Below are 226364 nucleotides of genomic sequence, written 5' to 3' on the forward strand. Positions count from 1 at the left end.
TCGGTTGATGATGATCTGCCCGTCAGGTGCATAAAAACTGGCGACCGAATCTGGGTCGCCCGAACTCCAGGCGATGGCATAGTCGCGCGCAAGCGTGTTCAGAGTATCCCGTAGGCTGGCCATGATCCCCCCCAGTAGATGCGGTGTCGCCCGATTATGGTAGGACGAAACCACAGATCATGCCACGACACCTCGGAAATCGGGGCGAGGAGTCGCCGAATGGGCGGATTATTGCGGGGTGAGTGTGGTGATACCCACCGCAGCGGCCCGCGCCAGATCAATGTCGAGGGACATCGGGATGTATTCTCCACGCCGCCACAGCTGTGCCTGATCGTCATAGTAGCGTGACAGGAAATGCCCGGACTGCCCGGTTGCGGTTATAAAGACCGAACTGTCAGGATCGGCGAAATCATAGACGCCGCGATACCCTGCGCCATGCACGTTCAAGAAGGGATCGGGGCCTTCGCCTGATGTCCGTCCACGCAGCAGAGTGTTATCGCCTCCGCTGGTCGATTGGCGAATGTTAACGAAATAGCGCAGGACCGGAACATTCCCGAGGACAGGATGATCATGGGTGGCCTGATGGGCATCGCCCCAGCGCAGGGATTCCAGCGTGGTGCCGTAGGTCTCGGCGATCCAAATCAGCGCGTCATCCAACGCCAGCTCTGCCATGTCCGAGCAGGTCTCGACCGGGGCGCTTTGGCGCACGTCACACCAGACCGACGCGCCATCAATGTCGCGGTAAACCCGTTCGATGAACAGAGGTTCGACATGTTTGAACTCACTGGCCAGAGGGCCGAGTTCATCCCCGATCAGGCGGATTTGCAAGGCACGCAGCCACGCGGCATAGATCAAAGGCTCGGGCAAATGTTCGTTCATCTCGCCATTCCAGTCGGCCAGCAGGGTCAGGGCGATCTGGCGCTGGCGCTCGGGCGTGCCTTCGGGGGCCGAGGCACCGGTGAACCACAAATCAGCTCCGATCAGCGGTAGTAGCGAGCGAGCGGTGAAACTGACAGTGTCAAGTTGCGCTTCGATAAAGCTGTCGCGGGTATGGACCTCGCGTGATTGCATCAGCCGTTCCCAGCGGTGAACGCGCTGCGTGTCACCCCATTCGAACGAGACATGGTTGGGAAATGGACGGTCGATAATCTTGTTGTTGGTATTGCCCAGCAGACCACCGGCGGGTGAGGTGAACTCGGGGTTGGTGGCATAGGGCATCCGGCCTTGCCACCGGTTTTCTGCAATCCAGCCGGGGGTGGGGATACGCCCCTTGCTTTGGTTCAGACGGTCGCGCTGAGGGATTGCTCCGATCAGTTTCAGGCCAATCGTTTCGGTGTCGACCAGAGACAGGTTCTGCGACGGCGCAATAAAATTCTCTGCGACGTCAATGGCTTCGTGTACGGTATCAGCGTTCATCAGGGCCATTGAAGCGCTGATCGATGTGTCATTCGGGCTGAGTGCGGTCCAGGACAATGATGCGACATGGCCCGGTGGCGTGATCGTTTCCAGATCATAGTGACTGCCGGGCAGAACCGGGCCATTCTCCGTCCAGCGCAGGGTCAGAGTGATGGGGGCTTCGTCCTTGATCTCGATGATCGAAGGGCGGCTCTGGAATTCCTTGAACCCGTCGGGGGTCAGGTATTCTTCGGGATTGTCAGGGTTGAGCTGCTCAATATGCAGGTCCTGATCGTCCAGATAGGAGGAAGTAAGGCCCCAGCCCAGACGGTCGCTGCGGCCGCTCATCACGGCGGGAATACCAGGGATCGTTGCACCGATCACGCCGCCCTTTGCAAGGTCCAGATGCGCGAGGTACCACACGCCGGGCGCGTTGAAACCCAGATGCGGGTCGTTGGCCAACAGAGTTCCGCCACTGGCCGATCGTGACGGCGCGGCAACCCATGCGTTTGACGCTCCGGCTAAACCACGTTTGGGGAATGGCGACAGCGGCGTATCCGGCATCGGCGTCCCCGCGGCATAGCGCGGCAGGCCGGGAAACAGCTGGGCATATTCGGGCAGGGCGGCGATACCGGCTCCGGGCACATCCGGCAGAATGTCGATCAGCCGCGCGGGATCGTCCAGCATCAGCGAGGTGCGGGCGCGTAGAACCTCATCCTTCAGGTGGCCCGACAGCTGCAATCCCATCAGTTTGATCACCGCGAGGCTGTCGCCGGGTTGCCAGGGGGAGACGGGGGCGTTGAACAGAAACATCTCGGGCGCGCCGCGGCCCAAAGCTTCTTCGTTGATCTGTGTGAGGCGGGCGTTGACTCCTGCGGAATAGGCGCGCAGTGCAGCCTTGGTATAGTCGTCCTGCGCCTCGACCGAGCGATGCGCCAGGCCATAGAGGTCAAGCCGACGCAGCAGCTTGTCGACGGCAACGGTGCGCGCGCCAAAAACCTCGGACAGGCGGCCCTGTGCGGTGCGGCGCATGACGGTCATCTGCCATAGACGATCCTGCGCGTGCGCATAGCCCAAGCCAAAGAACACATCCGGGTCGGTTTCGCCAAGAATATGGGGCACGTTCGCCGTGTCACGAATGATCTCAACCGGGGCAGTGACGCCCTGTACCTCAAGGGTTTGATCGTATTCGGGCAGCGATTGGCTGGCCAGAAAATAGACCAGTCCGATGGCGGCAAGTACCAGCAGGACAAGACCCGTGGTGATGCGTATCAACCAGCGAAAGACAAGAGCCATGGACGTCCCACTTGTATTCGTTCTTCACGTGGCGAGAGGTTACTTCAAGGCCGCCCTGACCGAAAGAGGAACACTGCGGAAACCTGTCTTGAAGTGGCAATGAAAAAGTCCCCGCCCCAAGAGGGGACGAGGTCCTTCAGTGAGGGGCGTGGTAGTGCAAAATCAGGGAATGATGCGGGTGTATTTGATGCCTTCGACGGTCGCGCCGATCTGCAGGCCCGCCTGGCCGAAGATGGCCGCCAAGACCGGGCTCAGCAGGGTGGTCGTATCGGTTGACAACTGATCACCCTGATCGCTGACCACATAGCCAATATCGGCACCGGCTGTCCAACCGCTGGAGCGGCGGAAGTCGTTCAGCGCGTCCTCGGTCATGAAGAACAGCACGTGGGCATATTGCTGCGCGCCGATCTGCAGACCCGCGGTGCCTTTGACGGCCGAGTAATAGTCAACCGTGGCTCCATTGATGCGTAGCGCACCCTGACCATATCCGCCGCCGAATACGAAACCGGCCTCGGTGATCAGGGGCATGACGAGCATGCCGTTGGCTTTTTCTGCGATCTCGACCGTGTTGGGGTAGCGGGCAAACATCTCAGTGAGGGTCGCGTCGACACGGGCATCAAGGGTGGCCGCGTTCGAGTTTCCGACGCCGTTGCCGCAGGCTGCGGTCAGGGTCAGACCTGCCATGCCCAAGGCAAAGCCGCGACGGTTTAGTCGGGGAAGAGTGGAACTGCTCATGGTTTTTTTCTCTGTAACTGTGCCTGATACGTCGGGTGTTCCCGATCTTATGTGCAAGAATACGCCGATTGGCCCTGCATGTCACGACAAAGCTGCCACGGCCCGCGAAACAGTCGGCAAAAAATCGCGAGGTGCCGGGGTTTTAGCCCTGAAGAGCCCGTGCGACCTGCGGCGCGAAATAGGTCAGGATTCCGTCGCAACCCGCGCGTTTGAACGCCAGCAGACTCTCCAGCATCACCTTGTCGCCATCGATCCACCCGTTCTGCGCCGCCGCATGGATCATCGCGTATTCGCCCGAGACCTGATAGGCATATGTGGGCGCACCAAACGTGTCTTTCACGCGGCGGCAGATATCCAGATAGGGCATACCCGGCTTGATCATCACCATATCGGCCCCTTCGGTCAGATCACGTTCGATCAGGCGCAGCGCCTCGTTCGAGTTTCCCGGGTCCATCTGATAGGTTTTCTTGTCGCCGGTCAGAGCGCCCGAGGCACCAACCGCATCGCGGAACGGGCCGTAGAAGGCGCTGGCATATTTCGCGGCATAGCTGAGGATCATCACGTTGTGATAACCCGCCGCCTCAAGCGCCGATCGCATCGCGCCGATCCGGCCATCCATCATGTCTGACGGACCAATGATGTCGGCCCCGGCTTCGGCCTGAGCGAGTGTCATCTTGACCAGCGCCTCAACGGTCTGGTCATTCACGATCTCGCCATCCACCACATAGCCGTCATGGCCGTTGATGTTGTACGGATCCAGCGCAACATCAGTCATGATCGCGATATCCGGCGCCGCGGCCTTGATCGCGCGGATCGCGCGGTTCGAGAGGTTGTCGGGGTTCCAGGCCTCGGCGCAATCCTCGGTCTTTAGCGACGCATCGGTATAGGGAAAGACGCAGATTGCTGGGATTCCAAGGGCTTGCGCTTCGACCGCTGATTTGGCAATCAAGTCGACCGTCCGCCGCATCACGCCGGGCATCGAGGGCACGGGCTCTTCAATACCTTCGCCGTCGCGTACGAAAACCGGCCAGATCAGATCGTCGGTGGTCAGCGTATGCTCGCGCACCAGCCCGCGGATCGCATCGGACTGACGCGCCCGGCGAAATCGGGTTTTGGGGTAGGGGGCGATGGTCGGTTTCATGGCGCGTCCTCCTTGAACATTGCTGCATTGGGTGGCATGAATTTGCCGAGGGCTCAAGGGCATCAATGGACGCGCCATCGCGACAGAACCCCCCTGAGGATTGTGAAAAAAGGGCTGCGTTTGGACTGGTACTCTAAGATTTTCGAACTCATCGACATGCGCAGCTTTTCGAATCTGTGGTTTTGGATTGTTCTTGCGGTCACGTGGTCTTCAGCCAGTCACTGGACGATGGGCGTGCCCTACGACATGGTGGTCCGTGCGCGCCGCGTCGGAGGCCAGCTTGAGATCGACCTGCTGGACATCGTGCGCATCAATACCAACCGCATTCTCTACTATGTCGAGGCGTCCGGCATGGTGATGCTGGCAATGGCCTGTTTCGTCTTTACCGCATTGGCGACGCTGGGCTTTTACTATTGGGTTGAATTCGCACAGGCCGTGTTCCTGCTATTGTTTCCCTTGGTCGTCGTGACCTTCATCAACATTGTCCACGCACGCCGTTTGCGGCGGCATAATCTGACATTGGATCGCGTTACCAAGACGCTGTCACGATGCCGCCTCTATACACAGATCATCGGCATGATCTCGATACTGGTCACTTCGATGTGGGGCATGTATCAGAACCTTTCAATCGGCGTTCTGGGATAGCGAAATCTGAAAGGGCAGGGATGAAGGCTCCGAACCACGTGACAGTCGGCGGTGCCCCCGAAGGGTATGACGCACAGCTTGTCCTGAACGAGATCGCGCGCTCGGGCGGGCCGGTTTGCCATGTGGCACGAGATGACAAGCGGCTCGAGGGGATGCGCGCAGCACTTGCGTTCTTTGCCCCTGATGTGCCGGTTTTCGTTTTCCCCGGTTGGGATTGTCTGCCCTATGACCGGGTCTCGCCCAACGCGGATATCGCCGCAGCGCGGGTGGCGACGCTAGCAGCGCTGGTCCACCAGATGCCCGAGCGTTTCGTGCTGCTGACCACACTGAATGCCGCGACCCAACGCGTGCCTGCGCGCGAGGTTCTGCGCGAGGCTGCCTTTACCGCTCGCGTCAACCAACGCGTGGACGAAGACGCCCTGCGCAAGTTCCTGGTGCGGATGGGGTTCACCCAAAGCCCGACCGTGATGGAGCCCGGAGACTACGCGATCCGGGGCGGGATCATCGACATCTTCCCTCCGGGCGAATCCGGCCCCATCCGGTTGGACCTGTTCGGAGACGTTCTGGACGGCGCGCGCCGCTTTGATCCGGTCTCGCAGCGCACCACCGAAAAGCTTGACGTGATCGAGCTTGCCCCCGTATCCGAGGTTATTCTGGACGAGGCCGCCATCACCCGGTTCCGTCAGAACTATCGCATCGAATTCGGCGCGGCGGGCACGGATGATCCGCTCTATGAGGCCGTCAGTGCGGGCCGAAAACATCAGGGCATTGAACATTGGCTGCCGTTCTTCCACGAAAAGCTGGAAACCCTGTTCGACTATCTGCCGGAGGCGACGATTTCTCTGGACGATCAGGTCTCACCCGCGCGTCTGGCGCGGTGGGATACGATTGCCGATCAGTATGAGACACGGCGGCTGGCGCTGGAAAACCGCTCACGCATGGATACGGTTTACAAGCCGACACCGCCGGGTTTGCTTTATCTCGATGACGCGGCGTGGGATCGGGCCGTGGGCGATCGGCGCGTGCTGCAATTCAGCCCTCTGCCGCAGGCCAGCGGACCCGGCGTGATCGACGCGGGCGGGCGGATCGGGCGGAACTTTGCGCCCGAACGCCAACAGGAAAGCATCAGCCTGTTCGGTGCTCTGGCGGATCACATCAAGGGCAAGCTGGACAAGGGGCCGGTGCTGATCGCGTCCTATTCCGAAGGCGCGCGAGAGCGTCTAACCGGCTTGATCGAAGACGAAGGTCTGGCCGAGGCGATCCCGGTCACCGATGGTACGCGCATCGGCAAAAGGGGCCTCCATCTGGCGGTCTGGGCCTTGGAACATGGGTTTGAGACGGCTGACCTGACCGTGATTGCGGAACAAGACGTTCTGGGCGACCGCCTGATCCGTCAGCCCAAGAAACGCCGCAAGGCCGAGAACTTCCTGACCGAGACCCAATCCCTAAGCCCCGGCGATCTGGTCGTTCATGTTGACCACGGCATCGGTCGCTACATGGGGATGGAGGTCGTCACAGCCGCCGGAGCGGCACGTGAATGCCTGCTGCTGGAATATGCCGAAGCAGCCAAGCTGTACCTGCCGGTCGAGAATATCGAGCTGCTGTCCAAATACGGCCACGACGAAGGGCTGCTGGACCGTCTGGGCGGCGGCGCGTGGCAGGCGAAAAAGGCCAAGCTGAAAGAGCGCATCCGCGAGATGGCGGACAAGCTGATCCGCATCGCGGCCGAACGCGCCCTGCGCAAAGCTCCCGTGATGGACCCACCGCCCCACGCGTGGGAGGAGTTCAGCGCGCGTTTCCCCTATCAGGAAACCGACGACCAGCTGCGCGCAATCTCCGAGGTGATGGAGGACATGCATTCCGGCGCGCCGATGGATCGTCTGATCTGCGGCGATGTGGGCTTTGGCAAGACCGAAGTCGCCATGCGCGCGGCCTTTGTCGCCGCCATGTCAGGCGTGCAGGTAGCCGTCGTTGCGCCGACCACTCTGCTTGCTCGTCAACACGCAGCCTCGTTCAAGGAACGCTTCCGAGGCTTCCCTCTGGAGGTCCGGCAGCTATCGCGTTTTGTTTCGGCGAAAGAGGCGCAACAGACTCGAGACGGGCTGGCGCGCGGGACAGTCGATATTGTGATCGGCACCCATGCTCTGCTGGCGAAAGGTGTCCGTTTCAACAATCTCGGCCTGCTGATCATCGACGAGGAACAGCATTTCGGCGTTGGCCACAAAGAGCGCCTGAAACAACTGCGCTCGGATATCCACGTTCTGACACTGACCGCAACGCCCATCCCTCGGACGCTGCAACTGTCACTTACCGGAGTGCGCGACCTGTCAATCATTGGCACACCACCCATCGACCGACTGGCGATCCGCACCTACGTCAGCGAGTTCGACGCTGTGACGATCCGCGAGGCATTGCTGCGCGAACACTATCGCGGTGGGCAAAGCTTCTACGTTGTGCCGCGCATCTCGGATCTGCCTGAGATCGAAGAGTTCCTGAAGGAGCAATTGCCAGAACTGACATACGTCGTCGCTCATGGGCAGATGGCGGCAGGTGAACTCGACGACCGCATGAACGCGTTCTACGATGGTAAATATGACGTGCTTCTGGCGACGACCATTGTGGAAAGTGGGTTGGATATCCCAACGGCCAACACCATGGTTGTGCATCGGGCCGATATGTTCGGCCTCGCGCAGCTCTATCAGATCCGAGGTCGGGTCGGGCGCTCAAAAACCCGCGCCTATGCCTACCTCACAACCAAGCCGCGCCAGAAGCTGACCGCCACCGCCGAAAAGCGCCTGCGCGTTCTGGGGTCGCTCGATACGCTGGGGGCCGGGTTCACGCTGGCCAGTCAGGACCTCGATATTCGCGGGGCCGGAAATCTGTTGGGCGAAGAACAATCCGGCCAGATGCGCGATGTGGGCTATGAACTCTACCAGTCGATGCTTGAAGAGGCGATTGCCAAGATCAAGGCCGGCGAGATGGAAGGGCTTTCGGACGCCGATGACCAATGGGCGCCTCAGATCAATCTGGGCGTACCGGTACTGATCCCCGAGGATTATGTGCCTGACCTCGATGTCCGCCTGGGCCTCTATCGCCGTTTGTCATCGCTCTCGACCAAGGTCGAACTTGAGGGCTTTGCCGCGGAACTGATTGACCGCTTCGGGGCGCTGCCAAAAGAGGTGAACACCCTGATGCTGGTCGTCCGCATCAAGGCCATGTGCAAGCGCGCGGGTATTGCAAAACTGGATGGCGGGCCGAAAGGCGCGACGATCCAGTTTCACAATGATAAATTCGCCTCGCCGCAAGGGTTGGTCGAATTCATCCAGAACCAGCGCGGCATGGCGAAGGTCAAAGACAACAAAATCGTTGTGCGGCGCGACTGGAAGAATGACAGCGACAAGATCAAAGGCGCTTTTGCGATTGCGCGTGACCTTGCTGAGAAAGTCGTGGCAGAAAGAAAAAAGGCCAAAACAGGCGGATAGCGGGGAAGGGGGCGCTGCCCCCGCAGCGGCAAGCCGCGACTCCCCCGAGGTATTTCCGGCCAGATGCAGCAGGCGATCCGGACTTCATCTGGCTAGAAATACCTCCGCCGGAAGCATCGCGCGCAGCGCGATTCAGGTCTGCATGGCGGACTGGGCGCAGAAACAGGATGCGGCGACTGCGCGGTCGGCCCTTGCCAGGGCCAAATCCAACCTCTGTTTGATCTGAGGTAGCTCAATCGTATCGAAGCGTGCTTTCAGGCAATCGTGCAGGCCCTTCAAACTCCAGATATTGTCCGGATGGATCGAGGCGCGGCTGAGGGTTCCGTCAAGTCCCAGATCTTCTCGGTACACGGCTTCCGCCTCGGTCAGATGGCCTTGTTCGAACAGCAGCGCACCTAATGCGTGGCGGGTGGGCTGCATCCATCCCCAAGGCTCGTCGTAGGGCAAGGTGTCGTCCAGTTCGACAGATCGGCGCAGGTGAGCGAAGGCAAGATCATAGTTTTCCTTTCGGTATTCGATCTCACCGCGCAGCATTTCGGTCGCGATCTCCAGCAGGTCGATGACGCGGTTGTTGTGCAACCGTCGAGCCTCGGGCACTCGGTCCTTTGCTTTAAGGAAAAGCTGCTCCTCGGCCTCGGCTTTGGGCACGTCGCCGGTCGCGGCGAAAGCAAGCGCGCGGGCGTAGTGGGTGGTTGCTGTAAGCGTGCGGTACAGGTCGGGGTCGTCGGGTAGCGCCAGCGCTTTTGCCTCCTCCCATCGGCCAAAGCGGATCAGGATGTGAGGCCCCATGGACATGTAGCTTTCAAAGAAATCTGCCATGGGCGGGCTCTCGATGCGCAACATCTCTTCGGGGGTCGTGTCCCAAATACCTTGGTTGGCCCGCAGGGCCGGTTCGATCTGACCAAGAAACATCGCGCCATAGATGGTGAAATGATAGTCGTGCTGACGGTAGCCGGTGTATATGTTGAACGCCCCTTCACGCTCATAATACTTCAGGTCCGCTTCCGAGGCTTTCTGGTTCCAATGCACCACGTTCTGATAGTGGCCGCAGAGGATATCTATATGCGTTGGCATATGAACAAGGTGGCCTGCATCGGGGACCAGAGTGCGTAGGATATCGCCCGCTTTCAGGGCCTTTTCGGGGGTTGGGGACATCTCCATCAGGTGGATATAAAGGTGCAGAAGGCCGGGATGAGACATGGCGTCGTGGTCGTTGTGCATGGCCCACTCCAGCGCCTCTTGCGCCTCAAGTGTGGCGGCCCCTTCGGCGGGCTGCCCAGTCGACAGGTCCCACATTTGCCACGGCGTCAGGTTGAGCAGCGCCTCAACATAGACTGTACGCAGGTCCAGATGATCTGGCTGAGCCTTGAAGGCCGCGCGCATCGCGTCGGCAAAATCGTAGTCCCACTCATGCATGCCCTCGGTCGTTTCGCGCTGCGGATAGCGGGACGGCAGGGCGTGGATCAGAGCCTTTTCAACCTCGGTACAGCCATCGGTTAGGCTCAGCGCCTTTTGCATCGCGTCAAAGGCCGTTGTCAGGGCTTTTTGCCGTCCTCGGTCGTCTTGCAAGTCCCACGGCAGGTTGTAGTTCGGGCCGGCTGCGTAGGCGACGCCCCAATGCGCCATGGCGCAGTTCGGGTCATGTTCGGCAGCTTTTTCAAAGCAGGCGACGGCCTCATCATGGTTGTAGCCATAGGTCCAGACCAGCGCTCGGTCGAACCAGAGTTGGGTTGCAGCGGATGCTGTTGAAACAGGGCAGGAATAGGTGCCCAGATCGTAGTACTCACTCATAACTGACCCTCCGCCATGTTGGTCGGGACAGCGTAGCGCGTTTGATCCGGGCTGAAAATCCTCAGGCGAGCAGTCTGTTTTCGATGCGCCCCATGTGGATCATTAGGCTAAAGGCCACAATACACATGGTCAGAATGCCGGTGGTCAAAGGCATGATTGAGCCGTCGAACAGTAGCCCAACCGGGGCGGCAATGGCCGCGGCGAGCACTGTCGAGACCGAGCCGATGACAGAGGCCGCCATTCCGGCGATATGCCCCATCGGCTCCATCGCGATGGCGTTCAGGTTGCCCATGGTGACACCCGCCATGAAGAACACGGTGGTTTGCCAGGCAACAAACAGTCCAAACGAGGCGTCGGGCGAAAGCGGGAAGGAATTGGTCACGATCACCAGCGCCGTGATGCCGATCTGCGCCCCGAGCGCCCATGTTACCATGCGGCGCATGCCGACGCGCACCACGAGGGCCGCATTCAATACACTGGCCGATCCGGACATAAGAGCGACAAACCCGAACCAGAACGGAAAGCTCTCAGCTCGGTCGTGGATCACGTCGTAGACGGGCTGAACCATGGTCAGCATGGTGAACAAAATCCCCATGCACAGGGTTTGCACCATGATCGACAGGCGCACAGTCGGGTGGGCGAACATCTCTTTCGTTGCGGCGACCATTAGCGGCAGGCGGAAGGGGCGACGGTTTTCTACGGCCAGCGACTCGGGAAGGCGGGTTCCCATCCAGACGCAGACGATCACGGCGAACAGAATAAAAGACATAAAGATACCGCGCCAGCCGAACAGGGCGATCACTCCGGCCCCCAACATGGGTGCCACGGCGGGTACAAGCGTGAACAGCAGCATTGCGATCGAAATGATGCGCGCCATGATCCGGCCCGAGTACAAATCGCGGATGACAGCCATAGCCACAACGCGCGGACCTGCCGCGCCCAGACCCTGTGCCACGCGGGCCGCCAGAACGAGTTCAAGCGAGGAACTGGCCCAAGCCACGGCCGAGGCCGCAATATAAAGCGCGACACCGCCATAGATGACCGGTTTGCGGCCAAACGCATCCGACAGAGGGCCGGTAAAAAACGTGCCAATCCCCATCCCAAGCACGAAAGACGTCAGGATCAGCTGCGCGCGATTGACGTCATCCGGGCTGAGCTGCGCGCCGATCTCGGGCAGGGCAGGCAGCATCGAGTCGATCGAAAAGGCGATGGTCGAGAACATCATTGCGATCAGCGCAATGAACTCTCCACGAGACATGCGGTTGGTCATGGGGACTCCTTACCTGATCGCGCTATCACGACGGATCAGGTTGCGCCAGACCGGAATTTCGCACAGACCTCTGTGCTTCTATGCAGAGGAAGCCTCAAGTTGAGACATGATTTCTCCGATCACTTTCTCCCACATTTCAGGAGGTTGCGCGCCCGGAACGGCATGTTGATTGGCAACAATGAAGGTCGGGACCGAGCTGACGCCCATCTCACGTGAGTGGGTGTCGCGGTTGCGGATATCCTCGCGGTCGGCGTCGGATTTGAGCAATTTCATCACCACCGCCGCGTCCATGCCTGCGCTATCGGCGATGTCGGAGAGGACCTCCGGGTCGCCGATATCGCGGGCCTGAACGAAGTAAGCGTCGAACAGAGCATCCACAATGGCGTTCTGCTTGCCCTCGATCCCGGCCCAGTGGATCAGGCGATGCGCGTCCAGCGTGTTTGGCGTGCGTTTCATCCCCTCAAAGTCGATCTTGAGGCCCGCATTCTCGGCATGTTCAACCACGGGCGCATAGGCCCGTACCGCACCGTCCTTGCCGCCGAATTTCCGTTCCAGATATTCGCGCCGATCCATGCCTGCATCCGGCATGTCGGGGTTCAGCTGGAACGGGTGCCATTCTATCACAAACGGATGGTCCGGCAGTTTTGCCAAGGCTTTGTCCAGATGGGTTTTGCCGATGTAGCACCACGGGCAGATCGGATCGGACAGGATATCAAGCTTGACGGTCTGGGTGTCTGTTTGGCTCATGGGGTGGACGCCTTGAAATAGGCCGGCAACGCGCGGCGCAGGAGTTTGCCGTTGCCGCCGGTTGGCAACTCGGGAAGGTGAACGAAGGCGCGCGGCTGTTTATAACGCGCCAGATTGGCTTGGACATAGGCGTGCAGAGCGTCTTCGTCCAGTCTATCGGGGCCGGAGTAGAAGGCCGCTATCACAAATGTGTCCTGTTTAACCTCGACGGCTGCGGCCCCGACCTGGGTGATGCCGGGATAGCGGGATAGGACGGATTCGACCTCAACTGGCGAGACGCGGTAGCCGCCTGCATTCATCATGTCATCGTCTCGCCCCAGATAGGTGATCTGCCCATCAACGGCCATGGCGCCCTGATCGCCGGTCAGGAACCATTCGCCTTGCAGTCGGGCGGCGGCCTCTTCAGGGGCGTTCAGATAGGTCAGCATCAGGCCGGGGTCAGAGCGGTGAATGGCGATGGTCCCCTCGCTTCCTTGCGGCACAGGCCCCTCCGGCCCGAGGATCGCGACGCGGCGGCCCGGTTGAGGTTGCCCGAGGGAATCTCCGCGCGCTGGATGGGTCGGGCTGGACGAGATGAAGGTCGAACATTCGGACATGCCAAACGCTTCGTAAAGTTCTGTTCCGGTGGCCGTTTCCCACTGGGTATGCAGGGACCGAGACAGCTTTTCCCCGGCGCAAAGACCGTGGCGTAGCTCGGGCAGTTCGATCTGATCCGAACCGGACAGCATCTTGCGAAAAACACCCGGTGCCGCAGCAAAGATCGTCGCGCGGTTTTGGCGCAGCATTTGCGGTAATTGAGACATATCGGTGCCGGGTTCAGGGATCAGGGCCGAAGCTCCGATCGTCCACGGATCCATTAGGCCGGTGCCCAGCGTATAGGTCCAGTTGAACGCACCCGCGTGGCACAGGCGATCCTTCTTAGTCAGCCCGTACCAGCCATCGACCATCATCTGACGTGCCCAGATCGCTCGATGAGCATGGGCGACCGCGCGGGGCTTGCCCGAGGTGCCCGAGGTATACACCACATAGGCCAGACGCTCGGGGTCGCCCATGTCGAACTGCGCAGGTGGCAGGTCATGCATGGCGATCAGGTCGTCCAGATGGATTTGATTGGGGTGCTCGGCACAGGCCACAGAGGGGTCGCGCAAGATGGCGGCGGGCGAAAGCTCCGCGATGATCCGGGCGGTTTCCGGTTCGGTCAGTTGCGATGAAGTCGGAACAGGCACGATGCCGACGGCGATAGCCCCAAGATAGGCGATCGGAAACTCGACGGTGTTTCCAAGACGCATCAGCACGATGTCTCCGGGGTGCAGTCCGGCCTGCAAAAGGCCCTGACCCGTTCCCAGAACAGCGGCTTTCAATGCGCGATAGCTCCAGTCTTCGGACCCGTTTTGGCGCAACACGGAAAGGGCGGTTTTATCGGCCAACGCATCCGCCCTGCCCAGCACATGAGCGGCCAGATTAAACGGGGTCGGGCAGGGCGTCGGTGGCCCCTGATCGAAGATTGACAGCATGGCAACTGGCTAACCCGGCCCATGGCGCGTTGCAAGCGCGGCTTGTGCGCCCTATAGACGAAGTCATGAGTACCCAAGATCCCAAATCCCTGATCCGCATTGCCCGCGATGCAGGCGAACACACAGAACCCGAGCCTTTGGACCTGGGCGCCCGCGTGCGCGAATTGCGCAAGGCGCGCAACTGGACGCTGGAGCAGGCAGCCTCGCAGGCCGGTCTGGCGCGTTCGACGCTCAGCAAGATCGAAAATGGTCAGATGTCACCCACCTACGATGCGCTGAAAAAGCTGGCCATCGGGTTGGAGATCTCGGTGCCTCAGCTCTTTACCCCGCCGCAGCGTGAGCAGGTGATTGGTCGTATGGCCGTGACCCGGTCCGGCGAGGGGGCTGCACATGCCACTGCCACCTATGAGCATGAGTTGCTGGCTGAAACCCTGACGAAAAAGCAGATGCTCCCCTATCGCGCCCGCGTCCGCGCCCGCTCGATGGATGAGTTCGAAGGTTGGGTGCGCCATGACGGGGAGGAGTTCATGTACGTCCTGACCGGAGTCGTGCGGTTGTATACCGAGTTTTACGAACCCGTTGAGATGCGCCGGGGCGACAGCGCCTATTACGACGGCAGCATGGGGCACAATGTGATTTCGGTCAGCGATGAGGATGCGACCATCCTCTGGGTGACGTCACTGGCCTAGGATCAGTTCAATTCGCGGTTCAGTGATTCCGTGAACAAAAAATCTTCGACCTCTTCGTGGGCTTCATTGACGGTCAGGTGATGGCGTTCGGCCAGATAGGCTTCGAACTGTTTGCGATCCTTGCCGACACGCGGCATGTCCTTGTCCCTCAGGTTGGGAAAACGGCGTTTCGCGCGGGCGTAGCACGCGTTCCAGTCTTGTGTCAGATCGGTCCAGTTCAGCATCTGCGAGCTTTCCTTCTTCGGGTTTCAGGACGGCTCTCCCCTATGAACAGCGTACGGACGAGTTGACGCAGCGGAAGACATGACAAGATGTCGCACCCCTGGCCTGATCAGAATTATGCCGATCAGAGCCAGGTTTACGCGGCGGGTTTGGCGCAAAATCCGGTGAAATGCCCATATATAGGGGCGCTTTGCGCTATGAGCTCATGATTTTGTTCATCGCGGAATGTGCCAGTTTTTGCCGATCTCCACGTGCATAAGGTGTCAGGTCCGGTGCGTTACACCCTATGCGCGTGGTTCTAATCGGCGTACCACCAGACCTCGGGCATGTATTGCGGGCCATCGCCGTAGATCGGCAGGGTCTCGGGGTATTTCAGTGCACTGACATGGGCGATACGACCGACGTCGAAGCTCCAGATCGGGATCACGTATCGGCCCGCCGTCAGAACGCGGTCGAGGGCGCGGGTGGCGGCCACGAAATCCTCACGGCTTTCCGAAGCGAGCATGGCGTCGATCATCCCGTCAACAGCCGGTGAGGCGACACCCATCAGGTTGCGCGTGCCCGGCGCATCGGTGGACTCGCTGCCCCAATAAAGGCGCTGTTCATTACCCGGCGACAGTGACAGGGCACGGCGGAACGGAGTCATATCGAAATCTAGCTCAGATACCCGCCCGGTATATTGCGCATTGTCGACACGCTCAGTCGTGACTTGAATGCCCAGACGTTCCAACGCACGGGTGTAGATCTCGACCGCTGTCTGCATCTCACCATCGCCTTGTTGCAGCAGAACGGTGATCTGAAACGGCTCACCCGCTGCATTGCGCAGCACGCCGTCCTGAATGGTCCAGCCAGCCTCGGCCAACAGTTTTGCCGCCTTACGCAGGTTCGCGCGATTGCGGGCCGAGCCGTCGCCCTCGGGTGGGGCGTAGCCTTCAAGCGTTCCGGGGATCAGGTCTGCGCTATAGGGCGCCAACAGGTCCGCAACGCGCCCCGTCGCGGGTCCCGGTTGCATCGCCAGATCAGAGCCCGAGAAATAGGATGAGATCCGCGACTGTGCACCGCCGGTGATCGTGTCGTTGATGAATTCGAAGTTGAAGGCCAGCATCAGGGCTTCACGCACGCGCCAGTCGTCGAACGGAGCTTTGCGGGTGTTCATCACCAGCCCGGTCATGCCCGAGGGCTTACCATGCGGGATCTCGGTCTTGATCACATCGCCACGTTGAACGGCGGGGAAGCTGTACTGCGTGTCCCATTTGTCGGCGTTGAACTCACGCACGGCGGAAAGCTCTCCGGCTTTGAAGGCTTCGAACAGAACGGTGGCATCGCCGTAGAACTCAATCCGGATGTCATCGAAATTCATCGTGCCACGGCGAAACGGAACATCAGCGCCCCAATAATCCGGATTACGACGAAGGTTCACGTAGCGACCGGCCTCGTAATCTTCGACCACATAGGGTCCGCTGCCAACTGGCACGTCGTGCAACTGCGCGTTGGCAAAATCTTTCCCTTCCCATTGGGATTTTTGAAGGATTGGGCGCAGCCCTACGATCAATGCAAGTTCGCGGTCAGCCTCGTTAAAGCTGATCCGGACCGAGCGAGGACCGGTCTGTTCGATACTGTCGATCTTGGACCAGAGACCGCGATAGCGCAGATGTCCTTCGGTCCCGAGGGTCTGAAAGGACCAGATCACATCGTCAACTGTGACCGGGGTGCCGTCGGAGAATCGAGCCTCGTCCCGGAGGGTGAATTCCACCCAAGAGCGGTCTGGCGCAGTCTCAACCGATTCGGCTAACAGCCCGTAAAGAGTGAAAGGTTCGTCCCAGGAGCGGCCCATCAGGCTCTCGTGGGTCCAAAATCTTAACTGCCACGGAGGGGTGCCTTTTTGCACAAACGGGTTCAAACTGTTAAAGCCGCCCGTATTTCCGAAAACGACTTTGCCGCCTTTGGGCGCCTCTGGGTTCGCATAGGGTAGAGACACAAAATCCGGTGGTAAGGCCGGGTCGCCATACATAGCTATGCCATGAGTCGATTCTGCCTGTGCCAAAGAGGACGCAAAAAGCAGGGCGATTCCCGCTGCCAAACCACGAAGCGGGTGTGAAAAATACGGGCTCATTTTGGAAACAATCCTGCTCTGGCCTTATTTTGTTGGGATTCATCGTAGCGATGATTTTTCTTGTTTTCAAACTTTTAGCTTGGACGAAAGCACAGAATTGCTTATAAAGGTCTCACTGCTCGATAGGTTTCTTGCCTGTATGAAACCTGCCTCAATAACTTAACGCCCGCTTCGTGCGGGCGTTTTTTTTGGCAGATTTGCAGGTACTCATTCTGCAGTTCCCCGTTTTCTTTGCAGGTGCAGCATGGCACTCTGCGTGTCAGGTGAACTCAGAGGAAATGCAGTCATGAGCCTTTCGGGAAAAACGGCAATCATCACGGGATCAAATTCGGGCATCGGTCTAGGCATCGCGCGCGAGATGGCGAAGGCCGGGGCTGATGTGGTTCTGAACTCGTTCACAGCTCGCGATGAAGATCACGCTTTGGCGGAAGAGATTTCGAAAGAGACGGGTACGAGCGCGCGCTACATTCAGGCCGATATGTCCAAAGGGGATGAATGTCGAGCCCTGATCGAGAATGCGGGCTCCTGCGATATTCTGGTGAACAATGCGGGTATTCAGCACGTGTCGCCAATTGACCAGTTCCCGATCGACAAATGGGACGCGATCATTGCGATCAACATGAACTCGGCCTTCCACACGACTGCAGCCGCTTTGCCGTTGATGCGCGCGAGTGGGTGGGGGCGTGTAGTGAACATCGCCTCGGCCCATGGGTTGACGGCTTCTCCGTTCAAAGCGGCCTATGTGGCGGCTAAGCATGGTGTTGTTGGCATAACCAAGGCCGTCGCATTGGAAACCGCACAAGAGCCGATCACCTGCAATGCAGTTTGTCCGGGCTATGTACTAACCCCTCTGGTCGAAGCGCAGATCCCCGACACGATGAAGGAATACAACATGAGCCGTGAGGACGTAATCAAGAACGTCATGCTGGAGCGGCAACCGTCCAAGGAGTTCGCCACTGTCGAGCAATTGGGTGGTACGGTTCAGTTCCTCTGCTCTGATGCGGCTGCGCAGATCACAGGCACGACGATCTCTGTCGATGGGGGCTGGACGGCTTTGTGAGCTTTCATGGGGGCTCTGCCCCCATACCCCCGAGGTATTTTTGGCCAGATGAAGAGGCGGAAGCATGAAAAGGATCAATCTGGCTTTGCAGGGCGGTGGGGCGCATGGGGCGTTCACCTGGGGTGTTCTCGACCGGCTTTTGGATGAAGAGGATATTGAGGTTGCGGCGATCACCGGAACCTCGGCCGGGGCTTTGAATGGGGCTGCGTTCAAGTCCGGCATGGTCGCGAACGGGCGTGAGGGCGCGCGGGCGCGGCTGGACGGGTTGTGGAAACGCATGGGGGCCATTGGTGATATGCGTATGGCCAACTGGTTCAGGGGGCTGGAGCCTGCGAGCATTGCTCAGGCAATGGAGTATTCGCTGCCTTATTCCATTGGCGATGCCTGGTCCCGGATGGTGTCGCCCTATGCCTATGGTCCGTTCTATTCGAACCCGCTGGAATCCGTGGTGGATCGGTTCAACTTTGATGAGGTTTGCGCTGATCAGGGGCCACGTCTGTTTGTGTGCGCGACTTGCGTGCGCAGCGGTAAGATCCGCGTCTTCACGGGCGATGAAATCTCGACCAATGCGATTTTGGCCTCGGCTTGTTTGCCGACCTTGTTCAAAGCGGTTGAGATTTACGACCCCGAAACCGACAGGACCGAGGCCTATTGGGATGGTGGCTATACCGGTAACCCGGCGCTGTATCCGTTGTTCGAGGGTGACCTGCCCGATGATGTGGTGATCGTGAATATCAACCCTCTGGAACGGGACGAGTTGCCGGTCACGCCTCAGCAAATCCAGAACCGGATCAACGAGATCAGCTTTAACTCATCCCTGTTCCGCGAACTGCGGGCGATCAATTTCGTTCAGCGGCTGCTGGAAGAGGGTAAGTTGAAAGCCGGTGAGATGAGCCGTGTGTTGGTCCACATGATTGCGGATAATGAGCTGATGAACAGCCTGTCCGTGGCGACCAAAACGGTGCCCAATCCGGTGATCCTGCACAAGTTGAAGCACGCGGGTCGCGATGCGGCAGATGGGTTTCTGGCGCGCCACAAGGATGATCTTGGGCAGCACAGTACTGTTGATCTTCCCGCGATGTTCGGCTGATCATTCGGGCGGCTGCGTCGGGTCTTTTTCGTTGGGATAGACCAGACCGGCCGAGATCACGAGCTTTGCGGCCTCTTCAATCGACATGTCCAGCAGGATCACATCTTCTTCCGGGAAGAACAGCAGAAAGCCGGAGGTTGGGTTGGGCGTTGTCGGGATGAAGATGCTCAGGAGGTTGCCGCCGGTTTCGGCGCGATTGCTGACCTCACCCTTTGCGGTTGTCGAAACGAAGCCGATGGCCCAGATGCCTCGGCGTGGGTATTGCACCAAGCAGGCTTTCTCGAAAGAACGTTCGGTCTGCGCGAACACCGTCTCCGAGATCTGTTTGATCCCGGAATAGATCGAACGGACGATCGGCATCCGATCGACGAGGCTCTCGGTGAACGAGATGAAGGACCGACCCAAGATACCCTTGGCAACCCAGCCGACCAGAATGGTGAACACCAGGAAGATGATGACCCCGACGCCGCGCAGGTTGATGCCCACATATTCTTCGGGGCGGAACTGTTGTGGCACCAGCGGCAGAACGGCGCTGTCGATCCAGCCCACGACGGACCAGATCAGCCAGATTGTCAGCCAGACAGGCGCAATGACAACGATACCCGTCAGGAACGAAGCGCGCAGGCGCGAGAACAGGCCGGGGCGGCGATGTGGTTCTTCGTCAAACGGTGTGTTCATTACAGGTCCGAGTGGTTTGCAAAACTACCTAAGCAGTCCGATGCGCCGGTGCAATAGGGCAGGTTTACGCGCCGTTTACCAGTGCCTTAGCGATATTCGCCGCCAATCGCGCGTTGTTGCGCACCAAGGCGATGTTCGCGGTGAGGGAGCGGCCCTCGGTCTTTTCAAAGATCCGCTGCAACAGATAGGGCGTGACGGCCTTGCCGGTGATCCGATGAGCATCTGCATCCGCCTGGGCAGCGGCGATGATCGGGGCCAGCTCCTCGGCCGGGATCTGGTCTGCGGCCGGGATCGGGTTCGCGACCAGCTGACCGCCCGGTAGGCCCAGCGCGCGGCGCGTCGCATGAGCTTTTGCGATGGCCTCGGCACTGTCCATGCGCAGCGGTGCGGCATAGGGGGATTGCGCGGACCAGAAGGCGGGGAAGGCATCCTGACCATAGGCGATGACGGGAACGCCCAGCGTTTCCAGCACTTCCAGCGTTTTGGCCAGATCGAGGATCGCTTTGGCACCCGCTGCCACGACCGTCACAGGGGTTTGACCCAGCTCATGCAGGTCGGCTGAGATGTCAAACGTGGTCTCGGCCCCCTGATGGACGCCACCGATCCCGCCGGTGGCAAACACCTCGATCCCCGCATATTGCGCGGCGATCATGGTTGCGGCCACGGTTGTGGCTCCGGTCCCGCCGGTTGAGATACAGGCCGCCATATCAGCACGCGAGATTTTCGCAACGCCCTGAGCCTGTCCCAACGCCTGCAGCTGGTCGGGTTCAAGGCCCACATGCAGCACGCCTTCGATCACGGCCATTGTGGCCGGCACAGCTCCGGCATCGCGGATGTCCTGTTCCACTTGTGCGGCGACCTCGACGTTCTGGGGGTAGGGCATGCCGTGGGTGATGATGGTGCTTTCCAGCGCCACGATGGGGTGGCCTGCGTCTTTGGCGGCGCGGACCTCGGCAGAGTAGTGGATAGGGATCACAGCGGAGTTTCTCCTGAAACGTAGGTTGCAGCGGCGTGGAGCGCGCGGGTCAAAGCCGTTTGCGCGTCGGCGCCGTCTGATTCTGAAGCGATATGGGCGGCCATGAAGGTGTCGCCCGCGCCGGTCACGCGGGTCACAAGCACGGACGGAGGTGTCTGGGTCAGAACGCCCGAGGCCGAGCCAACGGTGGCCGAATTGCCGCCATCGGTGACGAGAACGCGCAGAGCGCCCCGGTCCAGCAGGCCTTTGGCGGCGGATTCTGAATCGGTGAACTCGCGCTGACACAACAGGCCAGCCTCCTCGAGGTTCACATAAAGCGTCGCGCGGGCGTGTTTGAGGAAGGGCAGTAGACGTTCGGCCTTGCCAGGCGAGGCCGGTGCAACCCGCAGGTCCGCCTTGGCGAAGGCGGGGCTTTGGGCGATTTCTTCCAGCAAGTCCAGCGTCAGGTTGCCGTCCAGCGCAATCGGTCCTTCAAACGGCGTGTTTTCATAGCCCAGCGGCCCGTGCATCAATGGGCGCAGGATTTTCGCCCCCGAAGCCTCAAGCGAGTGGGCGTCAGCGATGGCCGCGATGAGGCCGTTGGCTCCTTCGACCGCCATGTAGCGATCGGTCGGCAGGTCTTGCGAGCGGTAGATATGATCGGTGACCATGCCCAGCCGGGCGCAAGCGTGGACCAGCTCGTCACCCTCCGGGTCGCGGCCAATGGCGGTCAGCAGGGTCGGGGTCATGCCGAACCGCACCAGCGTCATGGCAATGTTCATGGCGACGCCGCCGGGCAGGCGAGTGATCCGCCCCGGCACGTCAGATCCCTGCCGCATGGCACTGGCCGAACGTCCGATCACGTCCCACAGGACCGAGCCGATACACAGGATTTCACTGTTCTGAGTCATGGTGCTGTCATGCCGCAGCGCCGAGGGCCGTGCAAGTCAGAACGTCAGCGGTAACAGAGATAAGGCCTCTGTGATCTCGCCCGCGGTCGTTTCGACTTGCGATCCGATGCGTTCGGCGGGACACTCGATCTGTATGATTGATGATTTTATTGATGAGCGTCGCAGATGAACGGTATTTTCCGTTTCCTCCTGATTTTGCCTGTCTTTCTGGTGCTTTCGGCGTGGCCCGCGAGGGCTCAGACCGCGCCGACGATTGTCGAGTTCTGGACCAAGGCAGACACTCTGTTCCTTGAGGTCACGCTGAATGCCGAGATGTTCGTGGCCGGGATCGACCCTGAAGCCCGCCCTGACTTCGCCGATGACGCCCGGTTCAGAGAGTTGCGTCGGCGGGTCTCCTCAGAGCTGGAGCCTGAGGTTCGGTCGTTTGTCAAAGACTGGGCCGAGACGCTTAGGGTCGAACTCGCAGGCCCGGCCCGCCTGTCCTATGAGGGCGTGCGCATTCCCATTGTCGGCGATCCTGATTCTCCGCGTTTGTCAAAGCTGTTGCTGGCCGCGCCGCTGCCGGAAGGCGCGTCGAGTTTGCGCCTGACATGGCCCGAGGGGCACGGGCCTGCCGTCGTGAAACAACAGCGTGTCGACGCACCCTACACGGGCTATTTGGTCGCCGGAGAGGTCAGCCCTCTGATCCCGTTGCAAGGCGGTGCCGCGCTCAGCCCGCAACAGGTGCTGCAGGTGTTTCTGCCCAAGGGTCTGTCTCGCATCCTGCCGCATGGCTATCACGAGATCGCCATTGTGCTATCGCTGGTCTTTTTGACCCTCAGCCTGCGTCCGCTGTTGGCGCAGTTGCTGTTTGTGTCCCTCGGGCTGATCTTCGGTATGGCGCTTTCGGTCTACGGCGCGGTTGCGTTGCCCTTTGCAGTCGCGTCTCAGGCGCTTACCTCCGCAACCCTCGTTTTGGCGCTGTGGAATTTAGTTCTCAGGCGACTGACCGTATTCCGTCTGCTGGCCGTTTTCGGGGCCGGATTGTTGTGTGGGATCGCGCTAAGCACATCGCTGGCGACGATTGGGGTGCCACCTGATCATTTGCCGCCCGCAATATTCGGCTATGCGGGCGGGGTGCTGGCGGCGCTTTACGCAATAGTTGCCGCAGTTTTTGCGGCCTCAACTCTGATTGCCGGGGCGTCTGAGAGGATGCGAGGCCGGATATCCGTTCTGGTCTCGATCCTGATTGCGGGAATTGCCGTCTATTGGTTGGCCGAGCCCCTGATACTTAGCTAGCCATATGGGACAAAAGCTCGTTCAGAGCGGCCGACGGGTCCTCGGCCGACCAGATTTCATCGCCGATGCCGAAGAAATCCGTATGCGGGGACAGGCTGCGGATCAAGTCTGGGGTCAGGCCGCCCTCCGCCACGACCGGGACCTCGATCATTTCCGACCACCATTGGAACAGGTCCTTTTCGGCAAGAGTGCCGTCGCCCAAAGAAGACGCTCCGACCGGGCCGAAGGCGACATAGTCAACGCCTGCTTCGCCAGCCGTCATGCCGTCATGGCTGGAGGACCCGCAAAAACTGCCGACAATCGCATCTGCACCAAGCTCTTTGCGCGCAGCCCGGACCGAGCGCGCCGCGTCGTCCAGATGCACACCGTCCAACCCCAGCCGTTGCGCCAGCAGAACGTGGTTCGAGATCACGATGGCCACGTCACGTGCATGCGCAACCTCGCGGCAGGCATCTGCGGCTCGGGCGATCGTGTCCTCGTCATTCCCAGCCAAGGCCAGCCGGATGCAAGCGATCTCGGTCCCATCCAGAACCCGGGCCAATTGGTCGGGGAAGGTGCTAAGCGTGATGGTCGGCGGTGTGATCAGATAGATCTGAGGCTGCTCGGGGGTGTCCATTAGCGCGTCCTTCGCTTTCATTCTTTGGCGCGGTTTAGCGGATTGAGCGGGGGAAGCAAACTTTTAAGCCTCCGGCGGAGGTATTTGGGAACAGAAGAAGAGGATCGGGTTGCCCTGATGGGGCTGGGTGATTAGAGCAGGCAGAACTTTCGGAGACAGCCATGCCTAGTGACACCTCTCAGCCTTCCTTTGTGCTCGTGCGCCCGCAAATGGGTGAAAACATCGGTGCCGCCGCGCGGGCGATGTGGAATTTCGGGCTGGACCGAATGCGGATCGTGGCCCCTCGGGACGGGTGGCCGAACCCTAAGGCGGTTGCGATGTCCAGCGGTGCTGGTCGACTTCTGGATGAGGCGCAATTGTTTGACGATCTGGCGGGGTCGCTGTCCGACACGACCTTTGTGTTTGCGACCACCGCACGGCAACGCGGGTTGACCAAACCGGTCTACAGCCCGGAACGCGCCATGCAGATCGCGGCTGAAAAGGTTGCCGCGGGCGAAAAGGTCGCCGTTCTGTTTGGTCCCGAACGCGCGGGGCTTGAGAATGAGGACATCGCCAAGGCCAACGCCATTATCTCCGTGCCTGTGAACCCGGAATATGCCTCGCTCAACCTTGGGCAATGCGTGCTGCTGACCGCCTATGAGTGGATGCGCCAGACCGGTGATGTGGTGCATGAGGCCACCGATCTGGGCAAGGGCGACTGGGCGACCGGGATCGAGGTTGAGAAGTTGGTTGAACACTATGAAGACCGGCTGGAAGAGGCCGGTTTCTTCTACCCGCCGGAAAAGGCCGAGGGTATGAAGACCAATCTGCGCAACCTGTGGTCGCGGATGCGGATGACGCGGGCGGACGTGCAGATGTTGCACGGTGTCATGCGTCAGATGGTCCGTTGGAAAGACAAAGGGTAAGGCTGGACCTTGCCCCTCACTGGCCCTAGCTTGCGACCAAATCCAGGACATATGAGGACAGCATGAGCGCCAAGCGCAGCATCTTCGAAGAAGTCTCAGACACCGAAAAACAACAGGCCGTTCAACCCGGTATGATCGACAAGGGCCGGGGCGGGGCACGCAAGGCGATCCGGGCATGGCTGATGATCCTGTTCGCTCTGGTCGTTGTGATGATCGCCGTGGGGGGGCTGACCCGGCTGACCGATAGCGGGCTGTCGATCACCGAATGGCGTCCGATCACCGGGGCCATCCCGCCGATGACCGAAGCCGACTGGCAATCCGAATTCGACAAATACAAGGAAATCGACCAGTGGCGCATCCAAAACCAGTGGATGGAGCTGAATGATTTCAAATTCATCTACTGGTGGGAATGGGGCCACCGCCAATTGGGCCGCGTGATCGGTCTTGTCTGGGCGATTGGCTTCTTTGGCTTCCTGATCGCGCGCAAAATCCCCACGGGTTGGACGGGTAAACTGCTGATCCCCGGTGCCTTGGGTGGCGTTCAGGGCGCCGTCGGCTGGTGGATGGTTGCCTCGGGCGTCACGCAGGGCGAAGGGATGACGGCCGTTGCAAGCTATCGTCTTGCGACACATCTCGGCTTGGCCTTCGTAATCCTTGGGTTCCTCGCATGGTATATCTTTGAACTGGGCCGGGACGAGCGCGACCTGATGCAGGCGCGCCGCGCTAAAGAGGCGAAACTGTTCTCGCTCTCGACCGGCCTCCTGCATTTCACCTTTTTACAAATACTCATCGGTGCGCTGGTCGCCGGGATTGACGCCGGCCGGTCCTACACCGACTGGCCCCTGATCGGTGGGCAGCTATTGCCGCCAGATGCGACCATGCTGGAACCGATGTGGCGCAACTTCTTCGAAAGCCCCGGTCTTGTGCAGTTCATCCATCGCTGCGCGGGATATCTGCTTTTCATCTTCGCCTTCATCGTCTGGCGTCGGGGGCAGGGCAGCGCCCATCCACAGACCCGTTTCGCCTTCAACGCAGCCTTTGCGGCCCTGTCGCTGCAGGTGGTGGTCGGGATTGTCACGGTCGTTTATGCAGCCCCTTGGCAGATCGCCATTTTCCACCAGTTCATGGCCGTCGTGGTCTGGACCCTGATCCTGCGCGCGCGCTTCCTGAGCGGCTACCCCATTGCAACCTCAATCCGTGGAGCGTGACCCGATGAGCGCCTTTGACGACCTGATGGCCTTTCAACGTGAAACCTCGGCCCTTGGTCAGATTGCCGGCCGGCTTGGCTGGGATCAGGAGACCATGATGCCACGCGGAGCCGCACCGCAACGGGCCGAGGAAATGACCGCGATCGAGGCCGTTTTGCACGCGCGCAAGTCCGACCCGCGCGTGGCCGAATGGCTGGACCAAGCCAACGCGAATGATGCCTCGGGTCAGGCCCAGCTACGCGAAATCCGCCGGTCTTATGAACGCACCATCAAAGTTCCCGCCGATCTGGCCAAGGCGCTTGCTCGGGTCACCTCTGCCGCGCAAGGCAAATGGGCGCAGGCGCGCGCGGACGAGGATGTCTCGGCCTTCTTGCCAGTGCTGGAAGAAGTGGTCGCGCTGAAGCGCGAGGAAGGGGCCGCGCTGGCGCAGGGCGGTGACGTCTATGACGCCATGGTCGAGGATTATGAACCCTATACGACCGGAGCGCAGATTGCCGAGATATTCGATCAGATGCGCCCCCGGTTGGTAGCGCTGCGGGCAGCGGTTCTTGATCGACCTTCCCCAAAGGCGCTGGAGGGGTCGTTCGACGAAACCGAACAGATGCGCCTGTCGCAAAAACTCGCGCTTGCGTTCGGCTATGACCTGAACCGGGGCCGCGTCGACAAGGCGGTGCATCCGTTCAGCTCGGGCAGTGGCTCGGACGTGCGGATCACGACCCGGACCAGCGCGACTGACCCGTTCAACTGCTTTTACTCAACCATTCATGAGGTCGGCCACGCCGCCTATGAACAGGGCATCAACCCAGACTACGCGTTGACACCTCTGGGTCAGGGCGTGTCGATGGGCGTGCATGAAAGCCAAAGCCGGATCTATGAAAACCAGCTTGGCCGCTCGCGCGCCTTCACCGGATGGCTGTTCACCCAGATGCGCGACGCCTTCGGAGATTTCGGGATCGCGGATGCCGACGCCTTCTACGCGACTGTGAACCACGTCCAAAACGGCTATATCCGAACCGAGGCGGATGAGGTGCAATACAACCTGCACATAATGCTGCGGTTCGATCTGGAACGCGCGTTGATGGCCGGAGACCTGCAGGTCTCGGACCTTGAGGCCACATGGAATGACCGCTTCAAGGCGGATTTCGGTTATGCGGTCGACAAGCCCTCGAACGGGTGTTTGCAGGATGTCCACTGGTCCGTGGGTCTGTTCGGCTATTTCCCGACCTATTCTCTGGGCAACGTCTATGCTGGGTGTCTCTATCAGGCGCTGCGCAGCGCCGTGCCGGGACTGGATGGGCAATTGGCCGAAGGCGATACCTCGGGCGCGACTACTTGGCTGCGCGAGAATGTCCAGCAATATGGCGGACTCTACGCCCCGCGTGAGGTCATCCAGCGTGCAAGTGGTGTTGAACCGGGGCCGGACCCGCTGCTGAGTTATCTTGAGCAGAAATTCGGCGCGCTCTACGGGCTGTAACCCGGACCACTCACGTTGCCGTGTGCCCGCGTGGTATTCCGCGCGGGAGTGGCTAGGGTAGGGCATCTGACCCCTGCGGAGACGACTGTGCCCTTCACATCTTTCGTAAAACCCCGGCTGGCCGAGATCATCACCAGCCGAGGACTGCAAAACGCGCGTCGTGGCCTGCATGATCTGCGCCGAAGGGCGCGTGGCGCACAGCCCGAGGTTCACTATTTCCACGATGCATCAGACCCGTATTGCGCGCTGACCGCGCAGGTTTTGCCAGCATTCGAGGCGCGCTATGACATTTCGCTGCGCCCGCATTTGATCTCAGGCCCACCATCCGAGGCGGTTCCCGATCCGAAAGCGCTTCGCGAGAACGCCCACAAGGATGCGGTGCGTTTGGCGCAAAAGCTGGGTCTGGACGTTCCGAAAGCGGATGGTGTGACGCCAGAGGTCAACGCTCATCTGGCCGCCCATCTTGGAGAGCCGGATTTCGCGCAACATCTCAAAGCCATTAGCGCCGCCCAATGGGCTGGGCGGGATTTACCTGCGGGCAAACAGAGTGATCCCGCCGCTGCTATGCGCGCCGGGGATCAGGCGTTGCGCGCGATGGGACACTACCTGGGTGGCACGTTTTACTATGGCGGTGAATGGTACTGGGGTGTGGACCGACTGCACTATCTGGAAGACAGGTTACAAAGCGCCGGGCTGGGTACCGGTCCCCTTCTGGTGCCGCCCCCAGAGCCGGTGTTTGACCGCAAAGGGGACACCCCAAAAACTCTGGAGTTCTTTTTCTCCCTCCGCAGCCCGTATTCTTATCTAGCTTTTGAACGGGTCCAGCAATTGGCAGAACACTACAGGGCTGAACTGATCCTGCGTCCGGTGCTGCCGATGCTGATGCGTGGTCTGCCGGTGCCCAAGCCGAAATCCCGATACATCTTGCAAGATTGCATGCGCGAGGCGCGGCGACTGGGTATCCCGTTTGGCCGCATCTGCGACCCTTTGGGGAGCGGGATCGAGCGCGGCTATGCCTTGTTCGACTACGCCGAATCCGAAGGTCGGATGGCTGCGTTTTGCTCTGCCTTCATGCGTTCGGTCTGGTCCGAGGGTGCGGACGCGGCGAGTGATAGGGGGCTATCCCATATTGTCAGGGCCGCCGGTCTGGATTGGGCCAAAGCGCGCGATGAGCTGACCTCCCAGACCTGGCGTCCGCGGGTTGAGCAGAACCAAAACAGGCTGCAAGACAATGGCCTTTGGGGTGTTCCCAGTTTCCACGTCGACGGCCAGAGCATTTGGGGCCAGGATCGGCTTTGGGCTGTGGCTGATCTATTGAGGCGCTGAATCAAAACAGGCGCTGCCCGGGTTCGGATAGCGCCTGTTTCATGTTCCATGGCCGTAAGACTATTCCTCGGCCTCGTCCTCATCGCCCTGATCGGCGATCCAGGCGACGCTGACGACCTCTTCGCCTTTGCCGGTGTTGAATACCCGCACGCCGCCGGCGCTGCGGGACCGGAAGGAAATGCCATCGACCGGCACTCGGATCGACTGACCTTTGGAGGTGGCCAGCATGATCTGGTCATCAATCTCGACCGGGAACGAGGCGACAAGTTCGCCGCCGCGCATCGCCTTGTCCATCGCGGCCACGCCCATACCGCCGCGCCCACGGACAGGGTAGTCGTGGCTGGAGCTCAGTTTGCCTGCACCGCCCGCTGTGATGGTCAGGATCAGGTTCTCCGCAGCCGACATCTCGGCATAGCGTTCCTGAGGCAGCACGCTGTCGGCATTGCCTTCATCCTCATCGCCCTCGGCCTCATCGGTGACGCCAGCCATCAGACGGCGCATCTTGAGGTATGCAGCGCGCTCATCCGAGGTCGCATCGAAGTGGCGGATGACGGACATCGAAACCACTTCGTCATTGCCGGAGAGGCGCACACCGCGCACACCGACCGAAGAGCGGCTGTTGAACACCCGCACGTCCGTCGTCGGGAAGCGGATCGCACGGCCGGATTTGGTGACCAGCATCACATCATCCTCTTCCGAGCAGATGCGCGCGTTTATCAGTTTCGTTTCGGCGTGCTCATCCTCGAACTTCATGGCGATCTTGCCGTTGCGCTTCACATTGGTGAAGTCCGACAGGCGGTTACGCCGCACGGTGCCCGCGCTTGTGGCGAAGACGACCTGAAGGTTTTCCCATTCCTCGTCAGGGACGTCGACCGGCATGATCGCCGCGATGGAGACTCCGGTCGGGATCGGCAGGATGTTGACGATCGCCTTGCCCTTGCCGGTCCGTCCCGATTGCGGCAGGCGCCACGTCTTGAGCTTGTAGACCATCCCGTCGGTCGTGAAAAAAAGCAGCTGCGTATGGGTGTTGGCCACGAAGAGGGTGGTGACCACGTCCTCTTCCTTGGTCTGCATCCCCGACAGGCCCTTGCCGCCACGCTTCTGCGCCCGGAAATCGGCCAGCGGCGTGCGCTTGATGTAACCACCCGAGGTGACAGTCACGACCATGTCTTCCCGCTCGATCAGGTCCTCGTCTTCCATGTCGCCTGACCAGTCGACGATCTCGGTGCGACGCGGGACAGCGAACTGATCGCGCACTTCGCGCAGTTCGTCCCCAATGATCGACATGATGCGCTCGCGCGAGGACAGAATATCGAGGTATTCCTTGATCTTGGCGGCCAGTTGCTCCAGCTCGTCCGTGACCTCTTTGACGCCCAGTTGGGTCAGGCGCTGCAGGCGCAATTCGAGGATCGCGCGGGCCTGAACCTCGGTCAGGTTATAGGTGCCATCGTCGTTCATCTTGGACAGCGGGTCGTCGATCAGGCGCAGATAGCCTTCGATCTCGGCCGCAGGCCAACGGCGCGTCATCAGCTTTTCGCGCGCCTCTGCAGCATCGGCTGACGACCGGATGGTGGCAACCACTTCGTCCACGTTAGAGACGGCCACGGCTAAGCCACACAATATGTGGCTACGCTCGCGCGCCTTGCGCAGATCATAAGCGGTGCGGCGGGCTACCACATCCTCGCGGAAGTCGACGAAGGATGTCAGGAATCGGCGCAGGGTCAGTTGCTCGGGTCGGCCACCATTCAGGGCCAACATGTTGCAGCCGAAGGAGGTCTGCATCGGCGAGAAGCGATAAAGCTGGTTCAGTACCACCTCGGGCGTTGCATCGCGCTTCAGCTCGACCACCACGCGCACGCCTTTGCGGTCGGATTCGTCCTGAACATGCGCTACGCCTTCGATGCGCTTCTCACGTACTGCTTCGGCGATCTTTTCGATCATCGAGGCTTTGTTCACCTGATAGGGGATCTCATCCACGACAATGGCGTAGCGATCTTTGCGCAGTTCCTCGACACGGGTCTTGGCGCGGATAATGACGCTGCCACGGCCTTCCAGATAGGCTTTGCGCGCACCGGAGCGGCCAAGCATGACGCCGCCGGTCGGGAAATCGGGGCCGGGGACGTATTCGATCAGTTGTTCCGAGGTCAGATCCGGGTCGTCAATCAGCGCCAGCGTTGCATCAACTACCTCGCCCAGATTGTGCGGAGGGATATTCGTCGCCATACCCACGGCGATACCGCCTGCGCCATTGACCAGCATGTTCGGGAAACGGGCGGGCAGGACGGTCGGCTCTTTGTCTTTGCCGTCGTAGTTGTCCTGAAAATCAACCGTCTCTTTTTCGATATCGGCCAGCAGGGCAGCGGCAGGTTTGTCCATCCGCACTTCGGTGTAACGCATGGCCGCCGGGTTATCGCCGTCCATCGAGCCAAAGTTGCCCTGACCATCCAACAGCGGCAGCGACATCGAGAAATCCTGCGCCATCCGCACCAGCGCGTCATAGATCGCGCTATCGCCGTGTGGGTGGTATTTACCCATCACATCGCCGACCGGACGGGCCGATTTGCGATACGCCTTTTCATGCGTGTTACCGGTCTCATGCATCGCGTACAAAATCCGCCGATGCACGGGTTTCAGGCCATCGCGCAGATCGGGGATCGCGCGGGAAACGATGACCGACATGGCATAGTCCAGATAGGACGTGCGCATCTCGGATTCGATGGAGACCGTCGGGCCGTCATAGACAGGGCGCTCGGGCGGGGTTTCATCCATGTTTTCAGGTGTTTCTGGCGTATCGCTCACGTAAACTGCTCGTTTCTTGTGCAGACTCTATATTTTGTGGTTCCACTCTATCAGACCCGGCACATAAGGTGCAAGCAAGCAACGAATCCACGCGCGAAAATCCAAAGTAACACTCGGGTAACATCTTGTTATCCAACTGTTAGGTGGTTTTGCTGCTATCATAGAGAGACCCTGAATAAAATCGGAGGTCTGAATGCAGCAAAGCGAAACCGAATTGATGCTGAAGGGATACGGTCTGACGACGGCGGAATTCTTCTACCATATGCCTGACTATATCCATGTACTGAACACGTTCATCTGGCAGGAATATGATCTGGCGCCAGATCATCCGAAACTGTTCGAATTCATCGACTTTTGGCAGCGTGAGATTGAGGGCCCTTTGCACTCGGTCAAGTTCACCCACCGAAAGATGATCGCACCGGGGGAATGGCGCAATATGGTGGGTGAGTTCCGCGTGAACTGACGCCTTATCCGGCCCGCCACGCATAGACCGAACACCCGGTTGAGCCCGAGCTGGTAAAGCTGTTGCCATCTTCAGCCAAACGACCGCGCCATTGAACGGTGATGCCGGGGAAATAATCGGTGCCGCTGATCTGTTGGTCATTCACGTAGATCACCGTATTGGCTGTTTGACCCAGCGAGTCGGTGAGGCTTCCGGTGTATTTATTGCCACCGGCATGAGAGTAGCGCACCGTTCCGGTCACTTTGACGACCACCGCGCAGGTGGCCTTGAACTGCCAGGTGCCAGCCATCGTCACACTCGTTGACACAGACGGGGCAGGGGCCGGTGTGGGTGCCGGTGCAGCGACGACCTTGCAGATCGTGCCGCTTTTGCCCTGCAACTCTTCCAATGCGTGCTGAGTTCCCAAATCATCTGCCCCTAAACGCGACGCGCTCGCTTCACGGTAGCGCGCAAAGGCCTGGCGGGTGCGTGGTCCGGCGACACCATCTGCACCTCCGGCACTGCAGCCCAGCGCGTTCAGGGCCGATTGCGTGGCGCGCATCACTTCGCGCGAATCTGAAATGACCGGGGTGTCTAAGGCTTCGGGGGCCGGAGTGCGCTCTGTCTCGATTGGTAGCTCAACCGAGGCAAGGCTGTCGCGCAATTGCAGAGCTACCTCGTAGGAGTAGTTCTCGGACTGTTCCTCATACTTCTCAAGAAAGGCGTCCAGCGCGGTCACCGTCCCGACCGAGCGGGCAAGCTCTAGATCCGCGCGCATGTCATCCGTCGGGGGCGTTGGTGCGTTCCGGGGGGCTGTTGCGACAGCTGGGGTGAAATAGAACTCACCCAAAAGCTCATCATAGTAGGCCGGGATCTGCGTATGCTGAACGGTGCGGGACAGATCGCGCACCTCGCGCCGCAGGTCTGAGACCATGCTGCGCAGCTCAAGACCCGGTTCTGACAGTCGTGGCAGCAATGCGCGGGTGAAGACCGAGTTCTGGGCTGGTTCATCATCGCTCAGGCGGTCCAGCGCCATCTGGCCAGCCCCGGCTGAGAAGATCACGAACATACCCTCAGGCGCGTTGATGCGACCGAGGCCGCGGGTGCGCCCTACGCTGCGCCCGGAAACGGTTTCAAACGGATTGTCGCGGCAGGCGTCTATGATCGCGATGGAAGTGCGCGCACCGGTGGCGCGGACGCGGTCCAGTAGGTTCGACAGGGCGATGGATTCGGACTTCACGAAATCGGTCTCGCCGGACGAGGGCGCGACAATATCGGTGGGCAGCAGATAATTCTCTCCGTCGATCTCAACGCCGTGACCGGCAAAGAACACAAAAGCGGTATCGCCAGCCTCAAGCCGAGCCGTAAAGTCGGCGATTTTCTGGTTCATGCCGCGCCGGTCGAGGTTGAGACCTTGGATAGTTTCAAAGCCCAGATTTTCCAGCTTGTCGGAAACAGCCTCGGCGTCGGCGACGGCTTTCTTCAAATCAACGACCGAGTTGTACTGATCATTGCCGATCACCAGCGCCAAACGCTCTTGCGCCCAAAGCGGGGCGGCGAAACATGCAAACAGAAAAAACAGAAACTTGTTCATCTCAACAACCCAAATTGGAATGATCCTGTTACATCTATATCGGAAAACCGCCGCGTCCCTCAGTGATTTGGATTACTTTGGCTTAACCCATCGCATAAGAGGCGGTTTTCAGGTCATGCGACGGAAAAAAGAAGTGCTGATGATTGCGCTAACATTGGACATGACCTTAGGGGCAGGTTAAGGACAACTCATGGTTTCACGCGTCATTCCCGTCGATCCTTTCGATCTGGTCATTTTCGGCGGCACCGGAGATCTTGCGCAGCGCAAGATCCTACCCGCTTTGTTTCGCAGATTCTGCGCGGGGCAATGGCCCGAAAGCGCACGCATCATTGCGGCGGCACGCAGTGAGCTTTCGACGGATGCGTTCCGGACCCTCGTGGCCGAGTCGTTGCGGAGCTATGCGCCCAGACGGTCTAGTGAGGTTGAGAATCTGCAAGGTTTCCTGCAGCGCCTAGATTACGTCCGGCTGGATGCGCTCTCAACCGGTGGGTGGGATGAGCTTGCAGGCAAACTGACCCCGGACCGGGTGCGGGCGTTCTATTTCTCGGTCGGTCCCAGCCTGTTTGCCCCTCTGGCCGAACGTATCCGCGCGCATGCGCTTGCGACCGAGGACACTCGGATCGTGGTGGAGAAACCCTTTGGCCACGATCTGGACAGCGCGCGGGATTTGAACGCGACGCTGGCGGCGCATTTTGACGAAGGACAGATCTATCGGATCGACCACTATCTGGGGAAAGAAACCGTCCAGAACCTGATGGCCGTGCGGTTTGGCAACATGTTGTTCGAGCCGCTCTGGAACAGCCAATACGTCGATCACATCCAGATCACCGTGGCCGAAACGGTCGGCGTCAAAGGGCGCGAGGACTATTACGAGCGTGCCGGAGCCATGCGCGACATGGTGCAGAACCACCTGATGCAACTGCTGTGTCTTATCGCGATGGAGCCGCCCGCCAAATTCGATCCGGATGCGGTGCGGGACGAAAAGCTTAAGGTGATCCGTGCGCTCGATCCGGTTGAGCCGCACCACATTGTACGTGGGCAGTTCGCCGCAGAGGCCGATGGGTCAGGCTATCGCGAGGTTGTCGGCAATCCCCGCTCGACCACGGAAAGTTACGTGGCCTTGAAGGCGCATATCAGCAACTGGCGATGGGCCGGGACGCCGTTCTACCTGCGCACCGGCAAGCAGCTGGTGGCGCGCTCCTCGGTGATCAACGTGCAATTCAAGGACGCACCGCATTCGATTTTTGGCGAGGCCGCAGGGCGACACGCCAACGCTCTGTCGATCCGGTTGCAACCGAATGAGGGGATCACCTTGAAGGTGACGATCAAGGAACCGGGGCAGGGTGGAATGCGTCTGATTGACGTCCCGCTCGACATGAGCTTTGCCGAGGCACTCGGTCCGGAAAATCAGGATCCGCCTGACGCATATGAACGGCTGATCATGGACGTGATCCGGGGCAACCAGACCCTGTTCATGCGTGGTGATGAGGTTGAGGCCGCCTGGGCCTGGACCGATCCGATCATCGCCGGATGGCAGGCGCGGGGTGATGTCCCCAAACCCTATGACAGTGGCAGCACAGGGCCGGGCGACGCCGAGCTGCTGATGAAACGAGACGGTCGCCACTGGCAAGGAATCAAGCCATGAATATTCAGGAATATGCCGACCGCGACATGTTGGCGATCGACGTGGCCAACGCATTGGCCGGAGAATTGGAGGCCGCGTTGTTGCATGATGACACAGTGGCCCTTGCGGTGCCGGGCGGAACGACTCCGGGGCCGGTTTTCGATGTCCTCTGTGCCGCAGATCTGGACTGGGCGCGGATACGCGTGCTGCCGACCGACGAACGCTGTGTGCCTGCGGACAGTGATCGCTCGAACGAGCGTCTGATCCGGGAGCGTCTTCTGACCAACCGCGCCTCGGTTGCGCAATATGTACCTCTCTACGTCCCGGGGGCCGCTCCTGAGGACGCACTGCCTGAGATCGAGTCATTGATCGCACCAGTGCTGCCTTTGTCGGTACTGGTGTTGGGAATGGGAGGCGATATGCACACCGCCTCGCTGTTTCCGGGAATGCAGGGGTTGGCTGAGGCGCTGGACAGCAATGCGCCGACACTGGCCGTGGCGCGGACGGATGTGCAACCGGAACCGCGCATCACCCTGACGGCTCCGGTTTTGGATGGGGCGTTGTCGAAACATCTGATCATCTTCGGCGCCGAGAAGCGGGAAGCGCTGGAGAAGGCTATGTCTCTACCCCCCGAAGAGGCCCCAATTGCGGCTGTGTTGGGCGGCATGACCGTTCATTGGGCGGAGTGAGCCATGCAGCTGGATAGATTGAAAGCACTGGCAGCATCGCAGCAGGCGTGCATTCTCGACCTGTTCGAAGCGGACGCAGATCGGGCACAGGATTTCTCCGCCTCAACCGGAGATATGCTGTTCGACTACTCAAAAACGCAGATCGACGGCGAGATCCGGGATGCGCTGACCCAATTGTGTGACCAAGCCAATCTGGCCGCGAGCCGCGAGGCGATGTTCTCCGGCCAGAAGATCAACGAGACCGAAGATCGCGCGGTGTTGCATACAGCATTGCGCAATCTGGACGGCGGCGCGGTTCAGGTCGATGGTCAGGATGTCATGCCGGACGTTTTGGACACCTTGCAGCGGATGAGTGTTTTCGCCGAAGAGGTGCGTGGCGGAACCGCTGCCGGGGCAGGGGGCAGCTTTACCGATGTGGTGAATATCGGCATCGGAGGCTCGGATCTCGGGCCGGTGATGGCGACCCATGCGCTGTCGCCTTACCATGATGGGCCGCGTTTGCACTATGTCTCGAACGTCGATGGCGCGCATATCGCGGATACGTTGCGCCAGTTGGACCCGACCCGGACACTGGTGATCGTGGCCTCGAAAACCTTCACGACGATTGAAACCATGACCAACGCCCGCACCGCGCGGGCCTGGATGAGCGAGGGCGGAGGAGACCCCTCCAAGCAGTTCGCCGCCGTCTCAAGCGCGTTGGACAAAACGCAGGCCTTCGGCATCCCCGAGGACCGCGTGTTTGGCTTCGCCGATTGGGTCGGCGGGCGGTACTCTGTCTGGGGACCTGTCGGTTTGCCGGTGATGATCGCGATTGGCTCAAATGCGTTCGATGCGTTCCTACGAGGCGGGCAAGCGATGGACCTGCACTTCCGCTCGGCCGACTGGGCCGAGAACGTTCCGGTGATGCTGGCCTTGGTTGGGATCTGGCATCGCCAGGTGCTGGGCCATGCTAGCCGCGCGGTGTTGCCCTATGACCAAAGGCTGCTGCGCCTACCGGCCTATTTTCAGCAGCTCGAGATGGAATCGAACGGCAAATCGGTTGCAATGGATGGCCGCGCGCTTTCGGTGCCGTCCGGGCCTGTCGTGTGGGGTGAGCCGGGCACTAATGGCCAGCACGCTTTCTACCAGCTGATCCATCAGGGCACCGACGTGATCCCCTGCGAATTCATGGTCGCCGCTGAAGGGCATGAGCCTGAACTGGCCCATCATCACCGCCTGCTTCTGGCCAACTGCCTCGCGCAGTCCGAGGCATTGATGCGCGGCAGGACTTTTGACGAAGCCAGCGCTCGTATGGCTGCCAAAGGCTTGCAAGGCGACGAACTCGACCGTCAGGCGCGGCATCGGGTGTTTCCGGGCAACCGGCCTTCGACCACGTTGATCTATCCCAAACTGACGCCCTTTGTGTTGGGTCAGATCATCGCGCTCTATGAGCATCGGGTGTTCGTGGAAGGCGTCCTTCTGGGCATCAATTCCTTCGATCAATGGGGCGTCGAATTGGGCAAAGAACTTGCCACCTCACTCGGGCCGATCGTGGACGGAGAAGAGAGTGCGGATGTCAAGGATGGCTCGACTGCGGCCTTGGTCGCCTATGCCCTGCGTCACCGCAATTGACGTGGTGAATTGCGGCCCGGGGCAATCTCAGGCTGCAATCTTTTTATTGTCAGACAAATAATTGCTTGGCAGGGTTCTTCCCAATGAACCGTCATGATTGATCACCCGGCCACAGGCCCGCGTATCACTCAAAGCACGGAATGGCCGCCGACAGCGTGGCCTGAACAAAAAAAGGGAGGATGTCCATGCTGGGACAGATGATGACGCAGCCCTTGCTGATCTCGTCACTGATCGATCACGCCGAGCGCTACCACGGTCAGACGGAAATCGTGTCGGTTGAGACGGACGACACCGTAACGCAGACCAATTGGTCCGAAGTGGCGCGCAATGCTCGCCGGTTGGGATCTGCGCTGACCAAGCTTGGACTGGAACCACAGGACCGCATCGGCACCCTGGCCTGGAACAATCGCCGCCACCTTGAGATCTACTATGCGACCTCGGGTGCAGGTTTCGTGTGTCACACGATCAATCCGCGCCTCTTCCCCGAGCAGCTGACCTACATCATCAACCACGCCCAGGATCGCGTTCTGTTCTTTGATGCCACCTTCATTCCTCTGGTCGCTGCGTTGCAAGAGGGGCTGGGCGAGGTTCATCACTTTGTGCTGATGGGCCCTCGTGATGAGGATGCGGCCGCGCAGATCGACGGGCTGCAATTCTATGATGAATTGATCGAGACGGGTGATGCGGATTTCGCATGGCCGGACTTGGATGAAAACACGGCCTCCGGCCTGTGCTATACCTCTGGCACGACGGGCCATCCCAAGGGGGTGCTCTATTCCCATCGCTCGACCGTATTGCATGGCTTTGCCTCGAATGCGCGAGACGTCATTGGCTATTCGGCGATGGATGTCGTGATGCCCGTGGTGCCGATGTTCCATGTCAATGCCTGGGGGTCGCCCTATGGCTGTGCCATGTCCGGGTCGCGCATGGTTCTGCCGGGGCCGGGACTGCATGGTGAGGCGCTGGTCAACTTGATTGACACTTATGGCGTGACGGTCGCGATGGGCGTTCCCACGATCTGGCAGGGTCTTCTAGCCCATGCCGGGCAATCCGACAGCAAACTCGCCAGTCTTGAACGCACCGTGATCGGAGGCGCCGCTTGCCCACCCTCGATGATCGAAACCTTCCGTGAGGTCTACGACGTCGACACCGTCCACGCGTGGGGCATGAGTGAGATGAGCCCGCTGGGCACAACCAATGTCCCGATTGCCAAACATCGCGACCTGCCGATCGACGAGCAGCACCGCCTGCGCGAAAGCCAGGGGCGGCCTCCCTATGGGGTTGAGCTGAAGATCGTGGATGACGATGGCAGCGACTTGCCCCATGACGGCGAAACCCAGGGCGACCTGATGGTGCGCGGCCTGTGGGTGCTGGACAGCTATTTCCAGATGCAGGACGAGGCGCTTTTGCAGGACGGCTGGTTCGCCACCGGGGACGTCGCAACACTGGATGCCGACGGCTACATGACGATCCGCGACCGCTCCAAGGACATCATCAAATCAGGCGGCGAATGGATCAGCTCGGTCGAGTTGGAAAACATCGCAGTTGCCCATCCAAAACTCGCCACAGCCGCCGTGGTCGGGGTCCCGCACCCCAAATGGGATGAGCGCCCGATTCTGGTTGCCGTGAAGGCCGAGGGAGAGGAGCCGTCAGAAGAAGAATTGCTAACCTTCTTCGATGGCAAGATCGCCAAATGGCAAGTGCCGGACAAGGTTGTGTTCATCGACGCTCTGCCGTTGAACGCCACGGGTAAGGTTCTGAAACGGACCTTGCGCACGCAGTTTGCCGACGCTTTGACGGGGTGATCTGGGGGAATTGGCTCCGGCGGTAGGGATCGAACCTACGACCAATTGATTAACAGTCAACTGCTCTACCGCTGAGCTACGCCGGAACGGTTCGCGCCGTATAGCAAGCTGTTTTCGCGGCGTCCAGTGGGGGATGAAAAGTTTTTTGCCGATCAGCAAAGCGCAGTTCTGGCCCGTCTGGACCATAACCAATTTCACCAGATTTTGCTGAGAAGATTGGCTCCGGCGGTAGGGATCGAACCTACGACCAATTGATTAACAGTCAACTGCTCTACCGCTGAGCTACGCCGGAACTGAGGGGCGTATAACAACCCCGATTTTTGACGTCCAGAGGGGAAGCGCGAGAAATCTGAATTTTTTCACGCGCTCACGAAAGTCGCCGGAAAACCGCATTTGATGCAAGGGCGCCATCGTAGGTGACTTTGGATTTTCCTGCCAAATCAATCAAATGCGCCAGGACGTTACGCTCGGCTGCGGGCAGCAGAGCTTTTGGGGTGTCGGTGTAAATACGCTCAGCCAATTGCCGGGCCGAGCCTTGCCGATCTGCCAGCGCAGCCAGGATTTGCGCTTCTCGCCCCAAGCGATGCTGAATCAACCACTCCAGCCGTTCAGCAGGGTTTTCGATCGGCGCGCCGTGACCCGCGTGAAAGACTGACCAGTCGCGCTGTTGCAGTCGATGGCAAGCTGCCATGAAATCGGTGAGGTCTCCGTCAGGAGGAGAGACGAGCGAACTGGCCCAACCCATCACGTGATCTGCCGTAAAGCAGATATCGCCCCAGGCCAGCGCAATATGATTGCCCAGATGACCGGGGGTGTGGATGACCTCAAGCTGCCAGTCGTCGCCCGTGAGGAGTTCTCCGTCCGCCAATTCGATATCCGTCCGGAACGCGGTGTCGATGCCTTCTCCGCCTTGCACCATGCCACTTTTGGCGAGGTCGGTCATGACCGCACTGCGCCCGGCCTCGGGGCCTCCAAAGGCCAGAATAGGGGCACCCGTGCGGGCCGAGAGTGGGGCGGCTAGAGGCGAATGATCCAGATGGGTGTGGGTCACGAGGATATGGCTGATTCTCTGATCGGGTGTCAGTGCGTCCAGAATCGCCTCCAAATGCGCGTCGCACAGCGGTCCGGGGTCGATCACCGCCAGATCCCGCGTCCCCAGAAGATAGGTGTTTGTGCCCCGATACGTCATCGGCGAAGGATTTGGAGCCAAAATGCGCCGCAAACCCGGATCCAACTCCTGGGCCACGCCAGCCGGCGGGTTGAATTCCTCAGGTGCCTGCATTCTGTCCTCTTTCTCTTGTCCGGGCAGCCCGCTAGGTTTAGCGCATGTCCACGCAATGGCTCAAACCCTATATGCCGCGCGGCCTGTATGTCCGGGCTGCGCTGATTCTTGTCCTGCCGGTGGTGGCCTTGCTGCTAGTGGTGGGCATTGCGTTCCTGCAAAAGCATCTGGAGGACGTGACCGCGCAAATGACGCAAGCCGCCGCGCGTGAGGTCCGACTGATCACTCAGACCATGGCCGAATCTGAGACTCGGCAACAGGCGCTGGCCGCCGTGCGTCCCGATCTAAGCGCTTTGTCCATGAAGATGCAGTTCCTCGATGCGGATGAAATGCCGGAAATCGGTCGGCGCCGGTGGTATGACTTTATTGCGCCACAGGTTGAGGCGGATCTGAGGGCAGAATTGCCCGACCTTGCGGCGGTTGCCCTGCCCAGCGGACAAGAGGCACGCCTGTATATGCCCACTCATCTGGGCCTGTTGCAGCTGACCTTTGATCGACGGCGTCTGTCCCCTGCAGCGCCGCATCAGTTGATTGTGACGATGGTTTTCTTTGCCATCATCATGACCTCGATCTCGTTTCTATACATGCGCAATCAGCTGCGGCCCATTACGCGGCTTGCGGATGCTGCGCAGGCTTTTGGTCGCGGACGGGTGGTGCCGTATTCCCCCGGCGGTGCGGTCGAGGTTCGGGCCGCGGGCAACGCTTTTCTCGACATGCGGGCGAGGATCGAGCGGCAGATGGAGCAGCGGACAATGATGCTGTCGGGTGTCAGCCATGACCTGCGTACGCCGCTGACACGGCTTAAGCTTGGCCTATCAATGCTGCCCGAAGAAGAGGCTGCGCCGTTGCAGCAGGACGTGACCGAGATGCAGTCGCTTCTGGATGCGTTCCTCGACTTTTCACGCGGTGCCGCAGAAGGCGCGCCCGAAGAGGTCGATCCCGAAGCTTTGCTGACGCAGATCGTCAGCGACGCGAACCGGGCTGGCCATAAGGCGAAAATTGTAGGCGTCGAAGGGCAGGGGACCGTGATGCTACGCCCTTCGGGCGTGCGCCGGGCCGTCGAGAACCTGATTGGTAACGCCGTGCGCTATGGCAGCAAGGCGGATGTCAGCCTGACGCTGACGCCCAAATCGCTGCGCATCCGGGTCGAGGATGACGGGCCGGGTATCCCGCCCGAACAGCGGACTGAGGCCGTTAAGCCCTTTTCCCGCCTGGACCCTGCACGCAACCAAAACCAAGGCAGCGGTGTGGGGCTGGGCCTTGCCATCGTAGCAGACATCGCCCGTGCCCATGGCGGCGTCTTGCGCCTTGGCAAAAGCGAGCGACTGGGCGGGCTGTGTGCCGACATCATCGTAGGGCGCTAGAGGCGCAGCGTTCTTAGGAAAAAAGGCGGAATTTGGTAGGCCCGGCAGGACTTGAACCCGCAACCAAAGCGTTATGAGCGCTCTGCTCTAACCAATTGAGCTACAGGCCCGCCTGAGCGCTTTGAGTACCACGGTGATCGCCCGCGTCAAGCCTGACCGTTGCATCAAAGCGCACAATCGACTAACCCGCCCGCAAACCATTCATGAAGGATAGGCCATGACAGCGGGCAAGAACGGAATCACCTACGCCGACGCAGGTGTGGATATTGATGCAGGCAACGCTCTGGTCGACCGCATCAAGCCTGCCGCCAAACGCACCAATCGCCCCGGAGTCATGAGCGGTCTGGGCGGGTTCGGCGCGCTGTTTGACCTCAAGGCCGCTGGCTATGAAGACCCGATTCTGGTGGGGGCCACCGACGGTGTTGGCACCAAGCTGCGGATCGCGATTGATACAGGTGTTGTGGATGGCGTCGGCATTGATCTGGTCGCAATGTGCGTCAACGACCTAATTTGTCAGGGCGCTGAGCCTTTGTTCTTCCTTGATTATTTCGCCACCGGCAAGCTGGACACCGATACCGCTGCGCGGATCATCGAAGGGATTGCCGAAGGCTGCGCTCAGTCGGGTTGTGCTCTGATCGGTGGCGAAACCGCCGAGATGCCGGGCATGTATCCCGATGGTGATTTCGATTTGGCTGGGTTCTCGGTCGGCGCGATGGAGCGCGGTGCCGATCTGCCCGACGGCGTAGCGGCGGGCGACGTTCTGTTGGGATTGGCCTCCAACGGGGTGCATTCCAATGGCTACTCTCTGGTGCGCAAACTGGTCGAGATTTCCGGGCTGGGCTGGGAGGCCGACTCGCCCTTTAGCGACGGCACACTGGGTGAGTCGCTGCTGACGCCGACGCGGCTTTATGTGAAGCCTGCACTGGCCGCGATCCGCGCCGGGGGTGTGCATGCGCTGGCTCATATCACCGGCGGCGGTCTGACCGAAAACCTGCCGCGTGTTCTGCCCGAAGGGCTGGGCGCGCAGATCGTTCTGGACGCATGGGATTTGCCGCCTGTCTTCGGTTGGATGGCCGAAACTGGCGGGATTGCCGAAGCTGAGATGTTGAAGACTTTCAACTGCGGCATCGGCATGATCGTGGTCTGCGCCGCAGATCAGGCCGACGCGCTGACGGCTTTGCTGGCTGAGGCGGGTGAGACCGTGTCGCGCATCGGCACCGTGACTGACAAGGCTGGCTTGGCCTATTCGGGCAAACTGCTGTGAGCCACAAGCGCGTCGCGATCCTGATTTCCGGCGGCGGGTCAAACATGGTCTCTCTGGTCGACAGCATGACCGGAGACCACCCTGCGCGCCCTTGTCTGGTTCTGTCCAACGACGCGCAGGCCGGTGGTCTGGCAAAGGCGCGGGATCGCGGCATCGAAACGGCCGTGGTCGATCACCGCCCCTTCAAAGGGGATCGAGCGGCGTTTGAGGCGGAGTTACTGAAGCCGCTTGAGGCCGCGCAACCCGATATCGTCTGTCTGGCCGGGTTCATGCGGGTCCTGACCGGCGGTTTCGTCTCGCGCTTTCAGGGGCGGATGCTGAACATTCACCCCTCGCTGCTGCCGAAATACAAAGGTCTGCACACCCACGCCCGCGCGATCGAAGCGGGTGACGCCGAACACGGCTGCACCGTGCATGAGGTCACCGTGGCGCTGGATGATGGCCCAATTCTGGGGCAGGCGCGGGTCGCCATTTCACCCGAGGACACCCCTGACAGCCTGGCCGCCAAAGTGCTGGTTTATGAGCATCAGCTCTACCCGTCGGTGCTGCGGCGGTATGCGGAAGGCAACAGGTCGGTTCTTATGCTGCCCTGATCGCCCTTGGGTGATTTACACCCGGCGGAAATTCGTCCTATGGTCGCCGATAACGCTCGGGACAGTAGAAAAACGGGCAGTCACACAAAGAACAAGAATAGTACGGCGCATGAAAACTCTGACAACGACGCAAGAGCTGGCTGATTTCTGCTCGGCTGCTGCTGCTTTTCCCTATGTCACTGTAGATACCGAATTTCTGCGCGAGCGGACCTACTATTCAAAACTGTGTCTGGTGCAATTGGCCGTCCCCTCCGAGGATGAAGACAGTGCCGTTCTGGTCGACCCGTTGGCCGATGGTATCTCTCTTGAGCCGCTCTATGAACTGTTCCGGAATGAGGGCGTGGTCAAGGTGTTCCACGCCGCGCGTCAGGACCTTGAGATCTTCTGGGTCGATGCGCATGTGTTCCCGACCCCGCTGTTTGACACGCAGGTTGCTGCGATGGTTTGTGGCTTCGGTGAGCAGGTCGGCTACGAGACGCTGGTGCGCAAGATCTGCAAGCAGGGGGTGGATAAAACCTCGCGCTTTACCGACTGGTCGCGGCGTCCTCTGACAGATGCGCAAAAGACATATGCGCTGGCCGATGTGACCCATCTGCGCAAGATCTACGAACATCTCGCGGCCGAGCTTGAGAAAACCAAGCGCAGCCATTGGGTGTCCGAGGAACTGCGCATCCTGACCCAGCCCGGCACCTATGACATCCGACCTGAAGATGCGTGGAAGCGTGTCAAGACGCGGACGAACTCGACCAAGTTTCTGGCGGTTGTGCGGGAGCTGGCACAGTTCCGCGAATCTCACGCACAGGACAACAACATCCCGCGCAACCGCGTGTTCAAGGATGACGCGCTGATCGAGCTGGCCTCGACCAAGCCCAAAACGCCATCAGACCTTGGCGGCTCGCGTCTGTTGCTGCGAGAGGCGCGCAAGGGGGCGATTGCAGAAGGCATTCTGGCGGCCGTCAAAAAGGGTGTGAACTGTCCACCCGAACAGCTGCCCAAGGTCGACACGAGCCGCGACAAGTTAAAGGTTAACCCAGCGCTGGCCGATCTGTTGCGGGTGCTGCTGAAATCGAAAACCGAAAGCTCGGGCGTGGCGGCAAAGCTGATCGCGACCAGCGCCGAACTGGACCAGATCGCAGCGGGCGAGCGTGGCCTTCCCTCCATGACCGGCTGGAGGTTCGAGGTGTTCGGTGAGGATGCTTTGAAGCTGTGCGAAGGCAAGATCGCACTAGCCGCAAAGGGGCAAGACGTGAAGGTCGTGCCCCTCTGACCGCTTAGCGGCGACGCGATTCCAAGGCGTTTTGCTGCCCAACCACGCGGACCAGACGGATGCCTTCTAGCTCTTGCCGGGAGACGTTGATGGCGTCTGAGACCATGCGCGAACGCTCTGTACCCTGCGCAGTCTGCGCCTTGGGGTAATTCACTAGGAAGGTGAACTCCATCACGCCGTTCTTCTGGTTTTCCTCCGAATTCACGGGCACCAGACGGGCGTTGAACGCGCCTTGGCGTTGCGCCGTGCCCGAAGAATAGACAATCGCTCCGGTCGGTGTTGCGTCGATCCGCAGTTCGTCAATTTTTGCAATTGGAACACTGGTGTCTTCTTCTATGGGACGGTCAAAAAGGCCGATGCCATCGCTTTGTCTTGGCACCAGCGCATAGGCCTCGTCTACCGGGGCTGTTTCGACTGGGGCGGGCTGGCTGGATCCGAACCAGTTCGACGGGTTCGCTCGAGAATTGCGCCAGCTGTTGCAGGCAGACAGGGTCAACGCGGCGATGATAAGAAGAGACAGTGATTTTTGCATGGACCCACGGCTTTAACAGTCATTCACGCAATGGGTTAGCGCAATTTCCTTGCCTTGAAAAGCCACGGCGAGGGCTGGACAGTGGGCTATCGTCGGCATAGGTCACAATTGTGAATGAAACAGAAGGACCGCCGCGCCATGGCAACGCCCGCCTTTGAAGAAATTGTCGAAGATTTCGAGTTCCTCGAAGATTGGGAGGACCGCTATCGCCATGTGATCGAACAGGGCAAGGCGATGAAGCCGCTGGACGATGCGCTGAAAGTTCCAGCCACCAAAGTGGACGGCTGCGCTAGCCAGGTGTGGCTGCACCCGATGATCGACGGCGGCGTTTTTCGGTTCGATGGGGATAGCGACGCGCTGATCGTGCGTGGCCTAATCGCGGTTTTACGTCTTCTTTACAACGAATTGCCTGTGGCCGAAGTAATCAAGGTCGACGCTGGGGGTGAGCTGGCGCGGCTGGGCCTGAATGACCACCTGTCTGCGCAGCGGTCGAACGGTCTGAGGGCGATGATCGAACGCATCCGCGAAGTCGCGCAGGAGAAAGCGTAGCGTCAGCGCGTTCTCGTCGCCCAATCAGTCAGCGTGGTTTCCAGATCGCCATAGCCGGTCAGGCGGCGCTCAAAATCCAGACCCATACGCTCAGCACATTCCTGTGCGCGTGCCGTCAGCGCGGGATCATCAGTTTGGGCCTGATACACCAGTTTGGTGTAGTTCCCGAAATACATGTCTCGCAGCTGTGGATGGCGATCCAGACCCAGCGGTTTCCAGACAAACGCATCGAACTGCCGGGCCAGAAAATCGGTTAGGTAGAAAGCGGTTGTCTCGTCCTCACCCTTTGCGGCAAAGGTCTCATTCCCTTCGAAGAACGAATAGCAATGCGGGCCTTTGACCATCTCAACACCCAGCCGATCGCACGCCTGTTGTAGAAGGCCGCCGGTGCCGCAATCCGCGTAGACGACGAAGACCTGATCGTACTGCTCACGATGCTTGGCAATCGCATCTTCGACGGCCTGAGTGATCTTCTCGGGGTGGACATGAAGGATCGCGGGTAGGCAGGTCAGGTCCATATGGTCCCAGCCGTTGCGGGTCTTGAGATCCAGAATCTCGCGCGCCAAGGCCCCGCAGGCCAACAACAGGATACGACCCTTGCCGGTTTCGTCGTACCCATCGGTCGTCAGACTGGCGTCATCGGGATGTTGGCTCTGTGACATTCCTAGGTCCTCTGGCTGGCTGGTCCGGGTGATTTTGCCCGAAAACGCGGCTTGAAACAAAAAGGCCGCCCGAAATCGAGCGGCCCTTTCAGAACAGAAACGGTGTTCTTATCCCGCCAGCTGGTTGTGCTTGCGCGAGACGAATTCCTTGGCCGTCTCAACCGCTACAGCCGCGTCACGGCAATATGCGTCAGCGCCGATGGCTTTGCCGAACTCTTCGTTCAGCGGCGCGCCGCCGACCAGAACGATATAGTCATCTCGAACGCCTTGCTCGACCAGCGTGTCGATCACAACCTTCATGTAAGGCATGGTCGTGGTCAGCAGGGCCGACATGCCCAGGATGTCGGGCTGTTCGTTTTCCAGTGCTTCCAGGTAGTTCTCGACCGGGTTGTTGATGCCGATGTCGACAACTTCGAAGCCAGCGCCTTCCATCATCATCGAAACAAGGTTCTTGCCGATGTCGTGGATGTCGCCCTTCACGGTGCCGATGACCATCTTGCCAACGCGCGGTGCGCCTGTTTCAGCCAGCAGAGGTTTCAGGATCGCCATACCGCCCTTCATGGCGTTGGCGGCCAGCAGAACCTCGGGGACGAACAGGATGCCGTCGCGGAAGTCGTGGCCAACCACGGTCATGCCGCCGACCAGAGCTTTGGTCAGGATATCGTAAGGGGTCCAGCCGCGCTCGAGAAGGATGTTGGTGCCTTCTTCGATCTCTTCTTTCAGGCCGTCGTAGAGATCGTCGAACATCTGTTCAACAAGCTCTTCGTCGTTCAGTTCGGACAGGATGATGTCTTCTTCGTCGGACATGGGGTGTTTTCCTGAGCTGTGCGGACCCTTGGTCCGGGGTGGCATTTTTTTCGTTTTGGCCAAAACGTCGCATATTTACTGTGACGATTGCGACCTCGGCGGTTTCGGGACCGACGTTTATGTCAAAAAACGGCATTGGGCGACAGAATAATATGCATGATCATCCTGTGTCTGGCTCAGGTTAGCAAAAAACAGGAGGTGGTTGCCTCGCGTTCAGTATTCGCTTACCTATAGGGTAGGAACGTAAGGTGAACAAATGCAGCCTCAAATCAATATCCGCGCTCGAGGGACCGCATCCAATGAAGCGGGTCGCTTTGAAAAATTTGCCACGGTCCAGACGGATGACGGTTGGGACATCGAAGAAGATCAACCGCTTCTGAGAACCGAGGTTCGGGAGGAGGTGGCGCGCAGTCTGATCACCTATAATCGCTCGCCCGACCTGCCGTTCGACCGCTCGATCAACCCGTATCGGGGGTGCGAGCATGGCTGCGTCTATTGCTTTGCGCGGCCCAGTCACGCCTATCTGGGGCTGTCTGCAGGGTTGGATTTTGAGACCCGTTTGACCGCGCGTGGCAATGCGGCCGAGGTGCTGCGCAAGGAATTGTCTGCGCTGTCCTACAAGGTCGCGCCGATTGCCTTGGGCACCAACACCGACCCTTATCAACCCGTTGAAAAAGAACGCGGGATCACGCGGGCCTGTCTTGAGGTTCTGAGGGATTTCAACCACCCCATAGCGATCGTGACCAAAGGGACCCTGATCGAGAGGGATCTGGATATTCTTGCCCCCATGGCCGCGCAGGGTCTAGTTCGGGTCGGGATATCCCTAACAACCTTGGACGCTGGCCTCTCTCGCCGGATGGAGCCGCGCGCCCCGTCTCCCAATCGGCGGTTGGAGGTCATCCGACGTCTCACCGGGGCAGGGGTGCCGGTGCGGGTGATGACCTCGCCCGTTGTGCCCGGGCTTACGGATCATGAGCTGGAGACCCTACTGGAGGCCGGGCATGAGGCCGGTGCCGACACTGCAAGCTGGATCATGCTGCGTCTGCCCCGAGAGGTGTCGGCGCTGTGGCAGGACTGGCTGGCCGAACATGAACCCGCGCGGGCCGAAAAGGTCATGGCACGGCTGCGCGAAATGCATGGAGGTCGCGACTATGACCCGCGCTGGGGTCACCGGATGCGGGGGGAAGGCGAGTATGCCGAATTGATCGCAAAACGCTTCAAGGTGGCCGTCAAACGTTTGGGCCTGAAGGTAAAATCCGACGAACTGCGCCGCGATCTTTTCGCAAAACCGGCACAGCCGGGCGATCAGATGAGCCTGTTTTAGACTGTACCTCAGAAACTGATGCCGATCCCGGCTGTGAACCCGTTGACCGTGTCGCTGCCATAGTAACGAACCATGATCCGGGTTGTGCTTACCCATGGAACCCAGGTGTCAGACAGATCGACCTCAATCCCGCCGCCAACTCGGGCCAGCCAATCTGTGCCCAGAACAATCGACTGATCCCCGACCAGGTAAGAGATAGACAGATCTCCGACCCAACGCACCGGTCGGCCAAACATCCGACCGCCTGTCGGAAACCGGTACCGTGACCAAAGCACTGCATTTGCAGCCGTCGATTGCACGAGGAGGTCTTCGTCGTCACCAATAGGCCAGTATTCGATATGCGTGTAGCGAAGGCTCATCTCGAACTCTCGGTCATTGGTCAGAGGGCGTGCGTAGTCCAGCGTCAGGGAACCGCCCGCACCTCCGGCCCAGAGACCGCCGCTTTCGAGGAAATCAGCTTCTATGCCAAGCCGCTCTGCTATCACTTGGGCGGCGACTGACGTGTCAGATTGGGTGCGTCCGATCGAGATATGCGCCATGGGCGTCAGTTTCCAGCGTTCTCCCAGGTCGAACTGGTAGCCGATACCGCCTGTTACAGCGGCGCTTGTCCATTTGAGTGGCAACGTGGTGGTTTCGCCGGAGCCAGAAAAGAACAGGACCGGGTCATAGCGCGCATAGCCGATATAGCCTTCGAGGTAGATGGGCACGCCTTCGCTCAGTCGAAAGCCCCCGCCCAATTGCGCAGATTTGAAATCATACTCTCGATTTCCCGTGTTTGATTGCAGGGAGATCGCACTGGCCGAGTCATCAGGGATGCCAGCAAGGCCCAAAATAGCCAGAGAACCCGCCGCGTTTTCGCGCTGGATCTGTTTGAAAATGTCCTCAAGAATCCCTTGCGCCAAACCAGACGCCGGAAACGCAAAAAACGCCAGAAAGGCTATTTGAAGGAACCGACATATCATCGCAACACAGGGTTTCTACAATTTCACGAAACCATATCCATGGTCTTTGGCCGAGAGAAGCAGGCGCAAAAACCGTCGGGGCAAGTGACGCAGCGCTACAACAACTCAGGATCAAAAAAAGGCCCCGGAGAACGTCCGGAGCCTTGGTTCTGTTTGGTTTAACGCGCGGTTCAGCGCTTTTCGATATCCACGTAGTCGCGGAGTGTTTCGCCCAGATACAGCTGACGCGGGCGGCCAATCTTGTTCTGAGGATCGGCGATCATCTCTTTCCACTGGCTGACCCAGCCAACTGTGCGCGACAGGGCGAAGATCGGTGTGAACATCGAGGTTGGGAAGCCCATCGCTTCGAGGATGATGCCCGAATAGAAGTCCACGTTCGGGAACAGCTTCTTCTCGGCGAAATACGGATCTTCCAGCGCCTGTTTTTCCAGCGCTTTGGCGACCTGAAGCTTGGGGTTGTTTTCGACACCCAGCAGATCCAGCACTTCGTCGGCAGATTGCTTCATCACCTTCGCACGCGGATCGAAGTTTTTGTAAACCCGGTGGCCGAAGCCCATCAGACGGAACGGATCATTCTTGTCCTTCGCGCGGGCGATGTATTCGGGAATACGATCGACGGTGCCGATCTCTTCCAGCATCTCAAGACAGGCCTGGTTCGCACCACCATGCGCCGGACCCCAGAGGCAGGCGATACCGGCAGCGATACACGCAAACGGGTTCGCTCCCGAAGACGATGCCAGACGCACGGTCGAGGTCGAGGCGTTCTGTTCGTGATCCGCGTGCAGGGTGAAGATGCGGTCCATCGCACGGCTGAGGATCGGGTTCACCTCATATTCTTCGGCCGGAACGCTGAAGCACATGCGCAGGAAGTTCGACGCATAGTCCAGATCGTTGCGCGGATACACGAAGGGCTGGCCAGTGTGGTACTTGTAGGCCCAGGCAGCAATCGTCGGCATCTTTGCGATCAGGCGGTGTGAGGCAACCTCGCGCTGATGCGGGTCCGAGATGTCGGTCGAATCGTGATAGAAGGCCGACATCGCGCCGACGACACCAACCATGATGGCCATCGGGTGGGCGTCGCGACGGAAGCCGCGGTAGAAATACTGCATTTGCTCGTGCAGCATTGTGTGACGCGTGATCGTGGATTCGAATGTTTCGAGATCTTTTGCGACTGGCAGCTCTCCGTAAAGAAGCAGGTAGCAGACTTCGAGGAAGTGGGACTTCTCGGCTAGCTGATCAATCGGGTAGCCACGGTGCAGCAGCTCACCTTTGTCGCCGTCGATATAGGTGATGGTGCTGTCGCAACTGGCAGTCGAAGTAAAGCCGGGATCGTAGGTGAACACACCTGCCTGACCGTAAAGCTTGCGAATATCGACAACATCAGGCCCAGCAGTTGGAGAGTGAACGGGCAACTCATACTCTTTGCCATGGACGGTCAGAGTTGCTGTCTTATTGCTATCAGTCATGGTTGTCCCTTCTTCATTTGTGCGCAGGTCAGTTCATTGCCCTGACCTGCGGGCAATGGCTGCGCGCGGGCGCGCAGCCCGGGTGTGTTAGCGGTGCAGCGTTACCCGAATATGAAGATTGGGTTTAATCCGCTGCTTCAGAAAGCCGCGCCAGGGTTTCATCGCGCCCCAGCACAAGCATCATGTCAAAAACCGAAGGAGTGACTGCCCGACCCGCCAATGCCGCCCGAAGCGGACCTGCCAGCTTACCGAACTTGACCTCCTTTGCTTCTGCAAAGGAATTCAGAGCCTCCTCCAGCTCGTTCCGGGACCAGCTAACATTTTGCAGCTGCGGCGTCAATTCACTCAGTATACCATCGGATACAGATGAGAGCGCCTTTTGGGCTTTCTCATCGCACTCGATGGGGCGCGAGGTCAGTACAAAATGCGCTTTTTCAAGCAGTTCCGGGAAAGTCCGAGCTCGGTCCTTGAGACAATACATCGCGCTTTCCAGATCACTGGATTGTGTCTCCGAGAGAGGTGGCAGGTCGGCCGCCGCCAAGTAGGCTTCGATTTCACGCCGCAGTGCAGCATCATCTGAGATCGCAATATGCTGGCCACACAGGTTCTCGAGCTTTTTCAGATCGAACCGCGCCGGGCTTTTGCCGATTCCGCCCAGATCGAACCATTCTTTGGCCTGTTCATCGGTAAAGAACTCGTCGTCGCCGTGGCTCCAGCCGAGGCGGGCCAGATAGTTGCGCATCCCTGCGGCGGGGTAGCCCATCGCCTGATATTCCTGCGCGCCCAAGGCACCGTGACGTTTCGACAGCTTCTTGCCGTCCGGCCCGTGAATCAGTGGGATATGAGCCCACACCGGAACATCCCAGCCCATCGCCTCGTAGATCATCATCTGGCGCGCGGCGTTGTTCAGGTGATCGTCGCCCCGGATCACATGGGTCACTCCCATGTCGTGATCATCCACCACAACCGCGAGCATATAGACCGGTGTCCCATCTGAGCGCAGCAGAATCATGTCGTCCAACTGGTCGTTCCGGATGGTCACGTCACCCTGGACCTGATCACGGATCACAGTGGCTCCGTCTTGCGGGGCCTTAATACGGATCACGAAGGGCATATCCGGGTGGTTTGCAGGGTCGGCATCGCGCCATGGGCTGCGGAACAGGGTCGATTTACCCTCGGCCCGCGCTTGCTCACGAAATGCCGCGATATCGTCCTGGGTCGAGAAACATTTATAGGCTTTGTCCTCGGCCAGAAGCTGATGCGCCACTTCGGCATGACGCGCAGCCCCTTCGAATTGGCTGATGACATCTCCGTCATGATCCAGACCCAGCCACGCCATCCCTTGCAGGATTGCCGCCGTGGCCTCAGGGGTCGAGCGTTCCCGGTCCGTGTCCTCGATCCGCAACAGGAACTTGCCGCCGCGTCCACGCGCATAGAGCCAGTTGAACAGCGCAGTACGCGCGCCGCCAATGTGAAGAAAACCGGTAGGCGAAGGGGCGAAACGGGTGACGACCTGATCGGACATTGTATTGATTAACCTTTTGGTAACCGCGATGGGCTTAGCTTGGCGCCTGTCTAACGAGCCTCAAGGACGGGGGCAACCATGCGTGTTCTCGCACAGGTCCGGTTGGCGTTGCTGAACCAGATCGGGTTTTTGTTTCCGTGGTCTCCGGTGTGTTTGGGCCTTGGGATCGGTCTCTATTTCGGATTGCGGTTCGAACCTGAGGGGCCTTTGCACCTGGGTTTGGCCGTTGCAGGGTTGGCTTTAATCGGCTTGGGTCGTGTGTTGCCCGCCGGATGGGGCGCGTTGGCAATCGGGGGGGCGCTGGTTGCAGCTGGCTTTCTGCTGGCAGGTGCCCGCGCCCACATGGTGGCGGAACCGGTTCTGTCATGGCGATACTATGGCCCTGTCGAGGGGAGGGTCGTTGCCATGGACCGCTCCGCCTCGGATGCGCTGCGATTGACGTTGGATCAGGTGCGGGTAGGGGACGTGCCAGAGCACCGACGTCCGCAGCGCATCCGTCTTTCCGTCCATTCCGAGGTCGGGCCCATTGCGCCGGGCCAACGGATCATGACCACGGCGCATCTGTCCCCGCCGCAAGGCCCTGTCGAGCCCGGAGGGTTCGATTTCCGCCGTCACGCCTGGTTTCAGGGGCTTGGTGCTGTCGGGTACACGCGGGTACCGGTGATGACCATCGCGCCGCCGCAGGACGCGTTGCAGGGCGTTCGGGTCACGGCCATTCGCATGGCAATCTCAGACCATGTGCGCGCCCATCTTCCGGGCGAGGTCGGAGGGTTCGCAGCCGCCGTCACGACAGGAGACCGGAGCAGCATGGGGCAAGACACGCTCGATGCGCTGCGCGCATCAAATCTTGCGCATCTGCTGGCGATTTCAGGCCTGCATATGGGGTTGCTAACCGGGTTTGTATTCATGGCCTGCCGCATTGGATTGTCTGCAATCCCCGTTTTGGCCCTCCGTTTGCCCGTCCGCAAACTTGCCGCTGGATGTGCGCTGGTCGCGGCTGTGATCTACCTGATGCTGTCCGGCGGCAATGTCGCGACCGAGCGGGCCTTTGTCATGGTCAGCGTCATGTTCGGAGCAGTTCTGGTCGACCGCCGCGCCATTTCGCTGAGGGCCGTCGCTGTGGCCGCGCTGATTGTGTTGACCCTGCGCCCCGAAACTCTGCTCAGCCCCGGTTTCCAAATGTCATTCGCGGCGACCACCGCTCTGGTCGCTGTGTTCGGAGCGTTGCGTGATTTCGGCCCCATGCCGGGGCCGAAATGGTCCAAGGCCGTTGTTGGCCTTCTGATGTCTTCTGCCATTGCGGGCCTTGCCACCGCACCTATCGGAGCAGCGCATTTCAACACGATGTCGCATTACGGCCTGCTGGCCAATCTGCTTTCGGTGCCAGTCATGGGGTCCATCGTCGTGCCCGCAGCCGTTGTCGCGGCGCTGTTGGCGCCCTTCGGGCTGGAGTGGATCGCGCTTGAAGTCATGGGGCTGGGACTGCGTTGGATCCTGATGATCGCGGAGTGGGTGTCCGGGTTGGACGGATCTCAGGGCTATGTGGTTGGCCCGCCATGGTTTGTCCTGCCCATGATCGCGTTGGGGGCGCTCTGGCTGGCTTTGTGGCAGGGTCGAGCGCGATGGGTTGGGGTGGCTCCGGTGGTCTTGGCCTTTGTGCTTTGGACCTCGGGCAACCGGCCTGAGGTTCTGATCGCCGAGTCCGGCGGGCTGGTCGGCGTCATGACCTCTGAGGGCCGCGCGCTCAGCAAAGAAAAGGGCAGCGGGTTCGTGGCCACGGTCTGGCTTGAGAATGACGGAGACGGTCTGACACAAGGGCAGGCGGCCAGTCGATGGCCGGGCGATGCGGACCGGGTTCAAAGGATCGCTCTGACCGGGGCCGAGGTGATCCACCTCGCCGGCAAACGCGCGGCGCTTGAGTTTGACGAGTGCAAAACCGGTCAGATCATAGTGTCTTCGGTCGATCTGAAACTTAGTGGAGATTGCACCATTTTCGACCCGGACCGGCTGTATGAAACCGGAAGCCTGTCGATCTCAGGCGGCAAATTGACCTCAAGCGCAGAAATGATCGGCGATCGGCTGTGGTCCCCGAAATCCACGGGGACCCGCGTGAAAACGGGCAATTAGTAGGTCCGGATCAACCCGACCAGACGACCCTGAACCTTTACTTTTTCCTGCGGCAGAACGCGGGTTTCATAGGCGGGGTTCGCGGCCTCCAGCGCGATGGCTTTGCCACGGCGGAAGAACCGTTTCAGCGTCGCCTCCTGATCCTCGACCAGAGCCACAACGATATCGCCATTGTCGGCGGTTGAGGTTTCGCGGATCACCACAACATCGCCGTCGTTGATCCCGGCGTCGATCATCGAATCTCCACGGACCTCAAGCGCATAATGCGACCCTTGGCCCGAGACCATCGGGCCGGGTACCGCAACGCGGTGTGAGACATGGCTGATTGCCTCGATCGGAACACCGGCTGCGATCCGGCCCATGACTGGCAGCTCCATCGCGTCGACCGAGACCGGCTCGAAATTCGCAGGGCGCGGGCCTTCGGGCTTGTCGCCCTCGATCACGCGGGGGGTGAAGCCTGCTGTCGGTTCGCCGCCAAGGCTTTCGGGCAGTTTGACAATCTCAATCGCGCGGGCACGGTGCGCCAGACGCCGGATAAAGCCGCGTTCTTCAAGCGCGGTGATCAGACGGTGGATGCCGGATTTGGATCGAAGGTCCAACGCCGCCTTCATTTCGTCAAAGCTGGGCGGAACGCCGTCTGCTTGTACGCGTTTGTGGATGAATTCCAGCAAATCCAGCTGCTTCTTGGTCAGCATCGCTCATACCTCGTCGCTTATGCGTTTGCATTTGTTCTACGCATGTTCACGTTTTGTGTCAACGATTTTGAGGATGTTCTACAGCGGCAGGTACTGAACTTGGGCCCCTGCGGGCAAGGCCGGATCCTTGGGCGGGCGCATCAGCAAAGCATTCGCATCGGCCAGAACGCTCAGCAAGGAACTGTCCTGATCCGCGCAGGCCCGAATGCCATTTTCATCGACGATCGCGCGCATGTAATGTTCACGCGGACCATTGGCAGCAAGCGGTTCGGTCAGTACGGCCGTTTTGAACGGGTTGAGAACAGCCTCCAACCCCAGCATCCGCTGGACCAGCGGAACAAGGAACAGATAGCCGCAAACCATTGCGCTCACAGGGTTTCCGGGCAGTCCGACCATCGCTGCATCCCCCATGCGACCGGCCATCAGAGGTTTTCCGGGTCGCATACGGATTTTGTAGAAGGACCTATCCATGCCCAACGCCTCGGAGACGTCAGAAACAAGATCATAGTCGCCGACAGAGGCGCCTCCGATCGTGACCACCAGATCCGCACCTTTGGCCAGCCCAAAGGCGGTTTCCAGCGACGATGCTGTATCCCGCGCGATAGGGAGAATGCGAACATGCGCGCCTTCACGCTCCAACAGCGCCTTCAAACCGAACGTATTCGACGCGATGATCTGACCCGGACCCGGAACCTCTCCGGGCATCACCAGTTCATCCCCGGTCGAGATCAACGCGATCTGAGGTTTCCGCGCAACCGGGACCTGAGGGATATTCATAGCCGCCATGAGCGCTATATCTTCCGGGCGGATCACGCGCGGGGCGGTGATTGTGGTGCCCTTTGTGAAGTCAATGCCCGCCGGTCGGATGTTGGTCTTTCGCCCGGGATCATCGCTGATGGTGATCAGGTCGCCCTTACGGTCGACATCTTCCTGAATCACAACGAAATCAGTGCCTTCCGGTACTGGCGCGCCGGTGAATATACGCACGGCCTGACCCGGACCCACCACGCCGTCAAAGCGGTTTCCGGCGGCCGATTCACCCACCAGTTTGAACATGGCGTGCAGCTCGACTTCGGCCGCTTTGACCGCATAGCCATCCATTGATGAGGCCGCGAAAGGCGGTTGATCACGCGTAGCGCTCACGTCCTTCGCCAGCACACGAACTGCGGCCTCGGCCAGAGGGACGGTTTCTACGGGAAGCGTTTCAACTAGATCAAAAAGCAGGGCGCGGGCGTCTTCGACAGTGATCATGTCGCCTCGTAACGCCCTGATTTACCGCCGTCTTTCAGCAATACGCGAATGCCGCCGATCTCCATCGCTTTGTCGACCGCCTTGGTCATATCATAGACGGTAAGCGCCGCTGTCGAAACGGCGGTCAGGGCCTCCATCTCAACCCCGGTCTGGCCCGAGGTCTTGACGGTCGCCTCGATCTGAACGCCGGGTAGGTCGGGGTCCAGCGTCAACTCGACCGCGACCTTGGTCACGGGCAGAGGGTGGCAAAGCGGGATCAGGTCTGGAGTTTTCTTGGCCCCCATGATCCCTGCTAGCCGTGCGATACCCAGAACGTCACCTTTCTTGGCGCGACCTTCCGAAATTAAATCAAAGGTTTCTCGGGCCATCTTGATGTGACCAGCTGCAACAGCCACGCGGTCAGTCACCTCTTTCTCCGAAACATCGACCATATGAGCCTGCCCCTGCGCATCAAAATGGGTGAGAGGCATCACATCACCCCGGGGATCAGCGGGTTGGAGAGGATGTGGCGGGTGGCCGAGGTGACATCATCCTGTCGCATCAGGCTTTCACCGATCAGGAAGCAGCGCGCGCCGTAGCGGGCGATGTCCGCCAGATCTTCGGGTGTACCCAAGCCGCTTTCGCATACGATGGTACGGTCCCCGGGCACCAGCTTTGACAGGCGACGCGTTGTATCCAGAGTGGTCTCGAAGGTCTTGAGATTGCGGTTATTTATCCCGATCAGCGGACTCTTGAGTTCTGTTGCACGCTCCAACTCTTCCTGATCGTGAACCTCGATCAGGACGTCCATGCCCCAGTCAAACGCTGTCTGTTCCAACTCGGCGGCCTGACTGTCCTCGACCGAGGCCATGATGATAAGGATGCAGTCGGCGCCTAAGGCACGAGCCTCGACGACCTGATAAGGGTCGTACATGAAATCCTTGCGCAGTGCGGGCAAGTTGGTCGCGGCACGCGCAGCGGTCAGATATTCTTTCGCACCTTGGAAACTGGGCGTATCGGTCAGAACCGACAAACAAGCCGCGCCACCGTCTTCATAGGCTTTCGCCAGAACCGGAGGATCAAAGTCTGGACGGATCAAGCCTTTGGACGGGCTGGCCTTTTTCACTTCGGCAATAAGGCCGTAACCGGATCTGGCGGCTTTGTGCAACGCCTCGGCAAAGCCGCGAACTTCGGGCGCGTTTCTGGCCTCGCTTTCAAGCTCATCCAGGGATTTCTGCGCCTTGTCCGCTTCGATTTCTTCCAGCTTGTAGGCTTTGATTTTGTCCAGAACGGTCTCGGTCATGCGGCTTCCTGTGTGATCCGCGCCAGCGCGGTAACTTTTTCTTTTGCTTTGCCACTGTCGATGCTTTCAGCAGCCATTTCAACACCTTCGCGCAGATCTGACGCGGCATCAGCAACGACCAGAGCGGCCGCCGCGTTCAACAGCGTTGCATCGCGATAGGCCGAGGGCACGCCGTCGAGCAAGGCACGGAACGCGACGGCGTTGTCTTCGGGTGTGCCACCGACAATATCTTCGAACGGATGGACGGGCAGGCCAGCATCTTCGGGATGCAGTTCGACCTCCTTGATGCGGTCGTCTTCCAAAGCGGCGACCCAGCTTATGCCGGTGATTGTCAGTTCATCCGTGCCGTCTGAACCATGTACCAGCCACGCGCGCTCGGACCCCAGCAGACCCAGCGTTTCGGCCATAGGGCGGATCAGCTCGCGCGTGAAGGCACCGGTTAGCTGACGCTTCACGCCTGCAGGGTTGGTCAATGGCCCGAGAATGTTGAAGATCGTGCGGGTTCCAAGCTCTTGTCGCGAGGGCATGACATGAGCGATCGCAGGGTGATGCATGGGGGCCATCATGAAGCAGATACCGGCTTCATTCAGCGCCTTTTCAACCACTTGAGGGCCGACCATCACGTTGATCCCCATCTGCGACTGCAGATCAGCGGTCCCCGATTTCGAGCTGAGATTGCGGTTGCCGTGTTTGGCGACCGTCACACCGGCCCCGGCAGTCACAAAGGCCGTCGCGGTGGAGATATTGAGGGTGTGCTTGCCATCACCGCCCGTTCCGACGATGTCCATCGCTCCCTCGGGTGCCTTCACCGCGTTGCATTTTGCGCGCATCACGGCGGCGGCGGCGGCGTATTCCTCAACCGTTTCACCGCGCGTGCGCATTGCCATCAACAGACCGCCGATCTGGCTGGGCGTGGCTTCGCCGTCGAAGAGGATGGCAAAGGCCTGCTCGGCCTCGGCACGGGTCAGAGGGCGGTCGGCGGACGCTCCGATCAGCGGTTTCAGGGCGTCGCTCATGCGGGGACTTTCAACTCTTGCAGGAAGTTCTTGAGGAGGGCGTGGCCATGCTCGGACGCGATGGATTCCGGGTGGAACTGGACACCGTGGATGGGCAGCTCTTTGTGTTGCAGCCCCATGATGGTGCCGTCTTCCAGCTCTGCCGTGATCTCGAGGCAGTCGGGTAGGCTCTCGCGTTCAACCACCAGCGAGTGATAGCGCGTGGCCTCAAAGGGCGAGGGAAGCCCGGCGAAAACACCTTTGCCGGTGTGGTTCATGGTGCCCATCTTGCCATGCACGATCTCGTGGCAACGCACGACCTTGCCGCCAAAGGATTGCCCGATGGTCTGATGCCCCAGACATACACCCAACAACGGAGTTTTGGTCTCGGCTGCGGCTTCGGTCAGGGCAAGACAGATGCCCGCCTGATCTGGGTCGCAGGGGCCGGGACTCAGCAGGATACCGGCGGGATTCATCGCCATGGCCTCTTGCACGTCCAGCGCATCATTCCGGCGAATGACCATTTCGGCCCCAAGTTCGCCCAGATAATGCACCAGGTTGTAGGTAAACGAGTCGTAGTTGTCGATCAGCAGCAGCATTTGGCACTTGTCTTCGCTTGGGCATTTCAGGCTGGCGATGCAGCCCCTGGCCACGGTATAATGTCGGGACATACATGCTCAGGCTTGTGAGGCAGCGTCAAGAGGACATCCCGTTCTTGACCCGCCATCAGGTTGAGCGCCACAGAAGATGGCGCAGAATGGGCGAGGCAAGACTAAAGGCGAGAGGCACGAGCAATGCGTGGATTTTTCGGAGGAATGATCGTCGGGGCGGTCGTTGTTTTGATCGTGGGGGTGATGTTGTCGCTCAACACGCCGCTGGCCAATAAGCCGGTGGTCAAGACCCAGGCTCCCGAACCGGTAGATGTGGAGACACCCGAAGCGCCGGAACAAATCGCCGAGACCCCGTCGGACGCAGATCTTGTCGAACTGCCGCCTGCTGGGCCGAAACCCGCCGAAGCGCCGGATGAGGCGCTTGATCTGTCCGATCTGGAAACGGTGCCCGACGAACAGCCCGTCGTGGCTGAGGCCGAGGACGCGTTGCAGGAGCCTCAGGCCGAAGATCAAACCAGCGTGACCGTCATGACCGACGCGCCAGCTGCTCCGCAGGCACCCAGTACCGCCCCCGCCTTGCCGGAAACAGACGCGGCGCCGGTTGTTGTGGATGAAGCCCCGGAACCCTCTGCGGAGCCAGAAGATGTGGCGACGCTTTTGCCTGAACTACCGTCGCAGCTTGCACCGGAAGAGGCTGAGTTGGATGAAGAGAATCCCTTTGAAAACAGCCCAATCGCGGTGGAAGGGGATGAGGACACCTTGCCCCGCAATCTGCCCAAACTTGCCGCACTTCCCCAGATCGGCGGAGAAGACACGACCTCGACCAACACACTGGTCGGCACGCGCGTTGTCCCCCTGACCGAGCGCGACGATGCCCCGGTTGAAACCGATGAAGCAGTCGTAGACGAGATGACCGGAAAGCCGATCGAGGACTACGCTGCCAGCTTTGAAAACCCCGAAGCCAAGCCTCTGATGTCGATTATCCTGATCGATGATGAGGGCTCTTTCGGAGCCGAGGCTTTGCAGGATTTCCCCTATCCCGTCAGCTTTGCGATCAGCCCCTCTGATCCCGACGCCGCCGAGAAAATGGCCCGCCACCGCGCCGCCGGGTTTGAGGTTCTGGCCATGGCCGATCTGCACGAATCCGCCAGCGCGCAGGATGCCGAGGTGTCGATGGCCGTATGGTTGGACACGCTGCACGAGACAGTTGGTATTCTGGAAGGGGTCGAAAGCGGAATTCAGGGCAATCGGAAACTGGCCGATCAGGTTGCGTCGATTGCGGCGGCCACCGGTCGTGGGTTGATCACGCAGGATAATGGGCTGAACACGGTCCAGAAACTGGCCGCACGCAATGGCATCCCCTCGGGCGTGGTATTCCGCGATATCGATGGCGCACGGCAGGACCCGAAGATCATGCGCCGTTTCCTTGATCAGGCAGCGTTCCGTGCCGGGCAGGAGGGGACGGTTGTGATGCTGGGTCGTGTGCGCCCCGAGACGATTTCAGCCCTGCTGCTGTGGGGGCTTGAGGATCGCGGCAACCGGGTTGCCATGGCGCCGATCTCGGCGGTTATGAAACGGGAAGTTCAGTAACGTTTCCGCAGAAAAGGGAAGGGCGGTTGATCATGTGATCAGCCGCCCTTTCATTATGAGTTGCGGTTGCCCGTGAACCGGGCCGCATCTGCCGCCGCGCGTCTTATGGCGTTGGACTTATGAACCGTTTCCATATATTCGGCCTCGGGGTCGCTGTCGTAGACCACGCCGCCACCGGCCTGAATATAAAGCTTGTGATCCTTAACGATGGCCGTACGCAGGGCGATGCACATATCCATGTCACCACCGGCGCTGAAATACCCAACACCGCCGCCATAGACGCCGCGCTTTTCGGGCTCCAGCTCATCAATGATCTCCATCGCGCGCACTTTTGGCGCGCCAGAGACTGTGCCCGCTGGCATTCCGGCAAAGAACGCATCCAGCGCGTCTTTGTCTTCGGCCAGCTCTCCGACCACGTTCGAGACGATATGCATCACGTGGCTGTATCGTTCGATGATGAACTCTTCGGTTGGGCGAACGGTGCCGATTTTGGCGACGCGACCGGTGTCGTTGCGACCAAGATCCAGCAGCATCAGATGCTCGGCCAGTTCCTTTTTATCAGCCAGCAGGTCAAGCTCATTTGCCTTGTCTTCTTCCGGGGTCGCGCCGCGAGGGCGGGTCCCAGCGATCGGGCGAATAGTCACTTCGCTGCCGAAGACGCGCACCAGGATCTCGGGGCTGGCGCCCACGACCTGAAAGCCTCCGAAATTGAAATAGAACATGAAGGGCGACGGGTTCGTGCGGCGGAGCGACCGGTAGAGCGCAAAAGGCGGAAGCGGAAAGTCCTGCGTCCAGCGTTGGGCCGGGACGACCTGAAAGATATCACCCGCGCGGATGTATTCCTTGGCCTTTTCAACCGCCTCCATATAGCCGGATTTGGTGAAATTCGACACTGGCGGTGCTACCTCATGCGCGTCCCCAAGATCGCGGGTTTCAGCAGGCATGGCGCGTTCCAGATCACGCACCGCGTCCATCACACGCTCGGCGGCCTGCGCATAAGCGGCCTTGGCCGATTGGCCCTCAGTCACCCATGCAGGGGACACGACGGTCACTTCACCCTTCACGCCGTCCAGCACCGCAATGACCGAGGGGCGCTGCATGATCGCATCCGGCAGGCCCAGCGGGTCAGGGTTCAAGTCGGGCAGATATTCGACCAGACGGACCATGTCATAGCCCAGATAACCGAACAGCCCAGCCGCTGCCTGAGGCAGATCATCGGGCAGGTCGATACGGCTTTCGGCCAGCAGCGCGCGCAGGTTGTCCATCGGATTGCCGTCTTGCGGCGTGAAAGCCTCGCCATCGAACCGGGCCGAGCGGTTCAGCTCGGACTGCTCGCCCCGGCAGCGCCAGATCAGATCGGGTTTCATACCGATGATCGAGTAACGCCCGCGCACTTCGCCTCCGGTGACCGATTCCAGCACAAAGGCATCCTTCTGAGCCCCTGTCAGTTTCAGCATCAGCGAGACAGGTGTGTCGAGATCGGCCGCAAGCCGCGTATAGACGACCTGGTTTTCGCCCGCCTCATAAGCGCGCGCGAAGCTTTCATATTCGGGTGTCAGGGCCATTTGGGTCTCGTTTAGTAACTCGCCTGCACGGCGTTCAGGGCCTGCTGGTCGACAACCGGGCGTGCGCGGGTTTGGGCATCGCGCACATAGGCGTCAAAGATGTTCTGCGCCAGCGCCTGATTCATCTGCGCGGTCAAAGCGTCGCTCAGTTGACGCAGCTCATCGCTTTCTGCCGGGGGCAGAACCTCGTCCAGACGAACGATCAGGGCAGTTCCTTCGCCACCAATGACGCGCAGGTCGCCCAGCTCCATCTCGAAGACTTCGTTCATGAAGTTTGCGGGGACGTCATCCAGAAACGCAGTCCGCGTCAGTGCGTTTTCCACGCGGAACGGCAGGCCGGTGGCGGTGAAATCGCCATCCGTTTCCAGGGTGGTGACAACAGAATTGGCCTGCTCTTGCAGTGCCTTGGCGGTCTCGGCGGCAACCCATGCAGCGGCGACGCGGTCACGGGCGCTTTCCAGAGGCTCCGGGCGTGGCGCCAGTTCTTCGTTCAGACGCAGAGCGAAAATCGAGCCGTCTTCCAGAAAGTCGATCTCGGGGAAGTCGCCGTCGCGTACAGCCTCCGCCGCGCTGCGGAAGCCGTCATAGGCGGCGACTTCATCCACACTGTCGCTGGTCCAGTCGATTTGGCCCAGCTCCATATCGGTTTCCTGTGCCAGCTCCTCCAGCGTGGCGCCACCGGCGAGCATATCGTTGATGTCTTCGGATTGTGCCTCGATCAGACGACGCGCGCGGTCCGAGGCCAGTTCTTCCCGCAGGGCAGGCTCGGCATCCTCGAACGGGACGTTGTTGGCGGCCAGCGAACCGTTGATGCGGAACAGCGCCGGGCCGAATACGGAGGGCAGAGGGCCAACGACCGAGTCCAGCTCCGCTGCAAAGACCTCATCCGCGGCCTCGCCCAGATCGTCGCGGGTTACGTCGCCCAGATCAATGTCGCTCAGCTCAAGCTCGCGTTCGCGTACGAGTTGCTCGAAGGTGGTGCCGCCGACTTCAAGTTGGGCCTTTGCGTTGTTCGCGGAGTCTTCGTCCGGGAAGTTCAGGCGTTCGACCAAGCGGCGCTCAGGCTGCTGGTATTCATCGGCGCGCTCATCATAGAGGCGGCGCAGCGTGTCCTCATCCACTTCGACCGTATCCAACAGCATTTCCGGAGACAGGATCGCATAGGTCAGACGCTTGGTGCGGGGCAGGGTGAATTGGTCGGTGTTCTCGTCATAGTACGCTTGGATTTGCGCATCGGTCGGATCGCCAACTGAGGTTTCCAGCGCGTCCGCACTCAGAGTCGCCACGGTAAAGCTGCGGCGCGCGCCAATGTAGTTCGTCAATGTGTCGGTCAGCGTTGCGGGCATTTCAACACCGCCGATGATCGCGCCCTGCACGATGGTGCGCGAGGATTCCTTGCGCAGGTCCGATTCGAACTCGGTATCAGTCATCCCGATCTGTTCCAGCTGAAAGCGATAAGCTTCGCGGTCGAACGTGCCGTTCACGCCTTGAAAGGCCGGGATCGAGACGATCTCGTCCTGCAGGTTCTCGTCGCCGATGGACAGGCCCAATTGACCGACCTCGCTATCAAGCGCGGCCAGAGCGGTCAGGCGGGACAGGGCGAGCTGTTCCAGACCCAGTTCGCGCGCCTGAGACATCTGCAGGGCTTGGCCGGTCTGCGCCTCAACCGCGCGGATTTCGCGTTGAAGCTCACGGACATAGGCGTCGACCGAGATGCTCTCATCCCCGACCTGCGCAACCGTGCGGATGGTGCCAGTCAGGCTAGTGGCGCCAAACCCTGCGAGGCCTACGAAAAGAAGGCCCATCAGAATCCAGACAAAGGTTTTCGAGATGCTGTTTTTGCCTGCGGCCATGATGCCCTCTTACTGCTTGCCCTGTTGGTTGCGGCCCTGAATACGACGGGCACCGCCGGGGGGCAAGCTTAGAAGGACAAAGCCTGCAACCGGTCGAACAATTGGACGATCCCGGCGCGGTCTAGATTGGCGAACGCGATGCGCACCTGACGTTTTCCAGCCGGGTCATGATCAGGCATGAACATGGTGCCGGGCAGCAGCAGGATACCGGCCTCAGGCACCAGTCTTTGCGCCAGCTCGTCCGACGGGAGGTCGAAAGGGTGTTCGAGATAGGCGAAATAGGCACCAAGACCCAGCAGGCGCCACCCTTTGGCCTCAAGCTGAGGCACGCCCTCAGCAATCGCGGCGCGGCGGTCGAGGATTTCGTCCCGCTCTCCGGCAAGCCATTGCGACAGGTTCTGCATGCCCCACAGGGCGGCAAACTGGCCGATCTGACCGGGGCAGATGGCGACGGTGTCGAGAAACTTCTCGGCCTCGGCCAGCAGGCTTGTACTGGTTGCAACCGCGCCGACGCGATGTCCGGTCAGGCGGTAGGCTTTGGAGAAGGAATAGAGATGCACCAGCGTCTCGTCCCAGCCGGGCCTTTGGAACAGGTCATGCGGAGGGCCACTGCGGCTGTCAAAATCGCGGTAGGTTTCGTCGACCAGCAGACGAATGCCTGCCTCACGCGCGAGATCGTAGAAGGCGCTGACCAGTTCAGCCGGGTATTCGACGCCGCCCGGATTGTTTGGGGTTACCAGAGAAATGGCGCGGGTTTTTTCGGTGACCAAAGCACGCGCCGCCTCTGGGTCGGGGAGCAAATCGTCGCCCGTGGGCAGGTCAATTGCCCGCACGCCTGCCATGTCCAACCACATTTTATGGTTGAAATACCATGGGGTTGGGAGGATGACCTCATCCCCTTCGTCGGTCAGTGCCGAAATCACGGCAGAGAATGCCTGATTGCAACCCGACGTTATGGCGATCTGATCCGGCGAAACCTGTCCCGCATAGTGATTGCTGATTTGCGCGGCCAATTCGGCGCGCAGATCGTGATTGCCGAGCACAGGCCCATAAAGATGGGCGCTGTCTTCGGTCACCGCGAACTCTGCCATGGCCTGCCGCATGGACAGCGGCGGCGGGTCAACCGGCGCGGCCTGGCTAACATTGATCAGGGGCCGGTCATCAGGAAACACGACCCCGGCCAACCAACGCCGCGCCTCCATAACTGGAGGGGGGAAAGTGGACCGAGTGCGTGTTTGGGACATGGCAGCATCTTTGCGAGGCTCTGCCTCGCGCTCCGAGGTATTTTTGAACAGAAGAAGTTAGTCGGTGCCGCGATAAGGCTCGACATATTGCAGGGCCATATCCCAGGGGAAGAATATCCACGTGTCCTGGCTGACTTCGGTGATGAACGTGTCCACCATGGGGCGGCCTTTGGGCTTGGCATAGACGGTGGCGAAATGCGCCTTAGGGTACATCGCACGCACCAGTTCCAGCGTTTTGCCGCTATCGACCAGATCGTCGATGATCAGAACGCCTTCACCATCGCCCATCAAGCCAGCATCGGGGGCCTTCAGGACTTCGGCTTCGCCCTGTTCCTGATGGTGATACGAGCGGACGCTGATTGTATCGACGGTGCGGATGTCCAGCTCGCGGCTGACGATCATGGCAGGGGCCATGCCGCCGCGGGTGATCGCAACAACGGCGCGCCATGCCCCGTCATCCGGGCCTTGACCATCCAGCCGCCACGCCAGAGCGCGCGAGTCGCGGTGAATTTGGTCCCAGCTGATGTGGAAGCCTTTTTCGTGGGGCAGGCGATCTTTGGCGCTCATGCTATCTTAACCCTTTTCAACGTCCGGGGCATCGACGGCTTTCATGCCAACGATGTGATACCCCGAATCCACGTGCAGATTCTCTCCGGTGACGCCGCTGCTGAGGTCAGACAGCAGATACAGGGCCGAGTTGCCAACATCGTCGATGGTCACGTTGCGGCGCAGGGGCGAGTTGTATTCGTTCCACTTCATGATGTAGCGGAAATCTCCGATGCCGCTGGCGGCCAGTGTCTTGATCGGGCCTGCCGAGATCGAGTTGACGCGGATACCGTCCTTGCCCAGATCTTCGGCGAGATACTTGACCGACGCTTCAAGCGCGGCCTTGGCGACGCCCATCACGTTATAGTGTGGCATGACCTGCTCGGCACCGTAATAGGTGAGCGTAATGGCGCTACTGCCCTCGGACATCATCTTTTCAGCCCGTTGCATCACGGCGGTGAAGGAATAGACCGACACATCCATGGTCAGTTTGAAATTTGCACGGCTGGTGTCGACATAGCGACCGCGCAGTTCGTTCTTGTCCGAGAAACCGATGGCGTGGACTACGAAATCCAGTTTGCCCCATTTCTCTTCCAGTGAAGTAAACAGAGCGTCGATCGACCCCTCGTCACTGACATCACATGGCAGTACGATTTCACTGCCGAGTTGCGCTGCCAGAGGGTCAACACGTTTTTTCAGAGCATCGCCCTGATAAGAAAAGGCCAGCTCGGCCCCGGCGTTGGACAAGGCGCGGGCGATTCCCCATGCGATTGATTTGTCATTGGCCAGTCCCATGATGAGGCCGCGTTTTCCGGCCATCAACTGATTTGACATGATTGGTTCTCCGCCTGTCGTCGCGTTATGTTGCGACGGGTTTATGCCATTGACTGCCCTGCTTCAAGGCCGTGTGCTCTTGCCCGCGGCGGGTAATCGCCCTAGGCTTCCGTCAAATACTTTCCAGGGGATGGAAATGACCGAGCGTGATGGCATTTTTGCTGGCTCCGATCCGTTTGAAATAGCGGCGCGGTGGTTGGGTGAGGCCGAAGAGAATGAACCGAATGACCCGAACGCGATTGCCCTGGCGACCGTTGATAAAGACGGCATGCCGAACGCGCGCATGGTACTATTGAAAGACATCGAGTCGGAGGCCTTTGTTTTTTATACCAACTATGAAAGTGCCAAAGCGGCTGAGTTGGATCAGGCCGAAAAAGCTGCATTTGTCATGCATTGGAAATCTTTGCGGCGTCAGATTCGCGTTCGTGGTATAGTCAGTCGGGAAAGCGGGCCCAAGGCGGATGAATATTATGCGTCACGGTCGCTGAAAAGTCGGCTGGGTGCTTGGGCGTCTAAGCAGTCACAACCCCTGAGCAGCCGGACAGCACTGATGGCCGAGGTTGCCAAGGTGACGGCAAAACTTGGATCCAATCCGCCGCGCCCTCCATTTTGGGGAGGATACCGGTTGGTTCCGACTGAAATTGAATTCTGGGCCGACGGCGCATTTCGCCTGCATGATCGGTTCAGGTGGCGGAGGGCTGATCCGGGTACCGCTTGGGATGTGCAGAGGTTAAATCCATGACGTTCACGTATCGCGAAATGCAACAGACCGAAATCAAAGGTTTTTTTCAGCTTGAATTTGCCTGCCATTGCCATAAAAACCGAAACCTTAACGCACTACTAAATCATTCGATGGGAACACCGTGCCTGAAGACCTGAACAACATGTACCGCGTTCGTGGACACGTAAAATGGTTCGATCCCGCAAAGGGATACGGGTTCGTTGTGTCTGATGAAGGCGGCCCGGATATTCTGTTGCATGTGAACGTGTTGCGGAATTTCGGGCAGAGCTCGGTCGCCGATGGGGCAGGCATCGAGATCATGACCCATCGTACGGATCGCGGTGTTCAGGCTGTCGAAGTTGTTGCCGTTGATCCCCCTGCGCGCGCCGACTCAATGATGTTGGCCGACTTTGCCGAGCTGGATCCGGCGGCGATTGCGGCGGCGCCTTTGGAAGCTGCGCGGGTGAAATGGTTCGACAAGGGCAAGGGATTCGGATTCGCCAATGTGTTCGGTCGGGACGAGGATGTGTTTTTGCATATCGAAGTTCTCCGCCGTTCTGGCCTCGCCGATCTGCAGCCGGGCGAAGCGCTTGCCATGCGGGTGATTGATGGTAAACGGGGCCGTATGGCGGCTCAGGTCTTGGCTTGGGAAGCGGCGCTGGATCACTAACACCATGATGCGGTTTTGGGCTTCTCTGGCAGTATGCGTGACATTTCTGGCAGAAAACGTGGCCGCAGAATGTCGTCCTGACCGGGTAGAGTTGCGCAACGATCAGACTCATGTCCGATTTGATGTTGAACTGGCCGTGACCGGTCCCGAGAAATCGCGCGGGCTGATGTTCCGCGAGCACTTGCCGAACCGGTCTGGCATGCTCTTCGTCTACGATCCACCGCAACAGGTGGCGTTCTGGATGAAGAACACACTGATTCCTCTGGATATGATTTTCGTCGATCACGCGGGCGTTGTGACCCGCGTGCATGAAGGTGCGATTCCCGGTGATCTGACCCCGATTGAAGGGGGTGGCGACATCTTTGCCGTGCTTGAAATCAACGCCGGTTTGTCCGCCCGTTACGGCATTCAGCCCGGCACCCAGATGCGGCACGAAATTTTTTCACAAGTGAGTGCGATTTGGCCCTGTTAGGGCTTTTCAAATCAGATCAGCATCGTTAGGAACGGCGCACGGTCCGGGGCGTGGCGCAGTCTGGTAGCGCACCTGTTTTGGGTACAGGGGGTCGTAGGTTCGAATCCTGCCGCCCCGACCACTTCTTCACTTATGTTGGTGAACCACCCATCGCTTGGTAGAGCGCGCTCAGCGCTTTATCCAACGTTTTGCTTTCAACGGGAACTTCGACGGTTGCGCCGCTTTTCTGTGGCACTTGAAAGAACAGCCGCGCATCCACGCGGTACCCGCCAGAGGTCTTGGTTAAGGTCATGCGCATGATGCTCTGCGGCAGATCCTCGGGTGAGCCATCATAGCTGAGAATCAAAAAGGCTGTGGTGTCTGGCGGTAGAAACTCGCGGCATTCAAAAGAATTGGCGTCGATCTTTAGGAACGTCTCGCCGGGGCCTTCGCAACTGGTCTGGAAGGTTTCGAACAACCTGTCGGGGTAGGCGCTGAATTGAGCGCTACGCGACGCCGTTGGCAATTCTTGCGCTGTGCAGGCCGCGATTAGGGCGCCTATCGGGGCGAGGTGAAGCAACTTCATCGTTTTGCCTGCTCTTTGTTCAATGGGTTGACGCAAGGATATGGCCGAAAGGCCACAACATGATTCCCTGCCAGCTTAGCCAGCACAGGTCTGGATGATCAAACCCGGATAACCATGCTGGTAAAAAAGGCAATTTCATCTGGCCGGTTTTGCGATCGGCGTCGTCTCGCCGTGGATCATTCTGTGGAGGAATCAGGTCGCCCAGCACCCGACACACGGGTCAACACAAAAGATTTCAAAAATGACTTAAAAAGGTCGTTGACCTGATATGCAAAGATACGCCAGATTGTATGGGCCGAATATGACGCCACTACATCTGGTATGAAAACCGGGGAGGGCGCAGGGCAGGGACGGAACGCACACGAGTACATTTGTGCAACCGCAGTGGCGGTATCGCGCTCAAACGGGCAGCGGGTGGTCCTTTGCGTCTGTCAGGTTCGGCATTGCTGGTGGCTTTGCATTTCCCAAGCCGCAGCGAGGGTTGACGGACATTAAAAGGCGGCGGACATGAAGATTGAAAGAAAATTTACCAAATCAGGGCAGGATGCGTATGCGGACCTCGATTTCGTCTCGGCAACGTCCGAGATCCGAAACCCTGACGGCACAATTGTTTTTCGTCTGGACAATATCCAGGTCCCCTCAAGCTGGAGCCAGGTGGCCAGTGATGTCATCGCACAGAAATACTTCCGTAAGGCGGGCGTTCCCAGCAAGCTGAAGAAGGTCAAAGAAAAGGACGTTCCTGAATTCCTGTGGCGCTCGGTCCCGACTGACGATGCCGAATTCGAAGGTGAGACATCTTCGAAACAGGTGTTTGACCGTTTGGCAGGCGCTTGGGCCTATTGGGGCTGGAAGGGTGGCTATTTCTCAACCGAGGAAGACGCGCGCGCCTATTTTGACGAAATGCGCTACATGCTAGCGACCCAGCGCGCCGCGCCGAACTCGCCTCAGTGGTTCAACACCGGTCTGCACTGGGCTTACGGGATCGACGGCCCGGCACAGGGACATCACTATGTCGACTATAAAACCGGCAAACTGACCAAGTCGAAATCCGCTTACGAGCATCCGCAGCCGCATGCGTGCTTCATCCAGTCCGTCGATGATGATCTGGTGAACGAAGGCGGCATTATGGATCTGTGGGTGCGAGAGGCGCGCCTGTTCAAATATGGCTCGGGAACCGGCACCAATTTCAGCCATCTGCGTGCAGAAGGCGAAGCGTTGTCGGGTGGCGGCAAGTCCTCGGGCCTCATGGGCTTTCTCAAGATCGGCGACCGCGCCGCTGGCGCGATCAAATCAGGCGGGACAACCCGTCGAGCAGCAAAGATGGTGATCGTCGATGCGGATCACCCGGACATTGAGCAATTCATCGAATGGAAGGTGATCGAAGAGCAGAAGGTGGCCTCGATCGTTGCCGGATCGAAGATGCACGAGAAGATGCTGAACGGCATTTTCGAGGCCATCCGCAGCTGGGACGGAGCGCAGGACGATGCGTATGATCCCAACAAGAATGATAGTTTGAAGAAAGCGGTGCGTGAGGCCAAAAAGGTCGCGATCCCCGAGACTTACATCAAGCGCGTGCTGGACTATGCGCGGCAGGGTCACGACAGCATCGAATTCCCCACCTATGACACGGACTGGGATTCGGAAGCCTACAGCTCGGTCTCGGGTCAGAACTCGAATAACTCGATCCGCGTGACCAACGCGTTTCTGACCGCTGTTGAGAAAGACGCCGATTGGGAGTTGATCAACCGCACCGACGGCAAGGTCGCCAAGACCGTAAAGGCACGCGATCTGTGGGAGAAAGTCGGCCACGCAGCATGGGCTTGCGCTGATCCGGGCATCCAGTTCCATGACACGGTCAACGAATGGCACACATGCCCAGAAGATGGTGAGATTCGCGGCTCGAACCCGTGTTCGGAATATATGTTCCTGGACGACACGGCCTGTAACCTGGCGTCCATGAACCTGCTGACCTTCCTGAAGGATGGTGAGTTCCAGGCGGCCGATTACATGCATGCGGCGCGCCTGTGGACCCTGACTCTGGAAATCTCTGTGACCATGGCGCAGTTCCCGTCGAAGGAAATCGCCAAACTCTCCTATGATTTCCGTACCTTGGGTCTGGGCTATGCGAACATCGGCGGCCTCCTGATGAACATGGGCTACAGCTACGACTCGGACGAGGGTCGGTCGATCTGTGGCGCGCTTACTGCAATCATGACCGGTGTGGCTTATGCGACCTCTGCCGAGATCGCCGGAGAGCTGGGTCCGTTCAAGGGTTATGAGCGCAACGCGGACCACATGCTGCGCGTCATTCGCAACCACCGCCGTGCAGCGCAAGGCGTGACCAATGGATATGAGAAACTGGCCGTAAAGCCGGTGCCTCTGGACCACAGCAACTGCCCGGACAAACGTCTGGTCGATCTGGCCATGTCGGCATGGGACGAGGCACTGAGCCTTGGTGAACAAAACGGCTATCGCAACGCGCAGGCCACCGTGATCGCGCCCACCGGCACCATCGGTCTGGTAATGGATTGTGACACCACAGGGATCGAGCCGGATTTTGCTCTGGTAAAATTCAAGAAGCTCGCGGGCGGCGGTTACTTCAAGATCATCAACCGCTCGGTGCCGTCGGCGCTGGAGAAGCTGGGCTATTCCTCGTCTCAGATCGAAGAGATCGTGGGCTACGCGGTTGGCCACGGCACGATCGGCAACGCACCGGGCATCAACCACACCTCGCTGACCGGTCACGGCTTTGGCCCCAATGAACTGGCCAAAGTGGACGCTGCGCTGGAGAGCGCGTTCGACATCCGGTTCGTGTTCAACCAATGGACGCTGGGTGAGGATTTCTGCACCGGCGTACTAGGCATCCCGGCGACCAAGCTGAACGATCCGACTTTCGATCTGCTGCGTCATCTGGGCTTTACCAAAGCCGATATTGACGCAGCGAACGACCACGTCTGCGGAACCATGACGCTGGAAGGTGCGCCGCATCTGAAAGAGGAACACTATTCGATCTTCGACTGCGCCAACCCGTGCGGCAAGAAAGGTAAGCGTTTCCTTGGGGTTGATAGCCACATCACCATGATGGCGGCAGCGCAGAGCTTCATCTCGGGTGCGATCAGCAAGACGATCAACATGCCGAATGACGCGACCATCGAGGACTGCCAGAAGGCATACGAACTCAGCTGGTCGCTGGGTGTGAAGGCGAACGCGCTCTATCGTGATGGCTCGAAACTGTCGCAGCCTCTGGCGGCGGCGCTGGTCGAGGATGATGATGAGGCGGCAGAAGTGCTGGAAAGCGGCTCGACGCAGGAGAAAGCTGTCGTTCTGGCCGAGAAGGTGATCGAGAAGGTTGTGGTCAAGGAAATGATCCGCAGCCATCGTGAGAAACTGCCGCATCGCCGCAAGGGTTATACCCAAAAGGCGATCGTGGGCGGCCACAAGGTTTACCTGCGCACCGGTGAGTTCGAAGACGGCAAGCTCGGTGAGATATTCATCGACATGCACAAGGAAGGCGCGGGCTTCCGGGCGATGATGAACAACTTTGCTATCGCCGTGTCGGTCGGCCTGCAATATGGCGTACCGCTGGAAGAGTTCGTCGACGCCTTCACCTTCACCAAGTTCGAACCGGCTGGGATGGTGCAGGGTAACGACTCGATCAAGAACGCAACGTCGATCCTGGATTACATCTTCCGCGAATTGGCCGTGTCCTACCTGGACCGCACCGATCTGGCGCATGTGAAACCTGAAGGCGCGAGCTTTGATGATCTGGGACGCGGCGAGGAAGAAGGCGTTTCCAACGTCTCCGAGGTTAGCGACAGCGCGGCGTCCAAGTCCTTGGAAGTGTTGAAGCAAATCAGCTCCACCGGGTATCTGCGGAAACGCTTGCCGCAGGATCTGGCGATGTTCAACCCGCAGGCCGAACTCAACGGAATGTCCGAACCGGCAGCCGCGTTTGAAGCGTCGGCGGAAACCGCCGTGGCGACCGGCATGGACGCACGGACCAAAGCCAAGATGCAGGGCTATGAAGGGGACCCTTGCGGCGAATGCGGAAACTACACGCTGGTGCGCAACGGCACCTGCATGAAGTGCAACACCTGCGGCGCGACAAGCGGGTGTAGCTGAGTTTAGCGCCCCGGCAACCCGGGGTGCAGGGGTCGGTCGCTGCCTTATGTACCGGCCCCGACGAATACGGAGCGTGGCGCTGAGACTTACCATCAAAGCCATGTTCCACTCGGCCGACATGCCCGTGTTGGCCGGGAACAGGGTGGGGCGGAATATTGCTCCCTCCCACTCTTTCACGGGGCGGGTGCGCTCGCCCCATGCGCAGTCCAGGCCGCAGGCAAAAAAAAACCGGGCGGTCAACGAAATGAGCCTGGAAGGCGAAACTGATAGGGGGCTTCGGCCCCCTTTCTTTTTGTCCAACGACCGGCCGCTAAGCTGAGTTTTGCCGGATCACCTCAAAACCGTCGGGCAAGTTCTGCCGAGGCGCGATGGGGGATTTTTGCCCGGCAACAAGCCGCAAAGGCGACTCGGCCAAACACGCGGAGATTGGCGCGAAGCAGGTGTGATCTCGTTATGCGGGTGACGCGGCTCCAGTCCTGAGGTCTCTTGCACTCGTCCGGACGCAAAATCCAAATATTCACTCAGGAGGCAAACTTATGACACCGAAATATCTGACCGCTCTGGGGGTTGCAGCACTCGCACTGCCCACACTGGCCGCTGCGCAATCGGCTGCCGACGCAAATGGAGACGGCGTGCTGACCATTGAAGAGGTTCAAGCCGTCGTGCCCGAGGTTAACGCCGACACGTTCTCGGCCATGGATGCAAATGGGGATGGCGCGCTTGATGCGGATGAAATCGCCATTGCACAAGAAGCCGGTCTGCTGCCCCCAAGCAACGGCTGATTGCTGACATAAAACAGCGGCCCGAGTAAAATCGGGCCGCTTTTCATCGCCTTACAACGGCAAGTGAATGTTGAATTTGGCGCGAATCTCCGCGTCCAGCAGAGGGTCGAAATTCGCTGCAGACGGGCTGGAGAGGATTTCGTTTTTGCGCGCGATTGCCTTTTCGATCAGATCAGGCTTGTCCAATTCGGCCCATTCTTTGGGTGAGGTGCGGTCGCCGAAGGTTGGATACACATAATCCGCCTGCATCCGGCTGAGCGTCGCATCCGTGCCCAAATAGTGGCCAGGGCCGCCCAGGCAAACCTCGGCGATCTGATCCAGCGCCAGAGTTTCGTCTGAAACTTCGATCCCACGCACGCAACGCTGCGCTTGTCCAATCAGGTCGTCGCCCAGGATCAGGCTTTCAAGACAGAACCCCAGAAGGGACGCATGCATACCGGCGGCCTCATAGATCATGTTGGCACCAGACAGGCCGGTCATGACGTTCGAACACATCTGCTCCCATCCGGCTTGCATGTCGGGTAGTTTCGAATCTGACGCTCCGGCTGCGGTTCCGCCCGGAAGGTTGTAGAAGTTGTGCATCTGGGCGCATCCTGCGCTCAGCAGCGCCTGTTCGCCCGATCCCACGGACATCGCCCCGGTGCGCAGGTCCAGACCGAACGGCCATGTGCCAAAGATGGCGGGCGCGCCGGGCACCACGGCGTTTACGTAGACCAGACCGGCCAGGCATTCCGCGGTCGCTTGAGTGATTGCCCCTGCGATGGTCGACGGTGCAGTTGCTCCGGCCATGCCAGCAGACAGCAACAGGACCGGCATCCCGGCTTTGATGACCGCTTCCATGACTTCGCAGCTTTCGGTTGCGAATTTCATGGGCGGCACAACAAAGCAGTTCGAATTCGAGATAAACGGACGTTCGCGCCATTTATCTTCTCCGCCAGCGATCATGTGGATTATTTCCATCGCCGGGGCGACGTGGCTGGGTTCTGTAAAGGATGTGCCGATATGTTTGAACGTACCTGCGCATGCCGCGTAGATCGTGTTCAGGTCCATCTCGAGGTTGTCGGCGATGTCACGACACACCATGGGGCGCTGAACGAAGTGGATATTGTCGAGCTGCTCGCAGATGCGAGAAGCATCGTGCAGGTCCTGCACGGTCGAGTCGCGGTAATTCCGCCCATCCACATCGACCATGCTGACCGCGGCACCCGCCGTGCCGTAGTGAACCTTTGTCCCGCTCAGCTCCAGATCCGTCTTGCCGTTTCGACTATACAGAGTGACCGAGCGGTTTGCCTTTGCGATCGTGTCCTCGACCAGTGCGCGAGGGAAACGAATGCGCCCATCGTCGCCTAGAGTGCAGCCAGCGCCCACCAGATAGTCGATCCCGCTTTGCGGAGCGTCCGCCAGCCCTATGGTTTCCAAAGCCTGAAGCGCCGCTTCGTGAATACGCTCCATCTGCGCTTGGGTCAGAGGCTTGTAGGTGCCGCCCTCCATCCCCGGGCGGACCGGGCGCAGGTGGTCGGGCAGGGCTGCGGCGCGGGCGGCACGACGCGCTGCGCGTCCGCCAGTTCTTGCAGAGCTGCGAGTTTGTTCGTTCATTTTAGGTATCCGATTATTCAGGTGATTGAGATTGCGATCAAAATCAGACCTGTGCTGGGCGTCCCCGTGCCGCACGCCCACGATCCGCGCCAATGGTGCGGCTGATCAGACGTATTTTCCAAACTTCGTTGTGCATTCAGTTCCTCGGACTTTCAGCCCTATCCTGAGCAGCGGTAGATTTAAGTCTGTTCTGTTTGCGACCTCACTGTCAATTATGTTGCTTTCTCGGTCACATGACGTTTGCCCATTGTCTTTTCCACAGGACTGCTTTTATTGTGTCCGAACGGGCTTGGCGATTTTGACGCCCATAAGTCCCGCTTTTTTGAGTTTCGCTGCTGTGCCGCATGTGATGATCGATCTTTCACGGCACGGCAGGCCGATTGTGCCCCCATCGGGGCAATGGAGTGCCTGAGCCCGGAAAATTCTGGGCGAAAGGAATAAATGGGCAGGCAGCGACCAAGATCGCGCCTGTCGGAGAAGAACCGCGATGACGCGCGCGCAACGTTTGAGAGACCGGGCAGGGGGCCACAGCGCCAGACCCTGCCGCGCGCCGTCTGATATCGCCCGTACAAGACACCTCCCCAAAAGTGCCTGTCCGCCTGGATGGGTCAGGACAACGCGTTTGGCGCGGTGCATCAAGGACACATGGCTAAGAAAATGCTTATCGATGCCACCCACGCCGAGGAAACTCGGGTTGTGGTGGTTGACGGAAACAAGGTCGAGGAGTTCGATTTTGAATCCGAAAACAAACGCCAGCTTGCTGGCAATATCTATCTAGCAAAAGTTACCCGGGTCGAACCGTCTCTGCAGGCGGCGTTCGTGGACTATGGCGGCAATCGCCATGGTTTCCTGGCGTTTTCTGAAATTCACCCCGACTATTATCAGATCCCCGTCGCCGATCGTGAGGCGCTGATGGAGGAAGAGCGCGCCTATGCCGAGGCGATGAAGGCGCGTGATGAGGCCGAGGAACCCAAACCCAAGAAACGCCGCTCGCGGTCGCGCAGCAAGGCAGCGGACGTCAAGTCGAACGACCCGGTCGAGACCTTGGATGTCTCGTCCGAGCCGACGGGTATGGAGACCATTGATCTCGACGACAGCGAAGAGAATGATGATCTGGCTGTGCCCGAGGGGACCTCTCCAATGGAGACCGTCGCGGAGACGCCGGTAGAAGAACCTGCTGGGGATGAAGCGTCTGAGGCTACTGACGCTCCGGCTGCTGCGGAAGAGACTGCAGAGGTTGAGGCTGTTGAGGTCGAAACCGTTGAGGCGACCTCTGAGGGGCAGGCTGAAACCGAGGCGGAAGACCAGCCTTCAGCTGAAGCGGAAGAAGCCGAGGCTGACTCTGAGGAAGCCACGCAGGCTGAGCCTGAGGCAGAAACCACTGAGACAGAGCCTGCCGAAGGTGACGACTCAGACGACGAAGAGAAAAAAGCTGATGCGACCGCCAAGGATGATTCGATTGAATCGGTCGCTGACGAAGACGACAGCGAGGATATCCGTCCTCCGCGCAAGCCGCGCCCGCGTCGATACAAGATCCAGGAAGTGATCAAAGTGCGCCAGGTTCTGCTGGTGCAGGTCGTCAAGGAAGAGCGGGGCAACAAGGGTGCCGCGCTGACCACCTATCTTTCGTTGGCCGGTCGCTACTGCGTCCTGATGCCCAACACCGCACGCGGCGGCGGCATCAGCCGCAAGATCACCAATGCGCCCGACCGCAAGAAGCTGAAGGAAATCGCAGCCGAGATCGACGTGCCAACTGGCGCGGGCCTGATCATCCGGACCGCGGGTGCCAAACGCACGAAATCCGAGATCAAGCGTGACTATGAATACCTGCAGCGTATGTGGGAGCAGATTCGCGAGCTGACGCTGAAATCCATAGCGCCCGCCAAAATCTATGAGGAAGGCGACCTGATCAAACGGTCGATCCGCGACCTCTATAACCGCGACATCGACGAGGTTCTGGTCGAAGGCGAGGGCGGTTACCGCATCGCCAAGGACTTCATGAAGATGATCATGCCTTCTCACGCCAAGAACGTGAAACGGTATGAGGACGCGCTGCCTTTGTTCGCGCGCTATCAGGTGGAAAGCTATCTGGCCGGGATGTTCAACCCGACCGTACAGCTGAAATCCGGTGGCTATATCGTGATCGGTGTGACTGAGGCGCTGGTGGCGATTGATGTGAACTCGGGCCGGGCGACCAAAGAAGGCTCGATCGAGGAAACCGCGCTCAAGACCAACCTTGAGGCCGCAGAGGAAGTGGCGCGCCAGTTGCGTCTGCGTGACCTTGCCGGTCTGATCGTCATCGACTTCATCGATATGGACGAGCGCAAGAACAACACTGCGGTCGAAAAACGCCTGAAGGACAAGCTGAAAACCGACCGCGCGCGCATTCAGGTGGGCCGCATTTCGGGCTTTGGCCTGTTGGAGATGAGCCGCCAGCGCCTGCGCCCCGGTATGCTTGAGGCGACGACTCAGCCATGCCCGGCCTGTCATGGCACCGGTCTGATCCGCTCGGACGACAACATGGCGCTGTCAATCCTGCGTCAGATCGAAGAGGAAGGCACCCGCCGTCGCTCTCGCGAAGTTCTGGTGCGCTGCCCGGTCAGCATTGCCAACTTCCTGATGAACCAGAAACGCGAACATATCGCCCAGATCGAGTCGCGTTACGGGCTGTCCGTGCGCGTCGAAGGCGACATGCATCTGGTCAGCCCCGATTTCTCGCTGGAGAAGTTCAAGACGGCAAGCCGGATCGTGCCCGAAGCGACCGCTCCGGTCGTCTCCGTCGATGCATCGCTGATGGATCTGGTTGACGCAACCGAAGAGGAAGAGGCCGAAGAAGAAGCGGTTCAGGCCGAAGAAGAAGCCAAGCCCAAGCGCAAGCGTCGTCGCCGTCGCCGCAAGAAGGGCGGCAACGATCAGCATGAAGCTGAGGCATCGGAAGCGGCTGAAGATACTGCTGCGGAGGTTTCCTCGGACGAAGCTAAGAAGGAAGACGCTGCTGAGGCATCGGACGAGGACGAAAAGCCCGCCAAGCCCAAGCGCCGCCGTGCGCCGCGTCGCAAGAAGAAAGACGTGGAAGCCGAAGCGCAGGACGCCCCCGAACAGGAGGCTCAGACCGAGGAAGTCGCTTCAGTGGAAGCAGCCGATGTGATTGCTGAGGCTGAGACGGCGTTGGAACAGGTGGAAGAGGCTCCTACGGACGTCGTTGAGGTTGCAGAAGCCACGCCGGAACCGGCGCAAGACGCCGAAGAAGCTGCTGGGGTTGTTGAAACGGCAGAGCCCGCTGACGCGGTGGAAGTAGAAGAACCGGTCGAAGCTCAACCAACTGAGGAGCCCGCTCCGGTCGAAGAGGTTGCCGAGGTTGAAGCCGCACCCGCAGTGGAAGAAACCCCAGCCGAACCCGTTCTGGAAACGGTTTCGGAAGAGCCGGAACAACCGGCAGAGCCGCCCAAGCCTAAACGGCGCGGTTGGTGGTCACTGGGAAGTTAAAATGAAAAGGCGGGCTTGAGGCCCGCCTTTTTCGTTTTGATTGCTTGGGACTTAGCCCGCTTTCTGGATCAGATACACCTGATGGCCGTTCTCTTCCTCTTGCGACAACAGCGTGTGGCCGCTCTCCGCGCAGAAATGCGGGACATCAACAATTGCCGCAGGATCATCCGCCAGCACGCGCAACACTGCGCCACCGGGCAAAGACTTCAACCTTTTGCGCGCTTTCAACACGGGCAAAGGGCACAGCAGACCTAGGGCATCGAGTGTTTCAGTAGGATTAGACATAAGGCTCAGATATTTCGCCCAAGGCGCAGTGTCCAGCGCGCAACCACGAGGATGTGACTTAATAGCCCCGTGACGAAGCCGTCTTCATACCATATGTGCTGAAACATGTTCGGAATAGATATCATCGACGCGGGTCTGCTGCCTGCTATGTTCATCGCCCTGATCGGCGGTTTGATCAGCTTTCTGTCGCCCTGTGTGCTGCCGATCGTGCCACCATACTTGGCGTATATGAGCGGCGTCAGCATCAACGAAATGCAGGATCAGGCCCGCGCCCGGCGCAAGGCGACTTTGACTGCCTTGTTCTTTGTTCTGGGTCTGTCCACCGTGTTCCTACTGCTGGGCTTTACCGCCTCAGCCTTCGGGGCGTTTGTTCTGAAAAATCAGGTGCTTTTCGCCAAGCTCTCGGGTGCGGTGGTGATTGTCTTTGGTCTGCACTTCCTGAACGTGTTCCGCATCCCTTTACTTGACCGCGAAGCGCGGGTTGAAACCGGAGACTCCGGCGGTACGGTCTTTGGCGCCTATATTCTGGGTCTCGCTTTTGCCTTTGGCTGGACGCCGTGTATTGGCCCTCAGTTGGGTGCAATCCTGTCGCTGGCCGCATCTGAGGCATCGGTCGCTCGCGGCACTTTGTTGCTGGGTGTCTATGCGGCGGGTCTGGGCATCCCGTTCCTGCTGGCTGCGATGTTCCTGAATCGCTCGATGGGCGTCATGAACCGGATAAAACCCTATATGGGCACGATCGAGAAGGTCATGGGCGGGCTTCTTCTGTTCGTGGGCATCATGCTGATCACGGGCCTCTTCACCGAATTCAGCTGGTGGCTGCTGGAAACCTTCCCGGCGCTGGCGGTTCTGGGCTGATCCACCTTACCTTGGCCGCAATGCTGCGTTAACCTGCGCATCAGAAGGTAAGGCCATGAGCAGTCAGATAAATCAGCCACAGCTGCGCAGGCGGCATGTGTTTTACATTCCCGGCTACGATCCGATCCCCGCGCGGCGCTATCGCGAGCTGTACCGGACCGAGTCGCAAGCGCAGGCTGAGATTTCGGGATATCAGGTCGCGCTTGCGCCAAGGACGGGCGATGGCCCATTTGGCTGGCATGTTTCATCCGTTCAGGACGGGGTTGAGGTTCAAACGGATATCGAGGTTCTGGTCTGGTCCGATATCGTTCAGGACAGCATGTCGGGCTCGATTCTGGCGACCTATCGGCAGCTTGGTCAGACGGCATGGACCTATATCTCAACGGGTACGTTAAAACGGCTGCGGCAACTCAGGAAGGGCCCGGTGATAGCGGCGCTCTATCCGGTGGGGATGCTGCTGCTGCAACTTCTCTCCGCCGTCTTTGTTGTGTTCCTTGCGGTCACTCTTGCGGGATGGTGGGGGCTGCTGCCGGGTTTGGCTTTGGCCTATGGCTTGCTGCACTGGTTCCGCAAAATCGACAATCGGCTTTTTGCCTACTACCTGATGCATGACTACGCATATTCCGCGCGATTGCAGGGGGAGACACCGGACAAGCTCCAGCACCGTCTAAAGGAGTTCGCGGATTTGATCGAGGCCGCGCTAAAGACGGATGTGGATGAGGTTCTGGTCGTCGGCCATAGCTCGGGTGCGCATCTTGGCGTTTCTGTTCTGGCGGATGTGCTGTGCAGACAGGCGGCAAGTGGGCCGGCATTGTCGTTTCTGACACTCGGGCAAGTGGTGCCGATGGTCTCGTTCCTGCCCAAGGCACAGAAACTCAGGTCGGACCTTCAATTCCTGTCTACGCAAGCGACTTTGACATGGGTGGATGTCTCAGCACCGGGGGATGGCTGCTCTTTCGCCCTATGTGATCCGGTCGCCGTCAGCGGTGTCGCGGGTCCCGACAAGAAATGGCCTCTGGTCTTGTCTGCTGCCTTCACCCAGACGCTGTCGCCCGAGCGATGGAAAGCTCTGCGGTGGAGGTTCTTTCGGCTGCATTTTCAATACCTCTGCGCCTTTGATCGACCGGGAACCTATGACTATTTTCGCATCACTGCGGGACCTCTGACATTGGCAGAACGGTTCAAAGACCGCGCGCCGTCGAACAGCCGGATTGAGACGCCGGTTTCCAAATACACGGATACGAGCCGATGAAGCCGCCCAAGCCGCAATCTCGCCCGGATCGTGTCTCTCTCTGGCGCTATCTGAAATTGTTCCGGCAAGACCTGTTGTCGGCGCAGCCTAAACGCCTCTATCGCGCGTGGATGGCCGAGTTTCGCACGCCGTTTTTCCGGTCCTACATGATCAATCAACCGGATTTGGTGGATGAGGTCCTCAAGAAACGCCCGGATGATTTTCCGAAATCCGATCGTATCAGCGAAGGGCTGCGGCCATTGCTGGGGGATTCTGTATTTCTGACCAACGGCGCGGTTTGGAAACGCCAGCGCCGTATCATTGACCCCGCTTTTGAGGGCGGACGTTTGAAGGATACGTTCCCCGCCATGCTCGCCGCCGCTGACGCTTGTGTGGATCGGCTGCGCCCTTTGACGGGAACGCAGGTCGAGTGCGAACAGATCACCAGCCATGCCGCCGCTGACGTGATTTTCCGAACCCTGTTTTCCGTGCCCATCGAACACGACATTGCCGCGCAGGTATTTGACAGGTTCCGAGTGTATCAGCGCGAGCAGCCCTTGTTGAACCTCGCCGCCTTTGTGCCTCTCCCACGTTGGTTGCCCCGGTTTCATTCGCGAAAGACGCGTGGAACCGCGCGCGAGATCCGCTCCCTGATTGCCAAACTTACGAAAGATCGGGCTGCGGCGATTGCTGCGGATCGTGCGCCCGATGATCTGGCAACCAAGATCATGACGACACCGGACCCGGACACCGGCAAGTGTTTTGAACCGGAGGAGATGATCGATCAGGTTGCGATCTTCTTTCTGGCCGGACACGAAACCAGCGCCTCGGCCCTGGCCTGGACGCTCTACCTGATGGCGCTCTACCCCGAGTGGCAAGAGAAACTCGTCTCGGAAGCGCAGGCGCTTGAGGACCGGTCTTTCGCGGTGATGTCCAAGCTGAAACTCAGCCGGGATGTGTTCCGCGAGGCCCTGAGGCTCTATCCGCCGGTGCCGATGATGGTCCGGCAGGCCAGTTGCCCCGAGAGGTTTCGCAACAGAGACATTCCAAAAGGGTCGCAGTTCGTGATCAGCCCGTGGCATCTGCATCGGCAGGAGCGGCTTTGGGACAACCCGGATGGTTTCGATCCCAATCGCTGGGGCACGGAAAACGGCAAAACCTGTCAACGCGAAGCCTACATTCCCTTCTCGACAGGCCCTCGCGTTTGTCCTGGGGCCGGGTTTGCGATGGTCGAGGGGCCCCTGATCCTGTCCACACTGCTGCGCCATTTCAGATTCGAAACAATCCCGGACAAAACGCCCGTTCCGGCGGCTCATCTGACGGTCAGATCGCAAGATGGTATATGGTTGCGCGTGGTTGAGCGCTAACAAACTACCATCACCCATAACTGTGCTGTATGCGGTGAAGGAAATCGGAATCAGTCTTGAACGGGAAAATACTATGTCCAAAGCAGAACAGCGCGCGCAGATGTCAGATGGAGCAGGCTTTATTGCAGCACTGGATCAAAGCGGCGGATCAACCCCGAAAGCTCTGGCGCTCTACGGCGTGGATGCCGCGCAATACGCCTCGGAAGAGGAGATGTTCGGCGAAATCCAGAACATGCGCGCGCGGATCATCCTGGCGGATGACTTCACCAAGGACAAGGTGATCGGCGCGATCCTGTTCGAACGCACCCTTGGCGAAGAGATCGAAGGTCGCAAGGTGGCCGATTACCTATGGTCCGTAAAAGGGATCGTTCCGTTCCTGAAAATCGACAAGGGTCTGGAAGATACTGCAAACGGTGTGCAGATGATGAAGCCCATCCCGGGGCTGGCCGAGACATTGGCCCAAACGGAAGGCGTGTTTGGCACCAAGGAACGCTCGGTTATCCACGAAGCCAACGCCGAAGGCATCGCCGCCGTTGTTGCCCAGCAATTCGACGTGGCCCGCGTTGTGACCGACGCTGGCATGGTGCCGATTGTCGAGCCTGAAGTGAACATCAACTCGGAAACCAAAGCCGAGGCCGAGGATATTCTAAAAGCCGAAATTCTGAAAAACCTCGACCAACTGGTCGAAGGGCAGGAGGTCATGCTGAAGCTGACCATCCCAAGCGTCGCGAACCTCTTTGACGAATTGGCCGATCACCCGCGTGTTCTACGTGTCGTGGCCTTGTCAGGTGGTTACTCGACCGAGCAGGCCTGTGATCTGCTGGGTCAGAACGGCAAGATGATCGCGTCTTTCTCGCGCGCGTTGACCGAGGGGCTTGCGAAACAGCAATCGGACGCGGAATTCAACGCCGCCCTTGGAAGTAATATCGACAAGATCTCTAAAGCGTCGGCCTGACGCCTAAACCGGTTTGATGAAATCGCGGCGCATTTGCGCCGCTTTTTCCCGGCTGACGCAGCCTATCGCGTGATCATTGATCAGCCCCATCGCCTGCATGAAAGCAAAAACAGTGGTGGGGCCGACAAATTTCCAGCCCCTCTTTTTCAGGTCTTTCGACATCGCCACCGACTCGGCTGAGGTGCTGGCAGTCTGTGGCTCTGGCGGTGAGGTCGGTTCATACCGCCAGACATACGCCGCGAGGGAACCCTCCTGCGCCACCAACTCCTGCGCGCGGCGGGCGTTGTTGATCACGGCTTCGATCTTTCCGCGATGGCGGATGATACCGGCATCTTGCAGAAGGCGTTCGATATCTGCCTCAGAAAACTCGCCCATCTTGTTGAAATCAAAATCGCAAAAGGCCCGGCGAAAGTTCTCACGCTTGTTCAGGATCGTGCGCCAGCTGAGGCCGGACTGAAAACTCTCAAGACACAGTTTTTCGAACAATCGTCGATCATCGGACACCGGGTAACCCCATTCTTTGTCATGATAATCAAAGAACTCAGGCGCCGCCTGACACCACGCGCATCGGGCAAGGCCATCAGGACCCAAAACTGTTTTGCTCATGAATGTACCTATTTTGTTCTCACTCAAGCTACACGCAAAGCTGAGGCTCTGACAAGCGTCAAAGCTTGTCGCGGTACCAGTTCAGAACGAAAACGCGAATGGCCGATGCCAACCCCGTTTCAGGGTCGCGTTCAACATCAATGTCTGCAGCCAAAGCATTGATGGGTTGTTGTTTTTCTTCGGCAATATCGCGAAACGCACGCCAGAACTCATCCTCAAGCGAAACTGACGTCCGGTGCCCCTTGAGGGTCAGCGAGCGTTTGACCGGAGGGCCGCTCATTCATCCAGCTCGTGATTGTCCAGATCGCGGGTCTGCTTGTCCTTTTGCAGCTTCACGACCTCTTTTTCGGCCTTGCTGCGCCCGAAGGCGACCGCATTCTGATCCGCGCGGGCCTTTTTTTCGGCCCGCGCTTTCTCTTTCCGATACCGGTTCAGATTGACCGGCTTACACATCAGTTTTTCGGGCCGATCATCTGTTCGGGGCGCACAACGGCGTCAAAGGTTTTTTCATCGACAAAGCCCAGCGCGATGGCCTCTTCCTTGAGGGTCGTTCCGTTTTTGTGCGCCGTTTTGGCAACCGTGGTGGCGTTGTCATAGCCGATGGTCGGGGCCAGAGCGGTCACCAGCATAAGCGATTCCTTCATCAGCTTGTCGATGCGCGGTTCGTTGGCTTGAATGCCCGACAGCATCCGTTCAGTGAAGCTGTCGGTGGCATCGCCCAGCAGTTGGATCGACTGCAGAAGGTTGTAGGACATCATAGGGTTATAGACATTCAGCTGGAAATGACCCTGAGAGCCCGCAAACTTAATCGCAGCATCATTGCCCATGACATGTGCGGCCACCTGAGTGAGGGCTTCAGCCTGTGTCGGGTTCACTTTACCAGGCATGATAGACGACCCTGGTTCGTTTTCAGGCAGAATTAGCTCGCCCAGACCCGAGCGGGGGCCTGAGCCTAGCAAGCGAATATCGTTGGCGATCTTGTAGCAAGACCCGGCTATGGTCGCCAATGCACCGGACAAGAAGACCATGGCGTCATGTGCGGCAAGCGCTTCAAATTTGTTCGGAGCGGTTACAAAGGGCAGGCCGGTGATTTCAGCCATGTTGGCGGCGACGGCTTCGTCCCATCCACCATGGGTGTTCAACCCGGTTCCAACGGCAGTTCCACCTTGCGCCAGCTCGTAGATACCAGGCATTGCAGCCTCAACACGGGTAATGCCCTGCCGGATCTGATGGGCGTAGGCTCCGAATTCCTGTTCCAGCGTCAGCGGAGTCGCATCCTGCGTGTGGGTGCGTCCGATCTTGATGATGCCCGCGAATTCAGCCGCCTTTTTCTCAAGCGTTTCGGCAAATTTGGTCAGACCGGGTAGCAGCACGTCGCGCACGCTGACCGCAGTGGCGATATGCATGGCAGTCGGGAATGTGTCGTTCGACGATTGGCCCATGTTGCAGTGATCATTGGGGTGAACCGGGTCTTTCGAGCCGATGACGCCGTCCAAAATCTCGATCGCACGGTTCGCGATCACCTCATTCGAGTTCATGTTGGACTGCGTGCCCGAGCCGGTCTGCCACACAACAAGGGGGAAGTTGTCGTCGAACTTGCCCTCAATCACCTCGCCAGCGGCCTGAATGATCGCGTCGGCGATCTTAGCGTCCAGCTTGCCGGTCGCTTTGTTCTCCATTGCACAGGCTTTTTTGATCACGCCTAGAGCGCGCACGATGGCCACGGGCTGCTTCTCCCAACCGATGGGGAAGTTCATGATCGAGCGCTGCGTCTGCGCCCCCCAGTACTTGTCAGCGGGAACCTCGAGCGGGCCAAAGCTGTCGGATTCGGTGCGGGTCTGAGACATCGGGTACTCCGTCTGGTATGCAGTTGTATGCCGTTTAGCCAAGGCAGCGCCGCAACGCAATTGGCCAGTTGCGCGCAGCTTAAACTCAACAAAACCCAAGGTATAGGCGCAAGGCGGGTGAAATTGTTCCAATCGCGCGCACGAGCCCCATTGTGCGCGCCTGCCGCTGAGCTACAATATATGTGTGGCCATCGTGGAGGATGAAATGCCAATCTCAGCTCGGATGATCCCGTTGAAAACCATGTTGTTGGCTATGGGGCTGGTCCTGCTGGGCACGCTGGCAAACGCATCCAGTATCACGCCCTTCGTCGGGGACTACACCGGATCCGCCAATGTTGTCGACGTAGATGGAACTGCAACGCCTCGGGATATGAGCGTTTCGATCCATGAGACCCGCCACGGGTTCAATGTCAGCTGGACCACAACGACCTACAAGCTGGACGGGCGGGTCAAGCAACAGAAATTCTCGGTCGACTTTGTGCCCTCGGACCGGCCCGATGTGTTTTCGGCAGCCATGCAACGGAATGTGTTCGGCCATGAGGTGCCTCTGGACCCAATGAAAGGAGAACCCTTTGTCTGGGGCCGGATTGAAGGGGACACGATGACCGTGTTTTCCCTGTTTATTGATGCGCAGGGCGGCTACGAGTTGCAGCAATATGATCGCACCCTGGCCGAGGGCGGTCTGAATCTGTCTTTCTCGCGCTTCATCAACGGCAATAAATCCCGCGCGGTCGAGACCTTTTTGCAGAAAGAATAAACCCCGCGACGAGCGCGAGGCTTGATGGATTACTTGCGGAAGCTGTCTAAAGAGACGACGTCGGCGTCGTGATGAACCTCGGGTTCTTCGACCTCAATTGTCTCTTCTACGAATTCCTCTTCCGCGTCGTCATCCTCGGGGCCTTCAAAGCGCAGGCCGAATTCGACGGAGGGGTCCACGAATGTCTTGATGGCCGTGTAGGGGATGTAGAGCGGTTCCGGCGCATCGCCGAAGTTCAACGTAATCGCAAAGCCGTTTTCGCCGACCTCGAGGTTTTCGAACCAATGTTGCATCACGATCGTCATCTCTTCGGGATAGCGGTCACGCAGCCAGTCCGCGATGTCGACGCCGTCCTCTCGAGTATCGAACGTGATGAAGAAATGGTGCGCGCCTGGTAGCCCGGTTTCAGAGACACCGGTCAGAACGGTTTTGATCAGCCCGCGCATGGCGGTGTGCATCAGGTTTCCATAGTCGATGTCTTGCGACATGTGTCATCCTCGAAAGTGGTTGCATCCAGCATAGGCGTTTTAGCTGGAAACGAAAGGGCGGGTATCGCCGGATTGATCATAATAGCTGGATAGCGATGCCAGCGACGGACATCAGTGCCAGAACCGTTGCCATCCCTAATTTTGCCCGAAAAATCAATACCCCAGCGGCGACAGTGAGCGCAGCTGCAGTGAGGTTTAGCGAGTCCCACCCAGGCAAGGGTATCGAGACAGGCCCCCAACTGTACTGCGTGAGCGCACCGAATAGAACGTTCAAGGCGAACCACACGGAGAGGTTGAGAATCACACCTACGACGGCTGCCGTTATGCCATGCAAAGCGGCAGAGAGCCGAGGGCGGGTCGCCAGTTTGTCCAAGTACGGAGCGGCGAGAAAGATCCAAAGGAAACACGGAACGAACGTCGCCCATAGCGCAACCGCACCTGCGGCGAAGGCCAGCGAGACCCCTCCGTTGATTTGTCCGGTCAGCATCGCGACGAATTGCGTGACTAGAATCAACGGCCCGGGGGTGGTTTCCGCAAGGCCCAGCGCGTCGATCATCTGACCGGTGCTGATCCATTGATATTGATTGACCACCGTCTGCGTCATGTAGGCCAAAACAGCGTACGCTCCGCCAAAGGTCACCACGGCTAGACGGGCGAAGAACCATCCCAAGTCGCTGAGCAATTGATGACCGGACAGGGACAGGAGGACCAATGGTCCGAGCCAGAGCGGCACCCAAACGGCAACCGTGCGTAGGGTGCCGGAAAAACTTGCGCGTGAGGAGGTGTCTTGCTGCGCAACGGGTCCTTTGAAAGACACATAGCCCCATAGCGCAGCGGCCAGAATGATCAGTGGAAAGGGCAGGTTGAACAGGAAGATACCCAGGAACCCGATCCCCGCGATGAGGCGGTGTTCCGTGTCGGTCAATGCCTTTCGTGACAGCTTCAGGAGCGCTTGAAGGACGATCACGATGACCGTGGCCTTGATCCCCAGAAAACCGGCTTGCACAAGGGGCAGGGTGCCGAAGTTCGCATAGAGCAGAACCAGCACAGAGATGACTATTGCCCCCGGCAGAACAAACAGGGTGCCAGCAATCAACCCTCCGGTCACGCCCCGAAGACGCCAGCCCGCATAAGTGGCCAGCTGCATCGCCTCTGGCCCCGGCAACAACATGCATAGAGAAAGAGCGCGCAAATAGGTTTCCTCGGACAACCAGGCGCGACGGTCTACCAACTCCTGATGCATCAAGGAAATCTGCGCCGCAGGGCCGCCGAAGGACAAAAGGCCAATTCTGCCGAAGACCAGAACAAGGTCGCGCACTGAAGGCGTCATGTTACATTAGCCCAACGGTCAAAATGCGCTCGGACAGCTGGTTTTTTCGATCACGAAGCATGACCCATTTCCCCGCAATGGCGGCCGTGCGCCGAATGCGCGCGGCACGTATGGCCTTAGCTATCGCGTCAGAAACTTGGGGGTCAAGGCGGCTTGGGTGTTCAGCTCCAATCCAGTCGCTGACCGGTCATGCAGACGGGCAGGGTATCCTGCGGAAACTGACCAAGCTGTTCAAAAAACGATATGAAATCGAACTGGTTGTAGGCCTCGACCATCTTTTCGCCTTTGAAGCGGGCCATGACCTGGCCCGTCACCTCCAGCGGGGCACCGTTGTCGGCGCGGAAGGTTTTGACGTGCAGAATGGCGGACACCCAATCCCCGTTTTCGATGATCTTTGGCAGCTCGACCGAGATTTCACCCAGAATATGCCGGAAGGCCATCACAAGATCGCGAAAATCATCGGCGCCAACCTGCATTTCGGGGATCAGTCCCTCAGCCATGGTGTCCGGTGCAAAGTACTGATCAATCGCATCGGTATTCCCTTGTTCCCAAACTTCGGCATACCACGCTTTCAAGGTATCTGAGTGGGTCATCCCGGCCCTCCTGTCTGTCTGGGATGACTTTGGACAAAAGAGATGAATAAACTCTAAATCTGAGCCGACATAAACACAGACATAAGGTGGAGGAAATGCAGGTTTCTGTTGCCAGGTACCTGCGAACCCCGCCTTACGCGGCTAGGCGCAAGGGCTTAAGTTTCGGTCTTGTTACTGCTTACGCAGCAACTGCAACCGGAGCACGATTGTCGTTTGCAATTGTACTAGTTTCGCCGATAACGGTGGCAGACAGCCGAGACAAAGCTAACCCCTTTAGACGTTCGTCGATCCTATTTCGGCCCCCCGATCCTGAAAGTGATCCTCAAACGAAGGATGCCCCCAGAAGGTATATGGTGGAGCCGCCGGGTACCGCCCCCGGGTCCGATCCGCTTATTACGAGCGCGTTTATGTCCATAGTCCCGAAGGACAGAACTTATATAGGTGAGGAGATTTCGGGATGCAAACCCGGAAATGCCCTTAGAGCACTGTAAATCACGGGGTGCGGTTCAGATTTGCGGCGATCAGCCAGACGGCCAGGATCAGTTCAATTCCCCCGAAAATCATGGTCTTAGCAAGTGGTGGATTGTCCAGGAGCACCGACACGAACCGCCCCAAAGCCGCCCCGGCATAGGCTACGCCCAGCATGGCGTATGCCATTGGGTGGTTTAGCCAGATCACGGCGATGCCCGTGACAACGAACAACCCTCCGACCGAGGCGCGCATCTCGCTCAGACCCATGTTGCTGTTGGTCGGGGCCAGATCCAGCGCCGTCGCGGTGTGCAAAGGTGCGAGAAAGCCGAACAGGCCAAAGCCGATGGTCAGCAGAGCCGCGATGACGTTGAGGATATGTACCATGATCGTGCCTTTATCCGGTTACACCGCGTAGGCGGCGTCAAAGAAGTCTTTCTCCAGCTCGACCGCCTGGTGGAAAAGCCGTGTTACTTCGGCTTGCGCCTCTGGCGTCAAGGTGGGCCAGGTTTTGTCGAGCTGCCCGCGCAGATACTCGACCACGCCCTCAAAACCTTCTCCGGCATGTAGCGTGATCCATTCCGCGAACCAGAAGGGTAAATCGGGTTTCGGCGGATTTTCCGGGCTGGCCCAGCTGAGATAGACCCATTCGGCGACAACCAGCACCGCCAGCATGTTCTCATACCGGCCCGAGGCTGCGGCCTCGGCCATCAAGTCCTGAAAGGCTTTGGTAGCGGGGGCAGGGTCGGTGCTGGGTTGGGTGCCCAGCGCTTCGAGCGAGCGCAGGAAGTAGGTATTTTCAGGCCCAGTAATCACCGCAAGAAACTGCGCGGCGGGAACGCTGTCGGCCAGGGTGGGCGCGTGTGCAATGGCGCTGGCCAGCAGGCGGACGAAGCCATCGACGAACTGATAGTCCTGTTGCAGATACCAGCGCATCTTGTCCTCGGGCAGGGTGCCGTCTGACAGCTCGCGCGTGAAGGCATGGGTTGTTGCCGCCTGCCAGTCGGCAGCCTTGCCCTGACGCAGCATTTCCGTGGGGCGCGTGTTCTGGGACACTTCGAAAACTCCTAACTTCTTTCAAAGCAGGACAAAGCGGTTTTTCAAAACATGCGCAAGGTGATCGTGCGGCGGCTAGATTGCAGACCAAAGCCCCAGCACGCCGACCAAAATCAGGCTGAGCGCCCAAATGAGTTCCAAGTTGAACCAGGTGCGTGAGAGGAATTGCAGCCCAAGCCAGCGATAGACGCCATAGGCCAGAAGACCGCCTCCTAGGATCATTGCCGCCGTGTGGAGCGCGGCCACGGCCAGAACCAGCAGGGTGTTCGTTGTCATGATCTGAGAGATGGCCTGATGCCCGGCGTCCAACTCATCCAGGTTGCACAGGCCCAGATAGATCGGGACTAGCATTAAGGCTGCGCCATGGGCGAGCGCGACCAGAAAGGACCACAGCGCGAGTTTGCTGGGCGGCACACGCGACAAGAACCGAGGGTGGTTGCGTGTGACGGCAATATAAAGCCCCATCGCAATGACAATCAGCGCCGCCCCAATGCGGATTTCGCGTTGGTAGTCGATCAACACAGCCATCATTGCAAATGGCAGCAGGACTCCCAGCATCGCCAGGAAATGACCGCCCGCAAGCGCCGCCAACGCGCGCCAGAGGGCCGACTGGCGCTGCTCCATCAACGCGGACGAGACGGCAAGCGGCCAGCCCATACCGGGATTCAGCCCGTGATAGGCGCCGCTGAGAACAACGGCCAGCCAGAGGCCAGCCGTTGATGTCATCAGAAATTCCAACTCAGACCGAGGGGTAGCAGAAACTGTCGGTCGAACAGTCTCCACCCTCCAACCGGATCTGGTGGCTACGATAGCCCTCGGGGAATTCGACCCAGAACTTGGGGTCCAGGGTCAGGCCGCCGTTCTCGCCGACATCCGCTTTGACCATCGCTGCGCCCCGTTCGCCGGGATAGAACTGGTCATCCCAGGTGGAATAGAGCGAGTTGGTCCAGTAGACCCGTTTGCCGTCGCGGCTGATTTCGACCATTTGCGGGCCATAACCAAAGTCCTGACCGTTCGGATGTTTGGTCTTTTTGACGATCCCGCCAATTTCGACCTTGCCCGCTAGTGTCGGGTTCATCGGGTCCGAGACGTCATATTGGTGCATCTCTCCGGTGCCCCAGCACGCGACATACAGGTACTTGTCGTCGAGGCTCAGGTCGATATCCGTCACAAGCGGTGGAACGGCCGAGAAGCCTTTCAGCAAGTCTGGCAGGTCATCCGGGTCAGCCGGTTGCGGGTCGATGGTAATTGTCTTCTTGGCCTCAAACGTGCCGTCGTCGTTTCGCCACCATGTGAAGATCGCGCCTTGCAGGTTGGTTGTGTCCACAACGACGCCGCAGAACCCATACTGTTTGACCGGATCATGCGCAGGCCGGATCTCCAACGCCATCTGGTGGTTTTCGCCCAGATCAATGGTTTGGATATTGGTACGGCTGCGCAGGTTCCAGAAATGGATGCTGTGACCATATTTGTTGGACAGCAGATCCTCGGCCACGATTCCGTTCTCGAATTGCGGAGGAAGACCCCATTCGGAACTGACCATGTAGTCACGCGGCAGGTTCCACCAGAAATCATAGTGCTTGTCCTGCACGCCGCGTTCGATCTCATATCGGCCGATGATCTCGAAACTTTCACAATCCATGATGAAGATACCCGGAGGGCCATCGGTCCCGTCCTCTCCGCCGCCGCCCAGGGTGCTGACATAGATACCCTCGGGCCCGCAATGAATGGTGTGGGGGCGAGAATACCCTGTCTTTGCAAAGACTTCTTCGGGTTCGATGATCTTGTGGATCTTGGCCTCAAGCGGGTTCTTCACATCGATGACATAGATCCGGCTGGAGCGGATGCCCGGAACGATCAGATAGCGCCGTTCCAGAAACGCGTGCCCCGTCAGCGGCGAAAGCGCCGAAGAGCAAGCATTCCAGCCAAAGTGATGAAACTCATCGCCTTTTTCCGGCATGATGACCTGATGGACGATTTTTCCATAGTCGTCGGAAGTCGGATCGACATTCACAACCGCCAGCCCGTCAGGTTGCGAAAAATCCGGGCTGAGCATCAGCGTAAAAGCAAGCGTCTCAGTGGGGCCCTCCATCGCCAGCTTGGCAGATGGGTAAAAGGTTGGGTCCGGTCTTGTATTCATAACATCCTCCCGTAAGTCATTGATCTTCAATTCGTTCTGAGAGTTCCGGTCTTGACGCCGGGTGACATCCTGCCTGCTCGTGCTTCCTTTCTGCCTGTTGGTCTGCGTCAGATTTCGGGCCTGAGTGTCAGGCGGTTTTACGTTTGCGCTCGGCCACGTCTCGGGCCAGTTGGCGTGTATAGGTTTCAAGTTCGATCAGCATCGCGTCGACCGATGGGGCATCGCGCGCCTCAAGCGCGTCGGCGATCTTGGTGTGCAGTGCAATGATCTCTTCGCGAGAGCGCGCGGTGAAGGTGATCATGTTCATCAGCGGCTGCATGGCCTCGACCGCACCCGCCAGTTGATAAGACAGCACTGGATTGTCCGCGCCATCGACCAGCGCGCGGTGAAAGGCGACGTCTGAGGCGCAGAAAGCCTCATCGGTCAAACCTGGCTGAGCCTGACGAAAGATCTCGGCCCGCATCGTTGCCAGTTGATCCGCGGTGCGACGTTGGGCCGACAAAGGCGCACAGGCGCGCTCCAGCGCATACCTCGCCTCACACGCCGTATCGAAACTGACGGCGTTCATCGACAGAAGCAGGGTCGAGGTGGTGATTTGCTGCGAATAGGCGTCCTCAAAACTGATCCGGTTCACAAAGGCCCCGCCAGTTGCACCGCGTTGGGTACGGATCAGGGACTGCGCGGCCAAGCGCTTCAGGGCCTCGCGTACCGTGGGCCGCGACACCTGGAACTGATCCGCAAGTTCTGATTCAGAGGGCAGGCGCTCATCCACGATCAATTCGCCGGACACAATCGCGTTCCGAATGGCCTGTGCGATCTGGGCAGAGAGGTCTGCGGGATTTGCGGGGTCTATCTTCATTTGTGGCCAGTCTGAAAATTTTATTTGTCTGACATTTAAAAGTCTGACATTTGAAAAGCAAGAGAGTTGAGTCGGAGGATCACATGAGTCGCGCATTGTTCCGCAGCGGAATGTGGCTGGCGTTCTATGCTGTGATCCTGTGGGCGTGGTGGGTCATGTTCTCGATGAGCCGAGACATGGACCTCGACTGGATTGGTCGGCCGGGGCCGATGGGGCAGGCTATGGCGGCGATGGACCCGCGCATGGACATGTATATGCCCATGGCCGAGTTTGGCCCTTTGTTCTGGATGTGGGCGATCATGATGGCGGCGATGATGCTGCCGACGCTTGTGCCGACGCTCCGCAGCTATGACGACCTGATACGCAGCGCCAATGGTACGCGGGCTGGATGGCTGGGCGTTCTGGCCGGGTATTTCATCGTCTGGGTGGGATTTGCAGCGCTTATCGCGGGCGTTCAGCTTGCCCTGCTGTTCGGTGGGTTTGTCGATATGCTGGGCATCGCCAAGTCCAATTGGGTGGCCGGAGGGCTGCTGATCGTGGTCGGCGCCTTCCAGTTCACTCGCGCGAAAGAGGTCTGCCACGGCGTTTGTCATGCCCCAATGACGTATTTCCTGGGCCATTGGAAAACCGGCTTTACGGGCGGTGTGAGAATGGGGCTAGGGCTCGGCGCGTTCTGCGTCGGTTGCTGCTGGGGCTTCATGGCGCTTGGCTTTGTTGGAGGCGTCATGAGCCTTTTGTGGATGGGTTTGGCGACCCTGTTCATGGTTTTGGAAAAACTCCCCCAGATCGGGCATGCTGTGACCCGACCTATGGGGTTCATACTGATCGCAGGCGGTGTTGCGCTGCTGATCTATCCCTTTGCTTACGGAGGATAAGCTGATGGCGAAAAACAGAAAACCCGAGGCCGACCGGCTTCCGATTAGTCAGCGGATCGACAGCCGTATGCCCAACCCCAAACGGCGGGAGATGAGCCCGACGGACTGGTCCATCAAAGGCGAGCTGATCCTGAACTGCTCATGCGACGTGTTCTGCCCCTGCGTGGTCTCTTTGGGCGCGCACCCTCCGACAGAGGGCCACTGCCACGCCTGGATGGGCGTGATCATCGACGAAGGGCATTATGAGGGCGAAGATCTGTCGGGCCTGAATGTTGGTCTTCTGGTCGATATTCCGGGTCGCATGGGCGAGGGGCAGTGGAAAGTCGCTGCCTATGTCGATGAACGCGCCAGCGGCAAGGCCTATAACGGGCTGCTGCAGATTTTTAGCGGTCAGGCCGGCGGCACCACTGGCCTGTTCACCATGCTGGTGAGCGAGATCATCGGGGCCGAGCGTGCTCCGGTCCAGATCGAACGGGACGGCAACAAGCGCAGGATTGCGATCGGTCGCAAAATCCAAGGTGAGATCGAGATGCTGGGCGGCAAAGACCCCGAGCATCCGGTAATGGTGTCGAACTCCAAATACTGGATGGGGCCAGACATCATCGTGGCGCGCGGAAACAAATCGAAAGTGCGCGATTATGGGCGCGTCTGGGATTTCGGTGGTAAATCCGCCGAGATCTGCCCGATTGACTGGCATGGGCCTAAGTGATGATCACCGGAGCCTATGCAAGGGAAATGGCGCGCTACAACCACTGGCAAAACAGCCAGTTGGCGGAATTTCTTCAAGCGCTCACGCCCGAGGAATTGATGCAGGAACGCGGGGCGTTTTTCGGCTCGATCATGGGCACGGCGAACCACTTGCTGTGGGGTGACTGGATCTGGATGTCACGCTTTGGCAAAGGTCCGGGACCGGAGAGCAACATCCACCGAGCCGGAGGGGGCATCCACGAAAGCGTGCATCTCTGCCCTGATCTCGATAGCTGGCTGGCTCTGCGCGTGGCTATGGATGACCGGATCTCGGATTGGGCGGATACGCTTGGGGATGAGGTTCTGTCGGGGCATTTCACATGGTACTCAGCCGCAAAAGAGGCTGATGTTACTTTGCCTTACGCGCAATGCGTGATGCATTTCTTCAACCATCAAACCCATCATCGTGGACAACTCCACAAAATGCTGACCGAAGCCGGTTCCGAGGCCCCGGTCAGCGATCTTTGCTTCATGCCAAAGGAGGGCTGAATGCCGCAAATATCCCTGTCTCGTCGCCTGCGTCGCACGCCGTTTTCCGAAGGCGTCGAAGCCGCTGGTGTCAAAGGCTACACGGTTTACAACCGGATGTTGTTGCCGACGGTCTTTGAAAGTGTCGAGGCCGACTACCATCACCTGAAGAAGAACGTGCAGGTCTGGGACGTCTCCTGTGAACGTCAGGTTGAACTGCGCGGGCCCGATGCTGCGCGTTTGATGCAAATGCTGACACCGCGCGACCTGCGTGGCATGCTGCCCGGGCAGTGCTTCTACGTGCCGATTGTTGACGAAACCGGCGGTATGTTAAACGATCCCGTGGCGGTGAAACTGTCGGAGGACCGCTGGTGGATCTCTATCGCAGACAGCGATTTGTTGCTATGGGTCAAGGGGTTGGCCAACGGATATCGTCTGGATGTGCTGGTTGACGAACCGGACGTGTCGCCGTTGGGCGTTCAGGGGCCAAAAGCAGATGAACTGATGGCCCGCGTTTTCGGAGACCGTGTGCGCGATATCCGTTTCTTCAAGTTCGACATGTTCGAATTCGAAGGGCGCGATCTTGCGGTTGCCCGCTCGGGCTACTCCAAGCAAGGCGGGTTTGAGATATATGTTGAGGGCAGCGATATTGGTATGCATCTGTGGAACGCTCTGTTCGCGGCGGGTGAAGACCTGGACGTGCGGGCCGGTTGCCCCAACCTGATCGAGCGGATCGAAGGTGGGTTGCTGTCCTACGGCAATGACATGACCGACGACAACACACCGCATGAATGCGGGCTGGGCAAGTTCTGCAATACGCATACCGCCATTGGCTGTGTAGGCCGGGATGCGTTGTTGCGTGTGGCCAAAGAAGGTCCGGTGCAACAGATACGTCCGATTGCGATCGACGGAGATGCGGTGCCGCCTTGTGTTCAGCCGTGGCCTGTCTTTGCGGACGGAAAGCAGGTGGGTCAGGTGACGTCTGCGGCCTGGTCTCCGGATTTCTCGACCAATGTTTCGATTGGTATGGTCAAGTTGAGCCATTGGGACGCTGGAACCAAGGTTGAGGTTGAAACACCTGACGGTATGAGGGGCGCGACTGTGCAGGGGCAGTTTTGGATCTAGCGGAGGTTGGGGGCTCTGCCCCCGTCGCTGCGCGACTCCCCCGGGATATTTTGGGCCAGGTGAAGGATTGGGCTGGCCGCCAAAAATGAAAGGATAGCAATATGTTCAATGCTTTGGTTATGGAAAAGGATGAAGAAAGCGGTCTGGCAAGCCCGTCTGTCAAGCAACTCTCGCTGGAGGATCTGCCTGACGGAGAGGTGACGGTTGCTGTTGAGTATTCGACGGTGAACTACAAGGACGGTTTATGCCTGTCGGCCAAAGGTGGTGGTCTAGTGCGGAACTACCCTCATGTGCCGGGGATTGACTATGCCGGAACGGTCGAGGCGTCCTCAGACGACCGTTACAAGCCCGGTGACAAGGTGGTTCTGACCGGCTGGCGAGTGGGTGAGGCCCATTGGGGTGGTTATTCGCAGAAGGCTAACGCTCGGGCCGATTGGTTGGTACCCTTGCCGGACGGGCTGGACGCGCGGCAGGCGATGGCCGTTGGAACCGCTGGGTTTACGGCCATGTTGGCAGTGATGGCGCTGGAGGATCACGGGTTGACGCCGGATCGTGGGCCTGTGCTGGTTACCGGTGCTGCAGGCGGTGTTGGATCGGTGGCGACGGCCATTCTGGGCAAGCTGGGCTATGAGGTCGCGGCTGTGACCGGGCGCCCAGAGACCGGAGACTACCTGAAATCGCTTGGCGCCACGACCATCGTGCCGCGTGAAGAGCTGAACGAGACCACGAAGCGCCCGCTGGAAAGCGAAACCTGGGCGGGCTGTGTCGATGCGGTTGGCGGTGACATGCTGGCGCGCGTTTTGGGGCAGATGAAGTATGGCTGCTCGGTCGCCGCGGTTGGACTTGCTGGCGGTGCGGGGTTGCCTGCAACAGTGATTCCCTTCCTGTTGCGCGGTGTGAACCTTCTGGGGATCGACAGCGTTATGCAGCCTTATGACAACCGCCTGCGGGCTTGGCAGCGCATTGCGACCGACCTGCCGATGGACAAGCTGGAGGCCATGGTGCATCCGGCCGCTCTGTCCGATTTGCCGCAGCTGGGTGCGGATATTCTGAAAGGTCAGGTCAAGGGCCGCGTTGTCGTCGACGTAAACGCCTGATCAAAGAAAATAGCCGGGGCAGAACTGCCCTGGCTTAACCTTCTGGGCGGCAAAAGGACCGAAACAGTTCTGGTCATTGCCGTAAATCATGCTCATGATTGCTATACATCCCAAATGCGATGGCTTAAGACCCATCCAAACAGCACTTGAAGACGGGGAGTGAGCAGCATGTCTGACGACTTCGAACTGGACACCGACGATCTAAAGCGCCGCATGGACGGCGCGATGTCCAATCTCAAAACTGAATTTGCCTCTCTGCGCACCGGGCGGGCCTCGGCCTCGATGCTGGAGCCGGTGATGGTGGATGCCTATGGCTCGATGACGCCGATCAACCAGGTTGGCACGGTCAACGTGCCTGAACCTCGGATGGTGACGGTGAATGTCTGGGACAAGGGTCTTGTGGGCAAGGTTGAAAAGGCGATCCGTGAAAGCGGGCTGGGCATCAACCCGCAGCTGAACGGCACCATCATCATGCTGCCGATCCCGGAACTGAACGAAGAACGCCGCCGTGAGTTGGGCAAGGTTGCCGGGCAATATGCCGAAAGCGCGCGGGTTTCGATCCGCAATGTGCGCCGGGACGGTATGGATCAGATCAAGAAAGCGAAATCGGACGGAATGTCCGAAGATGACCAGAAGTTCTGGGAGAGCGAAGTTCAGGATCTGACCGACACGATGATCAAAGCTGTTGATGCCGCGCTTGAGACCAAGCAGTCGGAAATCATGCAGGTCTGAGCCGGTACTGATGCCCAAGGATCCCCATACGGACGTGCAGGCTGGCCCAAAGCATGTCGCAATTATCATGGATGGCAATGGTCGGTGGGCGCAGGCGCGTGGCCGCCCTCGGCTTTTTGGTCACCACGCAGGTGCGCGGCGCGTACGTGAGGTGGTCGAGGCCTGTCCGGGGTTGGGCATTAAATACCTAACTGTCTTTGCGTTTTCGACGGAAAACTGGAAGCGGACTCAGGTCGAAGTTGCTGGCCTCATGAGCCTGTTTCGGCGCTACATCATCAAGGAAACCCGCACTCTGGCCGAGAACGGCATTCGCGTGCGCTTTATCGGTGATCGGGTCCGCTTGGATGCCAAGCTGATCGACCTGATGGATTCGCTGGAAGAGGCAACGAAGGACAACGATTTGGTCCATTTGACCGTCGCGTTGAACTATGGCGGCCGGGATGAGGTGGCGCGGGCCACAAAACGTCTTGCACGGGATGTGGCCGAAGGGCGGCTGAAGCCCGAGGATGTGGATGAAGAAACCCTGCCCAAGTATCTGGATACACGCGTTCTTCCCGATCCCGATCTGGTCATTCGCACCAGCGGAGAGGCGCGGATCTCAAATTTTCTCCTCTGGCAGTCGGCCTATTCCGAATACGAATTTATTGACACGCTCTGGCCGGATTTCACTGCGGCCGAATTGGAGCGTCTGTGCCGCAACTACGGCTCGCGCGAGCGGCGTTTCGGAGCGGTTCTGGCATGAGCGAAGGCCGATGGTCTGATCTGACCGCACGGATTCTGTCCGCAGTCGTTTTGGTCGCAATCGGCGCGGTTGAGGTATGGCTGGGCGGGTTGTGGTTTGAAAGCTTCATCGCGGTTGCCTGCGGTTTGATGACCTGGGAACTGGTACGCATGATCGAACCGCAGCGCGGAGGCATGGCCATGCAACTCGGTATTCTGACCGGGGTTGCGGTGATCATCAGCTATCACGTGCCGCCGCTCTATAAGTTGCCGTTTCTGGTGGCTCCGGCGCTGGTCGGGGCAGGGCAGGTCACCCGTTCGCGCGGGTTGTACTTTCTGTTCGCCTTGTGGATCGCGGGCGCTGGTCTGGGTTTCATCTCCATCCGTGAAAACATGGGCTTCGGCTGGATGGTCTGGCTGATTGCGGTCGTCGTGGCCACGGATGTTGCCGGGTATTTCGTGGGCAAGGCCATTGGTGGCCCGAAATTCTGGCCCAAGGTCAGCCCCAAGAAGACATGGTCGGGCACGGCAGGTGGCTGGGTCGCGGCGGGCCTTGTTGGCGCGGGCTTCGCACTGCATGGCGGGTTCGGGGTGCCCTTCGTTCTGGTCTCGGTTCTGGCGTCCATGGCCAGCCAGGCGGGCGATATCGTTGAAAGCGCGGTCAAACGGAATTTCGGCGTCAAGGACAGCTCGAACCTCATACCGGGGCATGGCGGGTTTCTCGACCGGTTTGATGGCATGATGGGTGCGGCGTTGTTTGTGCTGATCGCAGGGCTGGTTTACGCACCCGGAGAGATGTGATGCGCAAAGTCTCGATCCTTGGGGCGACCGGATCAATTGGTCAGAATGCGATTGACCTCATTGCGCGCGATATCGAAGCCTATGACGTGGTCGCCCTGACAGGTGGCGCGAATATCCGGCAACTGGCCGAGGATGCCCGACGGCTTGGCGCGCAACTCGCGGTCACCGCGTTTGAGGACCGATTGCAGGACCTGCGCGATGCGTTGCAGGGCAGCGGGATTGAGGTGGCGGCGGGTCAGAGCGCGATCGTTGAGGCCGCCGCGCGCCCCGCGGACTGGGTGTTGTCCGCAATCGTTGGCGCTGCGGGTCTCGCGCCTGGCATTGAGGCGTTAAAACACGGCGCAACGCTGGCGCTTGCCAATAAAGAGACTCTGGTCTGTGCAGGCGCCTTGGTTTTGCATACGGCCCACGAGAACGATGCGCGTGTGTTGCCCGTCGATAGTGAGCATTCGGCGGTATTTCAGGCTTTGGTCGGTGAGGATATGGACGCGGTCGAACGCGTTATCATCACCGCAAGTGGCGGAGCGTTCAGGGATTGGCGGCTTGAGGATTTGGCGTCCGCGACCGTTACACAAGCCTCCAACCATCCGAACTGGGACATGGGGCAGCGCATCACGATTGATAGTGCATCCATGTTCAATAAAGCGCTTGAAGTCATTGAAACCCGAGAGTTCTTTCGCGTCGATCCGGGCCAGATCGAGGTTTTGGTACATCCCGAATCCATTGTCCATGCGATGGTCGGGTTTCGGGACGGGGCTCTAATGGCGCACCTGGGCCCGCCGGACATGCGGCATGCAATCGGCTATGCTCTGCACTGGCCCGAACGGCGCGATCTGCCGGTTGAGAGGCTGGATCTGGCGCAACTCAGCCAGTTACGCTTTTCCCATCCCGACCTGAACCGCTATCCCGCGCTGAAACTGGCGCGCGACGTGATGGCCCTCGGCGGCCTTTCGGGGGCGGTTTTCAATGCTGCGAAAGAGCGCGCGCTGGATCACTTCATCGCGGGCCGGGTCGGTTTCACGACCATGGCGGAGGTCGTCTCGCGCGTTCTGGACCGTTTTGATGCCGAGGATGGCCTTATTAACGCCCCTTTGACCCTTGATAACGTACAGCAAACGGACCATCTCGCACGGCAGTGGGCGGATGAAGCCGTGATCAAACGAGCAGGATAGAGTTTTGGACGTACTTTCGCTGATCCCTCAGTTCGGAAATTTGCTCTGGACGATTGTGGCCTTTGTGATCGCCCTGTCCGTGATCGTCGCGGTTCACGAGTACGGGCATTACATCGTTGGCCGCTGGTCCGGCATTCATGCCGAGGTGTTCTCGATCGGGTTCGGCCCTGTTCTGTGGAGCCGCGTGGATAAACGCGGTACGCGGTGGCAGATCGCTTTGTTACCCTTTGGCGGCTATGTGAAGTTCCTTGGGGATGCCAATGCAGCGTCGGGCAAGGATGAAGAGGCGATGGATGACATCGCTCAGCAGCAGCCGGAATATCTGCGCCATACTATGCACGGCGCACCCCTGTGGGCGCGAACCGCCACTGTGGCGGCGGGGCCGGTGTTCAACTTCGTCATGTCCATTCTGGTCTTTGGCCTGATCTTCTGGTCTCAGGGTGTCACGCGTGAGCCGCTGACGGTTGGAGAACTGAAGCCGCTGCCGGGAACAGAGCAGGGGTTGCAGGAGGGTGATGAGATTCTGGCCATTGCCGGGATTGAAGTCCCTGATTTCGATGAAGAAGGCGCGTGGAGCGACTTCACCGACGCGCTACCGGTCGAGCCAGTGCTGGACTATACAGTCCTGCGCGATGGCGAAACGCTGGATGTCGCAGCCCCTTGGCTGTTCCCGCCGCTGATTCAACAGGTCACGCCGCGCAGTGCGGCGTTTGATATCCAGCTGGAAGGGGGCGACGTCATCACCTCGGTTGATGGAGATCCGATCTTTGCCTTCGAGCAGCTGAAAGAACATGTCGAAGGCTCGGACGGTCGGGTGTTGTTGCTGAACGTCTGGCGTGACGGGGCCGAGCTTGAATTCGCGCTTGCTCCGCGTCGGACCGATGAACCAAAGCCAGATGGCGGGTTTGTCACCCATTGGCGGATCGGGATCGTTGGCGGCATGATGCTGCAACCCGCGACCGAGCCTGCGGGGCTTTGGGATTCGCTGGTTGGCGGAGTGGGTCAGACCGGGCGCATCATCGAAGGGTCTCTGTCCGGCATGTGGCACATGATTACCGGCGCGATCAGCACCTGTAATATTTCGGGTCCGATCGGAATTGCCGAGACCTCGGGCGCCATGGCCAGCCAGGGCGCGCAGAACTTCATCTTCTTTATCGCGGTGCTGTCAACGGCTGTGGGTCTTCTGAACCTTTTCCCGATCCCGGCGTTGGACGGAGGGCACCTCGTGTTCTACGCCTATGAAGCGGTCTCGGGCAAACCGCCCAGCGACAAAGCGCTGCGGATTTTGATGACACTCGGGATTGCGGTGGTTCTCAGCCTCATGGTTTTCTCGGTCAGTAACGATCTGTTCTGCTGATTGTGGCGCAAGCGGCGCAATCGCGCCGCATTGCTGCCTCATTTCAGGGGTAAAAAATAGCCGCTGAAAATGAGGCGGCCATGACCAAAGCTATTCAAAAATCCTATCAGAGTGTCAGCGTCCTGTTTGTTCTGAACTGGGATGTGCTTTTGTGCTTTGGTCTGACGGCGCTGGCGCTTGCCGGCGGCGCGTATCTCGCCGGTCTCTGATTCCCCAAAACCCTGTAAGAATGCGTGTCAGGTGACCTATCGTCGCCCCGTTGGTTTTGGAGTTTTGACAAGCGCATTCAATCTCGTTACTCAGCATTAAGTCCTAAATTTTTGGGTAGAGAAAAAATGGCTGACGGGCGAGGCGCGGGTATATCCTGCGGAGGGCAGATGACAACAAACAAGATTTTGTGGCGCACACGATCATTTCTTTTTCTTACTGCGGCAATGGGTTTACTGGCTTTACCGCATGCAGCACAGGCGCAAAACTTCACCATCAACTCCTTCGAGGTTGAGGGGAACCGGCGCATCGAGACCGGCACAATCATCCAGCGGACGGGAATCGAACCCGGGCAGACGGTTTCGGCCGGTCAGTTGAACGACGCTTATCAGCGTGTGCTTGACAGTGGTGTTTTTGAGACAGTCGAATTGACACCTCGTGGCACGACTCTGGTGATCGAGGTGCAGGAATACCCGACGATCAACCAGATCAGCATCGAAGGGAATCGACGCGTCAAAGATGATCTTTTGTTGGATGTGATCTCGTCTGAGCCGCGCCGTGTTTTCACTCCGCAGGCAGCCGAGGCGGACGCCGATCTGATTGCCGAAGTCTATTCCGCCCAAGGTCGTGTTTCGGCAACCGTAATTCCGCGCGTAATCCGCCGAAACGACAACCGCGTCGATCTGGTATTCGAGGTTGCAGAAGGTACCACGATCGAGGTTGAACGTGTCAGTTTCGTCGGCAACCGTGCCTTCTCGGACCGCCGCCTGCGTCGCGTGCTTGAGACCAAACAGGCGACCTTCCTGCGGACGTTCTTCCGCAACGATACGTTCATCGGGGACCGGATCGAGTTCGACAAACAGGTCATCCGGGATTTCTACCTGTCACGTGGTTATGTCGACTTCCGTGTGAACAGTGCCAATGTTGAATTCACCCGCGAGCGGGATGCTTTCTTCTTGGTCATGAATATCACCGAAGGGCAGAAGTTCTCGTTCGGCAGAATCACGACCGTAAGCGAGATCCCGGGTGTTGATCCGTCGATCTATCAGGATGCTCTGAAGATCAAACCGGGCGTGACCTATTCGCCGACCCTGATCGAGAACTCGATTGCGCGTCAGGAGCGGTTGGGTGTGAAGCAGGGCGTGGATTTCCTGCGGGTCGAACCGCGCGTAACACGCAACCCGCGTGATCTGACGCTGGATGTGGAATTCGTCCTCAGCCGTGGGCCACGGATTTTCGTGGAACGCATTGATATCGAGGGCAACACAACAACGCTGGACCGGGTGATCCGTCGTCAGTTCGACACCGTGGAAGGCGACCCGTTCAACCCACGTGAAATCCGTCAAGCGGCTGAGCGGATCAACGCACTAGGCTTCTTTGCAAATGCAGAGGTCGAGCCGCGCGAAGGATCCTCGCCCAGCCAGGTGATCCTAGATGTGGATGTCGAGGAACAACCAACCGGCTCGCTGAGTCTTGGTGGTAGCTACTCGGTTTCTGATGGTTTCGGTGTTGCCATCGGCCTGAATGAATCGAACTTCTTGGGCAGGGGCCAGAACCTTGGTCTGACCATCTCAACCGCTCAGGACTCCGAGCAATATTCGCTAAGCTTTACTGAGCCATACCTTTTGGGCCGCAAACTGCGTTTTGATCTGGGTCTTGGTGTCGCGACCACAAATTCCAGTTTTGCCAGCTATGATACGGACCGGTTGTTCTTTAACCCACAGCTGACCTATGCGATCGGCGAACTGTCGGCCCTGCGTGTGCGCTATGGCTGGGAACGCTCGGAAATGACCCAGCAGGACAACGAGACGAACGGTGCGGTCATCACATCGGAGATCGCACAGGGTGAGCGGGTCAACAGCAGCTTTGGCCTGACCTATGTCTATGACAGCCGTATCGGCGGCCTGAACCCGAATGCGGGTGTGCTGTTCGAACTTGGCTTTGATGCCGCTGGTCTGGGTGGCGACAACAAATTCTTCAAGACCACTGCGCGCACGATCGCGCAGACCCGTGTTTGGAACGAAGAAGTCGTTCTGCGCGCAACGCTCGAGGCCGGCGCGCTGCATTGGTCGGGGAATGACTTCAGCCGTACCATCGACCGTTTCGTTCTGGGGCCGAACACCTTCCGCGGATTTGAGCCGGCCGGTATTGGCCCGCGTGATCTGTCCAACGGGCAGGACGACGCCATCGGCGGCAACTACTACTGGGTGGCGCGGTTCGAAAGTGACTTCCCATTAGGGCTGCCGGAAGAACTGGGCCTACGGGGCGGTTTGTTCTACGACGTCGGCAACCTTTACAACATCAATGACGTAAATACCGCAGGTGCAAATATTGTGGGTGCGGATGGCTCCATTCGTCACGTCATCGGTGTGTCGGTTCTGTGGGAAACACCGTTCGGCCCGCTGCGCTTCAACTTCTCGAAAGCGTTGAAGAAGGAAGACTTCGACAAGGAACAGAATTTCGACCTGACCGTTCAGGCTCGGTTCTGATCCGGTATGCGGTTGCGAATATCTAGACGCGTATGGGGCCCGGTTCGGGCCCTTTGCCTTTTGCTGGGCCTTGTGCTTGCGTCCCAAGCGGTAGCGCAGCAATTGGGCGTGCGTGATCCGCTGGTCCTGACCATCTCAAGTGACCGGTTGTTTGCGGATTCGGCGTTCGGCCAGCGCGTGCTGCGCGAGATCGAAACCGAGGGCGCGCAGCTCGCGGAAGAGAATGAGCGGATCGTCGCGGAACTCAGCAGCGAAGAGAAAGACCTAACTCAAAAACGCGCGGAGCTGGCCCCAGAGGATTTCCGCCCTCTTGCGCAGGCCTTCGACGAAAAGGTGCAATCGCATCGCGAAGGCCAGCGCGCCAAACTGGACGCTTTGGCCAGGCGTAGCGAAGAAAGCCGCCAAACGTTTTATGCCCTGGCGCAGCCCGTTCTAATCGAGCTTATGCGCGAAACAGGGGCCGCCGTCGTGCTGGAGCGCGCGAATGTATTCCTAAGCGCCGACACCTCCGACATTACCGATGATGCGATTGCCCGCATCAATGCCGCAATTGGCGATGGAACCGGCCTTCAGGATGGCACAGGCGAATAGGTTCGCTTGCCCTCGGGGGCGGGTATTGCTAACCACGCGGAAACTGACACTTCCAAATAACGGGACGAGTGAACGATGACGACGGAAACCAAAAGCGCCGACATTCAGCTGATTCAGCGGATATTGCCGCATCGCTATCCGTTTCTGCTGGTCGATAAGGTGGTCGACATCGACGGCTATCAATCGGCCCGTGGTATCAAGAATGTCACCATGAACGAGCCTCATTTCCAGGGCCACTTCCCCGGAACGCCGATCATGCCGGGTGTCACCATAGTTGAGGCGATGGCGCAAACCTCGGGCGTGATGCTGGGTGTCGGTATGGATGTCATTGATACCGAGCTGCTGATCTATTTCATGAGCATCGACAAATGCAAATTCCGCCGCAAGGTGGTGCCGGGTGACGTGCTGGAAATGCATGTCGAAACCCTGCGCGGCAAGAAGGGCGGCAAGCTGTTCAAGTTCCACGGCCGCGCCACCGTTGATGGTGAGGTCGCAGCCGAAGCCGAATTCTCGGCCTATGTCGATTGGGACATGGAAAAAACGACATGAGCGGAATTCACCCAAGCGCAATCATCGAAGAGGGTGCGCAGATCGGTCAGGACTGTGTAATTGGTCCGTTCTGCTACGTGGGTCCTCAGGTCAAACTGGGCGACCGGGTCGAGCTGAAGACGCATGTGGTCGTCACAGGTGATACCACGGTCGGCGACGATACTGTGATCTTCAACTTCTCAGTGATCGGAGAGATCCCGCAAGATTTGAAATTCGGGGGCGAGAATACGCGGCTTGAGATCGGCCAGCGCAACCGCATCCGCGAGCATGTGACCATTAACACGGGCACCGAAGGCGGTGGTGGTGTGACGCGGATCGGTGACGATTGCCTGTTCATGGCCGGTGTGCACGTGGCCCATGACGTTCAGATCGGCAACCGTGTGATTATGGTGAACCACGCGGGCGCGGCGGGGCATTGTATCGTCGAAGATGACGTAATCGTTGGCGGAATCTCGGGCCTGCACCAATGGGTCCGCGTCGGTCGCGGCGCTATCATAGGCGCGCTGACCATGGTGCCAAACGACGTCATCCCTTACGGTCTGGTGCAAGCGCCACGCGGCGAGTTGGACGGGCTGAACCTTGTTGGCCTGAAACGTCGCGGTGTATCGCGTGAGGATATCTCGGCTCTGCGGGCTGCGTTCAAGGAACTGTCCGGCGGCGAGGGGACTTTTCAGGAACGCGCCCATCGCGCAGGCAAGGACACCGACAGCGAATATGTTCAACGCATTGTCGAGTTCGTCACCGGTCAATCAGATCGCTCGTTCCTGACGCCGAGGAAATAACCAAATGCTGGCTTTGATCGCGGGAACGGGTGTTCTACCGGACGCTGTCGTGGACGCTCTGCCAGACCGTCCGTTGGTCTGCGCGATGGAGGGGTTCGAACCTGAGAGCCTGACTCTAGACGTCGTTTTCCGTCTGGAACAGCTCGGCAGCTTTCTTGCGGATCTCAAGGCGCGCGGCGTGACACAGATCTGCATGGCGGGTGCGGTGCAGCGGCCCAAAGTCGATCCCGCGCGGATTGATGCCGCAACGATGCCTTTGGTGCCGATCATTCAAAAGGCGATGATGTCTGGTGATGATGGCGCTTTACGCGCTGTGATCGGTATCTTTGAGGATGCGGGCCTGGCCGTCAAAGCCGCGCATGAGATCGCACCTGATCTGCTACCACCGCTGGGATGCCTAACCGAGACGCACCCGTCCGAGGCCGATCTGGCCGATGCCGACCGTGCCGCAGGTATTCTGCGCGCGATGGGCAGTGCCGATATCGGTCAGGCCTGTGCCGTCTCCAAAGGGCAGGCTCTGGCGGTTGAGAGCATTTTTGGCACTGCGTGGATGTTGCAATCGCTGACCCAGCGCCCGGATGCGGGCGGCGGGGTTCTGTTCAAAGGTCCGAAACCCGATCAGGATCGGCGCGTTGATCTGCCTGCCATCGGTCCGGAAACCGTCACCGATGCGGTGGCCGCCGGTCTGACGGGCATCGTCATCGAAAAAGGTGGCGTGATGGTGCTGCGGCGGGATCATGTCATCGCCGAGTGCAACCGCCTTGGCCTGTTCCTCTTTGTGCGCGAGCGGGCCGTCTGATGCGTGTTTTTCTGGTCGCCGGAGAACCTTCGGGCGACCGGCTGGGCGGCGCGTTGATGGAGGGCCTAAAGGCGCTGGTCCCTGACGTCGCGTTTGACGGGGTTGGCGGGCCGTTGATGCAGGCTCAGGGCCTGAACAGCCGCTTTCCCATGTCCGAACTCAGCGTCATGGGGTTGGTCGAAGTTCTGCCCAAGTTCTTCCACCTCAAGCGCCGGATATCTGAGACGGCACAGGCTGTGCTGGAGACACAGCCGGATGTTTTGATCACCATCGACAGCCCGGATTTCTCATTGCGTGTGGCCAAACTGGTCAAGGCGAGCAGTGACATTCGCACTGTTCACTATGTCGCCCCCAGCGTCTGGGCCTGGCGTCCAGGGCGGGCCGACAAGATGGCCAAGGTAATTGACCACGTTCTGGCGCTGCTTCCTTTCGAGCCGCCCTACATGGAACGCGCCGGGATGGAGTGCGATTTTGTCGGCCACCCGGTGGCAAGCGAACCGCAGGCGACGCAAGCGGACATCAAGGCCTTTCGAGACGCCCATGATCTGGGGGATGCGCCGCTGTTGCTGGCCCTGCCGGGTTCGCGCCGGGGAGAAGTCGACCGGCTTGCACCTGTCTTTGGCGAGGCGCTCTCGCTCTACCTTAGGACCCGCCCAGAAACGCGGGTTATTGTGCCAGCGGTGGCCCATATGGTCGACACGGTGACGGATCATCTGCGCAGCTGGCCCGGATCACCTGTGGTGGTTGACCCACGTGATCTGCCCTCGGATCAGGCGTTGACGCAAAAGCGGGCGGCTTTTGCGGCGGCGGATTTGGCTTTGGCAGCGTCAGGGACCGTGTCACTGGAACTGGCCGCTCAGGCCACGCCGATGGTGATCGCCTATAACCTCAACTGGCTGACAACTCTGATCGCTAAGCGGATGGTGCATTTGGACACGGCTACGCTGGTCAATCTGGTATCGGACACGCGGACGGTGCCCGAGTGTCTGCTAGACGATTGCCAGCCCGACCAGATCGCCGAAGCCCTGACAAAGGTCGCCGCGAACCCGGAAGCGCAACGTGAGGCCATGGCGCTCACGATGGATCTTCTGGGCCGCGGCGGCGAAGCGCCTGGGCTTCGCGCGGCGAAGGCCGTTTTAGCCCGGATGACCAAAGCTGATGCTTGAGTATCTGCTCTTTTCGGTCTCTGCTGGGGTTGTGATGGTGTCGACCAATCTCGACAATCTGGCCGTGTTGTTGGGGCTGATGCTGGTGATGGATCACCGCCGCTCGCTTATTGGGTTTGCCGTTGCGCATGGGCTTGTCCTGTGCCTGTCATTGGCCGTCGCGACAGGTTTAAGCCAGAGCGGACTGCCGGAGTGGATCGGGTATCTTGGGATCGTTCCGCTAGCGCTTGGCTTGCGCGGTATCTGGCAGCAGATTTCAGGAGTTGAGCAGACAGACGACACGCCAAAGGGCGCAGTGACCTCGGTCGTGACACTGTTTCTCAGCCTGTCGGTCGATACATTCGCCGTGATGACGCCCTTGCTGGCAGATTCCAGTCCTGCGTTCCGGCTGGCGGCTCTGATTGGCGCGGCTTGTGCTTCGGCAAGTTTGGCAGCCGTTGCTGCCTGGGGTGCGCCTCATGCGCAGAAACTAGGCCCGCGCGTCACTCGGCTCGAAAGGATCGCGCCTTATATCATGGTCTGCGTCGGGCTCTACATCCTGCTGAACTCGCCGACCGATATTCTCTGATCTGTGTCGGTGTTGTGAACGAAGCGGCGTTGCAGTTGGACCTGCAGCTTGCGATACCCTGCGGCAGAAGGAGAGCCTTAATGACCCGTATTCCCGCCTTGACCGACGATGACATGACACCGGCCGCGCGTGCGGCGCATGCGGAATTGGGTGCATATGGGCCGTTCGACAATTGGGCGCGGGTGGCGGCGCATTGCCCTCCGGTTCTGGAACATGTCAGCGGGATGCTCACCACCTTGCGCGCGCAGGCCACCCTTCCGCGTCGCGCGTTGGAGCTGGCGATGGTCACGGTTTCCAAACTGAACGCCTGTGACTATTGCGTGTCGCATCACACGCCCTTGCTGACCGTGGCAGGTCTCAGCGCAGAAGGCGTAGCGCGGCTGCCCAAGGTCGAGGATCACCCCGAGCTGGATTCCTGTGACGAGGCAGTGGTCCGCTATGCCGAAGCAGTGACCACCCGCTCAGGCCGGATGCGCGACGCCGAGGTCTCGGACCTGAAAGAGTGGTTCACTGACGCGCAGATCGTTGAACTGACATGGCGCATTGCCCTGTGCGGAGCATTCAACCGGTTCAACGATGCCCTTCAGATCCAGATCGAACCCGAGGTCACGCCGGTCTCGGCCTAGTAGCCGCGCCAAATCCAGCCGCCGCCAAAAATGCGACTGCTGTTTGGGTCGTAGAACACGCAGGCCTGACCGGGCGAGATACCTTCCTCGGGTGTCAGCAATTTGACCTCGGCTGTGGTGTCAGACAATGGTCGAATGATCGCCTCACGTGGGGGGCGGGTCGAGCGCACCTTGACCGACACATGCCATTCGTCGCGTGACGTGAAGGGTTCATCGCCCAGCCAGTTGATCTCACGCACCGGGACCTTGCGGGTTGCCAGCATCTCTTTCGGGCCGACGACGACCTGTTTTTTGTCGACATCCAGTTTCACCACGTATAGCGGCTCGCTCAGACCTCCGATACCCAACCCTCGGCGCTGTCCGATCGTGTAGTGGATCACGCCGTTATGCTGCGCCAGAACGCGGCCATCGGCATGGACAATCTCACCGGGTTCAGCCGCACCGGGGCGCAGCTTTTCGATGACGCTGGCATAGTTGCCGTTGGGAACAAAGCAGATGTCCTGACTGTCGGGCTTGTCCGCCACCGCCAGCCCATATTGGGCGGCCATTTCGCGGGTCGCATCCTTCGAGGGCAGGTGGCCCAGAGGGAAGCGCAGGAAAGCCAGCTGCTCGGGCGTGGTCGAGAACAGGAAGTAGGACTGATCGCGGTTCGCATCCTCGGCGCTGTGCAGCTCAGGCCCTTTTGGTCCCATCTTTCGCTGGATATAGTGGCCGGTCGCCATGCAATCAGCTTCTAGGTCTTTGGCCGTTTCCAGCAGGTCTTTGAACTTTACCCGCTCATTGCAGCGAATGCAGGGCACAGGTGTCGCGCCCGCCAGATAGCTGTCGGCGAATTCGTCAATCACAGCGTCCTTGAAGATGTTCTCATAATCCAGAACGTAATGCGGGAAACCACGCTCTTCGGCCACACGGCGCGCGTCGTGGATATCGATCCCAGCACAGCACGCGCCTTTTTTGGCCAGCGCCGCACCGTGGTCGTACAGCTGCAACGTGACGCCCACGACATCATAGCCCTGATCCGCCAGATACGCGGCCACGACGGAGCTGTCGACGCCGCCCGACATAGCAACCACCACCCGCGTTTCCGAGGGTGGTTTGGCAAAGCCAAGCGAATTGAGTTGAGTCTCGGCGGCGAGGGCCATGGCGATTCCATTCCGGATTAAGAAAGACCGTCGGAATATAAGAAAATTCTAGACACTCTCAAGAGGCGGTTTCACGCAGCATTAAGTAGGCTGGTGTCAGCTTTGTCGCAGCAGAAAAGGGTTGAGAGATGTATTTGCACAAAGTTGAAGGTCCGCGGTCTGTAACCCTGCCGGATGGCACGATTTTGTCGCAGGCCGATCTGCCGCCGCAAGACACGCGGCGCTGGGTGGCGTCGCGCAAGATCCTGGTCGTGCGAGGGGTACTATATGGCCTGATCACGTTGTCCGAGGCCAAGAATCGCTACGGTATCAGCGATGAAGAATTCAACCTCTGGGTCTCCGCCGTAGCAGAGCATGGCGTTGATGCTCTGAAGGTCACCGCATTAAAAAAATATCGACAACCTAAAGGCGAAAGTGAATAAATGATTCAACGGTAACGCAAGATTAACCATTCTTGGTCAGGTTTATTTTCAATTGGAAGTTTTGACCCAAATTGGAGCAGTGAAATGAGAATACTTCTTGTCGAGGATGATCCTACCACGTCCAAAAGCATTGAATTGATGCTGACGCATGCCAACCTGAACGTATATGCGACGGACCTTGGGGAAGAAGGGATCGACCTGGCGAAACTCTATGATTACGATCTCATTCTTTTGGACCTGAACCTGCCGGATATGAATGGGCATGAGGTTCTGCGCCAACTGCGTATCGCTCGGGTGGAAACGCCGATTTTGATCCTGTCCGGCGCTGATGATACCGAGAGCAAAATTAAGGGCTTCGGGTTTGGGGCAGACGATTATCTGACCAAACCGTTCCATCGAGAAGAACTGGTGGCCCGTATCCACGCTATCATTCGCCGCTCCAAAGGCCATTCGCAATCGGTGATTCACACCGGTCGTGTTGCGGTCAATCTGGATGCGAAAACCGTTGAGGTTGATGGTCAGACAGTGCATCTGACCGGCAAAGAATATCAGATGCTCGAACTGCTGAGCTTGCGAAAGGGCACAACTCTTACGAAAGAGATGTTCCTCAATCACCTCTATGGCGGCATGGACGAACCCGAATTGAAGATCATCGACGTGTTTATTTGCAAGCTGCGCAAGAAGCTGAGCAACGCAACGGGCGGTGACAACTATATCGAAACCGTATGGGGGCGCGGCTACGTTTTGCGTGACCCGCAAAGCAACTCCCTCGACGAGACGCGGATGGCGGTCAACGCCTGACGTTCGAAGACACTTGCCCCCTATGGTCCAGAGGGTGGCATATCCACTCACCGCTCAGCACATCTGGACCTAGCCATGACCTCGCCCTATCACTGAGGTCCAGAATAAAGTGACAGGGCGAGGCCATGAGCAATTCTATCTCGATAGCAGACCTGACAGAGGATGAGGCACGCGTCGAACTCGCGCGCCTTGCAGACCTGCTCTTGCGGGCCAACAGGCTGTATCACGGGGAAGACGCGCCTGAGATTTCGGATGCCGAATACGATGCGCTGAAACGGCGAAATGCCGAGATCGAGGAGAAATTTCCTCATTTAAAACGCTCTGACAGTCCAAGTGATCAAGTTGGCGCGCGCCCGGCGGACGGGTTCACCAAAGTCACGCATGCACAGCGCATGATGTCATTGGGCAATGCGTTTGATGATGAGGATGTTGCGGATTTCGACCGCTCGGTTCGCAAATATCTCGGTCTGTCTGCGGATGCCCCATTGGCTTATACGGCTGAGCCCAAGATCGATGGGCTTTCATTGTCCCTGCGGTATGAGCAGGGAAAACTGGTCCAAGCCGCCACACGGGGCGATGGAGAAGTGGGAGAGAATGTGACGGCGAATGCCCGAACGATCTCTGATATTCCGCACACAATCCAAGGTGCTCCCGATATTCTGGAAGTACGCGGTGAGGTCTACATGTCTCACGCGGATTTCGAAGCGCTTAATGAACGTCAAGCTGAGGCTGGCGGCAAACCCTTTGCCAACCCCAGAAATGCGGCGGCCGGTTCGTTGCGACAGCTGGATGCCGAAATCACGCGCGCGCGTCCGCTGAAGTTCTTTGCCTACGCGTGGGGAGAGCTGTCGGCCCCTCTGGCGGAGACGCAAGATGGGGCGATTGAGCGTCTGAAAAGCTATGGGTTCTCGACCAATCCTCTGACATGTTTGTGCAAGACAACTCAGGAAATGTTGGCGCACTACCGGTCGATCGAAGAACAACGCGCGACGCTGGGCTATGACATCGACGGCGTGGTTTACAAGGTGGATGATCTTGGGCTGCAAGCCCGTCTCGGGTTTCGATCAACGACACCCAGATGGGCCATCGCGCATAAATTCCCCGCCGAATTGGCCTGGACCCGGCTGGAAGCAATTGACATTCAGGTCGGTCGCACCGGCGCGCTCAGCCCTGTTGCGCGTTTGCATCCGGTTACAGTTGGCGGAGTTGTGGTTTCGAATGCAACGCTGCACAACGAAGACTATATCGCCGGGCGCGATGCCAAGGGTGGCACCATCCGGGATGGCAAGGACATCCGAGAGGGGGACTGGGTACAGGTCTACCGCGCCGGCGATGTGATCCCTAAGATCGCGGATGTCGACCTTTCGAAACGACCCGAAGATGCAGTTCCTTATGAGTTCCCGCGCACGTGTGGGAAGTGTGGAAGTGCGGCGGTTCGCGAAGAAGGTGACGCGGTGCGGCGCTGTACGGGCGGCATGATCTGCCCTGCGCAAGCTGTTGAGAAATTGAAGCATTTCGTGTCTCGCAAGGCCTTCGATATAGAAGGCTTGGGCGCAAAACAGATCGAGATGTTCTATGAAGATCCTGTCCTGCCGATCAAAACGCCTGCCGATATCTTCAATCTGCAAGAGCGGGACTCAAGTGCTCTGTCCCGTTTGAAAAATCGCGAAGGATGGGGGGACACCTCGGCCAGTAATCTGTTTGCAGCCATTGATGAGAAACGGACCATTCCCTTTGCGCGCTTGCTGTTTGGCCTTGGCATCCGCCATGTAGGTGAGGTCGTCGCACGAGATCTTGCGCTGCACTACCGCGACTGGGAGGCAATGTCCCAAGCGGTCGATTCCGCGCGCCCGGCGGCGCTTGCGTATCGCGCCGCGGATCAAGCGGAAGAGGCTGAACGGTTGGCCGCCGCCTCTCAAGGACGTCGGGCACGGATCAAGGAAAGCCGCGCCGCCGCCATCGCGGAATTGTCCGTGCCCGAGGAGGCCTCGACCGCGTGGTCGGATTTGATTGCGGTTGACGGGATCGGCGCGACGGTTGGTTTGGCCCTGTCCGACGCCTTCGCCAACGTCGAAGAGCGACAGGCTTTTGATGCGCTCAAGGCGCATTTGACCGTCGTGCCTCCCGATGCGCCAGCCTCAGAAAGCCCGGTGGCGGGCAAGACCGTGGTTTTCACCGGCACGCTGGAAAAGATGACACGTGCCGAAGCCAAGTCGCGGGCCGAGGCGTTGGGAGCCAAAGTCTCAGGGTCGGTCAGTAAGAAGACCGATATTCTGATTGCGGGGCCGGGTGCTGGCTCCAAGGCCAAAAAGGCGGCAGAGTTGGGGATCGAAACCCTGGATGAGGATGGCTGGTTGCAGCTGATCGACGGCGCATGAGCGGACGGCCAGAATCCTTGTTTCCCCTGTTCGCAGGGGTTGAAACCTTGGAGGGGGTCGGCCCGAAGACCGCTCAGGCGATGGCGCAGGCCGGGATGGAAAGCCCGCGCGACGTTCTGTTTGGCTTGCCCTATGCCGTGATTGATCGACGCAGGCGCGACACGATCCAAGGGGTTGATCTACCGTCGACGTTGACGGTTGAGGTGACGGTCGGACCGCATCGCCCATCTCGGAACAGGGGCGGTGCGTACCGGGTCCATGTCGAGGACAGTCAGGCCGATTTCCAACTGGTGTTCTTTCACGCGCGTGGCGACTACCTGAAGAAAGTCCTGCCGGAAGGATCGCGCCGTGTGATCTCGGGCAAGTTGGAGCTGTTCGACGGCATGGCGCAGATGGTTCATCCCGATCACATGCTGCCGGTGGATCAGGCCTCGGACATTCCGGAGTTTGAGCCGGTCTATCACCTGACGCAGGGGATCACGCAGAAGACCATGTTCAAGGCCGTCCGCAGCGCCTTGACGCGCGCGCCATACCTGGCCGAATGGGCTGATCCGGCGCAGATCAGCAGTCAGAACTGGCCTTCATGGCACGCGGCAATTCAGACCGCTCACAACCCTCAAGGAGCGGATGACGTGGCCTCATTCGCCCCGGCGCGAGAGCGTTTGGCTTATGATGAGCTGCTGGCGCATCAGTTGACGCTGGCTCTGGCGCGGCAACGGGAACGCAAAGCACGCGGGATTGTCAGTGTTGGCACGGGCGCGTTGCAATCAAAGGTTCTGGCGAGCCTGCCTTATCGGCCAACTGGTGCGCAGACACGGGCGATAGATGAAATCGTGGGCGATATGGCCTCGGAATCGCGCATGAACCGGTTGCTTCAGGGTGACGTGGGCGCAGGCAAAACGCTGGTGGCGTTCATGGCTCTGCTGGTCGCGGTGGAGGCCGGGGGGCAGGGGGTCATGATGGCTCCGACCGAGATTCTGGCACGCCAGCATCTTGAGGGGTTGCGTCCCTTGGCGGAAGAGGCCGGCGTTGTGTTGGAAATCCTGACCGGACGCGACAAGGGGGCAGAGCGGCGGGCCAAGCTTGCCGCTTTGGAGGCTGGCGATATCCAGATACTTGTGGGCACCCATGCGGTGTTCCAAAATGATGTGGCGTTCAAGGCCTTGCGTCTGGCGATTGTCGACGAACAGCATCGCTTTGGCGTGCGCCAGCGGATGGAGCTGTCGGAAAAAGGGCAGGGTGCTGATGTTTTGGTCATGACGGCCACGCCGATCCCGCGCAGTCTAGCCCTGGCGCAATATGGCGATATGGATGTCTCGGTTCTGGATGAAAAGCCGCCGGGGCGAAAACCGATCAAGACCGCGATTGTCAGCACAGGGCGGATGGAAGAAGTCGTCGCCCATCTGCGCCGCGCCATTGAGGAAGGGCGGCAGTGTTACTGGGTCTGTCCGCTGGTCGACGAATCCGAGGTGTCCGACCTGACAGCGGCGGAAGAGCGGTTCAAACGGCTGCGCGCTATCTTGGGCGAGGGCACCGTTGGTTTGGTCCACGGGCAAATGCCGCCTGCCGAAAAAGATGCCGCCATGACCGCGTTCCAGACAGGTGAAACCAAGGTGTTGGTGGCGACGACCGTGATCGAGGTGGGCGTGAACGTCCCCAATGCCTCGATCATGGTGATCGAACGGGCTGAGATTTTTGGTCTGGCTCAACTGCACCAGTTGCGCGGGCGTGTGGGTCGAGGGGATGCGGATTCGACCTGTCTTCTGATGTATCAGGCGCCTCTCAGTGAGGGCGGCCGCAAACGCTTGGAGGTCCTGCGTGAGACCGAAGATGGCTTTCGCATTTCTGAGACCGATCTACAGATGCGCGGTGCGGGCGATCTGATTGGCACCGCCCAGTCGGGCCTGCCCAAGTTTCGTATTGCGGATCTGGAACGGCAGGCCGGATTAATGGCCGTGGCCCAGACCGATGCGCGGGCCTTGCTGAATACCGATCCCAAATTGACCACAGATAGAGGCAAAGCTGCGCGTGTTCTGCTTTGGCTGATGAAACAGGATCAAGCGATCCGTTTGATTTCAGTGGGTTAGTAACGAAGTATCCATAAAGTTCGCAAATGTTCTCAAAAAGTTCTTTACCGACTCGGGGAAATATGAGAACAAAAGGTCAACAAAGGATTAAATCCCTGACCCGGAGGTGACCCATGCTGACCCAGATCAAGACCGTACTCACGCGCTCGCACTCGACCATCCTGCAGGATGCTGCGGGTGTTGCGTCTCTGGTCGTTATGCTGATGGTGGCTCTTCACCTTCCGGTCGGCTTCTAACTCTTTTTGCCTGCGATCTCGTGCCGAATAGCCCGCGCCTGTCATCCCCAGTGAAATCAAGGGTGACCTGCCTGTCCCAAACCCCTTGAGGGGCCATGCCTCGGCCCCGCGCGGTACCCCGGACCCCACACGAGAAACGCATTGCCTGCCGCCGCCCTTCCCGCCCGGAAGGAGCGGCGGTTTTTTTATAACTGGCCGGTTTTGATGATTTCCAACATGGCCGACAGAACGGAATTCACCGCGACCGAGGCCAGAATCATCCCCATCACCCGGCTAATGATTGCCGCGCCGGAATGACCGATCAGGCGTATGATCGGCTCGGCCAGAAGCATCAGAACAAAGGCGATGAGCACGACCGATAGCATGACCAGCGCAGTAATCCCCTGGTCGGCGGCGCTGTAGCGGTGGTTGTCCGTTAGGATCACGATCGCCAGCATCGCACCGGGTGAAGCTAGCGATGGCACAGCCAGAGGGAAGATCGCCGGGTTGTGTTTATGGACCTTATCTTCCTTGTCGTCTTCGGCGGCGCGTTGTTCGATCTCCTGCTTGCTTTCGCCAAAGATCATTGTCAGCGCGAACAGGAACAGGATGATCCCTCCGGCGACTTGGAACGAGTTCAACCCGATATCTAACGCCTCGATCAGCAATTGTCCGAAGACGAGGAAGAACAGCAGCACGCCGGCACTGATCAACGACGCGAGCATCGCCGTTTTGCGCCGTGCAGCGGCTTCGAGGCCCGCAGTGACGGCGATGAAAACAGGAATTGTGCCGATCGGGTCAATGACAACCCACAACGTAACGAAGTGTTCGAGCAGGTTGTTCACGCCCATTCCTCCACAGAAGTTTGGGTGAAATTAAACAGGTTAAGGCCAAAACGCCAAGCTTAGGCGCAGTTCGACTGTTCGGCTTGTTCCATCGCCTCAGCTGTTGCCTCAAGCGCCAGCATGATTGAGGCATGGCGGTTTTTGTATTCGCGGGCGGGGATCAGAACTTCAAGCCCGTCAAACGGGGCATCCGGGGCAGGGCCGTCCTTTTTTAGCATGGTCTTCAGCTGATCTCGGGCGGTTTCAACTTGTGCCCGCGTTGCACCAATCACCGCATCGCCAACCACTGAAGCAGCGGCCTGACCGAGGGCGCAGGCTTTGACGTCCTGCCCGAAATCGCTAACACGTCCGTCTTTCATCGCCACGTCAACGGTTACAGTCGACCCGCAAAGGGGCGAGCGTTTCTTGACCGTCGCATCGGGCTGATCCAGCCGATCCAGATGCGGGATATCAGCCGCCAGCGCCAGAATGCGCCCGGAGTACAGCTTAATCAGGTCGTTCTCGCCGCTCATGGCTTTCCCTCGTTCCGTGTTCCCCATACATAGTGGTCAGCCCTCGGGATGCAAAAGGTTTTTGTCATGTCTGACACAGTCACGTTCGATCCATCCAATCTCAAATATAACGAAGCCGGGCTGATCCCCGCCATCGCGCAGGATCACGCCTCGGGTGAGGTCCTGATGATGGCTTGGATGAATCAGCAAGCGGTTGAGCGCACGTTGGAGACGCGGCGCGTCACCTATTGGTCGCGCTCGCGCCAGGCGTTCTGGATCAAGGGCGAGACGTCCGGGCATATTCAGGAGCTGGTCGATTTCCGCTTTGATTGCGACCGGGATTGCATCTTGGTCGTGATCCGTCAGACTGGCGCGGCGTGTCACACAAATCGCCGGTCGTGCTTCTACACGGCCGCGCGCGACGGTGAAGAAGTCGAGTTGATGAAACCGATGGAGTGAGTGGCGCAGATGTCGCTACCTTCGGTTTGAGTATTTTTGAAACGACAAAGCGGTGTCAAAGGCCGACCATGGCGCGGATGTCCTGAGGGGTTGCGCCTTCGACCCTGTATTTTGCGATGGCGCGAGCGTCGTCTCGTTTGGCGAGGCGTTTGCCGTTCGGGTCGCGGATCAAGCGGTGGTGCAGGTATTCGGGCGTGGGTAAGCCCAGCAGAGCCTGCAACAGGACGTGGATACGCGTTGTCTCAAACAGATCCTGACCGCGAATGACATGGGTCACACCCTGCGCCGCATCGTCGAGGACGACGGACAGGTGGTAGGAGGTGCCCATACCTCGGCGGGAAAGGACGACATCACCGATCGTTGTTTCCAGTTCGGCCTTGTCGAAGGAAATCCGTCCAGTTTCCCCATTTGGTCCAGTGCCTAGCTCGAGAAAACTGCCGCTCCCATGTGACAGAACGGATTGTGCCGCCATAGCCATATCAAGCCTGAGGGGCGTGTCTTTAGGTCGTTCTACGCTGTTTCGGCTCGCTTTGTGCCGACAGGTGCCGGGATAGATGATCCCATCCGGCCCGTGCAGAGGTGCCCCTTCCTGCGGGGCGCTGGCCGCTGCGGCGATATCCTTGCGATTGCAGGTGCAGGGGTACAAAAGACCTTTCGACCACAGGGTATCGAGGGCCTGTTCGTAGATTTGGATGCGCTCAGATTGCCTCAGAACCGGTGTCGGCCAGCTGAGGCCCAGCCATTCGAGATCTGCATAGATCTGTTCTTCCCACTTCGATCGCGCGCGGGATTGGTCGATATCCTCGATCCGCAGCAGGAATGTGCCGCCTTCGGAGGCAGCCATGTCACTGGCCAGCATCGCCGAATAAGCGTGGCCAAGATGCAAGGGACCTGTAGGAGAAGGCGCAAAGCGGGTCGTAAAAGTCACGTCTTTTCGAGCACGTACACGTCAGATTTCATGTTCATTCCGGGTAGATGAGGCCCGTATTCCTTGAACAGCAAGCGCGCAGCCCCCAAGTCCAGCCAGTCGTTCAGGCGTGAGGTATAAGAGTAGTCCGCAAGTGCATGATCGTTATAAGAAAATGCCAGCAAACCATCCTTGGGCAACGCGTGCATGAGGAGGTCCAGAGTTTCAGGTGGTGCTGCTCCGGCACCGATCACTCCGATGGCTGAAATGGTTGAGTAAGCGCCGTGTTCAATGGGTTCGGGATCAGAGATGTCGAAGCCGATCAGCGCCCGATAGACGTTCTTGGCTTTGGCCTCTTCAAGCATATTGGGCGTTGGGTCCATTCCGTCGATCACTTCAAACCCAATTGAGCGCAGCGCAACACCGGACAACCCCGTTCCACAGCCATAGTCGAGAATGGGCGTTTGTGCCTCAGGCCTCTTGGACCACAGCGCTTTGGCAACCCGACCCGGGGTGGCATATCCCTGTTCCGCCACAGAATCCTCATAGGTTGCGGCCCATTTCTGGTAATGCGCTTGGGTGTCCTGCGGAGATTTCGATCCGTATGTGTCCTTGAAAAACTTGTCACTCATAACCGCATGTTAAGCCGCTGCGTCCGTTATCGTCCAGTCAGCTTTGCGCGAGCCACTCCGTCCATTCAGTCTTTGCGCGGTCGGTGTAGGCTTTGTAGCGGTCTTTGCGTCCCCGGCGGCCACCTTTCAGGCCATCTACAGGGCGGAACAGGCCGAAATTGACGTTCATGGGCTGAAACGTCTTGGCCTCCGCGCCGCCGGTGATGTGATGGATCAATGCGCCCATAGCGCTGTCCTGCGGTACCCCGGGTAGGGTTCGGTCCATAATTTCAGCTGCCGCCAGTCGACCTGCCAAAAGCCCCATAGCCGCGCTTTCGACATAGCCTTCGACACCGGTGATCTGACCGGCGAAACGGATGTTCGGCTTTGATTTCAACCGCATCTTCTCGTCCAGCAGGGTCGGAGAGTTGATAAACGTATTTCGGTGTATCCCGCCAAGGCGTGCGAAACTGGCGTTCTCCAGACCGGGGATCATACGGAACACCTCGGTCTGGGCGCCGTATTTCATCTTGGTTTGGAAGCCCACGATGTTGAACAGTGTGCCAAGCGCATTGTCGCGGCGCAGCTGCACAACGGCATGAGGCTTCACGTCCGGCTGATGGGGGTTGGTCAGGCCGACGGGTTTCATTGGCCCGTGGCGCAGCGTCTCACGACCCCGTTCAGACATCACCTCGATCGGCAGGCAGCCATCAAAGTATCCAGCGGTTTCGCCTTCGTGAAATTCGGTTTTATCGGCGGCCAGAAGGGCGTCGATGAAGGCCTCATATTGATCTCGATCCATGGGGCAGTTCAGATAGGCGGTACGCTCTTCCTCGGTCTCACCTTTGTCATAGCGAGACTGCATCCAGGCTTTGCTCATGTCGATGCTCTCGGCATAGACAATCGGCGCGATGGCATCAAAGAAGGCCAGCGCGTCCGATCCGGTTTCGGCTTGGATGGCCTCACCTAACTTGGCTGAGGTCAGAGGGCCGGTGGCAAAGATCCACTGCCCGTCGTCAGGCAGAGAGGTAACCTCTTCATCCGTCACCGTGATCCGCGGGTGCGCGCGCAGTTTAGCCGTGACCGTCTCGGCAAACGGATCGCGGTCGACGGCCAGCGCCCCGCCTGCGGGCAAGCGGTGGGCATCTGCAGTCGTCATGATCAAGCCGTTTGCAGCGCGCATTTCCCAATGCAGCAGACCCACGGCGTTTTGTTCATCATCGTCTGAGCGGAACGAGTTGGAACACACCATCTCGGCCAGATTGCCGGTCTGGTGCGCAAAGGTGCCCACGGTGGGGCGCATTTCGTGGATCACAACATCCACGCCCATTTCCGCCGCCTGCCATGCGGCCTCGGACCCGGCCATGCCGCCGCCCACGATATGCAATGCTTGTGTCATGCGCTGCCACATAGGGCAGAGCCTAAGCGGGCGCAACTGAGCAACCGTCAAATGCTTCAGATTTTAGGGGGGTCTTGGGGTCGCCGCTGCGGGAATGTCAACGCCAGTGAGAGAAACCAGCTTGGAGGGACCTTCCGCCCACGGCGACCCAAAAGTGTAGCTGAGGCCTTAGCCTCGTCCCAGCATTGCCACAGTGTTGCCCTTTTGAAAAGTGCAAAAATGATGACAGTAGTGAAAAATGTTCGGAATAATTGTCTTATTGAGACCAATTCGGGGGTCGTTTTTCGATAAACGCAGAAATGCCTTCTTCGGTATCGCGATGCAGCATATTCTGCACCATTACCTCTCCGGTATAGGTATAGGCTTGATCCAGCGGCATCTGAAGCTGTTGATAAAACGCCTCTTTTCCGATTTTGACGGCGACGCCCAGCTTGCCTGCGATCTGTTCGGCCAAGGCGAGGGTTTGGTCGTTGAGTTGAGCTTCAGGGACAACCCGATTGACCAACCCCAGTTCCTGCGCGCGCTCGGCTGAGAGGAAACTTCCGGTGGTCAGCATCTCAAATGCCTGCTTTCTGGGGATGTTGCGGCTGAGCGCGACCATGGGGGTCGAGCAGAACAGGCCGATATTCACTCCGTTCACCCCAAAACGCGTGCCCTCGGCTGCGACGGCCAGATCGCAGGTCGCGACCAATTGACAACCGGCGGCCGTGGCAATGCCGTGGACCTGCGCAATAACGGGTTGGGGCAGGGACTGAATCGACATCATCATCTGCGCACAACGGTTAAAGAGGTCCTGGAAATAGGCCTTGCCGCCATCCTCAGACTGACGTCCGGCTGTCATCTGTTTCAGATCATGCCCGGCGCAGAAGGCCTTGCCTTCGCCCGACAGTATAACTGCACGGATCGAGCGGTCATCGCGCAGCGTGTCGAACTCGGACTGCAAGGCGGCCAGCATCTCGTCGCTCAGCGCGTTCAGCCTTTCGGGCGTGTTCATGTGCAGCCGCGCGACGGCACCTGTGTCGTTACGTTCCAAAATTGCCATCTTGCTCTCCCGCTGGCTGTTGGGCCAACTCTAGGGTGAGAAGTGAAGGAGGGGAAGCATGGGATTGGCGTTAAGCAAAGACGAGCTGTCGCAGTACCTTAAAGAGGTATTCCCGCAGGTTCATCGCGATTTCGTTGTCGAGGATCTGACCGAGGAGACGATCACCATGCGCCTTGTGGTCGAAGACCGTCATTTGCGCCCAGGCGGTACGGTTTCAGGCCCGTCGATGTTCGGTCTGGCGGATGTTTGCGTCTATGCCATGGTATTGGCGCGCAAGGGGCGTCAGTCCTTGGCAGTTACGACCAACAGCTCTCTGGACTTTTTACGCAAACCTGAAGGAGGCAAAGATCTAATCGCGGAATGTCGCCTTTTGAAACTGGGGCGCACTCTGGCCGTTGGTGATGTATTGATTTACTCGGTCGGGTCAGATCAGCCCGTGGCGCGGGCCAGTATGACCTATTCCATCCCGCCGGCCGGGTCTTTGGCTGCAAAATTCGGATAAAAAGGGCCGGGGCGAACCCCGGCCAGGGAAGAGGTCCCAAATGAATTTGGGACTGGGGATGGGTTAAAACTGCCAGAAATAGCGCTTGATTTCGCGGTCGGCTTGCAGACGGGTCAGGCCTACGTCCTTGAGCAACCTGTCATCCAGCTTTCCCAGATTGACGCGACTGCGACGACGGCGTTCCCATTGAGTGACCGCCGCCGCAAACTGCACGGCCAGCACAGCGATCAGCGGCAGCCGGGGGCTGGCGTTCAGCAGTGTAAGGGCGGGAGTGTGCATTGTGCGTGTCATCTCAGTATTCCTTTCAAATTGTATTGACACAAAGTAGCAATGTTCGGTACATATGTTTGATACATTCGCAATTGTGTCAAATGCAAAGGAAGAATTGTAATGGATACAATTTGGCCGGAGACGCTGCCAAAATCCAAAGGGCCCAAATACACCCTGGTGGCTGATACAATACGAAAAGCGATTGAAACTAAGACGTTAGATATCGGGGCCAAACTGCCCCCTGTGCGCGAACTTGCGTATCGCCTCCAGATCACTCCGGGAACCGTCGCGCGGGCCTATACGATTCTGACCGAAGAGGGCTTGCTACATGCGGAGGTTGGACGTGGTACATTTGTCGCCCCTCCGAAATCTCCGATTCTGGACGATGTCTGGTCTCGGCAGCTTCATCTGGCCGAGGCTCAGAATGCCAATCACGTCAGCCTGTTCAGCCCGAGGCTTGCGGATATGGGGCAGGTGTCTTTGATCCGCGAGTGTCTGCAGAAAGTCGCGCAGTCGGATCCGGCCTTGTTCATGAATTATCCGACACGCGATGCGTATAAACCCATGCGTCAGGCGGTTGTTGAATGGTTGTCGGACCTACCGCTTGGCAAGTTGAGCGACGACGACATTGTACTGACACACGGAGGTCAGAACGGCCTTTGCCTTGTGTTCCAGACCATTCTGCAAGGGCCCAAACCGATCGTTATGGTCGAAGACCTCTCCTATGCCGGGTTCCGTCGCGCGGCAGAGTTGATGCGGGCCGATGTGGTTGGCATCCGAATGGACAAATGGGGCATCGACCCGGCAGCGATGGAGCATGTCTTGCGCCAGACGCCAGCGCAGGCAGTCTGTGTCTCGCCCGAGGTTCAGAACCCGACCGGGCTGCACACCCCTTTGGAGCGGCGCAAGGAAATCGTGGAAATCGCACGGAAATACGATGTGCAGATCGTTGAGGACGACTGCTACCGGATGGGAGACGCAAAAGAACCAAGTTTCCGCGCGTTGGCCCCTGAGCGGGGATGGCACGTGTCTTCGATCTCGAAAGTGCTGACACCGTCCTTGCGTGTCGGCTTTGCTATTGCGCCCAGAGACCGGAGCGTGGATCTGCGCCGTTCAGCTGAATACGGATATTTTGGCCTTGCACAGCCGCTGGCTGAACTGACCCGGTTGCTACTTTCTGATCCTCGGACGCGCCAAATTGCGCTGGATGTACGCTCGCGGATGGGAGAGTATGTGCGGGTGACAGTGAATGCCTTGGGCGGGTTCGATCTGAACTGGGCGCCAGATGTGCCGTTTGTTTGGCTGCATTTGCCGTCGGGTTGGCGGGCTGCTGCGTTCAGCCGTGCGGCAGAGCGAGAAGGGATTCAACTGCGATCTGCGGATGAGTTCGCGCTGCGGGACGGGCGCGCCCCGAACGCGGTGCGCATTGCGATGAACGGGCATGTATCCCTGCAAAGGTTCGAGGATGCGATGCTCCGCCTGCGGGCTTTGCTGGACAATCCGCCTGAGCAAATCAGTGTTTAGAGTGGGGTAAAATAATACCTATTTTGTAAGTCATTAAAGAATAACAATAAAAACTTGATTGCGTGTGTTGACGTGCATTCTAAGCAGGTCTAAACCCCCTCCATCGAATTCGGACCGCTCTGTCTTGGGGCGGTCTTTCACATCAAACAGGACTATCCTGCCATGAAAACCTTTTCTGCAACACCTGCAGACATCGACAAGAAGTGGATCCTGATCGACGCCGAGGGCGTTGTTCTGGGCCGTCTTGCCTCGATCGTCGCCATGCGCCTGCGTGGCAAGCACAAAGCGTCGTTCACCCCGAACATGGACATGGGCGACAACGTCATCGTGATCAACGCTGACAAAATCCAGATGACCGGCAAGAAGCGTGAAGAGAACTTCTACTGGCACACTGGCCACCCGGGCGGCATCAAGTCGCGCACCAAACAGCAGATCCTGGAAGGTGCACATCCTGAGCGCGTTGTCGTTCAGGCCGTCAAGCGTATGCTGCCGGGCAACCGTCTGGCGCGTCAGCAAATGACCAACCTGCGCGTTTACGCCGGTGCCGAGCACCCGCATGAAGCCCAGGCCCCCGAAGTTCTGGACGTTAAGTCCATGAACAAGAAAAACACCCGGAGCTAATGACCGATGGCTGATCAGATCAATACTCTCGAAGAGCTGAGCGCCGTCGCAGGCGTTGAAACCGTGGCCGAAGAAGTCATCGTACGTGAACCCGTACGTGACGAACTTGGTCGTTCGTATGCCACCGGCAAGCGTAAAGACGCTGTTGCCCGCGTTTGGATCAAGCCGGGTTCCGGCAAGGTCACTGTGAACGGCAAAGACCAGGACAAGTACTTCGCTCGTCCCGTTCTGCAGCTGATCCTGCGCCAGCCTTTCCAGGTTGCTGGTGTTGAAGGTGAGTTCGACGTTGTTGCAACCGTCAAAGGCGGTGGCCTGACCGGTCAGGCCGGTGCGGTCAAGCACGGCATCTCGAAAGCGCTGCAACTCTATGATCCCTCGCTGCGTGGTGCTCTTAAAGCCGCTGGCTTCCTGACCCGCGACAGCCGCGTTGTGGAACGTAAGAAATACGGAAAGCGCAAAGCGCGGCGTTCGTTCCAGTTCTCGAAGCGTTAATCGCTGCGAACAACGAATTTCAAAAGGGCTCGCAATCGCGGGCCCTTTTTCTTTTCAAAGGGTTAGGGCGTAATCATCACCTTCCCGTCGCTCGTTTTCAAAGCGTCCCCTAAGTTGGTGATCAGATCGCCCAGTGTCAGACGCTCGGATACATCCGTTTTCCAACGACCGTCCGCGAAACGCGCCTGAACCTCGGTCACAACGCGCATCTGGTCGGCCGGAGGGGTGGTCATCATCCAGTTTGTCAGCCAGAACCCCTCAATCCGTTTGCCCATGAAGATCAATTGCCCGGTTTGGGTCAGGGTTGGGGCATCGCTGCCGAGTTTGCCGTAGCAAATCCAACGTGCGCGATTGGGCATGGCGCAGAAAATCTGCTCGGAAAGAGGGTCCATGACAGCGTCGAGAAAGACGCGGGGCTTCAGCTTGGCGCTCAGTTCGGCAAATTGGTGCGCAACATCAGGGTCCGTTGTGACAAGAACTTCCGCAGCCCCAAGCTCTTTCAGCATCGGAGCAGCCTCAGCGCGCCGCACCATGGCGATGGGCTTCAAGCCCAGATCCCGCCCAAGGCTGCACATCAGCTTACCCAACTGGCTGGTGGCGGCTGAAACAACAAACGCATCGCCGTCTACCTTGGCCATATCGACCATGGCCATCGCTGTCAGCGGATTGACGATCTGCGCAGCCCCGTCATCGTCCGAGATGTCGGGGCGCAGAGGGATGCACATTTGCATCTGGGTCACGACATATTCGGCCCACGCTCCTGATCCGGCGGCAACAAAGGCGACGCGCAGGCCTTGTAGACCTTCCGCACCCTTGCCCGTTGCCACAACATCTCCGCACCCTTCAAAGCCCGCAGCGGCACCTTTGACACGGGGTTGGCCGTATTCGCCTTTGATGAAGTGAATGTCTGACGGATTGACCGAAGCGGTGCGCAGCCGGATCAAAACCTGTCCGGGGCCGGGGGTAGGGACGGGCAATTCGGCGTCTGCCAACCACTCAGACGCGTCTTTGATCGTGGGGCCTGTCATCGTGCCGGAATAGCCGTCATGTTTCAGGACAACGGCGCGCATGGTAGAGGGCAAGTCGGTCATTGGTCAGTCCTTGAGTTGCGCCGGGGCCACCGGATCAGGCGTCAGCCTGACGGCAAAGAAAAACGGCGCGGGGTTCTTGTTGGGTCAAGCCAAACAAAAGCCCCGCGCCGCGTCAATTAAGCCGCGATCTAACGTCACGGCATGTGGAGATGGCCGACAGTGGACGGCCTGACCCTTATTGGCTCATCGCATTTTGCAGGTCCTGAAGCTTGGTCAGAACAGCCTCAGGCGAGGCTTTGATCTCGTCCAGGATCTTGATCACCTGATCTTTGACACCCTGTGCCATCTCGCTGTTCTGTACCGAGGCGACCATGGCGTCATAGTCGAAGTTCTGAGCTGTCAGCATGCCCTCTTCAACCCAAGAGTTGAACAACTCCTGACCTTGATCTGCCAGCGAGGCAACCTGATCACCGGCTTGGTCTGCAGCCTCGGAGGCCTGATCCGCGATTGAGTTGGCTGCCTCAGTGGCCTGATCCGCGACAGATGACGCGGCCTCAGAGGCCTGTTCGGTCAGAGATGACGCCGCTTCGCTGGCTTGTTCCGTGGCCGATTCCAACGCTTCGCTTGCGGCGTCCTGCACGGCCGAGGCCGCTTCGCTGACGGCATCGCTCGCATCCTCGGCTGCGGCTTCAAGTCTTTCGGCCGGCGTCGGTTCAGGTTGGTTGAGATAGAAATACCCGCCCGCGCCAAGACCGACGAGGACGATGATTATAAGAAGAGTACGCGACATTATGAGTCTCCTTTGGAAATTTGTGCCGCTGGGATGATCCAAATCTAGGACGACTCAAAGGGGAATTCTTGTGATTTCTCAGCAGAATACGGGTTTGGGCCAAGCTACGCTGATTGTGCGGCTTGTTCCGGCGACAAAGCGCCCACCGCTTTGCGCTTCGCATTGAATTTCGAGGATATCGCATTACCGCGTTGAGCCTGGCGTTTGAGGTATGGGCGTTGCACGAGAACGTGGTGCCGAGCGAAACCTGCGACGATGCTCGCACTTTACTGCTCGGTCGAATTTTTGGTCTTATGTGAAGGACTTCACTGCCTTTGACCCCAAAATGACCGACACTGCAGTCAGACGGGGTAAAAGAGACACTGTGGGGTCGCGCTCGGGTTCGGTTCCCAAATTAACGAGTAACGTCTTTTGTTTGAATAGGCCTATTGGGCCAAAAGGGGCACTGATCTCTCACTTTGTGGTTGAATGTGAGGGGCGGTGTGAGGGGGGCTGGATGAGGGGGTCTTGGCCAGCCCCTCTCTTCGTGCTGGATGACAGACCTGTCGGTCTGTGAAAGCAAAGAGACCATTTGGAAATTATGGCGGAGAGACAGGGATTCGAACCCTGGGTGGGCTTGCACCCACAACGGTTTTCGAGACCGCCCCGTTCGACCACTCCGGCACCTCTCCGCGGGGGTCTGTGAGGGGGGGATTTAGTGAGGAACGCGCAGGGGTGCAAGCAGAAAATTCCCAGAATTCACATTCCTTGGATTTTCCATTGCCTGCCGCAACAAATCACCTAGGCTGATAGCTATGAAAAATCGAATTGAGCGTTCTGTTGTCCCATTGCTCGCGCTGCTTGTCGCGCTTGTTTTGGTCCCTGTTTCTTCGGCTGCAGCCAATCGCGACCGGATCGAAGCCTTCCTCAATACTACCGGGTTTGATGTGGCGCTGGAGAGTATCGCGCTGGCGTCTGGCTCTGCCCCAGAAATGCTTGGCATTGACCCCGATGGGTTCGGATCAGACTGGACCCGCCTGACCGAAGAGGTCTTCGATACCGAGCTCATGCATGAAACGGCTGTTTCGATTCTCGAAGAGACATTGAGCGACGAGGCGCTGGCGCATGCGGTGGAGTTTTATGCCTCGGATCTGGGGCAAAGGTTGGTTGAGGTCGAAAATGCGGCGCATCTGAACGAGGATGAAGAGGCCAAACAGCAGGAAGGGCAGGAAATTGTAGCTGGCCTTGTGCAGGATGGCTCGCCCCGTGTGGAGCAGCTCAAGCGGATGAACAATGCGATTGATGCCAGCGGGACTTCGTTGCGCGCTTTGCAGGAGATCCAGTTGCGGTTTCTTCTGGCGGCCAGCGCGTCTGGTGTGATCGACCTGCAATTGGACGCGGATGAGCTGCGGTTGATGCTGCGGCAGAATGAGGCCGGGATGCGCCAGGCCTTGCAGCTTTCGGCGCTGGCAGGAGCGGCCTACACCTACCAGGATTTCTCGGACGCGGAGGTCGAGGCCTATGCCGAGGCGCTTGAACAGCCATTGATGCAAGAGGTCTATGAGCTTCTGAACGCGATCCAATATGAAATCATGGCCATGCGGTTTGAGGTTCTGGCTGTCCGCATGGCAGACCTTCATCCGGCTCAGGATATCTGATGCGTCTGGCACTTGCCTTTGCGGTGACATTGCTTTGGGCGCTGCCAGCTTCCGCGAATGAGCGGGCCAATCGGCTGGCGCATGCCATGAAGCTGGATCAGGTTGTGGGAATTCTGATCGACGAAGGCATGGTCCATCAGCAGGAACTCGAAGAAAGCCTGTTGGACGGTGACGGAGGCCCTCTGTTTCAGGATCAGGTTGAGGAGATCTACAACCACTCCTGGATGAAGTCCCGTCTGACCGAAGCCTTCGCCGAGGGCATGACGAAAGAGCAGATGGATCAGGCAATCGTTTTCTTTGAAAGCGATCTGGGGCAGACGATCGTAACGCTGGAGAACTCGGCCCGCAAAGCCTTTGCCGATGAGGCAATCGAAGAGATGGCGAACGAGGCCTACGAGGGCACCGAACCCGACTCGCCCAGGTTCGAACTTGTTGAGGAGTACATTCGCGCGAACGACCTGATTGACCAGAATGTCCAAAGCTCGCTGAGTTCAGACTACAACTTTTTCCTGGGGCTCTACGGCGACAGTTTGGCCGAATACGAAGAGGTTCTGGACGGGTTGCTGGCGCAGAAAGACACAGTGACGGCAGAGACGACCACGTGGTTGTACTCCTTTCTGCTTCTGGCCTATCAGCCGCTGGATGAGGTCGAGATGCGCGAGAATATCGCGTTTTCTCGAACCGAGACCGGGCAGGCCTTGAACGCGGCCCTGTTCAAAGGGTTTGACGAGATGTTTGATGGGATCTCGTACCGTCTGGGCGCGGCGGTGGCGCAGGTTTGGCAATCCTCTGATCTCTGACCGGTCTTGGGTGTTGACTTTGCCTTTCATTATGTGGATAAGCGCGCATCCCGGCCGGTTCTCCGCGCCGGGTGTCGTTATTATATGACCCTATGATACCTCACGGGGTCTTCCACACAGCCCAAACAGGGCGCGCTGTTCGAGGTGGCTTTCAAGCCAAAAACGCCCGGTAGGGGACCACAGAACGCGGGTTAGAAAAGGAAAGACGCATGTTTGCGGTCCTCAAGACTGGCGGCAAGCAGTACAAGGTTCAGGCGGGCGACGTGCTCCGCGTTGAAAAACTGGCTGCCGACGCAGGTGAAAAAGTTCAATTCAACGATGTTCTGATGCTGGGCGGCGACGCTCCGGTTGTTGGGGCACCTTTCGTTGAAGGCGCAGGCGTACAGGCCGAAGTGATCGAACAGATCAAAGGTGACAAGGTCATCAAATTCGTCAAGCGCCGTCGTAAGCACAGCTCGAAACGTACCGTTGGCCACCGTCAGAAGCTGACTCTGGTTAAAATCACCGACATCCTGTCGTCGGGCGCTGACAAGTCGGGCATCAAGGCTGCAACCGGTTCTGCTCCGGCTGGCGAAGCGGCACCTGCTGCAAAGCCTGCCAAGAAAGCAGAGGCACCCGCCGCTGCTGCCGCTGACGATCTGACCAAGCTGAACGGCGTCGGCCCTGCTGCCGCCAAAAAGCTGGTTGAAGCCGGTATCGAGAGCTTTGCCGCTCTGGCCACCTTGTCGGACGAGCAGATTGCTGCTATCGACACCATCAAAGTGAAGCCCGAATGGGTTGAGCAAGCCAAAGAGCTGGCTCAAGGCTAAGGAGAGAGAGAATGGCACATAAAAAAGCTGGCGGTTCCTCCCGTAACGGTCGCGACTCAGCTGGTCGCCGCCTTGGCGTGAAACTGTATGGTGGCCAGGCAGCCATCGCAGGCAACATCATCGTACGTCAGCGCGGCACCAAGTTCTGGCCGGGCGAAGGCGTAGGCATGGGCAAAGACCACACAATCTTTGCAACCACCGATGGCGCCGTAAAGTTCCACAAGGGACTCAAAAACCGCACCTTCATTTCGGTCCTGCCAGTGGCGGAGGCCGCAGAGTAAGCCGAAACCCAGAAGGTTTAATAAAAAATTCATGGGGGACCGGCAGAAAATGCCGGTCCCTTTTTCGTTTTAACGCAGTCGTGATCCAGAACAGCAATGCCCGTCGCAACCACTAGCTTTCTCATCTTTGCCGCCTCACAGGTTGGCACGCCGGGACCGGCAAATATGGTCCTGATGGGAACAGGTGCGCGCTACGGCTTTCGCGCCGCATTGCCCTTTGTGGCCGGGGTCGTGTTGGGCAAGCAACTGATCATTTGGCCTGTGGGCTTTGGTCTGATGCAGGTTGCCGATCAGGCTCCGCTGGCGTTTGAGGTGCTGAAATACGCTTCTGCTGCCTATATTTGCTGGCTGGCCTGGAAGATTGCCAATCTAAGGCTGTCTCGCGCAGCTGCGGATGGGAAAGCACCGGGCTTTATGTCCGGGCTCATCGTGCATCCGCTTAACCCCAAGGCCTGGGCGATGATCATTGCAGGGTTCACGGGGTTTGTTGCGGCGGGGACGTCCAGTTTTGAGGCGACGCTCACGATCGCTCTTTGTTTGTTGTTCTGCCAGATCGTTTTGCACCCGATCTGGACATTTGCAGGGGACCGGATCGCCCATGTGGTTGAAGGTCGGCCTGCGGAAAAATATCTGATGTGGACGCTCGCCAGTCTGACTGTTGCGTCCGTACTTTTTGTGTTGTTCGGAGGAGGAACGCACTCATGAAACTTGAAGCAATCATAAATCAGCCGGTCATCGAAACCGAGCGGTTCGACCTGCGCCCTCTGCGTCGGTCGGATATGGGGCTTATCGAACATTACGCAGGCGATGAGCGTGTGGCGCGCATGACAACATCGATCCCGCACCCGCTGCCGCCGGGCTCGATTGAAGCCTTCGTGACCCGCTCGATGGCGGAAGACCGGGATGAGGACGTCTGGGCGATGGATGCCACCAAGGACGATGGGCCCGAGCTGATCGGCCTGATCTCATTGCAACGACTTGATCGCAACCAGTCCGAGGTTGGCTATTGGGTCGCCCCTGTCTATTGGAACACGGGCATTGCCTCGATGGCCGTTGAGGCCCTGGTCGGTGCCAACCCGCTTGAGAACGCCAATATGTTCGCCAGCGTGTTTCAGGACAATCCGGCCTCGGCGCGGGTACTGACCCATTGCGGTTTCCAGTATCTGGGTGACGCAGAAAGCTACTCGGTGGCGCGCGACGCGAATGTGCCCACCTGGACCTATACAAAGAAACTCTGACTTGTGGCCGATGGGGCCTTTGCAGTAGGGGACAGACCATGAAATTTCTCGATCTAGCAAAGGTCTACATCCGGTCCGGGGCCGGAGGTAGCGGCTGCGTCAGCTTCCGACGCGAAAAGTACATTGAATACGGCGGCCCTGATGGCGGGGACGGCGGCAAAGGCGGGTCCGTATGGGCCGAGGTCGTGGACGGACTGAATACCCTGATCGACTTCCGCTACCAACAGCACTTCTTTGCCAAGAACGGACAACCGGGCCGGGGTCAGCAACGAACCGGTAAGGATGGTGACGACATCATTCTGCGCGTACCGGTCGGGACTGAGATCCTCGATGAGGATGAAGAGACCGTGATTTGCGACCTGACCGAGGTCGGGCAGCGGGTTCTGCTGGCCAAAGGTGGCAACGGTGGTTTTGGCAACCTCCACTTCAAATCGGCCACCAACCAGGCACCGCGCCGGGCCAATCCGGGGCAGGCGGGCATTGATCGCACCATTTGGTTGCGGCTGAAACTGATCGCGGATGTTGGCCTTTTAGGCATGCCCAACGCGGGCAAATCGACCTTTCTGGCCGCAACTTCTAACGCGCGACCCAAAATCGCGGATTATCCGTTTACCACTCTGCACCCCAATCTGGGCGTGGTCGGCGTGGACAATGTGGAATTTGTGGTGGCCGACATTCCCGGCCTGATCGAAGGGGCTCATGAAGGGCGCGGGATCGGCGACCGGTTCCTCGGTCACGTTGAGCGCTGTGCGGTGTTGCTGCATCTGGTCGATGGCACCTCGGAAACCGTGGCCGATGACTACCGCACCATCATCCATGAGCTTGAGGCTTATGGCGGAGAACTGGCCGAGAAACCTCGGATCACGGTGCTGAACAAGGTCGACGCTCTGGATGACGAAGAACGTGATTTGGCCAAGGCCGAACTGGAAGAGGCCGTTGGTGGCCCGGTCATGACGATGTCAGGTGTCGCGCATCTGGGCGTAACCGAGGTGCTGCGCGCCCTGCGTGCTCAGATCGACGAAAACCGCCTGCGCCAGAAACCCGCCGAGGAGGCCGCGCCGTGGCAACCCTGACTGCAGCCCGTCGGCTGGTGGTCAAGATCGGGTCCGCTTTGCTGGTGGATCGGAACACGGGACAGCTACGCTCGGATTGGCTGAAATCACTGGCTCAGGATGTGGCCTGGCTGAAAGGGCAGGGCACGGATGTGATTCTGGTGTCTTCTGGCTCGATCGCTTTGGGGCGCGGTGTTTTGGGCTTACCTGCAGCGGCGTTGGCTCTGGAGCAATCTCAGGCCGCAGCTGCTGTTGGTCAGATCCGTCTGGCGCGTGCCTATGAAGAGGCGCTGACCCCGCACCAGATCACCACGGCCCAAGTGCTGGTGACGCTCGAGGATAGCGAGGATCGTCGCCGCTATCTCAACTCTCGCGCGACACTTGAGACGCTTTTGGGCCTTGGCGTTGTTCCCATTGTCAACGAAAACGATACAGTCGCTACGGATGAAATCCGCTACGGCGACAATGATCGGCTGGCAGCACAGATCGCGGTAACCGTTGGTGCGGACCAATTGATCCTTCTGTCGGATGTGGACGGGTTTTATACCGGCAATCCTAACGAGGATGCCTCGGCCACGCGCTACGACACGATCGACCAAATCACGCCCGAGATTGAGGCGATGGCCGGAGACGCTGGCTCTGGCCTTTCCAAGGGCGGCATGAAGACCAAGTTGATGGCGGCCAAGATGGCGACAGCTGCAGGTTGCGATATGGCGATCACCGAAGGATCGACGCTCAACCCTTTGCAATCGCTTGAGAATGGCGCAAACAGCACGTGGTTCACGGCAACGCTTGATCCGCATGCGGCGCGCAAGCGCTGGATCTCGGCGATGAAACCGCGCGGAGAGATAACGATTGACGATGGCGCCGCAAAGGCGCTTTCAAATGGCAAAAGCCTGTTGCCAGCGGGTATCGTCGAAGTGACCGGCGATTTTGGACGCGGCGATCCGGTCGCCATTCTTGACCTGCAAGAGCGTCGACTGGCGCAGGGCATCAGCCGCTATACCGCGCAAGAGGCTGACGCAATCAAAGGACGAAAATCTTCAGAGATTGAGGCAACGCTGGGCTATCCTGGTCGCGCAGCGCTGATTCACAGGGACGATTTGGCGCTATAAAGGCGCAGAAAGGCTAAGGTTATGAAGGATCTCGACAATATTCCCGCTCTGATGGCCGATCTGGGTAAACGCGCCAAAGCTGCCGCGCGCGAGCTGGCCTTTGCCTCGGCGGAGCGTAAACATGCAGCCCTGATCGCCGCGGCTGAGGCTGTCTGGGCCAATCGCGCTCAGATTATCGACGCCAACAAGAAGGATCTGGAGTTCGGGCGTGAAAAGGGCCTGAGCCCTGCCATGATGGACCGTCTGATGCTGGATGAGGACCGCATTCAGGGCATGGTCTATGGCCTGCGCACGGTGGCTGATCAGACCGATCCGGTGGGCGAGGTGATGACCGAGTGGGACATGCCCTCGGGCCTGAATATTCAGCGTGTGCGCACGCCGTTGGGTGTCATTGGGGTGATATACGAAAGCCGCCCTAATGTAACCGCCGATGCTGGCGCGTTATGCTTGAAGTCCGGTAACGCCGTGATCCTGCGCGGTGGATCCGAGAGTTTTCACTCCTCCACCGCCATCCACGCCTGTCTGGTCGAAGGTCTGAAGGCCGCGAAACTGCCTGAGGATTCAATTCAACTTGTGCCGACCCGTGACCGCGCGGCGGTGCAGGAATTGCTGACCATGACCGACTATGTCGACGTCATCGTTCCCCGTGGCGGCAAAGGACTAGTTGGGCTGGTTCAGCGTGAGGCGCGCGTGCCGGTCTTCGCCCATCTTGAGGGTATCGTGCATATCTACATCGACAAGGCCGCCGACCCGCAAAAGACGTTGGACGTGGTGCTGAACGCCAAGACCCGGCGTACCGGTATATGTGGCGCGGCAGAGTGTCTTCTGATCCATCAGAATGTGGCCAAAACCCTTGGGCGCGACGTGATTGCAGCGCTTATGGCCGCCGGGGTCGAGGTTCATTCCGAAGGTGTTCTGGCCGTCGATGGAACCACGTCAGCCACCTCTGAGGATTGGGGCAAAGAGTTTCTGGACAGCATCATTGCTGCCAAACCCGTTGCCAACATTGACGCCGCCATCGCGCATATCCAGCAATATGGCTCGAACCACACAGATTGCATTATGACCGAGGATGACGCGGCGGCTGCGCGCTTCTTTGAGCGGCTGGACAGCGCGATCCTGATGCACAATGCGTCAACGCAGTTTGCGGATGGCGGTGAGTTCGGAATGGGCGCTGAAATCGGAATTGCCACGGGCAAAATGCATGCACGAGGTCCTGTCGGTGCAGCACAATTGACCAGTTTTCAATATCTGGTGCGCGGAAACGGTACAACCCGAGCCTAGAACCTCAGGGTGACGCGGGTTGTGCCGGTCTCGACCGCAACCCGCCGCCCCATGGCCGCCGCCGTTTCCGGCAGCAAGGCAAACTGAACCTGCGCAGGGGTGAGTTTGTTGGCGAAGTTGCCCGTGGCAGCATTCTTCCACAAGTCATTGTCAATGTTCAGTTTATCGGCCGTCCCAGTCACCTGCCAACTGGTGTCAGAGGTCGAGATATCGACCTGCCCACCAAACGGCATCGCGCTCTCGCAGCACATAAGGGCCAGAAAGGCCAGTTTGACCTGATTGCGTGGCACAGCCTCGGTCAGGTTCCAGTTGACCCGCACACGACCTGCTCGTTCCACGTCTTTTAGCAACTCGGCGACCTCGCTGCGCCCCAATGGCTGGTCGCTGGCCGAGCCAAAGGCCACGCGAAAAAACCGAATGCGCGCGCCAGCACTGCCGACACTGCCCGAGATCAGCTCCATCTCGGGGCCTTGCACCGCGCCAACCATATCCAACAGCTCTAGCCCGTTGGTGATGGCCCCGATCGGGCTGATCAGATCGTGACAAATGCGCGATCCAATCAGCTCGGCCAGGTTGACGTCTGTGGCGCCCATGCGTACCTCCTGCTGTATCTGCCACCGGACCGGAGCCCCCATGACAGACCTCAATGCCATTCTTGCACCGGGCATGTTCGTCCGCCACCCCGATTTCCCCGATTGGGGCGTTGGACAGGTGCAGTCCAATATCGGGGGCAAGATTACCGTGAACTTCCGCGAGCAGGGGAAAGTGGTAATCGACGGATCGCGTATCGCCTTGATGCCGGTCTTTGATCCGTGAAACTGGTTTAGGAAAGGTTAACGCCAGACGCCAGATGGGACCTGTATTGCCTTTGGGGGAACAGCTGCGCTATCAGCCGGAGGCAACTTCAAGGAACGACATGCCGGATTCAGGCCCTTCTTTCACCATCCGACTCGCTGAAACCGAACAGGACCTGCGCGCCGCGCAGCGCCTGCGCTACGACGTGTTTGTACGCGAACTAGGTGGTGGCGGAGAGATGGTCGATCACGATGCTGGACTGGAGCAGGACAAGTTCGATCCGTATTTCGATCACATGCTGGCGATCGACGATCAAACCGGGGAGACTGTGGGCGTTTACAGGCTGTTACCGGGCGAACGTGCAGCAGAGTTGGGCCAGTTTTACTCCGAAGACGAATACGATCTGACCGTTCTGAAGCAGAGCGGTCGCAAGCTGCTGGAGCTTGGCCGATCCTGCCTGCATCCGGACTATCGCGGCGGCACGGCCATGTATCACCTGTGGAATGGTTTGGCGGCCTATGTCACCGAGCGTGAGATCGAGGTTCTGTTCGGTGTTGCCAGCTTTCACGGCACCGATGTCACCGCGCTCGCCCAACCCTTGTCGATGCTGTATCACAACCATCTAGCGCCCGAAGATCTGCGGGTGCGTGCGCAGCCGGATGTGTATCAATCCATGAACCTCGTGGCACCTGAAGACCTCGACCGCCGGGCAGCCATGGTGCAGGTTCCCGCGCTGATCAAAGCCTATCTGCGTTTGGGCGGGTTTGTGGGCGAGGGGGCCTTTATCGACCACAGCTTTAACACCACCGATGTCTGCTTGATCCTAGATACCGCGCGGATGAACGAGCGGCAAAAGCGCATCTATGGCGGAGCCTAAAGCCGTGAGTGATCCGCTTTGGAACAGTGACGACGCGCCGGATGCTATTCACCTTGGCGTTTTGGGGTGGGTATTGGTTTTCTTGCGTGGTGTACCTTTAGCACTGTTGGTCTTTGGTGGCTTGATCATCTTGTTGGCGATACGCCTGATCGAACTCCCCTTATTCGGTATTCGTCGACCGATCACGCCGTTCATCACCCAATTTGTTTGCCGCAACGCCTTTCGCATTCTGGGCATAGGTTTCCGAACGTCCGGAGATCTGATGGTGGAGCGTGGAGCAGTGGTGGCCAACCACACCTCTTGGTTGGATATCTTTGCGCTGAACGCCCGCAAACGGGTGTATTTCGTATCCAAGGCCGAGGTGGCGAAATGGCCAGGTATTGGTTGGTTGGCACGTGCAACCGGAACTGTCTTTATCGAGCGCGACCGGAAGAAGGCAAAAGAACAAACGCTTGTGTTCGAAACTCGCCTGAAAGCGGGGCATAAGTTGCTGTTTTTCCCGGAGGGAACCTCGACCGATGGCCTCAGGGTTTTGCCATTTAAAACAACGCTCTTTGCCGCGTTCTTCGCGGATGAGTTGCGAGATTTCATGTATGTTCAGCCGGTCTCGGTGGTGTTTCACGCACCTGTGGGTGAACCGGACCGGTTTTATGGTTGGTGGGGCGACATGGATTTCGGCCCGCATTTGTTGAAGACGCTCGGTGCGCGCAGGCAGGGGGCGGTCGAGCTGATTTATCATGCGCCAGCCAAGGTCAGCGACTTTGAAAACCGCAAAGCGCTGGCTGCGCATTGCGAAGAGGCCGTCCGTCATGCGCACAGCTTGGCGCGGCTTGAAAAATAAGGGCGATTGGCCCTTGCGCTGCATCCCAACCTGCCGTATACGCGCGCCATTCAAACCCGCAGGCGGGGTTTGGGCTTTTTGAGGGAGACATCCTCATCAAGACCGCCGGTTGGAGCATCCGCTTCTTTCACCCCCGCCAAGGCGTAAACCGGAAAAGGAAAATAGCATGGCTCTTCCCGAGTTCTCCATGCGTCAGCTGCTAGAAGCTGGCGTTCACTTTGGTCACCAGACACAGCGTTGGAATCCCCGCATGGGCCCGTTCATCTACGGCTCGCGCAATGGCATCCACATCATGGACCTGACCCAGACCGTTCCGATGCTGGACCAGGCTCTGCAAGCTGTTCGTGACACCGTCGCAAAAGGTGGCCGCGTTCTGTTTGTTGGTACAAAGCGTCAGGCCGCTGGTCCGATCGCTGAAGCGGCTGAAAAGTCGGCTCAGTACTACATGAACCACCGCTGGCTGGGCGGCACGCTGACCAACTGGAAAACCGTTTCCCAGTCGATCAACCGTCTGAACCAGATAGACGAAGCCATGGAAGCGGGCGCAGAAGGCCTGACCAAGAAAGAGCGTCTGGGCATGGAGCGTGACCAGCAGAAGCTGCAGGCTTCGCTGGGCGGTATCCGCGAGATGGGCGGCGTTCCTGATCTGCTGTTTGTCATCGACGTCAAAAAAGAAGCACTGGCCATCGCAGAAGCCAACAAACTGGGTATCCCGGTTGTGGCTGTTGTCGACACCAACTGCTCGCCCGACGGCGTTGACTACATCATCCCCGGCAACGACGACGCAGCCCGCGCGATCTCGCTGTATTGTGACCTGGCCGCACGTGCCGCTCTGGACGGCATGACCGCTCAGATGGGTGCTGCAGGCGTTGACCTGGGTGCCTTCGAAGAAGCACCGGTTGAAGAAGTCGTTGCAGAAGAAGCCGCCGAAGCTCCGGCCGAAGCGTAAGCTGCCCGTCACGTAATTGACACATGGGGCAGGGTATGACCTGCCCCAATTCCGTTTGAATTGAGGAGAGCCAAAAGATGGCAATCACAGCAGCAATGGTTAAAGAACTGCGCGACGCAACCGGCGCAGGCATGATGGACGCGAAAAAAGCCCTGACCGAAACCGGCGGCAACATGGACGAGGCCGTTGACTGGCTGCGCACCAAAGGTCTGGCCAAAGCGGCCAAGAAATCGGGCCGTACCGCAGCAGAAGGTCTGGTTGCTGTTCACGTCAACGGTGGCAACGGTGTTGCTGTCGAAGTGAACTCGGAAACCGACTTCGTTGCGAAGAACGCTGAGTTCCAGGAAATGGTCGGCAAGATCACCTACGCTGCCGAAGGCGTCGACAATGTCGAAGCTCTCCTGGCTGCTGATCTGGGCGGAAAGTCCGTTGCAGACACCATCACCGACAAGATCGCCACCATCGGCGAAAACATGTCGGTGCGCCGCATGTCGAAATTGTCGGGCGACACCGTTGTGTCCTACGTTCACAACGCAGCCACCAACGGCATGGGCAAAATCGGCGTTCTGGTTGCTCTGACCGGTGGCGACGAAGCGATCGGCAAGCAGGTTGCGATGCACATCGCAGCTGTGAACCCGGCAGCTCTGTCCGAGGCCGACATGGATCCGGCTGTTGTCGAGAAAGAAAAGCAGGTTCAGATGGACATCGCCCGCGAATCCGGCAAGCCGGAGCAGGTGATCGAGAAGATGATCGAAGGCCGTATGAAGAAATTCGTGGCTGAATCGACTCTGTTGAACCAGTCCTTCGTTGTGAACCCTGACCTGACTGTTGAAGCAGCGGCAAAAGAAGTAGGCGCAACCATCACCGGCTTCATCCGTCTGGAAGTTGGCGAAGGCATCGTGGTCGAAAAAGAAGACTTCGCTGCAGAAGTTGCCAAAGCGGCACAAGGCTAAGTCTTTGCTCTAGGCCCCGGTTGCGGGGCCTGACTACATTCAGAACCGGTCACGTCGAACGTGGCCGGTTTTTTCGTGCCAGAGATAGATTTGTCTGTTCAAGCAGAAGGTGAATGGAGGGCCCCGCATGATGGGGATGGTCGGGACCCTCCAAAATTCCGACGTCGGTACGCGGACGAATAGGCGCTCCAAAAGTCAGAGTGATTGGAGAGCTCTGGTATTGCAAAGATCCAATCGAATGTTCCTTGGCTAAAGCCACCACTCACGGAACGGTATCAATCTGCAATTTTCCCGTGAAGATGGGAAGTCATGATTTCCTTACCTAAGGTAAATTGACGCGGTTTGGCGTCAATCTCTTGTGGTCAGGCTTCCATCACATACATCTGGTTGTGTAGGGCGGCTTTCAGAACGGCCTGGGCCGTCGTCTCGACCGAAAGCGATTCGCGTGCCAGCCTCAGGTGTTTTTCTACTGTCGCCGCCGTCAGCCCCATCAGCAGGGCTATATCCTGAGTCGTTTTGCCATCACCGACCCATTGCAGCGCCTCTCGCTGGCGTTTGGTGAGCGAACGATTCGGAGGTGTGTAGGGAAGCGTCAGGATCTTGAGATGAGCGATGTTGTTCATCAGAAGAATATCCTCGCCATGCTCTTCCCACATGTCGTCAATCTCGTCCTGGTTGCGGTTTTCTTCGGCCGATAGCGAGATCGCACCCTTGGACCGCACGGAGACTGAGTTGAAGCTGACAGTATATCCAGCAAGCACGTTGTGCGACTTGTTGAAATCCACAACCTTCTGCTGCTCGGGCGTGAGTTCTCCGTTCGAGGCCAAATCCTGAATCAATCCCCAGCTTGCCGCACCATCATTGTTCAGAGCCCATTGCAGCATCGGAGCGTTGGAATACCTGCTGTCCCCGAGGAAACCGTCAACATATTCACGCCGATGATTGCTGAGGATTACAAAATCCTCAGGGTCACCCAAGGACGTGGCAGTACGATATTGAGTGTAGCCATAAATTAGCCGGTCAAAACCGTATATGGCCATCTGTCGGCAATGGGCATCCCAAAGCTCTTCCAGGGTTCTGGCATAGCTCACAAAGCGAAGATATTCCTTCAACTTCATGCAACGTCCCCTGATTTCAAATGAGCCGCCAAGGCATCAAGTGCCAAAACATAGCTCTGTGCACCAAAACCGCAGATCTGCCCAAGGGCAACCGACGCGATGTAGGACTTGTGGCGGAAGCTTTCCCGCGCGTGGATGTTCGACAAGTGAACCTCGACCAAGGGCAGTTCCACCGAGGCAATCGCATCCATCAGGGCAATCGACGTATGGGTATAGGCGCCTGCGTTCAGAACCAAACCGTTCTGCGTGCCACGGGCCTGATGGATGGCGTCTATCAGCGCACCTTCGTGATTGGACTGAAATGTCGAAACCTCAAGCCCGATAGACGTGCCATGAGCAACGCATTGTTCCTCCACCATTTTCAAGGTGGTGCTGCCGTAAACCTCAGGCTGTCGGGTGCCCAAAAGATTGAGGTTCGGGCCATTCAACACAAGAATTTTATTCATAAATCTCCGTCCCCATATTCGTTTCTTAAACGGCATTTGGTGGGGATGTCTACCGGACAATGCTCCAATGAGGCGAGTGGGCTGACAAAGATGCCTTTGATGCAACCCGCTCCAGTTAGGTATCGTCCATTGTGACCACAACCTTTCCGAGAACGAAGCGCTGAGAAAGCAGCTCGATTGCCGCCGCGCCCTCGGATAAGGGAAAGCGCGCTGTGATGCGGGGTTTGACTTTACCTGCGGCGTATAAGTTAAACAATTCACTTAGGTTTTCGGCATGAGTGTCAGGTTCGCGAAAGACGGAGGCCCCCCAGAAGACGCCGACGATCTGGCATCCTTTCAGCAGCGCGAGATTGAGTGGCACACTGGGGATTCCTGCTGGAAACCCGACAACCAGATATCGACCCTTCCACGCGATGCTGCGCAACGCGGGTTCCGCATAGGCTCCGCCCACCGCGTCATAGATGACATCGACACCTTCAGCACCCGCTAACGCCTTGATCTCCTTCGAGAAGGCTTTCTGGGCGTCTTTGTCCGGGTCTTTGGGGTACAGGATTGTCTCATCCGCACCGATTGAGCGGCAGAATTCAGCTTTGTCTGGCGTGGAAACCGCAGCGATGACTCGCGCGCCCATGGCTTTGCCCAACTCGATCGCCGCCGATCCGACACCACCCGCAGCCCCAAGCACCAACAACGTCTCACCTGGTTGGAGGGCTGCTCTATCCTTCAAGGCATGGTAGGAGGTGCCATAGGTGAAGATAAAACACGCCGCCTCATCAAAGGGCATGGTGTCAGGAAACTTGATTACGTCCTTGGCTTTTGTCGCAAGATGCGTGGCAAAGCCGCCATGACCGGTCAGCGCCAGAACGCGATCTCCGATCTCGAACCCTTTGACACCGTCGCCAAGCGCAAGCACCTCACCTGCGATTTCGCCGCCAGGGGCAAAGGGCCGCGGTGGCTTCATCTGATAGAGGTCGCGGATCATCAGCGTATCGGGAAAGTTCACCCCGGCGGCTTTTATTCCAACCAGTATCTCTCCGCGGCTCGGGGTCGGATCGGGCAGGGTGGTCAGTTCCAGAGTCTCCGGTCCACCCGCTGCGACGCTGAGTAATGCTTGCATGTTGCCCTCATTGTTCCTGTTATTCTTGCAGATAGAATTTTGGGGCGGGATCGCGCGCTGTCAACGGCGCACCCCCTTTCCCCTACGACAAGCAAGGAGTGCGGCATGACCCCGGAAACCCTGTTTTCTTTGGAAGGAAAGGTGGCTCTGGTCACCGGCGGTGCCACCGGAATTGGCCGCATGGCCGCCGAAGCGCTTGTTCGGGCCGGAGCGCATGTGCTGATCGCCTCCCGCAAAGGTGACGCCTGCGAGGCCGTCGCGGCGGAGCTGAACGCGTTGGATGCGCCCGGCAGTGCCGAGGGGTTTGCAGGTGATCTGGGCAGCAAAGATGGGATCGACGATGTCGTTTTCGAGATCAATAAACGGACGGAACGCCTTGATATTTTGATGAATAACTCCGGCGTGTCCTGGGGTGCGCCTTTAGGTCAATTCCCTCACGATGCGTGGGACAAAGTGATGTCTGTCAATGTCGCGGGGGTGTTTGAGCTGACGCAGAAACTATTGCCGTTGCTCATGAAATCCGGCACCGCCGAAGACCCGGCGCGGGTGGTCAATGTTGGCTCGGTCATGGGTGAGGTTCCCATGGGCGACGGGGCATACAGTTACTCGGCGTCCAAGGCAGCCGTCCTGCATCTGACCAAAATCCTGGCCAAGGAATTGTCGCCTTGCCACGTCACCGTCAACGCTCTGGCACCCGGCCCGTTCGTCTCGCGCATGACCGCTTTTGCAACTGCGGATGAGACAACGCGCGAGAAGGTGGGCAAATCGGTTCCTCTGGGCCGAGTTGGGCGTGACGATGACATCGCAGGCTGTATGCTGTTTCTCTGCGGGCGAGGGGGCAGCTACGTGACCGGAGCCGTCATCCCCGTGTCTGGAGGCATCAACGTAGTTACAGCAGGCAACATCTTTGCCGAAGCGTTTTGACGATGAATACGAACAACCCATTGGATCTGGACGCGGTCGATACCTACCTTGCCGCAAACCTCTCAGGGTATCGCGGCCCTCTGAAGGCCCACAAGTTCGATATAGGGCAATCCAACCCGACTTTCGCACTTGAGACACCGGATCGGACTTACGTTTTACGCCGTAAACCTATGGGAAAGCTTCTTAAATCTGCGCATGCAGTGGAGCGAGAGTTTCGTGTGCAACAGGCGCTTGCAGGCAGTGATGTCCCTGTGCCCGAGATGTTTCTTCTATGCGAAGACACTTCAGTCATAGGGTCCTCTTTCTACGTGATGGAACACCTAAAGGGTCGTGTCTTCTTGGAACCAACCCTGACCGGTGAAAGCAATGAGACGCGCACCGCCATCATGGATGAAATGAACCGGGTGCTGGCCGCGCTGCATTCCGTCGATATCGACGCAGTAGGCCTCGCCGACTATGGCCCGAGCGGCAATTACTTCGAACGTCAGATCGCGCGCTGGACGAAGCAGTACCACGCGTCCGAGACAAACAAGATTGCTCAAATGGATGCGCTGATCACAGGGTTGGAGGATGCTTTGCCGGAAGACGATGGTCAGCGCAGTCTTGTGCATGGCGACTATCGGATCGACAACTTGATGTTTGAACGCAACGGCACCCGGTGTATCGGCGTGCTGGATTGGGAGTTGTCGACGATCGGCCACCCTTATGCCGACCTTGCTGCGGTGATCATGCAGTGGCAGCTGCCTCCGGGGCCAGAAGGGCGGGGGCTGGCCGGGATTGACCGCAAAACCATCGGATTGCCCAGTGATAGAGTCTATATCGACCAATATTGCGCGCGGCGCGGGCTGCCGGAAATAAAGGATTTTGGCTTCTATCTGGCCTTTAACTTCTTTCGAATGGCCGCCATTCTGCAGGGCGTCTACAAACGCGCGCTGGACGGCAACGCATCGGACCCGGGCCGGGCGAAATTGTTCGGTGACTACGTGCCGCTCTTTGCACAGCATGGTTTGTCGGCATTGGACGCTTAGGGCGGAGGGATCTTTGGAATGCCGGTAATGTTGGATCAAGACAGGTTGAATCGCATTCGCCCGTGGATGCAACGCTATGTAGATCAACGAAAATATCCCGGCAGTTCGGTTCTTTTGAAACAAAAAGGGCAGGAGGTCTTTTTCCACGCCTGCGGCCAGCGCAATATCGAAGCCGAACTGCCGTTCGAGCGTGACACGCTGGTCCGTATCTATTCGATGACCAAACCGATCACATCAGTTGCGGTGATGATGCTGGTCGAGCGCGGATTGATCCACCTTGGCGCACCTTTGTCCGCGTATCTGCCCGAATTTGCCGCGCCTCAGGCGTTGGTTCCCAATGCCGAGCGGTTGGATCAGACCGAAGCCGCGCCGCCGCCGGCTCTGCACCAGCTTCTGACCCACACGAGCGGGTTCAGCTACCCATTCAATCCTGGTCTTCTGCCATCGGCGATGGAAGAGCGGGATATGATCTTCAAGCCTAATCAAGGGCTTCTGAAGGATAGAGTAAGCGATCTCGCCGCGCTGCCTCTGGCGTTTCAACCGGGCAGCCGGTGGGAGTATTCGGTCAGCACCGACGTCCTAGGTCGCGTTGTTGAGGTCGTCTCGGGAAAGACGTTGGACCAGTTCTTCCAACAGGAGATCTTTGAGCCGCTCGGAATGCGAGAGACGGGCTTTGTGGTCCCGAAAGATGCCGGCGATGGATTTGCGTCGCTCTATACGCCTTTGGCCGGCGACGCGATGGATCTCAACTCGGCCGAACAGTCCGAGGATTCGCTCAGGCTGGTGGATCAAGCGGGATCTTCTCCGTTCGAAGCCACCACTACGTTCTCGGGCGGTGGTGGCTTGGTCGGAACGATAGACGACTATAGCCGGTTTGCTGAAATGCTGCGGAACCGAGGGCAGGCTGCGGGCGAACGGTTATTGGGACCGAAGACGGTAGATTTCATGATGATCAATCACTTACCCGGCGATATTGCCTCAATGGGCCCCAGTAGTTTTGCGGAACAACCGATGGAAGGTATGGGGTTTGGATTGGGCGGCTCTGTCGTGCTGAACCCGGGTCGTACCGGAGTGCCTGGGTCTGTCGGGGACTTCAGCTGGGGCGGCATGGCCTCGACGTATTTCTGGATTGACCGGTCCTTGGATTTGTCGGCTGTGTTCTTCACTCAATTGTCGCCGTCCAGCTCTTACCCGTCCCGCGCGGAACTCAAGGCTCTGGTCTTGGGTGCGGTGATTGATTGATGGCGCGGGTGTTGGTACCTCATCCCCCAAATGAACAAGATCGAGCAACCCATGACCGAAGCTGAGCGTATTCTTCTGGACCTTCTGAACATTGAACGGCTTGAGGTTGACCTGTTCAGGGGTACTGGATCAGGTGGTGAGACACCGACGCGTATCTTTGGCGGTCAGGTCATCGCGCAGGCGCTAGCAGCGGCTTACAGAACGGTTGATGACAGGCTCTGCCATTCCTTGCATGCTTATTTCATCCGTCCGGGTGACCCCAGTATTCCCGTTGTTTATCAAGTGGATCGTGCCAGAGACGGCGGTTCTTTCACCACGCGGCGCGTGGTTGCGATTCAACATGGTAAGCAGATCCTCAATATGTCTGCATCCTTTCATGTTGAGGATGAAGGATGGTCTCATCAGCATCCAATGCCGTCTTCTGAGAGCCCAGAAACCCATCCATCGCGCAGCGAACTACGCCATAAGTATGTGGAACAAGTCCCTGAAAAGATGAAGAAAGAGTTGTTGCGTGAGAGACCTATCGAAGTGCGTGAAGTGGATCATCTCGACCCATTTCGACCTGAAATTTCCGGTGATCAGAACAAGATCTGGTTCCGAATGCCCGGAGCGGCGTCAACTGATGTCCGAACGCAGCATCTTATCTTGGCCTACGCCTCAGACATGAGCCTGATGAGTTCCGGCATGCGGCCACACGGGCTGAGCTGGTTCACAGGTCAGGTAAACGCAGCGAGCTTGGATCACGCGCTGTGGTTTCATGCGCCGGTGCGTTTTGAAAACTGGCATCTCTATGTGATGGAATCACCGTGGACGGGGCAGGGGCGGTCTTTCAATCGCGGCTCCATCTATTCCGAGGATGGCGTTTTGGTGGCGTCAGTTGCGCAAGAGGGATTGATGCGACGACCAAATGGCCGCTCTTAAGGGTCGCCTATAAACCGTTGATTTAATTTGTTCATGCCGAGCAGCCATCGGTCATAGTCAGCTGTTTTGTGGCGAATGTATTCAAGGACTTCGGGATGCGGCAGGATCAGGAATTGCTCGGCTCGAATACCGTCCACACAGGCCTGTGCGACATCCTCCGGCTCGAGCATTCCGTCAATAGCCGCGACCGAGGTTTCATGACCGCGTGTCATCTCGGATCTGACAGCTTGCGGGCATAGGGCCGAAACTTTCAAACCTTTATGGCCGTAGGTCAACGCCAACCATTCTGCAAAACCGATGGCCGCGTGTTTGGTGACGCCATACGGCGCCGCGCCGGGTTGGTTCAAAAGCCCGGCAGCCGACGCCGTGATCATCATGTAGCCACGGCCGCGCTCGACGAACCGTGGAACAAGGTGACGCGCCAACCAGACATGAGACATCACGTTGATGTCCCAAATGCGGTTCCAGTCTTCATCTGGCACGTCCAAACCGCCGAGTGTCAGGATTCCGGCATTTGCACAAAACAGATCGATCGGAGCAATCTCGTCCTCGACTTGCTCGATCAGGGCTTTGATCTGTGCTTCGCTGGAGACGTCGCACGGAAATGCGTGCCCGCCGATTTCGTCCGCCAAGGCTTGCGCAGTTGCTCCGTCGATGTCGGAACAGACAACGGTTGCGCCATCTGCAGAGAACCTTTTAGCGAGACCTTTGCCTATACCGCCAGCTGCGCCGGTTATGACAACTGTCTTTCCGCTGAGTTCCAAATCGTTTTCCTCTGTGGTTGGGTTTGATTAGCGGTCATGATATTTACCATAATACCAATTAAACGTATTACAGATTAGTGTCGCCCTAGATCAAACCCTATACCTAACCGGCTTTAAGACCTAGAAAAATGCCTGCAGCCCAGTTTGCGCACGCCCAAGGATAAGAGCGTGAACGTCATGAGTGCCCTCATAGGTGTTCACAGTCTCCAGATTGACCATGTGGCGGATAACCTGGAACTCCAGCGAGATACCGTTGCCGCCGTGCATGTCGCGGGCCATGCGCGCGATGTCCAGCGCTTTGCCGCAGTTGTTGCGTTTCACGATGGAAACCATCTCGGGCGCTGCTTCGGCCTGATCCATCAGGCGACCGACGCGCAGGCTTGCTTGTAGAGCCAAAGCGATCTCGGTCTGCATGTCGGCCAGTTTGCGTTGGTATAGCTGCGTTTGCGCCAGCGGTTTGTTGAACTGCTTACGGTCCAAACCGTATTGCAGCGCTGCATGCCAGCAATGTTCGGCTGCACCCATCACGCCCCAGCTGATCCCATAGCGCGCGCGGTTCAGACAGCCGAACGGGCCTTTTAGACCTTGCACATGAGGTAGCAAAGCGCCCTCGCCCACCTCGATGCCATCCAGCACGATTTCTCCGGTGATCGAGGCTCGCAGGCTGAGTTTGTTTTCGATCTTCGGTGCAGAAAGACCCGGCTGACCCTTGTCCAAAACGAACCCGCGGATCTTACCGTCATGCGCGTCCGACTTGGCCCAGACCACGAAGACATCCGCAATTGGCGCGTTCGAGATCCACATCTTGGTGCCGGTCAGGCGGTACCCACCGTCGATCTTTTCGGCCCGTGTTTTCATGCCAGCCGGGTCCGACCCTGCATCCGCTTCGGTCAAGCCGAAACAGCCGATCCATTCGCCCGAAGCCAGTTTTGGGAGGTATTTGCGGCGCTGTTCCTCGGAACCGTAGGCATAGATTGGGTACATCACCAGCGAGCTTTGCACCGACATCATCGAGCGATAGCCCGAGTCCACGCGCTCAACCTCGCGCGCGACCAGGCCGTAGGACACGTAGCCGCTGCCAAGACCGCCATATTCCTCGGGGATCGTGGTGCCCAGAAGGCCCATTTCGCCCATTTCACGGAAGATCTCGGGGTCGGTTTCTTCGTTCTGGAATGCGGCGGTAACGCGCGGCTGCAGCTTTTCCTGCGCGTACGCGCGCGCGCTATCTGCGATCATGCGCTCGTCTTCGGACAGCTGGTCGGACAGACGGAACGGATCGTCCCAGGCAAACTTACCCAGATCCGGCGCATCTTTTGCGCGCAAAGTCGGTTTGGTGGCAGGGGCGTTCATCGGGTATCTCCGGTTTGTCTGAAGTCGCTCGCACAGTAACGTGGCACTTCGCGGAAAAACAGCAAGAGTTTGACACCCGACTATGAGTAAATGTCATGGGTCAGGGGGCAAGCACCCCCTTCCCTTTTTATCCCAAGGCGTACCCTGCCCCGCGCACGGTCCGCACCGGATCATTACCGCCATGCTGAGTCAGCGCTTTGCGCAAACGGCCGATATGCACATCAACCGTTCGGGTGTCGACATAGATGTCGCGCCCCCAGACCCGGTCCAGCAATTGCTCACGGCTCCAAACCCGGCCAGGTTTTTCCATGAAGGTGCTGAGAAGGCGGAATTCAGTCGGTCCCAGTTTCAGCGAATGGCTGCCACGGCTGACCTTGTGGGTCTCGGAATCCAGTATGATATCGTCGAATTCAAGGCGAATACCCACCGTCGCTGGGCGTACACGGCGCAATTGGGTCCGCACCCGAGCCATGAGTTCCACGACTGAGTATGGCTTGACCACATAGTCATCTGCGCCAGTCTCAAGCCCGCGCACCTTGTCGACCTCTTCCGACCGCGCCGAGAGCATGATGATCGGAATAGAACGGGTGTCGGGCCGCGTTTTCAGGCGTCGGCAGACCTCGATCCCGCTGAGATTGGGCATCATCCAGTCCAGAACGATGATGTCGGGGCTGTCTTCGTCCACCAGCAACAGCGCCTCGTCTCCGCTGGCCGCCTTTGAGACGCGAAAGCCTTCGGCCTCAAGGTTGTAGGCCAGCACTTCACGCTGGGCGAGCTCATCTTCGACCACCAGAACTGTTGGTTGATCTGCAGACATAAGAGGCGTCTCCTAGACGGTTTGCGACGTTGTGTCGGCCTTAGGGCGCGACTCGGTCGGGCGCTCGCCGGTGACCAGATACACAACCTGTTCGGCAATCGCGGTAACGTGGTCGCCCATGCGTTCGATGTTCTTTGCGATGAAATGCAGGTGCATGCAGGACGAAATGCTGCGCGGATCCTCGGCCATGAAGGTCAGGAATTCGCGGAACAGGCCGTTATACATCTGGTCCACCTCCTCATCGCGGTCGATGACATCGGCGGCCAGTTCGGCATCCCGTTGAATATAGGCATCCAGCGCGTCGCGCAGCATGACCTCAACCTCGCGCGCCATCCGGCGCAGCGCCGAGGCACTGCCGTTGATCTCGCCCGAGTTCACCAGCACAGTGGTCCGCTTGGCGATATTCTTGGAATAGTCGCCAATCCGTTCCAGGTTGGCCGAGACCTTCAGCACCGAAAGCACCAGCCGCAGGTCGCTTGCCGTCGGTGCGCGCAGGGCGATCAGGCGGGCGGTTTCCTCGTTGATGATATCCTCGAGCGCGTCGATGGCTTTGTCGCCCTGACGCACCTGCTGTGCCAGTTCCTCGTCCCGCGTTTCTAGCGAGCGGGCGGCGCCCATGATCGCGGCTTCGACCAGACCGCCCATCTTCATGATATGTGCCTGGATCGCTTCGAGATCGCGGTCGAAGACAGAGGCAATATGTTGTTCTGAATCGTTCATGTCGGAATACCTGTGCTCAGCCGATCCGGCCGGTGATGTAGCTTTCGGTGCGCGGGTCCACCGGGTTGGTGAAAATCTGTCCTGTTTCGCCGAACTCGACCAGGTTACCCAAATGGAAAAAGGCCGTTTTCTGGCTGACACGCGCGGCCTGCTGCATCGAGTGGGTCACGATGACCACAGAATACTGAGCGCGAAGTTCGTCAATCAACTCTTCGACCTGGGCTGTCGCAATCGGGTCCAGCGCCGAGCAAGGCTCGTCCATCAGCAGAACTTCGGGTTCTGTCGCCACGGCGCGGGCTATGCACAAGCGCTGCTGCTGACCGCCGGACAGGCCAGTGCCCGGAGCGTCCAGACGATCCTTGACCTCTTCCCAGATCGCTCCGCGACGCAGGGATTTCTCGACGATCTCATCCAGTTCCGCTTTGTTCTTGGCAAGACCGTGGATGCGCGGGCCATAGGCCACATTGTCATAGATCGACTTCGGGAAGGGGTTGGGTTTCTGGAACACCATCCCGACCTTGGCGCGCAGCTGAACAGGATCAACGCGTTTGTCGTAGATGTCTTCGCCGTCCAGTTTGAAGCTGCCTTCAACCCGCGCGACATCAATTGTGTCGTTCATTCGGTTCAGACAGCGCAGGAACGTGGATTTACCGCAGCCCGAAGGACCAATGAAGGCTGTGACAGTCTTGTCTTCGATATCGACATTCACATCTTTGATGGCGTGAGTGTCACCGTAAAAGACTTGGCAGTCCCGGCACTCCAGCTTGATTTCATTGGTATCCACTTGTCTCTCCACTCGTGACATGTCGTTCATGGGTCTGCCCTTCTTACCAGCGGCGTTCAAAGCGGCGGCGCAGAATGATTGCGATGATGTTCATTGTCAGCAGGAAAATCAAAAGGATGATGATCCCGCCCCAAGCTTTTTCGTAGAACCCAACGTCTGCGCGCGCAGCCCAAGTGTAAATCTGGGCAGGCATGGCTGAGTTTGGTTCGGTGAACCCGGCAAGGAATCCGTCTGGGTAGCCACGGGCAACAAAGCCCACCATCCCGATCAGCAACAGCGGAGCGGTTTCCCCCAGCGCCTGCGCCAGACCAATGATTGTGCCAGTTAGGATACCGGGCGCGGCCAGCGGCAGAACGTGATGGAAGACGGCCTGCATTTTGGAAGCCCCTACCCCAAGTGCGGCATCACGGATCGACGGTGGCACTGCTTTCAGCGACGCCCGGGTCGAGATGATGATCGTCGGCAAGGTCATCAAGGTCAGCACCAGACCACCGACCAGTGGGGCCGATTGCGGCAGGTGCATGAACTGAATGAAGACAGCCAGACCAAGGATACCAAATACGATCGAAGGAACCGCAGCCAGGTTCGAGATATTCACCTCAATCAGATCGGTAAACCTGTTTTGCGGCGCGAATTCTTCCAGATAGATCGACGCGGCTACGCCAATTGGCAGCGAAAGCGCCAGAACCACTAGCATCATGAAGAACGATCCTACAACCGAAGCACCAATGCCGGCGCCGCCAGGGTTGTCCACGCCCGAGTCTGCCCCGGTGATGAACGGCCAGTTGAAGACCTGTTTAATGATTCCAGCTTCCTTAAGTGCATCGACCAGATCCAGATCGCTTTTCTGGAGGAAGCGACTATCCTGTATGGTGTCACGCGACACCCGGCCCTTGAAGTATCCATCAACGCGGCTTGAGGCCGCTAGATCAAACTCGATAGGCTCGCCCAGTTTGTCCGGGTTTTCCGCGTAGAATGTTCGAATGGTTCCGCCAACTTTACCCAGCAGACGCTCAATTGCCGCCTCGTCGAAATCGACTTGGAGACCGCTTTCATCGAGCTCTTTATTCAGTGCCGCGATGAATAGGTCCGAATAGGCTTTGGTCTTGAACAGCGTGCTTTCAGCCTCTTCCTGTTCTTGTTGGGTCAGGGTGAACTCTACGCTGACAACAGTCCGGGTGAAGGCTGGAATACCCTCGGACAGGATCGATGCGAACAGGACGATCAGGAAGAACAGACCGGTCGCAATCGCGACGATACCATAGGCACGGAAGCGTTTTTCTGCCCTAGCGCGTTTGCGGGTCCGCGCATCATATGCAGTCAGGGAAACAGCTTGGCGACCCGTTTCTGGGTTTTGCATGCTTGCGTCGGTCATTCGTACTGCTCCCGGTACTTGCGCACGATGTAAAGGGCAAAGACGTTCAGGCCCAGCGTGACAACGAACAGTGTCATGCCAAGCGCAAAGGCAACTAGCGCTTCTGGCGAGGCAAAGTCTGCGTCGCCGGTCAGCTGGCTCACGATTTTTGCGGTGACGGTTGTCATCGCCTCAAACGGGTTCAGGCTAAGCCGAGCGGCTGCCCCTGCCCCCAGAACCACGATCATGGTCTCACCAATAGCACGTGAGGCTGCGAGCAGGATCGCACCCACGATGCCCGGTAGCGCGGCAGGCAGAACCACCTGGCGGATGGTTTCGGACTGCGTTGCACCCAGGCCATAGGACCCGTCACGCATCGCTTGTGGCACAGCGTTGATAATGTCGTCGGACAGCGACGACACAAAGGGGATCAGCATGATGCCCATCACCAGACCGGCTGTCATCACGGCCGTACCCGCCTTCATCCAGCCCAATCCGTTATCACCAAAGACGTCCAACAAAAGAGGACCGACGGTCAGCAGGGCGAACAAGCCGTATACGATGGTTGGAATGCCCGCCAGAACCTCCAGCAACGGCTTGGCAACAGACCGCACGGCAGGCGATGCATATTCGCTGAGGTAAATGGCGGCAAACAGCCCAATCGGCACAGCCACCAGCAGAGCAACGATAGAGATATAGAGCGTTCCCCAAAGCAGCGGGATGATCCCAAGTTCCGATAACCCGCCCCGGCCCGAAAAGCTGGGCGACCAGGTCAGGCCAAAAAAGAACTCTGGCGCTGGGTAGAGCTTGAAAAACTCCCATGTATTGAAAACCAGTGACAGAACAATACCAACGGTGGTCAGAATTGCAATCGAGGCCGCTGCGAGTAGCATAAAGCGCACACCCTGCTCAACAACGTTGCGGGCGCGATAGTCCGCCTTGGTTTGCATCCAGCCTGCCCCGGCGCCAATCAGCGCCACGACCAGAACCACGACGGTCATGATTCCATATCCGGTTGCATTTAAAGCGCGATGGCTCTGTGCCGCGTTTAGCACCGGTTGGGTGATATCGGATGTAACCACTTGACCCGCATCTTTCAGATTCTGAGTCACTTCGGTCAGATCGGCTTGGGGGTCACTAGCGGCTGCTTCGGTCATATTTCCTTGCGACACAGCTGCTTGCAGGCCGCTTGCCGTGCGACGCACCTCGGCCATGACCAAACTTAGAGAGGAACCCTCTTTGACTGATGTATCGGGGATCATGCCCGAGACCTTGGAATTCACATACAACGGCTGAACAAGCAGCCACATAATGAGAAGGCCAAAAGCCGGGACAATAGTCTTCAAAAGAACATTTGCGCCGTAATAGGCTGGCAGCGAATGCAAGTCTCGCGGTTCGCCTCCTGCGCTTTGAATTGCGCGGGCCCGTCCCAGAACATAGCCGAGCACAGCGATCGCCAACACGATCAAAACAAGCCAAAATATCGGCATCATATCCCCACTATTCCTGACTGGGCAAAAGTCGCAGAAAGGGACGGCGAATTCCGCCGCCCCAAACATTCATCCATAGATCGGCTTAGCTGCCCGAACCCATGGTCACTTCGTTGTTGATCGCTTCCTGAGTTTTTGCCAGCTCAGGGTCGGCAACCAGACCATAGTTGGCCAACGGGCTCGAGGGGCCAGCGATTTCGTCAGCGACGAAGAACTGAGCGTATTCTTTCAGGCCAGGGATCACGCCGATGTGGGCTTTCTTCACGTAGAAGAAGAGCGGACGCGATACAGGGTATTCACCGGTCGAGATGGTCTCGGTCGATGGTGCGATACCCGACATGGTCGCAACTTTCAGCTTGTCGGTGTTGTTCTCGTAGAACGCCAGACCGAAGACGCCGATGCCGTTCGGGTTGGTGTCGATACGGGCCAGGGTCTCGGTGTAGTCACCGTCGATGTCGACCGATTTGCCATCGGTACGAACAGCCAAGCATGCGTCTTCTGCGTCATCTTCGCTCATTCCGCCAGCGATCATCGCTTCCATGGCGCCAGTTGCTTCACAGCCGATCAGCAGAACTTTTTCTTCGAACACTTCACGGGTGCCGTGCTTGGTGCCGGGGATGAAGCCTGCGATTTCAACGTCAGGCAGGTCGCCGTTGAACTCGGCCCAAGTGTTGTATGGGTTGTCGACGATCTCGCCGTCTTTCAGAACCTTTGCGCCCAGAGCGTTGAAGATGTCCGAAGGCTCAAACGCGTTGAAGGCAGGGCCAGACTGCTGGCTTGCAAAGACGATGCCGTCGTAGCCGATGCGGACTTCCATGATGTCGGTCACGCCGTTTTCGGCACAGGCTTTGATTTCTTTCTCACGGATAGCGCGCGACGCGTTTGCAACGTCGATGGTGTTCTCGCCAACGCCTTCGCAGAAACGTTTCAGGCCAGCCGACGAACCACCCGATTCAACAACCGGTGTCGGGAAGTCGGTGTTCTCGCCAAACAGTTCTGCGACGATCGATGCGTAAGGCAGAACGGTTGACGAACCAGCAACCTGAACGTTGTCACGAGCTGCAGCAGTGGTTGCCGAAACGGCAGCAATTGCCAGCGCAGAAGCCGACAGTTTTACAAAGGACATTTCAGTCTCCTTGAGAATTGGGTTTTTGATCACCCCCATGATGATCTTGCGCGAACCACTAGGCCCCGTGCGTAAGGCTTTTGTGACAGGTACGTAACAGTTTTATGACAAGCGGGGTTTTTCTTACGTCCTGCTGTCATAAATCTTTCGGCGCGGCTTTGACGGCTTTATGGAAGCCCGCCTTCTAACGCGGTAAAATCACTGTAAAAACAGTGCCTTTTCCCAAATCGCTTTCCACCCGAAGGCGACCGCGGTGACGGTTGACGATATGCTTCACAATCGCGAGTCCAAGCCCGGTTCCGCCCAATTGGCGCGATCTGTGACTGTCGGCGCGATAGAACCGCTCGGTGAGTCGCGGCAGATGAACGGAATCAATGCCGGGTCCCCGGTCGATAATCTGCACCCGCACGGCAGGCCCACGCATGGCCGTGTCCCTCTCTGAGGTGGTCACGCGCAACTCGACACTGCCGCCGCTGCCGCCATATTTGATGCCGTTCTCGACCAGGTTGGTAAACACTTGACGCAACTGATCGCTGTCGCCGGTCATGGTTACCGGATCCTCAGGCGCATCAAGCGTCAACACCACTTCGGCGTCATCGGCCAGAGGGCGCATAGAGTTCAGCGTGGATTGCAGCAGACCTGTCAGTTCCAACTCCTCTTTCGGGCGCACGCGTTCCTCGCTTTCCACCCGGTTGAGCGACAGCAGATCGCCGACAAGGCGGTTCATGCGGTTTGCCTCATCCGTCATGATCTGCAGAAATCGCTCACGCGCGGCGTCGTCATCTCGGGCCGGTCCGCGCAGGGTTTCGATGAAGCCCATCAAGGCGGTCAGAGGGGTGCGGAGTTCATGACTGACATTGGCGACGAAATCGCGACGCATCTGGCTGGCTTGTTCCAGATGCGTGATGTCCTGGAAAATCGTCAGCACTGCGCCGCCCGACACCGCGCCGATGCCGTTCATATAGCGGCAAATCACCTCGAAGGTCGTGTCCTGCGCGCCATCATTTGAAAGGTGCCGCGTTTTGGACGGACCCTTGCTGCGGAGGCTTTGTTCAATCGCTTCAATGACCTGAGGCTGCCTGAGGATCGTCGCAAAATGACGGCCCGTGATGTTCTGGCTTAGCAGGGTTTTGGCGTCTGTATTGGCGGCGATGATCCGCTCGGTCTGGTCGACCAGAAGCGCGGGCATCGGAATGGCCGACACATATTCTTCCAGAAGGTTTTCAGCCATATCCGATTGATTTCCTGCCGCTTAAGCCAACGGTTTCAGGGTGTCCCTGAATTTTCGCATGTTCTGCTGATAGTGCAGCGCGCTGAGCGTGATCCGCTGGGCTGCGGCCTCATCCAACTGACGCACCACCTTACCCGGAGACCCCATGACCAGCGAGTTGTCGGGGATCTCTTTGTTTTCCGTGATCAGCGCCCCTGCCCCGATCAGGCAGTTCTTGCCGATCTTCGCACCGTTCAGAATGATCGCCCCCATCCCTATCAGAGAGTTCTCACCGATCGTGCAACCATGCAGCATGACCTTGTGACCGATGGTGCAATTCGCCCCGATGGTCAGCGGAAAGCCCGCGTCGATATGCATGACGCAGTTCTCTTGCACATTGCTGCCCGCGCCGACGCGGATTTCTTCGTGATCCGCCCGGATCGTGCAGCCAAACCAGACCGAGGCGCCCTCTTCCAGCACCACCTTGCCGATCAGATTGGCGTCCGACGCGACCCAGGTGTCTTCATGGATTTGGGGCGTGTGATCTCCCAGCGCGTAGATGGTCATGACTGCTCCTCGAATTCCATCTGCAGGGTGCGGACGTGGTTTTGCAGTTTCGGTTGCTGAATACGACGCATCCGTTCGGCGCTGACGATGGTTTTTAGCTTTTCTTCTGTCGAATCCAGATCGTCATTCACCAATACATAGTCGTAGTAGCCCCAGTGGCTGATCTCATCCCAGCTTTTCAGCATGCGCTTGCCGATCACATCGGCGCTGTCCTGAGCCCGGCTTTCCAACCGGCGGCGTAGTTCGGGGATCGAGGGCGGCAGGATGAAGATCGACAGCGCGTGTTTGCCCAGATCTGAGTTTCGGATCTGCACCTCACCCTGCCAGTCCACGTCGAACAAGACATCCTTGCCGGATTCGATGGACTCGCGCACCGGTCCGGCGGGCGAGCCATAGAAGTTGCCGAACACATGCGCGTGTTCCAGCATTTGCCCGTCGGCCACCTGCTGTTTGAATTCGTCTTCGGACAAGAAGTAGTATTCGCGACCGTGTTCCTCACCCGGACGTGGTTCGCGGGTTGTGGCCGAGATCGAGAATTCGAGGTCGGTGTCCCAGGCCATCAGTCTGCGGGCCAATGTGGATTTGCCCGCGCCCGAGGGGGATGACAGGATGATAAGGAGGCCGCGGCGATCTGCCATGTCAGTTCTTCCTACTGTTATTCAACATTTTGTACCTGCTCGCGCATCTGGTCGATCACCGCCTTCAATTCCAACCCGACCGAGGTCAGATCAGCGCTTTGTGCCTTGGAGCAGAGGGTGTTGGCCTCGCGGTTGAACTCCTGCATCAGGAAATCCAGCTTGCGGCCAACGGCACCATCCTGCGCCAGAAGGTCTCGCGCGGCGGTGACATGGGCGCTGAGACGGTCGATTTCTTCGGTGATGTCGGCCCTGACGGCGATCAGGGCGAGTTCCTGTGCAACTCTCTCAGGTTCCACCCCTTGGGCGTTGTCCAGCACGCGGGCGAGGTTTTCGCGCAGCGCTTCGGCCATCTTGTCCTTGCGCTGTTCGGCCAGTTCGGCGGCCTTAGCGGTCAACTCCGCGACCTGATCCAGTTGAGACGCCAGGATCGCGGCCAGAGCCTCGCCTTCGGTCTGACGCATGTCGAGAAACGCGGCCAGAAGTGGCGTGAATTCGGTGGTCATCTGCGCGACCAGCGGGGCTGGATCGTCTGCCTCGGCCCCCGCATCCAGCATGCCTTTGAGGGTCAGCAGATCACTCGCCTTGGAGGGGGCCAGTGCAATCCCCCTTGCCTCGGCCATGAGCTGTGTCTGTTGCAAGGCATCCAAGGCCGCCGACATGGCAATCGAATTTAACGCCAGATCCGGCTGGGATTCGTCCCGGCTGATCCGCAACGACAGGGTTACATTGCCCCGGCTCAGCGATTTGGACAGAACGGCCCGCAAGGCGGCCTCAAGCCCGGTCAGCCAGTCGGGCACGCGGATGCGCATGTCCAGCCCTTTGCCGTTCACGCTGCGCAGCTCCCATGTCCAGCTATGGGGGCCGAACTCTCCCTTGCCCGAGGCGAACCCGGTCATGGATTTGATCATCACTGCCCTTTCCATCGCTGTCAGTCTTCGTGTCTTCCGCACCTAATGCCATTGCCCGGTGCAGAGCAAGAGTTTGCTGAGACCGCCTCTGTCCGACAGAAGTTAACCATTCGTTAAAGAATTGCTCCAAAATTGACTCAACCCGTGTCAATCATGTGTCTAGCTCGGTCGTTTGGCCGAAAATGCCTCCGATATGTTGCATTTTATGAAAATGACGGTGATTAGGCGCTAGGGTGATGAAAATGAAAACCTTTTTTGGGACTGGCTCGAAGTCCAAACTTGGAAAGATTGTCGCAATGGATCGCTTTGACAGCGGGCGCAGCCTCTCACCGATCCGTCAGGCCGAGGCCTACTGGACCGCGTTGCTTGACGGCAATGGCGTGCCTATGCGGTCGCAGATTGATCCGCGCGGGCTTGAGAATATTCTGGAATACACCTTCATCCTCGAGCGGATTGCCCCGGGGCTGGCCCGGTTTCGCCTTGCGGGCAGCCACCTGAACAAGCTGGCCGGGATGGAAGTGCGCGGCATGCCTCTGACCGCGTTTTTCGACCCCGAGGCACGCAAGACCGCCACGAATGTTCTGGAGCAGGTCTTTGCCAACCCCGCCATTGCCGAATTGGATATGGTGTCGAGCGGCGCGTTCGGGCGCGCCCGGATGCAGGCGCGTATGCTGCTTTTGCCGCTGAAAAGCGATCTAGGGGATGTCAGCCGCGTTATGGGCGTCATGGTCAGTGACGGCGCGATCGGAGCGACCCCGCGCCGATTCTCGATCCAAGACAGCCGGATCAAACCGGTGAGCGAGGTTCAGGCCCCGGCCAAGCCAAAGCTGGAAGTCACGGACGGTTTTGCTGAGGGCTTTGCCGAGGGCAAGGCCGAGTTCAAACGCCCCAAGGGGCACCTCAGGCTGGTTGCATCGCGCGACGACTGATCCAAAGAAAAGCGGCGGGCCAAGGACCCGCCGATTTCTTTGATTGTTCGAACCTTAGCTTGCTTCGCGCTTGGTGCGGTCGCGGCGCAGGTTGGTCAGTTCTTCGGCGACGAGGAAGGCCAGTTCCAGCGATTGCGACGCGTTCAAACGCGGGTCGCATGCGGTGTGGTACCGGTCCGAGAGGTCCTCTTCGGTCACGGCACGCACGCCGCCGGTGCATTCGGTGACGTCAAGACCGGTCATCTCGAAATGCACACCGCCGGGGATGGTACCTTCGGCCTGATGAACGCCAAAGAAGTCGCGCACCTCGCGCAGGACCGAATCGAACGGGCGGGTTTTGTACCCAGTGGCCGATTTGATCGTGTTGCCGTGCATCGGATCGCAAACCCAAGTTACCTTGGCACCCTCTTCCTTGACCGCTTTGACCAGACGCGGCAGATGCTCACCCGCCTTGCCTGCGCCGAAGCGGGCGATCAGGGTCAGACGACCCTCTTCGTTTTCGGGGTTCAGCTTGGACATCAGCACCTTGAGGTCCTCGGCCGTTGTGGTCGGGCCACATTTCAGACCGATCGGGTTCTGAACGCCACGGCAGAATTCCACATGCGCGCCGTCGGGCTGACGGGTGCGGTCGCCGATCCAGATCATGTGACCGGAACCTGCCAGCCAGTTGCCCGAAGTCGAATCCAGACGGGTCAACGCCTCTTCATATTCCAGCAACAGACCTTCGTGGCTGGTGTAGAACTCAACGGTCGAGAACTCATGCGTCGTCTCGGCGGTGATGCCCGCAGCACCCATGAAGTCGATCGTGTCCTGAATGCGGTCGGCGATCTCGGAGTATTTCTGAACGTCCTGTTCATCCGTGAAGCCCAGAGTCCAGGAATGCACGCGGCTCATGTCGGCGAAACCACCGGTCGAGAACGCGCGCAGCAGGTTCAGCGTGGCGGCGGCCTGCGTGTAGGCCTGCAACATCTTGGACGGATTCGGAATTCGCGCCTCGGGTGTAAAGTCCAGCTCGTTGATGATGTCACCGCGGTAGCTGGGCAGTTCAACGCCATCCACAACCTCGGTCGGTGCGCTACGCGGTTTGGCAAACTGCCCCGCCATGCGGCCCACTTTGACCACCGGCACCTTGGCGCCATAGGTCAAAACCATCGCCATTTGCAGCATCACTTTGAACGTGTCACGGATCGCATCCGCGCTGAATTGTTCAAAGCTTTCAGCACAATCCCCGCCCTGCAACAGGAAAGCCTCGCCGCGACCGGCGGCACCCAGATGTTGCTTGAGACGCCGCGCCTCACCGGCAAAGACCAGCGGGGGATACTGCGAAAGCTGCGCCTCGACTTTGGCCAGCGCGGCCGCGTCGGTATAGTCTGGCATCTGAACCCGGGGCTTGTTGCGCCAGTTCGATTTTTGCCATTCGGTCATAGCCTTGATCTCCGCTGATAGTATTCAGGTGGTCTCTATACAAAAAGCCGGGAAGAGAGACCATATCCGATTTGCGGCTCTTGACGTCGTGAACAAGCTTTGATCATGGTATCTGTCAAATCATGCGCGCCCAAGGCGCATCGGCCACCGAATCAAGGACAAAAACCCATGCAAGAACAACGCCAAGTTGTCAAAGTCGACGGTAACGTCGACAAGCCGATCAATTTTGTATTCGTCTTATTGGATGGATTTTCGCTTTTGTCCTTCGCGTCGGCTCTGGACAGCCTGCGCATTGCCAATCGTATGGCTGATAAGCCTGTCTATACGTGGTCTTTGATCGGTGAAGGTGGCGATACAATTACCTGCTCGGCAGGCACGACTTTCAAGCTGGATCAGGACCTGATTGAGCTGCAGCGTGATGACATCGTTCTGATCTGCGGCGGGGTCGAGGTAAAAACCGCAACCACCAAAAAGATCCTGAACTGGATGCGGCGCGAGGCCCGCAAGGGGCTGCGGATCGGTGGTTTGTGTACGGCAGCCTATTCGCTTGCCAAAGCGGGGCTGCTGGAGGGTAAGCGTGCGACGATCCACTGGGAGAACTCGGACAGCTTCATTGAAGAGTTCGACAATGTGGAACTGACCAAATCCGTGTTTCAGGTCGACGGCAACCGGATGACCACCGCGGGGGGCACCTCATCCATCGATCTTATGCTGAAGCTGATCGCGAATGACTATGGCGAGGGTCTGGCCAGCGCGGTGGCCGATCAGATGATCTATTCTTCGATCCGCACAGATCAGGACACACAGCGCTTGTCTACGCCCACCCGAATTGGGGTCCGGCATCCAAAGCTGAGCCAGGTCATTCTGATGATGGAAAAGAACATTGAAGAGCCGATCTCGCCTTCCATTCTGGCCAAGGATGTCGGCATGTCGACCCGTCAACTGGAGCGTCTGTTCCGCCGCTACCTGAGCCGCTCACCCAAGCGGTATTACATGGAGTTGCGACTGCACAAAGCCCGCAACCTGCTGATGCAGACGGATATGAGCGTGATCAACGTGGCTCTGGCCTGCGGTTTTGCCTCTCCGAGCCATTTCTCGAAATGCTACCGGGCGCATTACAACACCACGCCTTACCGTGAGCGTGGGGCTCAATCGGGGCGCCTGTCCGTCTGACGCGGCTTTATAGGGTTTTTGCAAAAAAGTGCAGATGGGGTCTTAGCATCGGCTGATCCAGATAGGTCGTCGTCTCAATGGGTTCGGACAGTTCGACAAATCCCAGTTTCGGATACAGGTCCCGCATTTCGACATTTGGCGTAAGCGTATCGGCCACAAGGCGCTTTAACCCCAGTGCGCGGGCCGCCTCCTCTCGGGCTTGTATCATGGCTCGCCCCGCACCCGTGCCGCGCGCGGCTTCGGTCACGAACACGCGTTTCAATTCGCCAGTGTCCTGATCCAGCCGTTTCATCATGCCACAGCCGATGATCTTAGCCGCGCTGTCTCGTGCCAGAACCAGGCACCCGTTTGGCGGCAGATAGTCTTCTGAGTGTGCCCAAAACTCAGCCAGCGCGCTTTGCGGCGCAGCCGGATCGATTTCAAACCCCATGGTCGTCATGCGCTCTACAATCAACGCATAATATTGGGACAGGATGCCGTTCAACTCATCCTGGTCTGGCAGCGTGTCACACATTTCAATCGAAAAGTCGGACAATGGACCGTACCCTCAGATGGTTTCTTGACACAGGATCAAGCTGGGTAAGTCGGCAACATTCAAGGAGGGCGAGCACTGATCTACCTATCCGGGGAAAGCCGGAAAACCGCTCCGTTGCCTACGGAAATGAACCAGATTGACCCGTCCGGGGCCTCAACGATGTCCCGGACCCGTTCAGTTTCGGGGCCTTTGATCTGTTCGACCTCGCGCAGCGGCGTGCCGTCCAGTCGGGAGATATAGTCAAACTTCAGCGATCCCACGAAGATGTCGCCTTTCCATTCTGGCCAGAGCGCACCGGAATAGACCATCAAGCCCGACGGCGCGATGGAGGGGTCCCAATAGTGGCGCGGCTGCTCCATCCCTTCTTTGGCAGTGCCTTCGCCTATCGCCTTGCCCGAGTAGTGCTTGCCATAAGAAATGACTGGCCAACCGTAGTTAAGCCCCGGTTGCACGAGGTTGACCTCATCCCCTCCGCGCGCGCCATGTTCAGACGTCCAAAGACGCCCCTGCGCATCCAGATCGGCGCCCTGAGGGTTGCGGTGCCCGTAGGACCAGATCTCAGGCCGAACATCCGCCTGCCCGACAAAGGGGTTGTCGGCAGGAACCGAGCCATCCCGATTGATGCGGATAATCGACCCGATTGGGTTTGAGCGGTCCTGAGCCTGCGGCCGATCCCCCCGATCCCCGATGGTGACAAACAAACTGCCGTCTTCCGCCTCAACCACCCGGGAGCCAAAGTGACGCCCGCCCGAGCCTCCGGGCGTGGCCTCGAACAGGATACGCGTGTTGGTCAGGCGTTTACCGTTCTCCGACAGGCGCGCGACGGCCAGCGCGGTGCCAGCCCCATTGCTCTGAGGTTTCGAGAAGGTCAGAAAAACCTCGCGCGTCTGTGGGAAATCCCTCGCGATGGTCACGTCCAGCAAGCCGCCCTGCCCTCTGGCGGCCACTTTCGGCACCCCCTTCACTTTTTGAGATTTCCCGTCCGACACATAAAGCACATCGCCATCCCGTTCGGTCACCAGAAACGATCCATCAGGCAGGATGCCTACGGCCCAGGGCGCATCCAGTCCCTCGATCATCGGCTCGATCTGAACCGTACCTTGGGATGTCTCAAGCTCCTCGGCGCAGGCGAGACCTGCGCTGATCATCAAGGCAAGAATCGCAAAGGGTCTGGGCGTCATGGGACTTCCTTTCGGACTGACAGCGTTATCACCATGAGAACAAATAGGATTATGGAGCGTAAAAACACGATTGCGTTAGGACTTTTCTTTTCCGGATTGCTTGCCTAGGGTCATGCGCAGAACGAATACGTTCACAATAGGGAGTAACCATATGAAAAAGCTGCTGACTGCAACTGCAGCCTCCGCTCTGCTGGCGGGAACCGCAATGGCCGAAGACGTCAAGCTTGGCGTTCTGTTCGGCTTCACCGGCCCGATTGAATCGCTGGCGCCTGCCATGGGTTCGGGCGCCGAGATGGCGATGGCCGAAGTCACCGAATCCGGCAAGCTGCTGGACGGAGCAACCGTGACCGCGACACGCGCAGATACCGGCTGTATCGACAACGGCCTGTCCACGTCGAACGGCGAGCGCATGATCGCTGACGGCGTTGCTGGCATTATCGGCGGTGACTGCTCGGGCGTCACCGGCGCGATCCTGCAGAACGTCGCGATTCCGAATGGCATGGTGATGATCTCGCCATCTGCCACCTCGCCCGGTCTGTCGACCATGGAAGACAACGGCCTGTTCTTCCGCACCGCACCGTCGGATGCGCGTGAAGGTCAGGTGATGGCCGACATCCTGAACGATCGTGGCATTAGCTCGATCGCTCTGACCTACACCAACAACGACTACGGCAAGGGTCTTGCGGACGCGATCCAGTCCTCGTTCGAGGCGTCGGGTGGCGAAGTCACCATCGTCGCAGCGCACGAAGACGGCAAAGCCGACTACTCGGCTGAAGTTGGCGCGCTGGCCTCGGCCGGTGGCGATATTCTGGTCGTTGCGGGCTACCTGGACCAAGGTGGTCTGGGCATCATCCAGTCGGCTCTGGACAGCGGCGCGTTTGACACATTCGGTCTGCCCGGCGGCATGATCGGTGACTCGCTGCCTGCCAACGTCGGTCCGGACCTGAACGGCTCGTTCGGTCAGATCGCTGGTTCGGGTGGTGAAGGTGCTGAAAAGTACTTTGCTATGGCCGAAGCGGCGGGTTTCGACGGCTCGTCGCCCTACTCGCCTGAGTCCTATGACGCTGCCGCCCTGTTCATGCTGGCCATGCAGGCCGCAGGTTCCACCAACCCGGCGGACTATGGATCCAAGATCATGGACGTCGCCAATGAACCCGGCGAGAAGATCTATCCGGGTGAGCTAGCCAAGGGCCTGGAACTGCTCGCTGCGGGTCAGGAGATCGACTATGTCGGTGCCTCAGGTGTTGAGCTGATTGGCCCCGGTGAAAGCGCGGGTTCTTACCGTGAGATCGAAGTCACCGACGGCGAGAACAAAACCGTCAACTTCCGTTGATCCAAGGTTAACAGTCATAAAAACAAGCAGCCCGGGCCTTGTGTCCGGGCTGTTTCAATGACAAAAGCCCGCACCATTCGCACAGGGATGTGGCAACAACGCCGGAAAACGGCGGATAGGGGAAAAAATGATCGTCGTCGAAGACGTGCATAAGCATTTCGGCGGGTTTCATGCGGTGGACGGGGCATCGCTGGAAATCCAAAAGGGCTCGATCACCGGTCTGATCGGACCGAACGGGGCCGGAAAAACCACTTTGTTCAATGTGATCGCGGGTGTCTTGCCTCCAACCAGCGGCAAGGTGGTGATGGATGGTGAAGATATTACCGGCCTGCCCCCACATGAGCTGTTTCACAAGGGCCTGCTACGCACCTTCCAGATCGCGCATGAGTTTTCCTCGATGTCCTGCCGCGAGAACCTGATGATGGTGCCCGGCGCGCAATCCGGGGAATCGCTGTGGAACACATGGTTCGGGCGCAAACGGATCGCTGACGAAGAACGCGCGCTGCGGGCCAAAGCCGATGAGGTGCTGGAGTTTCTGACCATCGAGCATTTGGCAGATCACAAGGCGGGTCAGGTTTCGGGTGGGCAGAAGAAACTGCTGGAGCTTGGCCGCACCATGATGGTCGATGCCAAGATCGTGTTTCTGGACGAGGTTGGCGCGGGTGTGAACCGCACCCTGCTGATGACCATCGCCGACACGATCCTGCGTCTGAACAAGGAACGCGGCTATACCTTTGTTGTCATCGAGCATGACATGGATTTCATCGGCAAGATCTGCGACCCGGTCATCTGTATGGCCGAAGGCAAGGTGCTGGCCGAGGGAACGTTGGACGAGATCAAGGCCAATGAGCATGTGATCGAGGCCTATCTGGGCACCGGCCTGAAAAACAAAGACAAGCTGGAGGCCGGAGCGTGAGCGATAATCCTTATCACGACGACAAGGGCAACAAGGACGCGTCGATCACGAACACGCATGGCGTCGGCACCATGACCCCGGCCCATCGCAAAAGCGGCGCAACACAAAAGGTCGATGGTGGGCCGTTTCTGATCGGCGACACGATGACAGGTGGCTACGGCAAAGGGCCGGACATTCTGCACGACTGCACCATCGCCGTCGACCGGGGCGAGATTGCGGTCATCGTTGGGCCCAACGGCGCAGGCAAGTCAACTGCGATGAAGGCCGTTTTCGGAATGCTGGATGTGCGCTCGGGCGCTGTTCGATTGGACGGTGAGGATATCACCGCGCTCACGCCGCAGGATCGGGTAATGCGTGGTATGGGTTTTGTGCCGCAGACCTCGAATATCTTTACCTCGATGACGGTGGAAGAGAACCTTGAGATGGGTGCCTTTATCCGCCGAGACGATTTCTCGGATACGATGGAGCAGGTCTATGATCTGTTCCCGATCCTGCGCGACAAACGCCATCAGGCGGCCGGAGAGTTGTCTGGTGGCCAGCGCCAGCAGGTCGCTGTTGGTCGCGCTCTGATGACTCAGCCGAAAGTTCTGATGCTGGATGAGCCGACCGCTGGTGTCTCACCCATCGTGATGGATGAGCTGTTCGACCGGATCATCGAGGTCTCGCGCACCGGGTTGCCGATCCTGATGGTCGAACAGAATGCCCGTCAGGCCTTGGAGATCGCAGATAAGGGATATGTTCTGGTTCAGGGGCGGAATGCCTATACCGGTACGGGCAAGGAACTGCTGGCCGATCCTGAGGTTCGTAAGAGTTTCTTGGGGGGGTGAGGTCCGCAATGACGATCGCATTTGCCTCAATGTGCAGTACGGCTTGGGCGGCGCCATGCATTCTACAAGAGGCCTGCGCAGACTTGCAAAACTGTGTAGCTGGCGAACTCATGCTTGAGTTGCTAGGCTCCCCGCCCGAGCGTATTGAAAGTAACTTTGGCGACTTTTCAGTCGATCAGATCGCCAAGGCCGGTGATATCACCTCCAAAATTCGCTTGTCTGATGGGCAAGAGTGGACTGCCGTTTCAAAAAGCGACTTGTTAGTGGCGTCCCGAACCGAAGACGACCGACACGAGCATATATATGTGACCAAGACTTCGACTACCGAACTAACCGTGACACTGGTCACCCAACCATTGCGTTATGTCGATTATGCGAAAGCTAACAATGGACGACGCACTTTCTCTGGAAAATGCGAGCAGGAGTTTTAATGGACTTCCTCAACGCCCTTGTGGCGCTCTCCAACTTCGTTCTAGTTCCCGCAATCGCCTATGGCAGCCAGTTGGCGCTGGGGGCTTTGGGGGTGACGCTGATCTATGGCATCCTGCGGTTCTCGAACTTTGCGCATGGCGATACGATGGCCTTTGGCGCGATGATCGCGGTTCTGGTCACGTGGGGCTTGCAAGCAGCAGGAGTCAGTTTCGGGCCGTTGCCGACGGCTCTGCTTGCCCTGCCCTTTGCCATTCTGGGCTGTATCGTTCTGGTGCTGATCACCGACCGGCTGGTCTATCGCTTCTACCGGGAACAAAAGGCCAAACCTGTTATTCTGGTGATCGTGTCCATGGGCGTGATGTTCATTATGAACGGTATCGTTCGCTTCATTATCGGGCCAGATGATCAGCGGTTCTCGGACGGCGCGCGTTTCCTGATCAAGGCGCGGGACTTCAAGGCGTGGACCGGGCTGAACGAAGGGCTTGCGATCAAGACCTCTCAGGCCATCACGGTCGTTGTGGCGGTGATCGCCGTGGCCGCCCTGTTCTGGTTTTTGAACAAAACCCGCACCGGTAAGTCGATGCGTGCTTATTCGGATAACGAGGATTTGGCGCTGCTGTCTGGCATCAACCCCGAACGCGTGGTGATGATCACCTGGATCATCGTGGCTGCACTGGCGACCACGGCGGGCGTGCTTTATGGCCTCGATAAGAGCTTCAAGCCCTTTGTCTATTTCCAGCTTCTGCTGCCGATCTTTGCCTCGGCCATTGTCGGAGGCTTGGGCAACCCTCTCGGCGCCATCGCGGGTGGGTTCATCATCGCTTTTTCCGAGGTGACCATCACATACGCCTGGAAGAAGGTGCTGACCTATCTGGCTCCGGAAAATCTGGAACCGTCGGGATTGGTTCAGTTCCTCTCTACCGATTACAAATTCGCCGTCAGCTTTGCCATCCTGCTGATCGTGCTTCTGTTTAAGCCCACGGGCCTATTCAAAGGAAAATCGGTATGAGCGAGGTTACCAAGAACACCCTGCTTTTCGTCACAGTTGGCGCGCTGATCCTTTTGACCGGCTTCACCCAAAGCTGGAACGCCGCGATCCTGATCCTGAACATGGGGTTGATCTCGGCCATCATGTCGATCGGGGTGAACCTGCAATGGGGCTTTGCTGGTCTCTTCAACGTCGGCGTCATGGGCTTTGTCGCTTTAGGCGGACTGGCAGTTGTCCTTGTGTCAACACCGCCAACTCCCGGAGCCTGGTCCGAGGGCGGTTACGGCGTCATTCTGGCGCTGCTTCTGGGGGCCGCGACCGTTGTCGCGACCGTCATGGTCGCACAGAAGATGCCCAAAGGGCGCGCGCGGACGCTGGCCATCGTCGGAATCCTCATAGTTGGGTTCTTTGTCTACCGCGCGATCTTTGACCCGAACGTCGCCGCGATTGAAGCAATTGATCCAGCCGTTGCCGGCAATATCGGTGGTTTGAACCTGCCGGTCTTGCTTGCCTGGCCTGCCGGAGGGTTACTGGCCGCAGGTGCTGCGTGGCTGATCGGCAAGACGGCTCTGGGTTTGCGCTCGGACTATCTGGCGATTGCGACCCTTGGTATTGCCGAGATCATCATTGCCGTCATGAAGAACGAGGACTGGCTGGCCCGTGGCGTCAAGAACGTCTACGGCATCCCGCGCCCTTCACCCGTGGTCGGCTATGAGGTTGAGCTGCAGCAAGACCCCTCGTTCCTTGCGCGGGCGGACTGGCTGGGGCTTGATCCGGTGATCGCCTCGACCCTTTCGGTCAAGCTGGGCTATTCGCTGCTGTTCCTGGTCGTTCTGCTGGTGCTTCTGTGGATGGCGCAGATGGCGCTGAAAAGCCCGTGGGGCCGAATGATGCGCGCCATTCGCGACAATGAGGTCGCGGCTGAGGCGATGGGCAAGGACGTCACCCGCCGCCACCTGCAGATCTTTGTGCTTGGCTCTGCCATCTGCGGTATCGCGGGCGCGATGATGACCACGCTGGACGGTCAGCTGACGCCAGGTACCTACAACCCCCTGCGCTTTACATTCCTTGTCTGGGTGATGGTGATTGTCGGTGGCTCGGGCAACAATTTCGGCGCCGTGCTGGGGGCGTTCCTGATCTGGTTCCTGTGGGTCCAGGTCGAGCCGATGGGCCTTTGGCTGATGAACCTGATTACCTCGGGCATGCCCGACGGCAGCGCGCTGAAGGCGCATCTTATCGAAAGCGCTGCGCATATGCGGTTGTTTACGATGGGACTGGTCTTGCTGATTGTCCTCAGATTCAGCCCCCGAGGGCTGATCCCCGAGAAATAGACGCATCACGATCACAATACAGAAGCGGTGCCTCTCATCCGGCGCGGCTTCTTGATTTCTAAAGAGGTTTCCGCGTACACGAGACTACCGCTCGTTGTTCGGACTTATGGGGTCCGGCCTATGCTCAGAAGAAACCCGACCGATCTCTACGATCATTCGCACTCAATCGATGAGAGTATCCGACTTGACCAAGAAAACACTGATCACCAAAGCCGTTGTCATGCTGCCGGTTCTGGCCACGCTGACGGCCTGTATTCCGTCGCCCGAAGACCTTGAGACCACACCTGTTCAGGTCAACACTCCGCAGGGCGTCGTGACCTGTCAGCTTTACCGTCATGATCGTGTGACCTGGGACCGTGCGATTGATTTCCCGGCCACAAAGATGTCGGTCAAACAGGCCGATGCATATTGCCGCCAGGAAGGTCAGCGCCGCCTGAAGTAAGCCGGTTGGCGCCCTGTGCTGGGCGCCTCCGATCAGCGATTTCGGAACAACCCGCCCAGAATACCCCGCACGATGCGACGGCCGGTTGTTCCCTTCAGCTCTTTGATGACGGCCTCACTCATCGCCGTTGCAAATGTGTCTTTCTTACGCACTACCCGAGATGTTGAACGCCCAACCCGGCTACCTGAATACCGGCGCGCCGAGCTGTATTCGCGCTCCATCGGGGTCTGTTGTTCGATGATCTCTTCCGCCTCCGCGGCCTCGGCCTCTTTGGCGGCAGCCTCCGCACGGGCTTGCAGGATTTCAAAGGCCGATTTGCGATCTACGGGCGTGTCATATTTCGCCGCCATCGGAGAGGCTTGCAGGATACCCTGACGCTCAGGTTCCGAAATTGGCCCAAGCTGCGATCCCGGTGGGCGAATCAAAGTCCGCTCGACAATCCCCGGCACGCCTTTCTTCTGCAGCATTGAGGTTACGGCCTCACCAACGCCCACCTCTCGGATCGCGGCCTCGGTGTCGAAGGCAGGATTCTCGCGGTAGGTTTCCGCCGCCATACGCAGGTTCTTTCGGTCACGCGCCGTGAAGGCGCGCAGCGCATGTTGTACCCGGTTGCCCAACTGCCCCAGAATATCCTCGGGAATGTCAGCGGGGTTCTGCGTGATGAAATACACCCCAATACCCTTGGAGCGGATAAGGCGCGCGACCTGCTCGACCTTGTCGACCAGTACCTTGGGCGCATCATCAAACAGAAGGTGCGCTTCGTCGAAAAAGAAGACCAGCTTGGGCTTTTCCGGATCGCCGACCTCTGGCAGTTCCTCGAACAGCTCACTCAGCAGCCACAACAGGAACGTGGCATAAAGCCGAGGCGCGCCCATCAGTTTGTCCGAGGCCAGTATGTTCACCATCCCCTGCCCGTTTTCATCCGTTCGCATCAGATCGGCCAGATCCAGCGCGGGTTCTCCGAACAGCTTGGTGCCGCCTTGGTTTTCCAACACCAGAAGACGGCGCTGGATGGCTCCGATAGAGGCCGTCGAGACATTGCCATAGCGCAGAGACAGCTGCGCCCTGTTCTCACCAATCCACACCAGAAGCGCCTGAAGATCCTTGAGATCCAGCAGCGGCATCCCTTCTTCATCAGCGGCTCGGAACGCGATGTTGAGAATCCCCTCCTGTGCCTCGCTCAGCTCCATAAGGCGCGACAAAAGCAGAGGTCCCATTTCGGTCACAGTGGTACGGACCGGGTGCCCTTGTTCGCCGAACAGGTCCCAGAACGTGACCGGACAAGCAGCGTAGGAGAAATCAGAAAAGCCGATCCGTTCCGCGCGCTCGGTAAACGCCTGATGCAACTTATGGGTTTCGCTGCCTGACATTGCCAAGCCGGACAGGTCACCTTTGACATCCGAGAGGAAAACCGGCACGCCCGCTTGCGAAAAACCTTCAGCCAGGATTTGCAGAGTGACCGTCTTGCCCGTACCCGTGGCCCCTGCGATCAGCCCGTGGCGGTTCGCGTATTTCAGCGTCAGACCTTGCGGAGTTGCGTATCCATCGCCCGCGCCGCCCAGAAAAATCTCTTTACCCATGTAATTGCAGCCTTTTTTCACTGATCCGCAACCAGCATACAAACTTAACCTTTGGCTGCCATAGTCTATTCGTTCCCTTTGTAGCCCCTGGTTGCGAAGGGGACACTTCCTCCCTGTCGACTGGCCGTGCCTTCGGGCACGGTTTTTTTCACGGAAGTGGGCGAATAAAACTGTGCTGATTAGTGCATTAAATTTTTCTGTTAGCGGTTGACCCCTGCTCCCCCCTTTCGTAACGTCTGCGCATAACTAAGTCGGCCAGTCCGACGGGGAGAAAAATTTTGGGAAGAGGGCTGCTCCACCAGCCCTCTTTTCTTTTGCCTGTATTGGTTCTTGAGCGGGGTTTGGCCCAAGAAAACGCTCACATTGATCTCAGCCATTCGGTTAACGACTGACAGCCGCAGCGAAGGATGCTAGATGAGGCAAAACAAACAGCAAACCGAGGCATTCATGTTCAAGAAACTCCTCTCGTTTAATACTCTGGCAGCCGTTCTGATGTGCGGAGCGGTTAGCGCGCAGGAAACGACTTCCGAAGGCACGACTACTGAAGGCACTGGGGCCGATGCGGGCGCGGGCCTCGATTTAGGCCAATCCGGCCCGCGTGTGGGTGAGCAATTTGTCAAAGAAGAATCCGGCGATTGGGATGTCTCCTGCATCAAGGCACCGGAAGGCGAAGATCCTTGTGCGATCGTTCAGGTTCTGAACGGCCCTCAGGGTGATCCGATTGCAGAAGTGTCCATCGGCAAGCTGCCCGAAGGCGGAGCGGCTGTTGCATGGGCCAATGTGATCGTACCGTTGGAGACCCTGCTACAAGCGCAACTGGCCCTGTCGATCGACGGCGCACCGCGCAAGCTCTACAACTACCACCATTGTCTGCCTGTTGGCTGTGTCGCGCAGCTGGGCCTCAGCCAGGGTGACATTGACGCGATGAAAGCGGGCAGCAAAGCGACCTTCTCGCTGGTTCCCGCGCGCTTCCCCGATCAGGTTATAACAATGGATATGTCCCTGTCGGGCTTCACTTCGGGCTTTGACGGGCTGGCCATTAACGTCAACTAAGTCAGCTGCGAATAGAGATCGCCGCGGCAGCTTTGTGGCGGCGGTTTTCTTTGCAGCTCAGACGCTTTTGAGCGCTAAGACGGCATTCAACCCGCCAAACGCAAACGCATTGCTGAGCGCCACGTCGACCTTGGCTTCACGCGCGACGTTTGGCACCACGTCCAGCGCACATTCCGGGTCAGGTTCTTCATAACCGATGGTGGGCGCGATAACGCCGTCCCGCAGCGCCATGATGCAGGCCAAAAGCTCCACCGCTCCGGTGCCTCCGATCAAGTGGCCGTGCATGGATTTCGTCGATGAGATCATCAGATCATCTGCATGCGGTCCAAACACATCCGCCACGGCGGCGCATTCTGTTTTGTCATTCGCCGCAGTGCCTGTGCCATGCGCATTGATATAGCACACATCGCTGGCGTTCAGCTTGGCATCCGCCAACGCGCCGGCCATCGCTCGTGCGGCACCCTGCTTGCTGGGCATCACGATATCGGACGCATCCGAGGACATGGCGAATCCCACAACCTCACACAGGATATCTGCGCCGCGGGCGCGGGCATGTTCGTATTCCTCGAACACAAAGACACCGGCACCCTCGCCCTGCACCATCCCGTTGCGGTTGGCGCTAAAGGGGCGGCAGGCATCCTTGGACATCACGCGCAGACCTTCCCAGGCCTTCACACCGCCGAAACACAGCATGGATTCGGAACCACCGGTGATCATCGCAGGTGCGGCACCGCTGCGCACCATCTGAAACGCCTGCGCCATAGCATGGTTCGACGACGCGCAGGCCGTTGAAACCGTAAAGCTGGGGCCTTTCAGGTTATGCTCCATCGAGACATGACTGGCCGCCGCGTTGTTCATCAGCTTGGGCACAACAAAGGGATGCACCCGGTTTTTGCCGTCCTCATAAACCGAGCGGTAATTGTCATCCCAGGTCGAGACGCCTCCACCCGCCGTGCCCAGAACCACTCCGGATCGTGCCGCGAGCTCGCCGTGGAACTGAATGCCCGACTGGTCGATAGCCTCTTTCGCGGCCGTTAAGGTGAACTGCGTAAACCGATCGTAGAGAGACATTTGCTGGCGGTTAAAGCGCCCTTCGGCCTCAAACCCCCGCACCTGACCGCCGATCTTGATCGCCAGGCGGTCAACATCGCGGAATTCAAGATCCGAGATACCGCAACGCCCTTCGCGCATGGCCTCGAGCGTGTCGGGGACCGAATGACCCAGCGAGTTGATGGTACCCGCCCCGGTAATGACAACCCGTTTCATTGTTTCGGGTCAGACCTTTTCCGACACAAGCTGTTCGATGCCGGCAATGATCGCGGCTACGTTCGAGATGTCGAAATCGTTGGCCTCGGGCTCATTGGCGTTGAAGGGAACCGATATGTCGAACTCTTCCTCGATGGCAAAGATGCTTTCGACCAACCCCAGGCTGTCGATGCCCAGATCCGCAAGTGTGCTGTCGGGTGTGACATCCGATGGCTCCAGAACGGCCTGCTCTGCAATGATTGCGATGACGCGGTCGCTGATGCTCATGTTGATCCCCTGGCTATCAATCTGAGGATGATTTAATCGCTCGGAGACTGTTTGAAAACAGCCTTTTTCAATGCCTCGACGTCGCGAGCCATGCGCGGCAAGCGGCGCTGTGCCTTGTAGATCTCGGTATGGGTTTCCATCTTGACGCCTGGATAGCCCATGACCACACGTCCGGCTGGTACGTTGGACAGGATTTTGGTTGCGCCCCCCGCGATCACGCCATCACCGATGAAAACATTGTCGGCCACGCCGGTTTGACCGCCAAGAACCACGTTGTTTCCGACATCGACTGAGCCGGACAATCCACTTTGACCACACAGCAAACAATCGCGCCCGATGCGCGTGTTATGCCCCACATGCACAAGGTTATCGAGCTTCGAACCATCGCCAATCCGCGTGTTTCGGATCGTGCCATTGTCGATCGTACAGTTTGCGCCGACCTCGACATCGTCCCCTATTTCCACTGCGCCCAGAGAATGGATGCGCAGCCAGCTTTGCGCTTTTGCATCGCCCTGATCGCCCAACGTCTTGCGCGCGTTTTCAACACCTGAAATCTCAGGGGTAACAAAGCTGAACCCGTCGGAACCAATACGCGCGCCGGGTTGGGCGATGAAACGGTCGCCGATTTGCGCACGCGCGCCGATGCTGACCATTTCGCGCAGCAGGGCTTGCTCGCCCAGCACCACGTCCATTCCGATTGTACAGTGCGGACCAATCACCGATCCCGCGCCAATCTTCGCCCGCGCGCCGATAACGGCCAGCGGACCGATCGAAACACCCTCAGCAATTTCGGCCGTCGGGTCGATCACAGCCGAGGGGTGAACACCCGGCTCAACACCCTGCCCCCGGTCCAGCATTGTCGTTATACCAGCCATCGCCATTCGGGGGCGCGTAACAAAGATCGCAGCGCGCAGGCCCATTGCTTGCCAATCCGCGCCTTCCCACAGCATTGCCGCGCGGGCCTCACCGTTCGAAAGCGTTTCGGCATATTTGGGGGACATTGCCATCGCCAGATCGGTTGGTCCGGCATCACCCGGTTCAGCGGCCCGCAGAATTGTCAGGTCTGTTTCACCCTGACACTCGGCCCCAAGGTTGTCGGCGATCTTTTGGATGGTGAACTGCATAGCGGGCGTCCTTTTGGGCAGGATTTACCCTGAGTGCTTACCCCTGAACGTCCGGCAGGGCCACCCCTGCCTTTTGCAGCGCGTCCCAAATTTTGGCATCGCGGTTATAGACGTCGCGGCGATACTGAACCTCACCCTTCGGGCCGATATAGGCCGTGCGGTAGATCAGGTGGACGGGCACTTTCTTGTCCAGCTTCACTGTTGTCTCCTTGCCGGTATTCAACACACGGTGGAAGAACGCTTTGGGGTCTTCCTCCTGCTTGGCCAGCAGCGCATAGGCGAACTCGAAAGGTTGCGCCAGTCGGATACACCCGTGCGAGAACGCCCGAACCTCACGCGCGAACAGAGATTTCTGAGGCGTATCATGCAGATAGATGTTGTACTTGTTGGGAAACATGAACTTCACCAGCCCAAGCGCATTGCTTTTGCTGGGCGGCTGACGCATCGCGAACGGGAAGTTGCGTGCGGTAAACTGGGTGAAATCGACGGCCCCTCGATTGACCTGACGACCACTGCGGTCCGTGATCTGGATATGGCCCACCGCGTTCGGGTTCGATTTCAGTTTCGGCAGGTATTCCTTGGTGATGATCGAGCGTGGCACATACCAGCTGGGATTGATCACCATATGCTCCATTTCATCCGAGAATTCAGGGCTGCGGCGATCATGTACGTTTTTGCCGATCACAGCGCGGGTCTCGAACGTGACCAGCCCGTCATCCACGATCTTTGCCGAGAAGTCGGCCTGATTGACCAAAATATGCCGCTCGCCCCGATCGCGCGGCAGCCAACGTTCCCGCTCCAAGGCAACATAGACGGCTTTCAACCGGTCCGATGCCGGTCGGTTCAACTCGGTGATGGTACCTTGTCCGGCCACACCGTCCGATTCCAGTCCGTGTGCCGTTTGGAACGCCTGAACGGCCGCAAGCAGGTCGTCATCAAATTCTGGACTGGCCGTGGGCTTAAGGTAACCCATCGCAACAAGCCGATTGCGCAGTTTGATCACATTCGGACCGGTATCGCCGTATTCCAGTTTAGCCACTGGAACGGTGGGCCCCCACCCGCCTTGGCGGATCAGGTTCTCCAACGCGATCTTTTGCTTCATCAAAGCGCGATATTGGGCGGTCTGCGGGATCAGAGTTTCAAAATACGCTGCACCTTGGGTGTTGAGTGCCTCAAGATGCTGGTTTGCATCACGGCGTTTAACCTCGCGCACCAGGCCATCATCAATACTGGCTGGCCGCAAGGCGCCGGAATAGATGTCATTTGCATAGGTCAGGAAGACGCGGGACAGCTCAGCCTCGACAGTGCCCAAATCTCGAACCGAACGAGCCTCAGCCATCTGATCGACCAGTGCCTGCACGTCAAATGCTTCGGGCAATCCATGGCGCTCCATCTCGGATAGGGCTTTGATCAACGCCGTACGGCGTTTGGCGTGTTCTGCTGTATCGCCGACCCACAAAGGGACAAAGCTATTGCTGCGATAAAATTCAGCTATCTGATCAGAAGGCGAGGTATTCTCAGCAACCGCCATCCGAAATGCCGTGTTCGAACCCTCGCCTGATGACGTGTTCGCCATAGATGCCGTCGCCAAAAAACAGGCGGTGAAAACAAAACTGGTACTGGTCCGTAACACTGAGAGCATGGGATGGCCTTGGTTCTTCAATAACTTATGCGATGTCTGCCGAAGCTTTATTTTATATATGGTTTTCAGCCATTGGGCTTGTCTATTCACAAATACCTTACCTTTTTTCTTCTCTTGCACCCTGATGCGCGTTTGCATCTACCCGATGCCGAAAACACTCAGTTGCTCAATAAAATGACTCATTTGCATCACCTGCGCAAAAAACTGCCGAAAATTCCCCCTAACAAAGGTGCATTCCAAAGACTTCTTGGCCGACGATTCCAACTGTGCCATACATTCGCCATCTGGGATGGGAAAATATTAATACAGCGCGCGTAACATCGTGCGCAGGCAGGAACAGTACGGGACGAAACAAAAAATGACCAAGAGCAGTACTTCGGGTATTACCCGTCGTGCCCTTCTGGGCGCATTCGCGGCAACGGCCGTGGCGGCAGCACCGACTTATTCCAACGCAGCAGGCTTCCTTCGTGGTGGTGGTGATATTCGCCGAATTCGCATGTATTCCGGTCGCACGGGTGAGCGGATTGATATGGTTTACTGGGTTGATGGCAAGTACATCAAAGACGCTGTTAAAGAAGTGAACCATTTCATGCGCGACTGGCGTACCGATCAGTCGAAAGCGATGGATCTGCGTACAATCGACATCATGGCGGCGTCGCACAACCTTTTGGATGCTGATGAGCCCTATATGCTCCTTTCGGGGTATCGCTCGCCACAAACCAACGCCATGCTGCGGTCCAAATCGCGCCGGGTAGCGCGGAACTCGCTCCATATGCAGGGACAGGCGGCTGACCTGCGCCTCGCATCCCGCTCGGTTTCCCAGATGGCCAAAGCGGCCATGTCCTGTCGTGCAGGCGGTGTTGGACAATACTACCGTTCGAACTTCGTCCATATGGATTGCGGCGTTGTTCGCAGTTGGCGCGGTTAATCATACTGTCGTTTATTGAGATGGACTTGGCAGGCCATTAGGTCTGCCTGAGTGTTGTTGCAAAACTCGAATTTTGCTGGAACGGGCTGCTGCAATTGGCGGCCTTTGTTCGTTGCAGAGCCAATCCCCAACGTTTCTCTAGCTTGTTCAGGCTAAAGATATTTTCCAAATCAAACATCTAGCGGATGCAACGACCACGACGGTCGGACTGAACAAATCATCAAGACTGTGAGATTTGGCGCACCTGAGAGGATTCGAACCTCTGGCCTCTGCCTTCGGAGGGCAGCGCTCTATCCAGCTGAGCTACAGGTGCCTTGGCCGTTAGCTAACCTTGTTCCGAGCCGGGTGCAACTGGAAAACGGACCGGCTCGGCCGAGATTTAGGCGAAGAGATCATGCGCCAGTTCAAGCGCGTCGATCAGGGTGTCGACCTCATCCGTGGTGTTATAGAGGCCAAAGCTGGCGCGACAGGTGGCCGTCACCCCAAGGTGATCCATCAAAGGACCGGCGCAATGGTGACCGGCGCGAACCGCAACGCCTTTCTTGTCCAGAATCGTCGAGACATCATGTGCATGCCCTGCCCCATCCAGCGTAAAGCTGAAGATCGCGGCCTTGTCCGGCCGGGTGCCCTGAACCTGTAGCCAGTTCAGACCGGTCAGACGTTGCATGGCATAGTCGCGCAGACCCGCTTCGTGACTGGCGATATTCGCCATCCCCAGATCCATCATATAGTCCAGGGCCACCCCGAGACCGATAGTCTGAACTATGCCCGGCGTGCCAGCCTCAAACTTCATCGGTGGATCATTGTAGATGACCTGATCCTTGCTGACCTCTTTGATCATGTCGCCGCCGCCGATGAAGGGGCGCATTTCGGCCATACGTTCGGATTTGATATAGATCGCACCGGAACCCGAGGGGCCATAGAGTTTGTGCCCGGTGATGGCATAGAAATCGCAACCGATATCCTGCACATTAACCGGCATGTGAACCGCACCCTGGCTACCATCAACCAAGACTGGCACGCCCTTGGCATGCGCGCCCGCAGTGATGGCCTTCACGTCGACCACAGTGCCCAACACGTTCGAACATTGCGTGACCGCGACCAGTTTGGTCTTGGGGCCGATTGCGTCAATCACGGCCTGCGGATCAAGCCCGCCATCCGCATCGACATCGACCCATTTCAGCACCACGCCCTGACGCTCACGCAGGAAATGCCAGGGCACGATGTTGGCGTGGTGCTCCATCACGCTGAGGACGATCTCATCCCCGGCTTCAAGCCGTGGCATGGCCCAGCCATAGGCGACCAGATTGATCCCCTCGGTCGTGCCTGAATTCAGGACAATCTCATCCTCATCAGCAACACCTAGAAAACGCGCAACGGTGCCGCGCACGGACTCATATTTCTCGGTCGCGAGGTTCGAGAGGTAGTGCAACCCGCGATGCACGTTGGAGTATTCTTCTGCGTAGGCGCGCGCTACGGCATCAATCACGACCTGAGGTTTCTGCGCCGACGCGCCATTGTCCAGATATGTCAGGGGTTTGCCGTTCACCTGCCGCGACAGGATCGGGAAATCGGACCGGATTTTCTGCACATCATACATGAGAGATCTTTCTAGACAGGACCCAACGGGTTGAGAAATAGGACAAAAGGTACCGCCAGCAACGCCGTCAACAATATGACGCCAAAGGACTTGCCCAGAGATCCAAACTTGTGCGCCTCATTCAGAAAATGAAGCGTTATGTAGAGGCTATAGATGGCCGTTGCCAGGATCAGAGGGGCCATAAAAGCTACCGCGATCAAGCTCAGCGCGAGGGTCGCGACCAGTGCTGCAATTTGCAGAAACTGCAGCCAGATCGTCAGGATCATCAGATCTTCAAAACGCCCCGTTCCGCCCAGAAAACGCCCGACATAGAGAAAGGCCAGAATGCTGAACAGCATCGTCCCGGCAGACCGGATCAGCACAACCGGAATCGACTGGGATACAGTCGGGCCACCCGATGCGGCGATCGACATATCTATGCCCATCTGCGCGATGCAATTGAGGACAACGGCCAGAAAGAATGCCAACCACAGAACCTCTCGCCCCGGGTTGAGGGCCAAAATCTGTCGCGCCGCTTCGGCAGGTTTTCTGAGCGTCAGGCTCGCCAGCGGGCCCAGGGGGGGTATAGTCATTCAGCCGACCTTTGTGCTTGTCGCAATCCGGATAACCAGAACCAGACAAAAACGGCAACCCAAATCAATCCGACCAAAGTTTGAGTCGGACCAGGGCCTATGAACCCGGCAACCAGTCCGTTTAGCAAAACCAAAGGTGCTGAGGACAAGAGCGCCCAGAATAAAGCCAATCTGGCACCATAGGCACTGCCCTGCCCGCCCACCAGTAGCGCGACCCAATGAGACACCAAAGCCAGCGTGTAGAAGAACAGCGGCAGGATGAAGACCGAGCCCAAAAGTGCTCCGCCCAGAAGCATGTTCAACTCGACCTGCTCAAGATGCGCGCGGCGCGCTAGGCTGGGCATTTGCGCGATGAACGCCACCACGCAAAAGGCCATGACGAAGATTAGCGCTCGGTCTTCGCGCGGCCCCATATCCAGAAGCCGGCGCACAACGCGCCCCGGCCCCCGGTATGTGGCGACGATATCTGATGAGACCGGCATATCAGCTGTGACGCGAAAGCCAGCCTTCCAGACGGGTCACGATCTCTTCGGCCAGTGTCTCGTCCTCGATCTCATCCACCGCCTCGGCAAGGAAAGCCAGCGTCAGCATGTTGGTGGCGTCCTTCGTCGGAACCCCGCGCGAGCGTAGGTAGAACAAGGCCGTCTCATCAATCGCGCCCGAGGTCGACCCGTGCGAACAAGCAACGTCATCGGCGTAGATTTCTAGCTCGGGTTTGGCGAGGAACTGGCTGTCATCGTCCAGCAAAAGCGACTGGCTGATCTGGTAGCCATCAGTTTTCTGCGCGCCTTCCTTCACAAGGATCTTGCCCTGGAAAACGCCTGTCGCGCCGTTTCGCAGGACCTTTTTGAACACCTGACGACTTTCGCAATTCACCGCGTCGTGAGTTACAAAAACGGTATCGTCGTGGTGAAAATCACCGTCCCCGACGCAGGCTCCGGCCACATGGGCTACGGCGTCGTCACCGGTCAGTTCAACCACCTGCTCGTTGCGGGTCAGCACGCCATTGGCGGTAAGGGTGAACGACTTGTAGGTCGATTCCTGACCAAGCCGCGTGAACATATGGGTCGCGGCCCGGCGTTCATGATCCCGGCCCTGTGCCCGGACATGGTGCAAGGTCCCGTTATCGGCGATGTCGATCTCCATGCATTTGTTGAAGCGCGACGCGGCCGGACCATTCTCGAGGATCGTGGCCTCGGCATCGCTTTCAACACGGATCACGTGATGCAGGATCGCGTCCGAGTCTTCCGACTCGTGACGGTACACCAGATTGATCGGTTTCGATGGTTTGCCGGTCACATGGATGACAACGCCGTCTGTCGCAAACGCTGTGTTCAAAGCGGCCAAAGGACGCTGAACCGGGGTTTGGCCCCGCTCCTCGAGCTTGCCGTAAAGATCCTTGGCCCAGTGGATATCCTTGCAGCAAATATTCTCCAGCCGGTCGATCTTGACACCTTCTAAGCTCAGATCGTCCGAGGCTTCGGCATCGAACACACCATCGACGAATACGATCTGAAGCCGATCGACATCGTTGAACACCATCGGCTCGCCCGAGTCGAAAATGGCAGCCTTGGGCGCATCGGCCGAAACTAGCGTATCCGGACGCGTATATTTCCAGTACTCATCGCGCCGACTTGGCAGCCCCATTTCTCGCACCCGGGCCAAAGCCCCTTGGCGCGCGGCTTTGGTGCAGCCGGGATTAGGCATTGTCAGCGAGGCCAGACGCTCTTCGGTTGCGGTCTGTTTTGCTTGCGGTAAGGCCATCAGTTCACCTCGGCAAGAATGTCGGAGTAGCCGTTGTTTTCAACTTCCAGCGCCAACTCAGGACCACCCGATTTCACGATGCGGCCATCGGCCATGATGTGAACAACATCCGGTTTGATGTGGTCCAGCAGGCGCTGGTAGTGGGTGATGACTAGGAAGCCACGTCCCTCATCCCGCAGCGCGTTCACACCTTCGGAGACCAGCTTCATCGCATCCACGTCGAGGCCCGAGTCGGTCTCGTCCAGAATGCACATTTTGGGTTCCAGCATCGCCATCTGCAGGATTTCATTACGCTTTTTCTCACCGCCGGAGAAGCCGACATTGACCGGACGCTTCAGCATGTCCGCGTCGATCTTCAGCGATTTCGCCTTTTCGCGAACGAGTTTCAGGAAGTCAGCGGCCGACAGTTCCTCTTCGCCACGTGCTTTGCGTTGCGCGTTCACAGCGGTGCGCAGGAAGGTCATGTTGCCGACGCCCGGGATCTCAACCGGGTATTGGAACGCGAGGAACACACCAGCTGCGGCACGCTCTTCCGGCTCCATCTCTAGCAGGTCTTCACCGTCCAGAGTGGCCGAGCCTTCGGTGACCTCATAGCCATCCCGCCCCGACAGCACATAGCTGAGCGTCGACTTGCCCGAGCCGTTCGGCCCCATGATCGCATGCACCTTTCCAGCCTCGACTGTCAGGTCAACGCCTTTGAGAATTTGCTTGTCTTCTTCTTCAAGCTGTACGTGCAGGTTCTTGATTTCCAGCATGTTTTCCTCGTTTCGCGCCAGCAAATTAGACTGTCGCATTGTTTGAATTTCCAATTTTAATCCGTTGTTAGGCGGATTGAGCGATCTCCGGTGCCTTTGGTACAGGTCTGATCAGGTAGTTTTCATTTCGTCTGTAGCGCCTGTACTGATCTGCGATTTCATACCCATGGGCCGCAATGAGTGTTTTGAAGGCCTCGGCGTTTGAATTGTCCACCTCAACAAACAGAACCGGACGACTCTCAGCCAATTCTGGTAGAAGGCTTTCCAAAACGGCAATTTCCATTCCTTCAACGTCAATCTTGATCAAATCGAACGAGCGACCCTCTATCAAGCTTGCCGCGGGAACAACCTGTATTGAGCCTTGCTGGTCAATCAGTTTAGCTCCGCCAAGGTTTTGCGGTTTCCATTGCAAACTTAGATCTGATCGCGTTTCGTTGGAAACACCGACCCCGACCCAGTTGAAATCAACCTTATTTTCAACCCCGTTCAGGTGCAGATTACTAACCAAAAGTTCCGCAGCCACTGGGTTGGGCTCAACCGGAACAACGAGTGAAGCATGTAAGAACAACGCCAAGTACAGACTGTGGTTTCCGACGTTGGCCCCAATGTCCAGGAACCGTCCGCCCACCGGAAAATGCTCCGATATCATTCTTAGTTCTTCAACCTCGTAGAACGAGCCCGCGAAGTGGTATTTTTGAATCGCATCGAGCGGGTTGGCGACAGCGAAGAATACGTTGCGGTCATGAACACGAGCGCGCACCACCTGTGCTTGGGCGGCCCGAAAAACCCCAGAACGCCGGGATTTCTTGATCCATCTTATTATTTCCGCAGGTGTTTCCAACTTCAATGACCCTCTCGTCCCGCAAGAATTGGTTAGCCAACCGACCCTTCAAGCGAGATTGCCACCAACTGCTGGGCCTCCATCGCAAATTCCATCGGCAGCGCCTGCAGCACGTCTTTGCAGAACCCGTTGACGACCAGCGCCACGGCCTCTTCCTCGTCCATTCCACGTTGGCGGCAGTAGAACAGCTGGTCGTCGTCCACTTTCGAGGTCGTTGCCTCATGCTCGACGCGGCTCGAGTTGTTCTTAACCTCGATATACGGCACTGTATGAGCGCCGCATTTGTCGCCAATCAGCAAGCTGTCACACTGGGTGTAGTTGCGGCTGTCTTTGGCTTTCGGGTGCATCGAGACCAGTCCACGATAGGTGTTCTGTGCCTTGCCCGCGCTGATGCCTTTGGAGACGATGCGCGACTTGGTGTTCTTGCCGAGGTGAACCATCTTGGTGCCGGTATCGGCCTGCTGATAGTTGTTGGCAATCGCGATCGAGTAGAACTCACCCTGGCTTTCCTCGCCGCGCAGGATGCAGGACGGGTACTTCCACGTCACGGCCGAGCCGGTCTCGACCTGCGTCCACATCACCTTAGAGCGATCCCCGCGGCAATCGGCACGCTTGGTCACGAAGTTATAGATACCACCCTTGCCGTTTTCATCACCGGGGAACCAGTTCTGAACGGTCGAATATTTCACTTCGGCATCTTCTTCGACGATGATCTCGACCACGGCCGCATGAAGCTGCGCGGTGTCGCGCTGAGGTGCGGTGCAGCCTTCCAGATAAGACACGTAAGAGCCCTTGTCAGCGATGATCAAAGTGCGCTCAAACTGGCCCGTGTTTTCCGCGTTGATACGGAAATAGGTGCTGAGTTCCATCGGGCAGCGGACGCCCGGCGGGATGTAGACGAACGAACCATCAGAGAACACAGCCGAGTTCAGAGTGGCATAGAAATTGTCTGACACCGGAACCACGGTGCCCAGATATTTCTTCACCAGTTCAGGATGCTCTTTGATCGCTTCCGAGATCGAGCAAAAAATGACGCCTGCCTTCTTCAGTTCAGCTTGAAAAGTTGTACCAACGGAAACCGAGTCAAAAACGGCGTCGACGGCCACTTTACGACCCTCGGCGGGCATATCCTCGGCGCCTTCGACACCTGCCAGAATCATCTGTTCTTTCAGAGGGATACCGAGCTTTTCGTAAGTCGCCAGAAGCTTGGGATCGACATCGTCCAGAGATTTGGGTTTCTCTTCCATAGATTTCGGACGGGCATAGTAATACTGGTCCTGAAAGTCGATTTCAGGGTAATTGACCATGGCCCATTTCGGCTCTTCCATCTTGGTCCAGCGCTCGAAGGCCGACAGACGCCACTCGGTCATCCATTCGGGCTCTTCGTTCTTTTCCGAGATCAGTCGAACGATATCCGGGTTCACGCCTTTGGGCGCGTACTCCATCTCGATCTCAGTTTCCCAGCCGTATTTATAAGTGCTGACCTCGCGTACCGCGTCCACGGTTTCCTGATCGACACCCTCTTTTACCTGGGTCTGGTCCAAAGCGGCCATTGTTTACCCTCCGTCAGATCACGCGGCCCGCGCGCGATGCTTTTTCTCTTTCTCAAGCCACGTTTCGGCGAAACGCAGCACATCTTCCTTGGTAGTCCGAGGTCCCAGCGACACGCGGATTGCGCTGGCTGCCGTCCCCTCATCAAATCCCATCGCAGTCAGAACAGCGCTGGCGCGAACCTTTCCGCTTGAACAGGCCGAGCCCGCACTAACCGCAAAACCAGACAGGTCCATCTGCATGACCTGCGTTTCACCCTTCCAGCCGGGCGACGCGAAACATGACGTGTTTGGCAGGCGAGTCTGGTCTATCCCGACAAAAATAGGTGATCTTTCACCAGCCTCAAGGGCGTTTTCTAGAATATTTCTAAATTCTTCGACCTGCTCCCAAACGCCATTGGCGAGATCTCTGGCAGCTGCTTCAGCAGCGGCCCCGAACCCCGCGATTCCAATGACATTTTCGGTGCCCGAGCGCCGCCCCATCTCTTGCCCGCCACCCTTGATCTGAGCAGGCAGATCCGTGCCGCGTTTCATCACGACGGCTCCGATCCCTTTCGGGCCACCCAGTTTATGCGCAGACACAAGCGCCATCTGAACGTCCATCCAATTGAACGCAATCGGCAGCTTGCCAAACGCTTGGGTCGCATCGGTCACCGCCAGCCCCTTGGGCAGCGTTTGCACGATACCCGTTTCCGAGTTCGCAACTTGCAGCGTCGCATTCGCTGGATCGCTCACAGTGGCCATCCCGTCCGAAGAAACCAAGATATCCTCGGCAATCCATGCTCTTACCGCGTCATGTTCAATTGATGCACCGTGCAGATTTCGACCCGCCAAAGCCAAAGCGGCGCCTTCGGTCGAGCCTGAGGTAAATACGATATCCGCACCATCAGCCCCAAAAGCCGATGCCACCTGCGCTCGTGCGCGTTCGACCAAAGCCTTCGCCGCGCGCCCCTCTGCATGGACCGACGATGGGTTGCCGCAGACATCCATTGCCGCGATCATCGCGTCCCGCGCTTCGGGTCGCAAAGGCGTGGTGGCGTTATGATCGAGATAAACACGATTCATGGAGTCATCTTTTCCCTGATATTTCTGAAACTTGTACTCAGAGGCTACGGATCACTCATCTACAACGGCAAACAGGTTCGGAACCGCGGGACAGGGCGCGAGGTCGTTCTTGATCACGTCAGACAGGCGGGTCTGATGCAGGAACACATAGACATGTGCGCTGAGGCTTTCCCAAAGACGGTTCGTCAGGGATTGCGCCCGGCTGCCCGAGGACGCGCCTGAGGCCCCGGCCCCCTTGGCCATTGCATCCACCGTCTCATCTACGGCAGACAGAATCTCGACTACGCGGATCTCCGACGGCTGCCGTGCAAGGCGATACCCACCACCCGGACCTCGGGTCGAAGTCACAAGCTCGGCCCGGCGCAGTTTGACGAACAACTGTTCAAGATACGGCAGCGAGATATCCTGCCGTTCCGAAATTTCACCCAGTGTCACGATCTTGTCCGAGGGCTGCAGCGCAATGTCCGCCAGCGCCACCATGGCATACCGGCCCTTTGTCGACAGCTTCATTGTCATTTCCCTTCGGCAAGTTGGACGCGAAATCATTGACGCCGCCGCCGCCAGTGCGTATCTCCGACTGACAGCGCGTTGCGCAGGATATCACATTTAGAACCGTTCTAAGGTGCCCAACGAATACAGTCAAGTATTTCCCGGCGCCCAAGATAAAGACAGGACCAAAGCACACATGCCCGAGGTGATTTTTCCCGGACCCGAAGGCCGCCTGGAAGGCCGCTACCACCCGCAAAAGGAAAAAGACGCACCGATCGCCATCGTGCTTCACCCGCATCCTCAGTTCGGCGGGACCATGAACAACAAGGTGGTCTATAATCTGCACTACGCGTTCTACAACATGGGCTTCACCGTGTTGCGCTTCAACTTCCGCGGCGTGGGCCGCAGCCAGGGCGAATATGACCAGGGTGTCGGCGAGTTGAGCGATGCCGCCTCGGCTCTCGACTATCTGCAGTCGATGAACAACAACTCCAAGCATTGCTGGGTTGCCGGCTTCTCGTTCGGTGCGTGGATCGGAATGCAGTTGCTGATGCGACGCCCGGAAATCACCGGTTTCATCAGTGTGTCGCCCCCAGCGAATATGTACGACTTTTCGTTCCTCGCCCCCTGCCCGTCTTCGGGTCTGATCATCAATGGCTCGTCCGACCGCGTGGCGCCTCCGGCGGATACAACCGCGCTTGTCAACAAGTTGCATGAGCAGAAGGGGATCACGATCACTCATAATGAGGTCGAAGGCGCGGATCACTTCTTCCAGGATCAGCACATGGAGACGCTCATCACCGATGTCAGCGACTATGTGAAACGCCGCCTGACCGAGAACACGCGCTGATGACAGACACCATCAATACCCTCGCTGCGAAACTGGCCGAGGATACATTGAAGGTCATGGATGAAACCGGCGACGATCGGTTTTACATGGAGGTCGGCAACCTGCTTGCAGCCTCCTCCCAATCTCTGGAAGAGGCCTTTCTGACCGAGATCCGCGTGCGCCTGTCTGAACGCCAGGCCCGCCAATTCGTGATCAAACGCCTGACAGATCACCGCTCAAAGCTGAAAGCGATTGAAAAACAATGAATGATCGACTGTCCGCGCAAATCGCGTTTCTGAAACAAGCGGACAAGTTGAAGACGGTGGATCGGGCAAACACCCTGCTGGATCAATCCAGGCCCGAGAATTCAGCAGAACACAGCTGGCATCTGGCGCTTTGGGCGCTGGTCATGGGGCCTCTGGCCGGGTCGGACGTATCAATTGATCGGGTCATCCGCATGTTGTTGCTGCATGATCTGGTCGAGATCATCGTGGGCGACCACCCAATCCATCTCGAGACCGACTGGCAGAGCGTCGCCATGGCCGAACACGCTGCGGCTTTGGATTTGTTCGGTTTATTGCCGCCAGACCAGACCCAGAGTTTTTTGGACCTATGGACGGAATTCGAAGCCGACCAGACGCCCGACGCCGAGTTCGCCAAGATGCTCGACCGGTGTCAGCCCCTGTTTCAGGTGCTGTACGCATCGCCTAAACGGCCCGATCATATGGAGATCGCCCGTGAGAACCTCGCGACGGGACGTGCAGCCTATCTGTCTGAGGCACTGCCTGCGGCTTATGAGCACGCTGCTGCGCTTTTGGTAGATGCGCCGACCGAGAACAATAGCTTCACTCAACGGCTGGCGTTTCTGGTTGAGGCGGATCAGTTGAAATCCGTCATGCGTGCGTCGCGCCTTATGGTGGCTGATCGGTTCGAAAACTCGGCTGAGCACTCGTGGCACATCATGCTGTACGCATGGGTTCTGGCCGAACATTCCTACGCTGAGGTCCAGTTGGACCGCGTCCTGCACATGCTGCTGCTTCACGATATTGTCGAGATCGACGCGGGAGATCACCCGATCCACGGTCAGGTCGATCACGCCGCACAAGCCGAAAAGGAAGAGGCCGCAGCGCTACGCCTGTTCGGATTATTGCCCCAGGATCAAACGCAGGCGTTTTCGGATCTCTGGCATGAGTTTGAGAGCGCCAACTCGGCAGATGCGCGGTTCGCCAAGGCTGTTGATCGGTTTCAGACCCCAATTGCAAATCTTGAAACGGGCGGCGGCTCGTGGGTGGATTATGCCGTGACCTACCCTCAGATCGAAGCGCGGGTCCGGCCCGCCATCGAGCGCGGCGCGCCCGGTCTTTGGGATTGGTTGCAACCGTATTTGGCAGATTACTTCACGGTTTCAGCGAGGGGCTAGGCAAAAGAAAAAGGGCCAATAAGGCCCTTTTCCCTGCTTGGATCTTGATTGACGCCAAAACTACAAAACAAAGAAACCAACTAACATTTCGGCTGCATCAGAACTGACGGACCCCCCGTCTGTAAGCCACCCTAGCGCCGCAATAAGAGTCGAAGCAAAAACGACGTATTTAATAAACACAGTCATTGAAAAACTCGAAAACAAATCAACAAATACTGTTCTGTTATTTGCATAAATTGTGATCAGATCGTAGTCAGGTATACCCGACCTTTATCTTGTGGTGTCACGCACCCAAGCAACCGAATGTGCTTGCCGGGGCGGCCTGTTTCATGTTGAGAATTCGCGCGTGATTTGCATGCAAAAGGTTGAGATCATGCCCAAAGCCTACCTGATCCTGCTGATGGCCGTCTTTGCCGAAACCGTAGGCACAACGGCCTTGCAGGCCAGTCAGCAATTCTCGCGCTTCTGGCCTTCGGTTCTGGTCGTAGTTGCTTACGGGCTGGCGTTTTACCTGTTGGGATTGACGTTGAAATACATGCCAGTGGGCATCGTCTATGCGATCTGGTCCGGGCTTGGGATTTTCTTCATCGCAATCATCGGCTTTGTGGTCTTCGGGCAAAAGCTCGACCTGTGGGCGGTTCTGGGGCTGACGTTGATATTGGCCGGAATCTTGATCATTCATCTGTTTTCAAAGACCGCAGGCCACTGAACGCCGGTTAGGGCTGGTATATTGGGTCAAGCCGCGCTATGCGCCGGGCAACTTCCCGTTCAAAGGCTGACCTCTCATGGACCTGCGCAATATCGCAATCATCGCTCACGTGGACCACGGCAAAACGACCCTGGTGGATGAGCTGCTCAAACAATCCGGCGCGTTCCGGGAAAATCAGGCCGTGGCGGAGCGCGCCATGGACAGCAACGATCTGGAACGCGAGCGCGGCATTACCATTCTGGCCAAGGCGACCTCGGTCGAATGGAAAGGCACGCGCATCAATATCGTCGACACCCCCGGCCACGCCGATTTCGGCGGCGAGGTTGAGCGCATCCTAAGCATGGTGGACGGTGTCGTCCTGCTGGTTGACGCAGCTGAAGGTCCGATGCCTCAGACCAAATTCGTGACTTCCAAGGCGCTGGCACTGGGCCTACGCCCCATTGTGGTCCTGAACAAGGTCGACAAACCCGATGCCGAACCCGACCGTGCGCTGGATGAGTGCTTCGATCTCTTCGCAAACCTCGGCGCAGATGACGATCAGCTAGACTTCCCTGCCATGTATGCATCGGGCCGTTCGGGCTGGGCGGATATGGAGCTGGACGGGCCGCGCAAGGACCTGACCGCGCTGTTCGATCTGGTCGTCGATCACGTACCTGCGCCGAAACAGGCCGAAAAGAAAGACGAGCCGTTCCGCATGCTGGCAACGACCTTGGGCAGCGACCCGTTCATCGGCCGTATTCTTACGGGCCGTGTGGAAAGCGGTACTCTGAAAGCGGGCGACAGCCTCAAGGCGCTCAGCCGCGATGGCTCGTTGATCGAGAATTTCCGGGCATCGAAAATCCTTGCCTTCCGTGGTTTGGCGCAACAACCGATCGATGTGGCCGAGGCTGGTGACATCGTGACCATCGCAGGTATGAGCAAAGCCACCGTCGCGGACTCGCTAGTCGCACCGCAGGTTGAAGAGGCCCTGCCCGCTCAGCCCATCGACCCGCCAACCATCACCGTGACTTTCGGCATCAACGACTCGCCTTTGGCTGGTCGTGACGGCAAGAAGGTGCAATCTCGCGTTATCCGTGACCGTCTGATGAAAGAGGCGGAATCCAACGTTGCGATCCGTATCACCGACACCCCGGGCGGCGAGGCGTTCGAAGTGGCCGGTCGTGGCGAATTGCAGATGGGCGTTCTGATCGAGAACATGCGCCGCGAAGGGTTCGAACTCAGCATCTCGCGCCCGCAGGTTCTGTTCCGTGAGGAAGATGGTCAACGGCTGGAGCCTGTCGAAGAAGTCACGATCGACGTGGATGACGAATATTCCGGTGCGGTCATCGAAAAGATCACCGGTGCGCGTAAGGGCGAACTGGTCGAGATGCGCCCTGCCGGTGCCGGAAAAACCCGGATCATAGCGCATGTGCCGTCCCGTGGCCTGATCGGCTATCACGGAGAGTTCCTGACGGACACCCGCGGCACTGGTGTTCTGAACCGCGTGTTCCATGGCTGGGCTGCGCATAAAGGGCAGATCCCGGGCCGTCGTGCTGGCGTTTTGATCTCGATGGAGAATGGCCAGGCCGTCGCTTACGCCCTGTGGAACCTCGAAGAGCGTGGCCGCATGTTCGTTGGCCCTCAGACCGATGTCTATCAGGGCATGGTGATTGGTGAGCATTCCCGCGACAACGATCTGGAAGTGAACCCGCTGAAAGGCAAGAAACTGACCAACGTGCGGGCCAGCGGCTCGGACGACGCGGTGCGCCTGACGCCCCACATCCAGTTCTCATTGGAAGAAGCCATCGCCTATATTGATGACGACGAACTGGTCGAGGTGACGCCTAACGCAATCCGTCTTCGCAAGCGATTCCTTGACCCGCATGAGCGGAAACGGATGGCGAAAGCCGGATAAATCGCCGTTCTCGATTGGGAAACAATGCCATTTTTGTGACATTATTTCCTCAATCTTGAAAAATGGCATTCAAGGAACGGTCAGCCCTCGGCTGGCCTTTCTTATTGGTTTTAAGTGATTTTTGCGATTTTTTCAGTCTTTTGACAATCTCGCCAAGTGGGCGGCGACTTGTAAGTTCGACCTTAAAAAGGTGTAATCTTGTTCAAAGTGTGACGTCGTTCATACAAGCCCATTTGGTTTTGGTGCATAAGTTCGACGCAGAGATTAACGAGTACCGAGGAGTTCCATCATGGGCATCCATTCCAGCAAACTAAAAGTAATCGCCGCAGCTGTTGCCGTTCAAATGGTAGGCGTTACAGCCGCACAAGCCGCATGTACCGTCTCAACGGCACGTCAGGCTGCAAGCTCGCCCGAGATTCTCTGCGAATGTGACGCCGTCACATCGGGTATGATCCGCTACATTCAGCGTCGCGCAGATTTCGGCAACTTCCTGGCCCGTACCGGCGCGGAATGCCCACAACTGGCCGCGTTGCTTTCGGACTTGCCGACCGCATCCACAGGGTTCGCTGATCAAAGATCCGGGGATGGCAAACCTGATGGAAATCCCGGTACTACAGGTGGTCCGTCTGGGAATCCTCCGGGTGACGATGGCGGTCCCGATGACAAAGGCGGCGACGACGGCAAAGGCGGCGACGACGGCAAAGGCGGCGACGACGGCAAAGGCGGCGACGACGGCAAAGGCGGCGACGACGGCAAAGGCGGCGACGACGGCAAAGGTGGCGACGACGGCAAAGGTGGCGACGACGGCAAAGGCGGCGACGTCACATAACAAAGTTCTGAGGTTTCTGATCCTGCGTAGAACACAATTCCAACTGCAGGTTTGATGTACACTGCGAGAATCAAAAAGGGCGCCCAAGCAGGCGCCCTTACCTATTCAGATTGTAAATTTGGTCAACTATTCCCGTAAACCCCAACCCAACGGCGCGGCTGCTTTGGGTCTTGCATCCTCAGAAAAAGATACCGGGTCGCTTTCCAGGGTTTGATGCTGTTGGTCAAGTTGTCCAGAACCAGATCACCCTGAGCTGATCGATAGACCAACACAGCATGCGCGTTCCGACGCGTATCCAAAACAGTCGCAATCAAAAGCTTGCTCGGATCAATTCCTGCTTTGATCAAGTTGCGCTTTTTCAATAAGGCAAAGTCTTCACAATCACCGCCCCGTGTCGTCGGCAAAGCCCAAAACTCACGCTGGCGGTATTGCGATTGGTCTGTAATTGCACGGGTGGACGCGTTGACTTGCAAGTTCACTTTCTTGACGATCTGCATTTCCTGCTTGCTCGTCAACGAGGCCACTTTTTGGCCTGAACAGGCCCAGCTGTACTGACGGCATAGTTGTTGTGCTCCAGACGGTGGCGGAGAGGTTGAAATCGCAGTTATGAACGCGCCCTCTGACGCCTGCGCCGCAGAGGTGGCGAAAAACGACGTCAGGACCAAAGCGCAAATCCCAAAGGAGCGCCCTGAAAATCTGGCGACCGACCGAAGACCCGCCGAAAAACCTACTGCCGAATATTTCATACCCGTTCCTCAATCCAAGTTGCCCGCGTGAGTCCGGCCAATCAGGGTGTCGAAGTTTTCCGACTTTAACCGCAACTGGCTTTGGTGACGCAATCAATGTTGAGGATCAGGGGTAAAAAAGGCGGAAATTCGTCACAATCCGCGGCAATTTCGGGCAAGAATTGAGGACAATCCGCCACATTTATGACTGGGTTAGAATGTTGAATCGTTGCAATGTATTGTTTTTTAATAAACTTTCAATGCAATCGCGACCCCCAAGAAGGAAATGGAAGCCGCGCAGCGATTCATGTGATGATTTTCGCCGAGTCCGTCAAACTGACTCTGCCGAAACAGCTGATTCTCAGTCGGTGATTTCAACAACGACCAATTCGCGCTCGCTTGCCCCGCGGGCGTGATCGAGCGCTTCTTGGTATGCTGCGGAGTTGTAGCACTCGACCGCAGCCTCGACTGAGGGGAAACGTGCGACCACATTTCGCGGACGCTCCTTCCCTTCGAGCTGAACGTAACGCGCCGCACGCGCAATGAACTCTCCACCGTGCTGAGCGATCGCGGGTCCTGCCAGCTCTGCGTATCTTCCATAAGCTTCGGCGTCAGTTACCGTGACATGTGCAATCCAAAGAGCAGCCATCTTATCCCTCTAATACCTGTTCGGCGGCTTTGATCGCCGCATCTGCGTTGGTCGCGTCCTTGCCGCCACCTTGGGCCATATCCGGGCGACCACCGCCGCCCTTGCCGCCCAGCTCAACCACTGCGGCTTTGACCAGATCAACGGCCGAAACCGTATCGGTCAGATCCGCGGTGACCCCAGCCGCGACAGCCGCTTTGCCGCCTGTGTCCGCGATCAGCAGAACCGCGCCAGATCCCAGTCGGCTTTTGTGTTCGTCGATCAATGCAGGAAGATCTTTGCCGGACACACCGCTGAGTGTCTGGGCCAGAAACTTGACGCCGTTGACTTCGGTCGCTTCCGCGCCGCCGCCCTGCCCGGCCCCGCCTGCCATAGCGAGATCGCGGCGCAGCTGAGCAACTTCGTTCTGCAAGGCTTTCCGCTCAACCAGCAGCGATTTCACGCGGGCCACCACATCATCCGGCTGCGCTTTCAGCTCCAACGCGACCTGTGCCAAACGGTGATCCTGAGCGGACAGATAGCGGAAGGCTTCATCGCCCGTCAGCGCCTCAATCCGCCGGACACCCGCGCTGCTTGCGCTGTCTCCCAGCACAACGAACGTGCCGATATCGCCGGTCTGACGGACATGCGTGCCACCGCAAAGCTCAATCGACCAGGTCTCGCCATCCTGGCCCTTGCCGGTCGGCGCCTTACCCATCGAAACAACGCGAACTTCGTCGCCGTATTTCTCACCAAACAAAGCCTGAGCACCCAGTTCACGTGCGTCGTCCGGCGTCATGATCCGGGTTTCTACGCTCGAGTTCTGGCGGATGAAATCGTTCACCTCACGCTCGACCTTTTGGATTTCCTCCAGCGTCAGAGCCTTGGAATGGCTGAAATCGAACCGCAAACGATCCGAGGCATTCAAAGAACCCCGCTGCGCAACGTGGTCGCCCAGAGTCTCACGAAGGGCTTCGTGTAAAAGGTGCGTGGCCGAGTGGTTGGCGCGAATGGCCGAACGTCGCGCATGATCCACCTCCAGCTCGACCGCGTCGCCCTTGGACAGCGTGCCATGGTCCACAGTCAACTTGTGTGCATAGACCTTGCCATCAGCGAATTTCTTGGTGTCTTCAACGCGGGAAATATCCTCACGCGCATCGAGGCGGCGCAGCTCTCCACTGTCGCCGACCTGACCACCAGCCTCGCCATAGAACGGGGTCTGGTTCACGACGACCCAGCCACTGCCACCCTGTTCGATCTTGTCGACCAGAGCGCTATCGACGATCAGCGCCGCGACTTGAGCCTCGGCTTTTTCGGTGTCATAGCCCAGGAAATCGGTCGCGCCAGCGCTGTCGACAACGTCAAACCAAACCGCCTGATCCGCAGCCTCGCCCGAACCGGCCCATGCCGCGCGTGCTTTGGCTTTCTGCTCGGCCATGGCCGCATCGAACCCGTCGGTATCGACGGTCCGACCTTTTTCCCGCAGGGCGTCCTGTGTCAGATCGAGTGGGAACCCATACGTGTCATAGAGCTTGAACGCCGCATCACCGGACAGGGCCGCGCCTTCGGGCAAGCCCGCGACCTCGTCATCGAGCAATTTCAGGCCGCGATCCAGCGTTTGCTTGAACCGCGTTTCTTCCAGCAGCAGGGTCTCTTCGATCAACGCCTGCGCCTGCCCCAGTTCCGAGTACTGCGCTCCCATCAGTTGTACGAGCGAGGGCACCAGCCGGTGCATCACCGGATCCTTTGCGCCCAAAAGGTGTGCGTGACGCATGGCGCGACGCATGATCCGGCGCAGTACATAGCCGCGACCGTCATTGCTGGGCATCACGCCATCAGCGATCAGGAACGAGGTTGAACGCAAGTGGTCCGCGATCACACGATGGTGGACGTTCTGATCTCCGTAAGGATCTACGCCAGTTGCCTCCGCGGAGGCCTCGATCAGCGTCTTGAACAAGTCGGTGTCGTAGTTGTCATGGCTACCTTGCAGAAGCGCACCGATCCGTTCCAGCCCCATGCCGGTGTCGATCGACTGCATGTCGAGTTCCACCATCGAGCCGTCCTCGAACTGCTCGTTCTGCATGAAAACGATGTTCCAAATTTCAATGAAACGGTCGCCATCTTCCTCGGCCGATCCCGGAGGGCCGCCCCAGATGTGATCGCCATGGTCATAGAAAATCTCGGTGCACGGCCCGCAGGGTCCGGTAGGTCCCATTTGCCAGAAATTGTCGCTGGTCGCGATACGGATGATGCGATCTTCTGGTACGCCGACTTTCTTCCAGATTTCAAAGGCTTCGTCGTCAGTGTGATAGACGGTGGTCAACAGACGGTTTTTGTCGATGCCGAATTCCTTGGTGATAAGCTCCCACGCGAAGGGAATCGCATCGTGCTTGAAGTAGTCACCGAAGGAGAAGTTCCCCAGCATCTCAAAGAAAGTGTGGTGGCGCGCGGTATAACCCACATTGTCGAGGTCATTGTGCTTGCCGCCTGCCCGCACACATTTTTGCGCAGTGGTCGCGCGCTGGTAGTCGCGCGTTTCAACACCGGTGAACAGGTTCTTGAACTGCACCATGCCCGAGTTCACGAACATCAAAGTCGGATCGTTGCGCGGCACCAGAGGGCTGGACGCCACCACTTCGTGCCCCTGCTTGGCAAAGTAGTTCAGAAAGGTCGATCGGATGTCGTTCAACGTTGGCATGGGGCTCTCTCAGCGCGCAATCAGAATGGTCTGCGCAGGTTTATCGCCGCGCCCGCAAAGTGTCCACAGCATTGACCTTCCAAACGAAACAAGGCGGCCCCGATGGACCGCCCTGTACCGGGTATTCTCAGCACCAATGGGGTGCCGGGGGATTAAGGCTGTTCCCGTCAGCGTTCTCTAGGCCTCAAGGATATCGTCATCCTCGGCCGCTCCGGGCGGCATGTCGAAGTCCAGACCATGGGCCGCGCGGATCTTGTCCTCGATTTCCAAAGCGACCCGAGAGTGATCGCGAAGATACTGCTTGGCGTTTTCGCGACCCTGCCCGATCCGTTCGTCCCCGTAGCTGAACCACGAACCCGACTTCTCGACTACACCGGCTTTGACGCCAAGATCCAGCAGCTCACCCATTTTCGAGATGCCTTCGCCATACATGATGTCAAATTCCACCTGTTTGAACGGAGGGGCCACCTTGTTCTTAACGACTTTGACACGGGTCTGGTTACCGACCACTTCATCTCGATCTTTGATTGCGCCGATACGGCGGATGTCCAGACGAACCGAGCTGTAGAACTTCAGCGCGTTGCCACCGGTCGTGGTTTCCGGGCTGCCAAACATCACGCCGATCTTCATCCGAATCTGGTTGATGAAGATTACCATGCAGTTCGAACGGCTGATCGAGCCGGTCAGTTTGCGCATCGCCTGACTCATCAGACGGGCCTGAACGCCGACGTTGCTGTCGCCCATGTCGCCTTCCAATTCGGATTTCGGCGTCAGCGCCGCCACCGAGTCGACCACGACCATGTTCACCGCGCCAGACCGGACCAGTGTGTCGGTGATTTCCAGCGCCTGTTCACCAGTGTCAGGCTGCGAGATCAGCAGTTCATCCAGATCAACGCCCAGCTTGCGGGCATATTGCGGGTCCAGCGCATGTTCTGCGTCGACAAATGCACAGACACCGCCGCGCTTTTGCTGTTCGGCAATACAATGCAGAGTCAGCGTTGTTTTACCTGAGCTTTCAGGCCCGTAAATCTCAACAATCCGGCCCATTGGCAGACCGCCGATTCCCAGCGCGATATCCAGACCCAGAGACCCGGTAGAGCTCGCCTCGATATCCTGCTTGGCATCCTCGCCCAGCTTCATGATCGAGCCTTTACCAAACTGCCGTTCGATCTGGGCCAGCGCGCTATCGAGCGCCTTTTGCTTGTCCGCGTTTTTCTTGTCGCTCATCGTCAGAAGATCCGCCATTGTCCTGTCGCCTTCCCTTTTGTCACACCCTTTGCCGGGCGGCAATCGCTGCTTTGTTCGCCTCTTGTTCCTTATGGGACCAAAAAGAGAACATTTCAACTAAAACTTACAGAACTTACTCTTGGCCAATTGTGTTAAAGATCCGTTTACGCCAATCTGTTATCCGAACTATCATCGACGTGGGAACGCTAAATGCTTGTTTTTTATAAGGAACGTCTTGCGTTTTTATCTGTTCCTAAAACCGGCAGCACCGCATATCACTCCGCGTTGCGCGCCCGAGCCGATCTTGTGATCACCCACCCGCCCGAGCTAAAACACGCACCGGTGCGCCGATATGACCGCTTTATCCAGAACATGTTCCGCAAAATGTACGACACGGAGATGGAGATCATGGCCGTAGTCCGTGAACCCATCGACTGGCTGGGTAGTTGGTACAGGTTTCGTCGGCGTGAAGATCGCTTCGGGCATCCTCATTCGACACGAGATATCAGCTTTGACGCGTTCGTGCAGGCCTATATGCAGACCCCTCAGCCCGAATTTGCTAATGTCGGCAGTCAGAGTCAGTTCTTCCGCCCCCGAAACAACGGCGTTGGGGCCTGCCATGTTTTCAAATACGACCATCAGCACAGAATCGTCGATTTCTTGCAAAACAGGTTGAACTACGAATTTACTTTGCAGCGCGAGAACGTCTCGCCGCCAGCAGAGACAACTCTATCTTCTGAAACCGAAGCAGCATTCCGAAAGCACTCAAAGGCGGATTTCGCAGTCTATGAAGCGGCGCAATAGGCGTCAGTTCATCTGCTGAAAAACGGCCTCAGTCAGTTGCGTCAAAGAGAATGGTTTGGGCAGAAAGGTCGAGTTCGGAACCTGGGGGCCCGAGTCGCCAAACGCGCCCTCGGTATAGCCCGAGACAAACACGACTCGGACATCCGGCCGCGTCTCCATGGCTTTGGCAACCCAGGTCGGGCCGTCCATTCCGGGCATGACCACATCCGTTACGAACACGTCTACGTTCAGGTTGGTATCTTCCAGCAAGGTCAGGGCGTCCTCGGCGGATTCGGCCTCAAGCACTGTGTAGCCTTTCATGCGCAACGCGCGGGTTGCAAAGGCGCGTACCGGCGCTTCGTCTTCGACCAGTAGCACCACGCCCTCGCCCTGGCGCGCCGTTTTGGAGTCCGGCACATCTTCGGGCTGCACCTCGGCGGGTTTCGTTTCGACGCAAACTGGGAGGAGCAGTGAGAACTCGGTGCCGCGTCCGACAGCGCTGTCGACGAAAATGAAGCCACCCGTCTGTTTGACGATCCCGTAAACGGTCGAAAGGCCTAGCCCCGTACCCTCGCCCGTGCGCTTGGTCGTGTAGAACGGCTCGAACACTTTTTGCAATTTGTCGGCAGGAATACCGACGCCTCTGTCGATCACCTTGACGGTCATGTAGTCGCCGGGCGGAACGGTGGCCCGGTCGCGGCGTAAGGTCTCGGTAAGGCTCAGCACCTCGGTTTCGATGCGAATCTCACCGCCCTCCGGCATTGCATCGCGCGCATTAACGACGAGGTTCATCAACACCTGCTCCAACTGCCGCTTATCCGCGCGCACAGGCTTGAGGACAGGATCATGGCTGAGGGTCAGTTGAACTTTCTCACCAACCAACCGATTCAACAGATGGATGAGGTCCGAGATAGTGTCGCGCACATCCAAAACCTCGGGCCGCAAGGTCTGTTTGCGCGAAAAGGCCAGAAGCTGGCTGACCAGAGCCGCCGCGCGATTGGCATTCTGATTGATTTGAACGAGGTCACCATAGTTGGGATCGTTTTGATCATGGCGCAGCAGTAGCAGGTCGCAATGACCGGATATCGCAGTCAAAAGGTTGTTGAAATCATGCGCAACCCCCCCAGCCAACTGGCCGACAGCCTGCATTTTTTGGCCCTGCACAAACTGCGCCTCGAGTGTTTTCAACTCGGTCGCGTCGTTCAGTACGGCGATAAGACGTGTTTTACCGTCGATCTGAACACGGTCCAGAGTGACCTGCACAAACAGTTCTTTGCCATCGCGGGTCAGTCGCTGGAATTCGGATCGGGCGGAATCCTCGCCCGATGCCGTTTGTGCCAGCCACTCCAGAATTGGATGGTTCAGCCCCTGCAGGATTTGGTCGATATTGGTCTCGTTTAGGCAGAGATCACCCAAGAGAGCCAACGCCATATGGTTTGCCTGCAGTATGGTCCCCTCGGGCGTCATGCAAATTATCGGCACGGGCAGTTCGGCAAGTGAGGATCCATGCTCCGGACTAACAGGTTGAGAAACCGGCATCAAAACGAGGTGCCGTTCAGCCCCCGACGCCGATACGCCAGTGACCGCGACGCGCGTTTCCCCCTCATAAGCAGGGACCGAGCAGATTTGACCATCATGTGGCAATCCGTTCGGAAAGATATTGTCAATCGAACCCGGTGCCGCGCCGAAAAAGGCCCTCGCGGCGGTATTAAAGTGTAAAAGGCGCCCACCCCGGCCGATGGTCAGTATGGGAAGGGCGATTTTGTCCCACTGCCCTTGGTGACCAAGTGTGAACCGCCAGCAGAACAGATGGTCTCCCAATCGAACAACCGAAACCGGGACATTCTCGCCAACTGTGATGATGTCCTCATCCGCTGAACCATTTGCTTGGGCCAGTGTCTGCAACCTCAGTAGAAGGCTCGACGGGTTGGCGAAGACCGAGCGCAGAACCTCGGGCAGCGTTGCCTCAGGGCCGGCTTTTAACTGTTGGCGCGCAATTGGATTGGCGACCAGAACAGTACCCTCTTCATCGGTAATAACGCTTGCGCAATCGTCGTGATCTACAAAAGCAGCCAGCACATCAAGGGTTTGATGAGCAGCTTTGTCGGCAAAGAGTCCCCTGACCAGAATCCAGAGTGTCGCAAACAGGACCGAAACTCCTACCACGATCATGCCCTGCGTCCAGTCCGCAGGCACCCCTCCTGAATATGGCGCGACGTATAGAAGAACGGCCAGTCCAACCAACGCCAAAACACGCGCAGCAGACGGCGTTCTACGCGAGCGGGAACCGGAGAACGGATATGTAGAATCGGACATGGACGACCCGGGTAGTTTTTTTGAGAGCAATAACGATCCAAAATGGTTAATGCACGCTTAACAGAGTTAAGGTGGTAGAAAAACTACCTATGGTTGTTGTAATTGACTACTTTGTCAGATGCGCCGTGAAAAACCCGTCAACGCCATCCGTGACACGCCAATTACGTTGCAGCGTCGCCGTCCACTCGGGGTTTTCCGACACAAAGCTATCGACAACCAGTGCGTTTTCGTCCTGAAGCATCGAACAGGTTGCGTAAGCGAGAAGACCTTCGGGGTGAACCAGTGGCACGACCTCACCCAATATGGCGCGTTGCAGCTTGCTCAATTCGATCAAACGCTCTTCGGTCAGAGCCCATTTTCCGGCCGGAGCGCGCCTCCACGAGCCGCTGCCCGAGCAAGGTGCATCGACCAGCACGATGTCAAAGGTCGCGAAACGGGCCAGTTCCGAGGTCGCAACGCAGGTTACTCTCACGCCCGCGCGGTCCGCGCGGTTCGGCAGGTCCTGCATTCGTTTCGGGTTGATGTCATGTGCAAACACCTCGACCCCATGATGGGCCGCGAGGGCCAGTGATTTCCCACCACCACCCGCGCAATAGTCAAGAACGCGCAAACCGGGTTCTAGGGGCAAAGCCGCGACAACCGCCTGACTGGCCGCATCCTGCAACTCGACCAGACCGTCAAGGTAAGCTCGGCTTTGTGCCACCTTGCGTGCTCCTTTAACAACGGTCAGAGCCGTTTCACAGGCGGGATGGAGTTCAGTTTGAACCCCGTCTGCCTCCAAAGAACGAGTCGCGCCTTCCACGTCTGCCTTGCGCAAATTGACCCGAAGATGCACTGGAGCGCGGTTTTGCAGCGCCGCTGCGGCCTCTGTGGCGGCATCCCCCAAAGACGCCGAAAACCGGGCCCAAAGCCAGTCTGGAACATCAAACTTCTCGGCCAGCGAAACGAAATCGCGACCCTGCTCAGAGGCTTCAATTGGCGCAGGTGCGTGGCGTTCGCCGGTGAACAGGTTTTCCGGCGCTTGCCCTGCAGCACGCAGCGCTCCGATCATCAGGCCCCGACCCGTCTCAGCACCTCCAAGAGCAGCAAAGGACCGTTTGCAGCGCAAGGCCGTAAAAACGTGATCCCGAACTGCCGCTCGATCCTTGGAACCTGCGAACCGGCTGCGCCGCGCCCACCAAGTCAGGGCTTTTTCAACAGGCGCGCCGTCGAGAATTTGGTCAAGGATCTCGATTGAGGCCTGAACACGGGCTGCCGGGGTCATCTTTCCCTCCGTCGGTTTTCCAAGAACGCAAAACGGCGCCCGCGTCGGGGCGCCGCCTGCAACAGATCACCAGATCACATAACCCGGTAGTTCGGGCTTTCACGGGTGATCTGCACGTCGTGCACGTGGCTTTCTTTCAGACCCGCACCGGTGATTTTGACGAAATTGCAGTTCTTGCGCATCTCTTCGACTGTGGCGCAGCCGGTATAGCCCATGGCTGCGCGCAGACCGCCGACCAGCTGGTGAACAACCGCTCCGGCAGAGCCTTTATAGGGCACCTGCCCTTCGATTCCTTCCGGCACCAGCTTGTCGTTGGCGGCATCCTTCTGGAAATAGCGATCCGCCGAGCCACGTGCCATTGCACCCAAGCTGCCCATGCCACGATAGGATTTGAACGAACGGCCCTGATACAGGATCACCTCACCCGGGCTTTCATCGGTACCCGCGATCATCGAACCGACCATGGCACAGGACGCACCGGCCGCGATGGCCTTGGCGAAATCGCCCGAAAACTTGATACCACCATCCGCGATCACCGGCACATCTCCGGCGGCTGATGCGCAGTCCATGATGGCCGTCAGCTGAGGTACCCCGACACCGGCCACCATCCGAGTGGTACAGATCGAGCCCGGTCCGATGCCAACCTTGATCGCATCCGCACCTGCATCAATCAGCGCCTTGGTGGCGTCTGCGGTGGCGACGTTGCCCGCAATGATCTGGACTTCGTTCGAAAGCGTTTTGGCGCGCTTGACCGCCTCAAGAACACCTTCGGAATGGCCGTGAGCGGTATCGACGACGATGATATCGACACCCGAGTCGACCAGCAGTTCCGAGCGCTCAAACCCTGCATCCCCGACCGAGGTCGCGGCGGCGACGCGCAGACGGCCCAGGTGGTCCTTGCAGGCCGTTGGGTTCAGAACGGCTTGTTCAGTGTCTTTAAGTGTAAGCAGACCGGTCAGCTTGCCCTCACCATCAACAACCAGCAGTTTTTCGATCCGGCGGGCGCGCATAAGGGATTTGGCCTCCTCCAGATCGGCGGGCTCTTGCAGCATCGCCAGATTGTCCGAGGTCATCATGGCCTTGATGGGCGTGTCATCCGACGTGGCAAAGCGCATGTCCCGGTTGGTCACGATGCCGACAACACGGCCCTGCTCGTCCACAACGGGAAAACCGGTGAAGTTGTAGCGCTGAACCAACGCCTGCGCGTCTGCAAGCGTCTGATCGGCGCGCAGCGTCACTGGGTTGTAGACGATGCCCGATTCGAACCGCTTCACCCGGCGTACCTCGCGGGCCTGTTCCTCGACCGAGAGGTTCTTGTGGATCACACCGATCCCACCGGCCTGCGCCATGGCAATGGCCATACGCGCCTCGGTCACAGTATCCATGGCTGAGCTGAGCAGCGGGATGTTCATGGAAATCTGACGTGTCACACGCGTCGTTGTATCCGCCGTTGCCGGCAGCACTGAAGATGCGCCCGGAACAAGAAGTACGTCGTCAAAGGTAAGTGCCTCACGAATCTGCATCATCAAACCCCATGCAAAAGCCCGTTTGGCGGTGACCCTATTGCATGGATTGACCCGAAGGAAAAGCCCTAGAACCCAAGTTGTTTACCCTTGCAGGGGAATAGCACGTCACAAAACGACGCTCGTTGTACAAAACGTGCCGCTGTCAGGGCTTTCCCTTTGTGAATAAACTCATATCTTCCCCGGCATACGCGCGAACACAATTTAGGCAGGCCGATCATGACCACCGACCCCCTTGTCGTCTTTACCCCCTCGGGCAAACGCGGGCACTTTCCCGTTGGCACACCGATTCTGACCGCCGCCCGACAGCTGGGCGTCGATCTGGATTCGGTTTGCGGAGGGCGCGGCATCTGCTCGAAATGTCAGATCACGCCCAGCTATGGCGAGTTTCCCAAGCACGGCGTTACCGTCTCGGAAGACGCGCTGAGCGAATGGAACGCTGTCGAGCAGCGCTATGACGACAAACGCGGCCTGAAGCCCGGCCGTCGTTTGGGCTGTCAGGCCTCTGTTCAGGGCGATGTGGTGATCGATGTGCCGCCCGAAAGCCAAGTTCACCGTCAGGTGGTCCGTAAGGCCGCAGCGGCGCGCGCCATCACCATGGACCCGGCCACGCGGCTGTATTTCGTGGTCGTCGAAGAACCCGACATGCACTCGCCCACCGGCGATCTGGAGCGTTTGGAACGCGCCCTGCGCGAGCAGTGGAAGATCGAGGCCGTCACCGCAGATCTTTCCCTGATGTCGAAGCTGCAACCGGTTCTGCGCAAAGGCAAATGGGAAGTCACTGTCGCCGTTCACAAAGGTCATAAGGACCCGGTGGCCCGCATCGTCGAAATCTGGCCCGGCCTGCACGAAGGGGGCCTTTATGGTCTGGCCATCGACCTCGGCTCGACCACAGTTGCGGCGCATCTGACCGATCTGGAGACAGGTGAGGTCAAGGCATCCTCGGGCTTGATGAACCCTCAAATCCGCTTCGGCGAAGACCTCATGAGCCGCGTCTCCTACGCCATGATGAACCCCGGCGGCGATCAGGAGATGACCAAGGCCGTGCGCGAGGCGATCAATGATCTGACCACCTCGATCGCGGAAGAAGCCGGAATTGACGCCAGCCTGATCGTTGAGACGGTATTTGTTTGTAACCCGGTTATGCACCACTTGCTGCTGGGTCTGGACCCGGTCGAGCTGGGGCAAGCTCCGTTCGCGCTGGCGACCTCGGAAAGCATGTCCCTGCCCGCGCGTGAGATGGACCTGACCACGATGAACCCGCGCGCGCAGATCTACATCCTGCCCTGTATCGCCGGTCACGTGGGTGCCGACTGTGCTGCCGTTGCCCTGTCGGAAGAACCCGGCAAATCCGAAGATCTGGTGCTGATCGTAGACGTGGGCACCAACGCCGAAATCCTGCTCGGCAATACCAGCCGCGTTCTGGCTTGCTCTTCGCCCACTGGGCCAGCCTTTGAAGGCGCGCAGATCAGTTCGGGCCAACGCGCCGCGCCCGGCGCGATTGAGCGGATCGAGATTGATCCCGTCACCAAGGAACCCCGCTTCCGCGTGATCGGGTCCGAGAAATGGTCCGATGAGGACGGGTTCGATCAAGACATCGCAACCACCGGCATCACCGGCATCTGCGGCTCGGGCATCATCGAGGCCGTAGCCGAAATGCGCATCGCCGGCCTTTTGGACGAAAGCGGACTGATCGGGTCGGCCGAGCAAACCGGCACGACCCGCTGCGTTCCCGAAGGGCGCACACACGCCTATCTGATCCATGATTCCAGCGCGGAAGGTGGCCCTCGGATCACGGTCACTCAAGGCGATATCCGGGCTATCCAGTTGGCGAAATCGGCGCTTTATGCCGGTGCGCGCCTCTTGATGGACGAGATGGAGGTCGACCGCGTGGATCGCGTGGTTCTGGCCGGGGCCTTCGGGGCGCATATCTCGACCAAACACGCGATGGTTCTGGGCATGATCCCGGATGCGCCGCTCGACAAGGTTTCAAGCGCGGGCAACGCGGCGGGTACAGGCGCCCGGATTGCACTGTGCAACATCGGATCGCGCGCCGAGATCGAACGTGTGGTGCGCGAGATCACCAAGATCGAAACCGCCATCGAGCCGAAGTTCCAGGACCACTTCGTTGCCGCCAACGCGATCCCGCACAAAACGGACCCCTTCCCGGAGCTCGCACAGGTCGTCACCCTGCCCGCACCGTCCTTTAACACCGGTGGCGGCGATGAGGAAAAGACTGGCCGCCGCCGCCGCCGGAGGTCATAGTTCCCCTCAAAAGGGGGCTGCCATGCTGAACATCAACGGTGATCAGGAAGAGTTCTGGGGCAAGTCTGAAATGGGTGTCCGCTGGCTGACCTATGAAGATCAGCTGGACACCTTGTTTCAGCCCGTCCTGGAACTGGTCCTAAAACGATCTGGCCTGTCACGGGGCATGCGGATTCTTGATATTGGCTGTGGCACTGGCGCATCCGCGCTGGCCGCTGCCCAGCTTGTTGGGGCTGAGGGTGCGGTGCGCGGAATCGACATATCGGAACAGTTTCTAGAGCGCGCGCGCCAGAGGGCCAGCAATGCTGGTCTGGGCAACCTTTCGTTTCAATACGCCGACGCTCAGACCACAGAGCTTTCGCGGGGCGATATTGACGCGATGATCTCAAGGTTCGGCGTCATGTTCTTTGCCGACCCGACCGTCGCCTTCGCCAACATGGCTCGCGCCCTGAAGACCGGTGCACAGATGACCTTTGCCGCTTGGGGCGGTCTGTCTGACAACCCTTGGTTCAAAACCCCGCATATCGCTGCCACAGCGCGGCTGGGTCAGCCGCCTAAAGTTGACCGCAATGCCCCTGGGCCGCTCGCCTTCCATGACAAGGACAGAGTCGCTGGTCTGATGCGCGATGCGGGGCTGGTTGATGTTCAGGTCACGACGGTTTCGCTGGTGCTAAACGGACCACTATCGGTCGAAGACGCAGCCCTGCTATGCACCCGTGTGGGACCTGCTGCGCGTGTGATCGCGCATTTCAACGGCACCGAAGAGGATGTGCGCGCGATCGTCGATACTGTTGCGCTTCAGTTCGAGGAGTACCTCACTTCGGAAGGAACGCGAGTCCCGGCCGTTATCAACCTGCTGCAAGCGCGCCGTTCACAATAGACATTGAAGTTGGAGCGGGTAGCGGGAATCGAACCCGCGCGTTCAGCTTGGGAAGCTGACAGGCTACCATTACATCATACCCGCCGCGAGATTTGAGATACCATCGCCACCTGAGGAACTGCAAGCGCCTTTCGGTGAGGTTTATGGATTACTCCGTCCGCGCCCGCAGAGAGTCGATCAATGATTGGTCAACATCCAAAGCCTCGCATGCTGCGTCCAAAGTCCGTTTGTCCAAATGCTGTGGGTTTAGATCTATGTCCTTTGAGAATGCGTCAACTATGGTCTGCATTGCCTTGATTCTCGCAGATTTTTTGTTGTTAGCCGGAATAACGTGCCACGGTGCAATCTCCGTTGATGTACGCGCCAGCATCTCATCGACGGCGATCCCGGCCTCGTCCCAACGCTCGCGATTGCGGAAATCCTCATAAGTCAGCTTCCAGCGCTTCAATGGGTTGCGCAGGCGTTCTGTGAAACGCGCCATCTGTTCGTCTTGTGAGATATGAAAGAACAGCTTTACGATCCGGGTGCCGTCATCAACAAGCATGCGCTCGAAATCGTTGATCTCTCGATATCCCGCGCGCCACCGTTTCTCTGGCGTGAACTTCTCGATCCGTTCCACCAGAACACGCCCGTACCAACTGCGGTCAAAGGCCGAGATTGCACCTTCGGGCGGCAAACGTTCCCAAAACCGCAGCAGATAGTGGCGGTTGAGATAGTAGTTGCGCGGCGCGCCGATCGGCCAGACTTTGAAGCTGCGCGGATCGAGCGCCTGGCTGATACGACGGATCGTGCCACCTTTGCCAGCGGCATCCCAACCTTCAAAGACGATTACGCCCTTGGTTCCATGGAAGAGAAAAGCTTGCTGAATACGCGCCAGTTTCGCCTGCAGATCAATCAGCTTGTCGAAATAGTCCTTCTTGCCCAACTTCTCACTCAGGTCTGCGTCGGCCAGTTTTGGTGGGTGATGTTTGGACATGAAAGCACCTGATCGTTGCGGAAAGGACCGCCTCAGTCTCTACAATATTACGCTTGCTGCATTGATCAGGGTCAAACGAAAAAGGCCGGGCGCAGGGCCCGGCCTTTGATCTGATAGCGCAGAAAATCAAGCACGACGACGACGGCCACCGCCGCGACGACCGCCTGCTCCACCGGCCGCAGCCGCTTCTTCAGGCGATTTGTTGAACTTGATCCATGCGCCGCCGTGAGGGTCGTTGTTGGTCAGCAGGTTGGCGGCGCGGATGGCCTCCATCTCCTTGCCGGCACGTGGCTGGGTCGAGCCGAGACCGAACATTTGGACGAAGGCCTCATCATCCATGCCTTCGGGCAGGATGATACCAGCTGCGGCAACGGCCTCTTTCTTCTCGGCGATTTTCTTCTGCGTCGTCGGCAGAGCAACCGGGTTCATGATCGCAGAGGTCATGCCAGCACCCATCGCCATCGGCAGGAAGGCGTTGTTGATGCCGTGACGGTTCGGCAGACCGAACGAGATGTTGGAAGCACCACACGTGGTGTTCACACCCAGTTCCTCACGCAGACGGCGGACCAGAGCGAAGACCTGCTGGCCAGCGGTTGCCATCGCACCGATCGGCATAACCAGCGGGTCAACAACGATGTCATGCGCCGGGATGCCGAAATCAGCGGCACGCTCAACGATCTTCTTGGCCACGTCGAACCGTACATCGGGGTCCTCCGAGATGCCGGTATCGTCGTTCGAGATCGCAACAACCGGAACGTTGTACTTCTTGACCAGCGGCAGAACCAGCTCCAGACGCTCTTCTTCGCCGGTGACCGAGTTTAGCAGCGGACGGCCTTCTGCGGCCTCAAGACCGGCCTCCAGCGCGCCGGGAACCGACGAGTCGATGCAGAGCGGAACGTCAACCAGACCCTGAACCAGCTCAACGATCTGGCGCATCAGCGGCGGCTCGGTCTCGTTCGGGTTGGGGTTCGAGTTGTAGACAACGCCTGCGTTGATATCCAGAACGGTCGCGCCTGCAGCAACCTGCGCGAGCGCGTCTTTCTCTACGGTCGAAAAGTCGCCCGCCTCCAGCTCAGCAGCCAGCTTTTTGCGGCCCGTTGGGTTGATCCGCTCGCCAATCACGCAGAACGGTTCGTCAAAGCCCAGAACGGCGGTTTTTGTTTTTGATTCTACGACTGTACGGGTCATGTCCGTTCCTTAAGCGTTAACCGGCTTCGCCGAAGCGCCGCCGTTGTTGATAGCCCAGTTGGCGTTGGTCTTGATACCGCCAAGGGGGAAGAAGTGTACGTTGGTGATGTTGAAATCCGGGTTCGCCGCTTTGTATTCGGCCAGCTCGGTGATCACATCATTCGGCTCATAGGGCAGCAGCAGTTTGGAGACATCCATGGCGCGCTTTTGCAGAACTTTCAGCGACGGGCCAACGCCACAAGCGATGGCGAACTTGATCAGGGTCTGCAACTTGGCAGGGCCTGCGATACCGATATGAACCGGGATGTCGATCCCCGCCTCTTTCAGGCCGTTCGCCCATTCGATGATCGGCTTTGCGTCGAATGCGAACTGCGTGGCCAGCGCCATCTCGGCGTCGGTGGTTTCGCTGAATTTCTGCTTCCAGCGCAGCGCGTCGTCGACATTCTTGGTCGAGCCGTCCGGGTCGATATCCTTGTTGCCTTCGGGGTGACCAGCAACGTGCAGGCGCTTGAAACCTGCTTTATCGAACAGGCCGGATTCCATCAGCTGCATCGAGCTGTCGAAATCACCATGGGGCTTGGCGACACCACCGGCCAGCAGAAGCGCCTGATCAACGCCCGCTTCGCCCTGATACATCGAGATCCAGTTCTCCAGCGTCGCGGCATCCTTGATGATGCGTGCCGGGAAGTGCGGCATGACCGGGTAACCTTCGGCGGCGATGCGCTTGGCGGTTTTCACCATATCTTCGATCGGCGTGCCCTCGATATGGGCGATGTAGACACGGGTGCCTTCGGGCAGCAACGCGCGGAAATCTTCGACCTTTTCGGCGGTGCGCGGCATTACCTCGATCGAGTAGCCCTGCAGAAAGGCTTCGACGGTCGGATTTACAGGGCCGTTTTCGGCGGCATCACGTTTCTTGAAGTTCAGCAAAGCCATTGCGGCCTCCCATATAGATTTCGGGCTCATGCCCAACCGTCATTCGCGATCAGTGCCTTGATGCGGTCCTGATCGTATTCCGTTTCCAGACGCACAGCCTGCGCTTCGGCAATCTCGGACGGGTCGCCCTCAACCGCGAAAGGCTCGGCCTTGCGCCATTCGGCCAGGTAGGCATCACTGTCCTTGGCGTTCACCTTCATGGCGGCGCGGTCGATGGCCTGTTCAAACCGTTCTTCCAACTGCCGCTTTGCGCCACGACGGCCTTTGCCGACGATGACCTGAGCGGGAATGTCGCGCCAGTACACGATGGTGACGTCAGGCATAGCTGTGATTCCTCCTAACCAATGGGGCGGTTCTAAACGTCTATATTGGGCTAAGGAGGTCGGTTTTCGACACCCAGCGCCTTCCAAGCGACCTTTTTGCCTATGACGGTGTACAGTCGTTTTAGCCGGGATTCACAGAAAACCAGATATCAAAACTTTCAACGCTTGTATGAGGATGGCTCAACACAAGCAAAAACCCCGGGCGGCAACACCGTCCGGGGCTTATTTTTAAGGGCGTTTTCGGCCTTAGCCGACCAAACCACCATCGTCGCGCGTGACCGCGATGATGGCCGAGCGCGGCACGGCATCGCCGCCCTCGGGCCAGTGGCTGTTACCGTCCTCACCGGGGTGCTGGACGCCCACGAACATGGTGCGGCGATCCGGCGACCAGCTGAGGCCGGTGATCTCACACTCATTCGGGCCGACCAGGAAGCGGCGGATTTCGCCGGTGACCGGGTCGCCTGCCAGCATCTGGTTGTTGCCCTGACCTTCGAAATCACCTTCGTTGCCATAGTTGCCGTCGGTCTGGATCCACAGCAGGCCGTTGCTGTCGAATTTCAGACCATCGGGCGAGTTGAACATGTTCTCGGCATTGACATTGTCCGACCCGCCATAGGTGTCCTGATGGACATTCGGGTTACCCGCCAGCACGTACAGATCCCAGGCAAAGCCGGGCGCGGTGTGATCGCCGCCTTCCGGACGCCAGCGTACGATCTGGCCATAGTTGTTGGCCTCGCGCGGGTTCGGACCGTTGACCGAGGTGTCATCCCCACCAGCATTCGGCTTGACGCCCCGGTTCTTGTTGTTGGTCAGACAGCAATAGACCTCGGCCACGTTCGGGTTGGCAGCCACCCACTCGGGGCGGTCCATGGTCGTCGCGCCCACAGCAGACGCGCCCTGGCGGGTGTGGATGCTGACCTCAGCCTGCGAGGCCAAACCGGTTGTCTCGGGCGTCAGGTCCAGCCATTCACCGGTGCCGTCATCGTTGAACTTGGCAACAGACAGCGTGCCGTTTTCCAGCAGAGCGTTGGTATCGACGCCCGCCGCATAGACACCGTCCGAGACGAAACGGTACAGGAACTCGCCGCGCTCATCATCGCCCATGTAGACGACAACGCGACCGTCGTTGTTGACCACAGATTCGGCGTTCTCGTGCTTGAAGCGGCCCAGAGCGGTCAGTTTGCGCGGTGTCGAGGTCGGGTCGGTCGGGTCGATCTCAACCACGTAACCGGCGCGGTTTGGTTCATTTGGGTTCTTCGAGACGTCAAAACGCTCGTCGATCTTGGCCCAGCCATAACCCCAATCCTTGGAGGAGACACCGTAGCGTTTCAACTCGGCGCTGACTTCGTGGTTTTCGTCTTCGGCCGAGAAGTAGCCATTGAAGTTCTCTTCACAGGCCAGATAGGTGCCCCACGGAGTCATCCCGTTGCCGCAGTTGTTCCACGTACCTTTGCTGGTCGTGCCGGTCGGATCAGCGGCGGTTTTCATCAGGTCATGGCCCGCAGCCGGCCCGGTGATGGTCATGTCGGTTTGCGGCGTGATCCGGCGGTTATACGGGCTGTCCTTGACGATGCCCCATGCGCCGTCGGTGTTGGCAATCTCGACCACAGTCACACCATGGGCCATCATGCCCTTGGCAACATCGTCATCCGAGGCCGCCTTGGCATCCGGGTTGTTGCCCCACAGGATGTCACGGTTGGTGTATTCGTTGTTCACAACCAGCAGCACATGGCCGTCATGAAAGAACACATCCTGACCGTCGGTATTGTCGCCAAAGGCGCGTTCCTGACTGGCGGCGGTGCCACGGGTCGCAGGATCGAATTCAGGCGCGTCGGACCACAGCGGGTCCCCCCAGCGCACCATGACTTCCGCCTTATAGCCTGCGGGTACGACCACCTCATCGGCAGTTGAGACCGGAATCGCCTCGAACGAGAACCGATCAGCTGACGCGCGCGCACCCGTAGGCAGAAGCGAGCCGCCTACTGCGGTAAAGCTGCCCATGGCCAAAACGCCCCCCAGAAAGCCACGTCGCGACAAGGCGCGCTCGACCACACGGTCGAATTCACATTCCTCGGGGCGCGGATTTACGACTTCATCAAATTCATCGAAGGACAGGGTGCGCTCATCTTTCATGGCAGTCTCCGTATCTGGCTGTAAGCTTGTAGAGAATCCCGAAATGGGGATCGGCACGGGAATTGCATTTCAGTATGAACGCTGTGTGACACTCACGTTAAATTCAAAATTGAAATCACTTGCGCGTCGGCGAGACCCCGCCTAGGGTCAACTTAACTCGAAAATCGGAGGGCGTTACGAATGGCGCCCAAGCGTCCCAAAGGTGCGGGCGCGTTCCCGAAGGCGGTCGAAAGCCCCGCGCCGGCAAGACCCGATCCAGATGCACTCTATGCGGCGTTGGATTTGGGGACAAATAGCTGCCGCATGTTGATAGCCCAACCCAAGGGGAGCGGGTTCCATGTGGTCGACAGTTTCTCCAAATCCGTGCAGTTGGGCGCGGGTTTGGAACGCACGGGACGCCTGTCCCGGGCGTCCATGTCGCGCACTGTTCAGGCGCTGCGAATCTGCCAGCAAAAGCTGAAGCGCAACAAGGTCAAACGGATGCGTCTGGTTGCAACAGAGGCCTGTCGGCGCGCCAAGAACTCACGCGATTTTATCCGGCAGGTGCGGCGTGAAACCGGCCTGAACCTTGAGATCATCCAGCCCGAGGAAGAGGCTCGCCTGGCCGTTATCTCCTGCGCGCCTCTGGTGTCGACCAAGACCGAGCAACTGCTGGTCGTGGATATCGGCGGCGGCTCGACCGAGCTGGTGTGGATCGACATCTCATCGGTGCCGCGCCGCGATAGACCCGCGGCGATCATGCGTTTGCATAACGGCTTTCATACCGCCGACAGCCCCTTCCCGGCCGCCAAGGTTGTCGACTGGATCAGCGTCCCGCTGGGCGTCGCAACCCTGCGCGACCAGTTTCACGACGTTGAGGATGACTCGGCCCGGTTTGCGTTGATGAGCTGGTTTTTTGAGGAAAATCTCGCCGATTTCGCCCCCTACAAGGACGAACAGACCCGAGCGGGATTTCAGATCGTCGGCACTAGCGGCACGGTGACAACCGTAGCCGCCTCGCATCTGGGTCTGAAGCGGTACGACCGGACCAAGGTGGACGGTTTGCGCATGACCAGCGATCAGATTGACAAAGTCATACGCGGGTATTTAGAACTCGGCCCTCACGGGCGACGCCGGGACCCTCGGATTGGGGATGACCGGCAGGCCCTGATCATGTCCGGCTCGGCCATTTTGCAGGCCCTTTTACGTTGCTGGCCCACCGACCGCCTTTCCGTGGCGGACCGGGGTCTGCGTGAAGGACTGCTTTATGCGCAGATGAGCGCGGACGGCGTATTGGAAGACGGACCGTTCTGATGGCGAAGACACCGAGTGGAAAAAACACCTCAGGCCGTGGACAGCGCGACCTGAAGGTCAAGGTGAAGACAGCGCGGGGGCGCAAGCTCAGCTCGACCCGGTGGCTCGAGCGGCAATTGAACGACCCCTATGTCAAGCGCGCGAATGCCGAAGGGTATCGCGGGCGAGCGGCGTTCAAGATTCTGGAACTGGACAAGAAATTCCGGTTTCTGGTCCCCGGCGCGCGTGTCGTCGATCTGGGCTGTGCCCCCGGTGGCTGGCTGCAGGTCGCCGTCAAGCGGGTGAATGCACTCGGCGAGAAAAGCGGCAAGCGTATCGGCACCGTTCTGGGTGTTGACCTGCAAGAGGTTGAACCGGTTGCGGGCGCGACGGCTCATGTGCTGGATTTCATGGAAGATGACGCGGACATCAAGGTTAAAGAGTGGCTGGGCGGCAAGGCCGACGTTGTGATGTCGGACATGGCTGCCGCGTCCTCGGGTCACAAGCAGACCGACCACTTGCGGATCATGGCCTTGTGCGAAACCGCCGCTTACTTTGCCTTTGATGTGCTGGAGGATGGCGGCACCTTTGTGGCCAAGGTTCTGGCAGGCGGCGCCGAGGGCGATTTGCAAAAGCTGCTCAAGCAGAAGTTTGAGAAAGTCGCAAACGTCAAACCGCCTGCATCGCGTTCGGACAGTTCCGAGAAATTCGTGGTTGCGACCGGGTTCCGGGGCGGCGCTTAGTCCTCAAGCGCAATTTCACCAGTCAGCCGCTGTTCTCGTAGCGACGCGGCTGCAATGCCTTGCAGCATCAGCCCCTCACCATGGTTCAGGTCAACCGGCTTGCGGTTCCGAAGTTCCTCGATCCGCAGATCCAAAGAGACCTGCCTGCCCCGTAACGCAGGCTGTTTCAAAACATGTTCCGACATGTGACACCTTTTACGACCTTATGGCCTGACACCCTCGGGCATAGGTCTAAAGGTGAATTCTGCCGGGATGATGGCGCGAAACGGGCGCGTAAATGCCGTTCTTATGGCCCGAGTTGCCGGGACAGCTCTTGAAGGTTCGGATCATTGGGAATGCGCTGCAAGCCTTCCTGCAAAACCTCACGCGCAGCTTGCGGCCCGCGATTGATCTGCGCCAGCTGCACCAGCATCGGCCAGGCTTCGACGCGTTGCGGGTCGAGGGTCACAACCTCACGAAAGGCACGCTCGGCTGCTGGAGCGTTGCGGAAGGTCAGTGCCATTCCGCCTAGCACCATATGGGTTTCTGGGAAATCCAGACGGTTGGAGATTGCCCCCTGCCATTCGGCAGTGGCCTGCCCTGCCAAAACCCGCTGTTCCTCGGTCATCGCCTCGGGCGGGATTGTCAGGACCTCTTTCGCCGCCGAAATCCGAACGTTACGCAGCGGGTCCGAAAGCAATGGTTCCAACCGCTGCACCTGATCGCGGGGAGAGGCCTGACGTTGCAACGTCACAGCGTTGGCCCGAACCAGCGGGTCGGCATCCGTCAGCAATTCTGCGGTGGCGTCGGCCACCTGACGGGAGCCGAAGGGTTGCAACAGATACGCCGCTGTTGCGCGCACGATCCCGGCCTGAGACGGATCGGTGGCAATCGCCAGCAGCCCTTCGGGACTGTCCGCCTGCCCCGCCATCGCCGGAGCGAAGACCGAACCGAAATGCGGGCCGCGATGGGGTGAGTCCGGAAACCAGCCCTCGATTTGCGTTGCGGCCCATGGCTGGTCTTTGTCGGTGTGGCAGTCAGTACAGGCGTCCTGACCAAGTCCCAGATCAGGGCGCGGTACTCGGAAACTGTGATCCCGACGACCGTCGACGCCCATATAGACACGCTCGATCATGTGGCAGGTCTTGCATTGCGCACCTGCGCTGTCTTCGGGGTGGTGATGATGATCAGGGGTGTCATAGTCCTCCCGGGCCAGAATCGGGAAATCCGGATTGCCCGCCGGGGAATGGCATTGCGTGCAGACCCCGTTGCCCTCTGCCCTAAGCGTTGCGCTATGGGGTTCGTGGCAGTTCATGCAGCCCACGCCCTGCGCGTACATCTTGGATTGCAGGAAGGACCCGTAAACATAGACCTCATCCAGAATCTGACCGTCGGGGTGATAGGCCCCCGGTCGCAGAAGCGCGAGATTGTAGGCGTCGTGATAGGGCGTTCCGGGCAGAGGGTTGCCCTGCTCATGCGCCTCGCGCCGGGAATGGCACCCAGCGCATTGCTGAATTTCGGCCTCGGTCTGGCCTTTGCCCCATGACATTGCAAACCCGGCCTCACCTACCCCTTCTGGCAGTACACGGCCATTGACCCAATCGATATGTGCCGAGCCGGGGCCGTGGCAGGTCTCACACCCGACGCCGATCTCAGCCTTGCGAGACTGGTAGCTGCGGGTTTGCGCGTCGTAGTTTTTTTCAAAGCCGGTTGCGTGGCATTCGGCGCAGCGGGCGTTCCAGTTCTTGTAGGGCCCGGTCCAGTGCAGCCCGTCATCGGGCGGCAAATCCTGATCCGGATAGAGGTGATACCAGCGTTCGTTTTCCGTGTCCCAGACCACGTCGAAACTCTGCAATCGACCGGGATCGGTTTCGAACAGGTATTGCTGCAAGGGTTCTATGCCGACGACTGAGTGGACGTCATACACGGTCATCACACCGTCTTTTTCAGTGACCTGAGCGGTTGGGACCTCGCCGCTATGGTCGAACAGGACCGACATGCCGTCATGCTGAAATCGGGTGCCATCAAAATCGGCAACCATCTTCCCTGCCCCGACCTCGGTCCAGGCCAGCGCGTGGTGCGAGTTGGCCCAGGCCTCGGCCTCATCCAAGTGACAGGCAGTGCATTGATCCGAACCGACATAAGACTGCGCGTTGGCGGCCTCGGCCAATGCAACAAAGAGCAACACCCACCTCATGCCGGAGCACCTTGTTCGTCGCGCTGTATATCCATCAGAGCGCCGTTATACTCTGCACCGAGGATCAGGATTGCCGCGCACAGATACAGGAAAATCAACGCCGCCATCGCCCCCGCCAACCCGGCATAGGTGGCGCTATAGCTGGCGAACTGGCCGATATAGATGGAAAACCCCCACCCTCCTGCCCCCAGCAGAACGAGTGTCAGAACAACACCGGGCAAGATCTGCGTCACCCGATGGCGACCGGTCGGCAGGATCAGATGCGCCAGCAGGATCGTGCCCGCCGGAACCGCAATCGTGAAGGTCCATCGCAGCCGGTCCACCGACAACCAGTTCGAGACATCCACATCCGTATGCTCGGACACGAGCTGCGTGTAGACGGGCAAGACAACCTCGACCGCGGCGATGATAAGGATCGCGGTGCCACCCAGAATGACCAAGCCAATGCACAGCAGCCGCGTTTTCCAGAACGGCCAGCTGTCCTGATCGTGATAGGCCTGATTCATTGCCGCCCGCACCGCGGCCACGCCGTTCGAGGCGAAATAGACCGCCAGCAGACCGCCAATGGTAATCACGCCCGAGCTGGAGTTCTGCAACACCGCGCGCAGCTCAGAGACGATCGGTTCAGCCACATCCTGAGGCCATGCGCCGAAAATCAGTTCGATCAGTTCGTCATTCACATAGCCCTGAGACAAGGCGCCCGCCAGCGCCACGGTAAACAGAACAAAGGGAAAGAGCGCCATCATCATCGACATGGCAACATGGCTGCTCATGACAAAGCCGTTCTTTTCACCAAAGCGCCGAACGGCCAGGAAAAACGCCTTTATCAAACGGCTTGATATGGGATTCGCAGCACTGGACATACGGAACTCTACCCTGCGCACCCTACGGGTAGAAGCCACCCAAGCGGAAAATCAATCATATAAATAATTGAGCGCATTGCATAAACTCTTTGCCCTGTGCAGGATCGTATCAAGCACCTTGCCTCAATCAGGTTTGCACATGCCTCTGGACCCGAACACCGCCACGGACGTACCCCGCGCCACACTGCCTGTGGTGCGTGACACCTGTATTGTCGCAACCCTTTTGGTTTTGGGGCTATACGCCGGGGCCGCGTTCCTAATCCCGCTGACCATGGCTCTTCTGGTCAACGTCCTGATCATCGCGCTGAGCGACCGGATCGCCGCCCTGACACGTGTCCCCGTCTGGCTCGCCAACATCGCGGGCGTCACCGTCGTTCTGGCTGGTCTGTTCATGATCATGTATATCCTCGGTAGTCAGGCCACACAGTTCGCCCGCACCGTCGGCACCTACGAGGAGCAATTCGACAATGCCGTGAACCGCATCGCCGGATTGGTCGGCAGCGACGTGACGCGCTTTATCCGGGATAATCTGGTCAGCATCGACATGTCCTACGTCGCCCGCATCCTGCTGGGCAGTGCTACATCCCTGTTGAACCAGTTCTTCCTGATCAGTCTCTATGTAGCGTTTCTGATGGCCGAGCGTCTTGCGTTTCGAAAGAAAATCCAGATGGCCGCCGGAAACCCTCAAACCGGTCGAGAATTCGCGGCCATGCTGGATGCGATCTCGATTAGTCTGCAGCGCTATGTCGGGGTCAAAACCCTTATAAGCCTGATCACGGCTGGCATAAGCTACAGCATTTTTCGCCTGCTGGGCCTTGAATATGCCGAGACTTGGGCCGTGCTGACCTTTGCACTGAACTTCATCCCTTCGATCGGGTCGATCATTGCCGTCATCTTCCCCGCGATGATCGCCCTGGTGCAGTTCGAAAGCATCGCTCCGTTTCTGATCGTGGTACTAGGCTGCGGTACCATCCAGTTCCTGATCGGCAATTTCCTCGACCCGGCGTTGCTGGGCCGATCGCTGAACATGTCGACTTTTCTGGTCATCCTCGCCCTCATGTTCTGGACCACCGTATGGGGCCTGATCGGAGCCTTCCTGAGCGTCCCCCTAACCGTCTGTATCCTAATCGTCTTCAGCCATATCCCGGCGCTGAGGCCTGTTGCGATCCTGATGTCTCTGGATGGCAGGCTTGGAGATGCCAGCAACGACGCGGTTTCCCGCTAGTCTCGCCGCCTTACGAAAACAATCAAATATAAGGAAGTCGGAATTCCTATTGGTCTGCGTGGTGTCGCGCTGATAACATGTTCTCATTACTTGAAAATCCCGAATCCGGGCCTTAGCAGCCGCTGGGCTGCACGGCCTGCCTTTCGGGCCGTAACGGGATATTTTTATGAGCGCACTCAATCAGATCATGGATCTCAGATCCCGAATGGCGCAGTCGATCATTGGACAGACCGAGGTGAATGATCGCCTGTTGATCGGTCTTCTGGCCAACGGCAACCTGCTGATCGAAGGGCTTCCGGGTCTGGCAAAAACGCGCGCGGTCAAGGCCATGGCCAAGAACATGGACGCTCAGTTCAGCCGCATTCAGTTTACGCCGGACCTGCTGCCCTCGGACGTGACAGGGACCGAGATTTATCAACAGACGGATAAAGGCAGCGAGTTCAAATTCGAACCCGGGCCTATCTTTGCCAATATTGTCCTCGCCGACGAAATCAACCGTGCACCCGCCAAGGTGCAAGCCGCTTTGCTTGAGGCGATGGAGGAACGCCAGGTCACCGTTTCTGGGACCACCCATAAGATGGAGCCGCTGTTCATCGTCATGGCCACCCAGAACCCGATCGAGCAAGAGGGCACCTACCCTCTGCCCGAGGCGCAGATGGACCGGTTTCTGATGCATGTGCAGATCACCTACCCTCCGGTCGAGGATGAGGTTGAGGTCATCCGCCTCGTGCGTGGCGAGGACATTGCCGCAGGCAAAGATGCCCCTAAAGAGCATCCGCCAGCGATCCCACAAGACGCCATCTTTGACGCGCGATCCGAGATTGGACAGATCCATGTCTCGGATGCGATGGATCGCTATATGGCTGATATCGTGCAGGCCACCCGCACGCCCGAGGCACTCAGCCCCGAATTGGCCAGTTGGATCGAGATCGGCGCCAGCCCCCGTGCTTCTCTTGCGTTGGACAAATGCGGGCGCACGCATGCGTGGATGAACGAACGCGATTATGTCGACCCCGCAGATATCCGCGCCATTGCCCATGACGTGCTGCGCCATCGCGTAACCCTCAGCTTCGAGGCGCAAGGATCCGGCAAATCCGCAGATGACGTGATCGACGAGCTGTTGCGTTTGGTTGCATTGCCCTGACCCTAAAGGATACCGGCCGCATGAGTCAGACTGCGCCATATTCCAAAGACCCGCGCATCTATGTGGATGCCGACCAGCTTGTGCGTCTTGGCCCTCGTGCCCGAGCGCTCAGCCTGTTGCCCCGTCAACCTGCGCGGTCGATCCTGAATGGCCGGCATGCCTCGCGACTGCGCGGGCGTGGCCTGAATTTTGAAGAACTGCGCGGCTATCTGCCCGGTGACGACATCCGGACCATCGACTGGAAGGTTACCGCCCGCACCGGAGACCCCCATGTGAGGGTCTATACCGAGGAGCGCGACCGCCCGGCCCTATTGCTGGTCGATCAGCGTGTTTCGATGTTCTTTGGAACCGTCGCCTACATGAAATCCGTAATCGCCGCCGAGGCCGCAGCGATTGCAGCCCATCGCGTATTGGGTCAGGGAGACCGCGTGGGCGGCCTCGTCTTTAGCGACACCAGCGTGGCCGAACATCGTCCTCAACGCCGCGCAACGGCCCTGACGCGACTGCTATCTTCTATAGCGGCGGCCAACTCCGCACTGCATGCGGGCTTGACGCCTGAACCCACCGTATCCTTGAACGAAATGCTGACTGAGGCCGCGCGTGTCTGCCAAACCAGCGGTTTGATCTGCCTTTTCTCCGACTGCGACGGGCTGGATGACCGTTCAGAAGCCCTGCTCCGTCGTCTTGCAGCGTCGAACGACCTGATCGTGTTCAACGTCGCCGATCCGACATCGCGCAGCTTGACGCCTGATCTCAAATTGACCGTCTCTGACGGGGACGCGCAGATCGAAATCGACAGCTCCGATCCGGAGCTTTCCGCGAGAATCCGCGCCTCCATGGAGGACCGCCTTGAGCAGCTCCACAAATGGTCGCGCCGATACGGGTTCCCTGTGGTTCCCTTGACGACCTTGGAACCGGCGCTGGACCAGTTGCTGCGCTTGTTCGGACATGGCGGAGCACGGCGATGAGCATCGACACCACCGGGAAATCTCTTGTCGACTTACTGAACATGCTCGAACCCGCGCCCGAGCCTTCGCCTATTCCAATGACGCCTCAGACATGGGGATGGGCTGCTTTGGCAATCCTGCTGTTGATCGTCTTGTTCGCCGCGGTCTCGGTAATTCGCAAACACAGACGCGCCAACGCTTATCGACGGGCTGCTCTGGCAGAGCTGTCGGTGCCAGACATCCCGGCAGCAAAGATTGCCGAGGTGCTACGGCGGACGGCTTTGGCCGCATACCCGAGGGACCAGGTCGCAGGTCTATATGGTGGGGATTGGATTAAATTTCTAAACCAATGCTCTGATATACAGACATTAAATCAAGAAATAAGTCATGCGTTGACCGAAGCGCCATACAAGGCAACACCCTCGAACGAAGACCTGAGGCAAATGGCCCGGCATTGGGTCAAGTCTCATAAACCGTATCGGAGCGCATGATGTTTTCCTTCGCTGCTCCCTGGGTCTTTCTCCTGCTGCCGTTGCCCGCAGCCGTGTATTTCCTCGCCCCACCTCGGCGTGAGAAGACGGCCTCCGTCCGCATTCCCTTTTTTCGCCGAGTCGCGCAAGCCGCTGGTGTTGAACCAAAATCCGGCTCCGTGATCCGCAACCGCGCCAGACTGCAAACAGCCAGTATCATCACTATCTGGGTGCTCCTGGTTCTGGCCCTCGCCAGACCCGAGCGGCTGGGTGAGCCTATTGTAATCGAGAAATCCGCCCGCGATGTTGTTCTTGCCTTGGATATCTCAGGCTCGATGGATCAGCGCGACTTTCAGACTGACTCTGGCGCGCCTATGCAACGGCTAGATGCCGTCAAAGGCGTCTTGAAACAGTTCATTGACGAACGAGATGGCGACCGGATGGCCCTGATCATCTTCGGTACCCGCGCGTTCATTCAGGCACCCTTCACCGAAGACCTCAATAGTTTGACTGGGTTCCTGGATCAAACTCAAGTCGGAATGGCCGGTCCGAACACGGCGCTAGGCGATGCGATTGGCCTTGGAATTCGCACGTTCGAATCCAGCGAAGTCGAGCAGCGCCTGATGATCGTTCTCAGCGATGGGGCGGATACCTCAAGCCGCATGACACCGGTAAACGCCTCGGCCATTGCTGCCGAGAAGAATGTGGTCATCTACACAATCGGGGTCGGAGATCCGAACGCCTCTGGCGAAGATCGCGTCGACCTACAGGCTCTGCAAGACATAGCCGACCGGACTGGCGGAGAGTATTTCTTTGCCGACGACACAGCGGCCTTGGCGCAAACCTACGCGCGCATTGATGAGTTGAATCCGCGAACCGTTGAAACCCAAAGCTATCGACCCCGTCAAAGCTTGTCCCATATTCCCTTGTTACTGGCGCTGATGGCCATTCTGATCAGCACAACCGGGTTCCATATCTCCCGCCGAAAAAAGGGAGCTAGATGACAATGGACCTAACAGATTTCCATTTTATTCGAGTGTATTATCTGTTGCTCCTCATCCCCATGTCGTTTCTGTGGTGGAGGATCAGACCCAAGCCCACCCGTCAATCTGATCAGACTGCAGGGATCGCGCCACATCTTGCTGCCGCTCTGCAACTGGGCGCAGAGGAGACCCGTCGGTTTCATCCCATCGACGTCGCCATGATCATCGCCACGCTCATCACTCTCGCGGCGGCGGGGCCAACGTGGTCGCGCGCGCCCAACCCGCTTATCGCGGATACCGCGCCGCTGGTGATCGCTCTCAAGGTCACCGAAAGTATGGAGACCACCGATCTTGCGCCTTCGCGTCTGGACCGGGCTAAGTTCAAAATCGCCGACCTGATCACCGAACGCGCCGGAGCGCGCACCGCCCTGATCGCCTATGCAGGTACTCCACACCGTGTTGCGCCTCTGACCGAAGATGCCAACATTCTGCGCCCGCTGCTTGAGGGGCTGACGCCAGCCGTGATGCCCAAACCAGGTGATTCCGCCGCTGATGCCCTGGCGCTAGCACAATCCATTCTGGACGAAAGCGAGAGCCCGGGTGCGGTTTTGTTCGTTCTGGACGATCTCGACCCGTCTCAGGTTCCCGCTCTAAGCACCCCAACCCATGATCTTTTCTTCCTGACCATGCTGCCCGATAACGACCGGATTGCGCAGCTGGGAAATGTCCACGCTGCTTCGACTGTTGCGTTCACGGATGACGACCGGGATATCTCTCGGCTGCAACGCCAAATTCAGTCGGCTTATACCGCAGCTTTGGACGATGACGATCGTTTGGACTGGCAAGACAAGGGTTGGATGCTGGCCTGGCCCGCTGCGCTGCTATCGCTTTTGTGGTTCCGCAAAGGATGGGTGATCCGATGGGCACTTTTGGCGTTGTTCGTCCTTCCGCCCTCGGGCGCGCGCGCTGAAGGTTGGCGGGATTGGTTCCTGACACCGGATCAGCAGGGGCAAATTGCGATGAATCAGAAGCAGTTTGGAGACGCGGCCCAACTGTTTGAGGACCCATATCACAAGGGCTATGCCTATCTCAAAGACGGACAATATGAACAGGCCTCTGAGATTTTCGCCGGTTTGAACACGGCCGAGGCCGCTTTTGCCGAAGGCATGGCCCGTATCCGAAACCGCGAATACCGCCCGGCAATTGCAGCGTTTGAAACCGCTCTGGAACGTCGCCCGGATTGGCCAGAGGCGCAACATAACCTTGAGGTGTCTAAGGCCATCTTGGACTATGTCGAAACGACCCGGGAGCAGTCTGACACGGGCGAGGAAGCTGGCATCGGCGCGGACGATACTGTGTTCGACAATGACGACGCGCGCGGTAGCGAAACCACGGTCCAAGCACCCAAGGACGGACCGCAAACGCTGAATGCGGAGCAATGGATCAGCACCATTGATACCGACATGCAGGATTTCTTGCGCAATCGCTTCCTGTTGGAAAATCAGGAGCGAACGGAATGAGATACGCGCTCCTCTTCATTCTCCTCTTCCCCGTTTCTGTCTTCGCACAAGGCAACGAAACAAGTGCCCCGCTGATCACCGTGGAGGCCCCGCAGGAGCCCGTCATCGTCGGCCAGCCAGCGATTGTTCGGATCAAGGTTCTGGTGCCGACTTTCATGCCTCAACCGCCCGAGTTTCCCTCTCTGGAGCAACAAAACCTCTTGGTACGTCTGCCTGAACGCGCCTCGGGGCCGGTCAGCGAGACTGTTAACGGCGAGACATGGTCGGGTGTTCAGCGCAGCTATCGAGTGTATCCTCTGATCGCCGGCGACATCACCTTCAATGCGCAGACGGTTAGCGTGACCTATGCCGATCCCGCCACAAACGCCCCAGTTCAAGCCACGGTCGACCTGCCTCCGGTCAAGATCACGGCCGAAATACCCGGTGGCGCCGAGGGTCTCGACCCGTTGATCATCGCAACCGGGTTTACCCTTGAACAGAAACTTGAAGGTCCAACCGAGATGCAGGCTGGAGACGCCATCACGCGCGAATTGACTGCGCGCATCTCTGGCACAACGCCGCTGTTGATCCCGGTTCTGACACCGCAACAGCAAAGCCCGCTGCTGCGCGCCTATCCCAAAGAACCCCGGATTTCAGAATCCGAGGAACGTGGAGTGTTGTCCGGCCAACGTCAGGAGGAGGTCGTGTATATCGCGCAGCAAGAAGGTGTCGCGCAGTTGCCCGAGTTTTCCATCGACTGGTTCAACCTGCAGACCAACCAGGTCGAAACCGCCTCAGTTCCCGCGACGGACCTGACGCTTGCGCCACCGAAATGGCAGCCGCCCAGTCTGGGCGAAGTTCTGAAACTCGCTGCCTTCGTCGCAATC

At 58.5% G+C, this 226364-nt stretch carries 216 protein-coding genes, 7 tRNA genes, 1 other RNA gene and 1 pseudogene (2 of these 225 cut by a window edge); 111 read left to right on the forward strand and 114 right to left on the reverse strand.

Annotated features, from left to right (window positions below; translation table 11 throughout):
• From ACR0B5_RS02965 to hemB, 4 genes are all read right to left on the reverse strand, one after another.
• On the reverse strand, positions 1 to 123 hold the beginning of the coding sequence (locus ACR0B5_RS02965; RefSeq protein ID WP_480538314.1) for an ester cyclase. Its footprint begins 273 nt before the window's first position; 123 of the gene's 396 nt are visible here — the first part of the coding sequence; it begins with the start codon at positions 121 to 123; its stop codon lies beyond the left edge, outside the window.
• A gap of 105 nt (positions 124 to 228) precedes the next feature.
• Positions 229 to 2691: a penicillin acylase family protein gene (locus ACR0B5_RS02970; RefSeq protein WP_480538316.1), complete on the reverse strand. Its 2463-nt coding sequence runs from the start codon at positions 2689 to 2691 to the stop codon at positions 229 to 231.
• Positions 2692 to 2853: 162 nt separating this feature from the next.
• Positions 2854 to 3426: a lipid-binding SYLF domain-containing protein gene (locus ACR0B5_RS02975; protein ID WP_170373852.1), complete on the reverse strand. Its 573-nt coding sequence runs from the start codon at positions 3424 to 3426 to the stop codon at positions 2854 to 2856.
• 142 nt (positions 3427 to 3568) lie between these two features.
• Positions 3569 to 4567: a porphobilinogen synthase gene (hemB, locus tag ACR0B5_RS02980; RefSeq protein ID WP_480538319.1), complete on the reverse strand. Its 999-nt coding sequence runs from the start codon at positions 4565 to 4567 to the stop codon at positions 3569 to 3571.
• Between the two features lie 120 nt (positions 4568 to 4687).
• Here hemB and ACR0B5_RS02985 point away from each other — a divergent pair, with 120 nt between their 5' ends.
• Both ACR0B5_RS02985 and mfd read left to right on the forward strand, forming a co-directional pair.
• A complete protein-coding gene (locus tag ACR0B5_RS02985; RefSeq protein WP_480538321.1) occupies positions 4688 to 5212 on the forward strand; it encodes a component of SufBCD complex in 525 nt (174 codons plus the stop codon).
• Positions 5213 to 5232: 20 nt separating this feature from the next.
• A complete protein-coding gene (gene mfd, locus ACR0B5_RS02990; protein WP_480538323.1) occupies positions 5233 to 8694 on the forward strand; it encodes a transcription-repair coupling factor in 3462 nt (1153 codons plus the stop codon).
• 132 nt (positions 8695 to 8826) lie between these two features.
• Here the strand turns inward: mfd and ACR0B5_RS02995 are convergent, their stop codons facing one another.
• The 4 genes from ACR0B5_RS02995 to ACR0B5_RS03010 form a co-directional block, all read right to left on the reverse strand.
• Positions 8827 to 10485: a tetratricopeptide repeat protein gene (locus tag ACR0B5_RS02995; RefSeq protein ID WP_480538325.1), complete on the reverse strand. Its 1659-nt coding sequence runs from the start codon at positions 10483 to 10485 to the stop codon at positions 8827 to 8829.
• Between the two features lie 61 nt (positions 10486 to 10546).
• On the reverse strand, positions 10547 to 11755 hold the full coding sequence (locus ACR0B5_RS03000; RefSeq protein WP_170688750.1) for a multidrug effflux MFS transporter: 1209 nt from the start codon (positions 11753 to 11755) through the stop codon (positions 10547 to 10549).
• A gap of 78 nt (positions 11756 to 11833) precedes the next feature.
• Complete coding sequence (locus tag ACR0B5_RS03005; protein WP_480538327.1) at positions 11834 to 12502, reverse strand: DsbA family oxidoreductase; 669 nt, start codon at positions 12500 to 12502, stop codon at positions 11834 to 11836.
• Positions 12499 to 14016, reverse strand: a complete 1518-nt coding sequence (locus ACR0B5_RS03010) for a class I adenylate-forming enzyme family protein (protein ID WP_480538329.1) — start codon at positions 14014 to 14016, stop codon at positions 12499 to 12501. Before ACR0B5_RS03010 ends, ACR0B5_RS03005 begins: the two co-directional genes overlap by 4 nt.
• A 65-nt stretch (positions 14017 to 14081) precedes the next feature.
• Here ACR0B5_RS03010 and ACR0B5_RS03015 point away from each other — a divergent pair, with 65 nt between their 5' ends.
• Positions 14082 to 14705: a helix-turn-helix domain-containing protein gene (locus ACR0B5_RS03015; RefSeq protein ID WP_170373845.1), complete on the forward strand. Its 624-nt coding sequence runs from the start codon at positions 14082 to 14084 to the stop codon at positions 14703 to 14705.
• Between the two features lie 2 nt (positions 14706 to 14707).
• Here the strand turns inward: ACR0B5_RS03015 and ACR0B5_RS03020 are convergent, their stop codons facing one another.
• Positions 14708 to 14929 (reverse strand): hypothetical protein, encoded by a 222-nt coding sequence (locus ACR0B5_RS03020; RefSeq protein WP_170373844.1) that lies wholly within the window; start codon positions 14927 to 14929, stop codon positions 14708 to 14710.
• Between the two features lie 296 nt (positions 14930 to 15225).
• The gene (locus tag ACR0B5_RS03025; protein WP_480538331.1) at positions 15226 to 17040 is read right to left on the reverse strand and encodes an extracellular solute-binding protein; all 1815 of its coding nucleotides are present in this window, start codon (positions 17038 to 17040) and stop codon (positions 15226 to 15228) included.
• A 286-nt stretch (positions 17041 to 17326) separates the two neighbouring features.
• Between ACR0B5_RS03025 and ACR0B5_RS03030 the strand changes: the two genes are divergently transcribed.
• Together ACR0B5_RS03030 and ACR0B5_RS03035 are read left to right on the forward strand one after the other, a co-directional pair.
• Positions 17327 to 18100: a 3-hydroxybutyrate dehydrogenase gene (locus ACR0B5_RS03030; RefSeq protein WP_480538333.1), complete on the forward strand. Its 774-nt coding sequence runs from the start codon at positions 17327 to 17329 to the stop codon at positions 18098 to 18100.
• 64 nt (positions 18101 to 18164) lie between these two features.
• The gene (locus ACR0B5_RS03035) at positions 18165 to 19190 is read left to right on the forward strand and encodes a patatin-like phospholipase family protein (RefSeq protein WP_480538335.1); all 1026 of its coding nucleotides are present in this window, start codon (positions 18165 to 18167) and stop codon (positions 19188 to 19190) included.
• On the opposite strand, the gene ACR0B5_RS03040 is transcribed toward ACR0B5_RS03035, so the two are convergent.
• From ACR0B5_RS03040 to ACR0B5_RS03050, 3 genes are all read right to left on the reverse strand, one after another.
• The gene (locus ACR0B5_RS03040; RefSeq protein ID WP_480538337.1) at positions 19191 to 19868 is read right to left on the reverse strand and encodes a DUF502 domain-containing protein; all 678 of its coding nucleotides are present in this window, start codon (positions 19866 to 19868) and stop codon (positions 19191 to 19193) included.
• A gap of 64 nt (positions 19869 to 19932) precedes the next feature.
• Positions 19933 to 20844 (reverse strand): pseudouridine-5'-phosphate glycosidase, encoded by a 912-nt coding sequence (locus ACR0B5_RS03045; RefSeq protein ID WP_170458499.1) that lies wholly within the window; start codon positions 20842 to 20844, stop codon positions 19933 to 19935.
• The gene (locus ACR0B5_RS03050) at positions 20841 to 21734 is read right to left on the reverse strand and encodes a PfkB family carbohydrate kinase (protein ID WP_170466701.1); all 894 of its coding nucleotides are present in this window, start codon (positions 21732 to 21734) and stop codon (positions 20841 to 20843) included. Before ACR0B5_RS03050 ends, ACR0B5_RS03045 begins: the two co-directional genes overlap by 4 nt.
• A gap of 165 nt (positions 21735 to 21899) precedes the next feature.
• Here ACR0B5_RS03050 and ACR0B5_RS03055 point away from each other — a divergent pair, with 165 nt between their 5' ends.
• Positions 21900 to 23012 carry a HupE/UreJ family protein gene (locus tag ACR0B5_RS03055; RefSeq protein WP_480538339.1) on the forward strand — a complete coding sequence of 371 codons (1113 nt, stop codon included), beginning with the start codon at positions 21900 to 21902 and terminating at the stop codon, positions 23010 to 23012.
• On the opposite strand, the gene ACR0B5_RS03060 is transcribed toward ACR0B5_RS03055, so the two are convergent.
• Positions 23005 to 23628, reverse strand: a complete 624-nt coding sequence (locus tag ACR0B5_RS03060) for a thiamine phosphate synthase (RefSeq protein WP_480538727.1) — start codon at positions 23626 to 23628, stop codon at positions 23005 to 23007. The two genes, ACR0B5_RS03055 and ACR0B5_RS03060, sit on opposite strands and share 8 nt — an antisense overlap.
• 161 nt (positions 23629 to 23789) lie before the next feature.
• Between ACR0B5_RS03060 and ACR0B5_RS03065 the strand changes: the two genes are divergently transcribed.
• From ACR0B5_RS03065 to ACR0B5_RS03080, 4 genes are all read left to right on the forward strand, one after another.
• Complete coding sequence (locus tag ACR0B5_RS03065) at positions 23790 to 24533, forward strand: RNA methyltransferase (RefSeq protein WP_170373836.1); 744 nt, start codon at positions 23790 to 23792, stop codon at positions 24531 to 24533.
• A gap of 62 nt (positions 24534 to 24595) precedes the next feature.
• Entirely contained in the window at positions 24596 to 25741 is a 1146-nt protein-coding gene (gene ctaA / locus ACR0B5_RS03070) for a heme A synthase (RefSeq protein ID WP_480538341.1), read from the forward strand.
• A 4-nt stretch (positions 25742 to 25745) separates the two neighbouring features.
• The gene (locus ACR0B5_RS03075) at positions 25746 to 27215 is read left to right on the forward strand and encodes a carboxypeptidase M32 (protein ID WP_480538343.1); all 1470 of its coding nucleotides are present in this window, start codon (positions 25746 to 25748) and stop codon (positions 27213 to 27215) included.
• An 87-nt stretch (positions 27216 to 27302) separates the two neighbouring features.
• Complete coding sequence (locus tag ACR0B5_RS03080; RefSeq protein ID WP_480538345.1) at positions 27303 to 28541, forward strand: DsbA family protein; 1239 nt, start codon at positions 27303 to 27305, stop codon at positions 28539 to 28541.
• Positions 28542 to 28601: 60 nt separating this feature from the next.
• Here ACR0B5_RS03080 and gyrA read toward each other — a convergent pair whose 3' ends face one another.
• Positions 28602 to 31340 (reverse strand): DNA gyrase subunit A, encoded by a 2739-nt coding sequence (gene gyrA / locus ACR0B5_RS03085; protein ID WP_480538347.1) that lies wholly within the window; start codon positions 31338 to 31340, stop codon positions 28602 to 28604.
• 193 nt (positions 31341 to 31533) lie between these two features.
• Between gyrA and ACR0B5_RS03090 the strand changes: the two genes are divergently transcribed.
• Positions 31534 to 31803 carry an usg protein gene (locus ACR0B5_RS03090; RefSeq protein ID WP_170373832.1) on the forward strand — a complete coding sequence of 90 codons (270 nt, stop codon included), beginning with the start codon at positions 31534 to 31536 and terminating at the stop codon, positions 31801 to 31803.
• 4 nt (positions 31804 to 31807) lie between these two features.
• Here ACR0B5_RS03090 and ACR0B5_RS03095 read toward each other — a convergent pair whose 3' ends face one another.
• Positions 31808 to 33376, reverse strand: coding sequence for a caspase family protein (locus ACR0B5_RS03095; protein WP_480538349.1), 1569 nt, complete (start codon positions 33374 to 33376; stop codon positions 31808 to 31810).
• Between the two features lie 190 nt (positions 33377 to 33566).
• Between ACR0B5_RS03095 and zwf the strand changes: the two genes are divergently transcribed.
• The 4 genes from zwf (at position 33567) to ACR0B5_RS03115 (ending at position 39105) form a co-directional block, all read left to right on the forward strand.
• Entirely contained in the window at positions 33567 to 35021 is a 1455-nt protein-coding gene (gene zwf, locus ACR0B5_RS03100) for a glucose-6-phosphate dehydrogenase (protein ID WP_425082868.1), read from the forward strand.
• Positions 35018 to 35689: a 6-phosphogluconolactonase gene (gene pgl / locus ACR0B5_RS03105; RefSeq protein ID WP_170659654.1), complete on the forward strand. Its 672-nt coding sequence runs from the start codon at positions 35018 to 35020 to the stop codon at positions 35687 to 35689. Before zwf ends, pgl begins: the two co-directional genes overlap by 4 nt.
• A gap of 3 nt (positions 35690 to 35692) precedes the next feature.
• Positions 35693 to 37300: a glucose-6-phosphate isomerase gene (gene pgi, locus ACR0B5_RS03110; RefSeq protein WP_480538351.1), complete on the forward strand. Its 1608-nt coding sequence runs from the start codon at positions 35693 to 35695 to the stop codon at positions 37298 to 37300.
• 185 nt (positions 37301 to 37485) lie between these two features.
• Complete coding sequence (locus ACR0B5_RS03115) at positions 37486 to 39105, forward strand: long-chain-fatty-acid--CoA ligase (protein WP_480538353.1); 1620 nt, start codon at positions 37486 to 37488, stop codon at positions 39103 to 39105.
• Between the two features lie 11 nt (positions 39106 to 39116).
• Here the strand turns inward: ACR0B5_RS03115 and ACR0B5_RS03120 are convergent.
• The 3 genes from ACR0B5_RS03120 to ACR0B5_RS03130 form a co-directional block, all read right to left on the reverse strand.
• Positions 39117 to 39191 (reverse strand) — tRNA-Asn (locus ACR0B5_RS03120).
• A gap of 131 nt (positions 39192 to 39322) precedes the next feature.
• Positions 39323 to 39397: transfer RNA gene (locus ACR0B5_RS03125), tRNA-Asn, on the reverse strand.
• Between the two features lie 75 nt (positions 39398 to 39472).
• On the reverse strand, positions 39473 to 40387 hold the full coding sequence (locus ACR0B5_RS03130; RefSeq protein WP_480538355.1) for an MBL fold metallo-hydrolase: 915 nt from the start codon (positions 40385 to 40387) through the stop codon (positions 39473 to 39475).
• Positions 40388 to 40431: 44 nt separating this feature from the next.
• Between ACR0B5_RS03130 and ACR0B5_RS03135 the strand changes: the two genes are divergently transcribed.
• Entirely contained in the window at positions 40432 to 41751 is a 1320-nt protein-coding gene (locus ACR0B5_RS03135) for an ATP-binding protein (RefSeq protein ID WP_480538357.1), read from the forward strand.
• A 33-nt stretch (positions 41752 to 41784) separates the two neighbouring features.
• Here ACR0B5_RS03135 and ACR0B5_RS03140 read toward each other — a convergent pair.
• A tRNA-Ile gene (locus ACR0B5_RS03140) sits at positions 41785 to 41861 on the reverse strand.
• 107 nt (positions 41862 to 41968) lie between these two features.
• Between ACR0B5_RS03140 and purM the strand changes: the two genes are divergently transcribed.
• From purM to rnd, 3 genes are all read left to right on the forward strand, one after another.
• Positions 41969 to 43015 carry a phosphoribosylformylglycinamidine cyclo-ligase gene (gene purM / locus ACR0B5_RS03145; protein WP_170764436.1) on the forward strand — a complete coding sequence of 349 codons (1047 nt, stop codon included), beginning with the start codon at positions 41969 to 41971 and terminating at the stop codon, positions 43013 to 43015.
• On the forward strand, positions 43012 to 43608 hold the full coding sequence (purN, locus tag ACR0B5_RS03150) for a phosphoribosylglycinamide formyltransferase (RefSeq protein ID WP_480538359.1): 597 nt from the start codon (positions 43012 to 43014) through the stop codon (positions 43606 to 43608). Before purM ends, purN begins: the two co-directional genes overlap by 4 nt.
• Positions 43609 to 43717: 109 nt before the next feature.
• A complete protein-coding gene (gene rnd / locus ACR0B5_RS03155) occupies positions 43718 to 44875 on the forward strand; it encodes a ribonuclease D (protein WP_480538361.1) in 1158 nt (385 codons plus the stop codon).
• 4 nt (positions 44876 to 44879) lie between these two features.
• On the opposite strand, the gene ACR0B5_RS03160 is transcribed toward rnd, so the two are convergent.
• Positions 44880 to 45407, reverse strand: coding sequence for a hypothetical protein (locus ACR0B5_RS03160; RefSeq protein ID WP_170466753.1), 528 nt, complete (start codon positions 45405 to 45407; stop codon positions 44880 to 44882).
• 138 nt (positions 45408 to 45545) lie between these two features.
• Here ACR0B5_RS03160 and ACR0B5_RS03165 point away from each other — a divergent pair, with 138 nt between their 5' ends.
• On the forward strand, positions 45546 to 45956 hold the full coding sequence (locus ACR0B5_RS03165; protein ID WP_480538729.1) for a SufE family protein: 411 nt from the start codon (positions 45546 to 45548) through the stop codon (positions 45954 to 45956).
• Between the two features lie 2 nt (positions 45957 to 45958).
• On the opposite strand, the gene ACR0B5_RS03170 is transcribed toward ACR0B5_RS03165, so the two are convergent.
• Together ACR0B5_RS03170 and ACR0B5_RS03175 are read right to left on the reverse strand one after the other, a co-directional pair.
• Entirely contained in the window at positions 45959 to 46618 is a 660-nt protein-coding gene (locus ACR0B5_RS03170; protein WP_480538364.1) for a DUF1638 domain-containing protein, read from the reverse strand.
• A gap of 108 nt (positions 46619 to 46726) precedes the next feature.
• A complete protein-coding gene (locus ACR0B5_RS03175; protein ID WP_170659644.1) occupies positions 46727 to 47425 on the reverse strand; it encodes a cobalamin B12-binding domain-containing protein in 699 nt (232 codons plus the stop codon).
• A 256-nt stretch (positions 47426 to 47681) separates the two neighbouring features.
• Here ACR0B5_RS03175 and ACR0B5_RS03180 point away from each other — a divergent pair, with 256 nt between their 5' ends.
• Positions 47682 to 48749: a PA0069 family radical SAM protein gene (locus ACR0B5_RS03180; protein ID WP_480538366.1), complete on the forward strand. Its 1068-nt coding sequence runs from the start codon at positions 47682 to 47684 to the stop codon at positions 48747 to 48749.
• An 8-nt stretch (positions 48750 to 48757) separates the two neighbouring features.
• Here ACR0B5_RS03180 and ACR0B5_RS03185 read toward each other — a convergent pair whose 3' ends face one another.
• From ACR0B5_RS03185 to gltX, 3 genes are all read right to left on the reverse strand, one after another.
• Entirely contained in the window at positions 48758 to 49651 is an 894-nt protein-coding gene (locus tag ACR0B5_RS03185) for an autotransporter outer membrane beta-barrel domain-containing protein (protein WP_419738028.1), read from the reverse strand.
• A 230-nt stretch (positions 49652 to 49881) separates the two neighbouring features.
• Complete coding sequence (gltA, locus tag ACR0B5_RS03190; RefSeq protein WP_170373816.1) at positions 49882 to 51177, reverse strand: citrate synthase; 1296 nt, start codon at positions 51175 to 51177, stop codon at positions 49882 to 49884.
• A gap of 124 nt (positions 51178 to 51301) precedes the next feature.
• The gene (gene gltX / locus ACR0B5_RS03195; protein WP_480538369.1) at positions 51302 to 52702 is read right to left on the reverse strand and encodes a glutamate--tRNA ligase; all 1401 of its coding nucleotides are present in this window, start codon (positions 52700 to 52702) and stop codon (positions 51302 to 51304) included.
• A gap of 78 nt (positions 52703 to 52780) precedes the next feature.
• On the opposite strand from gltX, the gene ACR0B5_RS03200 reads away from it, so the two are divergent.
• Complete coding sequence (locus ACR0B5_RS03200; RefSeq protein ID WP_480538371.1) at positions 52781 to 54829, forward strand: ComEC/Rec2 family competence protein; 2049 nt, start codon at positions 52781 to 52783, stop codon at positions 54827 to 54829.
• On the opposite strand, the gene lexA is transcribed toward ACR0B5_RS03200, so the two are convergent.
• The 6 genes from lexA to ACR0B5_RS03230 all read right to left on the reverse strand — a co-directional run bounded on the left by lexA (position 54826) and on the right by ACR0B5_RS03230 (position 59651).
• Positions 54826 to 55524 (reverse strand): transcriptional repressor LexA, encoded by a 699-nt coding sequence (gene lexA / locus ACR0B5_RS03205; protein WP_170548481.1) that lies wholly within the window; start codon positions 55522 to 55524, stop codon positions 54826 to 54828. The genes ACR0B5_RS03200 and lexA overlap by 4 nt on opposite strands.
• A 78-nt stretch (positions 55525 to 55602) precedes the next feature.
• Positions 55603 to 56775, reverse strand: coding sequence for a molybdopterin molybdotransferase MoeA (locus ACR0B5_RS03210; protein ID WP_480538374.1), 1173 nt, complete (start codon positions 56773 to 56775; stop codon positions 55603 to 55605).
• On the reverse strand, positions 56772 to 57245 hold the full coding sequence (gene moaC, locus ACR0B5_RS03215) for a cyclic pyranopterin monophosphate synthase MoaC (RefSeq protein ID WP_480523547.1): 474 nt from the start codon (positions 57243 to 57245) through the stop codon (positions 56772 to 56774). The genes ACR0B5_RS03210 and moaC overlap by 4 nt, the downstream gene beginning before the upstream one ends.
• A complete protein-coding gene (gene trpC, locus ACR0B5_RS03220) occupies positions 57245 to 58057 on the reverse strand; it encodes an indole-3-glycerol phosphate synthase TrpC (RefSeq protein ID WP_480538376.1) in 813 nt (270 codons plus the stop codon). Before trpC ends, moaC begins: the two co-directional genes overlap by 1 nt.
• Complete coding sequence (gene trpD / locus ACR0B5_RS03225) at positions 58054 to 59073, reverse strand: anthranilate phosphoribosyltransferase (protein ID WP_480538378.1); 1020 nt, start codon at positions 59071 to 59073, stop codon at positions 58054 to 58056. Before trpD ends, trpC begins: the two co-directional genes overlap by 4 nt.
• Positions 59070 to 59651 carry an anthranilate synthase component II gene (locus tag ACR0B5_RS03230; protein ID WP_170459279.1) on the reverse strand — a complete coding sequence of 194 codons (582 nt, stop codon included), beginning with the start codon at positions 59649 to 59651 and terminating at the stop codon, positions 59070 to 59072. The genes trpD and ACR0B5_RS03230 overlap by 4 nt, the downstream gene beginning before the upstream one ends.
• A 195-nt stretch (positions 59652 to 59846) precedes the next feature.
• On the opposite strand from ACR0B5_RS03230, the gene ACR0B5_RS03235 reads away from it, so the two are divergent.
• The gene (locus ACR0B5_RS03235) at positions 59847 to 61253 is read left to right on the forward strand and encodes a divergent polysaccharide deacetylase family protein (protein ID WP_480538380.1); all 1407 of its coding nucleotides are present in this window, start codon (positions 59847 to 59849) and stop codon (positions 61251 to 61253) included.
• Between the two features lie 53 nt (positions 61254 to 61306).
• Here ACR0B5_RS03235 and trpE read toward each other — a convergent pair whose 3' ends face one another.
• The 5 genes from trpE to fabI form a co-directional block, all read right to left on the reverse strand.
• Positions 61307 to 62818 (reverse strand): anthranilate synthase component I, encoded by a 1512-nt coding sequence (gene trpE / locus ACR0B5_RS03240; RefSeq protein ID WP_480538382.1) that lies wholly within the window; start codon positions 62816 to 62818, stop codon positions 61307 to 61309.
• Between the two features lie 11 nt (positions 62819 to 62829).
• Positions 62830 to 64671, reverse strand: a complete 1842-nt coding sequence (locus ACR0B5_RS03245) for a SurA N-terminal domain-containing protein (RefSeq protein ID WP_480538384.1) — start codon at positions 64669 to 64671, stop codon at positions 62830 to 62832.
• Between the two features lie 68 nt (positions 64672 to 64739).
• Complete coding sequence (locus tag ACR0B5_RS03250; protein WP_480538385.1) at positions 64740 to 65915, reverse strand: aminotransferase; 1176 nt, start codon at positions 65913 to 65915, stop codon at positions 64740 to 64742.
• 57 nt (positions 65916 to 65972) lie between these two features.
• Positions 65973 to 66482 carry a xanthine phosphoribosyltransferase gene (gene gpt / locus ACR0B5_RS03255; protein WP_480538387.1) on the reverse strand — a complete coding sequence of 170 codons (510 nt, stop codon included), beginning with the start codon at positions 66480 to 66482 and terminating at the stop codon, positions 65973 to 65975.
• Between the two features lie 6 nt (positions 66483 to 66488).
• Entirely contained in the window at positions 66489 to 67295 is an 807-nt protein-coding gene (gene fabI / locus ACR0B5_RS03260; protein ID WP_170676115.1) for an enoyl-ACP reductase FabI, read from the reverse strand.
• 136 nt (positions 67296 to 67431) lie between these two features.
• Between fabI and pdxH the strand changes: the two genes are divergently transcribed.
• The 4 genes from pdxH (at position 67432) to ACR0B5_RS03280 (ending at position 69279) form a co-directional block, all read left to right on the forward strand.
• A complete protein-coding gene (gene pdxH, locus ACR0B5_RS03265; protein ID WP_480538731.1) occupies positions 67432 to 68037 on the forward strand; it encodes a pyridoxamine 5'-phosphate oxidase in 606 nt (201 codons plus the stop codon).
• Positions 68038 to 68158: 121 nt separating this feature from the next.
• Positions 68159 to 68686 (forward strand): cold shock domain-containing protein, encoded by a 528-nt coding sequence (locus ACR0B5_RS03270; protein ID WP_170638641.1) that lies wholly within the window; start codon positions 68159 to 68161, stop codon positions 68684 to 68686.
• Between the two features lie 4 nt (positions 68687 to 68690).
• A complete protein-coding gene (locus ACR0B5_RS03275; RefSeq protein ID WP_480538390.1) occupies positions 68691 to 69158 on the forward strand; it encodes a DUF192 domain-containing protein in 468 nt (155 codons plus the stop codon).
• Positions 69159 to 69202: 44 nt separating this feature from the next.
• Positions 69203 to 69279, forward strand: a tRNA-Pro gene (locus ACR0B5_RS03280).
• Between the two features lie 9 nt (positions 69280 to 69288).
• On the opposite strand, the gene ACR0B5_RS03285 is transcribed toward ACR0B5_RS03280, so the two are convergent.
• A complete protein-coding gene (locus ACR0B5_RS03285) occupies positions 69289 to 69723 on the reverse strand; it encodes a hypothetical protein (protein ID WP_480538392.1) in 435 nt (144 codons plus the stop codon).
• Positions 69724 to 70230: 507 nt separating this feature from the next.
• On the opposite strand from ACR0B5_RS03285, the gene ACR0B5_RS03290 reads away from it, so the two are divergent.
• Entirely contained in the window at positions 70231 to 73845 is a 3615-nt protein-coding gene (locus tag ACR0B5_RS03290; protein WP_480538393.1) for a vitamin B12-dependent ribonucleotide reductase, read from the forward strand.
• Between the two features lie 536 nt (positions 73846 to 74381).
• Positions 74382 to 74627, forward strand: coding sequence for an EF-hand domain-containing protein (locus ACR0B5_RS03295; RefSeq protein ID WP_480538395.1), 246 nt, complete (start codon positions 74382 to 74384; stop codon positions 74625 to 74627).
• A gap of 51 nt (positions 74628 to 74678) precedes the next feature.
• On the opposite strand, the gene ACR0B5_RS03300 is transcribed toward ACR0B5_RS03295, so the two are convergent.
• A complete protein-coding gene (locus ACR0B5_RS03300; RefSeq protein WP_480538397.1) occupies positions 74679 to 76223 on the reverse strand; it encodes a trimethylamine methyltransferase family protein in 1545 nt (514 codons plus the stop codon).
• 645 nt (positions 76224 to 76868) lie between these two features.
• Between ACR0B5_RS03300 and ACR0B5_RS03305 the strand changes: the two genes are divergently transcribed.
• Complete coding sequence (locus ACR0B5_RS03305) at positions 76869 to 79709, forward strand: Rne/Rng family ribonuclease (RefSeq protein ID WP_480538399.1); 2841 nt, start codon at positions 76869 to 76871, stop codon at positions 79707 to 79709.
• A gap of 51 nt (positions 79710 to 79760) precedes the next feature.
• Here the strand turns inward: ACR0B5_RS03305 and ACR0B5_RS03310 are convergent, their stop codons facing one another.
• Positions 79761 to 79994, reverse strand: coding sequence for a sulfurtransferase TusA family protein (locus ACR0B5_RS03310; RefSeq protein ID WP_170466812.1), 234 nt, complete (start codon positions 79992 to 79994; stop codon positions 79761 to 79763).
• A 105-nt stretch (positions 79995 to 80099) separates the two neighbouring features.
• Between ACR0B5_RS03310 and ACR0B5_RS03315 the strand changes: the two genes are divergently transcribed.
• The 4 genes from ACR0B5_RS03315 (at position 80100) to ACR0B5_RS03330 (ending at position 84405) form a co-directional block, all read left to right on the forward strand.
• On the forward strand, positions 80100 to 80852 hold the full coding sequence (locus ACR0B5_RS03315; RefSeq protein WP_170458345.1) for a cytochrome c biogenesis protein CcdA: 753 nt from the start codon (positions 80100 to 80102) through the stop codon (positions 80850 to 80852).
• Between the two features lie 55 nt (positions 80853 to 80907).
• The gene (locus tag ACR0B5_RS03320; RefSeq protein ID WP_480538401.1) at positions 80908 to 82104 is read left to right on the forward strand and encodes a hypothetical protein; all 1197 of its coding nucleotides are present in this window, start codon (positions 80908 to 80910) and stop codon (positions 82102 to 82104) included.
• On the forward strand, positions 82101 to 83450 hold the full coding sequence (locus tag ACR0B5_RS03325) for a cytochrome P450 (protein ID WP_480538403.1): 1350 nt from the start codon (positions 82101 to 82103) through the stop codon (positions 83448 to 83450). Before ACR0B5_RS03320 ends, ACR0B5_RS03325 begins: the two co-directional genes overlap by 4 nt.
• A gap of 73 nt (positions 83451 to 83523) precedes the next feature.
• Positions 83524 to 84405, forward strand: coding sequence for a fructose bisphosphate aldolase (locus ACR0B5_RS03330; RefSeq protein ID WP_480538405.1), 882 nt, complete (start codon positions 83524 to 83526; stop codon positions 84403 to 84405).
• A gap of 3 nt (positions 84406 to 84408) precedes the next feature.
• Here ACR0B5_RS03330 and ACR0B5_RS03335 read toward each other — a convergent pair whose 3' ends face one another.
• Genes ACR0B5_RS03335 through fumC form a run of 4 tightly spaced genes read right to left on the reverse strand, consistent with a single transcriptional unit; the run spans position 84409 to position 86858 of the window.
• Positions 84409 to 85011 (reverse strand): DNA-3-methyladenine glycosylase I, encoded by a 603-nt coding sequence (locus ACR0B5_RS03335; RefSeq protein ID WP_480538407.1) that lies wholly within the window; start codon positions 85009 to 85011, stop codon positions 84409 to 84411.
• Between the two features lie 58 nt (positions 85012 to 85069).
• On the reverse strand, positions 85070 to 85291 hold the full coding sequence (locus ACR0B5_RS03340) for a ribbon-helix-helix domain-containing protein (RefSeq protein ID WP_480538409.1): 222 nt from the start codon (positions 85289 to 85291) through the stop codon (positions 85070 to 85072).
• Positions 85288 to 85464, reverse strand: a complete 177-nt coding sequence (locus tag ACR0B5_RS03345; protein WP_480538411.1) for a DUF4169 family protein — start codon at positions 85462 to 85464, stop codon at positions 85288 to 85290. The genes ACR0B5_RS03340 and ACR0B5_RS03345 overlap by 4 nt, the downstream gene beginning before the upstream one ends.
• Positions 85464 to 86858: a class II fumarate hydratase gene (gene fumC / locus ACR0B5_RS03350; protein ID WP_480538413.1), complete on the reverse strand. Its 1395-nt coding sequence runs from the start codon at positions 86856 to 86858 to the stop codon at positions 85464 to 85466. Before fumC ends, ACR0B5_RS03345 begins: the two co-directional genes overlap by 1 nt.
• 241 nt (positions 86859 to 87099) lie before the next feature.
• Here fumC and ACR0B5_RS03355 point away from each other — a divergent pair, with 241 nt between their 5' ends.
• Complete coding sequence (locus ACR0B5_RS03355) at positions 87100 to 87615, forward strand: hypothetical protein (protein ID WP_480538733.1); 516 nt, start codon at positions 87100 to 87102, stop codon at positions 87613 to 87615.
• A 29-nt stretch (positions 87616 to 87644) separates the two neighbouring features.
• On the opposite strand, the gene ACR0B5_RS03360 is transcribed toward ACR0B5_RS03355, so the two are convergent.
• The 9 genes from ACR0B5_RS03360 to ACR0B5_RS03400 all read right to left on the reverse strand — a co-directional run bounded on the left by ACR0B5_RS03360 (position 87645) and on the right by ACR0B5_RS03400 (position 94549).
• A complete protein-coding gene (locus tag ACR0B5_RS03360; RefSeq protein ID WP_170466831.1) occupies positions 87645 to 88103 on the reverse strand; it encodes an SspB family protein in 459 nt (152 codons plus the stop codon).
• 76 nt (positions 88104 to 88179) lie between these two features.
• On the reverse strand, positions 88180 to 89433 hold the full coding sequence (gene chrA, locus ACR0B5_RS03365) for a chromate efflux transporter (protein WP_480538415.1): 1254 nt from the start codon (positions 89431 to 89433) through the stop codon (positions 88180 to 88182).
• Positions 89434 to 89594: 161 nt separating this feature from the next.
• Positions 89595 to 90026, reverse strand: coding sequence for an ester cyclase (locus ACR0B5_RS03370; RefSeq protein WP_480538417.1), 432 nt, complete (start codon positions 90024 to 90026; stop codon positions 89595 to 89597).
• Positions 90027 to 90120: 94 nt separating this feature from the next.
• Positions 90121 to 90493, reverse strand: a transfer-messenger RNA (tmRNA) gene (ssrA, locus tag ACR0B5_RS03375).
• Between the two features lie 25 nt (positions 90494 to 90518).
• Entirely contained in the window at positions 90519 to 90881 is a 363-nt protein-coding gene (locus tag ACR0B5_RS03380) for a DUF4345 family protein (protein ID WP_480538419.1), read from the reverse strand.
• A gap of 18 nt (positions 90882 to 90899) precedes the next feature.
• Entirely contained in the window at positions 90900 to 91550 is a 651-nt protein-coding gene (locus ACR0B5_RS03385) for a TenA family protein (RefSeq protein ID WP_480538421.1), read from the reverse strand.
• Positions 91551 to 91625: 75 nt separating this feature from the next.
• Positions 91626 to 92276, reverse strand: coding sequence for a hypothetical protein (locus ACR0B5_RS03390; protein ID WP_170373782.1), 651 nt, complete (start codon positions 92274 to 92276; stop codon positions 91626 to 91628).
• A gap of 13 nt (positions 92277 to 92289) precedes the next feature.
• The gene (locus tag ACR0B5_RS03395; protein WP_170688702.1) at positions 92290 to 93690 is read right to left on the reverse strand and encodes a selenium-binding protein SBP56-related protein; all 1401 of its coding nucleotides are present in this window, start codon (positions 93688 to 93690) and stop codon (positions 92290 to 92292) included.
• A gap of 127 nt (positions 93691 to 93817) precedes the next feature.
• On the reverse strand, positions 93818 to 94549 hold the full coding sequence (locus ACR0B5_RS03400; protein WP_480538423.1) for a FadR/GntR family transcriptional regulator: 732 nt from the start codon (positions 94547 to 94549) through the stop codon (positions 93818 to 93820).
• Between the two features lie 83 nt (positions 94550 to 94632).
• On the opposite strand from ACR0B5_RS03400, the gene ACR0B5_RS03405 reads away from it, so the two are divergent.
• From ACR0B5_RS03405 to ACR0B5_RS03495, 19 genes are all read left to right on the forward strand, one after another.
• Entirely contained in the window at positions 94633 to 95424 is a 792-nt protein-coding gene (locus tag ACR0B5_RS03405; RefSeq protein WP_480538425.1) for a DUF2182 domain-containing protein, read from the forward strand.
• Between the two features lie 4 nt (positions 95425 to 95428).
• Positions 95429 to 96133 carry a DUF1326 domain-containing protein gene (locus tag ACR0B5_RS03410; RefSeq protein ID WP_170458301.1) on the forward strand — a complete coding sequence of 235 codons (705 nt, stop codon included), beginning with the start codon at positions 95429 to 95431 and terminating at the stop codon, positions 96131 to 96133.
• A 26-nt stretch (positions 96134 to 96159) separates the two neighbouring features.
• The gene (locus tag ACR0B5_RS03415; RefSeq protein ID WP_480538427.1) at positions 96160 to 96660 is read left to right on the forward strand and encodes a DinB family protein; all 501 of its coding nucleotides are present in this window, start codon (positions 96160 to 96162) and stop codon (positions 96658 to 96660) included.
• Positions 96661 to 97764: a dimethylsulfoniopropionate demethylase gene (locus ACR0B5_RS03420; RefSeq protein WP_170717938.1), complete on the forward strand. Its 1104-nt coding sequence runs from the start codon at positions 96661 to 96663 to the stop codon at positions 97762 to 97764. It abuts the gene before it with no gap.
• 101 nt (positions 97765 to 97865) lie between these two features.
• Positions 97866 to 98861, forward strand: coding sequence for an acryloyl-CoA reductase (gene acuI / locus ACR0B5_RS03425; protein ID WP_170373775.1), 996 nt, complete (start codon positions 97866 to 97868; stop codon positions 98859 to 98861).
• 168 nt (positions 98862 to 99029) lie between these two features.
• A complete protein-coding gene (gene frr / locus ACR0B5_RS03430) occupies positions 99030 to 99593 on the forward strand; it encodes a ribosome recycling factor (protein ID WP_170373774.1) in 564 nt (187 codons plus the stop codon).
• 10 nt (positions 99594 to 99603) lie between these two features.
• Positions 99604 to 100335 (forward strand): isoprenyl transferase, encoded by a 732-nt coding sequence (locus ACR0B5_RS03435; RefSeq protein ID WP_170458293.1) that lies wholly within the window; start codon positions 99604 to 99606, stop codon positions 100333 to 100335.
• A complete protein-coding gene (locus ACR0B5_RS03440; protein WP_480538429.1) occupies positions 100332 to 101114 on the forward strand; it encodes a phosphatidate cytidylyltransferase in 783 nt (260 codons plus the stop codon). The genes ACR0B5_RS03435 and ACR0B5_RS03440 overlap by 4 nt, the downstream gene beginning before the upstream one ends.
• Positions 101114 to 102286 (forward strand): 1-deoxy-D-xylulose-5-phosphate reductoisomerase, encoded by a 1173-nt coding sequence (dxr, locus tag ACR0B5_RS03445; protein ID WP_480538431.1) that lies wholly within the window; start codon positions 101114 to 101116, stop codon positions 102284 to 102286. The genes ACR0B5_RS03440 and dxr overlap by 1 nt, the downstream gene beginning before the upstream one ends.
• 4 nt (positions 102287 to 102290) lie before the next feature.
• A complete protein-coding gene (gene rseP / locus ACR0B5_RS03450; protein ID WP_480538433.1) occupies positions 102291 to 103643 on the forward strand; it encodes an RIP metalloprotease RseP in 1353 nt (450 codons plus the stop codon).
• Positions 103644 to 103723: 80 nt separating this feature from the next.
• Positions 103724 to 103852 carry a hypothetical protein gene (locus ACR0B5_RS03455; protein WP_419737989.1) on the forward strand — a complete coding sequence of 43 codons (129 nt, stop codon included), beginning with the start codon at positions 103724 to 103726 and terminating at the stop codon, positions 103850 to 103852.
• 126 nt (positions 103853 to 103978) lie between these two features.
• A complete protein-coding gene (gene bamA, locus ACR0B5_RS03460; RefSeq protein WP_480538435.1) occupies positions 103979 to 106339 on the forward strand; it encodes an outer membrane protein assembly factor BamA in 2361 nt (786 codons plus the stop codon).
• 72 nt (positions 106340 to 106411) lie between these two features.
• On the forward strand, positions 106412 to 106930 hold the full coding sequence (locus ACR0B5_RS03465; RefSeq protein WP_480538437.1) for an OmpH/Skp family outer membrane protein: 519 nt from the start codon (positions 106412 to 106414) through the stop codon (positions 106928 to 106930).
• A 75-nt stretch (positions 106931 to 107005) separates the two neighbouring features.
• On the forward strand, positions 107006 to 107479 hold the full coding sequence (gene fabZ / locus ACR0B5_RS03470; RefSeq protein ID WP_170458279.1) for a 3-hydroxyacyl-ACP dehydratase FabZ: 474 nt from the start codon (positions 107006 to 107008) through the stop codon (positions 107477 to 107479).
• On the forward strand, positions 107476 to 108261 hold the full coding sequence (gene lpxA, locus ACR0B5_RS03475) for an acyl-ACP--UDP-N-acetylglucosamine O-acyltransferase (RefSeq protein WP_170466857.1): 786 nt from the start codon (positions 107476 to 107478) through the stop codon (positions 108259 to 108261). The genes fabZ and lpxA overlap by 4 nt, the downstream gene beginning before the upstream one ends.
• Before the next feature lie 4 nt (positions 108262 to 108265).
• The gene (locus tag ACR0B5_RS03480; protein ID WP_170717944.1) at positions 108266 to 109060 is read left to right on the forward strand and encodes a UDP-2,3-diacylglucosamine diphosphatase LpxI domain-containing protein; all 795 of its coding nucleotides are present in this window, start codon (positions 108266 to 108268) and stop codon (positions 109058 to 109060) included.
• Entirely contained in the window at positions 109060 to 110226 is a 1167-nt protein-coding gene (gene lpxB, locus ACR0B5_RS03485) for a lipid-A-disaccharide synthase (protein WP_480538440.1), read from the forward strand. The genes ACR0B5_RS03480 and lpxB overlap by 1 nt, the downstream gene beginning before the upstream one ends.
• Positions 110219 to 110794 (forward strand): hypothetical protein, encoded by a 576-nt coding sequence (locus ACR0B5_RS03490; RefSeq protein WP_480538442.1) that lies wholly within the window; start codon positions 110219 to 110221, stop codon positions 110792 to 110794. The genes lpxB and ACR0B5_RS03490 overlap by 8 nt, the downstream gene beginning before the upstream one ends.
• Before the next feature lie 80 nt (positions 110795 to 110874).
• A complete protein-coding gene (locus ACR0B5_RS03495) occupies positions 110875 to 111420 on the forward strand; it encodes a carboxymuconolactone decarboxylase family protein (protein ID WP_480538444.1) in 546 nt (181 codons plus the stop codon).
• Here the strand turns inward: ACR0B5_RS03495 and mnmA are convergent.
• A complete protein-coding gene (gene mnmA / locus ACR0B5_RS03500) occupies positions 111417 to 112562 on the reverse strand; it encodes a tRNA 2-thiouridine(34) synthase MnmA (protein WP_480538446.1) in 1146 nt (381 codons plus the stop codon). The genes ACR0B5_RS03495 and mnmA overlap by 4 nt on opposite strands.
• 128 nt (positions 112563 to 112690) lie before the next feature.
• Between mnmA and sciP the strand changes: the two genes are divergently transcribed.
• From sciP to ACR0B5_RS03525, 5 genes are all read left to right on the forward strand, one after another.
• Complete coding sequence (sciP, locus tag ACR0B5_RS03505; protein WP_480538447.1) at positions 112691 to 112984, forward strand: CtrA inhibitor SciP; 294 nt, start codon at positions 112691 to 112693, stop codon at positions 112982 to 112984.
• An 84-nt stretch (positions 112985 to 113068) separates the two neighbouring features.
• Positions 113069 to 113785: a response regulator transcription factor CtrA gene (ctrA, locus tag ACR0B5_RS03510; protein ID WP_170466869.1), complete on the forward strand. Its 717-nt coding sequence runs from the start codon at positions 113069 to 113071 to the stop codon at positions 113783 to 113785.
• A 125-nt stretch (positions 113786 to 113910) separates the two neighbouring features.
• Positions 113911 to 116163 (forward strand): NAD-dependent DNA ligase LigA, encoded by a 2253-nt coding sequence (gene ligA, locus ACR0B5_RS03515; RefSeq protein ID WP_480538449.1) that lies wholly within the window; start codon positions 113911 to 113913, stop codon positions 116161 to 116163.
• Positions 116160 to 118250 carry an ATP-dependent DNA helicase RecG gene (gene recG / locus ACR0B5_RS03520; protein WP_480538451.1) on the forward strand — a complete coding sequence of 697 codons (2091 nt, stop codon included), beginning with the start codon at positions 116160 to 116162 and terminating at the stop codon, positions 118248 to 118250. Before ligA ends, recG begins: the two co-directional genes overlap by 4 nt.
• 113 nt (positions 118251 to 118363) lie before the next feature.
• Complete coding sequence (locus ACR0B5_RS03525; RefSeq protein WP_480538453.1) at positions 118364 to 118486, forward strand: hypothetical protein; 123 nt, start codon at positions 118364 to 118366, stop codon at positions 118484 to 118486.
• Positions 118487 to 118671: 185 nt separating this feature from the next.
• Here ACR0B5_RS03525 and ACR0B5_RS03530 read toward each other — a convergent pair whose 3' ends face one another.
• Entirely contained in the window at positions 118672 to 119310 is a 639-nt protein-coding gene (locus tag ACR0B5_RS03530; RefSeq protein ID WP_170458257.1) for a MarC family protein, read from the reverse strand.
• A gap of 59 nt (positions 119311 to 119369) precedes the next feature.
• Positions 119370 to 119822: an iron-sulfur cluster assembly scaffold protein gene (locus tag ACR0B5_RS03535; RefSeq protein WP_425082813.1), complete on the reverse strand. Its 453-nt coding sequence runs from the start codon at positions 119820 to 119822 to the stop codon at positions 119370 to 119372.
• A 48-nt stretch (positions 119823 to 119870) separates the two neighbouring features.
• Here ACR0B5_RS03535 and hisI point away from each other — a divergent pair, with 48 nt between their 5' ends.
• The gene (gene hisI / locus ACR0B5_RS03540; RefSeq protein WP_170659581.1) at positions 119871 to 120260 is read left to right on the forward strand and encodes a phosphoribosyl-AMP cyclohydrolase; all 390 of its coding nucleotides are present in this window, start codon (positions 119871 to 119873) and stop codon (positions 120258 to 120260) included.
• A 55-nt stretch (positions 120261 to 120315) separates the two neighbouring features.
• Here hisI and gluQRS read toward each other — a convergent pair whose 3' ends face one another.
• The 4 genes and pseudogenes from gluQRS to ACR0B5_RS03560 form a co-directional block, all read right to left on the reverse strand.
• Positions 120316 to 121188, reverse strand: a complete 873-nt coding sequence (gene gluQRS, locus ACR0B5_RS03545; protein WP_480538455.1) for a tRNA glutamyl-Q(34) synthetase GluQRS — start codon at positions 121186 to 121188, stop codon at positions 120316 to 120318.
• Positions 121185 to 121799 carry a class I SAM-dependent DNA methyltransferase gene (locus ACR0B5_RS03550; protein WP_480538457.1) on the reverse strand — a complete coding sequence of 205 codons (615 nt, stop codon included), beginning with the start codon at positions 121797 to 121799 and terminating at the stop codon, positions 121185 to 121187. The genes gluQRS and ACR0B5_RS03550 overlap by 4 nt, the downstream gene beginning before the upstream one ends.
• Positions 121800 to 121836: 37 nt before the next feature.
• The gene (trmFO, locus tag ACR0B5_RS03555; RefSeq protein ID WP_480538459.1) at positions 121837 to 123177 is read right to left on the reverse strand and encodes a methylenetetrahydrofolate--tRNA-(uracil(54)-C(5))-methyltransferase (FADH(2)-oxidizing) TrmFO; all 1341 of its coding nucleotides are present in this window, start codon (positions 123175 to 123177) and stop codon (positions 121837 to 121839) included.
• A 256-nt stretch (positions 123178 to 123433) separates the two neighbouring features.
• Positions 123434 to 124228, reverse strand: a pseudogene (locus ACR0B5_RS03560) (enoyl-CoA hydratase); the annotation flags it as partial.
• A 49-nt stretch (positions 124229 to 124277) separates the two neighbouring features.
• On the opposite strand from ACR0B5_RS03560, the gene ACR0B5_RS03565 reads away from it, so the two are divergent.
• A complete protein-coding gene (locus ACR0B5_RS03565) occupies positions 124278 to 124721 on the forward strand; it encodes a PaaI family thioesterase (RefSeq protein WP_170700600.1) in 444 nt (147 codons plus the stop codon).
• 63 nt (positions 124722 to 124784) lie between these two features.
• On the opposite strand, the gene ACR0B5_RS03570 is transcribed toward ACR0B5_RS03565, so the two are convergent.
• Positions 124785 to 125012 carry a DUF1127 domain-containing protein gene (locus ACR0B5_RS03570; RefSeq protein WP_170659576.1) on the reverse strand — a complete coding sequence of 76 codons (228 nt, stop codon included), beginning with the start codon at positions 125010 to 125012 and terminating at the stop codon, positions 124785 to 124787.
• Between the two features lie 99 nt (positions 125013 to 125111).
• Here ACR0B5_RS03570 and ACR0B5_RS03575 point away from each other — a divergent pair, with 99 nt between their 5' ends.
• From ACR0B5_RS03575 to rpsI, 3 genes are all read left to right on the forward strand, one after another.
• Complete coding sequence (locus ACR0B5_RS03575) at positions 125112 to 126515, forward strand: aminotransferase-like domain-containing protein (protein WP_480538461.1); 1404 nt, start codon at positions 125112 to 125114, stop codon at positions 126513 to 126515.
• Between the two features lie 162 nt (positions 126516 to 126677).
• Positions 126678 to 127136 carry a 50S ribosomal protein L13 gene (rplM, locus tag ACR0B5_RS03580; RefSeq protein ID WP_170373746.1) on the forward strand — a complete coding sequence of 153 codons (459 nt, stop codon included), beginning with the start codon at positions 126678 to 126680 and terminating at the stop codon, positions 127134 to 127136.
• Positions 127137 to 127142: 6 nt separating this feature from the next.
• Entirely contained in the window at positions 127143 to 127628 is a 486-nt protein-coding gene (gene rpsI / locus ACR0B5_RS03585; RefSeq protein ID WP_039535473.1) for a 30S ribosomal protein S9, read from the forward strand.
• A 62-nt stretch (positions 127629 to 127690) separates the two neighbouring features.
• Here rpsI and ACR0B5_RS03590 read toward each other — a convergent pair whose 3' ends face one another.
• The 3 genes from ACR0B5_RS03590 to ACR0B5_RS03600 all read right to left on the reverse strand — a co-directional run bounded on the left by ACR0B5_RS03590 (position 127691) and on the right by ACR0B5_RS03600 (position 130120).
• Positions 127691 to 128719, reverse strand: a complete 1029-nt coding sequence (locus ACR0B5_RS03590) for an alcohol dehydrogenase catalytic domain-containing protein (RefSeq protein ID WP_480538463.1) — start codon at positions 128717 to 128719, stop codon at positions 127691 to 127693.
• A gap of 175 nt (positions 128720 to 128894) precedes the next feature.
• Positions 128895 to 129449: a hypothetical protein gene (locus ACR0B5_RS03595; RefSeq protein WP_170548657.1), complete on the reverse strand. Its 555-nt coding sequence runs from the start codon at positions 129447 to 129449 to the stop codon at positions 128895 to 128897.
• A 581-nt stretch (positions 129450 to 130030) separates the two neighbouring features.
• Positions 130031 to 130120: transfer RNA gene (locus ACR0B5_RS03600), tRNA-Ser, on the reverse strand.
• 123 nt (positions 130121 to 130243) lie between these two features.
• On the opposite strand from ACR0B5_RS03600, the gene ACR0B5_RS03605 reads away from it, so the two are divergent.
• From ACR0B5_RS03605 to ACR0B5_RS03645, 9 genes are all read left to right on the forward strand, one after another.
• Positions 130244 to 131086: a DUF2059 domain-containing protein gene (locus ACR0B5_RS03605; RefSeq protein ID WP_480538465.1), complete on the forward strand. Its 843-nt coding sequence runs from the start codon at positions 130244 to 130246 to the stop codon at positions 131084 to 131086.
• The gene (locus ACR0B5_RS03610) at positions 131086 to 131886 is read left to right on the forward strand and encodes a DUF2059 domain-containing protein (RefSeq protein WP_480538467.1); all 801 of its coding nucleotides are present in this window, start codon (positions 131086 to 131088) and stop codon (positions 131884 to 131886) included. The genes ACR0B5_RS03605 and ACR0B5_RS03610 overlap by 1 nt, the downstream gene beginning before the upstream one ends.
• A 209-nt stretch (positions 131887 to 132095) precedes the next feature.
• The gene (locus tag ACR0B5_RS03615; RefSeq protein ID WP_480538469.1) at positions 132096 to 132695 is read left to right on the forward strand and encodes a 50S ribosomal protein L21; all 600 of its coding nucleotides are present in this window, start codon (positions 132096 to 132098) and stop codon (positions 132693 to 132695) included.
• Between the two features lie 11 nt (positions 132696 to 132706).
• Entirely contained in the window at positions 132707 to 132976 is a 270-nt protein-coding gene (rpmA, locus tag ACR0B5_RS03620; RefSeq protein ID WP_039535512.1) for a 50S ribosomal protein L27, read from the forward strand.
• Positions 132977 to 133072: 96 nt separating this feature from the next.
• A complete protein-coding gene (locus ACR0B5_RS03625; RefSeq protein WP_170638686.1) occupies positions 133073 to 133681 on the forward strand; it encodes a LysE family translocator in 609 nt (202 codons plus the stop codon).
• Positions 133678 to 134214, forward strand: coding sequence for a GNAT family N-acetyltransferase (locus ACR0B5_RS03630; RefSeq protein WP_170638687.1), 537 nt, complete (start codon positions 133678 to 133680; stop codon positions 134212 to 134214). The genes ACR0B5_RS03625 and ACR0B5_RS03630 overlap by 4 nt, the downstream gene beginning before the upstream one ends.
• A 38-nt stretch (positions 134215 to 134252) precedes the next feature.
• On the forward strand, positions 134253 to 135287 hold the full coding sequence (gene obgE / locus ACR0B5_RS03635; RefSeq protein WP_170548671.1) for a GTPase ObgE: 1035 nt from the start codon (positions 134253 to 134255) through the stop codon (positions 135285 to 135287).
• On the forward strand, positions 135275 to 136381 hold the full coding sequence (gene proB, locus ACR0B5_RS03640) for a glutamate 5-kinase (protein WP_170466919.1): 1107 nt from the start codon (positions 135275 to 135277) through the stop codon (positions 136379 to 136381). Before obgE ends, proB begins: the two co-directional genes overlap by 13 nt.
• Positions 136382 to 136402: 21 nt before the next feature.
• Positions 136403 to 137665 (forward strand): glutamate-5-semialdehyde dehydrogenase, encoded by a 1263-nt coding sequence (locus tag ACR0B5_RS03645; RefSeq protein ID WP_480538472.1) that lies wholly within the window; start codon positions 136403 to 136405, stop codon positions 137663 to 137665.
• Here the strand turns inward: ACR0B5_RS03645 and ACR0B5_RS03650 are convergent.
• Complete coding sequence (locus ACR0B5_RS03650; protein ID WP_170641624.1) at positions 137662 to 138258, reverse strand: histidine phosphotransferase family protein; 597 nt, start codon at positions 138256 to 138258, stop codon at positions 137662 to 137664. The two genes, ACR0B5_RS03645 and ACR0B5_RS03650, sit on opposite strands and share 4 nt — an antisense overlap.
• 40 nt (positions 138259 to 138298) lie before the next feature.
• Between ACR0B5_RS03650 and ACR0B5_RS03655 the strand changes: the two genes are divergently transcribed.
• From ACR0B5_RS03655 to tsf, 5 genes are all read left to right on the forward strand, one after another.
• Complete coding sequence (locus tag ACR0B5_RS03655; RefSeq protein WP_170373734.1) at positions 138299 to 138481, forward strand: DUF3553 domain-containing protein; 183 nt, start codon at positions 138299 to 138301, stop codon at positions 138479 to 138481.
• A gap of 100 nt (positions 138482 to 138581) precedes the next feature.
• Positions 138582 to 139337: an L-ornithine N(alpha)-acyltransferase gene (gene olsB / locus ACR0B5_RS03660; protein WP_170548683.1), complete on the forward strand. Its 756-nt coding sequence runs from the start codon at positions 138582 to 138584 to the stop codon at positions 139335 to 139337.
• Positions 139324 to 140178, forward strand: a complete 855-nt coding sequence (gene olsA, locus ACR0B5_RS03665; protein WP_170641622.1) for a lyso-ornithine lipid O-acyltransferase — start codon at positions 139324 to 139326, stop codon at positions 140176 to 140178. The genes olsB and olsA overlap by 14 nt, the downstream gene beginning before the upstream one ends.
• 166 nt (positions 140179 to 140344) lie before the next feature.
• Complete coding sequence (gene rpsB, locus ACR0B5_RS03670; RefSeq protein WP_170466928.1) at positions 140345 to 141127, forward strand: 30S ribosomal protein S2; 783 nt, start codon at positions 140345 to 140347, stop codon at positions 141125 to 141127.
• A 77-nt stretch (positions 141128 to 141204) separates the two neighbouring features.
• The gene (gene tsf / locus ACR0B5_RS03675; protein ID WP_480538475.1) at positions 141205 to 142080 is read left to right on the forward strand and encodes a translation elongation factor Ts; all 876 of its coding nucleotides are present in this window, start codon (positions 141205 to 141207) and stop codon (positions 142078 to 142080) included.
• A 362-nt stretch (positions 142081 to 142442) separates the two neighbouring features.
• On the opposite strand, the gene ACR0B5_RS03680 is transcribed toward tsf, so the two are convergent.
• From ACR0B5_RS03680 to ACR0B5_RS03690, 3 genes are all read right to left on the reverse strand, one after another.
• On the reverse strand, positions 142443 to 143198 hold the full coding sequence (locus tag ACR0B5_RS03680) for a LuxR family transcriptional regulator (RefSeq protein WP_170373729.1): 756 nt from the start codon (positions 143196 to 143198) through the stop codon (positions 142443 to 142445).
• Positions 143195 to 143644: a type II 3-dehydroquinate dehydratase gene (gene aroQ / locus ACR0B5_RS03685; RefSeq protein WP_170466932.1), complete on the reverse strand. Its 450-nt coding sequence runs from the start codon at positions 143642 to 143644 to the stop codon at positions 143195 to 143197. Before aroQ ends, ACR0B5_RS03680 begins: the two co-directional genes overlap by 4 nt.
• Positions 143645 to 143759: 115 nt before the next feature.
• Positions 143760 to 144761, reverse strand: a complete 1002-nt coding sequence (locus ACR0B5_RS03690; RefSeq protein WP_480538477.1) for an NADPH:quinone oxidoreductase family protein — start codon at positions 144759 to 144761, stop codon at positions 143760 to 143762.
• Between the two features lie 105 nt (positions 144762 to 144866).
• On the opposite strand from ACR0B5_RS03690, the gene ACR0B5_RS03695 reads away from it, so the two are divergent.
• From ACR0B5_RS03695 to ACR0B5_RS03710, 4 genes are all read left to right on the forward strand, one after another.
• Positions 144867 to 145685, forward strand: a complete 819-nt coding sequence (locus ACR0B5_RS03695; RefSeq protein WP_480538479.1) for an SDR family NAD(P)-dependent oxidoreductase — start codon at positions 144867 to 144869, stop codon at positions 145683 to 145685.
• Between the two features lie 2 nt (positions 145686 to 145687).
• Positions 145688 to 146713, forward strand: a complete 1026-nt coding sequence (locus ACR0B5_RS03700; protein ID WP_480538481.1) for a phosphotransferase — start codon at positions 145688 to 145690, stop codon at positions 146711 to 146713.
• Between the two features lie 66 nt (positions 146714 to 146779).
• Positions 146780 to 147955, forward strand: coding sequence for a serine hydrolase domain-containing protein (locus ACR0B5_RS03705; RefSeq protein WP_480538483.1), 1176 nt, complete (start codon positions 146780 to 146782; stop codon positions 147953 to 147955).
• Positions 147956 to 148006: 51 nt separating this feature from the next.
• Entirely contained in the window at positions 148007 to 148876 is an 870-nt protein-coding gene (locus tag ACR0B5_RS03710; protein ID WP_480538735.1) for an acyl-CoA thioesterase, read from the forward strand.
• Here the strand turns inward: ACR0B5_RS03710 and ACR0B5_RS03715 are convergent.
• The 12 genes from ACR0B5_RS03715 to ACR0B5_RS03770 form a co-directional block, all read right to left on the reverse strand.
• Positions 148873 to 149640, reverse strand: a complete 768-nt coding sequence (locus ACR0B5_RS03715) for an SDR family oxidoreductase (protein WP_480538485.1) — start codon at positions 149638 to 149640, stop codon at positions 148873 to 148875. The two genes, ACR0B5_RS03710 and ACR0B5_RS03715, sit on opposite strands and share 4 nt — an antisense overlap.
• A gap of 120 nt (positions 149641 to 149760) precedes the next feature.
• Positions 149761 to 150990 carry an acyl-CoA dehydrogenase gene (locus ACR0B5_RS03720; RefSeq protein WP_170373722.1) on the reverse strand — a complete coding sequence of 410 codons (1230 nt, stop codon included), beginning with the start codon at positions 150988 to 150990 and terminating at the stop codon, positions 149761 to 149763.
• 127 nt (positions 150991 to 151117) lie between these two features.
• Entirely contained in the window at positions 151118 to 151807 is a 690-nt protein-coding gene (phoB, locus tag ACR0B5_RS03725) for a phosphate regulon transcriptional regulator PhoB (protein WP_170373721.1), read from the reverse strand.
• A 12-nt stretch (positions 151808 to 151819) separates the two neighbouring features.
• On the reverse strand, positions 151820 to 152527 hold the full coding sequence (gene phoU, locus ACR0B5_RS03730; protein ID WP_170373720.1) for a phosphate signaling complex protein PhoU: 708 nt from the start codon (positions 152525 to 152527) through the stop codon (positions 151820 to 151822).
• Positions 152528 to 152543: 16 nt separating this feature from the next.
• Positions 152544 to 153341, reverse strand: coding sequence for a phosphate ABC transporter ATP-binding protein PstB (pstB, locus tag ACR0B5_RS03735; protein WP_170373719.1), 798 nt, complete (start codon positions 153339 to 153341; stop codon positions 152544 to 152546).
• A gap of 13 nt (positions 153342 to 153354) precedes the next feature.
• A complete protein-coding gene (pstA, locus tag ACR0B5_RS03740; RefSeq protein WP_425082789.1) occupies positions 153355 to 154686 on the reverse strand; it encodes a phosphate ABC transporter permease PstA in 1332 nt (443 codons plus the stop codon).
• Positions 154683 to 156155, reverse strand: coding sequence for a phosphate ABC transporter permease subunit PstC (gene pstC / locus ACR0B5_RS03745; RefSeq protein ID WP_425083198.1), 1473 nt, complete (start codon positions 156153 to 156155; stop codon positions 154683 to 154685). Before pstC ends, pstA begins: the two co-directional genes overlap by 4 nt.
• Before the next feature lie 85 nt (positions 156156 to 156240).
• The gene (locus ACR0B5_RS03750) at positions 156241 to 157281 is read right to left on the reverse strand and encodes a substrate-binding domain-containing protein (RefSeq protein ID WP_170548721.1); all 1041 of its coding nucleotides are present in this window, start codon (positions 157279 to 157281) and stop codon (positions 156241 to 156243) included.
• A 184-nt stretch (positions 157282 to 157465) separates the two neighbouring features.
• A complete protein-coding gene (locus ACR0B5_RS03755) occupies positions 157466 to 158512 on the reverse strand; it encodes a sensor histidine kinase (protein WP_480538488.1) in 1047 nt (348 codons plus the stop codon).
• A 21-nt stretch (positions 158513 to 158533) separates the two neighbouring features.
• Entirely contained in the window at positions 158534 to 159058 is a 525-nt protein-coding gene (locus tag ACR0B5_RS03760; protein WP_480538490.1) for a gamma carbonic anhydrase family protein, read from the reverse strand.
• Positions 159055 to 159696 carry a guanylate kinase gene (gene gmk, locus ACR0B5_RS03765; RefSeq protein WP_170487126.1) on the reverse strand — a complete coding sequence of 214 codons (642 nt, stop codon included), beginning with the start codon at positions 159694 to 159696 and terminating at the stop codon, positions 159055 to 159057. Before gmk ends, ACR0B5_RS03760 begins: the two co-directional genes overlap by 4 nt.
• A gap of 17 nt (positions 159697 to 159713) precedes the next feature.
• Positions 159714 to 160604 carry a YicC/YloC family endoribonuclease gene (locus ACR0B5_RS03770; RefSeq protein ID WP_480538492.1) on the reverse strand — a complete coding sequence of 297 codons (891 nt, stop codon included), beginning with the start codon at positions 160602 to 160604 and terminating at the stop codon, positions 159714 to 159716.
• Between the two features lie 242 nt (positions 160605 to 160846).
• Between ACR0B5_RS03770 and ACR0B5_RS03775 the strand changes: the two genes are divergently transcribed.
• Entirely contained in the window at positions 160847 to 161533 is a 687-nt protein-coding gene (locus ACR0B5_RS03775; RefSeq protein ID WP_480538494.1) for a PAS domain-containing protein, read from the forward strand.
• Positions 161534 to 161587: 54 nt separating this feature from the next.
• Here the strand turns inward: ACR0B5_RS03775 and ACR0B5_RS03780 are convergent, their stop codons facing one another.
• Positions 161588 to 162958, reverse strand: a complete 1371-nt coding sequence (locus ACR0B5_RS03780; RefSeq protein WP_170373710.1) for a class II 3-deoxy-7-phosphoheptulonate synthase — start codon at positions 162956 to 162958, stop codon at positions 161588 to 161590.
• Positions 162959 to 163126: 168 nt separating this feature from the next.
• Between ACR0B5_RS03780 and ACR0B5_RS03785 the strand changes: the two genes are divergently transcribed.
• The gene (locus ACR0B5_RS03785; RefSeq protein ID WP_170548735.1) at positions 163127 to 164131 is read left to right on the forward strand and encodes a GlxA family transcriptional regulator; all 1005 of its coding nucleotides are present in this window, start codon (positions 163127 to 163129) and stop codon (positions 164129 to 164131) included.
• Positions 164132 to 164138: 7 nt separating this feature from the next.
• On the opposite strand, the gene ACR0B5_RS03790 is transcribed toward ACR0B5_RS03785, so the two are convergent.
• Complete coding sequence (locus ACR0B5_RS03790) at positions 164139 to 164645, reverse strand: GNAT family N-acetyltransferase (RefSeq protein ID WP_480538497.1); 507 nt, start codon at positions 164643 to 164645, stop codon at positions 164139 to 164141.
• A gap of 101 nt (positions 164646 to 164746) precedes the next feature.
• The gene (locus ACR0B5_RS03795) at positions 164747 to 165847 is read right to left on the reverse strand and encodes a PQQ-dependent sugar dehydrogenase (protein WP_480538499.1); all 1101 of its coding nucleotides are present in this window, start codon (positions 165845 to 165847) and stop codon (positions 164747 to 164749) included.
• Positions 165848 to 165998: 151 nt separating this feature from the next.
• On the opposite strand from ACR0B5_RS03795, the gene ACR0B5_RS03800 reads away from it, so the two are divergent.
• The 7 genes from ACR0B5_RS03800 to ACR0B5_RS03830 all read left to right on the forward strand — a co-directional run bounded on the left by ACR0B5_RS03800 (position 165999) and on the right by ACR0B5_RS03830 (position 172116).
• Complete coding sequence (locus tag ACR0B5_RS03800; protein ID WP_170458188.1) at positions 165999 to 167180, forward strand: ABC transporter substrate-binding protein; 1182 nt, start codon at positions 165999 to 166001, stop codon at positions 167178 to 167180.
• A gap of 127 nt (positions 167181 to 167307) precedes the next feature.
• Positions 167308 to 168096 (forward strand): ABC transporter ATP-binding protein, encoded by a 789-nt coding sequence (locus ACR0B5_RS03805; RefSeq protein WP_480538501.1) that lies wholly within the window; start codon positions 167308 to 167310, stop codon positions 168094 to 168096.
• Entirely contained in the window at positions 168093 to 168923 is an 831-nt protein-coding gene (locus tag ACR0B5_RS03810) for an ABC transporter ATP-binding protein (RefSeq protein WP_480538503.1), read from the forward strand. Before ACR0B5_RS03805 ends, ACR0B5_RS03810 begins: the two co-directional genes overlap by 4 nt.
• Before the next feature lie 8 nt (positions 168924 to 168931).
• On the forward strand, positions 168932 to 169354 hold the full coding sequence (locus tag ACR0B5_RS03815) for a hypothetical protein (protein WP_480538505.1): 423 nt from the start codon (positions 168932 to 168934) through the stop codon (positions 169352 to 169354).
• Positions 169354 to 170364: a branched-chain amino acid ABC transporter permease gene (locus ACR0B5_RS03820; protein ID WP_170458185.1), complete on the forward strand. Its 1011-nt coding sequence runs from the start codon at positions 169354 to 169356 to the stop codon at positions 170362 to 170364. The genes ACR0B5_RS03815 and ACR0B5_RS03820 overlap by 1 nt, the downstream gene beginning before the upstream one ends.
• Positions 170361 to 171674: a branched-chain amino acid ABC transporter permease gene (locus ACR0B5_RS03825; protein WP_170466971.1), complete on the forward strand. Its 1314-nt coding sequence runs from the start codon at positions 170361 to 170363 to the stop codon at positions 171672 to 171674. The genes ACR0B5_RS03820 and ACR0B5_RS03825 overlap by 4 nt, the downstream gene beginning before the upstream one ends.
• Before the next feature lie 184 nt (positions 171675 to 171858).
• The gene (locus ACR0B5_RS03830; RefSeq protein WP_480538507.1) at positions 171859 to 172116 is read left to right on the forward strand and encodes a hypothetical protein; all 258 of its coding nucleotides are present in this window, start codon (positions 171859 to 171861) and stop codon (positions 172114 to 172116) included.
• 32 nt (positions 172117 to 172148) lie between these two features.
• Here the strand turns inward: ACR0B5_RS03830 and ACR0B5_RS03835 are convergent, their stop codons facing one another.
• Positions 172149 to 173696 carry a helicase HerA-like domain-containing protein gene (locus tag ACR0B5_RS03835; RefSeq protein ID WP_480538509.1) on the reverse strand — a complete coding sequence of 516 codons (1548 nt, stop codon included), beginning with the start codon at positions 173694 to 173696 and terminating at the stop codon, positions 172149 to 172151.
• Positions 173697 to 174143: 447 nt separating this feature from the next.
• On the opposite strand from ACR0B5_RS03835, the gene ACR0B5_RS03840 reads away from it, so the two are divergent.
• Positions 174144 to 174749, forward strand: a complete 606-nt coding sequence (locus tag ACR0B5_RS03840) for an invasion associated locus B family protein (protein ID WP_170467705.1) — start codon at positions 174144 to 174146, stop codon at positions 174747 to 174749.
• A 57-nt stretch (positions 174750 to 174806) separates the two neighbouring features.
• Here ACR0B5_RS03840 and ACR0B5_RS03845 read toward each other — a convergent pair whose 3' ends face one another.
• The 4 genes from ACR0B5_RS03845 to ACR0B5_RS03860 are packed head-to-tail and all read right to left on the reverse strand — an operon-like array spanning position 174807 to position 178982.
• Positions 174807 to 176015, reverse strand: a complete 1209-nt coding sequence (locus tag ACR0B5_RS03845) for a beta-ketoacyl-[acyl-carrier-protein] synthase family protein (protein WP_170479505.1) — start codon at positions 176013 to 176015, stop codon at positions 174807 to 174809.
• A 9-nt stretch (positions 176016 to 176024) separates the two neighbouring features.
• Positions 176025 to 176282: an acyl carrier protein gene (locus ACR0B5_RS03850; protein WP_170373697.1), complete on the reverse strand. Its 258-nt coding sequence runs from the start codon at positions 176280 to 176282 to the stop codon at positions 176025 to 176027.
• A 32-nt stretch (positions 176283 to 176314) separates the two neighbouring features.
• Entirely contained in the window at positions 176315 to 177406 is a 1092-nt protein-coding gene (lpxD, locus tag ACR0B5_RS03855; protein ID WP_480538512.1) for a UDP-3-O-(3-hydroxymyristoyl)glucosamine N-acyltransferase, read from the reverse strand.
• Positions 177407 to 177443: 37 nt separating this feature from the next.
• On the reverse strand, positions 177444 to 178982 hold the full coding sequence (locus tag ACR0B5_RS03860) for a L,D-transpeptidase family protein (protein ID WP_480538514.1): 1539 nt from the start codon (positions 178980 to 178982) through the stop codon (positions 177444 to 177446).
• A 424-nt stretch (positions 178983 to 179406) separates the two neighbouring features.
• Between ACR0B5_RS03860 and mepK the strand changes: the two genes are divergently transcribed.
• Positions 179407 to 179976 carry a peptidoglycan L,D-endopeptidase MepK gene (gene mepK / locus ACR0B5_RS03865; RefSeq protein ID WP_170373694.1) on the forward strand — a complete coding sequence of 190 codons (570 nt, stop codon included), beginning with the start codon at positions 179407 to 179409 and terminating at the stop codon, positions 179974 to 179976.
• A gap of 236 nt (positions 179977 to 180212) precedes the next feature.
• Here mepK and ACR0B5_RS03870 read toward each other — a convergent pair.
• The 10 genes from ACR0B5_RS03870 to iscR all read right to left on the reverse strand — a co-directional run bounded on the left by ACR0B5_RS03870 (position 180213) and on the right by iscR (position 188633).
• Positions 180213 to 180289, reverse strand: a tRNA-Arg gene (locus tag ACR0B5_RS03870).
• 66 nt (positions 180290 to 180355) lie between these two features.
• Positions 180356 to 181576, reverse strand: coding sequence for a cysteine desulfurase (locus ACR0B5_RS03875; RefSeq protein WP_480538516.1), 1221 nt, complete (start codon positions 181574 to 181576; stop codon positions 180356 to 180358).
• An 11-nt stretch (positions 181577 to 181587) separates the two neighbouring features.
• On the reverse strand, positions 181588 to 182148 hold the full coding sequence (locus ACR0B5_RS03880; protein ID WP_170688650.1) for a Yip1 family protein: 561 nt from the start codon (positions 182146 to 182148) through the stop codon (positions 181588 to 181590).
• Complete coding sequence (locus ACR0B5_RS03885) at positions 182145 to 182630, reverse strand: YIP1 family protein (protein WP_480523691.1); 486 nt, start codon at positions 182628 to 182630, stop codon at positions 182145 to 182147. The genes ACR0B5_RS03880 and ACR0B5_RS03885 overlap by 4 nt, the downstream gene beginning before the upstream one ends.
• A gap of 1 nt (position 182631) precedes the next feature.
• Positions 182632 to 183912 (reverse strand): Fe-S cluster assembly protein SufD, encoded by a 1281-nt coding sequence (gene sufD / locus ACR0B5_RS03890; protein ID WP_480538519.1) that lies wholly within the window; start codon positions 183910 to 183912, stop codon positions 182632 to 182634.
• Positions 183912 to 184667: a Fe-S cluster assembly ATPase SufC gene (sufC, locus tag ACR0B5_RS03895; RefSeq protein WP_170373689.1), complete on the reverse strand. Its 756-nt coding sequence runs from the start codon at positions 184665 to 184667 to the stop codon at positions 183912 to 183914. Before sufC ends, sufD begins: the two co-directional genes overlap by 1 nt.
• Positions 184668 to 184734: 67 nt before the next feature.
• On the reverse strand, positions 184735 to 185514 hold the full coding sequence (locus tag ACR0B5_RS03900; RefSeq protein ID WP_480538521.1) for an FkbM family methyltransferase: 780 nt from the start codon (positions 185512 to 185514) through the stop codon (positions 184735 to 184737).
• Between the two features lie 26 nt (positions 185515 to 185540).
• On the reverse strand, positions 185541 to 187061 hold the full coding sequence (sufB, locus tag ACR0B5_RS03905; protein WP_170764253.1) for a Fe-S cluster assembly protein SufB: 1521 nt from the start codon (positions 187059 to 187061) through the stop codon (positions 185541 to 185543).
• Between the two features lie 18 nt (positions 187062 to 187079).
• Positions 187080 to 188123, reverse strand: coding sequence for a cysteine desulfurase family protein (locus tag ACR0B5_RS03910; RefSeq protein WP_480538524.1), 1044 nt, complete (start codon positions 188121 to 188123; stop codon positions 187080 to 187082).
• A 51-nt stretch (positions 188124 to 188174) separates the two neighbouring features.
• The gene (gene iscR, locus ACR0B5_RS03915) at positions 188175 to 188633 is read right to left on the reverse strand and encodes a Fe-S cluster assembly transcriptional regulator IscR (RefSeq protein ID WP_170373686.1); all 459 of its coding nucleotides are present in this window, start codon (positions 188631 to 188633) and stop codon (positions 188175 to 188177) included.
• Between the two features lie 175 nt (positions 188634 to 188808).
• On the opposite strand from iscR, the gene ACR0B5_RS03920 reads away from it, so the two are divergent.
• From ACR0B5_RS03920 to ACR0B5_RS03945, 6 genes are all read left to right on the forward strand, one after another.
• Positions 188809 to 189462, forward strand: a complete 654-nt coding sequence (locus ACR0B5_RS03920; RefSeq protein WP_480538738.1) for an alpha/beta hydrolase — start codon at positions 188809 to 188811, stop codon at positions 189460 to 189462.
• The gene (locus ACR0B5_RS03925; protein WP_170373684.1) at positions 189462 to 189707 is read left to right on the forward strand and encodes a hypothetical protein; all 246 of its coding nucleotides are present in this window, start codon (positions 189462 to 189464) and stop codon (positions 189705 to 189707) included. Before ACR0B5_RS03920 ends, ACR0B5_RS03925 begins: the two co-directional genes overlap by 1 nt.
• The gene (locus tag ACR0B5_RS03930; RefSeq protein ID WP_480538526.1) at positions 189704 to 190861 is read left to right on the forward strand and encodes an HD domain-containing protein; all 1158 of its coding nucleotides are present in this window, start codon (positions 189704 to 189706) and stop codon (positions 190859 to 190861) included. The genes ACR0B5_RS03925 and ACR0B5_RS03930 overlap by 4 nt, the downstream gene beginning before the upstream one ends.
• Positions 190862 to 191234: 373 nt before the next feature.
• The gene (locus ACR0B5_RS03935; protein ID WP_170458169.1) at positions 191235 to 191570 is read left to right on the forward strand and encodes an SMR family transporter; all 336 of its coding nucleotides are present in this window, start codon (positions 191235 to 191237) and stop codon (positions 191568 to 191570) included.
• Positions 191571 to 191646: 76 nt separating this feature from the next.
• The gene (typA, locus tag ACR0B5_RS03940; RefSeq protein WP_170373681.1) at positions 191647 to 193464 is read left to right on the forward strand and encodes a translational GTPase TypA; all 1818 of its coding nucleotides are present in this window, start codon (positions 191647 to 191649) and stop codon (positions 193462 to 193464) included.
• Between the two features lie 289 nt (positions 193465 to 193753).
• Entirely contained in the window at positions 193754 to 194293 is a 540-nt protein-coding gene (locus ACR0B5_RS03945) for a hypothetical protein (protein ID WP_480538529.1), read from the forward strand.
• A gap of 122 nt (positions 194294 to 194415) precedes the next feature.
• Here ACR0B5_RS03945 and ACR0B5_RS03950 read toward each other — a convergent pair whose 3' ends face one another.
• The 4 genes from ACR0B5_RS03950 to recA form a co-directional block, all read right to left on the reverse strand.
• Entirely contained in the window at positions 194416 to 195039 is a 624-nt protein-coding gene (locus ACR0B5_RS03950) for a transglutaminase-like cysteine peptidase (protein ID WP_480538531.1), read from the reverse strand.
• Between the two features lie 340 nt (positions 195040 to 195379).
• The gene (locus tag ACR0B5_RS03955) at positions 195380 to 195667 is read right to left on the reverse strand and encodes a DUF1330 domain-containing protein (protein ID WP_170467000.1); all 288 of its coding nucleotides are present in this window, start codon (positions 195665 to 195667) and stop codon (positions 195380 to 195382) included.
• A 1-nt stretch (position 195668) separates the two neighbouring features.
• Positions 195669 to 198341 (reverse strand): alanine--tRNA ligase, encoded by a 2673-nt coding sequence (alaS, locus tag ACR0B5_RS03960; protein WP_480538533.1) that lies wholly within the window; start codon positions 198339 to 198341, stop codon positions 195669 to 195671.
• 177 nt (positions 198342 to 198518) lie between these two features.
• Positions 198519 to 199586 (reverse strand): recombinase RecA, encoded by a 1068-nt coding sequence (gene recA, locus ACR0B5_RS03965; protein ID WP_419739602.1) that lies wholly within the window; start codon positions 199584 to 199586, stop codon positions 198519 to 198521.
• A 192-nt stretch (positions 199587 to 199778) separates the two neighbouring features.
• On the opposite strand from recA, the gene ACR0B5_RS03970 reads away from it, so the two are divergent.
• Positions 199779 to 200372, forward strand: coding sequence for a sulfotransferase family 2 domain-containing protein (locus ACR0B5_RS03970; protein WP_480538535.1), 594 nt, complete (start codon positions 199779 to 199781; stop codon positions 200370 to 200372).
• A 3-nt stretch (positions 200373 to 200375) separates the two neighbouring features.
• Here the strand turns inward: ACR0B5_RS03970 and ACR0B5_RS03975 are convergent, their stop codons facing one another.
• From ACR0B5_RS03975 to guaB, 3 genes are all read right to left on the reverse strand, one after another.
• Positions 200376 to 202667, reverse strand: coding sequence for an ATP-binding response regulator (locus tag ACR0B5_RS03975; RefSeq protein WP_480538537.1), 2292 nt, complete (start codon positions 202665 to 202667; stop codon positions 200376 to 200378).
• Positions 202668 to 202773: 106 nt separating this feature from the next.
• Entirely contained in the window at positions 202774 to 203931 is a 1158-nt protein-coding gene (locus tag ACR0B5_RS03980) for an RsmB/NOP family class I SAM-dependent RNA methyltransferase (protein ID WP_480538539.1), read from the reverse strand.
• Between the two features lie 74 nt (positions 203932 to 204005).
• Positions 204006 to 205454, reverse strand: a complete 1449-nt coding sequence (gene guaB / locus ACR0B5_RS03985; RefSeq protein ID WP_170374314.1) for an IMP dehydrogenase — start codon at positions 205452 to 205454, stop codon at positions 204006 to 204008.
• Between the two features lie 219 nt (positions 205455 to 205673).
• Between guaB and ACR0B5_RS03990 the strand changes: the two genes are divergently transcribed.
• Positions 205674 to 207719, forward strand: a complete 2046-nt coding sequence (locus ACR0B5_RS03990) for an ASKHA domain-containing protein (protein WP_480538541.1) — start codon at positions 205674 to 205676, stop codon at positions 207717 to 207719.
• Between the two features lie 22 nt (positions 207720 to 207741).
• Positions 207742 to 208599 (forward strand): class I SAM-dependent methyltransferase, encoded by an 858-nt coding sequence (locus tag ACR0B5_RS03995; protein ID WP_480538543.1) that lies wholly within the window; start codon positions 207742 to 207744, stop codon positions 208597 to 208599.
• Between the two features lie 10 nt (positions 208600 to 208609).
• Here ACR0B5_RS03995 and ACR0B5_RS04000 read toward each other — a convergent pair.
• From ACR0B5_RS04000 to ACR0B5_RS04025, 6 genes are all read right to left on the reverse strand, one after another.
• Positions 208610 to 208683: transfer RNA gene (locus ACR0B5_RS04000), tRNA-Gly, on the reverse strand.
• A gap of 64 nt (positions 208684 to 208747) precedes the next feature.
• Positions 208748 to 209575 carry a polyphosphate kinase gene (locus tag ACR0B5_RS04005; protein ID WP_170641544.1) on the reverse strand — a complete coding sequence of 276 codons (828 nt, stop codon included), beginning with the start codon at positions 209573 to 209575 and terminating at the stop codon, positions 208748 to 208750.
• A 126-nt stretch (positions 209576 to 209701) separates the two neighbouring features.
• Positions 209702 to 210763 carry a methyltetrahydrofolate cobalamin methyltransferase gene (locus ACR0B5_RS04010; protein ID WP_170373670.1) on the reverse strand — a complete coding sequence of 354 codons (1062 nt, stop codon included), beginning with the start codon at positions 210761 to 210763 and terminating at the stop codon, positions 209702 to 209704.
• A 9-nt stretch (positions 210764 to 210772) separates the two neighbouring features.
• A complete protein-coding gene (locus tag ACR0B5_RS04015) occupies positions 210773 to 211699 on the reverse strand; it encodes a methylenetetrahydrofolate reductase (protein WP_170659521.1) in 927 nt (308 codons plus the stop codon).
• A gap of 26 nt (positions 211700 to 211725) precedes the next feature.
• Entirely contained in the window at positions 211726 to 212022 is a 297-nt protein-coding gene (locus ACR0B5_RS04020; RefSeq protein ID WP_170373668.1) for a virulence factor, read from the reverse strand.
• Positions 212023 to 212268: 246 nt separating this feature from the next.
• A complete protein-coding gene (locus tag ACR0B5_RS04025) occupies positions 212269 to 214155 on the reverse strand; it encodes a PhoX family protein (RefSeq protein ID WP_480538546.1) in 1887 nt (628 codons plus the stop codon).
• A gap of 180 nt (positions 214156 to 214335) precedes the next feature.
• On the opposite strand from ACR0B5_RS04025, the gene ACR0B5_RS04030 reads away from it, so the two are divergent.
• Positions 214336 to 215448, forward strand: a complete 1113-nt coding sequence (locus ACR0B5_RS04030; RefSeq protein WP_170373666.1) for a Ppx/GppA phosphatase family protein — start codon at positions 214336 to 214338, stop codon at positions 215446 to 215448.
• Positions 215448 to 216170 (forward strand): RlmE family RNA methyltransferase, encoded by a 723-nt coding sequence (locus ACR0B5_RS04035; protein WP_480538548.1) that lies wholly within the window; start codon positions 215448 to 215450, stop codon positions 216168 to 216170. Before ACR0B5_RS04030 ends, ACR0B5_RS04035 begins: the two co-directional genes overlap by 1 nt.
• On the opposite strand, the gene ACR0B5_RS04040 is transcribed toward ACR0B5_RS04035, so the two are convergent.
• The 3 genes from ACR0B5_RS04040 to ACR0B5_RS04050 all read right to left on the reverse strand — a co-directional run bounded on the left by ACR0B5_RS04040 (position 216167) and on the right by ACR0B5_RS04050 (position 219209).
• Positions 216167 to 216355 (reverse strand): hypothetical protein, encoded by a 189-nt coding sequence (locus ACR0B5_RS04040; RefSeq protein ID WP_480538550.1) that lies wholly within the window; start codon positions 216353 to 216355, stop codon positions 216167 to 216169. The genes ACR0B5_RS04035 and ACR0B5_RS04040 overlap by 4 nt on opposite strands.
• A 101-nt stretch (positions 216356 to 216456) precedes the next feature.
• Positions 216457 to 218346 (reverse strand): multiheme c-type cytochrome, encoded by a 1890-nt coding sequence (locus ACR0B5_RS04045; protein ID WP_480538552.1) that lies wholly within the window; start codon positions 218344 to 218346, stop codon positions 216457 to 216459.
• A complete protein-coding gene (locus ACR0B5_RS04050; protein ID WP_480538554.1) occupies positions 218343 to 219209 on the reverse strand; it encodes a YihY/virulence factor BrkB family protein in 867 nt (288 codons plus the stop codon). The genes ACR0B5_RS04045 and ACR0B5_RS04050 overlap by 4 nt, the downstream gene beginning before the upstream one ends.
• Before the next feature lie 139 nt (positions 219210 to 219348).
• Here ACR0B5_RS04050 and ACR0B5_RS04055 point away from each other — a divergent pair, with 139 nt between their 5' ends.
• The 7 genes from ACR0B5_RS04055 to ACR0B5_RS04085 form a co-directional block, all read left to right on the forward strand.
• Entirely contained in the window at positions 219349 to 220434 is a 1086-nt protein-coding gene (locus ACR0B5_RS04055) for an AI-2E family transporter (RefSeq protein WP_480538556.1), read from the forward strand.
• A gap of 166 nt (positions 220435 to 220600) precedes the next feature.
• Positions 220601 to 221578, forward strand: a complete 978-nt coding sequence (locus tag ACR0B5_RS04060; protein ID WP_480538558.1) for an AAA family ATPase — start codon at positions 220601 to 220603, stop codon at positions 221576 to 221578.
• Positions 221579 to 221598: 20 nt separating this feature from the next.
• The gene (locus tag ACR0B5_RS04065; RefSeq protein ID WP_480538560.1) at positions 221599 to 222546 is read left to right on the forward strand and encodes a DUF58 domain-containing protein; all 948 of its coding nucleotides are present in this window, start codon (positions 221599 to 221601) and stop codon (positions 222544 to 222546) included.
• The gene (locus ACR0B5_RS04070) at positions 222543 to 223016 is read left to right on the forward strand and encodes a DUF4381 domain-containing protein (protein WP_480538562.1); all 474 of its coding nucleotides are present in this window, start codon (positions 222543 to 222545) and stop codon (positions 223014 to 223016) included. Before ACR0B5_RS04065 ends, ACR0B5_RS04070 begins: the two co-directional genes overlap by 4 nt.
• Complete coding sequence (locus tag ACR0B5_RS04075; protein ID WP_480538564.1) at positions 223013 to 223999, forward strand: vWA domain-containing protein; 987 nt, start codon at positions 223013 to 223015, stop codon at positions 223997 to 223999. The genes ACR0B5_RS04070 and ACR0B5_RS04075 overlap by 4 nt, the downstream gene beginning before the upstream one ends.
• 59 nt (positions 224000 to 224058) lie before the next feature.
• Positions 224059 to 225498, forward strand: a complete 1440-nt coding sequence (locus ACR0B5_RS04080) for a VWA domain-containing protein (protein ID WP_480538566.1) — start codon at positions 224059 to 224061, stop codon at positions 225496 to 225498.
• A protein-coding gene (locus ACR0B5_RS04085) for a hypothetical protein (protein WP_480538569.1) crosses the window boundary here: on the forward strand, positions 225495 to 226364 show its 5' portion. 354 nt of this gene lie beyond the right edge of the window; only the first 870 of its 1224 coding nucleotides appear in the window; it begins with the start codon at positions 225495 to 225497; its stop codon lies off the right edge, out of view. The genes ACR0B5_RS04080 and ACR0B5_RS04085 overlap by 4 nt, the downstream gene beginning before the upstream one ends.

The organism is Ruegeria sp. AG1 (assembly GCF_056541705.1).

Coding starts and splice junctions, on each gene's coding strand:
- ACR0B5_RS02970 (WP_480538316.1), bottom strand. CDS start 2,691: ATGGCTCTTGTCTTTCGCTGGTTGATACGCATCACCACGGGTCTTGTC.
- ACR0B5_RS02975 (WP_170373852.1), bottom strand. CDS start 3,426: ATGAGCAGTTCCACTCTTCCCCGACTAAACCGTCGCGGCTTTGCCTTG.
- hemB (WP_480538319.1), bottom strand. CDS start 4,567: ATGAAACCGACCATCGCCCCCTACCCCAAAACCCGATTTCGCCGGGCG.
- mfd (WP_480538323.1), top strand. CDS start 5,233: ATGAAGGCTCCGAACCACGTGACAGTCGGCGGTGCCCCCGAAGGGTAT.
- ACR0B5_RS02995 (WP_480538325.1), bottom strand. CDS start 10,485: ATGAGTGAGTACTACGATCTGGGCACCTATTCCTGCCCTGTTTCAACA.
- ACR0B5_RS03000 (WP_170688750.1), bottom strand. CDS start 11,755: ATGACCAACCGCATGTCTCGTGGAGAGTTCATTGCGCTGATCGCAATG.
- ACR0B5_RS03005 (WP_480538327.1), bottom strand. CDS start 12,502: ATGAGCCAAACAGACACCCAGACCGTCAAGCTTGATATCCTGTCCGAT.
- ACR0B5_RS03010 (WP_480538329.1), bottom strand. CDS start 14,016: ATGCTGTCAATCTTCGATCAGGGGCCACCGACGCCCTGCCCGACCCCG.
- ACR0B5_RS03015 (WP_170373845.1), top strand. CDS start 14,082: ATGAGTACCCAAGATCCCAAATCCCTGATCCGCATTGCCCGCGATGCA.
- ACR0B5_RS03020 (WP_170373844.1), bottom strand. CDS start 14,929: ATGCTGAACTGGACCGATCTGACACAAGACTGGAACGCGTGCTACGCC.
- ACR0B5_RS03025 (WP_480538331.1), bottom strand. CDS start 17,040: ATGAGCCCGTATTTTTCACACCCGCTTCGTGGTTTGGCAGCGGGAATC.
- ACR0B5_RS03030 (WP_480538333.1), top strand. CDS start 17,327: ATGAGCCTTTCGGGAAAAACGGCAATCATCACGGGATCAAATTCGGGC.
- ACR0B5_RS03035 (WP_480538335.1), top strand. CDS start 18,165: ATGAAAAGGATCAATCTGGCTTTGCAGGGCGGTGGGGCGCATGGGGCG.
- ACR0B5_RS03040 (WP_480538337.1), bottom strand. CDS start 19,868: ATGAACACACCGTTTGACGAAGAACCACATCGCCGCCCCGGCCTGTTC.
- ACR0B5_RS03050 (WP_170466701.1), bottom strand. CDS start 21,734: ATGACTCAGAACAGTGAAATCCTGTGTATCGGCTCGGTCCTGTGGGAC.
- ACR0B5_RS03055 (WP_480538339.1), top strand. CDS start 21,900: ATGAACGGTATTTTCCGTTTCCTCCTGATTTTGCCTGTCTTTCTGGTG.
- ACR0B5_RS03060 (WP_480538727.1), bottom strand. CDS start 23,628: ATGGACACCCCCGAGCAGCCTCAGATCTATCTGATCACACCGCCGACC.
- ACR0B5_RS03065 (WP_170373836.1), top strand. CDS start 23,790: ATGCCTAGTGACACCTCTCAGCCTTCCTTTGTGCTCGTGCGCCCGCAA.
- ctaA (WP_480538341.1), top strand. CDS start 24,596: ATGAGCGCCAAGCGCAGCATCTTCGAAGAAGTCTCAGACACCGAAAAA.
- ACR0B5_RS03075 (WP_480538343.1), top strand. CDS start 25,746: ATGAGCGCCTTTGACGACCTGATGGCCTTTCAACGTGAAACCTCGGCC.
- ACR0B5_RS03090 (WP_170373832.1), top strand. CDS start 31,534: ATGCAGCAAAGCGAAACCGAATTGATGCTGAAGGGATACGGTCTGACG.
- ACR0B5_RS03095 (WP_480538349.1), bottom strand. CDS start 33,376: ATGAACAAGTTTCTGTTTTTTCTGTTTGCATGTTTCGCCGCCCCGCTT.
- zwf (WP_425082868.1), top strand. CDS start 33,567: ATGGTTTCACGCGTCATTCCCGTCGATCCTTTCGATCTGGTCATTTTC.
- pgl (WP_170659654.1), top strand. CDS start 35,018: ATGAATATTCAGGAATATGCCGACCGCGACATGTTGGCGATCGACGTG.
- pgi (WP_480538351.1), top strand. CDS start 35,693: ATGCAGCTGGATAGATTGAAAGCACTGGCAGCATCGCAGCAGGCGTGC.
- ACR0B5_RS03115 (WP_480538353.1), top strand. CDS start 37,486: ATGCTGGGACAGATGATGACGCAGCCCTTGCTGATCTCGTCACTGATC.
- ACR0B5_RS03130 (WP_480538355.1), bottom strand. CDS start 40,387: ATGCAGGCACCTGAGGAATTCAACCCGCCGGCTGGCGTGGCCCAGGAG.
- ACR0B5_RS03135 (WP_480538357.1), top strand. CDS start 40,432: ATGTCCACGCAATGGCTCAAACCCTATATGCCGCGCGGCCTGTATGTC.
- purM (WP_170764436.1), top strand. CDS start 41,969: ATGACAGCGGGCAAGAACGGAATCACCTACGCCGACGCAGGTGTGGAT.
- rnd (WP_480538361.1), top strand. CDS start 43,718: ATGAAAACTCTGACAACGACGCAAGAGCTGGCTGATTTCTGCTCGGCT.
- ACR0B5_RS03160 (WP_170466753.1), bottom strand. CDS start 45,407: ATGCAAAAATCACTGTCTCTTCTTATCATCGCCGCGTTGACCCTGTCT.
- ACR0B5_RS03165 (WP_480538729.1), top strand. CDS start 45,546: ATGGCAACGCCCGCCTTTGAAGAAATTGTCGAAGATTTCGAGTTCCTC.
- ACR0B5_RS03170 (WP_480538364.1), bottom strand. CDS start 46,618: ATGTCACAGAGCCAACATCCCGATGACGCCAGTCTGACGACCGATGGG.
- ACR0B5_RS03175 (WP_170659644.1), bottom strand. CDS start 47,425: ATGTCCGACGAAGAAGACATCATCCTGTCCGAACTGAACGACGAAGAG.
- ACR0B5_RS03180 (WP_480538366.1), top strand. CDS start 47,682: ATGCAGCCTCAAATCAATATCCGCGCTCGAGGGACCGCATCCAATGAA.
- gltA (WP_170373816.1), bottom strand. CDS start 51,177: ATGACTGATAGCAATAAGACAGCAACTCTGACCGTCCATGGCAAAGAG.
- gltX (WP_480538369.1), bottom strand. CDS start 52,702: ATGTCCGATCAGGTCGTCACCCGTTTCGCCCCTTCGCCTACCGGTTTT.
- ACR0B5_RS03200 (WP_480538371.1), top strand. CDS start 52,781: ATGCGTGTTCTCGCACAGGTCCGGTTGGCGTTGCTGAACCAGATCGGG.
- lexA (WP_170548481.1), bottom strand. CDS start 55,524: ATGCTGACCAAGAAGCAGCTGGATTTGCTGGAATTCATCCACAAACGC.
- ACR0B5_RS03210 (WP_480538374.1), bottom strand. CDS start 56,775: ATGATCACTGTCGAAGACGCCCGCGCCCTGCTTTTTGATCTAGTTGAA.
- moaC (WP_480523547.1), bottom strand. CDS start 57,245: ATGCCTCTCACCCATTTTGATGCGCAGGGGCAGGCTCATATGGTCGAT.
- trpC (WP_480538376.1), bottom strand. CDS start 58,057: ATGACCGAGACCGTTCTGGACAAAATCAAAGCCTACAAGCTGGAAGAA.
- trpD (WP_480538378.1), bottom strand. CDS start 59,073: ATGAGCGACGCCCTGAAACCGCTGATCGGAGCGTCCGCCGACCGCCCT.
- ACR0B5_RS03230 (WP_170459279.1), bottom strand. CDS start 59,651: ATGCTGCTGCTGATCGACAACTACGACTCGTTTACCTACAACCTGGTG.
- ACR0B5_RS03235 (WP_480538380.1), top strand. CDS start 59,847: ATGCGTGGATTTTTCGGAGGAATGATCGTCGGGGCGGTCGTTGTTTTG.
- trpE (WP_480538382.1), bottom strand. CDS start 62,818: ATGGCCCTGACACCCGAATATGAAAGCTTCGCGCGCGCTTATGAGGCG.
- ACR0B5_RS03245 (WP_480538384.1), bottom strand. CDS start 64,671: ATGGCCGCAGGCAAAAACAGCATCTCGAAAACCTTTGTCTGGATTCTG.
- ACR0B5_RS03250 (WP_480538385.1), bottom strand. CDS start 65,915: ATGTCCCAAACACGCACTCGGTCCACTTTCCCCCCTCCAGTTATGGAG.
- gpt (WP_480538387.1), bottom strand. CDS start 66,482: ATGAGCGCCAAAGATCGCCTGCCCCACGAAAAAGGCTTCCACATCAGC.
- fabI (WP_170676115.1), bottom strand. CDS start 67,295: ATGTCAAATCAGTTGATGGCCGGAAAACGCGGCCTCATCATGGGACTG.
- pdxH (WP_480538731.1), top strand. CDS start 67,432: ATGACCGAGCGTGATGGCATTTTTGCTGGCTCCGATCCGTTTGAAATA.
- ACR0B5_RS03275 (WP_480538390.1), top strand. CDS start 68,691: ATGATGCGGTTTTGGGCTTCTCTGGCAGTATGCGTGACATTTCTGGCA.
- ACR0B5_RS03285 (WP_480538392.1), bottom strand. CDS start 69,723: ATGAAGTTGCTTCACCTCGCCCCGATAGGCGCCCTAATCGCGGCCTGC.
- ACR0B5_RS03290 (WP_480538393.1), top strand. CDS start 70,231: ATGAAGATTGAAAGAAAATTTACCAAATCAGGGCAGGATGCGTATGCG.
- ACR0B5_RS03295 (WP_480538395.1), top strand. CDS start 74,382: ATGACACCGAAATATCTGACCGCTCTGGGGGTTGCAGCACTCGCACTG.
- ACR0B5_RS03300 (WP_480538397.1), bottom strand. CDS start 76,223: ATGAACGAACAAACTCGCAGCTCTGCAAGAACTGGCGGACGCGCAGCG.
- ACR0B5_RS03305 (WP_480538399.1), top strand. CDS start 76,869: ATGGCTAAGAAAATGCTTATCGATGCCACCCACGCCGAGGAAACTCGG.
- ACR0B5_RS03310 (WP_170466812.1), bottom strand. CDS start 79,994: ATGTCTAATCCTACTGAAACACTCGATGCCCTAGGTCTGCTGTGCCCT.
- ACR0B5_RS03315 (WP_170458345.1), top strand. CDS start 80,100: ATGTTCGGAATAGATATCATCGACGCGGGTCTGCTGCCTGCTATGTTC.
- ACR0B5_RS03320 (WP_480538401.1), top strand. CDS start 80,908: ATGAGCAGTCAGATAAATCAGCCACAGCTGCGCAGGCGGCATGTGTTT.
- ACR0B5_RS03325 (WP_480538403.1), top strand. CDS start 82,101: ATGAAGCCGCCCAAGCCGCAATCTCGCCCGGATCGTGTCTCTCTCTGG.
- ACR0B5_RS03330 (WP_480538405.1), top strand. CDS start 83,524: ATGTCCAAAGCAGAACAGCGCGCGCAGATGTCAGATGGAGCAGGCTTT.
- ACR0B5_RS03335 (WP_480538407.1), bottom strand. CDS start 85,011: ATGAGCAAAACAGTTTTGGGTCCTGATGGCCTTGCCCGATGCGCGTGG.
- ACR0B5_RS03340 (WP_480538409.1), bottom strand. CDS start 85,291: ATGAGCGGCCCTCCGGTCAAACGCTCGCTGACCCTCAAGGGGCACCGG.
- ACR0B5_RS03345 (WP_480538411.1), bottom strand. CDS start 85,464: ATGTGTAAGCCGGTCAATCTGAACCGGTATCGGAAAGAGAAAGCGCGG.
- fumC (WP_480538413.1), bottom strand. CDS start 86,858: ATGTCTCAGACCCGCACCGAATCCGACAGCTTTGGCCCGCTCGAGGTT.
- ACR0B5_RS03355 (WP_480538733.1), top strand. CDS start 87,100: ATGTTGTTGGCTATGGGGCTGGTCCTGCTGGGCACGCTGGCAAACGCA.
- ACR0B5_RS03360 (WP_170466831.1), bottom strand. CDS start 88,103: ATGTCGCAAGACATCGACTATGGAAACCTGATGCACACCGCCATGCGC.
- chrA (WP_480538415.1), bottom strand. CDS start 89,433: ATGACGCCTTCAGTGCGCGACCTTGTTCTGGTCTTCGGCAGAATTGGC.
- ACR0B5_RS03370 (WP_480538417.1), bottom strand. CDS start 90,026: ATGACCCACTCAGATACCTTGAAAGCGTGGTATGCCGAAGTTTGGGAA.
- ACR0B5_RS03380 (WP_480538419.1), bottom strand. CDS start 90,881: ATGGTACATATCCTCAACGTCATCGCGGCTCTGCTGACCATCGGCTTT.
- ACR0B5_RS03390 (WP_170373782.1), bottom strand. CDS start 92,276: ATGACATCAACGGCTGGCCTCTGGCTGGCCGTTGTTCTCAGCGGCGCC.
- ACR0B5_RS03395 (WP_170688702.1), bottom strand. CDS start 93,690: ATGAATACAAGACCGGACCCAACCTTTTACCCATCTGCCAAGCTGGCG.
- ACR0B5_RS03400 (WP_480538423.1), bottom strand. CDS start 94,549: ATGAAGATAGACCCCGCAAATCCCGCAGACCTCTCTGCCCAGATCGCA.
- ACR0B5_RS03405 (WP_480538425.1), top strand. CDS start 94,633: ATGAGTCGCGCATTGTTCCGCAGCGGAATGTGGCTGGCGTTCTATGCT.
- ACR0B5_RS03410 (WP_170458301.1), top strand. CDS start 95,429: ATGGCGAAAAACAGAAAACCCGAGGCCGACCGGCTTCCGATTAGTCAG.
- ACR0B5_RS03415 (WP_480538427.1), top strand. CDS start 96,160: ATGGCGCGCTACAACCACTGGCAAAACAGCCAGTTGGCGGAATTTCTT.
- ACR0B5_RS03420 (WP_170717938.1), top strand. CDS start 96,661: ATGCCGCAAATATCCCTGTCTCGTCGCCTGCGTCGCACGCCGTTTTCC.
- acuI (WP_170373775.1), top strand. CDS start 97,866: ATGTTCAATGCTTTGGTTATGGAAAAGGATGAAGAAAGCGGTCTGGCA.
- frr (WP_170373774.1), top strand. CDS start 99,030: ATGTCTGACGACTTCGAACTGGACACCGACGATCTAAAGCGCCGCATG.
- ACR0B5_RS03435 (WP_170458293.1), top strand. CDS start 99,604: ATGCCCAAGGATCCCCATACGGACGTGCAGGCTGGCCCAAAGCATGTC.
- ACR0B5_RS03440 (WP_480538429.1), top strand. CDS start 100,332: ATGAGCGAAGGCCGATGGTCTGATCTGACCGCACGGATTCTGTCCGCA.
- dxr (WP_480538431.1), top strand. CDS start 101,114: ATGCGCAAAGTCTCGATCCTTGGGGCGACCGGATCAATTGGTCAGAAT.
- ACR0B5_RS03455 (WP_419737989.1), top strand. CDS start 103,724: ATGACCAAAGCTATTCAAAAATCCTATCAGAGTGTCAGCGTCCTGTTT.
- bamA (WP_480538435.1), top strand. CDS start 103,979: ATGGCTGACGGGCGAGGCGCGGGTATATCCTGCGGAGGGCAGATGACA.
- fabZ (WP_170458279.1), top strand. CDS start 107,006: ATGACGACGGAAACCAAAAGCGCCGACATTCAGCTGATTCAGCGGATA.
- lpxA (WP_170466857.1), top strand. CDS start 107,476: ATGAGCGGAATTCACCCAAGCGCAATCATCGAAGAGGGTGCGCAGATC.
- ACR0B5_RS03480 (WP_170717944.1), top strand. CDS start 108,266: ATGCTGGCTTTGATCGCGGGAACGGGTGTTCTACCGGACGCTGTCGTG.
- lpxB (WP_480538440.1), top strand. CDS start 109,060: ATGCGTGTTTTTCTGGTCGCCGGAGAACCTTCGGGCGACCGGCTGGGC.
- ACR0B5_RS03490 (WP_480538442.1), top strand. CDS start 110,219: ATGCTTGAGTATCTGCTCTTTTCGGTCTCTGCTGGGGTTGTGATGGTG.
- ACR0B5_RS03495 (WP_480538444.1), top strand. CDS start 110,875: ATGACCCGTATTCCCGCCTTGACCGACGATGACATGACACCGGCCGCG.
- mnmA (WP_480538446.1), bottom strand. CDS start 112,562: ATGGCCCTCGCCGCCGAGACTCAACTCAATTCGCTTGGCTTTGCCAAA.
- sciP (WP_480538447.1), top strand. CDS start 112,691: ATGTATTTGCACAAAGTTGAAGGTCCGCGGTCTGTAACCCTGCCGGAT.
- ctrA (WP_170466869.1), top strand. CDS start 113,069: ATGAGAATACTTCTTGTCGAGGATGATCCTACCACGTCCAAAAGCATT.
- ligA (WP_480538449.1), top strand. CDS start 113,911: ATGAGCAATTCTATCTCGATAGCAGACCTGACAGAGGATGAGGCACGC.
- recG (WP_480538451.1), top strand. CDS start 116,160: ATGAGCGGACGGCCAGAATCCTTGTTTCCCCTGTTCGCAGGGGTTGAA.
- ACR0B5_RS03525 (WP_480538453.1), top strand. CDS start 118,364: ATGCTGACCCAGATCAAGACCGTACTCACGCGCTCGCACTCGACCATC.
- ACR0B5_RS03535 (WP_425082813.1), bottom strand. CDS start 119,822: ATGAGCGGCGAGAACGACCTGATTAAGCTGTACTCCGGGCGCATTCTG.
- hisI (WP_170659581.1), top strand. CDS start 119,871: ATGCAAAAGGTTTTTGTCATGTCTGACACAGTCACGTTCGATCCATCC.
- ACR0B5_RS03550 (WP_480538457.1), bottom strand. CDS start 121,799: ATGAGTGACAAGTTTTTCAAGGACACATACGGATCGAAATCTCCGCAG.
- trmFO (WP_480538459.1), bottom strand. CDS start 123,177: ATGACACAAGCATTGCATATCGTGGGCGGCGGCATGGCCGGGTCCGAG.
- ACR0B5_RS03565 (WP_170700600.1), top strand. CDS start 124,278: ATGGGATTGGCGTTAAGCAAAGACGAGCTGTCGCAGTACCTTAAAGAG.
- ACR0B5_RS03570 (WP_170659576.1), bottom strand. CDS start 125,012: ATGACACGCACAATGCACACTCCCGCCCTTACACTGCTGAACGCCAGC.
- ACR0B5_RS03575 (WP_480538461.1), top strand. CDS start 125,112: ATGGATACAATTTGGCCGGAGACGCTGCCAAAATCCAAAGGGCCCAAA.
- rplM (WP_170373746.1), top strand. CDS start 126,678: ATGAAAACCTTTTCTGCAACACCTGCAGACATCGACAAGAAGTGGATC.
- rpsI (WP_039535473.1), top strand. CDS start 127,143: ATGGCTGATCAGATCAATACTCTCGAAGAGCTGAGCGCCGTCGCAGGC.
- ACR0B5_RS03590 (WP_480538463.1), bottom strand. CDS start 128,719: ATGACCGACTTGCCCTCTACCATGCGCGCCGTTGTCCTGAAACATGAC.
- ACR0B5_RS03595 (WP_170548657.1), bottom strand. CDS start 129,449: ATGTCGCGTACTCTTCTTATAATCATCGTCCTCGTCGGTCTTGGCGCG.
- ACR0B5_RS03605 (WP_480538465.1), top strand. CDS start 130,244: ATGAAAAATCGAATTGAGCGTTCTGTTGTCCCATTGCTCGCGCTGCTT.
- ACR0B5_RS03610 (WP_480538467.1), top strand. CDS start 131,086: ATGCGTCTGGCACTTGCCTTTGCGGTGACATTGCTTTGGGCGCTGCCA.
- ACR0B5_RS03615 (WP_480538469.1), top strand. CDS start 132,096: ATGTTTGCGGTCCTCAAGACTGGCGGCAAGCAGTACAAGGTTCAGGCG.
- rpmA (WP_039535512.1), top strand. CDS start 132,707: ATGGCACATAAAAAAGCTGGCGGTTCCTCCCGTAACGGTCGCGACTCA.
- ACR0B5_RS03625 (WP_170638686.1), top strand. CDS start 133,073: ATGCCCGTCGCAACCACTAGCTTTCTCATCTTTGCCGCCTCACAGGTT.
- ACR0B5_RS03630 (WP_170638687.1), top strand. CDS start 133,678: ATGAAACTTGAAGCAATCATAAATCAGCCGGTCATCGAAACCGAGCGG.
- obgE (WP_170548671.1), top strand. CDS start 134,253: ATGAAATTTCTCGATCTAGCAAAGGTCTACATCCGGTCCGGGGCCGGA.
- ACR0B5_RS03645 (WP_480538472.1), top strand. CDS start 136,403: ATGAAGGATCTCGACAATATTCCCGCTCTGATGGCCGATCTGGGTAAA.
- ACR0B5_RS03650 (WP_170641624.1), bottom strand. CDS start 138,258: ATGGGCGCCACAGACGTCAACCTGGCCGAGCTGATTGGATCGCGCATT.
- ACR0B5_RS03655 (WP_170373734.1), top strand. CDS start 138,299: ATGACAGACCTCAATGCCATTCTTGCACCGGGCATGTTCGTCCGCCAC.
- olsB (WP_170548683.1), top strand. CDS start 138,582: ATGCCGGATTCAGGCCCTTCTTTCACCATCCGACTCGCTGAAACCGAA.
- olsA (WP_170641622.1), top strand. CDS start 139,324: ATGGCGGAGCCTAAAGCCGTGAGTGATCCGCTTTGGAACAGTGACGAC.
- rpsB (WP_170466928.1), top strand. CDS start 140,345: ATGGCTCTTCCCGAGTTCTCCATGCGTCAGCTGCTAGAAGCTGGCGTT.
- tsf (WP_480538475.1), top strand. CDS start 141,205: ATGGCAATCACAGCAGCAATGGTTAAAGAACTGCGCGACGCAACCGGC.
- ACR0B5_RS03680 (WP_170373729.1), bottom strand. CDS start 143,198: ATGAAGTTGAAGGAATATCTTCGCTTTGTGAGCTATGCCAGAACCCTG.
- aroQ (WP_170466932.1), bottom strand. CDS start 143,644: ATGAATAAAATTCTTGTGTTGAATGGCCCGAACCTCAATCTTTTGGGC.
- ACR0B5_RS03690 (WP_480538477.1), bottom strand. CDS start 144,761: ATGCAAGCATTACTCAGCGTCGCAGCGGGTGGACCGGAGACTCTGGAA.
- ACR0B5_RS03695 (WP_480538479.1), top strand. CDS start 144,867: ATGACCCCGGAAACCCTGTTTTCTTTGGAAGGAAAGGTGGCTCTGGTC.
- ACR0B5_RS03700 (WP_480538481.1), top strand. CDS start 145,688: ATGAATACGAACAACCCATTGGATCTGGACGCGGTCGATACCTACCTT.
- ACR0B5_RS03705 (WP_480538483.1), top strand. CDS start 146,780: ATGCAACGCTATGTAGATCAACGAAAATATCCCGGCAGTTCGGTTCTT.
- ACR0B5_RS03710 (WP_480538735.1), top strand. CDS start 148,007: ATGACCGAAGCTGAGCGTATTCTTCTGGACCTTCTGAACATTGAACGG.
- ACR0B5_RS03720 (WP_170373722.1), bottom strand. CDS start 150,990: ATGAACGCCCCTGCCACCAAACCGACTTTGCGCGCAAAAGATGCGCCG.
- phoB (WP_170373721.1), bottom strand. CDS start 151,807: ATGTCTGCAGATCAACCAACAGTTCTGGTGGTCGAAGATGAGCTCGCC.
- phoU (WP_170373720.1), bottom strand. CDS start 152,527: ATGAACGATTCAGAACAACATATTGCCTCTGTCTTCGACCGCGATCTC.
- pstB (WP_170373719.1), bottom strand. CDS start 153,341: ATGAACGACATGTCACGAGTGGAGAGACAAGTGGATACCAATGAAATC.
- pstA (WP_425082789.1), bottom strand. CDS start 154,686: ATGACCGACGCAAGCATGCAAAACCCAGAAACGGGTCGCCAAGCTGTT.
- pstC (WP_425083198.1), bottom strand. CDS start 156,155: ATGCCGATATTTTGGCTTGTTTTGATCGTGTTGGCGATCGCTGTGCTC.
- ACR0B5_RS03750 (WP_170548721.1), bottom strand. CDS start 157,281: ATGTCCTTTGTAAAACTGTCGGCTTCTGCGCTGGCAATTGCTGCCGTT.
- ACR0B5_RS03755 (WP_480538488.1), bottom strand. CDS start 158,512: ATGGCTGAAAACCTTCTGGAAGAATATGTGTCGGCCATTCCGATGCCC.
- ACR0B5_RS03760 (WP_480538490.1), bottom strand. CDS start 159,058: ATGACCATCTACGCGCTGGGAGATCACACGCCCCAAATCCATGAAGAC.
- gmk (WP_170487126.1), bottom strand. CDS start 159,696: ATGGCAGATCGCCGCGGCCTCCTTATCATCCTGTCATCCCCCTCGGGC.
- ACR0B5_RS03770 (WP_480538492.1), bottom strand. CDS start 160,604: ATGATCAAATCCATGACCGGGTTCGCCTCGGGCAAGGGAGAGTTCGGC.
- ACR0B5_RS03775 (WP_480538494.1), top strand. CDS start 160,847: ATGAAAACCTTTTTTGGGACTGGCTCGAAGTCCAAACTTGGAAAGATT.
- ACR0B5_RS03780 (WP_170373710.1), bottom strand. CDS start 162,958: ATGACCGAATGGCAAAAATCGAACTGGCGCAACAAGCCCCGGGTTCAG.
- ACR0B5_RS03785 (WP_170548735.1), top strand. CDS start 163,127: ATGCAAGAACAACGCCAAGTTGTCAAAGTCGACGGTAACGTCGACAAG.
- ACR0B5_RS03790 (WP_480538497.1), bottom strand. CDS start 164,645: ATGTGTGACACGCTGCCAGACCAGGATGAGTTGAACGGCATCCTGTCC.
- ACR0B5_RS03795 (WP_480538499.1), bottom strand. CDS start 165,847: ATGACGCCCAGACCCTTTGCGATTCTTGCCTTGATGATCAGCGCAGGT.
- ACR0B5_RS03800 (WP_170458188.1), top strand. CDS start 165,999: ATGAAAAAGCTGCTGACTGCAACTGCAGCCTCCGCTCTGCTGGCGGGA.
- ACR0B5_RS03805 (WP_480538501.1), top strand. CDS start 167,308: ATGATCGTCGTCGAAGACGTGCATAAGCATTTCGGCGGGTTTCATGCG.
- ACR0B5_RS03815 (WP_480538505.1), top strand. CDS start 168,932: ATGACGATCGCATTTGCCTCAATGTGCAGTACGGCTTGGGCGGCGCCA.
- ACR0B5_RS03820 (WP_170458185.1), top strand. CDS start 169,354: ATGGACTTCCTCAACGCCCTTGTGGCGCTCTCCAACTTCGTTCTAGTT.
- ACR0B5_RS03825 (WP_170466971.1), top strand. CDS start 170,361: ATGAGCGAGGTTACCAAGAACACCCTGCTTTTCGTCACAGTTGGCGCG.
- ACR0B5_RS03835 (WP_480538509.1), bottom strand. CDS start 173,696: ATGGGTAAAGAGATTTTTCTGGGCGGCGCGGGCGATGGATACGCAACT.
- ACR0B5_RS03840 (WP_170467705.1), top strand. CDS start 174,144: ATGTTCAAGAAACTCCTCTCGTTTAATACTCTGGCAGCCGTTCTGATG.
- ACR0B5_RS03845 (WP_170479505.1), bottom strand. CDS start 176,015: ATGAAACGGGTTGTCATTACCGGGGCGGGTACCATCAACTCGCTGGGT.
- ACR0B5_RS03850 (WP_170373697.1), bottom strand. CDS start 176,282: ATGAGCATCAGCGACCGCGTCATCGCAATCATTGCAGAGCAGGCCGTT.
- lpxD (WP_480538512.1), bottom strand. CDS start 177,406: ATGCAGTTCACCATCCAAAAGATCGCCGACAACCTTGGGGCCGAGTGT.
- ACR0B5_RS03860 (WP_480538514.1), bottom strand. CDS start 178,982: ATGGCGAACACGTCATCAGGCGAGGGTTCGAACACGGCATTTCGGATG.
- mepK (WP_170373694.1), top strand. CDS start 179,407: ATGACCAAGAGCAGTACTTCGGGTATTACCCGTCGTGCCCTTCTGGGC.
- ACR0B5_RS03875 (WP_480538516.1), bottom strand. CDS start 181,576: ATGTATGATGTGCAGAAAATCCGGTCCGATTTCCCGATCCTGTCGCGG.
- ACR0B5_RS03880 (WP_170688650.1), bottom strand. CDS start 182,148: ATGACTATACCCCCCCTGGGCCCGCTGGCGAGCCTGACGCTCAGAAAA.
- ACR0B5_RS03885 (WP_480523691.1), bottom strand. CDS start 182,630: ATGCCGGTCTCATCAGATATCGTCGCCACATACCGGGGGCCGGGGCGC.
- sufD (WP_480538519.1), bottom strand. CDS start 183,912: ATGGCCTTACCGCAAGCAAAACAGACCGCAACCGAAGAGCGTCTGGCC.
- sufC (WP_170373689.1), bottom strand. CDS start 184,667: ATGCTGGAAATCAAGAACCTGCACGTACAGCTTGAAGAAGAAGACAAG.
- sufB (WP_170764253.1), bottom strand. CDS start 187,061: ATGGCCGCTTTGGACCAGACCCAGGTAAAAGAGGGTGTCGATCAGGAA.
- ACR0B5_RS03910 (WP_480538524.1), bottom strand. CDS start 188,123: ATGAATCGTGTTTATCTCGATCATAACGCCACCACGCCTTTGCGACCC.
- iscR (WP_170373686.1), bottom strand. CDS start 188,633: ATGAAGCTGTCGACAAAGGGCCGGTATGCCATGGTGGCGCTGGCGGAC.
- ACR0B5_RS03920 (WP_480538738.1), top strand. CDS start 188,809: ATGCCCGAGGTGATTTTTCCCGGACCCGAAGGCCGCCTGGAAGGCCGC.
- ACR0B5_RS03925 (WP_170373684.1), top strand. CDS start 189,462: ATGACAGACACCATCAATACCCTCGCTGCGAAACTGGCCGAGGATACA.
- ACR0B5_RS03930 (WP_480538526.1), top strand. CDS start 189,704: ATGAATGATCGACTGTCCGCGCAAATCGCGTTTCTGAAACAAGCGGAC.
- ACR0B5_RS03935 (WP_170458169.1), top strand. CDS start 191,235: ATGCCCAAAGCCTACCTGATCCTGCTGATGGCCGTCTTTGCCGAAACC.
- typA (WP_170373681.1), top strand. CDS start 191,647: ATGGACCTGCGCAATATCGCAATCATCGCTCACGTGGACCACGGCAAA.
- ACR0B5_RS03945 (WP_480538529.1), top strand. CDS start 193,754: ATGGGCATCCATTCCAGCAAACTAAAAGTAATCGCCGCAGCTGTTGCC.
- ACR0B5_RS03950 (WP_480538531.1), bottom strand. CDS start 195,039: ATGAAATATTCGGCAGTAGGTTTTTCGGCGGGTCTTCGGTCGGTCGCC.
- ACR0B5_RS03955 (WP_170467000.1), bottom strand. CDS start 195,667: ATGGCTGCTCTTTGGATTGCACATGTCACGGTAACTGACGCCGAAGCT.
- alaS (WP_480538533.1), bottom strand. CDS start 198,341: ATGCCAACGTTGAACGACATCCGATCGACCTTTCTGAACTACTTTGCC.
- recA (WP_419739602.1), bottom strand. CDS start 199,586: ATGGCGGATCTTCTGACGATGAGCGACAAGAAAAACGCGGACAAGCAA.
- ACR0B5_RS03970 (WP_480538535.1), top strand. CDS start 199,779: ATGCTTGTTTTTTATAAGGAACGTCTTGCGTTTTTATCTGTTCCTAAA.
- ACR0B5_RS03975 (WP_480538537.1), bottom strand. CDS start 202,667: ATGTCCGATTCTACATATCCGTTCTCCGGTTCCCGCTCGCGTAGAACG.
- ACR0B5_RS03980 (WP_480538539.1), bottom strand. CDS start 203,931: ATGACCCCGGCAGCCCGTGTTCAGGCCTCAATCGAGATCCTTGACCAA.
- guaB (WP_170374314.1), bottom strand. CDS start 205,454: ATGCAGATTCGTGAGGCACTTACCTTTGACGACGTACTTCTTGTTCCG.
- ACR0B5_RS03990 (WP_480538541.1), top strand. CDS start 205,674: ATGACCACCGACCCCCTTGTCGTCTTTACCCCCTCGGGCAAACGCGGG.
- ACR0B5_RS03995 (WP_480538543.1), top strand. CDS start 207,742: ATGCTGAACATCAACGGTGATCAGGAAGAGTTCTGGGGCAAGTCTGAA.
- ACR0B5_RS04005 (WP_170641544.1), bottom strand. CDS start 209,575: ATGTCCAAACATCACCCACCAAAACTGGCCGACGCAGACCTGAGTGAG.
- ACR0B5_RS04010 (WP_170373670.1), bottom strand. CDS start 210,763: ATGACCCGTACAGTCGTAGAATCAAAAACAAAAACCGCCGTTCTGGGC.
- ACR0B5_RS04015 (WP_170659521.1), bottom strand. CDS start 211,699: ATGGCTTTGCTGAACTTCAAGAAACGTGATGCCGCCGAAAACGGCCCT.
- ACR0B5_RS04020 (WP_170373668.1), bottom strand. CDS start 212,022: ATGCCTGACGTCACCATCGTGTACTGGCGCGACATTCCCGCTCAGGTC.
- ACR0B5_RS04025 (WP_480538546.1), bottom strand. CDS start 214,155: ATGAAAGATGAGCGCACCCTGTCCTTCGATGAATTTGATGAAGTCGTA.
- ACR0B5_RS04030 (WP_170373666.1), top strand. CDS start 214,336: ATGGCGCCCAAGCGTCCCAAAGGTGCGGGCGCGTTCCCGAAGGCGGTC.
- ACR0B5_RS04035 (WP_480538548.1), top strand. CDS start 215,448: ATGGCGAAGACACCGAGTGGAAAAAACACCTCAGGCCGTGGACAGCGC.
- ACR0B5_RS04040 (WP_480538550.1), bottom strand. CDS start 216,355: ATGTCGGAACATGTTTTGAAACAGCCTGCGTTACGGGGCAGGCAGGTC.
- ACR0B5_RS04045 (WP_480538552.1), bottom strand. CDS start 218,346: ATGAGGTGGGTGTTGCTCTTTGTTGCATTGGCCGAGGCCGCCAACGCG.
- ACR0B5_RS04050 (WP_480538554.1), bottom strand. CDS start 219,209: ATGTCCAGTGCTGCGAATCCCATATCAAGCCGTTTGATAAAGGCGTTT.
- ACR0B5_RS04055 (WP_480538556.1), top strand. CDS start 219,349: ATGCCTCTGGACCCGAACACCGCCACGGACGTACCCCGCGCCACACTG.
- ACR0B5_RS04060 (WP_480538558.1), top strand. CDS start 220,601: ATGAGCGCACTCAATCAGATCATGGATCTCAGATCCCGAATGGCGCAG.
- ACR0B5_RS04065 (WP_480538560.1), top strand. CDS start 221,599: ATGAGTCAGACTGCGCCATATTCCAAAGACCCGCGCATCTATGTGGAT.
- ACR0B5_RS04070 (WP_480538562.1), top strand. CDS start 222,543: ATGAGCATCGACACCACCGGGAAATCTCTTGTCGACTTACTGAACATG.
- ACR0B5_RS04075 (WP_480538564.1), top strand. CDS start 223,013: ATGATGTTTTCCTTCGCTGCTCCCTGGGTCTTTCTCCTGCTGCCGTTG.
- ACR0B5_RS04080 (WP_480538566.1), top strand. CDS start 224,059: ATGTCGTTTCTGTGGTGGAGGATCAGACCCAAGCCCACCCGTCAATCT.